The organism is Xaviernesmea oryzae, from assembly GCF_900109605.1.
Taxonomy (GTDB): Bacteria; Pseudomonadota; Alphaproteobacteria; order Rhizobiales; family Rhizobiaceae; genus Xaviernesmea; species Xaviernesmea oryzae.
In genome coordinates this window covers 113,837-286,192 of record NZ_FOAM01000007.1, presented here as the reverse complement: position 1 = coordinate 286,192, position 172,356 = coordinate 113,837, and the positions used below count along the sequence as shown (strand labels likewise).

General features: G+C 63.9%; 150 protein-coding genes and 1 riboswitch (1 of these 151 running past the window's edge). Of the genes, 76 read left to right on the top strand and 74 right to left on the bottom strand.

Annotated features, from left to right (window positions below):
* On the top strand, nt 1-435 hold a 435-nt coding region (locus tag BMX61_RS11540), incomplete at its 5' end, for a chemotaxis protein CheW (RefSeq protein WP_092742566.1).
* Between the two features lie 167 nt (nt 436-602).
* Here BMX61_RS11540 and BMX61_RS11535 read toward each other — a convergent pair.
* From BMX61_RS11535 to BMX61_RS11520, 4 genes are all read right to left on the bottom strand, one after another.
* Nucleotides 603-1,847 carry a D-arabinono-1,4-lactone oxidase gene (locus tag BMX61_RS11535; protein WP_075629683.1) on the bottom strand — a complete coding sequence of 415 codons (1,245 nt, stop codon included), beginning with the start codon at nt 1,845-1,847 and terminating at the stop codon, nt 603-605.
* A 149-nt stretch (nt 1,848-1,996) separates the two neighbouring features.
* On the bottom strand, nt 1,997-2,980 hold the full coding sequence (locus tag BMX61_RS11530; protein WP_083639631.1) for a fatty acid desaturase: 984 nt from the start codon (nt 2,978-2,980) through the stop codon (nt 1,997-1,999).
* A 367-nt stretch (nt 2,981-3,347) separates the two neighbouring features.
* Nucleotides 3,348-4,154, bottom strand: coding sequence for a phosphate/phosphite/phosphonate ABC transporter substrate-binding protein (locus tag BMX61_RS11525; protein ID WP_075629684.1), 807 nt, complete (start codon nt 4,152-4,154; stop codon nt 3,348-3,350).
* Nucleotides 4,155-4,433: 279 nt separating this feature from the next.
* A complete protein-coding gene (locus BMX61_RS11520; RefSeq protein WP_075629685.1) occupies nt 4,434-4,706 on the bottom strand; it encodes a hypothetical protein in 273 nt (90 codons plus the stop codon).
* Here BMX61_RS11520 and BMX61_RS11515 point away from each other — a divergent pair.
* Nucleotides 4,705-5,235: a flavin reductase family protein gene (locus tag BMX61_RS11515; protein WP_075629686.1), complete on the top strand. Its 531-nt coding sequence runs from the start codon at nt 4,705-4,707 to the stop codon at nt 5,233-5,235. The two genes, BMX61_RS11520 and BMX61_RS11515, sit on opposite strands and share 2 nt — an antisense overlap.
* A gap of 146 nt (nt 5,236-5,381) precedes the next feature.
* On the top strand, nt 5,382-6,605 hold the full coding sequence (locus BMX61_RS11510) for an acyl-CoA dehydrogenase family protein (RefSeq protein WP_075629687.1): 1,224 nt from the start codon (nt 5,382-5,384) through the stop codon (nt 6,603-6,605).
* Nucleotides 6,606-6,699: 94 nt separating this feature from the next.
* On the opposite strand, the gene BMX61_RS11505 is transcribed toward BMX61_RS11510, so the two are convergent.
* The 8 genes from BMX61_RS11505 to BMX61_RS11470 all read right to left on the bottom strand — a co-directional run bounded on the left by BMX61_RS11505 (nt 6,700) and on the right by BMX61_RS11470 (nt 15,857).
* Nucleotides 6,700-7,209, bottom strand: coding sequence for a P-loop nucleotide/nucleoside kinase family protein (locus tag BMX61_RS11505; RefSeq protein ID WP_075629688.1), 510 nt, complete (start codon nt 7,207-7,209; stop codon nt 6,700-6,702).
* A 315-nt stretch (nt 7,210-7,524) separates the two neighbouring features.
* Nucleotides 7,525-8,748 (bottom strand): SfnB family sulfur acquisition oxidoreductase, encoded by a 1,224-nt coding sequence (locus tag BMX61_RS11500; protein ID WP_075629689.1) that lies wholly within the window; start codon nt 8,746-8,748, stop codon nt 7,525-7,527.
* 45 nt (nt 8,749-8,793) lie between these two features.
* Nucleotides 8,794-9,771 carry an ABC transporter permease gene (locus tag BMX61_RS11495; protein WP_075629690.1) on the bottom strand — a complete coding sequence of 326 codons (978 nt, stop codon included), beginning with the start codon at nt 9,769-9,771 and terminating at the stop codon, nt 8,794-8,796.
* 4 nt (nt 9,772-9,775) lie between these two features.
* A complete protein-coding gene (locus BMX61_RS11490) occupies nt 9,776-10,807 on the bottom strand; it encodes an ABC transporter permease (RefSeq protein WP_075629691.1) in 1,032 nt (343 codons plus the stop codon).
* Nucleotides 10,797-12,326 carry a sugar ABC transporter ATP-binding protein gene (locus BMX61_RS11485; protein ID WP_075629692.1) on the bottom strand — a complete coding sequence of 510 codons (1,530 nt, stop codon included), beginning with the start codon at nt 12,324-12,326 and terminating at the stop codon, nt 10,797-10,799. The genes BMX61_RS11490 and BMX61_RS11485 overlap by 11 nt, the downstream gene beginning before the upstream one ends.
* Before the next feature lie 91 nt (nt 12,327-12,417).
* Entirely contained in the window at nt 12,418-13,425 is a 1,008-nt protein-coding gene (locus BMX61_RS11480; protein ID WP_075629693.1) for a sugar ABC transporter substrate-binding protein, read from the bottom strand.
* Nucleotides 13,426-13,664: 239 nt separating this feature from the next.
* Nucleotides 13,665-14,990: a GntP family permease gene (locus BMX61_RS11475; RefSeq protein WP_234794656.1), complete on the bottom strand. Its 1,326-nt coding sequence runs from the start codon at nt 14,988-14,990 to the stop codon at nt 13,665-13,667.
* Nucleotides 14,991-15,302: 312 nt separating this feature from the next.
* Nucleotides 15,303-15,857: a gluconokinase gene (locus BMX61_RS11470; protein WP_075629695.1), complete on the bottom strand. Its 555-nt coding sequence runs from the start codon at nt 15,855-15,857 to the stop codon at nt 15,303-15,305.
* A 232-nt stretch (nt 15,858-16,089) separates the two neighbouring features.
* On the opposite strand from BMX61_RS11470, the gene gntR reads away from it, so the two are divergent.
* Nucleotides 16,090-17,106, top strand: coding sequence for an HTH-type transcriptional regulator GntR (gene gntR, locus BMX61_RS11465; protein ID WP_075629696.1), 1,017 nt, complete (start codon nt 16,090-16,092; stop codon nt 17,104-17,106).
* A 268-nt stretch (nt 17,107-17,374) separates the two neighbouring features.
* Nucleotides 17,375-18,115 (top strand): YoaK family protein, encoded by a 741-nt coding sequence (locus BMX61_RS11460; protein ID WP_075629697.1) that lies wholly within the window; start codon nt 17,375-17,377, stop codon nt 18,113-18,115.
* Between the two features lie 60 nt (nt 18,116-18,175).
* Here BMX61_RS11460 and BMX61_RS11455 read toward each other — a convergent pair whose 3' ends face one another.
* Nucleotides 18,176-18,646 (bottom strand): Lrp/AsnC family transcriptional regulator, encoded by a 471-nt coding sequence (locus BMX61_RS11455; protein WP_075629698.1) that lies wholly within the window; start codon nt 18,644-18,646, stop codon nt 18,176-18,178.
* 138 nt (nt 18,647-18,784) lie between these two features.
* Between BMX61_RS11455 and BMX61_RS11450 the strand changes: the two genes are divergently transcribed.
* Complete coding sequence (locus BMX61_RS11450; RefSeq protein WP_075629699.1) at nt 18,785-19,540, top strand: tryptophan 2,3-dioxygenase family protein; 756 nt, start codon at nt 18,785-18,787, stop codon at nt 19,538-19,540.
* 7 nt (nt 19,541-19,547) lie between these two features.
* Here BMX61_RS11450 and BMX61_RS11445 read toward each other — a convergent pair whose 3' ends face one another.
* From BMX61_RS11445 to BMX61_RS11420, 6 genes are all read right to left on the bottom strand, one after another.
* Entirely contained in the window at nt 19,548-20,003 is a 456-nt protein-coding gene (locus BMX61_RS11445) for a hypothetical protein (protein ID WP_075629700.1), read from the bottom strand.
* A 1-nt stretch (nt 20,004) separates the two neighbouring features.
* Nucleotides 20,005-20,448: a hypothetical protein gene (locus BMX61_RS11440; RefSeq protein WP_075629701.1), complete on the bottom strand. Its 444-nt coding sequence runs from the start codon at nt 20,446-20,448 to the stop codon at nt 20,005-20,007.
* A gap of 86 nt (nt 20,449-20,534) precedes the next feature.
* A complete protein-coding gene (locus BMX61_RS11435; protein ID WP_092742565.1) occupies nt 20,535-21,467 on the bottom strand; it encodes a branched-chain amino acid ABC transporter permease in 933 nt (310 codons plus the stop codon).
* Nucleotides 21,467-22,375, bottom strand: a complete 909-nt coding sequence (locus BMX61_RS11430; RefSeq protein WP_075629702.1) for a branched-chain amino acid ABC transporter permease — start codon at nt 22,373-22,375, stop codon at nt 21,467-21,469. Before BMX61_RS11430 ends, BMX61_RS11435 begins: the two co-directional genes overlap by 1 nt.
* Nucleotides 22,372-23,142: an ABC transporter ATP-binding protein gene (locus tag BMX61_RS11425; protein WP_075629703.1), complete on the bottom strand. Its 771-nt coding sequence runs from the start codon at nt 23,140-23,142 to the stop codon at nt 22,372-22,374. Before BMX61_RS11425 ends, BMX61_RS11430 begins: the two co-directional genes overlap by 4 nt.
* Nucleotides 23,139-23,924, bottom strand: coding sequence for an ABC transporter ATP-binding protein (locus BMX61_RS11420; RefSeq protein WP_075629704.1), 786 nt, complete (start codon nt 23,922-23,924; stop codon nt 23,139-23,141). Before BMX61_RS11420 ends, BMX61_RS11425 begins: the two co-directional genes overlap by 4 nt.
* Nucleotides 23,925-24,031: 107 nt before the next feature.
* Here BMX61_RS11420 and BMX61_RS11415 point away from each other — a divergent pair, with 107 nt between their 5' ends.
* From BMX61_RS11415 to BMX61_RS11385, 7 genes are all read left to right on the top strand, one after another.
* A complete protein-coding gene (locus tag BMX61_RS11415; RefSeq protein WP_075629705.1) occupies nt 24,032-24,748 on the top strand; it encodes a GntR family transcriptional regulator in 717 nt (238 codons plus the stop codon).
* Nucleotides 24,749-24,771: 23 nt separating this feature from the next.
* Nucleotides 24,772-25,263, top strand: coding sequence for a DUF3830 family protein (locus BMX61_RS11410; RefSeq protein ID WP_075629706.1), 492 nt, complete (start codon nt 24,772-24,774; stop codon nt 25,261-25,263).
* Nucleotides 25,264-25,265: 2 nt separating this feature from the next.
* The gene (locus BMX61_RS11405) at nt 25,266-25,637 is read left to right on the top strand and encodes a TIGR04076 family protein (protein ID WP_075629707.1); all 372 of its coding nucleotides are present in this window, start codon (nt 25,266-25,268) and stop codon (nt 25,635-25,637) included.
* A 10-nt stretch (nt 25,638-25,647) separates the two neighbouring features.
* Nucleotides 25,648-26,703, top strand: coding sequence for an aldo/keto reductase (locus BMX61_RS11400; protein WP_075629708.1), 1,056 nt, complete (start codon nt 25,648-25,650; stop codon nt 26,701-26,703).
* A 59-nt stretch (nt 26,704-26,762) separates the two neighbouring features.
* Entirely contained in the window at nt 26,763-28,028 is a 1,266-nt protein-coding gene (locus BMX61_RS11395; protein WP_075629709.1) for an ABC transporter substrate-binding protein, read from the top strand.
* A 322-nt stretch (nt 28,029-28,350) separates the two neighbouring features.
* Nucleotides 28,351-29,625 carry an NAD(P)/FAD-dependent oxidoreductase gene (locus BMX61_RS11390; protein ID WP_075629913.1) on the top strand — a complete coding sequence of 425 codons (1,275 nt, stop codon included), beginning with the start codon at nt 28,351-28,353 and terminating at the stop codon, nt 29,623-29,625.
* Between the two features lie 57 nt (nt 29,626-29,682).
* Nucleotides 29,683-30,852, top strand: coding sequence for a pyridoxal phosphate-dependent aminotransferase (locus tag BMX61_RS11385; protein ID WP_075629710.1), 1,170 nt, complete (start codon nt 29,683-29,685; stop codon nt 30,850-30,852).
* 34 nt (nt 30,853-30,886) lie between these two features.
* Here the strand turns inward: BMX61_RS11385 and BMX61_RS11380 are convergent, their stop codons facing one another.
* Complete coding sequence (locus BMX61_RS11380) at nt 30,887-31,573, bottom strand: GntR family transcriptional regulator (RefSeq protein ID WP_075629711.1); 687 nt, start codon at nt 31,571-31,573, stop codon at nt 30,887-30,889.
* Nucleotides 31,574-31,938: 365 nt separating this feature from the next.
* Here BMX61_RS11380 and BMX61_RS11375 point away from each other — a divergent pair, with 365 nt between their 5' ends.
* The 3 genes from BMX61_RS11375 (at nt 31,939) to BMX61_RS11365 (ending at nt 36,437) form a co-directional block, all read left to right on the top strand.
* Nucleotides 31,939-32,898, top strand: a complete 960-nt coding sequence (locus BMX61_RS11375; RefSeq protein ID WP_083639650.1) for an extensin-like domain-containing protein — start codon at nt 31,939-31,941, stop codon at nt 32,896-32,898.
* A 151-nt stretch (nt 32,899-33,049) separates the two neighbouring features.
* Nucleotides 33,050-35,569: a methyl-accepting chemotaxis protein gene (locus BMX61_RS11370; RefSeq protein WP_075629713.1), complete on the top strand. Its 2,520-nt coding sequence runs from the start codon at nt 33,050-33,052 to the stop codon at nt 35,567-35,569.
* 121 nt (nt 35,570-35,690) lie between these two features.
* The gene (locus BMX61_RS11365; RefSeq protein WP_075629714.1) at nt 35,691-36,437 is read left to right on the top strand and encodes a hypothetical protein; all 747 of its coding nucleotides are present in this window, start codon (nt 35,691-35,693) and stop codon (nt 36,435-36,437) included.
* Here BMX61_RS11365 and BMX61_RS11360 read toward each other — a convergent pair.
* Nucleotides 36,434-37,273 (bottom strand): SDR family NAD(P)-dependent oxidoreductase, encoded by an 840-nt coding sequence (locus BMX61_RS11360; protein WP_075629715.1) that lies wholly within the window; start codon nt 37,271-37,273, stop codon nt 36,434-36,436. The genes BMX61_RS11365 and BMX61_RS11360 overlap by 4 nt on opposite strands.
* 563 nt (nt 37,274-37,836) lie before the next feature.
* On the opposite strand from BMX61_RS11360, the gene msrP reads away from it, so the two are divergent.
* A complete protein-coding gene (msrP, locus tag BMX61_RS11355; RefSeq protein WP_075629716.1) occupies nt 37,837-38,787 on the top strand; it encodes a protein-methionine-sulfoxide reductase catalytic subunit MsrP in 951 nt (316 codons plus the stop codon).
* On the top strand, nt 38,787-39,449 hold the full coding sequence (gene msrQ / locus BMX61_RS11350; protein ID WP_075629717.1) for a protein-methionine-sulfoxide reductase heme-binding subunit MsrQ: 663 nt from the start codon (nt 38,787-38,789) through the stop codon (nt 39,447-39,449). The genes msrP and msrQ overlap by 1 nt, the downstream gene beginning before the upstream one ends.
* A 303-nt stretch (nt 39,450-39,752) precedes the next feature.
* On the opposite strand, the gene BMX61_RS11345 is transcribed toward msrQ, so the two are convergent.
* The 8 genes from BMX61_RS11345 to BMX61_RS11310 all read right to left on the bottom strand — a co-directional run bounded on the left by BMX61_RS11345 (nt 39,753) and on the right by BMX61_RS11310 (nt 46,793).
* Entirely contained in the window at nt 39,753-40,124 is a 372-nt protein-coding gene (locus tag BMX61_RS11345; RefSeq protein ID WP_075629718.1) for a YybH family protein, read from the bottom strand.
* Between the two features lie 17 nt (nt 40,125-40,141).
* Nucleotides 40,142-41,071: a hydroxymethylpyrimidine/phosphomethylpyrimidine kinase gene (locus BMX61_RS11340; RefSeq protein WP_234794655.1), complete on the bottom strand. Its 930-nt coding sequence runs from the start codon at nt 41,069-41,071 to the stop codon at nt 40,142-40,144.
* A 24-nt stretch (nt 41,072-41,095) separates the two neighbouring features.
* Entirely contained in the window at nt 41,096-41,713 is a 618-nt protein-coding gene (locus BMX61_RS11335; RefSeq protein WP_075629719.1) for a thiamine phosphate synthase, read from the bottom strand.
* 1 nt (nt 41,714) lies between these two features.
* Entirely contained in the window at nt 41,715-42,530 is an 816-nt protein-coding gene (locus BMX61_RS11330; RefSeq protein ID WP_075629720.1) for a thiazole synthase, read from the bottom strand.
* Nucleotides 42,531-42,535: 5 nt separating this feature from the next.
* Nucleotides 42,536-42,733: a sulfur carrier protein ThiS gene (thiS, locus tag BMX61_RS11325; RefSeq protein WP_075629721.1), complete on the bottom strand. Its 198-nt coding sequence runs from the start codon at nt 42,731-42,733 to the stop codon at nt 42,536-42,538.
* Nucleotides 42,730-43,716, bottom strand: a complete 987-nt coding sequence (gene thiO / locus BMX61_RS11320) for a glycine oxidase ThiO (protein WP_075629722.1) — start codon at nt 43,714-43,716, stop codon at nt 42,730-42,732. The genes thiS and thiO overlap by 4 nt, the downstream gene beginning before the upstream one ends.
* Nucleotides 43,716-45,524 (bottom strand): phosphomethylpyrimidine synthase ThiC, encoded by a 1,809-nt coding sequence (gene thiC / locus BMX61_RS11315; protein WP_075629723.1) that lies wholly within the window; start codon nt 45,522-45,524, stop codon nt 43,716-43,718. Before thiC ends, thiO begins: the two co-directional genes overlap by 1 nt.
* Nucleotides 45,525-45,626: 102 nt before the next feature.
* Nucleotides 45,627-45,757, bottom strand: a riboswitch (TPP riboswitch).
* A gap of 58 nt (nt 45,758-45,815) precedes the next feature.
* Nucleotides 45,816-46,793, bottom strand: a complete 978-nt coding sequence (locus BMX61_RS11310) for a zinc-binding dehydrogenase (RefSeq protein ID WP_075629724.1) — start codon at nt 46,791-46,793, stop codon at nt 45,816-45,818.
* Between the two features lie 276 nt (nt 46,794-47,069).
* On the opposite strand from BMX61_RS11310, the gene BMX61_RS11305 reads away from it, so the two are divergent.
* The 14 genes from BMX61_RS11305 to BMX61_RS11240 all read left to right on the top strand — a co-directional run bounded on the left by BMX61_RS11305 (nt 47,070) and on the right by BMX61_RS11240 (nt 67,215).
* A complete protein-coding gene (locus tag BMX61_RS11305; RefSeq protein WP_075629725.1) occupies nt 47,070-47,987 on the top strand; it encodes a LysR family transcriptional regulator in 918 nt (305 codons plus the stop codon).
* Nucleotides 47,988-48,125: 138 nt separating this feature from the next.
* Entirely contained in the window at nt 48,126-49,652 is a 1,527-nt protein-coding gene (locus tag BMX61_RS11300; RefSeq protein WP_075629726.1) for an ABC transporter substrate-binding protein, read from the top strand.
* A gap of 345 nt (nt 49,653-49,997) precedes the next feature.
* On the top strand, nt 49,998-50,948 hold the full coding sequence (locus BMX61_RS11295; RefSeq protein WP_075629727.1) for an ABC transporter permease: 951 nt from the start codon (nt 49,998-50,000) through the stop codon (nt 50,946-50,948).
* A complete protein-coding gene (locus BMX61_RS11290) occupies nt 50,945-51,805 on the top strand; it encodes an ABC transporter permease (RefSeq protein WP_075629728.1) in 861 nt (286 codons plus the stop codon). Before BMX61_RS11295 ends, BMX61_RS11290 begins: the two co-directional genes overlap by 4 nt.
* Entirely contained in the window at nt 51,805-52,785 is a 981-nt protein-coding gene (locus tag BMX61_RS11285) for an ABC transporter ATP-binding protein (protein ID WP_075629729.1), read from the top strand. The genes BMX61_RS11290 and BMX61_RS11285 overlap by 1 nt, the downstream gene beginning before the upstream one ends.
* On the top strand, nt 52,782-53,768 hold the full coding sequence (locus tag BMX61_RS11280; protein WP_075629730.1) for an ABC transporter ATP-binding protein: 987 nt from the start codon (nt 52,782-52,784) through the stop codon (nt 53,766-53,768). The genes BMX61_RS11285 and BMX61_RS11280 overlap by 4 nt, the downstream gene beginning before the upstream one ends.
* 119 nt (nt 53,769-53,887) lie before the next feature.
* Nucleotides 53,888-55,282 (top strand): amidase, encoded by a 1,395-nt coding sequence (locus BMX61_RS11275; protein WP_075629731.1) that lies wholly within the window; start codon nt 53,888-53,890, stop codon nt 55,280-55,282.
* 123 nt (nt 55,283-55,405) lie between these two features.
* Nucleotides 55,406-56,578, top strand: a complete 1,173-nt coding sequence (locus BMX61_RS11270; RefSeq protein WP_083639633.1) for an HPP family protein — start codon at nt 55,406-55,408, stop codon at nt 56,576-56,578.
* A gap of 219 nt (nt 56,579-56,797) precedes the next feature.
* Nucleotides 56,798-57,973, top strand: a complete 1,176-nt coding sequence (locus BMX61_RS11265) for a zinc-dependent alcohol dehydrogenase (RefSeq protein WP_075629732.1) — start codon at nt 56,798-56,800, stop codon at nt 57,971-57,973.
* Between the two features lie 12 nt (nt 57,974-57,985).
* Nucleotides 57,986-58,570 (top strand): hypothetical protein, encoded by a 585-nt coding sequence (locus BMX61_RS11260; RefSeq protein WP_075629733.1) that lies wholly within the window; start codon nt 57,986-57,988, stop codon nt 58,568-58,570.
* Nucleotides 58,571-58,856: 286 nt separating this feature from the next.
* The gene (gene bcsN / locus BMX61_RS11255) at nt 58,857-59,960 is read left to right on the top strand and encodes a cellulose biosynthesis protein BcsN (protein ID WP_139198913.1); all 1,104 of its coding nucleotides are present in this window, start codon (nt 58,857-58,859) and stop codon (nt 59,958-59,960) included.
* A gap of 191 nt (nt 59,961-60,151) precedes the next feature.
* Nucleotides 60,152-62,344: a UDP-forming cellulose synthase catalytic subunit gene (gene bcsA / locus BMX61_RS11250; RefSeq protein WP_075629735.1), complete on the top strand. Its 2,193-nt coding sequence runs from the start codon at nt 60,152-60,154 to the stop codon at nt 62,342-62,344.
* 5 nt (nt 62,345-62,349) lie between these two features.
* A complete protein-coding gene (locus tag BMX61_RS11245) occupies nt 62,350-64,647 on the top strand; it encodes a cellulose biosynthesis cyclic di-GMP-binding regulatory protein BcsB (RefSeq protein ID WP_083639634.1) in 2,298 nt (765 codons plus the stop codon).
* A gap of 99 nt (nt 64,648-64,746) precedes the next feature.
* Entirely contained in the window at nt 64,747-67,215 is a 2,469-nt protein-coding gene (locus BMX61_RS11240; protein ID WP_075629736.1) for a tetratricopeptide repeat protein, read from the top strand.
* Nucleotides 67,216-67,290: 75 nt separating this feature from the next.
* Here BMX61_RS11240 and BMX61_RS11235 read toward each other — a convergent pair whose 3' ends face one another.
* The gene (locus tag BMX61_RS11235) at nt 67,291-68,538 is read right to left on the bottom strand and encodes a D-amino acid dehydrogenase (protein WP_075629737.1); all 1,248 of its coding nucleotides are present in this window, start codon (nt 68,536-68,538) and stop codon (nt 67,291-67,293) included.
* Nucleotides 68,539-68,614: 76 nt separating this feature from the next.
* Nucleotides 68,615-68,827, bottom strand: coding sequence for a hypothetical protein (locus BMX61_RS11230; protein ID WP_075629738.1), 213 nt, complete (start codon nt 68,825-68,827; stop codon nt 68,615-68,617).
* A 126-nt stretch (nt 68,828-68,953) separates the two neighbouring features.
* Between BMX61_RS11230 and BMX61_RS11225 the strand changes: the two genes are divergently transcribed.
* A complete protein-coding gene (locus BMX61_RS11225; protein WP_075629917.1) occupies nt 68,954-69,418 on the top strand; it encodes an Lrp/AsnC family transcriptional regulator in 465 nt (154 codons plus the stop codon).
* 180 nt (nt 69,419-69,598) lie between these two features.
* Complete coding sequence (locus tag BMX61_RS11220; RefSeq protein WP_075629739.1) at nt 69,599-69,820, top strand: hypothetical protein; 222 nt, start codon at nt 69,599-69,601, stop codon at nt 69,818-69,820.
* A 555-nt stretch (nt 69,821-70,375) separates the two neighbouring features.
* Here BMX61_RS11220 and BMX61_RS11215 read toward each other — a convergent pair.
* From BMX61_RS11215 to BMX61_RS11205, 3 genes are all read right to left on the bottom strand, one after another.
* A complete protein-coding gene (locus BMX61_RS11215; protein ID WP_234794663.1) occupies nt 70,376-71,296 on the bottom strand; it encodes a substrate-binding domain-containing protein in 921 nt (306 codons plus the stop codon).
* Between the two features lie 118 nt (nt 71,297-71,414).
* Nucleotides 71,415-72,425, bottom strand: a complete 1,011-nt coding sequence (locus tag BMX61_RS11210; RefSeq protein WP_075629741.1) for an ABC transporter permease — start codon at nt 72,423-72,425, stop codon at nt 71,415-71,417.
* Between the two features lie 84 nt (nt 72,426-72,509).
* Nucleotides 72,510-74,039, bottom strand: a complete 1,530-nt coding sequence (locus tag BMX61_RS11205) for a sugar ABC transporter ATP-binding protein (RefSeq protein ID WP_075629742.1) — start codon at nt 74,037-74,039, stop codon at nt 72,510-72,512.
* Nucleotides 74,040-74,330: 291 nt separating this feature from the next.
* Here BMX61_RS11205 and BMX61_RS11200 point away from each other — a divergent pair, with 291 nt between their 5' ends.
* The gene (locus tag BMX61_RS11200; RefSeq protein ID WP_075629743.1) at nt 74,331-75,389 is read left to right on the top strand and encodes a LacI family DNA-binding transcriptional regulator; all 1,059 of its coding nucleotides are present in this window, start codon (nt 74,331-74,333) and stop codon (nt 75,387-75,389) included.
* 140 nt (nt 75,390-75,529) lie between these two features.
* Nucleotides 75,530-75,703: a hypothetical protein gene (locus tag BMX61_RS24675; RefSeq protein ID WP_170854929.1), complete on the top strand. Its 174-nt coding sequence runs from the start codon at nt 75,530-75,532 to the stop codon at nt 75,701-75,703.
* Nucleotides 75,704-75,744: 41 nt separating this feature from the next.
* Here the strand turns inward: BMX61_RS24675 and BMX61_RS11195 are convergent, their stop codons facing one another.
* Nucleotides 75,745-76,818, bottom strand: a complete 1,074-nt coding sequence (locus BMX61_RS11195; RefSeq protein WP_075629744.1) for an alpha/beta hydrolase family protein — start codon at nt 76,816-76,818, stop codon at nt 75,745-75,747.
* Between the two features lie 377 nt (nt 76,819-77,195).
* Between BMX61_RS11195 and BMX61_RS11185 the strand changes: the two genes are divergently transcribed.
* The 3 genes from BMX61_RS11185 to BMX61_RS11180 all read left to right on the top strand — a co-directional run bounded on the left by BMX61_RS11185 (nt 77,196) and on the right by BMX61_RS11180 (nt 81,117).
* Nucleotides 77,196-78,218 (top strand): LLM class flavin-dependent oxidoreductase, encoded by a 1,023-nt coding sequence (locus BMX61_RS11185; RefSeq protein WP_075629746.1) that lies wholly within the window; start codon nt 77,196-77,198, stop codon nt 78,216-78,218.
* Between the two features lie 663 nt (nt 78,219-78,881).
* Nucleotides 78,882-79,739: a transporter substrate-binding domain-containing protein gene (locus BMX61_RS24670; RefSeq protein ID WP_170854928.1), complete on the top strand. Its 858-nt coding sequence runs from the start codon at nt 78,882-78,884 to the stop codon at nt 79,737-79,739.
* 88 nt (nt 79,740-79,827) lie between these two features.
* Entirely contained in the window at nt 79,828-81,117 is a 1,290-nt protein-coding gene (locus BMX61_RS11180) for a GGDEF domain-containing protein (protein ID WP_075629748.1), read from the top strand.
* A 48-nt stretch (nt 81,118-81,165) separates the two neighbouring features.
* Here the strand turns inward: BMX61_RS11180 and lldD are convergent, their stop codons facing one another.
* Both lldD and BMX61_RS11170 read right to left on the bottom strand, forming a co-directional pair.
* The gene (gene lldD / locus BMX61_RS11175) at nt 81,166-82,419 is read right to left on the bottom strand and encodes an FMN-dependent L-lactate dehydrogenase LldD (RefSeq protein ID WP_083639636.1); all 1,254 of its coding nucleotides are present in this window, start codon (nt 82,417-82,419) and stop codon (nt 81,166-81,168) included.
* Nucleotides 82,416-83,252 (bottom strand): FCD domain-containing protein, encoded by an 837-nt coding sequence (locus BMX61_RS11170; protein ID WP_075629749.1) that lies wholly within the window; start codon nt 83,250-83,252, stop codon nt 82,416-82,418. The genes lldD and BMX61_RS11170 overlap by 4 nt, the downstream gene beginning before the upstream one ends.
* 350 nt (nt 83,253-83,602) lie before the next feature.
* On the opposite strand from BMX61_RS11170, the gene BMX61_RS11165 reads away from it, so the two are divergent.
* Nucleotides 83,603-85,528 (top strand): FUSC family protein, encoded by a 1,926-nt coding sequence (locus BMX61_RS11165; RefSeq protein WP_083639637.1) that lies wholly within the window; start codon nt 83,603-83,605, stop codon nt 85,526-85,528.
* 21 nt (nt 85,529-85,549) lie between these two features.
* Here the strand turns inward: BMX61_RS11165 and BMX61_RS11160 are convergent, their stop codons facing one another.
* Nucleotides 85,550-86,107, bottom strand: a complete 558-nt coding sequence (locus BMX61_RS11160; RefSeq protein ID WP_092742556.1) for a gluconokinase — start codon at nt 86,105-86,107, stop codon at nt 85,550-85,552.
* 503 nt (nt 86,108-86,610) lie between these two features.
* Between BMX61_RS11160 and BMX61_RS11155 the strand changes: the two genes are divergently transcribed.
* The 5 genes from BMX61_RS11155 (at nt 86,611) to BMX61_RS11135 (ending at nt 92,086) form a co-directional block, all read left to right on the top strand.
* The gene (locus tag BMX61_RS11155) at nt 86,611-86,844 is read left to right on the top strand and encodes a hypothetical protein (protein ID WP_075629752.1); all 234 of its coding nucleotides are present in this window, start codon (nt 86,611-86,613) and stop codon (nt 86,842-86,844) included.
* A gap of 186 nt (nt 86,845-87,030) precedes the next feature.
* Nucleotides 87,031-88,788 carry an ABC transporter permease gene (locus tag BMX61_RS11150; protein WP_075629753.1) on the top strand — a complete coding sequence of 586 codons (1,758 nt, stop codon included), beginning with the start codon at nt 87,031-87,033 and terminating at the stop codon, nt 88,786-88,788.
* Between the two features lie 44 nt (nt 88,789-88,832).
* Nucleotides 88,833-90,161, top strand: a complete 1,329-nt coding sequence (locus BMX61_RS11145; protein ID WP_075629754.1) for an ABC transporter ATP-binding protein — start codon at nt 88,833-88,835, stop codon at nt 90,159-90,161.
* A gap of 135 nt (nt 90,162-90,296) precedes the next feature.
* Nucleotides 90,297-91,454: a sensor histidine kinase gene (locus BMX61_RS11140; RefSeq protein ID WP_075629755.1), complete on the top strand. Its 1,158-nt coding sequence runs from the start codon at nt 90,297-90,299 to the stop codon at nt 91,452-91,454.
* Nucleotides 91,451-92,086: a response regulator transcription factor gene (locus BMX61_RS11135; protein ID WP_075629756.1), complete on the top strand. Its 636-nt coding sequence runs from the start codon at nt 91,451-91,453 to the stop codon at nt 92,084-92,086. The genes BMX61_RS11140 and BMX61_RS11135 overlap by 4 nt, the downstream gene beginning before the upstream one ends.
* Before the next feature lie 34 nt (nt 92,087-92,120).
* Here the strand turns inward: BMX61_RS11135 and BMX61_RS11130 are convergent, their stop codons facing one another.
* On the bottom strand, nt 92,121-92,684 hold the full coding sequence (locus tag BMX61_RS11130) for a cytochrome b (RefSeq protein ID WP_075629757.1): 564 nt from the start codon (nt 92,682-92,684) through the stop codon (nt 92,121-92,123).
* Nucleotides 92,685-92,794: 110 nt separating this feature from the next.
* On the bottom strand, nt 92,795-93,376 hold the full coding sequence (locus tag BMX61_RS11125) for a YceI family protein (RefSeq protein ID WP_075629758.1): 582 nt from the start codon (nt 93,374-93,376) through the stop codon (nt 92,795-92,797).
* 450 nt (nt 93,377-93,826) lie between these two features.
* Here BMX61_RS11125 and BMX61_RS11120 point away from each other — a divergent pair, with 450 nt between their 5' ends.
* Both BMX61_RS11120 and BMX61_RS11115 read left to right on the top strand, forming a co-directional pair.
* Nucleotides 93,827-95,758 (top strand): putative bifunctional diguanylate cyclase/phosphodiesterase, encoded by a 1,932-nt coding sequence (locus tag BMX61_RS11120; protein ID WP_139198912.1) that lies wholly within the window; start codon nt 93,827-93,829, stop codon nt 95,756-95,758.
* Nucleotides 95,759-95,916: 158 nt separating this feature from the next.
* A complete protein-coding gene (locus BMX61_RS11115; RefSeq protein WP_075629760.1) occupies nt 95,917-96,996 on the top strand; it encodes an SDR family oxidoreductase in 1,080 nt (359 codons plus the stop codon).
* A 90-nt stretch (nt 96,997-97,086) separates the two neighbouring features.
* Here BMX61_RS11115 and BMX61_RS11110 read toward each other — a convergent pair whose 3' ends face one another.
* The 5 genes from BMX61_RS11110 to BMX61_RS11090 are packed head-to-tail and all read right to left on the bottom strand — an operon-like array spanning nt 97,087 to nt 102,750.
* Nucleotides 97,087-98,160 (bottom strand): ABC transporter ATP-binding protein, encoded by a 1,074-nt coding sequence (locus tag BMX61_RS11110; RefSeq protein WP_075629761.1) that lies wholly within the window; start codon nt 98,158-98,160, stop codon nt 97,087-97,089.
* Nucleotides 98,161-98,168: 8 nt separating this feature from the next.
* Nucleotides 98,169-99,683, bottom strand: coding sequence for an apiosidase-like domain-containing protein (locus tag BMX61_RS11105; RefSeq protein ID WP_075629762.1), 1,515 nt, complete (start codon nt 99,681-99,683; stop codon nt 98,169-98,171).
* Entirely contained in the window at nt 99,680-100,546 is an 867-nt protein-coding gene (locus BMX61_RS11100) for a carbohydrate ABC transporter permease (RefSeq protein ID WP_075629763.1), read from the bottom strand. Before BMX61_RS11100 ends, BMX61_RS11105 begins: the two co-directional genes overlap by 4 nt.
* On the bottom strand, nt 100,543-101,442 hold the full coding sequence (locus BMX61_RS11095; RefSeq protein ID WP_075629764.1) for a carbohydrate ABC transporter permease: 900 nt from the start codon (nt 101,440-101,442) through the stop codon (nt 100,543-100,545). The genes BMX61_RS11100 and BMX61_RS11095 overlap by 4 nt, the downstream gene beginning before the upstream one ends.
* Nucleotides 101,443-101,502: 60 nt before the next feature.
* The gene (locus BMX61_RS11090; RefSeq protein WP_075629919.1) at nt 101,503-102,750 is read right to left on the bottom strand and encodes an ABC transporter substrate-binding protein; all 1,248 of its coding nucleotides are present in this window, start codon (nt 102,748-102,750) and stop codon (nt 101,503-101,505) included.
* 232 nt (nt 102,751-102,982) lie between these two features.
* On the opposite strand from BMX61_RS11090, the gene BMX61_RS11085 reads away from it, so the two are divergent.
* The 16 genes from BMX61_RS11085 to BMX61_RS11010 all read left to right on the top strand — a co-directional run bounded on the left by BMX61_RS11085 (nt 102,983) and on the right by BMX61_RS11010 (nt 123,746).
* On the top strand, nt 102,983-104,182 hold the full coding sequence (locus tag BMX61_RS11085) for an ROK family transcriptional regulator (RefSeq protein WP_075629765.1): 1,200 nt from the start codon (nt 102,983-102,985) through the stop codon (nt 104,180-104,182).
* 408 nt (nt 104,183-104,590) lie between these two features.
* Nucleotides 104,591-105,646 (top strand): LacI family DNA-binding transcriptional regulator, encoded by a 1,056-nt coding sequence (locus BMX61_RS11080; protein ID WP_075629766.1) that lies wholly within the window; start codon nt 104,591-104,593, stop codon nt 105,644-105,646.
* A 26-nt stretch (nt 105,647-105,672) separates the two neighbouring features.
* Entirely contained in the window at nt 105,673-107,298 is a 1,626-nt protein-coding gene (locus tag BMX61_RS11075; RefSeq protein WP_075629767.1) for an acyl CoA:acetate/3-ketoacid CoA transferase, read from the top strand.
* Nucleotides 107,291-108,073, top strand: coding sequence for an enoyl-CoA hydratase/isomerase family protein (locus BMX61_RS11070; RefSeq protein ID WP_075629768.1), 783 nt, complete (start codon nt 107,291-107,293; stop codon nt 108,071-108,073). Before BMX61_RS11075 ends, BMX61_RS11070 begins: the two co-directional genes overlap by 8 nt.
* Complete coding sequence (locus tag BMX61_RS11065; RefSeq protein WP_075629769.1) at nt 108,070-109,590, top strand: aldehyde dehydrogenase family protein; 1,521 nt, start codon at nt 108,070-108,072, stop codon at nt 109,588-109,590. The genes BMX61_RS11070 and BMX61_RS11065 overlap by 4 nt, the downstream gene beginning before the upstream one ends.
* Before the next feature lie 186 nt (nt 109,591-109,776).
* Nucleotides 109,777-111,051, top strand: a complete 1,275-nt coding sequence (locus tag BMX61_RS11060) for an ABC transporter substrate-binding protein (protein WP_075629770.1) — start codon at nt 109,777-109,779, stop codon at nt 111,049-111,051.
* A gap of 80 nt (nt 111,052-111,131) precedes the next feature.
* Nucleotides 111,132-112,079 carry a carbohydrate ABC transporter permease gene (locus BMX61_RS11055; RefSeq protein ID WP_075629771.1) on the top strand — a complete coding sequence of 316 codons (948 nt, stop codon included), beginning with the start codon at nt 111,132-111,134 and terminating at the stop codon, nt 112,077-112,079.
* The gene (locus BMX61_RS11050) at nt 112,076-113,005 is read left to right on the top strand and encodes a carbohydrate ABC transporter permease (protein ID WP_075629772.1); all 930 of its coding nucleotides are present in this window, start codon (nt 112,076-112,078) and stop codon (nt 113,003-113,005) included. The genes BMX61_RS11055 and BMX61_RS11050 overlap by 4 nt, the downstream gene beginning before the upstream one ends.
* Before the next feature lie 4 nt (nt 113,006-113,009).
* Entirely contained in the window at nt 113,010-114,125 is a 1,116-nt protein-coding gene (locus BMX61_RS11045) for an ABC transporter ATP-binding protein (RefSeq protein ID WP_075629773.1), read from the top strand.
* A gap of 12 nt (nt 114,126-114,137) precedes the next feature.
* The gene (locus BMX61_RS11040; RefSeq protein WP_075629774.1) at nt 114,138-115,643 is read left to right on the top strand and encodes an FAD-dependent oxidoreductase; all 1,506 of its coding nucleotides are present in this window, start codon (nt 114,138-114,140) and stop codon (nt 115,641-115,643) included.
* Between the two features lie 51 nt (nt 115,644-115,694).
* Nucleotides 115,695-117,350, top strand: a complete 1,656-nt coding sequence (locus BMX61_RS11035) for a GMC family oxidoreductase (RefSeq protein ID WP_075629775.1) — start codon at nt 115,695-115,697, stop codon at nt 117,348-117,350.
* Between the two features lie 46 nt (nt 117,351-117,396).
* Nucleotides 117,397-118,566, top strand: coding sequence for a Gfo/Idh/MocA family protein (locus tag BMX61_RS11030; RefSeq protein WP_075629776.1), 1,170 nt, complete (start codon nt 117,397-117,399; stop codon nt 118,564-118,566).
* A gap of 315 nt (nt 118,567-118,881) precedes the next feature.
* Nucleotides 118,882-120,972, top strand: coding sequence for an FAD-dependent oxidoreductase (locus tag BMX61_RS11025; protein ID WP_075629777.1), 2,091 nt, complete (start codon nt 118,882-118,884; stop codon nt 120,970-120,972).
* A 495-nt stretch (nt 120,973-121,467) separates the two neighbouring features.
* A complete protein-coding gene (locus tag BMX61_RS11020; RefSeq protein WP_075629778.1) occupies nt 121,468-121,896 on the top strand; it encodes a metallophosphoesterase family protein in 429 nt (142 codons plus the stop codon).
* Between the two features lie 163 nt (nt 121,897-122,059).
* A complete protein-coding gene (locus tag BMX61_RS11015; RefSeq protein WP_075629920.1) occupies nt 122,060-122,470 on the top strand; it encodes a DUF2177 family protein in 411 nt (136 codons plus the stop codon).
* Nucleotides 122,471-122,630: 160 nt separating this feature from the next.
* On the top strand, nt 122,631-123,746 hold the full coding sequence (locus tag BMX61_RS11010) for a pyridoxal phosphate-dependent aminotransferase (protein ID WP_075629921.1): 1,116 nt from the start codon (nt 122,631-122,633) through the stop codon (nt 123,744-123,746).
* Between the two features lie 25 nt (nt 123,747-123,771).
* Here the strand turns inward: BMX61_RS11010 and BMX61_RS11005 are convergent, their stop codons facing one another.
* Complete coding sequence (locus tag BMX61_RS11005; RefSeq protein ID WP_075629779.1) at nt 123,772-124,038, bottom strand: SEL1-like repeat protein; 267 nt, start codon at nt 124,036-124,038, stop codon at nt 123,772-123,774.
* A 678-nt stretch (nt 124,039-124,716) separates the two neighbouring features.
* Here BMX61_RS11005 and BMX61_RS11000 point away from each other — a divergent pair.
* The 4 genes from BMX61_RS11000 (at nt 124,717) to BMX61_RS10990 (ending at nt 127,763) form a co-directional block, all read left to right on the top strand.
* Nucleotides 124,717-125,070: a DUF2147 domain-containing protein gene (locus tag BMX61_RS11000; RefSeq protein ID WP_075629922.1), complete on the top strand. Its 354-nt coding sequence runs from the start codon at nt 124,717-124,719 to the stop codon at nt 125,068-125,070.
* 638 nt (nt 125,071-125,708) lie between these two features.
* The gene (locus BMX61_RS10995) at nt 125,709-125,900 is read left to right on the top strand and encodes a hypothetical protein (protein WP_075629780.1); all 192 of its coding nucleotides are present in this window, start codon (nt 125,709-125,711) and stop codon (nt 125,898-125,900) included.
* A gap of 36 nt (nt 125,901-125,936) precedes the next feature.
* Complete coding sequence (locus BMX61_RS24665) at nt 125,937-126,104, top strand: hypothetical protein (protein WP_170854927.1); 168 nt, start codon at nt 125,937-125,939, stop codon at nt 126,102-126,104.
* Nucleotides 126,105-126,260: 156 nt separating this feature from the next.
* Nucleotides 126,261-127,763 (top strand): AMP nucleosidase, encoded by a 1,503-nt coding sequence (locus BMX61_RS10990; RefSeq protein WP_075629781.1) that lies wholly within the window; start codon nt 126,261-126,263, stop codon nt 127,761-127,763.
* Between the two features lie 260 nt (nt 127,764-128,023).
* On the opposite strand, the gene BMX61_RS24660 is transcribed toward BMX61_RS10990, so the two are convergent.
* The 7 genes from BMX61_RS24660 to BMX61_RS10955 form a co-directional block, all read right to left on the bottom strand.
* The gene (locus BMX61_RS24660; RefSeq protein ID WP_092742551.1) at nt 128,024-128,170 is read right to left on the bottom strand and encodes a hypothetical protein; all 147 of its coding nucleotides are present in this window, start codon (nt 128,168-128,170) and stop codon (nt 128,024-128,026) included.
* A 268-nt stretch (nt 128,171-128,438) separates the two neighbouring features.
* Nucleotides 128,439-128,921 (bottom strand): pyridoxamine 5'-phosphate oxidase family protein, encoded by a 483-nt coding sequence (locus BMX61_RS10980; RefSeq protein WP_075629782.1) that lies wholly within the window; start codon nt 128,919-128,921, stop codon nt 128,439-128,441.
* A gap of 156 nt (nt 128,922-129,077) precedes the next feature.
* Entirely contained in the window at nt 129,078-129,671 is a 594-nt protein-coding gene (locus tag BMX61_RS10975; protein WP_075629923.1) for a DJ-1/PfpI family protein, read from the bottom strand.
* A gap of 85 nt (nt 129,672-129,756) precedes the next feature.
* Nucleotides 129,757-130,707 carry a substrate-binding domain-containing protein gene (locus BMX61_RS10970; RefSeq protein WP_075629783.1) on the bottom strand — a complete coding sequence of 317 codons (951 nt, stop codon included), beginning with the start codon at nt 130,705-130,707 and terminating at the stop codon, nt 129,757-129,759.
* Between the two features lie 53 nt (nt 130,708-130,760).
* On the bottom strand, nt 130,761-131,753 hold the full coding sequence (locus BMX61_RS10965) for an ABC transporter permease (RefSeq protein WP_075629784.1): 993 nt from the start codon (nt 131,751-131,753) through the stop codon (nt 130,761-130,763).
* Nucleotides 131,750-133,321, bottom strand: a complete 1,572-nt coding sequence (locus BMX61_RS10960) for a sugar ABC transporter ATP-binding protein (protein WP_075629924.1) — start codon at nt 133,319-133,321, stop codon at nt 131,750-131,752. Before BMX61_RS10960 ends, BMX61_RS10965 begins: the two co-directional genes overlap by 4 nt.
* Nucleotides 133,322-133,340: 19 nt before the next feature.
* On the bottom strand, nt 133,341-134,039 hold the full coding sequence (locus BMX61_RS10955) for a GntR family transcriptional regulator (protein ID WP_075629785.1): 699 nt from the start codon (nt 134,037-134,039) through the stop codon (nt 133,341-133,343).
* A 373-nt stretch (nt 134,040-134,412) separates the two neighbouring features.
* Here BMX61_RS10955 and BMX61_RS10950 point away from each other — a divergent pair, with 373 nt between their 5' ends.
* From BMX61_RS10950 to BMX61_RS10930, 5 genes are all read left to right on the top strand, one after another.
* Nucleotides 134,413-135,639 (top strand): iron-containing alcohol dehydrogenase, encoded by a 1,227-nt coding sequence (locus BMX61_RS10950; protein WP_075629786.1) that lies wholly within the window; start codon nt 134,413-134,415, stop codon nt 135,637-135,639.
* Nucleotides 135,640-135,692: 53 nt separating this feature from the next.
* Nucleotides 135,693-137,141: an NAD-dependent succinate-semialdehyde dehydrogenase gene (locus BMX61_RS10945; protein ID WP_407703766.1), complete on the top strand. Its 1,449-nt coding sequence runs from the start codon at nt 135,693-135,695 to the stop codon at nt 137,139-137,141.
* An 11-nt stretch (nt 137,142-137,152) separates the two neighbouring features.
* On the top strand, nt 137,153-137,980 hold the full coding sequence (locus BMX61_RS10940) for an alpha/beta hydrolase (protein ID WP_075629788.1): 828 nt from the start codon (nt 137,153-137,155) through the stop codon (nt 137,978-137,980).
* Between the two features lie 330 nt (nt 137,981-138,310).
* Nucleotides 138,311-138,802, top strand: a complete 492-nt coding sequence (locus BMX61_RS10935; protein WP_075629789.1) for a putative pterin-binding protein — start codon at nt 138,311-138,313, stop codon at nt 138,800-138,802.
* Nucleotides 138,799-140,703, top strand: coding sequence for a putative bifunctional diguanylate cyclase/phosphodiesterase (locus BMX61_RS10930; RefSeq protein WP_075629790.1), 1,905 nt, complete (start codon nt 138,799-138,801; stop codon nt 140,701-140,703). Before BMX61_RS10935 ends, BMX61_RS10930 begins: the two co-directional genes overlap by 4 nt.
* A gap of 20 nt (nt 140,704-140,723) precedes the next feature.
* Here BMX61_RS10930 and BMX61_RS10925 read toward each other — a convergent pair whose 3' ends face one another.
* The 5 genes from BMX61_RS10925 to BMX61_RS10905 all read right to left on the bottom strand — a co-directional run bounded on the left by BMX61_RS10925 (nt 140,724) and on the right by BMX61_RS10905 (nt 145,500).
* Complete coding sequence (locus BMX61_RS10925; RefSeq protein WP_075629791.1) at nt 140,724-141,218, bottom strand: GNAT family N-acetyltransferase; 495 nt, start codon at nt 141,216-141,218, stop codon at nt 140,724-140,726.
* A gap of 17 nt (nt 141,219-141,235) precedes the next feature.
* Entirely contained in the window at nt 141,236-142,114 is an 879-nt protein-coding gene (locus BMX61_RS10920) for a carbohydrate ABC transporter permease (RefSeq protein WP_075629792.1), read from the bottom strand.
* A 3-nt stretch (nt 142,115-142,117) separates the two neighbouring features.
* Nucleotides 142,118-143,008: a carbohydrate ABC transporter permease gene (locus tag BMX61_RS10915; protein ID WP_075629793.1), complete on the bottom strand. Its 891-nt coding sequence runs from the start codon at nt 143,006-143,008 to the stop codon at nt 142,118-142,120.
* Nucleotides 143,005-144,120 (bottom strand): ABC transporter ATP-binding protein, encoded by a 1,116-nt coding sequence (locus BMX61_RS10910; protein WP_075629794.1) that lies wholly within the window; start codon nt 144,118-144,120, stop codon nt 143,005-143,007. Before BMX61_RS10910 ends, BMX61_RS10915 begins: the two co-directional genes overlap by 4 nt.
* A 123-nt stretch (nt 144,121-144,243) precedes the next feature.
* On the bottom strand, nt 144,244-145,500 hold the full coding sequence (locus tag BMX61_RS10905; protein WP_075629795.1) for an ABC transporter substrate-binding protein: 1,257 nt from the start codon (nt 145,498-145,500) through the stop codon (nt 144,244-144,246).
* A gap of 156 nt (nt 145,501-145,656) precedes the next feature.
* Here BMX61_RS10905 and BMX61_RS10900 point away from each other — a divergent pair, with 156 nt between their 5' ends.
* Together BMX61_RS10900 and BMX61_RS10895 are read left to right on the top strand one after the other, a co-directional pair.
* Nucleotides 145,657-146,454: a GntR family transcriptional regulator gene (locus BMX61_RS10900; RefSeq protein WP_324610618.1), complete on the top strand. Its 798-nt coding sequence runs from the start codon at nt 145,657-145,659 to the stop codon at nt 146,452-146,454.
* Nucleotides 146,455-146,570: 116 nt separating this feature from the next.
* The gene (locus BMX61_RS10895) at nt 146,571-146,945 is read left to right on the top strand and encodes a VOC family protein (protein ID WP_075629796.1); all 375 of its coding nucleotides are present in this window, start codon (nt 146,571-146,573) and stop codon (nt 146,943-146,945) included.
* 210 nt (nt 146,946-147,155) lie between these two features.
* Here BMX61_RS10895 and BMX61_RS10890 read toward each other — a convergent pair whose 3' ends face one another.
* The 3 genes from BMX61_RS10890 to BMX61_RS10880 all read right to left on the bottom strand — a co-directional run bounded on the left by BMX61_RS10890 (nt 147,156) and on the right by BMX61_RS10880 (nt 152,505).
* A complete protein-coding gene (locus BMX61_RS10890; RefSeq protein WP_075629797.1) occupies nt 147,156-150,341 on the bottom strand; it encodes an efflux RND transporter permease subunit in 3,186 nt (1,061 codons plus the stop codon).
* Between the two features lie 128 nt (nt 150,342-150,469).
* The gene (locus tag BMX61_RS10885) at nt 150,470-151,645 is read right to left on the bottom strand and encodes an efflux RND transporter periplasmic adaptor subunit (protein WP_075629798.1); all 1,176 of its coding nucleotides are present in this window, start codon (nt 151,643-151,645) and stop codon (nt 150,470-150,472) included.
* Nucleotides 151,646-151,704: 59 nt separating this feature from the next.
* Nucleotides 151,705-152,505: an alpha/beta hydrolase fold domain-containing protein gene (locus BMX61_RS10880; protein ID WP_234794662.1), complete on the bottom strand. Its 801-nt coding sequence runs from the start codon at nt 152,503-152,505 to the stop codon at nt 151,705-151,707.
* Between the two features lie 149 nt (nt 152,506-152,654).
* Between BMX61_RS10880 and BMX61_RS10875 the strand changes: the two genes are divergently transcribed.
* Nucleotides 152,655-153,590, top strand: coding sequence for a LysR family transcriptional regulator (locus BMX61_RS10875; RefSeq protein ID WP_075629799.1), 936 nt, complete (start codon nt 152,655-152,657; stop codon nt 153,588-153,590).
* Nucleotides 153,591-153,648: 58 nt separating this feature from the next.
* Here BMX61_RS10875 and BMX61_RS10870 read toward each other — a convergent pair whose 3' ends face one another.
* The 7 genes from BMX61_RS10870 to BMX61_RS10840 all read right to left on the bottom strand — a co-directional run bounded on the left by BMX61_RS10870 (nt 153,649) and on the right by BMX61_RS10840 (nt 162,038).
* Nucleotides 153,649-154,026 carry a hypothetical protein gene (locus tag BMX61_RS10870; RefSeq protein ID WP_075629800.1) on the bottom strand — a complete coding sequence of 126 codons (378 nt, stop codon included), beginning with the start codon at nt 154,024-154,026 and terminating at the stop codon, nt 153,649-153,651.
* Between the two features lie 149 nt (nt 154,027-154,175).
* On the bottom strand, nt 154,176-155,090 hold the full coding sequence (gene yghU / locus BMX61_RS10865) for a glutathione-dependent disulfide-bond oxidoreductase (RefSeq protein WP_075629801.1): 915 nt from the start codon (nt 155,088-155,090) through the stop codon (nt 154,176-154,178).
* Nucleotides 155,091-155,505: 415 nt separating this feature from the next.
* A complete protein-coding gene (locus BMX61_RS10860; protein ID WP_075629802.1) occupies nt 155,506-157,887 on the bottom strand; it encodes a glycoside hydrolase family 3 N-terminal domain-containing protein in 2,382 nt (793 codons plus the stop codon).
* Nucleotides 157,888-157,942: 55 nt separating this feature from the next.
* Nucleotides 157,943-158,944 carry an ABC transporter ATP-binding protein gene (locus tag BMX61_RS10855; protein ID WP_075629803.1) on the bottom strand — a complete coding sequence of 334 codons (1,002 nt, stop codon included), beginning with the start codon at nt 158,942-158,944 and terminating at the stop codon, nt 157,943-157,945.
* 4 nt (nt 158,945-158,948) lie between these two features.
* Nucleotides 158,949-159,797, bottom strand: a complete 849-nt coding sequence (locus BMX61_RS10850) for a carbohydrate ABC transporter permease (protein WP_075629804.1) — start codon at nt 159,795-159,797, stop codon at nt 158,949-158,951.
* A 1-nt stretch (nt 159,798) separates the two neighbouring features.
* The gene (locus BMX61_RS10845; RefSeq protein WP_075629805.1) at nt 159,799-160,716 is read right to left on the bottom strand and encodes a carbohydrate ABC transporter permease; all 918 of its coding nucleotides are present in this window, start codon (nt 160,714-160,716) and stop codon (nt 159,799-159,801) included.
* A gap of 68 nt (nt 160,717-160,784) precedes the next feature.
* Nucleotides 160,785-162,038 carry an ABC transporter substrate-binding protein gene (locus BMX61_RS10840; protein ID WP_075629806.1) on the bottom strand — a complete coding sequence of 418 codons (1,254 nt, stop codon included), beginning with the start codon at nt 162,036-162,038 and terminating at the stop codon, nt 160,785-160,787.
* Nucleotides 162,039-162,208: 170 nt separating this feature from the next.
* Between BMX61_RS10840 and BMX61_RS10835 the strand changes: the two genes are divergently transcribed.
* On the top strand, nt 162,209-163,258 hold the full coding sequence (locus tag BMX61_RS10835) for a LacI family DNA-binding transcriptional regulator (RefSeq protein WP_075629807.1): 1,050 nt from the start codon (nt 162,209-162,211) through the stop codon (nt 163,256-163,258).
* Between the two features lie 311 nt (nt 163,259-163,569).
* On the opposite strand, the gene BMX61_RS10830 is transcribed toward BMX61_RS10835, so the two are convergent.
* The 6 genes from BMX61_RS10830 to BMX61_RS10800 all read right to left on the bottom strand — a co-directional run.
* Nucleotides 163,570-166,170, bottom strand: a complete 2,601-nt coding sequence (locus BMX61_RS10830; RefSeq protein WP_083639639.1) for an alpha-L-rhamnosidase-related protein — start codon at nt 166,168-166,170, stop codon at nt 163,570-163,572.
* 707 nt (nt 166,171-166,877) lie between these two features.
* Nucleotides 166,878-167,861 (bottom strand): ABC transporter ATP-binding protein, encoded by a 984-nt coding sequence (locus BMX61_RS10820; RefSeq protein WP_075629810.1) that lies wholly within the window; start codon nt 167,859-167,861, stop codon nt 166,878-166,880.
* A 32-nt stretch (nt 167,862-167,893) separates the two neighbouring features.
* Nucleotides 167,894-168,721, bottom strand: a complete 828-nt coding sequence (locus BMX61_RS10815) for a carbohydrate ABC transporter permease (RefSeq protein ID WP_075629811.1) — start codon at nt 168,719-168,721, stop codon at nt 167,894-167,896.
* Entirely contained in the window at nt 168,718-169,680 is a 963-nt protein-coding gene (locus BMX61_RS10810; RefSeq protein WP_083639654.1) for a carbohydrate ABC transporter permease, read from the bottom strand. The genes BMX61_RS10815 and BMX61_RS10810 overlap by 4 nt, the downstream gene beginning before the upstream one ends.
* A gap of 190 nt (nt 169,681-169,870) precedes the next feature.
* The gene (locus tag BMX61_RS10805; RefSeq protein ID WP_075629812.1) at nt 169,871-171,151 is read right to left on the bottom strand and encodes an ABC transporter substrate-binding protein; all 1,281 of its coding nucleotides are present in this window, start codon (nt 171,149-171,151) and stop codon (nt 169,871-169,873) included.
* 150 nt (nt 171,152-171,301) lie between these two features.
* Nucleotides 171,302-172,356, bottom strand: partial view of an alpha-L-rhamnosidase gene (locus tag BMX61_RS10800; RefSeq protein WP_075629813.1) — the 3' portion only. The gene runs 1,285 nt beyond the window's last position; only the last 1,055 of its 2,340 coding nucleotides appear in the window; its start codon lies off the right edge, out of view — the gene reads right to left on this strand; its stop codon occupies nt 171,302-171,304.

Below are 172,356 nucleotides of genomic sequence, written 5' to 3'. Positions count from 1 at the left end.
GCCGTGCCGGTCGGGGTCGTGCGTGAAATCCTCGATTATGAGGACCCCTCGCGCATTCCCCATGGGCCGCCGCATCTGCTCGGCCTGCGTGACGTGCGCGGCCAGGGCGTGCCGATCATCGATCTGCGCGTCCGGCTCGGCATGGACAAGACCGTGCGCACCGCCCACACCCGCATCCTCGTGCTCGACATCCCCATCGCCGACAAGATGCTGGCGCTGGGCCTCGTCGCCGACAAGGTCTTCGAGGTCACGCCCTTCCGTCACGATGCCATCGAGACGGCGCCCGACATCGGCGCCGCCTGGAACTGCGATTACATCCGCGGCGTCGTGCGCCGGCCGAGCGATTTCGTCATCATCATCGATCTCGCCCGCCTCTTCTCAGACAGCGCCCCCGCCATCACCGCCGCCGCCGCGCCGCAGCGCGCGGTTGCCTGAGAGGATCCGAAGCGCCATCTGAACCCGCCCGCAGGATTGCGGACAGAAGCATCGACATCGGGGGAGAGCCAGACCGGCTCTCCCCCGTTCCATTTTGGACCATGCCGCCCCCTGCGCCACAGCAATGGCGTCAGGCTCCAATGTGCCGCGCGTGAACGCCCGGCGGCTCACGCATCGAGGATATGCCGCTCCAGCCAGGCATTGAAGAACTTGCCCTGCGGGTCCAGCCTCTCGCGCAAGGCGCGGAACGCCGGCAGTTTCGGATAGAGTGCCTCAAACCGACCCTCGGTAAAGACCTTGCCCCAATGCGGGCGCGGGACGAATGGGGAGAGAGCCGCCTCCACCCGGCGCACCGCCTCGGCAACCTCCTGTGGCCGCCGATGCCAGGTGAAATGGATCGAGACGGTATCCTGTTCGAACTGCGGACTGAGCCAGAGTAGGTCGGCGGCAACGGTTCGAAACTCGCTGGTATAAGCGAGATGCGCGAACTCGGCTCTGATGCCCGCGAGCGCCTCGATGGCGGCAACGCCATGCTGGCGAGGGATGTGGAATTCGGACTGGATCTCCTCGCCGCTGCTCGGCAAGAATCCCATCTTGAAATGCGGCAGCCGGTCTGACCAGAGGCCGGGCAGGCCTTCCTGCTCGGTGGTGTTGGCCGGATCGAGCCCGGTCAACACATGGCGCTTACCCTGCACGCGCCGCGCGCCGGCGATCTCGTCGGGAAAATCCCCGGCCGGGACCCGACGCTTCACCCAGATCCGGCCACCCAGATCGTCCCAATCGGTGAAGATGCTGACGCTGTAGCCTGTGTCCATGATGGCGTCGAAATCGCTGAAGATCCGCTGCCAGGACAGCCCTTCATAGACAGACTGGGCGACGGAATAGGCCGGTTCGGTTTCGAGCGTCACCCGCGTGAGAATGCCGAGCGCGCCGAGATGGACCACGGCGCCCTCGAAATCCGGCTCACCGCGCCGGAAGCGCAGCAGTTGCCCATCGGCCTGCAGGATCTCCAGTCCGGCGACCGCCGTGGCCAGATTGCCCTGCCGGCGACCCGACCCATGTGTGGCGGTTGCGATGGCACCGGCGATCGAGATGTGCGGCAGCGAGGCGAGATTGTGCAGTGCCAGCCCCTTTTCAGCGAGAAGCTGGGCCAACTGGCCATAGGTGGCATGGGCGGCGATGGTCACGCTCCGGCCATCGGCCGCAACCTCCAGATCAAGCGGCAGGGCGCTGAGCGACAGCCCGACTTCGCCATCGGCAATGCCGTTGAAGGAATGGCGCGAGCCCAGCACCTTGATGCGCGGCGCTTTTGCCACCAGCTCCTGCAGCGCCTCTATCGAGGCCGGAACGTGCCAGTCTCGAAAGCCGTAATGGAAGCTGCCGGACCAATTATACTGCGGAATCGTCTTCATTCTTTCCCCGATCCACGGCGGTGCCCTTTCGAGGCAAAGCCGCCGCCTGTGCCACGGGACGCCGCGTCCCGCCCCCAAATGTCCGACGGACTATGGACCGGGACGGCGCATTTGAAAACCGGATCCGCGCTGACGTCGCAGGGCCCAGCTTATCCCCGTCCGCCGGCCACCTTTCTCGGCGCCAGCTCCACCAGCTCCTCCACGGGCAGCGGGGCTTGGCTGGGCAATTGCGGCTCGTGGTGATGGTGAGGATGAAGCGGGTCGTCATGCGGCTTGAGCAGGAAGCGGCGCGCGACGTCGAGATAGCCTTGATAGACGAGCCCGCCATTCAGCCGCATCAGAGCATCCCGATGGCGGTTGTATAGCCCGGGGATGCGATACCACGGCACGGCCGGGCGCTTGTGATGGAGCACGTGGAGATTGTTGTAGAGAAAGAGAAGGCCGAGCGGCGAGCGGGTTTCGACAATGGCCGTGCGTTCGTCGTGATGGTCGGCATAGCGGTGCTCGGCAAACGACCGCAACCGGCTCAGTGCCGCACCGGCATAGACAAAGCCGAAAAGAAAGAGCCAGAGCGGCATGCCGCAGACATGCGTGACCCAGGCGAGCACCACCGCGCAGCCCATGAGATGAACGAGCCAGATGCGCAACCGCTGGCGATCGCCGGTCCAGATCGCATGGGCTTCCTGAGCGAGAAAATTCGCGATCATAACCGCCGGACCCAGCGTCAGGCGTCCGAGCAAGGTGGTGTTCCACGCCGCCAGTCTGCGGCCGAAGCTGCCCATGGCATCCCAGGCAGCGCGGGTGAAATAGGCTGATTCGGGATCTTCGATCGGATCGGTCAGATGTTCGTCGCGATGGTGGATCAAATGCCCTTCGCGATAGATGGCATAGGGCAGCCAAAGAGACAGGGGCGGCCAGCCGATGGCATCGTTGATACGGCGATGGCGCGTTGGATGGCCGTGCAGCACCTCATGCTGAAGCGAACTGTGCCATGCGATCAGCCAGGCACCCAGCATCGGCACGAGCGCGAGCGGCAGAGACTGCCAGAACCAGGTGACGGCCAGAAAGCCGCCATAGATGACAGCCGCCAGTCCGACGGTCTGCCACTCGATACGGCCGATGCCGGCAAGCATGCTGGCAACAGGTAAAAGCTCATCGGACTTCGTCTGCTGTGAAAAGTCGGATCTGTGCATGGCGGTCGGCGGATCGGACAGTGCGAGGGATCGAACGACATGAGAGGCGCGGCCTTCAGCCAAGGCCAGTCGCGCTCGTTCAAGCGGCTCCGCACGTTTGGAGCCCAGCTTTGTCGCATATCGCCCAAGGCTGCTGCGCACGCCTGCACGACATGCGCTAATATAGAGATGAGCAAGCTTGCGCCGCGCCGGATGGCTTGGCGCGGACCTTAGCGAAGGAGAAAATTCCTTCGCCAAAGCATCGAAAGGGCAGAAATATTTGTCTACTCTTTTGATCGACTATCGCGCGCGCTTTCGCGCCGGCACATCAGACAATTGCCGGATAGCCGAGCCGCGCGGCCTGCTTGTCCATCTCCGCCAGTGCCTCATAATCGCGATCGTCGAGCCGGGCGATGCCGCTCAGCGACAACACCTTGCAAACCGGCGCCAAGCTCGGGTCCGATATCGTCTCGCTCAGAGTTTGCCGCAGCTGCGCGAGCCGCTCCTGCGATGTCGTGGAGGCCGTGATGAAGGGCAGGCCGGGGCCTTTCGCCGTTTCAGCCAGGATGCGCAGGCTTGCCACCCGCTCGGGTTCGAAGCGTTTGATATGGCCGAAGGTTACACAATCGATCGCCGCGACATCGGCCTGGCCGCTTGCCACGGCATCGATGCTCGCGCGATGGCCGCCGGTTTCGAGCACCGCGCTGAAGAAGGGATTGCCGCCGGCATGCGGCGCCAGGAAAGCGCGGAACAGATTATAGCCGGAATTGCTGCCGCGTTCGTTGATCGCCGCGCGTCGATCCCTGAGATCGCTGACGGTGCGGATCGGCCCTTCCGCCTGGACGATGATGAAGCTGCACATCAGCGGTCCGTCACAGCCCGGCAGAGTATAGATCGGCGTCCCCACAAGCTGCACCTTGCCACGCAGATACCTGACATAGGGATAGCCGCAGGTCTGGGCAAACAGCAAGTCCGGATGCAGCCAGGCCTGATCATAGCGCAGGCTCTCGTCCATATGCTCCGGCGCGTCCAGCCCGGCCTGACGAAGGCGGGCGGACAAGGCGTGCCAGAAGGCGGCCGTTGCCCGCGCCACCGGTGGAGGACTGACATACATGGCGAGACTCGCAAGCGGCATGAGGGCTCCAGATCGAAGACGAGGCTTTGGACGAGGGCACAGCGGGGCGTGCAACGAGATGCACAAGACAAAACCGCCACGATAGGCGCCTGAGGCTGGCCAAGGTCGTCGCAGCTGCACGTATGATGCTATGGTGCCCTGCTGCAAGACAAGTCGTCGGCTGGCGCTCTCTGCCGAGGTCGTGCGGGACGGCCGGTAGGGGCATGTTTGGCCTCCGCGCAGCGCAAGGACAGGAGTAGCGTAAGCGATACGCTGCGCTTCGGCCCGACGCGCGTTGCGTCAAATGCCCGGAATTTGGAAGAACATTCCCCTGAAGCGGCACAGGCCACCATGTTCTTCTTTGTCTAGAGTTTTTATGGATATTAGGCTGTCGTTCATCTGATCGGAGAAAGCGCCCATGAGCGATCGCGACCTGAGCCCAGCCACGTCCTTGCGCCGGACATCCGGAAACCGCATATCCCGCTGGAGCACACAGATTTCGATGCGCGAGGCCGTGCAATCCCGGTCCCCTTCGGCCAGCCCCTTGGCCAGCTCCCTGGAAGGACAGTCCATGACGCTCGCTACTCCGCTCTTCTTTCCCGCCGAGCCTCTGCCCCCCGTGGCCGACCATGCGGAAGCGCTGAAGGCCGCGATGCGGCAGGTGGCGGCCACGGTCTCCGTGGTGACGGCCGGGCGGGAAGACCGCACGGGCGCCACGGTGACCTCCGCAACGGCGCTGTCGGTGGAGCCCGCGACGATGATCGTCAACATCAATCGCAGCTCCTCTTCCTGGCCCGTCATCGCCCGTCACGGACATTTCTGCGTCAATATCCTCAGCGAGGATCAGCAGGACATTTCCGATCGATTTGCCGGCAAGGGCGGATTGAAGGGTGCGCAACGCTATGAAGGCGCGCAATGGACGACGCTGGCCAGCGGCGCACCGGTGTTGACCGATGCGCTGGCGGCCATCGACTGTGAAGTCGAAGAGGTGATCGAGCGCCACAGCCATGCCATCCTGATCGGCCGCGTTCTGGCTGTATCGGTAAAGGGCGGCGCACCGCTGCTCTATCGCCAGGGCCACTATGGCAGCTTTCAGCCCTAACCTCGCGCCGCGACCGGCTTCATCGCTCGCGCCTCCTTTTGGCATCTTGGCTCGGCCGTTGCCCATATGGCCGGACGAGGCCTGAGTACTGCCTGCGCGGCAGTCCATTCATCCGATCGTTTCCGCCTTTCTGGAAAGCTTCCGCCATGACCGCTCTGCACGCCCTGCGTACGCCCGAACCAGCTCGCTCTCTGCCCGGCCTGGAGCGCGACCAGCTCTTCGCCCGCGCGGAAGCCATTTCGGCCGATCTTGCCAAGCGCGGCGCCGAGCTTGACCGCGACGGTCAGCCGCCCTTTTCCGAAATCACAGAGCTCAAGGCTTCGGGTCTGCTCAATGCGCTTCACCCGTCCGAAATCGGCGGCGGCGGGCTGGATTGGGTCGATGGGCTGACGCTGACGCGCATCCTGGCGCGTGGTGAAAGCTCGATCGGACAATTGCTCGGCTATCACTACGTCAACAGCCAGTATGTGGTCTGGGCAACGGAGGATCGTGAAAAGGCCCATCGGCTGGCGCAGGACACGGTCTCGCGCAGCCTCTACTGGGGCGCCGCCGTCAATCCGCGCGACCCGGGGCTGACGCTCACCCCGCGTGGTGACCATTACGTCCTCAACGGTCGAAAGACCTTTTCCACAGCAGCGCGGTTGTCCGACTGGATCAATGTCAGCGCCGCTATCGGCGACAAAATTGCCCAGTTCGCCGTGCCAACGGATCGCGAAGGCTATATCGCGCATGATGATTGGGACAATATCGGCCAGCGGCTCTCCGATTCTGGCAGTGTCGAATTTCGCGATTTTCCCGTCAGCGAGAGCGATTTCCTCTTCGCACCCACGGCGGCCGACGTGCCCTCACCCGTGAAGCCGACCTTCAACACACCTTTGATCCAGCTGGTCTTTGCCAACTTCTATCTTGGCACGGCCGAGGGTGCGCTGGCGACGGCCATCGACTATGTCCGCACCACCACCCGCCCTTGGCTGACCTCCGGCGTCGAGCGTGCAGCCGAGGATCCCTACATTCTCGAACGGATCGGCGAATTTCGCGCTAGCCTGAGGGCGGCCGCCGCCTTGGCGGATCAAGCGGCCCTTGGCGTCCAGACCGCGCTGGTGCGTCCGAACGTCACGGCACGAGAACGGGGCGAAGCGGCAATTGCCGCCTATGAGTCCAAGGTCAACGCCACCCATGTGTCGCTGGACGTCACAGCGCGGATCTTCGAGGTCATGGGCGCTCGCGCCACAGCGGGCCGTCACCGTTTCGATCGCTACTGGCGCAATGTGCGCACCCATACCCTGCATGATCCGGTGTTCTACAAGGCACGCGAGCTCGGCGATTTCGCGCTGAACAACCGCATTCCCGAGGTCAGCCTCTATAGCTGAGACGTCGCCAGCCAGGGAGGTGGAAGGCGACCAAGGCCCTTGCCGAGCTCAAGAGAGGCGTGGCGTTCACGAGAGCGACGCGTTTGAGGCCCCATCATTCCTTCCGTGCGTTCAACAGGTTGATGATCTCGCTCACGCTTTCTTCGACAGACAGGACGTAGCTATCCAGGCGAAGATCCGGAGACCATCGTTCAAACCGTCGGGTCTGGATCTCCTCCCAGGTCGGAAGGCGGTGGCCGTCAGAAACGGGCATGCGCGTTGCGGCGCGCTGGCGATGCGTGGCGGCGTCCGAGCAGATGATCTCGATTTCAACAAAGCCCTTGCCGACGTCCGTTGCAACGCGCCGAAATGCGCTGCGCGTCACCTCGATCGCGTTGACCGAGTCGACTATGACATTTTGCCCGAGCTGCAGATTGTCCGATGCGAGCGCGTAGAGCGCCATATATCCCTCTGGGCCGACATCGTTACTCTCTGGCGGCCTGGCAGCCCTGATCGCCTGCTCCACCGTGTCGAGGCGCAGATAGCAGGCGCCGGTCTTGCGCGCCAAAGAATGCGCGATCGTGCTTTTCCCCGACCCCGGCAGTCCGCCCAGAATGATTAGCATGCGTTTACCGTATGGCTTAAGCGCGCCTTATGTGTGCCTGTCCACAGAACGCCCGAAACGTCTCAACAGGCCTGGAGCCGCAGCTGCCGGGATCAAGGCCGCAAGGCAGATTGCTGATCTTCAACGGCTTCGCGTCACGGCGTGCCATGGTCCAGTTCGTTTCAACGATGATCGGGAGCCACGAAGATGCAATCCTCGACGGGCTCCGGTCAAGGCTGCCAAATATACCATCGCGGCGCGGAGGCGCGTGCCCCTTCCGCGTCGCGACGGCGACCTCCCATGCGCTCGCTCGATCCTGATCAGCGCCCCCCGCGCTTAAAACGCGCCGCTGCGGGGCGGTGGCGTGTCGTTCAGGTGGTAATTGCCGACCACATGATATTTCCAGCGCACGGGATCGTGCACCGTATGGGTACGGGCGTTGCGCCAATGGCGGTCGAGGTTCAGCCCTTCGCGGGTCGCGGCAGTGCCGGCCAGTTCGAACAGGGTATTGGTGGCCTCCAGGGCGATTTCGGTGGTCAGCACCTTTGCCGCGGCCACACTGAGCGAGGCGGCGACGGTGTTTTCCTCCGTCGTCTCCGCTTGGGCGCGGTCCACCTTCAGGCCGGCGGCGGCGAGAACCGCGCCGGCCGCTTCCAGGCGGATTGCCAGCTGACCGACGCGGGACACCGTCAAGGGATCGTCCGATGCCTTGTCCACGCCGCTATTGGTCCAGGGACGCGAGCGGGTGCGCACGAAGCTGACCGTCTCGGCGAAAGCAGCCCGTGCGATGCCGAGGTCGATGCCGGCATGGAGGATCTGGCCGACAGCGCCGATCGTTCCCGGCCGCTCGAAGCCCTTGTGATGGCGCACCACGGCGCTGGCCGGTACGGGCACATTGGTGAGGACCGTCGTGCCGCTGCCGGTGGTACGCTGGCCGAAGCCGTCCCAGTCGTCGAGGATCTCGATGCCCTCGGTGCCGCGCGGCAGGAAGGACATGGTCAGGGCGTCGCTTTCATCCTTTGCGAAGACGACGATCCAATCGGCAAACAGGACACCGGTGGAATAGGATTTGCGGCCATTGATGCGAAAGCCTTCGTTATCGGCCGTGATCCGCGTGTTGTAATGGCCGACCGTCTTGGTACCGGTTTCGGATAGCGCATTGCCGAAGCGATCGCCGGCCAGCGCGCGCTCGAAATAGAAGCGCTTCTGCTCCTCGCTGCCATCATGCCGCAGGGCTTCGAGAATGTAGAAATGGTTCTGCGGGATCTGACCGATCGATCCATCGGCTTCCGCGAGGATGGCGATCACCTCGCCCAGAACCGCATTGGACACGCCGATGCCGCCATAGGCCTTGGGCACGGAAATGGCGAGCAAGCCGGAGGCGGCGAGTTCGTCCAGTTCCCCATAGGGCAGGATGCGGTCGCGGTCACGCCGGGCCGCACCTTCGGCGAAGCGGGCGGCGAGCGTGCGGGCGGTGGCCAGCGCCTGCTCGGCGCTTTCGATGCGCGCAGACTTTGGTGCCTGTTGCGCGCGGCTGATCGGGGAAGTGGCCTGCGACATGAAGTGTCTCCCTGTATCGTGTCTTGTGTTGGTCGGGCGGGCAGGTCAAACCTTCCGGCTGGCGAAGCTCAGCGCCAACACGGTGAAGATCAGCAGGCCCGTGCCCACCTGCTGCCAGTAGAAATTCAGCCCGCTCATCAAGAGACCATTGGCCACCAAGCTCAAGAGCAGAACCCCGAGCACCGTGCCGGCGATGTTTGGCCGGCCGTGGCGATGCAGCGTCGTGCCGATGAAGGCGGCGCCGATGGCGTTGAGCAGGAAGGCATTGCCGGAATTGGGAATATAGACTGTTACCGTCGAGGTCAGCACCAGGCCGGCCACAGCCGCGATCAGCGCAACCAGCACATAGGTGGCCGCCAGATGCGCCTTGAGCGGGAGGCCGGAATAGCGCACGACCTCCGCCTCGATGCCGACCGCCGTCACCACGCGTCCGAACCGGCTGCGGGCGAGGATCACGGCGGCGAGCGCGATCACCAGCGCGGCGATCAGAAGCGGCACGGGCAGGCCGGCAAGGCTGCCGCGACCGAGCAGGTGAAAGCTCTCCGGCACGCCGGCCGGCGGCAGATAGACGGGATTCCCGCCATTGGTCAAAAGCTGCTGCACGCTGCGGCCGATAAACAGCGTGCCGAGCGTGGCCAGGAAGGGCGAGATGCCGATGCCGGCGATCAGCACGGCATTGAACAGGCCGACAACAGCGCCGCCGCCCAGACCCGCGGCAAGCGCCAGCGGCACGGGCTGGCCGGCCAGCACCAGCGAGACGAAGGCGAAACTGGCAAAATCCACCGCAGTGCCGACCGAGAGATCGATGCCGCCGGCCGAAACGGCAAAGGTCATGGCCACGGCGACGATCGACAGCAGCGTGAAATTATTGACCAGCACGCTCTGCAGATTGGCGGCAGCGAGAAAACCGGGCGCAAGCGCGGAAAACAACAGGAAGACGGCCACAAGCGCAACCGGCAAGGCCAGTCGGCTGGCGGCCTCAACCAGCCGGCGCTCGGCGCCAAGGGCGGGAACGGCGCTCATCGGATCAGCCCTCCTTCGGGCGCAGCAGCGTGGTGGCGGAGACGACAAGCAGGATCAAAAGCCCCTGAATGCCGCTGACCAGCGTGCTAGACAGGTTGAGCAGCTGAAAGCCATTGATCAGGACGCCGACGAACAGCGCCGAGAGCAGCGTGCCGGTGATCGTCGGCACCAGGCGGCGGGAGAAGACCTGGCCGAGCAGCGCGGTGACGACGACCGGCAGCAGCAATTCGCCGGCCCCTGTGGTCGAGCCCGAGAGATAGGCGGCCGAGAGAATGCCGGCGATACCGCCGGAAAGCCCGCTGAACAGGAAGGAACCGGCGATGAACCGCTTCAGCGCCAAGCCGGACGCGCGCGCGGCCTCGGGAAATTCGCCGACGGCATAGAGCCGCAGTCCCAGAGGCGTGGCCTGCACCACGACCGCGGTGATCAGCGCGAAGCCGAGCAGGACATAAGCCAGAGCGGGGATGCCGAAGGGCCCGGAGCCGGACAAGCTTTCCAGAAGCGGGGTGATGGCGGGGATGACCGTATTCTGGGTCAGAACCAGTTCCAGCCCGCCGACGACGTTCATCACCGCCAGCGTCGCAAGCAGCGGCACGATGCGCGCCCAGGTCACGGCAAGCGCATTGACCGCGCCAATGGCAAGGCCTGTGCCAAGAGCCGCGAGGACCGCGACGCCATCGACCTGCCCAGCCTGCGACAGCGCCGCATAGACGGCAGCGCTCAGGCCCATATTCGCGGCAAGCGACAGATCGATGCCGCCGCTGACGACATTGCCACCGCCGGCGATGATCACCACCGTCAGGCCGATGGCCAGAACGCCTGAAATCGCCGACTGCGCGAGAATGTTTCCGAGATTGAAGGGCGTCAGGAAGATCGGCGACGCAAACGCAAAGAGGACGAACACCGTTACGAAAACAGCGAGCGCGCCGCCGCGCAGGGCGATGCCTGCCAAGCCCTGCGAGACCGTGGTCTTTTGGGGAGACGGCGTGTCCGCCCGCGCCGATGCGGGAACGAGAAGGGCGGTATCAACCAACATAGCGGGTGGCCTCCGAGGATCCGGTCACTTCGGCCAGCAGCGCGTCTTCGGTGATGGTGTCCGACACCACCTCGCGCGCGATCTCGCCCCGGAAGAAGATGAGAATGCGGTCGGTCAACCCGATCAGTTCCGGCAGGTCGGAAGAGAGAACGATGATGCCGGCCCCCTTTTCCGCCAGTTCGGCAATCAGGGCATAGATCTCCACCTTGGCGGCGATGTCGACGCCCACCGTGGGCTCATCCAGCAGATAGATATCGGAGTGCCGGCTCAGCCACTTGGCGATCGCCACCTTCTGCTGGTTACCGCCGGACAGCGTGCGCAGGAGCGCTTCGCGTCCCGCCGTCTTGATCTGCAGGCGGGTGATCAGCCGGTCCGCCTCGGCCGCCTCGCTCGCCCGGTCGACCAGGCCCAGGCGGGTGAAGCGCGGGAGGCTAGCCAGTGTGGTGTTTTCGCTGACGGAAAGATCCAGCGCCACGCCGTGGCGGCGACGATCCTCCGGCACAAGCGCAAGCTTGCGGCGCGCCGCCTGCACCGGGCTTGCCCGCCACGGCGCCTGCTCCGCGACGGTGACAGTGCCCTCCTCCGCCGTCTCCAGACCAAACAGCGTGCGCAGCACATCCTTGGCGCCCGAGCCGAGGAGACCGGTCAGGCCCAGCACCTCGCCCCGGTAGAGGGTAAAGCCGACATTGCGATAACGTCCCGTCGCGCTCAGCCCTTCGACTGTAAGCAGCGCCGCACCCGGGCTCTTTTCCCGGATCGGAAAGAGGTCGCCAATATCGCGATTGACCATCAGCCCGGCGATTTCGGCCGCCGAGGTTTCGGCAATCGGCTTCGTCGCCACGTGGCGGCCATTGCGCAAAACCGTGACGACGTCGCAGAGCGCCTCGATCTCCTGCAGATAATGGGAAATATAGAGAATGGTGATGCCCTCATCGCGCAAGCGGCGGATCAGCGTGAAGAGCAAATCGGCCTCGCGCTTGACCAGAGCCGCCGTCGGCTCGTCGAACACCAGGATTTTTGGGCGGTCGAGCAGCGCGCGTGTAATCTGGACGATCTGCTTCTCGGCCGTGGAGAGCTGGCTGATCAGCGCCGAATTGGGCAGGCTCAGCCCGAAATAGCGCTGCAGCACCTCCTGTGCGCGACGCTGCATCTGGCGGCGGTCGAGAAACGGCGTGCCGGGGATGCGCGGCTCGCGCCCTAGAAACAGCGCTTCGCCCACCGTGAAGCTCGGCACCAGCAGCCGGTCTTGATGGATGAAGTGAATGCCGAGGCTTTCCACCAGATGCGGCGTCAAATGATCGTAGGCCTCGCCGTCGATCTCGACTTGGCCGGCGTCAGGGCGATGCAGCCCCGCCAGAAGCTTGATTAGGGTGGATTTTCCCGCGCCATTCTGGCCGACGAGGCCATGAACCGTGCCCCGATGCACAGTCAGCGACACATCCGAAAGCGCCTTGGCGCCGCCGAAACTTTTCTCGATCCCCTGGAAATGGATAATGGGCTGGGTCGATTGCTGGATCATGAGAGGTCGCCGGAAGAGTGGAATAATGGACCGCGGCGGGCGCGCTTCACGCTGAGGCCACCGCGGTCTTGACGCATCGGCCTGGGGAGGATCAGCCGATGCCGAGCTTCTTCGTGACCTCGCCGACATTGGCCTTGTTGGCGATCAGCGCGGGCACGTAGCTTTCACGCGGCAAGGTCTGGCCGGCGAGCAGCTTGGCGACGTTGCGGATGGCGGTGCGGCCGAGTTCGGCCGGCTGCTGCGCCACATCGGCTGCGGCCGGCGAGTTGGCATCGGCCACTAGCTGCAGCACTTCCGGGCTACCATCGACGCCATAGGTCTTGATTTCTGTCCGGCCGGCAGCGACGAGCGCCTGCGTGGCGCCGAGCTGTGGCACGTCCCAGGCCGACCAGATGGCCTTGATCGAGCCCTTCTCGGGATATTTGTTGAGAATGGCGGTGATCTGGGAGAAGGCATCCTGCACGGTGTTGGGGATGACATCGCGCAGTTCGGGCTGCAGGATCTTCACCTTCGGATAGTATTTGACGACATTGACCAGCTGGTCATAGCGGATGGCGCAGGGGGTGACGCCGTAAAAGCCGTTGAAGACAACGATATTGCCTTCGCCGCCGATATCGGACACGAGCTGCAGCGCCAGATCCTTGCCGATGCCCCAATTGTCCGAGGTGGAATTGTTCAGCGAATGGCTGGAGCCGACATCGATGGTCAGCACAGGGATCCCCGCATCGTGCGCCTTCTTCAGCCAGGGGTCAATGACCGAAACCGTGCCGAGCAACTGCACGATCGCGTCGGGCTTCTGGGCGATCAGCGTCTGCAGCTGCGCCACCAGCTTGCCGTCATTGCGGCCGGCATCCACCGCGATCGGCTCGCCGCCCAGGCGCTTCACCTCGTCGATCTGGGCATTATAGGCCTGGAGATCGAAGAAATGATCGGTGCCGGCGGTGCTGATGCCGATGCGCTTGCCTTTGAGCGAGCCCTCCTCGGCGAAGGCCATGGTGCCGGAGAGCAGCGTCGTGCCCGCCGCGGCCACGCCGGCCGCCGCCGACCATTTCAAAATGTCGCGCCGCTGAAACCAGCCACCGATCGTCGTCCCGCTCATTCTCGCCTCCAAGGGTTCAACCACATTATCTATATTTTCAATAGATATAGAGCGGAGCGAGAAAGGGATTTTCCTTTCCAGAGGTTTTGGAGGAAGCGCAATCCAAAAACCAAAGAGCTTTTGGAACCGGCGCATCAGAGCGTCAGGCAATCGCGACGCCTGCCTTGAACGCGCACTGGCCCGCGCGACAGGCGCGCGGGCCAGATTATGTCGTCCCGCGGCCGTGATACCGCGTGCTTTCAGACGACGGTCCCGAGCAGCAGGATGAGGCCCAGGCCGACGACGGAGATGATCGTTTCGAGTGCGGTCCAGGTCTTGAAGGTTTCGGCGACCGTCATGTTGAAATATTGCTTCACCAGCCAGAAGCCGGCATCGTTCACATGGCTGAAGATCACCGAGCCGGCCCCGGTGGCGAGCACCAGCAGCTCGCGATTGACGCCGGGCACGAGCGAGACCACGGGCACGACGATGCCGGCGCCCGTGATGGTCGCAACCGTGGCGGAGCCGGTGGCGATGCGGATAACGGCGGCCACCAGCCAGGCGAGAACGATCGGCGAAAGCTGCGCCTGCACCGCCATCTTGCCGATGATGTCGCCGACGCCGCTGGCGATCAGCATCTGCTTGAAGCCGCCGCCGGCACCGACGATCAGGATGATGGAGGCGACGGGCGTCAGGCTGTCGTTCAAAAGGCCAAGCATCCGATCCTTGGTCATGCCGACGGCGGTGCCGAAGGTGTAGAAGCCGAGAAGCAGCGCCAGCAGCAGCGCGGTGATCGGATGGCCGATCAGATCCATCCAGACGCGAATGGAGTGGTGATCCGGCAGGGAAATATCCGCCAGCGCCTTTAGCAGCATCAGGAAGACAGGCAGCAGAATCGTGCCCATGGTGGAGGCGAAGCTCGGAAGGTGTTCGGCCTCGTCCTCACGCACGAACTGGCGCATCAGTTCGGGAGAGGCGGTGCCGGGAATATGCTTGGAGATCAAGGACGCGAAGATCGGGCCGGCAATGGCCGCCGTCGGCAGGCCGACGATCAAGCCGTAGAAGATCGTCTTGCCGATATCGGCGCCGAAGACGCTGATGGCCAGCAGCGGGCCCGGATGCGGCGGCACCAGCGCATGCACGACCGAAAGACCGGCGAGAAGCGGCACGCCGACTTTGACCAGCGAGACGCCGGAGCGGCGTGCGACGATATAGACCAGCGGCACGAGAAGGACGAAACCGATCTCGAAGAACAGCGGCAGGCCGACGAGGAACGCCGCCAGCATCATCGCCCAGTGGACACGCTCGCGTCCGAAGGTGCGGATCAGCGTCTGGGCGATCTGGTCCGCGCCGCCTGACTCCGCCATCAGCTTGCCCAGCATGGTGCCGAGGCCCAAGACGATGCCGACAAAGCCGAGCACATCGCCAAAGCCGGTCTGGAAGGATTTCATCACCGTTTCCGTCGCCATGCCCGAGGTCAGGCCGAGAAAGCCCGCGGCCACGGTCAGCGCAATGAAGGGATGCACCTTGAAACGGGTGATGAGAAGAATGAGGCCGACAATGGTCACGGCCGCATCGAGAAGCAAATATGCCTCCCGCGATATTCCGAGCATGGAACCCTCCCTGGGTGAAACTCGATGAAGGGGAGAACTGGGCCAGCCTCCCGGAAGATCAAAGTCGAAAGCGCGGCACGGTGACAAACGAGACCGGAGTGCGCAGGCTGCCTGACACGATCGAAGCCCTCGCCTTGCTAGTCAGGCAGGCACGCGCTGAGCGTCCGCTTATGGTGATGAAGCATCCGATGCGGTTTAAGACGCGACTGTCTTCCGGCCACAGGTGGATTCTTGCCGGACAGGTGTTACGGCGCGTCCGTCACGACGCACCGAGATCCTTGCAGGTCAGGCGCTCAAAGCTTTCGGCATGTCGGCCGACTGTGTCGGCCAACCGGGCATCTGCTGCATCCAGCGCACGGCCTGCGCGGCAATGTCGGCAATGGGCAGCGTCGCATCGGCGGTGAACACACAAGCTTCATCCGACGGACGCTCAAGCGCAGCAAACTGGCTGTCGATCAGACTTGCAGGCATGAAGTGATGCGGCCGCGCCGCCACGCGGGCGGCTGCGGCTTCACGGGTGAGATCCAGAAAGACGAAGCCAAGGCCCTGTGCGCCGCCGCGCAGCACATCTCGGTAGCGTGCCTTCAGCGCCGAACAGGCCAGGACCGGAACACGGCCGTGCGCAATGTCCTCGGCAAGCAAAGCGGCAAGCCGCGCGAGCCAGCCCGCCCGATCCTCATCGGTCAGCGGCTCGCCAGCGCTCATCTTCGCGACATTGTCGTCCGAGTGATAGGCGTCGCCCTCGATCAGCGTGCCGCCGATTGCGTCCGCAATGGCTTGCGCAACACTGCTCTTGCCGCAGCCGGCCACGCCCATCACCACCAAAGCTGGCATCGTCATCTCCTCCTCCTTAATCTGAGACAGCGCTGTCTCAGCCTCGTCAAAAAGATCGCCGCTGCCAGTCCTCGCTGGCAAGCGGGCAATGGGCGGCTTGCCGCTTGAGGTCCGGACAACCAGCTTGGACCTTGCTTAGGCCAATCTCGGCGCCTCCAAATCCTCGCACAGCTCCAACATGCGAGATAGCGCTGTCTTACGAGGTTGTGCTACGTTGTGCAAGGTGGGAGGCAATGTCATGGCGAAAATGCGAAGCAGAGGCACGGGTCTGCCGACCCTGGCGGAAGTCGCGGCGAAGGCGGGTGTCTCGCCGATCACGGCCTCAAGGGCGCTCCGGGCCGTCCCGAGTGTCGATCCGGACCTGGTGGAACGCGTACGGAAAGCCGCGAAATTGCTCGGCTATGTGCCCAATCCGGCGGCGCGCACGCTGGCCTCGGCCCGCAGCCGCTCTGTGATGGTGCTGATCCCGGCTTTGACCAACCAGCTCTTCATCGAGATGTTCGAAATGATCGAGCAGGTGCTGAGCGCGCGTGGCTTCGAAGCGCTGATGGGTCACTATCATTACGATCAGGCCGAGGAGGAGCGGCTGATCCGCAACTATCTCGCCTATCAGCCCTGCGGCATTCTCGTCACGGGCTTTGGGCAAAGCGAGGTCTCGGCGCGGCTCTTGGCCGATTGCGGCCTGCCGCGCATCCACATGATGGAGCTGGCGGAGACAGCCGACGTCGCCTCGGTCGGCTTCTCGCAGGAAGCGGCTGGTGCGGCGGTCGCCCGCCACCTGATCGAGCGCGGCCGCAGACACTTTGCATTCTTCGGCGCGCAGCTCGACCGGCGCTTGCTTCAGCGCCGCGATGGGTTTCAGCGGGCGCTTGTCGAGGCTGGCTTTCCGCCGGCTCTTGAGATCATGACGCCAGAGCCCTCCTCCATCGCCCTTGGCGCAGCACAGTTCAGCGCGCTGCGCCAAACCGATCCCGGCATCGACGCGATCTTCTTCTGCAATGACGACCTTGCCTTTGGTGCCTCGTTCGAGGCGCTGCGACAGGGTGTGCGTGTGCCTGAGACCATCGCCTTTGTCGGCTTCAACGATCTGCCGGGGGCTGACCAGATCCTGCCACGGCTGACCTCCGTGCGCACGCCGCGTGCCGAGATCGGCCGCTGCGCGGCCTTGCGCCTGCTTGCCCTGATCGAGGGAGAGAAACCGGCCGATACAAGGCTCGATCTCGGCTTCGAGCTGATCGTACGCGACAGCAGTTGACCCTTTGTTTTTCCTGCATGGCAAGGCTGAGGTAAGCCGATTGTCCCATCCTGCGCCGATAGCTGGCGGCCTTCCGAAAGGCGCGCTGTCATAAGTCTGCGAAGGACGAAACGCGGCACCGCGAAATCACTGACGAGCTGAACACCATGCCGCGCTATTTCGCGCCATATGTCTTAAGGAGCCGGACGGCGCCCTGTCGCCAGCATCCGGCCGTGCTGGCCGGATCGGAAAAACCGCGGCCCGCTTTGCGCATCGAAGGTCGCGGCTCATGCTGATCCATCAAGGCGCATCACGCAACGAGCGAATCAATGTGCATCTTGCCTGCTGCCTGGCCGGCGTCGCGGGCGCCTTGAACGGTGCCGCCTTCTACGCCGTCGGCTTCTTTGCTGCCAACATGACCGGGAATGTTTCCGCGCTCTCCGACAAGCTTGCAACGGGCCATATGGCCGCCAGCCTGTTCTATCTGGCGATTGTGGCCACCTTTATCCTCGGCGCAACCGTCTCCTCGCTGATCATCAATGTCGGCCGGCGGCGGGGCATCAACGGCATCTATGCCTATTGCATCCTGGCCGAGGCGCTGCTGCTCCTGCCACTTGGCTTGGCCGATCTGCTGATGACCGCACCTTCGCGCGCCACCCTGCTCGTTCTCGGTCTCGCCTTTTTGATGGGTCTGCAGAATGCCACGGTGACGCGGATCTCCGATGCCCGCGTGCGGACCACCCATGTCTCCGGCATGGCCACGGATATCGGCATCGAACTCGGCGTGGCCATGGATATCCTGCGCGGCAAGGAGGGGATGGGAGACCCGGCGGACAACATGTCCAAGCTCCGGCTGCATGTTTACACCATCCTCGCCTTCCTCGTCGGCGGCTTTTTCGGCGTGCTGGTTTATGAATCCGCCGGCGGCATCCTGATGCTTGTGGCCGCAGCACTGCTGCTTGCCCTGTCGCTCTCGACGCTGTACCGCGCGCACCGTCATGCAAGATCGACGGGGTCGCGCCGAGAGTGAGCCCGACATTGACCTCTCGCCGCTCGCGCGGGCGACAGGCCGGAGCATTTGCGGCCTGTTCTAGATAGCGGCGTGCAGGCAGGCTTCCGCCATGGAGGTGTCGCGTTTGATGGCACGCGTCATCATCGACGTCACCGTTCGGCGCACGCCAGGCAGGCGTGAAATCTCCTGGCGAAGCAACGCGTCCAGCTGGCTCATGCTGACAGCCATGATCTCCAGAAGATAGTCCGCCTCGCCGGTGGTGGCATGACAGCGGCGGATCAGCGGATGTCGACGCACGGCCGCCTCGAAAGCGTCCGAGGTTTCCGGCTGCAGGCTCACCTGCACGAAGGCCTCCAATCCGAAGCCGAGCGCCGCCGCGTCGATCAGCGTGCGATAGCCGGTGATCAGTCCTGCTTCCTCCAGCGCCTTCACCCTCTTCCAGCAAGGCGTTTTCGACAGGCCGACAGCCTCCGCCAGTTCGGCAAAGGACATGCGCGCATCACCCTCCAGAAGTCGGATGATCTTTCGGTCAAGCTGATCTATGGGCATTCGTTCTCCCTTTGAGCGGATCAAGATGACATCATACTCCGAAATACGCATGTCACCTATCGATCGAAAACAATGTTCGCGCACTGCTGCGTTAGACTGCATCCCACCAAATTCTTTGATCAAAAAGGGGACCGCGCGATGGACAAGACGCCCTATCACGAGAAGATCGAGACGCCTGTCATGCTGGACTACGGCGTCTATCTGCAGGTCGATAGACTGCTGGCCTGTCAGAAGCCGCTTGCCGATATGGCGAACGCCGATGAACTGCAGTTCCAGATCGTCCACCAAGTGGAAGAGCTCTGGATGAAGCTCATGGCCTATACGCTGGTGGAGGTCATGGACCATATGGAGCAGCGGCACACCCACCGGGTCGTGACGCTGATGGGGCGCGTGCACCAGCTCATGCGGATGATGACCAGCCAGCTCAGCCTGCTGGAAACCATGTCTCCGCGCGAATATCAGGAAATCCGTCTTCAGCTCGGCAATGGATCGGGGCAGGAATCACCGGGCTTCAAACTGCTGCTACGGATGCCCGGCGACATCTGGCAGAGCTTCAAGACGCATTATCTCGATCGTCCCGGCCTGACGGTGGCCGATATCTATGACAACAGCTATGATCATGGCGATAGCTATGTCGTGGCCGAAGCGCTGATCGAATATGACGAGCTGTTTCAGAAATTCCGCGCCCATCACGTCTATCTGATCCACCGCTCGATCGGGTTGGGCTCGCGCTCACTGAAGGGCCGCCCCGTCGACCTCCTCCAGGCCGGCGCCCGCCACCGCTTCTTCCCGGAACTCTGGGACATCCGCTGCGACATGACCGACCGCTGGGGCAGCACCTATGGGGTCGTGCGTGAATCGATCAGCAAGACGCAGGAAAGCGAGAGCACTTAAACAGAACTCAGTGCGTTAAAAGGACTCTCCAGCTGTAAAGATTGGCAAGCAGAGCACCAATCGAACCAATAGCTTGGCTCATGCCGCCGTGAGCGCAATGATTGCGGATGGCATAGGTCCTCATGATCTCGGAGAAGGCGGGATGCCGGCTGTCGAGAACGAGAGCAAGCTTCGTCTCGAAGGCAACTTTACGTCCTCTCAGAGCTGAAATGTCCCATCCGCGTCGATGGCGCCAGTCGGGATTGCTGAGGCGGCTCTCGAGCGCCGCCTCGAACGTCCTGTTCACCGCCTGTTCGAACTGTCCGAACATCAGCACCAAGATGCTGCGTTCCAAGACATCCCTTTTTGCATCCAGTCTCTCAATGCCTTCAACATCGCCTCGACTGGTGCAGCGCTCAGCCTCAATCCTATATTGATTGAAGAACCAATCATATCCGGCTTCAAGTTCGGGCAAATGCCGCATGCTACACCAGAGTGCCAATCAGCTCCGGCGTGAAGGGAACGCCACGGTCCTGTTTGGTTGGATGCAGCAGATGCCACTCGGCGTCCCCGTCCTGTGGGCCGAGATCAAGAAGCAGGAACACGTTCGCGGACGTGTAGAGGTCGATACGGCCCCGCGCGCCGATCACCCAAGGGCTCTTCGGCTTGAACAATGCAAAAAGGCCATCTTTCTCTATGCGCAGAACCGGCTGAGCCGTCGCCTCGACGGCGGCCGCCTGCATCATTTCCTCGTCCAGCATTGTGCTTCCGTCGGGATCAACGTGCCAGCCATGACCCCTTGCCCAAGCGCTGATCTGCGCGAACAAGGCATCGACAGCGCTCAGCCATGCTTGCGTCTGCGCTTCGACGCGCTCCCGAGCGACAGGCGCTGGATGCCAATCTTCCAGAACATCGACATAGTCGTTCATGGCCGTCCTCATGTCAGTCGCCACCAGTCGTGGTCATGTTCAGCATTTGCTCATGATAGCGCAAGCACAAGCGAATGGCGAGACACTCATCCCTCCCGCGGCACCCGCGCCCGGAGCAGGCCAGAGGGGCGGAGCAGGAGGATGAGGCAGAGCATGACGCCGATGGCGACAATCTGCAGGGCCGCGGCGCGGGCTTGCTGATCGGTGGGCACGAAGGCAGCGACGAAGGTGCCGGAGCCGACCCAGATGGCCCAGACCAGAATGGAACCGAGCACGGCACCGCGATTGGAGCCGGAGCCGCCGACGATCAGCATGGTCCAGACCTGGAAGGTCAGCGTCGGCAGATAGTTTTCCGGGGCGATGAAGCCGATGAAATGCGCCTGAACCGCGCCAGCCAGCCCCATGACCGCTCCACCGAGCGCGAAGGCCTGCACACGGTAGAAGCGGGCGCTTTTGCCCAGCGAAATCGCCGCACGTTCATCCTCGCGCAGGGCCTTGAGCACCCGGCCCCAGGGGCTCTTCGCCAGATGCTCCAGCGCCAGATAGACCAGCAATGTGACGAGCGCGACCACGGCGAGATTGGCGAGGTTGAAGATCAACGGCGTCTCGGCCAGCGTAGCGAAGGGACGCGGAATGAAGCCGATGCCGAAAGGGCCCCCGGTCAGGCCCTGAGCGTTGAGCGCCACGAGCTGCACCACGACGGCCACGCCGAAGGTGGTAATCGCCAGATAGTCGGATTTCAGCCGAAGGGTCGCCACGCCGACAATGGCCGCGACAAGGCCGGCAGCCAGCATGGCCGCCAGCCAGCCAAGCGGCAGCGGCAGGGCAAAACCGCCAATGCGCGCGGCATCGTCCGGCGTCGTCAGAATGGCCGAAACATAAGCGCCGACCGCGACGAAGCCGGCGACGCCGACATTGAACAGGCCGGTGAGCCCCCATTGCAGGTTCAGCCCCAGCGTGATCAACGCGAAAACCAGCGCCGTGGTCAGGAAGAAAGCCGCGTAAGACAGGAGTTCCATTATCGTTCCTTCACGCCGAAGAGGCCGATCGGCCGGATGAAGAGCACCGCCATGAGAATGAGGAAGGCCACGGCCGCGCGCCATTCCGCGCCGACGATCTGCACCGCCGCCGCCTCGCTGAGGCCGATGATCAGCCCGCCGAGCACCGCCCCCGGCACGGAGCCGATGCCGCCGAGAATGGCGGCCGCGAAGATCGGCAGCAGCATGTCGAAGCCCATCAGCGGGCGGATCTGCACGAGCACGCCGATCATCACGCCGGCCACACAGGCCAAAGCCCCCCCGATCAGCCAGGTGAAGCGCACCACGCGCGCGACATCGATGCCGGCGACGCGCGCGAGCGCCGGGTTCTGGCTGACGGCCCGCATTTCCCGCCCGATGCGGCTCCGCGTCATGATCAGATGCACTAAGGTGACCAGAACGGCGGTCAGGATGAGAAGCGCGATCTGGTCGGGCGTAATGCGCAGGCCGAAGCCGACAGGCATGGCAATCTGGATCGCGCGGCTGAAATAGGCAGGCCGCGAGGTGAAGAGAAATTCCAGCATGTTGCGCAGCGCCATGGAGGCGCCGAAACTGGCCATGACGACGATGATCATCTGCCCCTTGGCGCGCAGGCGGGAAAAAAGGATGCGGTCGAGCAGCAGCGCCAGTCCGCCCGTCACCACCATGGCGAGCGCGAGCGCGAGCATCAGCGGCCAGCCGAAGGACAGCGGCGAAAAGGGCGCGACCTTGCCGAACAGCGCGGTGATGGCGCCGACGATCAGGAGCGTCGCATAGGTGCCCCAGGCCATGAGATCGCCATGGGCGAAATTGGAAAAGCGCAGGATCGAATAGGTCAGCGTAACGCCGATGGCGCCGAGCCCGATCATCGAGCCGGTGAGCAAGCCATCGATGAGAAATTGCGGATTCATGGCTGGGCCTCCGGCATGGGCTTGTCAGATGCGGATGGTCCGGCCGCATGGCGGCGGCCAAGATAGAGCTCGGCCACCACGGGATCGTCCCACAATGCATCCGCCCTGCCCTCATGCGCATTGCGCCCTTCGACCAGCACGCAGGCCCGGTCGCCGATGGCCAGCGCCGCTTTCGCATTCTGCTCCACGAGGAGAATGGTCACGCCGGCCTTGCGGATATCGGCTAGCATGTGGAAGACCATGGAAACGAATTTCGGCGAGAGGCCGGCGGACGGCTCGTCCAGCACCAGGAGCTTGGGCCGCACCATCAGGGCGCGGGCGACAGCCACCATCTGCCGCTGCCCGCCGGAAAGATTGCCGGCGGCAATGCGGCGCTTGTCCCTGAGATCGGGGAAAAGCCCATACATCTCTTCGATCCGGCCGGTCATATCACGCCGGTCGAGCATGCCGCCCGCCACCTTCAGATTGTCCTCCACGCTCATCAGCGGAAAGATGTTTTCCGTCTGCGGCACGAAGGCGAGGCCCCGGCGCACCAACTGATGGGCGGGCACCTTGGTGATCTCCTCGTCATCCAGCATCACCGTCCCGGAAAAAATCGGCACAAGCCCGGCGATCGCCTTGATGAAACTCGACTTGCCCGCCCCATTGGGGCCGAGCACCACGACGATTTCGCCCTCGCGCACCGTCAGGCTTGCGCCGCGCACGATCGGCACGCCGGGCTCATAGCCGGCGACGAGATCGGTCACGCTCAAAACGGTCCTGGTCATGCCGCGCCTCCGAGATAGGCCTCAATCACGCGCGGATCCTGGCTGACGGCGTCGGGTGTGCCTTCGCAGAGCAATTGTCCGCTCGCCATCACCAGCACGCGGTGGCAGAGGCGGCTGACCATATCGATATTGTGCTCGATCAGGAGGAAGGTGACGCCGGTCTCGTTGATGGCGCGGATACGGTCGATGATCACCTCGAGCAGGCTGGCATTCACACCGGCCGCCGGTTCGTCCAGAAGAATGATCGCCGGCTCCGCCATCATCACGCGTGCGAGTTCCAGAAGCTTGCGCTGGCCGCCGGAGAGCACCCGCGCAGGCTCATGCGCCAGCCGCTTCAACAGCACGAAATCGAGAAGCTCCATGGCCTTCTCGCGCGCCGCCGCCTCCTGCGCCCGTACTCGGCCTGGCATCAGGAAATTGGCGAAGAGCTGCTCTCCGGCCTGGCCCTGCCGCGCCAGCAGCACATTTTCCAGCAGGGAGAGTTCGGGAAACGGCTTTGGGATCTGGAAGGTCCGGGCCAGCCCGCGGCCGATCCGGCGATGGGCGGATTCGCGCGAGACGTCATCCTTGCCGATCAGGATCTGCCCGGAGCTCGGAGCCACGCTGCCGGCGACCAGGTCGAACATGGTCGTCTTTCCCGCACCGTTCGGGCCGATCAGGCCTAAGATCTCCCCCGGCCTCACCTCGAACGACATGGCGTCGACAGCCGTCAGTCCGCCGTAACGCTTGGACACCTGGCGCACGCTGAGCACGGGCGGCGGGCCCGCATCGGCTGTGGTCATGCTCGAAACCCCTCGAAGCTTATTTTTATTTTTTGATCTGTGATCACACTTGCTTTGATCAAATTATTGAGGCTTAAATCATCCCGCAAGAGGAAAGATCGCCAAAGATGGAATTTGTCGCAGCCCCACGCGAGAGTGTCGAGGAAGGCCCGGTTTTCGTGCCTGTCGAGCGCGAAACCGTGCAGGACCGCGTTTATGGCGAACTGCGCCGCGCGCTGGTGTCGGGGCTGATCGAGCCCGGCACCGTGCTGACGATCCGCGCGCTCGCCGATCAATTGCAGACGTCCACCATGCCGGTTCGCGAGGCGATCGGCCGTCTGGTCAGCGAAAACGCGTTGGAAGCCTTGCCCAACCGGTCGGTGCGCGTGCCGCCTGTGACGCTGGCGCGGCTGGATGACCTGCTGCGCGCCCGGGCCATGATCGAGGGCGAGGCCATTGCGCTGGCGGCCGAGCGTATCGAAGCGCGGGGCACTGCCGCAATCCGGGCCATTCTCAGCGAATGGGACAGCGTACGCGACCAAGCCGAGCGCGAGGATTTCGACCGGGAAATGACGCTCAACCATCGTTTCCATTTCGAGATCTACCGTCATTGCGGCTCGGCTGTGCTGATGCCGGTGATCGAGAGCCTGTGGCTGCAGTCCGGCCCCTGTATTCGTGCGGCCGCGCTTGCCTTTAGCGCCACCGGCGAGGCCGACACCACCCATTATCACCGCACGATCGTCGAAGCGCTGGAAGCTGGCGATGCCGGGCGCGCCCGTGCGGCGCTGATCGCCGATATCAGCCGGCCCTTCACGACGCTGCGCCAACGCCTGACGGCGGCATAAGACCCATAGGAAGGACAGGACGCTTGACCGCACCCCGCATCATCACCATCCGCGAGCCCCGCTCCGGCCTCGATCTGGCCGCCCCGCTGCTGGACGGCAAGGCGCCCGAAAATGCCGCCTTCCTCTGGTCCTATCTCGAAAGCCCTCGGGTGGTGCCGGGCCTGCATGCCATGTGGACGGGCCCGGAAATTTCCTGTCCGGTTCCCGCCGCACACCTTGCCGGTGCCGATTATGCCAAGCCGCTGCCGCCCGAGAACGCGACGCTGAACCCGCAGCCTGGCGATATCGTACTCGCCTATGTGCCTGCGCGCATGTGGGGCGGCAATCCGGACCCGATCTTCGATATCGGCCTGTTCTATGGGCCGGGCGCACGCATGCTGTTTCCCATCGGCTGGCTTGCCGGTAGCGTGGTGGCGCAGGTGGCCGCAGCCGACCTTCCGGCGCTCGCCGCCGCCTGCAACGCCATCCGCCGCAGCGGCGCCTGCGAGGTGACCTTTGCCCGCAAGGATGCTTGAGCATGGCGGAACATGACGATTTTTTCGAACTCTATGACCTACGCGTCGAAGCCGTGATCCCGGAGGGCAAGCCGATCTATTGCGGGGCCAAGCCCGGCGATCATTTCGAGCTGCAGGGCGAGATGCTACGCCTGCCACCCGGCCAGGGCTTCTCCATCTATTCCATCGCCGCCGTGCTGCCGCTGCTCGCCGCCAAGCAGCGCGAAACCCATCGCAACGACTGGATGACCTCGGATGCCGAGATCGCCTGCCCCGATCCGAACTGCGCCAGCCGGCTGAAAATCGTTCGGCTCGGCAAACGCCGTTTCAGCCATGCGGCGACCACGGCAGTGCCTTTGGCATCCTCGGATGCTGCATCGACAGACGCGCCCTGAAGAGAGTGACATGACCGACAAGAGCTTTACCCTCGCCCCCGGCTATCGCATCTCCCGCGTCATTCGCGGCGGCTGGCAGCTGGCCGGTGGCCATGGTGCGATCGACCGGACGCAGGCGGTCGACGATCTGATTGCCGCTTTCGATGCGGGCATCACCACCTATGACTGCGCCGACATCTATACCGGCGTCGAGGACCTGATCGGCCAGGCACGCGAGCGTCTGCACAAGACGCGCGGGGCGGAGGTGGCGGCTGGCATGAAGGTGCACACCAAGCTGGTGCCCGATCTCGACAAGCTCGCCACCATCAGCCGCGCCTATATTGCCGGCATCGTCGACCAATCGCTCGTCCGGCTGAAGACCGACAGGCTGGATCTCGTCCAGTTCCATTGGTGGGACTATGCTTTGCCGGGCTATCTCGACGCGCTGTCCTGGCTGGACGAGCTGCGGCGCGAAGGCAAGGTCCGCCATGTCGGCACAACCAATTTCGACACGCCGCACATTGCCGAGATCCTGAAGGCCGGCATTCCGCTGGTAAGCCAGCAGCTGCAATATTCGGTGCTCGACCAGCGACCGAGCCGCCATCTGGCGCAGCTCGCCGCCGAGAAGGGCTTGACCTTCCTCTGCTACGGCTCGGTCGCCGGCGGCTTCCTCAGCGACAAATGGCTCGGCGTTACCCAGCCGGAAATGCCGCTCGAAAACCGCTCGCTCGTCAAATACAAGCTTGTCATCGACGATTTCGGCGGCTGGGACCTGTTTCAGACCCTGCTTGGCGCACTGCGCCGGGTCGCAGACCGCCATGGCTGCGATATCGCCACCATTGCCAGCGCCTGGACGCTGCGCCAGCCGCAGGTCGGCGCCGTCATCGTCGGCGCGCGCAACCAGACCCATGCGCTCGCCAATGCCCGCATCATGGAAATCGCGCTTGGGGCCGACGATCTTGCCGAAATCGACGCCGTCATCGCCGTGAGCCAAGGGCTCGAAGGCGATGTCTACACGCTGGAGCGCGACCGCACGGGCCGTCACGGCTCGATCATGCATTACAATTTGAACGATGGGCGCCACTGACACATCACGCCCGCCGACAGGGCCATTTCAAGAAACCACCACAAAAGGGGAACTGCCGCATGAAGTCTCTTAGCCTGACCGCGACCGCCGCCATCGCGATTGCCGCTGCTTACACAGCGCCCGCAACGGCTGCGGATTGCAAGATCACCGTCGGCCTCGTCATGGAGCTCACCGGCCCGGCCGGTGAGTATGGCAAGGCCGGCGCCAAATCGGTCGAAATGGCCTTCGACGATATCAACAAGGCCGGCGGCGTGCGCGGCTGCACGCTGACCACCGACACCCGCGACAGCCAGAGCCAAGGCAACGTCGCCGTCGATGCGGCCACGCAGCTTGTCCAGGTCAAAAAGGTGCCCGTGGTCATCGGCGGGATCATCTCCTCGGTCTCGATCCCGATCCTCACATCCGTCACCGCCCCGGCCAAGGTGGTGCAGATCTCGCCCGCCTCCTCCTCGCCGACGCTGACCACGCTCGGCCGTGAAGGCAAGACCAACGGCATTTTCTTCCGCACCATCACCTCGGATGCGCTGCAGGGTATCGCGGCGGCCAAATATGCGATCGACCAGGGTTTCAAGAAGCTCGCCGTCATCCATGTCAACAATGACTTCGGCGTGAACATGTTCAAGGAGTTCTCGCGCGCCTACAAGGCGATGGGCGGCGAGGTCGTTTCCGTCACGCCCTACAACGAGAAGCAGTCGAGCTATCAGTCCGAGGTAACCGCCGCCATGAACGGCGCGCCGGATGCGCTCTATCTGATCAGCTATCCCGTCGATGGCGCGACCATCGCCCGCACGTGGATCTCGCAGGGCGGCGTGCAGAAATTCCTGCTGAACGACGGCATGAACAGCCCTGACTTCATCGACTCTGTCGGTGCGGACTATCTGAACGGCGCCTACGGCACCTCGTCCGGCACCAGCCCGACCAAGTCGACCGAATATTTCAACGCCAACTACAAGAGCTTCTCCGGCGGCATCGAGCCCTCGAACCCGGCGGCCGACCGCGCCTATGACGCCGGCGCCATCGCCGGTCTCGCCATCGCCGCTGCCGGTTCGGAAGATCCCGCCAAGATCCGCGAGGCGATCTACAAGGTCACCGATGCGAAGGGCGAGCCGATCTATGCCGGCAAGGAAGAATTCGCCAAGGCGCTGAAGCTGATCGGCGAAGGCAAGCCGATCCGCTACGAGGGCGTTATCGGTCCGGTTCAGTTCGATCAGTATGGCGACATCACCGGCCCCTTCCGCCTTTGGAAGATTGCCGATGGCAAGGTGGAAACAGCAGGCGAGATGAGCGCCGACGAGGTCGGCAAGATCATGGCGACCGTGAAGTAAGACGCGCCGCCGGGCCGCTCTTTACCGGGCATGCCCGGCTTGCTCCGGGCACAGCCTGACCATGCGGCGGGCGCGGTTCGACCGGCTGGCAGAGGACTGCCAAGCGGTTCCCTGTCACGATCGGGCCCGACCCGGCGGTCCATCGATCCCTGAAAGATGGATCCTCGGCTCAAGCCGAAGGGTGACGCGAACGAACGGCGCGGTTTTCCCTCGCGCTTTGCCAGGCCCGCACAGCGGGCTTGGCGCTCCAATGCGGCCGGAAGCAAAAGCGGCTCGCCGCCCCATTTCGCTGGAGCCTCCGGCGACTTTCCATCGGTTCTTCATGCAGACGCTTTGGACGCTAACGTCCCATCCCCGCCCCGATTACACGACCACAGGCCTACCCAGCCGCTGCGATAGCGTGATCATCGGCGCCGGTTTTACCGGGCTCACCGCCGCGCTGCATCTGGCGCGCGCCGGGCGCAGCGTCGTGGTGCTGGAAGCCGGCAGGCTCGGCGCGGGCGCGAGCGGCACCAATGCCGGCTTCGTCGTGCCGAATTTCGCCAAGGCCGACCCTGCCGCCGTGCGCGCCCGGCTTGGCAATGACAAAGCGGATGCCCTGCTGTCGCTGGTCGGCGCGGGCGGCGATGCCGTGTTCGCCACCATTGCTGAAGAAGGCATCGACTGCGACGGCGCGCAGACAGGCTGGCTGCAACCGGCCTATGGTGATGCCATGGCCCGCCTTCTTCAGGCCCGCGCTCAGGCCTGGCAGGCCTTGGGGCGGCCGGTGGAGGCGCTCTCGGCCGCCGAGGTCGCCGCTGAAACCGGTATGAGCCTTTACAGCGGCGGGCTGATCGACCGTTCGGGCGGAACGATCCATCCCTTGAACTATCTGTTCGGCCTGGCAGCCGCGCTGACCCGGCATGGCGGCCAGCTGTGCGAGCATACCAGCGTCACCGCCGTCGACCGCGCCGGCACAGGCTGGCGGGTGACGGCGGGCACCAGTCAGATCACCGCCGACAGCGTGATCCTCGCCACCAATGCCTTCAACCAGGGCATTGCCGGGCGCATGGGCCGCACCGGCGTACCGCTGCGCGTCTATCAGGTCGCCACGCGCCCGGTCGATGCGACGGTGGTGGCGCGCATCGCGCCGCACCGCCTGCCCGTCGGCGACACCCGGCAGAACCTCTTCACCTACCGGCTCGACCGGGAGAACCGGCTGATCAGCGGTGGCATGGCCGTCAATCCGGTCGGCGCGCTGAGCCGTGTCGGCCGCCATGTCGCTAGCCGTCTGGCGGCAGAGCTTGGCCTGCCGGCCACGCCGGGTCTGGCCGCCGCCTGGACCGGCACGGCCATCATGACGCCGGACTTCCTGCCCCGGCTCTATCGCTTCGGCGAGGGCTTTTTCGGCGGCATCGGCTGCAACGGGCGTGGCATCGCCATGACCGCCCAGCTGGGCCGCGTGCTCGCTGGCTGCGCGCTCGGCGCGCCTCTGGAAAGTCAGCCCATTCCGCTGCGGCAAGCCAGCGCCCTGCCCTTTCACCGCCTCACGCCGCTTGTTGCCTCCGCCGCGCTGATCCAGGCGCGGCTGAAGGATCGCCTGACCCGCATCGCATGACCCGCCAAGGCTGAGCCCACACGCTCGGCCGGGGCCTCTCTTCGAAAGACCAGTCCCATGACCTATCTCGCCAAACGCATCACCTCCGGCTCGAAGAAATCCTATGGCATGTTCGCCAAGGCCCTGACGGTGGATGGCCCCGGCCGCGACCTCATCCACATGGAGCTCGGCAGCCCCCATGCCGACACGCCGCTGGCCGTCAAACAGGCAACCGTGGATGCGCTGATGGCCGGCCAGGTGCATTATTCGCATTTCCAGGGCATTCCGGCGCTGCGGGAAGCCTTGGCCAAGCGGCTTCAGGAGAAAAACAGGCTCGACGTGACCGCGAACGAGATCGTCGTCACCAATGGCCTGACCCATGCCTCCTATGCCGCCATCATGACCGTGATCGATCCGGGCGACGAGGTGATCCTGCTCGAACCCTATTACCCCCAGCATCTGGGCAAGATCGAGCTTGCCGGTGGCGTGCCGGTCTTCGCGCCGCTCGACGCGATAAACGGTTTCTCGATCAACCCCGATCTGATCGAGGCGAAGATCACGCCGCGCACCAAGGCGATCGCGCTGGTCAACCCGTGCAACCCGACGGGCCGTGTCTATGGCCGGGCCGAGCTGGAGGGGCTGGCGGCCCTCGCCATCCGCCACGATCTTGTCGTGCTCTCCGACGAGGTCTACGAGGACATCCTGTTCGACAAGGCCGAACATATCTCGATCGCCTCGCTGCCGGGCATGGGCGAGCGCACGATCTCCATGTTCGCCTTCACCAAGAGCTTCGCCATGGATGGGTGGCGCATCGGCTATCTCGCCGCACCGGCTGCGATGATCCCAGGCATTCTCAAGATCACGACAAGCGACGTGACGCATGTCAACACCTTCATCCAGGCAGGCGCGCTGGCCGCTGTCACCGGGCCGGCGGAGGTGCTGGCGGATCTGGTGGCCGAGGACAAGGCCAAGCGCGATCTCGTCGTCACCCGGCTCAACCAGATGGCCGGCGTCACCTGTGCCTGGCCGGAAGGCACGATTTATGCGTTTCCCGATATCACCGGGACCGGCATTCCGGCGCAAACGCTGGCGGAGATGATCCTCGACAAGGCCGAGGTGGTAGTCGAGGCCGGCAGCTTCTATGGCCAGGCCGGCGAAGGGCACCTGCGCGTTTGTTTCGGATCACAGTCGATCGAGCGCATTTCCGAGGCGATGGACCGGCTGCAGCGGTTCTTCGGCAGTCTTTAGGGCTCGCACACGTCGCTGCTGTGCGCCCTTTTGCTCAGGCGGGGCACAGGCCGCGCAGCAGCGCCTGCGTGGCCTCGATATCAGCCACCATGGCGGCCCGCGCGGCCGGCCCGTCGCGGCGGGAGAGCGCATCGACGAGCGCAAAATGCTGCGTGGAATAATCCGGCAGCGACCCCTCGGCCATTTGCGCGCGCACGAGATCGGACAGAAGCCGCATATAGGGGCCAAAGCGCAGCCAGAGCATTTCGATCAGCGGTGGCAGCACGTCGGAGCCAGCTTTTTCATAGATGGCGAAGTGAAAGGCCTGGTTGTGGCGCAGCATGGCATAGACCTCGCCATTGCGCCCCAGTCGCTCATGCTCGCGAGCAATGTCGCGGCAGGCCTCGATCTCCTCGCCACTCATGCGCGCCGCTGCGCATTCGGCTGCCAGGCCTTCCAAGGCCTTTCGAGTCTGGCAGAGATCGTCCAAGCGCTGGCGCGATATCGCCGGCACGCGGGCCGATCCGCCGCGCGCCACCTCCAGCCCCGTTTCCGCCGCCAGCCGCCGCAGCGCCTCGCGCACAGGCATCAGGCTGGTGCCGAACGTATCGGCCAGCGATTGCAGGGTGATGAGCTTTCCGGGCTCGAACTCGCCCCACATCAACGCCTGGCGCACCTGTTTGTAGACGCCGTCCTGCACAGCGGCGCGAGGGGACGATCGGGGCGAGCCAACAGGCTTCATGGAGCCTCCTTCTGCAAAGGCATCATAAAACAAGCACGATAAAATAAGACGTCCAGCGAAAGGTGCACCCGGGCGACAAAGCTAAATATCCGGCACCGGAGGCCGCCGTCGAGTGCCCGGCCGAGGCAAGCGTGCCGACCATCGGCTGAAACATGGTTCTTCATGGCGCGGGTCGCTTAGGCTGGCAAGGCCAGTGCTCCGCCATGCACAGATCCCTGCACCAAGCTCGCGCTGGCGATGCCTTTGCTCGGCGCGTTTTGGACCTCGCCCGCCGGCACGGCAGCCCTAGTTGATGCTCAACAAGCCGCCGCGAAAGCATGCCGAAGAGGCCTATGCCGCCGCGCCGGGATCAGGAGGGGACCATCATGCGACATCATTTCCTGCTTTTGCCAGGTCTTCTGCTTCTGGCCGCCGCCGCACTTCCCGAAAACGTGCCCCTGCCGGCTGAAAAGCCTTCGGCACCGCAGGCACAGCCCGCATCGCCGCCGGGCGACAAGGCTGCACCGGCCCCGGCCGACGTGCCCAAGCCGAAGGATAAACCGCCTGCTCCCCAGGGCGCTGCGCCGGATGCGCCGACGCCGCTGCCCGCCGAGCCCGAAGATCCCGCAAAGAAGACGCCGCCAGATGCTTCAAAGGAGCAAGCACCAACCTCTCCTGAGAAGACAAAGGTTCAGGATGATGCTACGCCCGACGCAAGCGCTCCGCCCCAAAAAGAGGGCAAGGCGCCTGAGCCCGCGCAGCCGGTTCTGACGGTTGCGCCGGAGGATCCCGCCTCCTATGCCCAGTGCCTCACCGATCTCAAGGCGATCGGCGCGCAGTTCGAGGAACGGCCGCGCATCGACGATGGCAAGGGATGCGGCATCGACCGGCCGATTTCGGTGACCGCCATCCTCCCAGGGGTGGAGGTGGCGCCGGCGGCCACCCTGCGCTGCGAGGCGGCACTCGAGCTGGCCCGCTGGGTGAAGGAGTCGGTTCAGCCCGCCGCCAAGGTGGCCATGTCGGAAGATGGAGCGCTGACGCGGCTCAATCAGGCGTCGAGCTATGTCTGCCGCCTGCGCAACAATGCCGCCACCGGCAAGATCTCCGAACATGCGCGGGGCAATGCCATCGATATCGCCTCCTTCAGCTTCCGCAACGGCCAGACCATTGCCATCCAGCCGCGCGACGAGGACGGCACCCTGACCGGCGCCTTCCAGCGCGCGGTCACGGCCACCGGATGCCTCTATTTCGAAACGGTGCTCGACCCCGGTAGCGACGAGGCCCATGAAGACCACCTGCATCTCGACGTTCTCCAGCGCAAGGCGGACTATCGCTACTGCAGGTAGCCCGAACAAGAGCGCACGCGCCCGATTTGGCCGAGCTTCTTTCAGAACGCCCGCGATAAACCTCTAACCGGCTTCACCGTGCTTTAAACATCTTCCGTCAAGCTTCGCGCACAAAGTAGCCCGCCCACGGGATGGCGGTTGGGGGATAAGCATGATCGACCGTCTGATGTCGCGGATCAGGATCCAGACCAAGGTTCTCGTTCTGGTGGCGCCCTTCGTCCTGAGTATCGCCGCCGTCGGCCTGACCGGGCTTTACATTTCCGGCCAGCTTCAGGGCCGGATGGAGATTTCAAACGGCATCATGCAGGCGCTCACCGGCTTCAAGCAGGTCTATTCCGGCATGTCCCGCTTCCTGATGCAGCCCGCGCCGGAAACGCACGAGGCCGCGCGCGCCGCGCTCTCGGCGCAGATTGCCGACCTCAAGCATATGGCCGATGCCATGCGGGCCCAGACGGATGTCGCAGCCCTAGATGATGTCGCAGCGCAGTCGGATACGCTTTTTACCAATATCGACCAGCTTTGGAGCCTGCATCAGGCGCGAGAGGCGGCCGGGGCCGACGTCAACACCAAGCTCGATGCGCTGATCGCATTGCAGGCCGCCGTCGGCAAGCAGGCGTTCGTTTTGCTGGGCGCGGCCAAGCAGGTGGAAAAGAAGGCAAAGAGCGGCCTGAAGCTGGCCCTGACCATTGCCGCCCTGGCTGACAAGAGCGAGACTTTCGCGCAGGCCGTTACCCTGGTTCAGGGCCCGGATGCCCAGGTCAAGGCGATCGATGCCGGCCTGCCGGCCGCGCAGGAGGCCCTGACCGCGGCTAAGGACAGCCTTTCACCCGACCAGCCGGCGCCTGTGCAAAGGCTGGAGGCAGCGCTCGCCACCCTTGCGCGCGGCGCCGACGCCTATAAGGCAGATCCTTCGACCCCGCACGACCTGAGCGATGGCGCCGCCGAAGCGCGCTCCGCGGCGCGTGCCGTCAAGGAACTGGCCGACCAGACGCTGATGAAGGCCGTCGGCGACCTGGCCGCCGCCGAGGCGCAGATCGCCAAGGCCGACAATGTCGGCAACAAGCTGCGCGGCATCGTCGGCAACGCCAACCAGATCCGCGTGCTCTTCGCCGAACTGGGCGCAAAGCCCGACGAGGCGAATGCCAAGCTGATCGACCAGGCGCTCTACAGCTACGGTCAGGCGCTCTCCGGCCTGGCCACGGCCCTGCCGGATGACAAGACACTTTCGACCATGCCCGCCCAGGCCAAGGACGCGCTGGGTGCGCTTTCGACCAATGCCCGCACGATCGTCGATCTCGTTGCCAAGCGACAGGCGGAATTTACTGTCGCCGCCGCCAAGATCGACCAGCTCTGGGGCCTGCTGTCGCAATTCGCCGAAAGCCAGAAGCAGAGCGCGGGCGCCGAGCGCGACCAGGCCAATTCCATCTCGGTCGGCGCGATGATCGCCGGCATGCTGATCGCCATGCTGGCCGGCGGCATTCTGGTGATGACGCTCAAAGGGCCGATCGGCCAGATCACCGCCACCATGCGCCGCCTGGCCGATGGCGCGCTGGAGACGGATGTCACAGGCGAAAGCCGCGCCGATGAGATCGGCGACATGGCCCGCGCGCTTTCCATCTTCAAGCAGAGCGCCATCGCCAAGCTGTCGATCGAAGAGGAAGCCGAGCGCAGCCGCCGGCAGGGCGACGCCGAGCGCCAGCGCAACGAGGCCGAACGGCAGGAAGCCGCGCGCCAGAGCCAGTTCGTCGTCGAGACACTGGCCGACGCGCTGTCGCGCCTGTCGCGTGGCGATATCAGCTTCAGCATCGACACACCCTTTGCGCCGCATCTGGACCGGCTGCGCCATGATTTCAACGCCTCCGTGGCCGGCCTGCGCGAAACGCTTGCCGAGGTGATGGGGCTGACCGGCGCGATCCAGGACAATGGCCAGCAGATGGCGGGCTCGGTGGACGATCTCGCCCGGCGCACCGAACAGCAGGCCGCAGCGCTGGAGGAAGCCTCGGCCACGCTGTCGGAAACCTCCGCCTTGATCGGCACCGCCGCCATGCGCGCCAATGATGTCCGCAGCATCGTGCAGCAGGCGCGCAGCAAGGCCGGCAGCTCTGCCACCACCGTGCGCAAGGCGGTGGATGCCATGCAGCGCATCCAAGATGCCTCGCAGAAGATTGGCCAGATCATCAGCGTCATCGACCAGATCGCCTTCCAGACCAATCTGCTCGCACTCAATGCTGGCGTCGAGGCCGCGCGCGCGGGCGAAGCCGGCAAGGGCTTTGCTGTCGTCGCTCAGGAGGTACGCGATCTCGCCCAGCGCTCTGCCCAGGCCGCCAAGGAAATCGGCGAATTGATCCGCCGCTCCACCGAAGAGGTGGCCGCCGGGTCGCATTTCGTCGAGGATACCGGCCTTGCCGTGACCGAGATTGCCGATCAGATCATCGAGATCGCCGGCCAGGTCGACCAGATGGCGTCCGCCAGCCAAGACCAGTCCGCTTCTCTCGGCTCCATCAACGGCTCGGTCAATGCGCTCGACAAGATGACCCAGCAGAACGCCGCCATGGCCGAAGAGGCAAGCGCGGCAACGCAGCAGCTTGCTCAGGATATCGTCACGCTCAACAGTCTTCTGTCCCGCTTCCGGCTGGAGAACGGCGCGCAAGGCGCGCGATGGGCGGCGTGAAGCGCGCAGCCCTTCTTTAGGCGAAGCCGACAGGAAGGCGACAGCATCCGCAGGTGACAGACAGGTTGATTAAAAATAGCTTTATGCAATCATGACGTATAGAGGAACTAGGAGGAGCCTTATGACGTCTGATTTGAGCCGCCGGCAATTTTTTGCCGTCGCAACCGCATCCGGCCTTGCTCTCTGCCAGAGCAGCACACCGGTGCGCGCTTGGCAAATGAGCCCAAGCCTCGATGATCGGCTGGTGCCTGCCGCGGCGCGATGGCTGATGACGAATTTTGGTCCGTCGATCATAGAAAGGACCCGCAATTCGCACTATTCTCCGGCGTTGGTCTGTGCGATCGCTTGTCAGGAAAGCGGATATGCATGGTATACCAAGAGCTTGAGAAAGCGATACACGCCGTCTGATATCCTGCGTCTGATGGTTTTGGACAACAACACACCGCGTCGAGCGTTCCCTCGCGACACGCGCGCTTTCATTGAGGATAGTAGGGTTGGTCATCTCGCCCAAGCTTTAATCGAGGCGAGCGACGCATCGAGAACCGCGCGCGGGCTGAAGCCAACCGGGCAGCTATATTACGGCTACGGCATTTTCCAGTACGATCTCCAGCACATTCGCAATGACGAACAATTTTGGCGTGCGACGCCAGACGACAGGACGGCCGATCCATCTCGGACCGGCCTCTGGGGCGACCTCAACGCCTGCCTTGATCGCCTATTTCAAGAACTTGACTCGAAGAGACAAAAGTATCCTAGCGACCTTAGGCAGACAATTCGAGCCTACAACGGATCCGGCAAGAATGCTGAGGCTTATGCCGATATCGTCATGCGTTTCAGCCGGATAATTTCAGAAAGCGGCGCGGCTTAAAGCTTCGGCTGTGTCAACCCGGTGAAGCGCAAGGCGCGGCCGTCGGTTTCGACCACACGGTCCATCTCCTGCTCCAGCGCATCGCGATCATCGACCCCGCGCAACAGGCGGCCATGCAGCGCATCGAAGCGGCCGGCCGCGATATCGGCGATCAGCGCGGCGGCGCGCGCGGGCGGTATGTTCACGCCCTCGGCGAAGAGATCCTGAATGCCGGGCAGGAAGGTCTTGCCGGCTTCTGAATTCAGCTGCAACTCGGTCATCTGCGTGCGCACGAGGCCGGGATCGACTGCGAAGGCATAGACGCCAACATCGCGGGTCGTGTCATCGAGGCATTCGGTCAGCCGCATGATGGCCGCCTTGCTCGCCGCATAGCCGGAGCCATGGGGAAAGCTGTTGCCCGTGCCGCCGCCGACGAGATTGACGATCCGGCCGCGCGCGCGCTCCCGCATGGCAGGCGCCACCACGCGGCAGGTATTGAAGGTTCCCCGCAGGTTGATCTCGACATCGCCCCACCAGGTCTCCGGGTCGCAGTCCCAGATCGGGCCGAAGGCCCTGAAGGCGCCGTGATTGTTGACGAGCAGGTCGATCGGGCCCAGGCCCTCCACCACGCGCGCAAGGCCTTTCTCGACACTCGCACCATCCGCCACATCCAGCGCCAGCGCGAGGGCAATTCCGCCTTCGGCTTCGATCATCCGCGCGGTTTCGTCGATTTCGCTTTGCGTGCGCGACATCAGCGCCACCTGTGCACCAGCCCGCGCCTGATGCAACGCGATTTCCCGTCCAATGCCCCGGCCCGCGCCGGTGACGACGGACACGGTGTCGTTCAAGGGTTTCATGTTTTTTCCTCCATCCAAGCTACGGCCTTGCAGCCTATCTATGGGAGCGCGCAGCATTCGCCAGGAACAAAGATGGCGGTGCGCGAGAGATCGCCTGGATATAAGAATGCGCGCATCCACGATAACCGAGGAAGACGCGGACGAATTGTCTCGTTAGGATGATCATCTTCACCTTCAGCCTGAGCGTGTTGGGCACGATCACGCCCTTTCATCCCTAGATGCTCTTGCTCTCCGCAACGGCAGATCATGGTTGCCGCTGGGCGCGGCATCCGCATGGCGGCGAAGCAGCAGACCGTGACCGTAGCGCGGACTATGATGGAGGTGTCTCGCTCTCAGCCTTCGCACACACATGCCGTGAAACCGGATGCGCCGTCTCCGCGTATAGCGTTGCATGAGGCGGACGATCCCCGTCCGCCCCAAGCGCTAGGCGATCGATCAGGCGCTGCTCACGAAGACTTGGCTTTTCGTGCGGGCGCCGCGGGCCTATCGGTTTTCGCAGATCCGGTGCCAGCGTCTGCCGCAAAGACGCGTCATCCGGAGCCTTTCAGAAAGGACGCCTGACCATGCCGGCTTTTCGCCCCCCGATCATTCCCGCCAGCGAGATCACGCCGAAGACGGCCTATCTTTCGCGTCGCGGCCTGATGGCTGCCGGCGCCGCCGGTACGCTTGCGGCGTTTTTGCGCCCGCCCGCCGCACGGGCAGAGACACTCACCACTGTGCCCAGCGCCTATAAGGTCGAGGACAAGGTCACGCCCCGGAAAGACGTGACCACCTACAATAACTTCTACGAATTCGGGCTCGACAAGGCGGATCCAGCCGCCCTGTCGGGTGATTTTAAGCCACGCCCCTGGACGGTGGCGGTGGATGGTATGGTGGCCAAGCCACAGACCTTTGATATCGACGCACTCATCAAGGCCTTCCCGGTCGAGGAGCGGATCTATCGCATGCGCTGCGTCGAGGCATGGTCGATGGTGATCCCGTGGGACGGCTTCCCGCTGGCCGCCCTTCTCGACAAGGTCGAGCCCTTGGGCTCGGCCAAGTTCGTCGCTTTTGAGACCATTGTCCGCCCGGCGGAAATGCCGGGGCAGAACAGCCTGTTCCAGTCGCTTCCCTGGCCTTATGTCGAGGGTCTGAGACTCGACGAGGCGCGCCATCCGCTGACACTACTGGCCGTCGGTCTGTACGGCGAGACGCTGCCGAACCAGAATGGCGCCCCGATCCGGCTGGTGGTGCCGTGGAAATACGGCTTCAAGGGCATCAAATCGATCGTGCGCATCACGCTTACCGACAAGCAGCCCATGAACACCTGGCAGGCCGCCAATCCGCAGGAATACGGCTTCTATGCCAATGTGAATCCGGCGGTCGACCATCCGCGCTGGAGCCAGGCGACCGAGCGCAAGATCGGCGAAGGCGGCTTCTTCGGCGCCAGCCGCCATCCCACCCTGCCCTTCAACGGCTATGCCGACCAGGTGGCAAGCCTCTACAGCGGCATGGATCTCAAGGCGAATTTCTGATGGCGGCAGCATCGCAAAGCCTGTTCAAACGCTGGCAGCCGGGCCTGATCTGGGCGCTCTATGGGCTTGGTCTTCTGCCAGCTGTCTGGGCCTTCTACCAGGGCGCGACCGGCGGGCTCGGCGCAGATCCGGTGAAAAGCTTCGAGAAGACGCTTGGCCTCTGGGCGCTGCGCCTTCTCATTCTAACGCTGGCGGTGACGCCTCTGCGCGAGCTTTTCCGCATCAACCTGATCGCCTATCGCCGGGCGCTGGGCCTACTCTGTTTCTACTATGTTGCCTTTCACCTGACCGTCTATATGGTGCTCGACCAAGCGCTGGATCTCGCCGTGGTGCTGCAGGACGTGCTGAAGCGGCCCTTCATCATGTTCGGCATGGCCGCTTTCGTCATGCTTGTGCCGCTGGCAGTAACGTCGAACCGTCTGTCGATCCGAAAGCTCGGGCGCAATTGGACCCTCCTGCATCGACTCATCTACCTGGCGGCGGCGAGCGCGCTCCTGCACTATGCCCTGTCCACCAAGGTGCTTTCGCCCGAACAGGCGATCTATATCGGGCTGATCCTGATCCTGCTGCTCTACCGCGCCGCGCGGCCGCTCATTCCCCGCAAACGCAACGCGAAACCCGCACCGGGCTCGCAGACCGCACGCGTGGTCAAGCAGGCTTGATCCGCGCCGAAGGAGAGATGGCCAAGAGCCGAACGGGAACGCGCTGAAAATGGAAAAGCCTGCCGCGGGAGGAGGTGCGGCAGGCTTTCCGAAAGGTGAACGGTCAGCGGGAGGAGGATGCTGCCGTTCTGGGGCCGACGAACCAATGGGAGGAGGAGATGGTCGTCGACATCTCGAAGCGTCACGGGAGGAGGAGGTGTAACGCTTCGATGGATGTGGTTATAATCGGTTTAAGAAGTGCGAGATAGACAGTTTGCTGCAGTGCAGCCATGCGCTGGGCGCGGGGCTCAAGATATTGCATGCCTAAACCTGCGGAAACCTGCTCAAGTGTTCATGGATGGTTTTCCATCCTCCGTCCTCGACCCTAAGCACCGTCGTTCCGCGACCGCCGCCTTCCAGGCGCCGGCCATCACGGCTGGCGGACCATCTGAAATGATAGGCGCAGCTCGCGGCGATATCGCTGAGCGCAATCCATTCGATATTTTCGAGCCAGTAAACCTCGTCTGGGAAGGCCATCCACGTGCGCTCGAAAGCGGCGCGAATTTCGGCAAGACCGCGATGGGTGCCGTCATTGAACCAGAAGATCGCCTGCTCCGAGATCAAGGGAGCGATGACCTCGAAGCGGCGCTGCGCCAGCAGGGATTCGTAATGCTTGAGATGCTCTTGGGGGCTCATGTCTTCACTCCCGCATGTCAGACGCACAGGTTTTCCGCCACCTCGAAGCGCCGCGTCAGATAGGCCTTTCCTTGCGAAACAGCATCCGTGAGATCCTCGCTCCGCGCAAGGCCGGCCGCAATCGCGCTTGCCAGCATGCAGCCGGTGCCGCGCAGGCTGACGGGCAGGCGGGCGCTGGCAAAGCGCTGTGCCGGCTGGCCAGTGCGCAACAGGCAGTCAATCGCCTCATCGCCTTCGTCATGCCCGCCTTTGACCAGCAGCGCTGCTGCGCCATGGGCAAGGAGCCTCGCGGCGGGCGAGGCGATGGCGGCGCTTACGCCCTGCAGGCCGGCGGCATTTTCGCGCGCGGCGGGAGCGCCCTTCGGTGCGGATCGGGAGGCATCCGGCGCGGCGGCAAGCCCCGCAGCCAGGAGCCCAAGCTCCGGCAGGTTGGGGGTGACCAAGGTCGCGCGCGGCAGCAGGCGTTGCAGCAAGGTGGCCAAGCCATCCTCGCTGAGCAGCAGCCTGCCGGAGGAACTGGCAATCACGGGATCGAGCACCACGGGCACATCGGGCCAGGCATCGAGCGCATCGGCGACGGCGGCCACGGTCCCTGATGTGGCGAGCATGCCGATCTTGACGGCATGCACGGCGTCAGCGGCAAAGGCCGTGCGCATCTGCTCGGCCACCAGAGCGGGCGCGACGGCGCTGATCTCCGTGACCTCTCGATGGGTCTGCGCGGTCACCGCCGTCACCGCCAGGCAGGCGCGGACGCCGAAGGCGGAAAGCGTTTCGAGATCGCGCGCCACGCCTGCGCCGCCCGAAGAATCGGCGCCGGCGATGACCAACACGCGTGGGGCCGGCCGGCCTTGTCCACCGTAAGCCCGCGTGATCGTGTCTTCAGAGGACGTCGCTCTGCGCGCCATTCCGGCCTTGCCCTCTTCCCGCGTCTTGCCCGGCTCGCTCATGATGACCCATCGGTTGGTTTCACGTCAGGCGCCGCGCCCGCGCTGGCCGGCCGTCGCGGCGATCCATTGCCGCGTCCGGCCTTCCGGATCGGCATTACGGGTGATGTCGGTGACGACGGCGGCGCTGTCGGCGCCTTGCGCGAAGACGCCGGGCAGCCGCTCGACCGTGAGACCGCCGATCGCCACCAGCGGCACGTCACCTGCCGCCGCCTTCCACTCGGAAATACGGTCCAGGCCCTGCGGCGCCCAGCGCATGGCCTTCAGAATGGTCGGATAGACGGGGCCGAGCGCGACATAATCGGGCTCGGCAGCGAGCGCCGTGGATAGCTCGGCGGGATCATGGGTGGAGAGGCCGAGCTTCAGCCCGGCCGCGCGGATGGCGGAAAGATCGGCCTCGGCCAGATCCTCCTGCCCGAGATGCAGCCAATCGCAGCCCTCTTCGATGGCCAGCCGCCAATAGTCGTTGATGACGAGCGTGGCGCCATGGGCGGCGCAGGTCGCCTTGGCGCGGCGGATCTCGGCGGCGATCTCGCTGTCTGAACGATCCTTGATGCGCAGTTGCACCAGCTTGACCCCGAGCGGGATCAGCCGGTCGATCCAGTCGGCGCTGTCGACGATGAGGTAGAAGGGGTCGAGCCTCATGCTATGCCCTTCCCGAGGCTGCGGCCGGAGCCATGTCGAAGACGGCCTTGCCGATGACGGGCGTCGAGGGCACGGCCATGTCGCGCGGCTCCAGCGGATCGGCGAGATAGGCCGTGCGGCCGGCGGCAATCGCCTGGCCGAAGGCTTGCGCCATCGCAGCGGGATCGCCGGCGCCTGAAACCGCGGTGTTGAGCAGCACCGCATCGAAGCCGAGTTCCATCACGGCGGTGGCATGCGAGGGCCGGCCGATGCCGGCATCGACGATCAACGGCACGTCCGAAAAGGCGGCGCGATAGGCCTTGAGCGCGGCGGGATTGACCGGCCCCATGGCCGAGCCGATCGGCGCGCACCAGGGCATCAGCACCTTGCAGCCGGCCTCCAGCAGCTTTTCGCCGACCACGAGATCCTCCGTCGTATAGGGGAAGACCTTGAAGCCCTCGGCGGTGAGGATACGGGCGGCCTCGACCAGCGCGAAGACATCCGGCTGCAGCGTGTCGTGATGGCCGATCACCTCCAGCTTCACCCAGTCGGTGGCGAAAACCTCGCGCGCCATCTTCGCCGTCAGCACCGCCTCCTGCACCGAATGGCAGCCGGCAGTGTTCGGCAGCACACGCACGCCAAGCGCCTTGATCATCTCGAAAAACGCCCCGCCCCGGCTCTTGTCGCCCTTGGCGCCGGCCAGCTCTCGGCGCAGCGACACGGTTAGGATGCCGGCGCCGGAGCGCCTGACCGCCTCTTCGAGGATGGCCGGCGAGGGATAGCGGGCCGTGCCGAGCAGCAGGCGGGATGAGAGCGTCGTATCGTATAGCGTGAACATCCTCGTCAGCCTCCCTGCATGGGCGAGAGGATCTCGATCCGGTCGCCGTCGTTGAGCGTGAAGACGGGACGCTCCTCGCGATGGACAAGCTCGCCATTGACGGCGGTGGCCAGCCAATCGCCCTCATAGTCGAGTTGGGCGAGCAGCTCGGTCAGCGTGGCGACATCGAGGCTTTCGGGCTCGCCATTGACGATCAGTCTCATGCGACAGCTCCTTTCGAAAGAATGGGCGACGAGGCTTCGGCCAGCCGCGCGACCAGCGCCTCGGCCATGGAGGGCGCGAGGAGAAAGCCATGGCGGTAGAAGCCATTGAGGAAGAGCATGCGACCCTCCTCATGGATGTCGGGGAGATTGTCGGGAAAGGCCGGGCGCAGGCCGGCTGCGGCCTCGGCCAGATGCGCCTCGCCAAAGGCGGGATGCAGCGCATAGGCGGCGTTCAAAAGCTCCATCACCGAGCGGGTGCTGACAAGCCCTTCGGTCTCGCTCTCGATCATGGTGGCCCCGACCATGAAGCGCCCCTCGCCGCGCGGCACGACATAGAGCGGATGGCGTGGATGCAGGAGGCGCACGGGGCGCGACAACGTCACCTCATCGGTTTCCAGATGCAGCATCTCGCCGCGCACGGCCCTGAGCCGGGCAAGATCGCCGCGCCTGGCCGCGCCGGTGCAGTCCACCACCCGGTCGAAACCATCTTCCATGGCGGCAGCACCTAAACGGACCGAGACGCCCTCCGCACCCAGCCGCTCCGTCAGCGTCGTCATCACGCGGCGGGGATCGAGATGCGCCTCCTCGCGGAAGAACAGGGCCCTGCGGAACCGTCCGGAAAGCGCCGGCTCCAGCGCCGCGATGCCATCGGCATCCAGCCATTCATAGCCGCGCGTGCGCCGGGCGAAGCGGTCGAGCTCGCTCATGTCGCGCTCCGGCGCCACGACGAGCGTCCCCGCCCGCGTCACCGCGCCGGGCACGGCCGCCTCCCACCAGTCGGCCGCCCGCAGCCCTTCGGTCAGCACCCGTTCCTCAGCGCTTTCGCGCTCGCAAAAAGGCGCGAGCATGCCGCCGGCAAGCCAGGAAGCGCCGGCGCCGAGGCCGGGCGCCTTCTCGCAGAGCGTGACCCGATGGCCGGCACGGTGAAGCGCGAAGGCGGCGGCGAGTCCGCCGACGCCCGCGCCCTTGACCAGGATGCGCATCAGTCCTCGACCTTCATATAAAGGTCGCCGCCCTCGCGATATTTCGCCGCCATGGCCTCCATGCCCTCCTTCTGCGCCTCGGCGCGGATGTCGTGGGAGATGCGCATGGAGCAGAATTTCGGTCCGCACATCGAGCAGAAATGCGCGACCTTGTGCGCCTCCTTGGGCAGGGTCTCGTCATGGAAGGACCGTGCCGTTTCCGGATCGAGCGACAGGTTGAACTGATCCTCCCAGCGGAACTCGAAGCGGGCGCGCGACAGGGCGTCATCGCGCAGTTGCGCGGCCGGGTGGCCCTTGGCGAGATCGGCGGCATGGGCCGCGATCTTATAGGTGATGACGCCGGTCTTCACGTCGTCGCGATCCGGCAGGCCCAGATGCTCCTTCGGCGTGACATAGCAGAGCATGGCCGTACCGAACCAGCCGATCATCGCCGCCCCGATGCCGGAGGTGATGTGGTCATAGCCCGGCGCGATATCGGTGGTCAGCGGCCCCAGCGTATAGAAGGGCGCCTCGCCGCAGGTCTTCAGCTGCTTGTCCATGTTCTCCTTGATTTTGTGCATGGGAACATGGCCGGGGCCTTCGATCATCACCTGGCAGTCTTTCGCCCAGGCAATCTGCGTCAGCTCGCCCAGCGTTTCCAGCTCGGCGAATTGCGCACGGTCATTGGCGTCCGCGATCGAGCCGGGGCGCAGGCCATCGCCCAGCGAGAAGGAGACGTCATAGGCGCGGCAGATGTCGCAGATCTCCTCGAAATGCTCGTAAAGGAAGCTCTCCTTGTGGTGATGAAGACACCACTTGGCCATGATCGAGCCGCCGCGCGAGACAATGCCGGTGACGCGGCTGACGGTGAGCGGAATATAGGCGAGCCGCACGCCGGCATGGATGGTGAAATAGTCGACGCCCTGTTCGGCCTGCTCGATCAGCGTGTCGCGGAACACCTCCCAGGTCAGATCCTCGGCAATGCCATTGACCTTTTCCAGCGCCTGATAGAGCGGCACGGTGCCGATCGGAACAGGCGAATTGCGCAGGATCCAGTCGCGGATATTGTGGATGTTGCGGCCAGTGGACAGATCCATCACCGTATCCGCACCCCAGCGGATCGCCCAGACCATCTTCTCGACTTCCTCGGCCATGGAGGAGGTGACGGCGGAATTGCCGATATTGGCGTTGATCTTCACCAGGAAATTGCGGCCGATGATCATCGGCTCGGATTCGGGATGGTTGATATTGGCGGGGATGATGGCGCGGCCGGCGGCGACTTCCCGGCGCACGAAATCAGGCGTCACATAATCCGGGATGTGCGCGCCGAAGCTCTCCCCGTCGCGCTCCAGCGCCTCTTTCGCCGCCTTGCGGCCGAGGTTTTCGCGGATGGCGATATATTCCATCTCAGGCGTGATGATGCCGGCGCGGGCATAAGCCAGCTGGGTGACGGCCTTGCCGTCCCGGGCGCGCAGCGGCTGATGGCGCACGGGAAATTCCGGCGTCAGCTTGTCGCCGCTGACGAAGCCATTGTCCTCCGGCTTGACCCGCCGGCCGTCATAAGCCTCGACATCGCCGCGCGCGAGGATCCAGTCCCGGCGCAGCCGGGCCAGACCCTGGTCGATGGCGATGGTGGCAGCCGGATCGGTATAGGGGCCGGAGGCGTCATAGACATTGACCGGCGGCTCGCCGGAGGTCGGATGCAGCGCGATCTGGCGCAGCGGCACGCGGATCTCGGGGTGGATCTCGCCGGGAACGAAGATCTTGGTGGAGGCGGGCAGCGGCCCGGTGGTGACCTCGGGGCGGGGAAATTGCGGGGCGATATTCATCGTGGAGCTCCAAGTTTTTAAGGTTGGAGACCCAGTCACGTCAGCCGGAATGATGGAAAAACGCGGGAGATTCGTCTGATCGCACCCCGAAAAGAGGGCACGCCCGCCGCGCTCGCACCGTCCCTACGCCAGTATGAACTGGATCAGGTTCAACGGGTCACCGCGCTGCTTGCCCTCATCAGGCAAAGCCCAGCGGAATCTCAGCCCCTTGCGGGACACCCCTGGTGAATGCGTGGAGTGTAGAGCCGGCTTTGCGGCGTCGTCAAGGCCGCTTCTGCAGGCGCAGCCGGCTCAGGGTTTCAACAGCACCTTTCCAGCCTTACCGGCGGCGAGCGAAGCCGCCACCGCTTCGCCAATCTCGTTGAGCGAGAAGACCGCCTCGACCGGCAGTATGATGCGCCCTTCGCCGACCAGCCGGATCAGCTCGCCCATCAGCCGCGCCTTATCCTCGGGCGCCATGGCGGCAGAGACCTTCGAGCCCCAAAAGCCCTTGATCGTCAATTGCTTGAAGATCACGGAGCCGGAAGGGATCTGCATCGGCTCTCCGGTCATCGAACCGAAGGAGACGAGGAGGCCGTTTTCGCCAAGGAGGTCGGCAAGATCGCTGGAGGCCGCGCCACCAATCGAATCGACAGCAGCGCGTGCGCCCTGATCTCCAGTGAGTGCACGCACCCTGTCTTGCCATCCTGCAGTGGCGGTGGAAACGGCATGGTCGATGCCGAGCGCCGCCAGTTCAGCCACGCCTTCGTCGCGCCGAACCAGATTGACCGTGTGGATGCCGCGCGCGGCCGCCACCATCGCCACCACCTTGCCCACAGCACCATTGGCGGTGTTCTGCACGACCCAGTCACCCGGCTGCACCGCCAGAAATTCCAGAAGCGACAGCGCGCTGAAGGGCATGGCGATCAACTGCGCCCCGGCCTCGTCGGAAATCGCATCGGGCAACGGCACAAGAGCCTTTGCCGGCGCCACGAAGAACTCGGCCCAGCTGCCGCGCAGGCCCGCCGCCGCCACACGCCGGCCGATAAGACCCGAATCGACGCCGGGCCCCACGGCGTCCACAGTGCCCACGGCCTCGCTCCCGCCAATGGCCGGCAGCGGCGGCTTGATGCCGTAGGACCCGCGCACCGTCCAGAGATCGTGATTGTGGATCGGCGAAAGATGCATGCGCACCCGCACTTCGCCGTCAGCAGGCATCGGACGGTCGCAGTCCGCCGCCATCAAGACCTCCGCCGGATCGCCGAACCGGTCATGAACCGCACTGCGCATGGTCACGTCTCCTTCATTTTTCCGGGGCCGCCCACGCGGAGCCGCTTGATTGCAACGGCCTGCTCGGGTTGCGCGTCTGAGACTAAATGTAAGCGACGCATATAGGACAAGCCCCGCCACCAGCCAGACCACGGGTTCATAAGGCTGCGCGTCACCGGAGGCATGGTTTAGATTCAGCCTCAGGACTTGGCGTGTCAGCCCCTCCCCCCGCGCGCATTCATGCGCTATGCATAATATCTCCCGCATCTTCGGGAGAAGCATCGGCAGGGGGCATGGATGCAGGTCCGGGCGCTGATCTATTTCGACGAGGTGGTGCGGGCGCGGTCCTTGCGGGCGGCGGCCGAGCGGCTGAACGTGGCGCCAACCGCCTTGTCGCGGCAGATCGACCAGCTCGAACACTATTTCGGCACGCCGCTGCTGGAGCGTTCGGCGCGCGGCATCCGACTGACGGCAGCGGGCGAGCTTCTGGCGGAGCGGGCGGGACGGACGCTGCGCGAGCTCGACAATGTCCGCCAGCTGATCGACGATCTCGAAGGGTTGAAGCGTGGGCGGGTGGTGATCCATGCCAGCGGCGCGGTGGTGGCAAGCCTGCTCGCGCCGGCGCTCGCCGATTTCAGCAGCCGCTTTCCCGGCATCCGCTTCGAGATCGCCGCCACCAGTGCCCGCCAGTCGGTCGAGGCGCTGGTTTCAGCCGAAGCCGATATTGCCGTCACCCTGTTTTCCGAGCCGCATCCCGGCACCAAGGTGCGGCTGAAGGCCGAGATCGTTTATGAGCTGGTGGCCGCATCGGACCATCCGCTCGCTGCCTTGGCCGAGGTCAGCGTGGCCGAGCTGGCGCGCCATCCACTCGCCCTGCCCGATCGTGGCTTCGGCGCGCGCCAGGCTTTCGACGCTTTGTTTGCCGCCGCAGGACTGCCGCTCGATCCGGTCTTCGTCACCGGCTCGTTGGAAATGCTGAAAGAGCTTGTCTTGAGCGGCGTCGCGGTGACGCTGCTGCCGGCCTTCACCGTGCAGCGCGAATGCCGGCTCGGCCAGCTGGTGGCTCGCCCGCTGGTGGAAGGCCGGGCGCTGAAGACGCCGCTGACGCTTTCGGTCGCCACCGAGCGGCAATTGCCCTTCGCCGCCACCAAGCTGCTCGACCATATCGACCGCTTTCTGCGCGAGAGCTTCACGCGGGCAGGCTCCAGCGGCTGAGTGCATCGTTTTCTGCTACACGGGGAACACAAAAAGACGAATTGTGTGCGCGCAAGTTTCATGAAACTCTCCGGTCCATCCAAGGACCGGCGTTAGATCGGCCAGCCTCGAAAGAGGCGTTTTGCAAGGGGAATTTGCATGACCAAGCCTGTTTCCATCCTCCGCCGGCGGTTGCTTGCGGCTGCCTTTACCCTCTCCGCCGCGCTTGCCCTGCCGCTTGGCGCCGGAAGCGCTCTAGCCGCGCCGAAGACCAGCCTGGTGCTGGGCATGAACCCGGAGCCGCAGGGCCTCGACCCCACCATCGCCGCGCCTGTCGCCATCGGCCAGGTCACCTGGCAGAACATCTTCGAAGGCCTCGTCGCCATCGACCGCACCGGCAAGATCGTGCCGCAACTGGCCAAGAGCTGGGAAATTTCGCCTGATGGGCTGACCTATACTTTCCATCTGCGCGAGGGCGTGACGTTCCATGACGGCCAGCCCTTCAACAGCGAAGCGGCGAAATTCTCGCTCGACCGGGCGCGCGGCACGGATTCGGTCAATCCGCAGAAGCGCTTCTTCGCCGCCATCGACACGGTGGAAACACCCGACGCCAACACCCTCGTTCTGAAGCTGAAGACGCGCAACAGCAGCCTGCTTTCCTGGCTCGGCTGGCCAGCCTCCGTCATGGTCGGCCCGAAAAGCTCGGTCAATGACAAGACCACGCCGATCGGCACCGGCCCGTTCAAATTCGTCAGCTGGGCCAAGGGCGACCGTGTGGAGCTGGCCGCCAATCCGGCTTACTGGAACAAGGACGTCAAGCTCGGGCTCGATAAGGTCACCTTCCGCTTCATCGGCGATCCGCAGGCCCAGGCGGCGGCGCTGAAATCGGGCGATGTCGATGCCTTTCCCGAATTCACCGCGCCGGAGCTGATCGCAAGCTTCAAGGACGATCCGAAGATCGCGACCGTCATCGGCAATACCGAGCTGAAGGTGGTGGCCGGCATGAACAACGCCCGCAAGCCCTTCAGCGACAAGCGCGTGCGTCAGGCGCTGATGATGGCGGTGGACCGCGCGACCGTGATCGAGGGCGCCTGGTCCGGCCTCGGCCAGGCGATCGGCAGCCATTATACGCCGAACGATCGCGGCTATATCGATACAACGGGCGTTCACGCTTATGACCCGGCAAAGGCCAAGGCGCTGCTGGCGGAGGCCGGCTATCCCAACGGCTTCTCCTTCACCATCAAGACGCCGCAAATGCCCTATGCCCCGCGCTCGGCGGAGATCCTGCAGGCCATGTTCGCCGAAATCGGCGTGACCATGACCATCGAGCCCACGGAATTTCCGGCGAAATGGGTGCAGGACGTGTTCAAGTCCACGGATTACGACATGACCATCGTCGCCCATGCCGAGCCGATGGACCTCGATATCTACGCCCGCGATCCCTACTACTTCAACTACAAGAACCCGGCCTACAACGCGGTTCTCGACAAGATCGAGCAGACGACGGATGCGGCCGAGCAGGACAAGCTCTATGGCGAGGCGCAGACCATCCTCGCGGATGATGTGCCGGCGCTTTATCTCTTCGTGCTGCCGAAGCTCGGTGTCTGGAATGCCAAGCTCAAGGGCCTTTGGGAAAACGAGCCGATCCCCGCCAATGTGCTGACCGAGGTGCATTGGGAGGAGTGAGCGGGCTTGCCATGATCGCGGCTTGGGTTGGAAAGTTCGCCCGCTTGACCTGAGAGAGCATTGCCCCCTCACCCTGCCCTCTCCCCGATGGGGAGAGGAGGCCAGTGCCAGATCCCTGCGCCGTGCCTAGAGCTACTGGTTTTCCAGTCTATGACAAGGCGCGGCGCCCGCTCCAAGTCTCTTCTCCCCTCGGGGAGAAGATGCCGGCAGGCAGATGAGGGGGCCCGCGCCGCAGTCTCGGCCCGACTGGCGTAGGCTTTCTTATCGACCCCACGCCCCACCTCGCCCCTCGCAAACCATTCGGCACCGCCGCCGCAAACGGCACCATCTCGTCAAGGATGATCCATGACCGCCCTTCTCCTGCGCCGGTCGGCCAGCCTGTTTCTCACGCTTCTCGCCGTTTCCGGCCTGATCTTCCTTGTGATGCAGGTTCTGCCTGGCGATCCCGCCGCCATCATGCTCGGCACTTCGGCCAGTGCCGATACGCTGGCCGCGCTGCGTCAAGAGCTTGGATTGGATCAGCCGATGCTGGTGCGCTATCTCCAATGGATCGGCGGGCTGGCCTCGGGCGATCTCGGCACCTCCATCACCTATGGCGTGCCGGTGGCCGGGCTGATCGGCGAGCGGCTGGCCGTGACACTGCCGCTCGCCTTCATCGCCATCCTGCTTTCGGTCGCCATCGCCCTGCCGCTCGGCGTGCTCTCGGCGGCAAAGCGCAACGGGCCGGTTGATTATATAGCCGGCTTCGTTTCGCAGCTGTTCATCGCCGTGCCCGGCTTCTGGGTCGGGCTGCTGCTGGCCCTCGTCTTCGCGGTCAAGCTCGGCGTGATGCCTTCCGGCGGCTTCCCCGGCTGGCAGGCGGGCTTCGGCCCGGCGCTGCAGGCGCTGGTTCTGCCGGCCATCGCGCTGGCGCTGCAACAGGCCGGCGTGCTCACCCGCGTCACCCGCTCCGCCGTTGCCGAAGTGTTGGGCGAGGATTTCGTGCGCACCGCCCGCGCCAAGGGGCTTCCAAAGCGTGTGACCCTCTGGCGCCATGCGGTGCGCAATGCGCTGGTGCCTGTCGTCACCATTCTCGGCCTGCAATTCACCTTTCTGATCGCCGGCGCCGTGCTGATCGAAAACGTCTTCAACCTGCCGGGTCTCGGCCGCCTTGCCTATCAGGCACTGACCCAGCGCGATCTGGTGGTGATGCAGGATGTGGTGATGTTCTTCGCCGGCCTCGTCATTCTCGTCAATTTCCTGGTGGACATGTCCTATCTGATCCTTGATCCGCGCCTGCGGGAGGCCAGCCGATGAGCGCCCCTGACTTGCCGCACGCGCCCGCCGCCCGCCAGCGCCCACCTCTGCGGCCGAACCTTGTGATCGGCGGCGCCATCGTGCTGTTTCTCTTCTCGGTCGCGCTCCTCTCGCTGGTCTGGACGCCGCTGCCGCCGACCAAGATGCAGATCGTCATGAAGCTGAAGGCGCCGCTGGAAAAGGGCCTGTTCGGCACGGATCATCTCGGTCGCGATATCGCCTCGATGCTGATGGCCGGCGCCTGGAATTCGCTGTCGATCGCCGTCAGCGCCGTTCTTCTCGGCGCTGCCGCCGGCACGGCGCTGGGGGTGACGGCCGCCGCCCGGCGCGGCCTGTTCGAAGCCATCAGCATGCGCGCCAATGACGTGATCTTCGCTTTTCCGCCCGTGCTCTCGGCCATGATGCTGGGCGCGCTGCTGGGCACGGGGCGCGGCACGGCGATCATCGCCATCGCCGTCTTCATGGTGCCGGTCTTTGCCCGCATCACGGCCGGCGCGGCCGCCCAGGTCTGGGCGCGCGATTATGTTCTGGCGGCGATGAGCGCCGGCAAGGGCCGCGCCCTGATCACGGTCGAACATGTGCTGCCGAATATCGCCAACCAGATCATCGTGCAGGTGGCAATCCAGCTCGGCCTTGCCATCCTCACCGAAGCGGGCCTGAGCTTCCTCGGGCTGGGCATGGCGCCGCCGGCGCCCACCTGGGGCCGGATGCTGGCCGATAGCCAGACCTATCTGGGAACCGCCCCCTGGCTGGCGCTCATGCCGGGGCTCGCCATCGCGCTCACCGTCTTCGGCTTCAACATGCTGGGCGACGGTCTGCGCGACCTGCTCGACCCGCGCGAGAAAGGACGCTCCTGATGTCCGCGCCTCTGCTCGATATTCAAGGGCTCAACATTGCCATGCGCTTGGCCCGCGGCGGCAGGCTGCCGATCGTCAACGATCTCTCCCTGACGCTTCAGGCCGGCGATACGGTGGGCATCGTCGGAGAAAGCGGCTCCGGCAAATCGCTGCTGTCGCTGGCCGTGATGGGCCTGCTCCCGCCCGCCGCTGTCGTGTCCGGCCGCATTCTCTTTGAAGGGCGCGATCTCCTGTCGCTGGACGATGACGGCATGAGCGAGATCAGGGGCCGTCGGATCGGCATGATCTTTCAGGAGCCGATGACGGCGCTGAACCCGGCCATGACCGTGGGCGACCAGATTGCCGAAGGGCTGGTGCGCCATGAAAAGCTTTCCTGGAACGCGGCGCGGGACAGGGCCGTGGAGCTGCTCGACCGGGTCCGCATTCCCGATCCCAAGGCCCGCGCCTCGGCCTATCCGCATCAGATGTCGGGCGGCCAGCGCCAGCGCGTCGGCATCGCCATTGCGGTCGCCATGCGCCCAGCGCTGATGATCGCCGACGAGCCGACCACCGCGCTCGACGTCACCGTTCAGGCCGAGGTGCTGGAGATCCTCGACGATCTCTGCCAGCGCGAGAGCATGGCGCTGATGCTGATCAGCCATGATCTCGGCGTCATCGCCCGCATGTGCGCCCGCACGCTTGTGCTTTATGCCGGCCGGCGGATGGAGGAAGGGGCGACCCGCGCCGTGCTGACCGGGCCCCTGAACCCCTATACCAAAGGCCTGCTACGGGCCGTGCCGCGCCGGCGCGCCGATGACGGACCGCTGGAGACGATCCCCGGCTCCGTTCCGGGCTTCGCCCGCCTGCCGGCCGGCTGCGTCTTTTCCGACCGCTGTCTCGATGTCGTCGCCGCCTGCCAAGCCGGCGAGCCTGCCTGGACGAGCCCCCTGCCCGGCCGGGGCGTGCGCTGTATTCGCGCGGGCGAGGAGGTCAGCGCATGAAGACGCCGCTCATCGATATCCGCCGCCTGACGCGCGACTATGCCGGCGGCGGCCTCTTCGCCAAGCCGAGCCTGACGCGCGCGCTCGACGATCTCACCATGACGGTCGAGGCTGGCACGATCCACGGCATCGTCGGCGAATCCGGCTGCGGAAAATCGACGCTCGCCCGCATCCTCATGGCGCTGGACAAGCCGACTTCGGGCGATGTGCTGTTTGACGGCGAACCGCTGTTTCAGCTTTCGCCGAAGGATCTCATGCGCAAGCGGCGCGATTTCCAGATGGTGTTTCAGGATCCGTTCGGCTCGCTCGATCCGCGCCAGCGCGTCGCGCGCATCGTCGCCGAGCCGCTGCATGTGCTGGAGGTAAAACCCTCGCGGCAGGAAAAGCGCGACCGGGTGATGGCGCTGCTGGAGGCGGTGGGGCTGACTGCCGCCCAGGCCGATCGTTTCCCGCATGAATTTTCCGGCGGCCAGCGCCAGCGCATCGCCATTGCCCGCGCGCTGATCACCGAGCCGAAGCTGGTCGTGGCCGACGAGGCGGTCTCCGCGCTCGATCTCTCGGTGCAGGCGCAGGTCTTGAACCTGATCACCCGGCTGAAGCGCGAGCGCGGCGTCACCTTCCTGTTCATCACCCACAACCTCGCCGTGGTCGATGCAGTGGCCGATCAGGTGGGCGTGATGTATCGCGGCCGGCTGGTCGAAAGCGGCCCGGCGCGCGCGGTGTTCGAGCGGCCGCTGCATCCCTATACGCAGGTTCTGGCCGAGGCCGAGCCGTCCGTCACCAAATTCGGCCGGCCGCCGCGCGCGGAACCGAAGACCAGCCAGCCCCTGAAAGCCGAGCCCGGCCAGGGCTGCGCCTTCCTGCCGCGCTGTCGGCTGGCCAGCCCGCGCTGCGCCAGCGAGGTGCCGGCGCTGCGCAGCGTGCTGCCCGGCCGCCAGGCCGCCTGCCACCATGCCGAGACCATGCTTGCCGAAGAACCGTGAGACGACGCCTGCGGCGCCGCCTTGCCCACTTGATGATTTGATTTGACGAAACCGCCTTTGGCCTCTTGGCCCAGCGGTTTCGGACCAGCCTTGCCGGATATCTGCCCATGACCGACCTTATGACCGATCTTCTCGACCTTTCGATCCCGGACCTCGTCGCCGCCTACCGGAGCAAGCGCGTTTCCCCGCGCGAGATGTGGGACGCGGTGGAAGCGCGGATCGCCACCTTCGAGCCCGAAATTGCCGCGCTCTATGCCTATGACCCCGAGGGCGCGCGCGACATGGCAAAGGCATCTGAGGCGCGCTGGGCGCAGGGCGCGCCGCTCGGCCCGCTCGATGGCGTGCCGACAACGCTGAAGGAGCTGATCGCCACCAAGGGCACGCCGGTACCGCTGGGCACGGCGGCGGTGGAGCTGGTGCCGGCGGCGGCCGATGCGCCGATTGCCGCGCGGCTGCGTGAGGATGGCGCGGTGATCTTCGCCAAGACCACCTGCCCGGATTACGGCATGCTCTCCTCCGGCCTGTCGAGCTTCCACCCCTTGAGCCGCAATCCCTGGGACGTGACGCAGAACCCTGGCGGCTCCAGCGCGGGCGCGGCGGCTGCGGGCGCGGCCGGCTATGGCCCCTTGCATATCGGCACGGATATTGGCGGCTCCGTCCGCCTGCCCGCCGGCTGGACCGGCCTCTTCGGCTTCAAGCCCAGCCATGGCCGCATTCCCGTAGACCCCTATTATGTCGGCCGCTGCGCCGGGCCGATGACGCGCCGCGTGGAAGACGCCGCTTACGCGATGGCCACCCTCTCGCGGCCCGACTGGCGCGACGGCACCAGCCTGCCGCCCAACGATCTGGACTGGCTCGATTTCGATCTGGATGTGAAGGGCCTGCGCATCGGCGTGATGCTGGATGCCGGCTGCGGCCTTGCTTGCGAGCCGGAGATCCGCGACGCCGTGCTGTCCGCCGCCCGCCGCTTCGAGGATGCCGGCGCCATCGTCACCGAGGTCGGCCCGGTCCTGAGCCGCGCCATGCTGGATGGGCTGGACGTCTTCTGGCGGGCGAAATTCTGGGGCGATATCGAGAAGCTGCCGGCCGAACGCCGCGAAAAGATCCTGCCCTATATCTACCATTGGGCGGAGAAAGGGGCCGATGTAACCGGGGTACAGGCCGTTCAAGGCTTCGGCCAGACCATCGAGATGCGCAAGACCTGCGGCGCACTGTTCCAAACGGTCGATGTCGTGCTGTCGCCAACCAATCCGGTCGTTTCCTATCCGGCCGACTGGGCATCGCCCACCAACGACCCGGAACGCCCCTTCGAGCATATCGCCTTCACCGTGCCCTGGAACATGTCGGAGCAGCCGGCCGCCTCGATCAATTGCGGCTTCTCGGCCTCCGGCCTGCCGATCGGCCTGCAGATCGTCGGCCCCCGCTTCGACGACCTCCTGGTTCTGCGCCTGTCCAAGCTCTTCGAGGACTGGACGGGCGGGGTCAAGCAGTGGCCGCAGCCGAAGGGGGTCTGACACAGGCGCGCAAGCCCGGCCGCCCGCCAAAAATTTGCACTTGCGCGCAGCCTGTCATCGGCGCTACCCGCTGCCTGACGCATGGCAAACGGGATCTGCCGCGCTGGCTCAGGGAGCACGTGGATGAGCGGTCAGGACAGTTCAAAGGGATGGCGCTCTTGGCTTGGCGGCTTCGGCCCCTCAGGCAGCGCCACCGCACGGGCAGAGATCCTGCGCTCCGGCCTCGGCGCGTTGGTCGGCATCCTGCTCACCGGGGTGATCGGCCGCCAGATCGGCGGCGAGGTCTTGCCGGCGCTGATCCCCCCGATGGGCGCCTCGGCCGTGCTGCTCTTCGCCGTGCCATCGAGCCCGCTCGCCCAGCCATGGAACCTTCTCGCCGGCAATCTTTCCGCCGCGCTCATCGGCGTGACGGTGGCGCTCTTCGTGCCGGCGCCGCTGCCGGCTGCGGCACTGGCGATCGGCCTGGCGATTGCGGCGATGATGGCGCTGCGCTGCCTGCACCCGCCAAGCGGCGCCGTGGCGCTGACGGCCGTTCTCGGCGGGCCGGCCATTCACGGGCTCGGCTTTGGCTTCGTGATCTGGCCGGTGCTGGGCAATTCGCTCATCCTGCTGGCCGCCGCGCTCGCCTATAACAGGCTCGCGGGCCGGGTTTATCCGCACGCGCCACGACCGGCCCGCACCCCTCACCAGACGCAGGACCCGCCGGCCTTCGAGCGGATCGGCTTCACCTCAGACGATCTCGATGCGGCCATCGAGGACTATGGCCAGTTTCTGGACGTGAACCGCGAGGATCTCGAAACGATCCTCCGGCGTACGGAGCTAAAGGCCCTGCGGCGGCGAAGTGGGCAGACGCGCTGCGGCCAGGTGATGTCGCGCGATGTGGTCGGCGTGGCCCCCGACACAGCGCTGTCCGAGGTGCACCGCCTCATGCGTTTCCATCATATCAAGGCGCTGCCCGTCACCGACGACCACGCCTATATCCTCGGCATCGTCACCCAGACGGATCTACTCGACCGGGCGGACTGGCGCGGCGGCAAACCAGGCATCGGCTTCGGGCAGCGGCTGGCCTTGGCATCGAAGGGCGCCAGCGCACCCAACGGCACGGCAAAGGACATCATGACGACGCCCGTGACCACGGTGACGCCCGATATGGCAATCGTCGAAGCAATCGTGCTGTTTGCCGAGGCGGGGCTGCATTATCTCCCCGTCACGGGCGAGACCGGCCGGCTGGTCGGCATCCTCTCGCAGTCCGACGTGCTGGTGGCCATGCTGGCGGAGCGGCAGGCCGCCGTCTGAGCCGCACGAACGCCGCCCGCGCGCGAGCCATGGGTTGACAGGCGGCATTCACGACTTGGTCAGCGCGGCAGAAAACATCGCTTGCGCGTGCAACCTCTCGACATCCCGCATGTTCGCTCAGTCCCGCCATGGCGGCGGGCTGGTGCGCATCCGCATGTTTTCACGCACCCGCCGCGACGGCCGCCATCGGCACCGATGAGACCAAACCGGAGGCTTTCCATGCGCGCACTCGTCTGGCACGGCAAGGAAGACATACGCTGCGATTCGGTGTCCGATCCGGAGATCGAACATCCCCGCGACGCGATCATCAAGGTGACGAGCTGCGCCATCTGCGGCTCCGACCTGCATCTCTTCCACAATTTCGTTCCGGGCATGATGCCTGGCGACATCATGGGCCATGAGACCATGGGCGAAGTCGTGGAGGTCGGCTCCGGCGTCAACGGCAAGCTGAAGAAGGGCGACCGCGTCGTCATTCCCTTCACCATCACCTGCGGCGAATGCGACCAGTGCAAACGCGGCAATTTCTCCGTCTGCGAGCGCACCAACCGGCGCAAGGATCTGGCCGAAAAGGTCTTCGGCCACACCACGGCCGGCCTGTTCGGCTACACCCATCTGACCGGCGGCTATCCCGGCGGCCAGGCGGAATATCTGCGCGTACCCTATGCCGACAGCACCCACATCAAGGTGCCCGACAGCATGAGTGACGAGCAGGCGCTGTTTTTGAGCGATATCCTGCCGACCGGCTGGCAGGCTGCCGTCCATTGCGACATCGAGCCGACCGATACGGTGGCGATTTGGGGCTGCGGTCCTGTGGGTCAGATGGCGATCCGTAGCGCAATCCTGCTCGGCGCCAGGCAGGTGATCGCCATCGACTGCCTGGAGGAGCGCCTGTCCATGGCCGAGGCCGGCGGCGCCATTCCGATCAACTTCCGCGAAGAAAGCGTTCTCGAACGCTTGAAGCAACTGACGGCGGGCAAGGGGCCGGAAAAGTGCATCGACGCGGTCGGCCTGGAAAGCCACGTCTCGATAAGCCATCCCGACAGCTTTCTCGACCGCGCCAAGCAAATGGTGATGATGGAGAACGACCGGCCGCATGTGCTGCGCGAGATCATCTATGTCTGCCGCCCTGGCGGCATCGTCTCCATTCCCGGCGTCTATTCCGGCCTGGTGGACAAGATCCCGATGGGCGCGGCGATGAACAAGGGGCTGACCTTCCGCATGGGCCAGACCCATGTGAACCGCTTTGCGGCAGACCTCGTCCGGCGCATCGAGGAGGGGCAGATCGACCCGTCCTTCGTCATCACCCACACCACCAAACTGGAGGAGGGGCCCGAGATGTACAAGATATTCCGCAACAAGCAGGACAACTGCATTAAAGTCGTGCTCAAGCCCTGAGGAGAGAAGACCATGGCCTTCCTGTCCAATCTCACCCGCCCCAAGGGCGATCCGAAGATCCTCTCCACAGGTCCGACCGCGCAAACGGGCGCGGAACGGCTTGCCAAGGGGCTTGGCTGGTTCTCGATCGGGCTCGGGCTGACCGAGCTCTTCGCCGCCCGTCGGCTGTCGCGGGGGCTCGGGCTGTATGGCCACGCGCCGCTGATCCGCGCTGTCGGCCTGCGCGAAATCTTCAGCGGCATGATGACGCTTTCGACCGAAAAGGAGATGGGGGTCAAATCGCGCGTGGCCGGTGACGGGCTCGATATCGCCGTGCTGATGGCGGCGCTGCGGCCCGACAATTATCGCCGCGGCAATGCCGCCGCCGCTCTGGCGATGGTCGTCGGCATCACCCTTGTCGATGTCATGGTGGCCAAGGCACTGGCCAGTGAGCGGGCCCGCCCATCCGGGCGCGGCCGCGACTATGGCGATCGCAGCGGCTTTCCCAAGGGCATCGAGGCAGCGCGCAATGTCAGCCGCGACAAGAAGGCTGGCGCCACGCAGCCGACCTCTCCCTCCCTGGCCGCCTCGCCGGCACCGGCCGGCTCGCTGGGCTGAGGCGAGCGGAACACACCCGGATACGCAGACGACGGGTGCACGGATGTGGCACGAGGCAGATGGTCTGCCTCGTGATGCGCGAAAGAGCGAGTTTAGGCGCGGGAGAAGGGCGTTTTGCTCGGTAGACGAGCGGCGGAGATCGATCTTGCCCGAAACTTAAGTGAGCATACGGTTTTCCCTGATCGTTAAGAAAACATGACCGCCAGCAGGGTGCGGGTAAGAATCTGTTAACCATAAAAATCGAAAATCACCCTCAAAGAACCTGATTCTCTGGTGGGTGAGCTTCGTGAGTCGTCAGAAAAGCCGTCAAAATCTTCAGACCGCCCTGCTCAGCCCGATGCTGCTGGGGTTGATATCGGTTACGCTTTCCGCCTGCGGCACGCCCGGCGGGCTGAAGATGAACGCCGCACCGACCGAGGTCGCCCGCGAGAAGGCCATGGCCTTTCCGCCGCCGGGAGGTCCGTCGATCGTCAGCGTCGTCGAGCGTAACTATTCCAATGCGGTTCAGCAGGACATTCTGCTCGAAACCTCGACGGCGACGCCGGGCGAGAACTATCTCAAGGTGCAATTCTTCGGCCCGGCCGCGTCTGGCTTTGCCGGGGGCGAAAGCCTGTCGCTGTCAGGCTTTACCACGGCAAGCATGGCACGCGACCTGCGCGCCCAGTTCCCGAACATGCGCATGAGCATCGCCGCCACCTACCAGCAGAACGGCTATGGCGCCTTTGCCTACGCCTATGGCGTCGACAGCCGCAGCGGCGATGCCTGCCTCTATGCCTGGCAGCAGATCAGCTCGTCTGAACATGCGCGCAATGCCGTCAACGATCTCGGCATGATCCGTACCCGGCTGCGGCTCTGCGAGCGCAACGGCTCGCGCGCCGGGCTTCTTTCGGTCATGTATCACTACACGCTGGCTGGCGGCTTCGCTCATCCGCGCTGGAACCCCTATGGCCCATTGCCCGCGCCCGATCCGCGCATCGGCCAGGTGGGCAAGCCGATCTACAGTCTGCCCGCAGGCGACAGTGCCGTCTCGCCGGAGCCTGCGGCTGCCCCCCGCCGCCGCGCTCGCATCGCCGCCATCGCCGCACCGGTCGATAGCGGCGTGACGGAGCCGGCAGCGCTGCAACAGCCGGCAGCCCGGATGAGTGAAACCGCTCTGCCGGTGCTGGCGCCCCCTGCCGCCACCGCTCTGCCCGCCGTCACCATTCCCGCGCCCATTCTGCCGCAGCCGGCCGACAAGGCGGCAGAAGCGCGCACTGTCGGCATCTCGACCAATCCGCCGGCACCGAGTGTGTCCATGGGCTCGCCGGCAGCCGCGCCCGTCATCCCGGCGGCACCCGTCATTCCGGCCGCCCCTTGCGCCATCACCGGCGCCGCCTGTGCCGGCCCTTAAGAAAATCCCGCCTCCAGGCACCTTCTGAAAGCAAATACTTTCAGAAATTCGCGAGTCCTGGGTGCGGTACAACCAAATTTCAATGTCTGCGTGCCTCAATGCTGACGCAACGCAGGCTCCGGCGATCGCTGGTCGGCCCTGCAATGCGGCGATCAATCTTCCGCGGATCTGCGAACAGGAAACCCAAGCTCATGGCCAAGGCGGTCACCATTTTCATCTGGATGCTCGTGTCCCTGTTCGTGCTCACGCTGGTGACACTGCCGGTAAGCCTGTCGACCCATCTGGTCGCGGCCTTCTGCTGCATGGCGCTGCTCGCGGTGCTGAAGGTCTGCAAGGCGGAAGGAAACTGGCGGCTGATCGGGCTGGGCTTCGGCACGGCGATCGTGCTGCGCTATGTCTACTGGCGCACGACCAATACGCTGCCGCCGGTGAACCAGCTTGAGAACTTCATTCCCGGCTTCCTGCTCTATCTCGTGGAGATGTACAGCGTCGCCATGCTGGCGCTCAGCCTGTTCCTCGTCTCCATGCCGCTGCCGGAGAAGAAGAAGCGCACGGCCAACACGGCCTATCAGCCGCATGTCGACGTTTTCGTGCCGACCTATAACGAGGATGCCCAGCTGCTCGCCAACACGCTAGCGGCCGCCAAGAACATGGACTACCCGGCTGAAAAGCTGACGATCTGGCTGCTTGACGATGGCGGCACGGTTCAGAAGCGCTCGGTGTCCGACGTACCTTCCGCAAAAGCCGCCGAGCGGCGCTATGCCGAACTGAGCAAGCTCGCCGCCGATCTGGGCGTCAACTATCTCACGCGCGAGCGTAACGAACATGCCAAGGCCGGCAACCTCAACAACGGCCTCAAACATTCCAAGGGCGAGCTGGTCGTGGTCTTCGACGCCGACCACGCTCCGGCGCGCGATTTCCTGCAGGAGACGGTCGGGTATTTCGAGGAGGACCCGCGCCTCTTCCTGGTGCAGACGCCTCACTTCTTCCTCAACCCCGATCCGATCGAGCGCAATCTCAACACCTTCGGCCATATGCCGAGCGAAAACGAAATGTTCTACGGCCTGATCCAGCGCGGCCTGGACAAGTGGAACGCCTCGTTCTTCTGCGGCTCGGCCGCCATTCTCCGGCGCCAGGCGCTGGAGGAAACCGATGGCTTCTCCGGCATCAGCATCACCGAGGATTGCGAGACCGCTCTCGCCTTGCATTCGCGCGGCTGGAACAGCGTCTATGTCGACAAGCCGCTGATCGCCGGCCTCCAGCCGGCCACCTTCGCCAGCTTCATCGGCCAGCGCTCGCGCTGGGCCCAGGGCATGATGCAGATCCTCATCTTTCGCCTGCCGATCTTCAAGAGCGGCCTGACGCTTGCCCAGCGGCTTTGCTACATGTCGTCGACGCTGTTCTGGCTGTTCCCTTTCCCGCGCATGATGTTCCTCATCGCGCCGCTGTTCTACCTCTTCTTCGATCTGGAAATCTTCGTCGGGTCCGGCGGCGAGTTCTTCGCCTATACGATGACGTACATGCTCGTGAACCTGCTGATGCAGAACTATCTCTACGGCCGCTATCGCTGGCCCTGGATCTCCGAGCTTTATGAATATGCTCATACGATCCACCTGCTTCCCGCCGTGATCTCGGTGCTGCTCAATCCCAGCAAGCCGACCTTCAAGGTGACCGCGAAGGATGAGTCGATTGCCGAGAGCCGCCTGTCGGAAATCGCCCTGCCGTTCTTCATCATCTTCGCTGTGCTGATCGCCGCCATGGTGATGGTCGTCTATCGCTACTATGCCGAACCGGCCAAGGCCGATGTGACGCTCGTCGTCGGCGGCTGGAACCTGCTGAACCTGATCTTCGCCGGCTGCGCGCTCGGCGCCGTCACGGAGCGGGGCGACAAGTCGGCCGCCCGCCGCGTCAAGGTCAAGCGCCGCTGCGAGTTCCAGGTCGGCGAGACCTGGTACCCCGCCGTCATCGAGAACGTGTCCGTCAATGGCATGCTGGTCCATGTCTACGACAAGACCTTGAAGCCGCTTGCGACCGGCGGCCTGGAGAAGATCCGCGTCATTCCCTACAGCGAGGGCGTGCCGGACACCATGTCGGTCAATATCGTCCGCAGCAGCAAGGGCGAGGGTGAATCCATCAGCCTTGGTTGCACCTTTGCGCCGCAATCTGCCATGGACCACCGCCTGATCGCCGATCTGATGTTCGTCAATTCCTCGCAATGGAGCGAATTCCAGATGGGCAGGCGGAAAAATCCGGGCCTCATCCGCGGCACCATCAGTTTCCTCGGCATTGCGCTCTACCAGACGGGCCGCGGTCTCTACTACTTCACGCGCGGCTTCGGCACGATCCGCCCGAAAATGCCTGTCGTGGCGGCAAAGGCACGGTGATCCCCATGAAGCGCACCCTTCTCGCCTGCCTCTTCGCTGCTGCCCTGCCTGCCACGCTGGCGGCCCAGGAAGCGACGCCCTTTGACATGTCCGGCGAACGCAAGCCGGATGCCAAGCCTGCGGCGAAGGCCTTCGTCGCGCCTGCGCCGGCCGCGCCCGTTCTGGATCCGCGCGGCACGCGCCGGCCCTTTCTTCCGCAAGGCACGCTGCGCCTGGCGGGCGAGCAGGACCAGCGCAGCTTCACGGTGACGCTGACGGCCGAGCAGGCCGCAGCCGCCAACTCCATCACGCTCGCCTATCAGAACGCGATCGTCGTGGCGCCGGAAAACTCACGCCTGTCCCTGAGCATCAACAATGTGCAGGTGGGCGACACCCCGATCGCCGCGCCCGAGGGCGTCGTCAACCTGGCCCTGCCGCTGCCCGCAGGGCTCATGCAGGCCGGGCCGAATATCGTGACGCTTACGGGCACGCAGCGCCACCGCACGGATTGCACCGTCCAGTCTACCTTCGACCTTTGGACCGACATTCAGCCGGATCAGAGCTTCATCGGCTTCTCCACGCCGGTGGCTGGGCGGCTTCTGCGGCTGGAGGATCTGGCTGCCGTCAGTCCGGACCAGACGGGCCATACCAAGATCACCATCGTCGCGCCCGCCTTGGGCAATCCCAGCCGGGCCGATGGGCTCATGCGTGTGGCCCAAGGGCTGGCTCTGCGCATGGGTGGCCAGGCCTTCACCGTGCAGAGCGCGCTGCCGCGGAGCCAGGGGGCCGGCGGCCTGACCGTGCTGCTCGGCACGCAGAGCGAATTGGCAAAACTTGCGCCCGGCCTGCCACCCGAAGCAGCGACCGCGCCGACGCTCGCCTTCATGCCGCTGCCGGAAAGCCCGGCCAGCGCGCTCGTCGTCAGCGGGCCGACGCCGCAGGCGGTGCAGGCGGCCACCGAACGGCTGGCCACGCAGGCACAATCCGAGGGTGAGCGACACAGCCTGTCGACCGCCAGCTGGCGCCTGCCCAACGCGCCTGTCATCACCGGCAAGACCGCCCTGCCGCTGTCGCGCCTCGGCATTGCCACCACGGAATTTTCAGGCCGCAGGCTGCGCACCGACTTCACGGTCGGCCTGCCGTACGATTTCTACGCCAGCGCCTATGGCGAGGCCGAGCTGCTGCTCGATGCCGCCTATGCCGCCAATGTCCTGCCCGGCAGCCGGATCAACATCTATGTCAATGGCAACATCGCCACCACCGCGCCGCTGACGACCCAGGGCGGGGGCCTTCTGCGCCATGTGCCGATCCGCGTGACCATGCGCCACTTCGTCCCCGGCCTGAATACGGTGGCGATCGAAGCGGTGCTGCTGACCGATCAAGACGATGTCTGCTCCACCGGCACGCCCGCGCAGACGACGCCGCGCTTCGCGCTATTCGATACGAGCGAATTCCGCATGCCGGACTTCGGTCGCGCCGCGAACTGGCCCAACCTGGCCGCAACGGCCGGCATGGGCGCGCCCTATGGCGAGACCCAGCCACGGCCGACTGCCCTTTATGTCGACCGGCCGAGCCCGGAAACGCTCTCTGCCGCCGCAACGCTGGTGGGCCAGCTGAGCGCGGCCGCCGGCCATGCATTCCCGGTCGAAACCGTGGGCGCTGCCAATGCGCTGGAGGGCCGCGACGCACTCGTCGTCGGCGCCCTGCCGCAGCTGCCGCCACCGCTCGTTGCGCAAATGGGCCTCGCCCCTGCGGCCGGCACGGCCTGGGCAGGCGGCAAGGCGCAACCGACCGACGGTACGGCCAACGCCATCGACAGCTGGCGCGGCAAGGTGTCGAACGGCAGCTGGATGGATCGGGCCGAAACCGTCGACGGCTGGCTGCGGCGCAATTTCGACCTGTCGCTCGCCTCGCTCGCCGTGCTTCCGCGCGAAGACCTCCGCTACCAGCCGCCTGGTGCCGCCGACATTCTGCTGGCGCAGATGGAAGCGCCCGACGGAAAGGGCACCTGGACGCTGGCGACGGCACCCACCCCCGCAGCGCTTGAGAAGGGTCTCTCCACGCTGATCGAGCCCGGCACCTGGAGCCGCGTCAACGGACGCATCGCCGCCTATGACAGCCGCCGCGCACTGATGGAGACGGTGGCGCCGCGCAAGGTGGTGCTGGCCAGCACGCAGCCCTTCTCGATTACCGGCTGGCGCCTGATTGCCGCCAACTGGATGTCCACGAACATCCTGTCTTTCGCCCTGCTCTTCCTGGTCGCCTTCGCCGCGCTCGGCCTGATCACCACGCTGCTTCTGCGCGGTGTGGGACGGCGGCACTGATGCGCGATCCTTCTTTTCTAACGCTTCGCCTGCGAAGCCGTGGCACGGCCGCCTCGCTTGGCCGCGCCGCCCGCAAGCCCTTCCCGACGGGAGATGCCCATGCATAGGTCAGCCTATTTCCTGCTGTCGTCAGCGCTCTTTGCCGCCATCGGCTTCAATCTCGGCCACCGGACGGCCGAGACGAGCGGCCCGACCGCCCTAACCGGCCAGATGATGCCGGATGACGCGCTCGTCACCGGCAGCCTGCAGCGCCTGGCCGCGACCACGGCGCTTCAACCCGCGCAGGCGTCCCGCCTGGGCCAGATAGAAGTGGCGGAAAGCGCGCCGCCGCCGGTGACGCTGAGCGCGACAGACGCGCCGGCCCCTGTAATTTTGCCGCCGGTCGTGGAGCCGGAAGCACCCGCCGTGCCGGTCAAAAACGACACGGACGGCGCGGATGCCCATGCCGCAAACGTCGATCCGCTGATCGACGTGGACATGGCGCCGGCGCCGCTGGTGGATGAGAGCGCTCTGCGCTTTTTCGCCCAGCAGGGCGACACGCAAAGGCTTCAGGCGGAAATCGCCCGCTTGAAGGCGCTGTATCCCGCTTGGGAGCCGCCTGCCGATCCGCTCGTTCCCCGCGCCAATGTCGATGCCGGGCTGGAGCAGATGTGGAAGCTGCTCGGCACCGGCCGCGTCGATCTCGTCCGCAAGGCGATCGCCATGCGCCAGGAGAAGGATGCCAGCTGGCAACCGCCGGCCAAGCTGACGGAACTCCTGGATCTCGCCGACGCACGCGAACGCCTGATCGCGGCCTCGACAGACAAGCGCTACGATCAGGTCATCGAAGAAGGCGCCTCTCATCCCCAGCTGCTGGTCTGCGCAGACATGGACAGCCTCTGGCGGGTGGCGGAAGCCTTCGCCAAGACGGACCGGACGCAGCGCGCCGAAGACGCATATCGTTACATTTTGACCCAGTGCGACAAGCCGGCCGAGCGTAGCGCCACTGTCCAGAAGGCTGCCTTGCTGCTACCGCCGGCTACCATCGCCGATCTCCTGACGCTGGAGCGCCGCGATGCCTCCGGCAAGGGCGAATTCGACAGCGTGCGCAATGATCTGGCCCGCCAATTCATGTCCGTTGCCGCCAAGGATGCCACGGCTACCGTGCCGCAGGACTATGTCTCGCGGATGGAGACGCTCGCCGAAACCGAGCACCGCGCATCCGATGCGCTGTTGCTCGGCTGGTATCACGAGCGTCGCCAGAAGATGGTGCAGGCCGAATCCTGGTTCCGCAAGGCGCGCGCCACCGAGGATACGGCCGAAGCAGCGCAGGGCCTCGCCCTGACCCTGATCGCCCGCAAATCCCCGGCGGAAGCGGAAGACACGCTGTACCGCTGGCGCGCCGAATCCGATGATGCGCACAAGACCTATCTGGCGGCCGCTGCCAACGTGCTGGCGCTCGATCCGCCCGTTGTGCTGCCGCCGGAGGTTCTGGCGCGCATGGGCCGGGAGGCTGCCGAAGCTCAGGATGCCGGGCTTGCCGAACAGTTCGGCTGGTATGCGCGCACCTTCCGCCAGCCGCAGCTGGCCCTGCAATGGTTCGCCACGGCGCTGGCCTGGAAGCGCGATAGCGAACCGGCTGCCTTCGGCCTGGTATTGACGGCACGCGAGCTCAAGATGCCAGCAGTCGTTGCCCGGCTTCAGGCCGATTGGGCTGGCCGCTCGCCGCGCATCGCCACGCTTGGCAAGGCCGCTGGCCGCACGGAGACGCCGGCGCAGGCCGCGCCTACCGGCCAAGCCGTGCCCGTTGCCCTTTCCGAGATGTTCGCGCCTGTCCAGGCGTCGCAGGCCGCGCCGCAATCGGTACAGGCGATCGATGTCGTTGCGCCGATCGGCGCAGCGCCTGTCCACAGCCAGGCCGCAGCCGGCACGCCGGCTATCGCCGCTGCCCAGCCGGCTGCGCCCACGGCAGCGGCATCGGCAATGGAGCTTGCCTATGCGCAGGCGCCTGTCGAAGCCGCGCCGCCGCGCCGCGCCGCCAAGGCGCGCAGCAGCAGTGCCGGCAAGCGCAACTGCACGAACACGGTCGATGCCACGACGCTTTCACCACCAGCAGCGCTGCAACGCGGCTGGTGCCTGATGGAGCTCAACCGTCCGGCCGAAGCGAGCCGCGCCTTCGATGCGGCGTTGAAGAGCGGCGACCGCAAGACGCGCGGTGATGCCGCCTATGGCCAGAGCCTCGCCTTCCTGCGCCTTGGCCTGACGGAAAATGCCGCTGCCGCTGCCACGCGCGGGCAGATGGACCAGCACAAGGCCGCAGAGTTGCAGGTGGCGCTCTTGACCAATCGTGCACTCTCCGCCTTCCAGGCCAAGCGCTACACCGAAGCGCTGCTGCTCCTCGACCGCCGCGCCGAGCTGGCACCGGAGCGCGCCGACCTGATGGTGCTGCGCGGCTATGCATACATGTCGATGAAACGTTACAGCCAGGCGATCCAGATCTTCGAAAGCGTCGCCGCCACGGGCAATCGCGATGCGATCAAGGGCCTGGCCGAAGCCCGCGCCGCCAAGAACCCGACGCCGGGCGGTTGAGAGCTCTCCTGACGTTTCACTACAGTGGAACGTCAGGATCACCACAATCGAGCGAGCGGCGCGGGCTGGTCGCGCTCAATAGCGCGCGATTGCCAGGTCGGTCGCGTCGATTTCGGGTTTGCGGCCTGAGACGAGATCGCTGATCACCCGGGCCGAGCCCGTGCTCATGGTCCAGCCCAGCGTGCCGTGGCCGGTGTTGAGAAACAGGCCTTGCACCTTGGTCGGGCCAATCACCGGCGTGCCGTCCGGCGTCATCGGCCTGAGGCCGGACCAGAAGCTCGCCCGGCTCACATCGCCGCCGGGGAAGAGATCGGTAACCGAATGTTCGAGCGTGCGCCGCCGGGCCGGGGCGAGATCGTTGGTATAGCCCGAAATTTCCGCCATGCCGCCCACGCGGATACGCTCGCCCAGCCGGGTGATGGCGATCTTATAGGTCTCGTCCATCACGGTGGATTCCGGCGCACGCGCGGCATCGATGATCGGCAGCGTCAGCGAATAGCCTTTGACCGGATAGACCGGCAGGCTGATGCCGAGCGGCGCGACGAGCAGCGGCGAATAGCTGCCGAGCGCCACGACAACGGCATCCGCCGCCATCCGCCCCCTCGCCGTCATCACCGCGCGAATTTTGCCCGCTTCGGCATCGAGGCCGTTGATGGCCGTGTTCCAGAGAAAGGTGACCCCCAAAGCCTCGGCCTTGGCCGTCAAAGCCTGGGTGAATTTGAAGCAGTCGCCGGTTTCGTCCGCCGGCGTCAGCAGGCCGCCGACGATCTTTTCGCGCACATGGCCAAGCGCCGGCTCGACGCGCACACAGGCTGCGGGATCGAGCACCTCATAGGGAATGCCATCGGCGGCCAGCGCCTTGACGTCTTTGGCGGAGGCTTCGAGCTGCTGGGTGGTGCGAAACAGCTGCAGCGTGCCCTGCATGCGCTCGTCGTAGGCAATGCCCGTCTCAGCCCGCAGCGCGGCCAGCGACTGCCGGCTGTAATCGGCGAGCCGCAGCATGCGGCTCTTGTTCAACGCATAGCGCGCGCTGGTGCAGTTGGACAGCATGCGCACCATCCAAGACAGCATGGCGCGATCGAGCTTCGGCCGGAGAATGAGCGGCGCATGCTCCATGAACAGCCATTTCAGGGCCTTCATCGGAATTCCCGGCGCGGCCCAAGGCGAGCAATAGCCAAACGACACTTCACCGGCGTTGGCAAAGCTCGTCTCCAGCGCGGCCGCCGGCTGGCGGTCGATGACCGTGACATCATGGCCGGCGCGGGCAAGCTGATAGGCGGTGGTGACGCCGATGACGCCGGCGCCGAGAACGATGACTTTCATGAGCGTGTCTCGCGTGAGGGAAGGAACGATGCGGCGCGGCGCCGCCAAGATGACGGAGGCTGAAGACGAAGAGCAGTCAGCGGTAAATCCGGGGGTAGCGGTGACCCAGCCGGGTGAAGATTTTACAGGCATCTGCCTTCAACACAGCCGCGCGTGCGGCGGGCGACACGCCCTCGGCCAGCAGGCGATGATTGCGCTTGAGCGCGCCGACATCGATCGTGAGAATGCCAGGCGCGGCCCCCGCGCGCGCCATCTCGCTCATCCGGTCCTGCCGCATGATCCCATCCATGTCCGAACCCCTTTATTTTCAGGGAATGATATTGAAAGGATCGGAGAATGTTCGCGGGATCATTGATTGATTATGCGAAGAAAGATGTTTTATTCGAAGATATCACGATGAATTGGAATGTTTCGCATGAGCGCGCTTGACGCTATCGACCGCAATCTCCTGCGCCTTCTGCGGCTCAATGCGCGCATGAGCAACGCAGCACTTGCCGCCGAAGTCGGGCTCTCGCCGTCGGCCTGCCTCAGGCGCATTCGCATTCTGGAAGAACAGGGGGTGATCCGGGGCTATACGGCGCTCATCGATCCCGGCCAATCGGCTCAGGCGATCGCGGTGATCGTCAACATCACGCTGGAGCGGCAGACGGAGGAGTATCTCAATCGCTTCGAGGCGGCGGTGCGCCGGCATCCGGAAATCCAGGAATGCTATCTGATGACCGGCGGATCGGATTATCTGCTGAAGGTGGAGGTGGACAACGCCGGCGCCTTCGAGCGCATCCACAAGGAGATCCTCTCCGCCCTCCCGGGCGTCTTACGCATCCATTCGAGCTTCTCCATCCGCAATGTGCTGGCAACGCGGGCGAAGGGGCGGCGGTAGAGTACCCTTATGGGCTGCGCGACATTGACAAAGCCTGGCGAAATGACGATCTTCTGAGCATGTTCGAGCGGTGCATGCGCAGGTCTCCACGGGAGATAATGGCGTTCGAGATGGAACCGCCCAGATAGACCTATCGGCAGCCTCGATCGGCTGCCCTTATGGACAGAGGCGGAGATTGACATGGTCGGATCAAAGGCAAAGGCTCGACCTTCTTATTCCGGATCCAGCAAGGCTCGTCATTCGAAAACAGTCGCCACGACTAAGACGGATGAAAGCACGCTTGCATGGCAGCGCGAAAACCGCTGCGGCCCCGACTATGATCCGGACTATTTCGACAAGCTTGAGGGCTATTTCGAGGAAGAACTCGGTCCGCTCGGTGATTTCAAGCCTGTGGCCGCTTGATCTGGCCGAACTGCGGTGAAGCCTAGCGATTGCTTTGACACGTCCATGATCCCACTTCCTTCGAGGTGGGATTTTGTTTGGTGCGCCTTTCCCTTTATCGAAAAGCCGTCTTCCCCTGGGGATTTTCGGCCCTGCATCGTAAGGCAGGCTAGCCATCGCGAAATCTTGATGACCAAGGAGAACATACCTTGGGTTCAGGTGCTTTATTGCACCAAGCAGATCGATAGATTGGATCGGTACAGTTTCATCATCGACGATCCCGTGCAAATGGGCGAATGCGGCTTATACCTTGAGACCCTCGTCGTCACCGGCCGGACCACCGGCTTGCCCTGGATGCCGAGTTCTTCGGACGCCGTCCTCGGGATAATAAAGGACCGGTCGTCGGCCGACTGCCGCCGACGCTACGGACGAAGGTTCTTTCCCTGCGCCCCGACTTCTAGCGCGGGCGTAAGTGGTGTTCGGCCTATTGGCGCTCGCTTATCACAGCGCCAAGTCGGAGTTCGCCGAAACAGCACCGTGCATCTCGCGACGCACGGTGCCGGTATGATTGCCGCCTCAGAAGGGCGAGTCGGGGAAGTAGTAGTTCTTGGCGTTGTCCTTGGTCACCAGCGTGGCGTCGAGCGTGTAGGTGCCGTGCGCCGGGATCTGGTCATAGAGCGCGGCAGCCGTCAGTTCCATCGCGGTGCCGACCATTGACGGCGGATAGAGCACGTCGACAGGGATCATCTTGTCGCCGTCCATGACCTTCTTGATCATGTCCTTAGAGCCGGCGCCGCCGACGACATATTTGATATCCGTGCGCTTGGCCTGTTCGATCGCCTGGAGAACGCCGACAGCCATGTCGTCATCCTGGCACCAGACGACGTCGATCGCCGGATACTTCGTCAGGAAGTCCTGCATGACGCGGAAGGCGTCGTCGCGGTTCCAGTTGCCGAACTGGCGGTCGAGGACCTGAACCTTGGAGCCGGCAATGGCCTTGTCGAAGCCGTCCTGGCGCTGCTGGTCGATCGGGATCGGCAGGCCTCGGATCACGACGACCTTGGCCTCGGGCGAGGTGTCCTTGATGTACTGGCCGGCGACTTCGCCCAGTGCCGGATTGTTGCCGGCGACATAGAGGTCGCGCACGCTGTTGTCGTTGACGGACGGCGCACGGTCGACGATCGAGACGAAGGTGCCCTTGCCCTTGACTTCCTTGATGGCGTTGACGAGCGGATCCGGATCGGTCGGCAGGATCACGAGCGCGTCGATGCCCTGGGTTTCGAGATCCTGCACGGCATTGGCTTGGCTGGCCGGATCCGGCGAGGTCTTGACGATGACCTTCAGGCCCTCATGCTCCTTCATCAGGAGATCGGCCACGCGCTGCGCATGATAGACGACACCCGAGGTCCAGCCATGGTCGGCGGCCGGGATCGATACGCCGATGGTCTTGGCATCGGCAGCGAACACATTGGCGCTCAAGCCGGCCAGCGCCGTCATGGTCGCGGCCAGCAGCATCAGTTTCTTATGCATAGGTTCCTCCCTGGAAGTGAACGATATCGGCCTTGCAGGCCTTGCCTTGAAACACGGGGCTCCCCTCCGAAAGCCCCGCGCGGGGTCACGCCTTGCGGGCCAGCGAGCGCTGGACGAGCATGGCGATGATGATGATCGTGCCCTGGATGGCGCCGATCAGATATTCGCTGATGAAGTTGGAGAGCAGCATGATGTTGCCGACCAGCTCCAGAATGAAGGCGCCGCAGATCGTGCCCCAGACGCGCCCTGCCCCGCCTTTCAGCGCCGTTCCGCCGACGACGACGGCCGTGATCGCCTGCAGCTCCCAGAGAATGCCCGTTGTCGCGGAAGTGGAACCGAGACGCGGCACGTAGAGCATGACGGCAATCGCGACGCAGACGCCCTGGATGACGAAGGCGGCGATGCGCACGCGGTCCACGGCAATGCCGGAATAGCGCGCGACATCGCGGTTGGAACCGACAGCGGTGACATGCCGGCCATAGCGTGTGCGGTAGAGCACGAAGGCGGCAATAGCGGTGACCAGGAAGACGACGAGGATGGGCACGGGCACGCCGAGGATCGAGCCGAAATAGGCCGGACGATAGAGCGCCTGCTGCTCCGGCGAGCGCAGGGTAATCGCCCCGCCCTGCGAGAGCCAGGTGGTCAATCCGCGATAGATGCCCATGGTGCCAAGCGTGGCGATGAAGGGCTCGATGCGCCCGACCGTCGTGATCAGGCCGTTGGCCAGGCCGCACAGCGAGCCGACGACCAGCGCCAGAAGGATGGCGGCCGCGATCATCATCCCCGGATCGGCAATCGCGCCCGAATTCATGAACAGGATCATCAGGCTGGCGACGAAGGCGACCATCGAGCCGACCGACAGGTCAAGATCGCCCGATGAAATGACGAAGGTGGCGCCCACCGCAATCAGGGCGATGAAGGCGGCACGGGTGGCGACATTGGCGAGATTGGTGATGCCGATGAAGTTCGGGTTCACCAGCGCGCCGATGAGGATCAGCAGCGCCAGCGCCACGAAAGGAGCGACGGCCCTGAGATCGACATCCCGCCAGCTTCTGCGCGCGCGCACCGTGCCGCTCATTTCCGTGTCCGCTGCCATGGTCCTGCTCTCCCCGAACGCACGCGGCGTCCCCTTCCGTTGGTCTTGTTCATGCCCCGCACACTGTCTTGCCCGCGCGACGGGTCAGGCGGCCGCTTCGCGCCGCTTCAGCCCGGCGGCGTAGCGCATGATCACCTGCTCGCTGACCTCTTCGCCCTCCAGGAGACCAACCAGCTCGCCCTCGCGCATCACCGCGACGCGGGTGCACAGGCCGATCACCTCGGGCATCTCCGAGGAAATGACGATGATCGAGCGTCCCTCGCGGGCGAGCGCGGCGATGAAATGGTAGATCTGCTGCTTGGTGCCGACGTCGATACCGCGTGTCGGCTCATCGATGATGATGACGTCGGGCTCGGTTTCCATGATCTTGGCCAGCAGAAGCTTCTGCTGGTTGCCGCCGGACATGCGGCCGGCGCGCACCTTGTCGTCACGCACGCGAATGTCGAAGCGGCGCTTGGCGCGGGCCATGGCGCGCGCCTCGGAAGCCGGATCGAGATAGTGGTGGCGCACATGCCGGTCGATCGACTGCAGCGTCAGGTTCGCCGTCATGCCTTCGTCCAGGAGCAGGCCCTTGCCCTTGCGGTCCTTGGTCATATAGGCGAGGCCGCGGCCATTGGCCTCTCGGAAGGCCAGCGGCGCAAGCGGCGCGCCATGCAACAGCACCTCGCCAGAGAGACGCGGGCGCAGGCCGGCGACGGCCTCCATCAGCTCTGTCCGGCCGGAGCCGATCAGCCCGGAAAAGCCGAGCACCTCGCCTTTGCGCAGCTCGAAGCTGACATCCTTGACATAGGCCGTCGTCAGCCCCTTGACCGAGAGCACGACATTTTCATCCACATCCGGCTCGTCCTTGGCGGGATAGAGGCTGGAAAGTTCGCGGCCGACCATCAGCTGGGCGATCGCCTCTCCATCGAGATCGGACGTCGGCGCGGTCTTCACCCACTGTCCGTCGCGCAGCACAGTGACGCGGTCGGTGATTTCCATCACCTCGTCCAGCTTGTGCGAGACAAAGACGAAACTGACCCCTTGCGCCTTCAGCCGCCGCACCTGCTTGAACAGAAGCGCGGTCTCCTCGCGCGACAGCACGGCGGTCGGCTCGTCCATGAAGATGATGCGCGCGCGGCGGCTGATCGCCTTGGCGATTTCGACCATCTGCTTGTCGGCCACGGCGAGCGAGGAGATCAGCGCGTTCTCGTCGATGCGCGCACCCAGCTCGTCCAGAACCCGGCGGGTTTCCGCACGCATGGTCTTGCGGTCAAGCACACCGAAGCGGCCGATCTCGCGGCCGAGGAACAGGCTTTCCGCGACGGTCAGATGATCTGCGAGATTGAATTCCTGGTGGATCAGCACGATGCCGAGCGCTTCGGCCGCGCCGTTCTGTGGCAAGGTCACCGGTTGGCCATCGATCAGGATACGGCCGGCGCTTGGCCGCTCGAAGCCGGAGAGGATCTTCACCAGCGTCGATTTGCCGGCGCCGTTTTCCCCCATCAGCGCATGAACCTCGCCCGGGCGCACGTCGAAATCGACGCTGAACAGCACCTGGACTTCGCCGAAACTCTTGGAAATACGCTCTGCCGCAAGCAGGGAATGACCCGGCCCGGCCGCTGGCTCGCTCATGCTGTTCCTCCCCGCGGCCTCCACCGCTGCATCGACTGTGTAAACCTTTACATGACCGATGTAAAGGTTTACACAGTCGATAAAACATGGGATATCCGGGGCAGACCCCGCTTTACCTGACGCCTGAGTAGGCGCTAATCTTCGCGCGCGATTCCCTGGAGGAAGATGGCGGCCGGACCGGCGAAACGCCCCTGCCCTCTTCATTGTCTCCTGCCTGGCTGCGGCGTCTCGCCGGACCGGCACCGACCAGAAGCGAAGGCGGGCCGAAAGCTCATGACCCAACCGCCTGATATGCCTTCCCGCCCCACACCCTTCCCATCTGCGGCGAGCCTGCAGGCCACCTCGACGGCGACGATCGAGGATGTCGCGCGGATGGCGGATGTGTCGATCGCCACGGTCAGCCGCGCTATTCACACGCCGGAAAAGGTCGCGACCTCCACCCGCCAGCGCGTCAACCAGGCCATTGCCATCACCGGCTACACGACCAATGCCATGGCGCGGTCGCTGCGCATGGGCCGGTCCAACATGATCCTGGTGCTGGCGCCCGACATTGGCGACCCGAATTTCTCCAGCATTCTCGTCGGGCTGGAAAACGAGGCGCGGGCGCATGGCTATGGCGTGCTGATCGGCCATACGCAGAACGACCCGGAACGCGGGCTCGACTATCTGAAGTTCCTCAACTCCAACCAGGCGGCCGGCCTGCTGCTCTTCACCGGCCATGCGCCCTTCGGCCACCAGATGATGACGGAGCGTCTGCCGCCGACCGTCGGCCTGTTCGAGCCGGTCTTCAATGGCCGTGTTTCCTATGTCGGCGTGGACGATCTGGCCGGGGCGCGCAAGGCGGCGGAACATCTGCTTTCGGCCGGCCATCGCCGCATCGCCTTCATCGGCGAGTCGCGCACCAAGCTCGGCCATCAGCGGCGCCTCAAAGGCTTCGAACTGGCGCTGGATGCCGCCCGCATCCCGGCCAGCGACCGCATGGTGCTGGAAGGCGACGGCACGATCGAAAGCGGCCGGCTGGCGCTGGAGCAGATCTTCATGCGCGGCGACGCGCCGACTGCCTTCATGTGCGTCAATGACGCCACCGCCATCGGCGTGGTCAACGGTCTTTCGGCGCGCGGCTACGAGCTGCCGCGCGACATGTCGGTGATCGGCTTCGATGACATTCCCCAGGCAACCTACGTCCATCCGCCGCTGACCACCGTCCGCCAGCCACGCTCGGCCATTGGCCGCCAGGCCATGGCGCTGCTTTTGCAATCGCTCGATGCGCCGCCGGAACCGCCGCGTGAGATCCTGATCATGCCGGATCTCATCGTGCGTGGCTCGGTCACCGGTCCGCAGCGACGCTGAGGCTCACGGCCTGACAAGGCGCCTGTTGTCATCGGCCGGGAACATGCATTAGCAGGCTGCTGCAAAACGACAGCGTTTGCAGCAGCCTGCTAAAATTCACCTGCCGGCCGGGCAAGCCGACGCTGATCCAGCGCGCGGCGATGAAGCGGCTGTTGCCGGCGCTGCGCGAGGCGGGCCTGCAGCTGGCCTCCAACGCCGTTGTGATGCGCGGCGGCGAGGTGGCAGCCGATACGACCGGCGCTGCCGCCGCCAGCCGCTACGGCGTGCAGGAGAAGCTGCTGGCGGAAGCGGAGGCAGGCGCGGAGAATCGGTGAGGCGGGGCGCGATCTGTGCGATTTGCAGCCCGCTCCTCGCCCTATCGCTGGCCGTCGAATTGCCGGATGAAGGACTGCGTGACGCGATCCGCCAGTTCCGCGTGAATGTCGGAGCGCGGGCGCATCCCGCCGTCGCCGCATAGGCCATCGGGGTCGCCCAGCGATCGCAGGATTTTGGCGCCGTCCGGCTTGCACTCTGGCAGAAAGCTGAAGTGAACGGCCTGCGGGATATGGATCAGCGATCCGCGCGGGGTAAGCCTGACGAGATCGTCCGCCGCGACCGAGACAGGAACCTTGCCGGCTTCGCCCTGATTGACGAAGAGCAGGGGAATGTCGATAGCTTTCAAGCTCTGCGAATCGAAAGCCTGCGCCATGGAGGGATCGACGAGCACGGCAAAGCGCACCCGGGCATCCCGGTTTGACTGCTCGTAACGTGTCCTGTCGACCGTGCGCAGATCAAGCGGTTCAACAGCCACTTGCGCGCCGCTGACAAAGCCGCGGCGTCCGGCAAACCAGACGCAGTCGGCCATGTCGGGAAAAGCCTCGCAATAGCGCGCATAGGCTTCAAGGTTGACGCGTCCACCCACCAGATCGAGCACTGCCGCACCCCCGAGTGAAAAGCCGAGGGCGCCGACCTGATCGGGATTGATGAAGGGATGCCATTGCAGATCAGCGCTCAGCGCGGTGAGAACGCGCGAAAGATCCTCTGTCCGCTCCCATAGTTTGGGCGTATCCGCCGGCGTCGAATCCCCGCTGGTTGTGCCCGGATGATTGGGACCAACAACGATAAAGCCAGCCTCGACCAGGGGCTTGGCAAGCCAGGCCATGGTTTCCACCCTGGCGCCCGATCCGTGAGAGAGGAGGATCAGCGGATGTCGGCCTGTGGCGGGGCTGGCACCGACAAAGGCCGACGTTCCCTCAAATATTCTGCTGTTTCCCACCAGCGTTTCGGCGCCCCCGGCTTCGGCCGGATACCAAATGGTGACGGACAAGGCTTTGCCGCGGGCTGGCGACTGGACTTCGATTTGTCGGACACCGACCTGCTCGGCGGCCAGCGCCGGCAAGGCCGAGGCGAGGAGCAAGAGGGCGGCGAGACTGTGTCTCCAGTTTTTCATCAGGATTTTCCATAGGGTCGATGGTGAAACGATGACAGGATCATAGCGTTTGATTTGTGCATCCTGCGTCCTGGATCAGGTTTCGAGACATCCTCGATCGCGATCTGATCCCTGCCCAGCTCCTGGCCTTGCGCGTCCTGTTGCAATGGCTTTCGGCTCGCCCGAAAGGGCCGCGCGCCGGATCGACGGCCATGGCGGTCCGGGGCGCGGTGGGGATGATCACCGCGCGGCGGGCGGGGTGGCGTCCGGCGGCCGCGGGCATGCTTTGCTGAACACTGTGTTTCCCGCCCTTCCGCTCCGCCCAGCGCATCCTCATGTTATTGCCAAAGCAAGACAGGACGGCGCGAACGCGAGCCGAGACAGGAATGTGACGCATCATGAAGAAAATCGGTTTCCTCTCCTTCGGCCATTGGTCGCCCTCGCCGCATTCGGGCACGCGCACGGCTGCGGACGCGCTGCTGCAATCGATCGATCTGGCCGTTGCGGCCGAAGAGCTCGGCGCGGATGGCGCCTATTTCCGTGTCCATCATTTCGCCCGCCAGCTCGCCTCGCCCTTTCCGCTGCTGTCGGCCGTCGGCGCAAAGACCAGCCGGATCGAGATCGGCACGGCCGTCATCGACATGCGCTATGAAAACCCGCTCTACATGGCCGAGGATGCCGGCGCGGCAGATCTGATTTCCGGCGGGCGGCTGCAACTGGGCCTGAGCCGGGGATCGCCGGAGCAAGTCATCGATGGCTGGCGCTATTTCGGCTATCAGCCGGAAGAGGGCACGAGCGATGCCGACATGGGCCGCCGCCATACAGAGGTCTTTCTTCAGGCCCTGAAGGGTGAAGGTTTTGCCGAGCCCAATCCGCGCCCGATGTTTCCCAACCCACCGGGCCTGCTGCGGCTGGAGCCCTCTTCCGAAGGGTTGCGCGAGCGCATCTGGTGGGGCGCAGGCTCCAACAAGACCGCCGTCTGGGCCGCCGAGATGGGCATGAACCTGCAGAGCTCGACCCTGAAGGACGACGAGACCGGCGAGCCGTTCCATGTGCAGCAGGCCGCCCAGATCCGCGCTTATCGTGAAGCCTGGAAGGCGGCAGGCCACCAGCGCAGCCCGCGCGTGTCGGTGAGCCGCAGCATCTTCGCCCTGGTGGACGAACGCGACCACGCCTATTTCGGCCAGAGCGGCAAGGAAGCGGACTCGATCGGCTATATCGACGCCAGCACGCGGGCGATCTTCGGGCGTTCCTATGCCGCAGAGCCGGACCAGCTCGTGCGTCAACTGGCCGCCGACGAAGCGATCGCGGAGGCCGACACGCTGCTTTTGACCGTGCCGAACCAGCTCGGCGTGGAATACAACGCCCATGTGATCGAGGCGATCCTCAAGCACGTGGCGCCGGCGCTCGGCTGGCGATAGGCCCGGACCGCCGCCGGAAGGACGATTTCGGCGGCGGAGGGATCCGCGGCACACTCTCATGCCCCTGCGCAGATCGACTCCATCCGGCAGCATCGGTCGGCTTGCGAAGTCGGATGCCATGGTCAGGGTCTGTTAAACCTGCATCGCCCATGACTTCAGTGCGCATTAGCTAACATTGCGTACGGTATATCGGGTACCGTTCCGGCAATGCATCGCTTTTGCAACGCTTGGTCATCAATCCGCCAGACGAAGCGACAGGGCAAAAGCACGAGGCGTGAAATAGCTCACGCCGCAATCCGTTTGCTTTTGTCTTTTCAAAACAATTATTTACAGGATGAGATGAGTTTCCTGAGCGCGATGCGCACTTGGCGCAACGCTGTCCGTAATGGGTTTGAAGCCGAAACAGGTTGTTAGCCTCGGCAATAGAACGCGTCGCGTGTTAATCAGATATGTACACTTCGACCCATAATGACACTGTCGGCTTAAATATGGGGGTTGAGCGATGGGTGCGGTGTCTGCGTTATGCGCATTGCGTTCACTCGTCCTTACAGATTCTCGTCGCCTATTCGATCATATCAATATACCGACCTGGGTCGCCCGTCCCCTTCCGCTGCGCTTTTTGCATGGCGCCTCGTCGCTCGCTCCTGCATGGGAGGGGAGGCCTTGAGGCATGTCTTCCTGCCCTATGCGCTGGCCGCGATCTTGTCGGCTCTCGTCCTGCCCGGCCCCGCGTCGGCGCAGGCAGAGAGCAGCCCGCTGACCTGGGCGATCTATGATGCAGCGCCCTTCATGATGCGCGAGGGGCCCGACACCGACAGGGGCATTTTCGACCGGATCCGCCATATTCTGAGCGAACGGCTGTCTGACCTGCCGCAAACAATTCTTGAAGCGCCGTTTCCGCGCATCGTCAGCGCCATGAAATCGGGCGCGAACTGGTGTTTCGTCGGTGGGGTGAAGACACCGGAGCGCGAGACCTTCGCGGTCTTTTCACGACCCGTAGCAATGTTCTATCCGCTGCGCATCATCATCAACCGGCAGGCGCTGCCGCGCTTCCAGGCACTCGGACCACTCTCGCTGACGAATGTGTTACGCGATCACCACGACCTGAAGACGAGCCTGCTGCGCAACCGTTCCCTGGGCCCGACGATCGACGCGCTGCTGCAACGCTATCCCGTCAAGGAGCAGCATTCGGACTTTGGCGAGGCCTTCCGCATGCTGCTGACCGGCAGGCTGGACTATCTGATCGATTACAGCAACATTGCCGGCTATTATGCCGAGCGTCTCGGCCAGGCCGATGCCTTCGCGCTTCTTCTCATCGAGGAATCGATCGAGCCGGTCTTTCCGCGTGTCATGTGCGCTGCGACACCCGAGGGGCGCAACGCCGTCCAGCGCATCGATGCGATCCTCGAAACGGAGCGCCCGACGGACGCCTACCGCACGATCGTGGAAGCCTGGAGCGCGCCTCAGGACAGGCCCAAGATCCGCGCGGTCTACGACACCACCTTCCTGGCAACTCCGTGAGGCGCCCGTGAGCCGGCTTCCTCCATCGCGACATTCAGGCGGGTTATCCGATAAGGTCGGCGCATCGACCAAGTCCAGCCGCGCCCGCTTGGCGCCACGGCTTATCTGGACGATCCTGGCCGGCTATTTCGTGGTCGCCGTCCTGCTCACCGGCGTGCAGCTCGTCTATGAATATCGCATGGTCACGCAAAAGCTCGCCGAGGACGTTGGCAATCTCGGCCGAACCTTCAGCCCAGGCCTGACTGATGCGCTCTGGCGCTTCAACACGGATGCGCTGAAGGGCATCCTGGCCGGCATGGAGCAGATCACCATCGTCACCGGCGTCGAGGTCAAGGACGACCGCGACCTGCGCATGGGCGCCGTCGGCCGCATTGCCGGCGAAACAGGCGAAAGCTGGAATGTCGGCCGCGACGGGACCTTGTCACCAAGCACCAACCCGTGGTTCGGCGCGCCCTTTTCCCGGCGCTTCCCGCTTGTTTACGTCGATGAAAACGGCGGCCGGCATCCTGTCGGCAGCTTTACCGTCTATTCCGACCGCGCGCTGATCGTCGACCATCTCAAGCGCACCGTGGCGATCATCCTCGTCAATTCGCTGGTGAAGATCCTCATCCTCGGCGTGATGTTCGCCTATGTCATCCGCCGCATGGTCGGGCGGCCGCTGGCGCAGATCGACGCTTTCGTTCGCGACATCGACGCAGACAAGCTCGCCGGCAAACCGCTTGTTTTGACCGCCGGTGGACAGACCGAGCTGCATGCGCTGGCCGCAACGCTGAACAAAACCGTTGAGCGGCTGCGAGGCGCCTTCGCCGAAAACGACGTGCTGATCGAAAGCATGCGCGAGATGAACAGCACGCTGCTGACCAAGGTGAGCGAGCGCACGCAGGAGCTGAAGCGCCTTGCCGAGACCGATCTGCTGACCGGCCTTGCCAATCGGCGCCGGCTGGACGAGGCTTTGGACCGCGAAATCGCCAAAGCCAGGCGCGAGGGCACGGCGCTCAGCGTGATCCTCGGCGACATCGATCATTTCAAGGCGATCAACGACCGGCACGGCCACAAATTGGGCGATGCCGTGCTCGTTGCCTTTGCCGAGATCCTGCGCCAGGATCTGCGGCCACGGGATACGCTGGGGCGCTGGGGTGGCGAGGAGTTCATGCTGATCTGCCCCGCAACCGAGCTTGAGGCAGCGCGTGACATCGCCGAAACGATCCGGCTGCGCATCGCGCAGACGCCGCTGCCGGTGGTGGGCTGTCGCACCTGCTCCTTTGGCACGGCTATGCTCGCACCGCAGGAGAGCGCCGACGAGCTGGTCGGCCGCGCCGACGCCGCGCTCTATCGCAGCAAGCATCTCGGCCGCAACCGCGTGGCCATCAGCGCCTGAGACGAAGCGGCCAGGCAAGCCCGAGCCGCGCCATCAGCTTCCCGGACCTTACGAAGGGACAGAGACGGAGGCTGGTGCGTCATCGACCAGATCGCGCGCATCGCCTTCTCCGCCATTGGCGCGGTTGGCGGAGGCAGGACCATGGGCCGAGACCGGCATCTCCGCCAACGCCCGCACGAGACTGTCACGCGTGATCTCCGACAATCGACGCGCGCCGGTCAGTGTCATTGCGACACGCATTTCCTTGGCGATGATATCGAGCAGGTTCTCCACACCGGCTTGGCCGGCGGTGGCCAGCGCATAGACGAAGGCGCGGCCGAGAAGAACGCCGTCGGCGCCCTGCGCGATCATCCGGACAACATCGAGACCGGAGCGGATGCCGGAATCGGCGAGGATGGTCAGATCCCCTTTGACCGCATCGGCAATCGACGGGAGCGCCCGGGCGGATGACAGCACGCCATCCAGCTGCCGGCCACCATGGTTGGAGACGACGATGCCGTCGGCGCCGAAACGCACGGCCTCGCGCGCATCCTCCGCATCGAGAATGCCCTTGATGATCATCGGTCCCTTCCAGGTCTCGCGGATCCATTCCAGATCCTTCCAGCCGATCGAGGGATCGAAATTGGCGCCGAGCCAGCCAATATAGTCGGCGAGATTGGTCGGCTGCCCACGATAGGCGGAGATATTGCCGAGATCGTGCGGGCGGCCGCGCAGGCCGACATCGAGCGCCCAGGCGGGATGGGCAAAAGCTTGCAGCATCCGGCGAAAGGCTGCGTTCGGGCCTGACATGCCGGAATGAGCGTCACGATAGCGTGCGCCTGGCACCGGCATGTCGACGGTGAAGACCAGCGTGCGGATGCCGGCGGCCCAGGCGCGCTCCAGCGCATTCTTCATAAAGCCGCGGTCCTTCAGCACATAAAGCTGGAACCAGATCGGCCGGCCGACCTGGCTCTGCACCTCCTCGATCGGGCAGACGGAGACGGTGGACAGCGTGAAGGGAATGGCCCGCGCGGTCGCGGCGCGCGCGGCCTGCACCTCGCCCCGCCGGGCATACATGCCGGTCAGGCCAACCGGCGCCAGCGCCACCGGCATATCCAGCGCCTCACCGAAGAGCTTGGCACTCAAATCGACCTCGCCGACACTCTTCAGCACGCGTTGGCGCAAAGCGAGATCGCTGAGATCGCTGACGTTGCGTTTGAGCGTATGTTCGGCATAGGCGCCACCATCGAGATAGTGAAACAGGAAGGGCGGCAGGCGGCGGCGAGCGGCTTCGCGATAATCGCTGGCGGATGAGATGATCATGGGATGAGCGGGTCCTGTAACGGGGTGGACGACGAGGCCGCGCCGTCAGGGGCGGCGTGTGCACGAAGGCGATGGTCTGTCAGCGCCATGGCGGCGCGGCGGTGGCGGGCAGCCGCCTCGGCCAGCGGCCGCAGCTGGGTGGCGACATGATCGAGATGATCGAGCGCGGCGGCGCGGGCGCATGGGCCGTCCCCGGCCAGAATGGCCTTGACAATGGCGTGATGCTGGCGCGCCAGCGGCTCGGCACTGGCCGGCGCACGATAAAGCGCCTGCAGGCTTTCGGAGATGCTGGCCCGCAACAGGTCGAACAGGCCGGCCATGACCTGGCGCAGGACGATGTTGTGCGAGGCCTCGGCAACCGTCATGTGAAAGGCCGCATCGGCCTCGGCCTGGGCATGCGGCGCTTCCGGTCGGGGCGCCATCACATGAGCAAGCGCCGCCTTCAGCCGGGCGTGATCGCCGGGCGTCGCCCGTTCGGCGGCGAGTGCCGCCGCATCGCCTTCCAGCGAGCGGCGCAGTTCCATGACATCCAGCCAATAGCCCGGCTCGCCTTCCGCGAGGGATGAAAGCGGCGCGAGCGCGGCCGAGATCGGCGAGGCGGAGGCCGGCGTAACGATCGTGGGTTCTGGGAATTTCTCTGCGGCGACGAATGTGCCGCCGCCCTGCCGGCTTGTGAGGCGGCCATGGCTGATCAGTTCACGCAGAGCTTCACGCAGGCTGGAGCGGGATACGCCAAGGTCGGCCGCCAGCTGCCGCTCGCCCGGTAGGCGCACGCCTGGCGCAAGAGCCTGCTCTCGCAGCATCGTCTCGATCTGATTGGCCAACGGCCCCATACTCGTCCTGTCTATCTTGTCTGTCTTTTGGATCGGTCAGCCCTTAATGGTCCTACCAATTTGATCCCCCTGGCTCATAATGCGATTATTTCTTGATGTCGGACATGATCGAGAATGTCAAATACTCTATTGGTCATACCAATTTTCGTTCACCGCTGGCTTTCTCCAGCCGAATGGCTGCCGTGCATTTGTGGGCGAGGAGATCGGTTCGGGATGCGCTAAAGCTTTGAAGGCCGCATGGGCAAACACGCTGCCCACGCGTCACGGCGGTTTGCCACGACGCTCGCGACCACAGTCGGGCACAAGTGGAATAGCTGTTCTCACCGGCCGCACACAGGAGATCGCAAAGGATGGTGGACGACGGCACGGAGGGCAGAGCGAAACGGCTGGCGCGGCTGATCCGTGCGGCGGATGCGTCCTATCAGGTGGCCGAGGCCAGCCGTCCGGGCGGGGCCGGCGGTGCGGCGGCCTGGCTGCGGCGGGTCGGACGCTGGCTGGAGCTGCGTTCCTTCGGCCTGACGCCGGAACATTTTGCCTTGCAGGAGGGCGCGCGAGCGGCCTTGATCGTCGCTCTTCCCCTGGCGCTGATCCTCATTCTCGGCGAGCACAGACTCAGCTGGGCGATCTTTGCCGCCTTCTGGCTCTGCCTCTCGGATATCGCTGGGCCCTCGCGGCTGCGCCATCGCTTGCTGCTGGTCTTTTGCTTCGCCGGCGCCGTCGTTGCCTTTCTGGGCGCCTGGGCCGCCTCGCTCGGCACGGTGCCGGCCATGCTGGCCGGGCCGATGCTGGTCTTCCTGTCGATCCTTCTCCCGATCCGCCTGGCACATTCGCAGATGCTGGCCACGCTTCTGGCCGTCGTCGCGGTCGTCGCCGTCGGTTTTCCGGCGTCGGCGGAAGGCGCCATGGTGCTGGCGCTGGCCTTCCTCTCCGGCGGGCTCTGGGCCAGTCTGGTGATCGCGCGGCTCTGGCGCATCGACCCGGTGCTCGCCCTTCGCCAGGACAGCGTGGCCATGTTCGCCCGGCTGAGCGACATGGCCTTCGATCTCGCCGCCACCGGCATCCGCCCGCATCGCGATCGGCTCTGGCATCCCGAACATGCCGCGCATCGCCGCTCCATCCGTATCGCCATTGAGCGGCTGCGTGTCCTCATCAGCCGCTACGAGGGCGATGCGCAGGCCGAAGTCGCGCATTTCTGCCTGCATCTGCGGGAGGCTGAGGCGTGCTTCAACGCGCTCATCGCGCTGGAACATGCCTTCATCACCGATATCGGCTCGGCGGAAGAGCGGATCGCCAGCGCCAAGGTTCTGCGCAATGCCCTGATGGCCGCCCGCATGACGGTAGCCGAGGTGCCGGGGACGCGGGCACTGCTGGCACGGCGGCTCACGCGGCTTGCCCGTGGCAGGGCCGCCATGGAAGAGCCGACGATCCGGGGCGTACTCAGCGCCGTCGACGCGGCGCTTGCGCCCTTGGCAAGGGCCGCGTCGCCCGCAGAGCCGCCGCTGCTGGCCGCACCGCCGCTCCCCTCGCTTCAAGCCGGCCTGCGCCAGGCCCTGCGCCAAGCAGTCAGCGTCGCGATCGTGCGGTATGTCGCGCTCAGCCTCGGCCTTGGCTATCCCTATTGGGCGATAATGGCCACGGTGGTGGTGATGCAATCGGCAGCGCGCACCACCTGGACCCGCAGCCTGGAGCGGATCTTCGGCAGTCTCCTCGGCGGCGCGGCGGCCCTTGGCCTTCTGCACCTCGCAGCAGCGCCACCCATACTGGCGCTGATTGCCCTGCCGCTGGCAGGGCTGACCATTGCGCTGCGCACGGTCAACTACACGATCTTCGTCGTCACGCTGACCATGCTGTTCATCCTGGTGACCGAACTGCTGCAGCCAGGCGCCGGCAGTGCCTCGGCGCGCATTCTCGACAATCTGCTCGGAAGCTTTGCCGCGCTGTTCTGTGTGCTGGCGCTCTGGCCGGATCGTGGCCCCTCGCTGCCGCAACTGATCGCGCAGGGCCTCAAGGCCAACGGTGCCTATCTCGATGCCGTGCGCCGTGGCGAAAGCGCCGAGGTGATCGAGGCCACCCGCCGCGCCGCGGGCCTGTCCAGCATCGCGGCTGAAGTGGCGCTGCACGATCTCGGCGGCATTCCGCGCCGCTGGCACCGGCAGGAAAGCCACCATGCCGAGGCCCTGCGCAGTTTGCGGCTGCTCGCGGGCGAGGCCGCTGCCGTCTGGCATGCCGCGCGGGCCGATGCTCCGGCGCCGCGCCGGCCGGCCCATCAAGCGTAGGTCTGAACCCTTGTGACAGACTTAAAGCCTGGTGAGCCCCTCGCAGGCGCGCGCGACGATCTCATCGATCGAGGCATCGATGGCGACCGTCACCACATTCGGCTCGCCGGTCGGAACCTCCAGCGTCTTCAACTGGCTTTCCAGCAGCGAGACCGGCATGAAGTGACCCGTGCGCGCGCCCATGCGCCGCTTCAGCAGCTCGACCGACCCTTCCAGATAAACGAAAGCGAGCGCGCCGGAGGCGGCCGCGCGCAGCCGGTCGCGATAGCTGCGCTTGAGGGCCGAGCAGGCGACGATGATGGCCTTGCCATCCGCATGGGCCGCGGCGATCTCGGCGCCGATCTTGTCCAGCCAGGGCCAGCGATCCTCGTCCGTCAAGGCGATGCCCGCCGCCATCTTCTCGACATTGGCCTTCGGATGCAGCCGGTCGCCTTCGATGAAGGCTAGACCGCTTCGCGCCGAAAGGCCAAGGCCGATCGAACTCTTGCCGCAGCCGCTAACCCCCATCGCCACCACCGAGAGGCCGGGGCGGATGGCGCACGCACCCGCAGGCAGGGCATCAGTTTCGCGTGAAGACATGCAGTCAATCCTCCATCGACAGGAAGCCTAGGACCGATGCGCCAGCGCGGGACATCGGATGAGGTGAAGCGGCTTCATAGCGTCTCCCCGACAGGCCAAGCACCGCCACAGATACCGCCGCTCACCCATGTACCTCTCGGCATATGGGCCGGACAGGTGCCTTGTCGAGCCCCAGCTAGACCCGTTTCGGCGTGAAAAAGGACGCGCGGTCCACGACCGATACCTTGGTATAATCGCGCTGTACCAAGGCGCGATTGATCGCCAGCCGCGCTTGTGAGATGAGGGCCATGTCGTCAGGGCCGAGCCGCCTGCGACGCCCGATCAACCTTTCAAGACATGCAAATGGACAGCGACACTCGCCGCCGTCCGCGCCTGGCAAATGCCAGCCGGACGGTTTCCAAAACGATCCCGTCATCGACCGTTTCCGGCCTGCCCCGCGCTGCCTGAGGCTTTCTGCCTTTGGCTCACCGGGATCGCGCCGCGCGGTCCCCATGAGGTGAGCCATGACCATCACCCTCTTCCTGCGCGGCCGCCCCGCCGCATCTTTCGCCCCGATTGCCGCTGCCGCCTGCAAAGCCGGACCGCAGCGCCCTGCACTCGTTGCCCGCTGGCAGATCGACCCCGCCACCGGCCGCTTGGAGTGCCGCTGGGCTCTTGCGGATGCGGCAGAGAATCAGGATTCTCTGTCTCCGTCTGCGCAGATGCAAGCACCGACGCAGCTGCGGCAAGCGGCCTGATCCGCAACCGCTCTCGGCCTGGCGGCGGAGAGCATCGCCCGCGCCTTGCCCTGCCCAAGCGGCCCATCCGCCGGTCTGGGCGGGGGCCTCGGCGAGCCTCGTGCTTTGCCGTTTCGTCCTGCCCTCACCGCCCGCAGGCGGATGCCTGTTACAACCCCTCCCCCCGCGTCCCACGAGGTGCCCCTCATGGTGTTTCACTCCATCGACCGTCCCGCCCAGCGGGATATGGCAGCGCTGTCTTCCAGCCGGCGCCTGCCCAATCTTTACGATCTCATCGCCATTGCCTTTCTCGTGGCGCTCGGCACACTGGCTGCCCATGGCCTTGCCGAAATGCGCGCGCCGATGACCGTGCTGGCGGGCGATCCGATCGTGCTCGATCCCGCCCGCCTGCCGGAATATGCGCTGCGCACCACGCTACGCATGGTCGCGGCCATCCTCGCCTCGCTGCTTTTCACCTTCGTCGTCGCGACGCTCGCCGCCAAGAGCCGCCGGGCGGAAATGCTGATCGTGCCGGCGCTCGACATTCTCCAGTCGGTGCCCGTGCTCGGCTTCCTCACCTTCACGGTCACCTTTTTCATCGGCCTGTTTCCCGACAGCCAGATGGGGGCGGAATGCGCCTCGATCTTCGCGCTGTTCACCAGCCAGGCCTGGAACATGACCTTTTCTTTCTACCAATCGCTGCGCACCGCGCCGCGCGATCTGGACGAGGTTTGCCGGGGCTTCCGCCTGTCGGCCTGGCAGCGCTTCTGGCGGCTGGAGGCACCCTTTGCCGCGCCGGGCCTGGTCTGGAACACGATGATGTCGATGTCCGGCGGCTGGTTCTTCGTGGTCGCATCCGAGGCGATCACCGTCGGCAACACCACTGTGCAGCTGCCGGGCCTCGGCTCCTGGCTGGCCGTGGCCATCGACCGGCAGGATGTGACGGCGGTGGTCTGGGCCGTCCTCACCATGGGCGTCGTCATCCTGCTCTATGATCAGTTGATCTTCCGTCCCATCGTCGCTTGGGCCGACAAGTTCCGCTTCGAGCAGACGGCCAGCGGCCAGCGGCCGGGCTCCTGGGTCTATGATCTCGTACGCCGCACCCGGCTGCTGCGCAAGCTCACCGCGCCGCTTGCGAGCCTGTGGGACCGCGTGCTGATGCTGCGCCTGCCGAGCCCGCGCCTGCCCGCCATGGTGGAGCGCCAGAGCCGGGACCTGTCCCGTGTGATGGATGTGCTGTGGATTGGCGCCGTGGCCGCCATCGGCGCCTGGGGCGTCTGGCGCCTTGTCACCTATGTCAGCGCCAGCCTCGGCTGGGCGGATCTCGGCGAGGCCTTTGCCGGCGATCTGGCGACGCTTGTTCGGGTCATCGTGCTGATCGCGCTCGCCAGCCTCGTCTGGGTGCCGCTCGGCGTCTGGATCGGCCTGCGCCCGAAGGTGGCCGAGCGGGTCCAGCCGGTGGCGCAGTTCCTGGCGGCTTTTCCGGCCAATGTGCTCTTCCCGGTCGCGGTGCTCGCCATCGTCGCCACGGGCGCGAGCCCGAACATCTGGCTCTCGCCGCTGATGGTGCTGGGCACGCAATGGTACATTCTCTTCAACGTGATCGCCGGCGCCAGCGCCTTCCCGACCGATCTGCGGGAGGCCGCCGCCGTCTATCGCCTCGGCGGCTTCACCTGGTGGCGCCGCGTCATCCTGCCCGGCATCTTCCCCTATTACATCACGGGGGCGCTGACGGCCTCGGGCGGCTCTTGGAATGCCAGCATCGTCGCCGAAGTCGCCAATTGGGGCGACACCAAGCTCGAGGCCTTCGGGCTCGGCGCCTATATCGCCAAGGCCACGGAGGCCGGAGACTTCCCGCGCGTCATCCTCGGCATCGCCGTCATGTCGCTGTTCGTCACCCTGTTCAACCGCGCGCTCTGGCGCCCGCTCACCGTCTTTGCCGAAAAGCGCATGCGCATCAACTGATGCCAGCCCGCAGCTCTCGCCCCGTTCTACCAGGAGTTCAATCCATGGACACCCTCGCTCCCGCCACCCTTACCGCGACCGCCACCCCACTCGTCGAAGTCCGCAAGGTTCGCCAAGTCTATGACAAGGGTACGTCCGGCTCACTCGTCGTGCTCGATCAGGTGGATCTCTCGCTGAAGCCCGGCGAGGTTATCGGCCTGCTCGGCCGCTCCGGCTCCGGCAAGTCCACGCTTCTGCGCGCCATTGCCGGCCTGCTGCGCCCGAGCGAGGGCGAGGTGTTCTTCCAGGGCCGCCCTGTCGACGGGCCGACGGATGGCGTTTCCGTCGTCTTCCAGAGCTTTGCACTCTTTCCCTGGCTGACCGTGCTGCAGAATGTCGAGGTTGGCCTGGAAGCCCAGGGCGTCAATGCGGCCGAGCGGCGCAAGCGGGCGCTCGCCGCCATCGACCTGATCGGCCTCGACGGCTTCGAAAGCGCCTATCCGAAGGAGCTGTCGGGCGGCATGCGCCAGCGTGTCGGGCTCGCCCGCGCGCTCGTCGTGCATCCCAAGGTGCTCTTGATGGACGAGCCCTTTTCCGCACTCGACGTGCTCACCGCCGAAACCCTGCGCACCGACCTGCTCGATCTCTGGTGCGAGGGGCGCATGCCGATCGAGTCGATCCTGATCGTCACCCACAATATCGAGGAGGCCGTGCTCATGTGCGACCGGATCCTGATCTTCGGCTCCAATCCCGGCCATGTGATCGCCGAGATCCGCGTGGACCTGCCGCAGCCACGCAACCGGCTGGACCCGGCCTTCCGTGTACTGGTGGAGGATATCTATCAGCGCATGACCGCGAAGAAGGGGACGCAGCCGACGCGCGACGGGCTGTTTCCCGGCACCGGCATCGCCATGGAACTGCCGAGGGTCTCGACCAATCTGATGTCCGGCATGATCGAGGCGCTGGCGGGCGATCCCTATCGCGGCAAGGCCGACCTGCCGCCGCTCGCCGCCAGCCTGCATCTGGGCATCGACGACCTCTTTCCCGTGGCCGAGACGCTGCAATTGCTGCGCTTTGCCGAGTTGGAAGGCGGCGACATCCGGCTCACCCCCGCAGGCCTGCGCTTTTCCGACAGCGACGTGGACGAGCGCAAGCGGCTGTTCGCCCAGCATCTGGCATCCTACGTGCCGCTCGCCGCCCATATCCGCCGCATCCTCGACGAGCGGCCGACCCACCGGGCGCCGGCCAGCCGTTTCCGCGACGAGCTGGAAGATCACATGTCGGAAGACTATGCCGCCGGCACGCTGAAGGCGGTGACCAACTGGGCTCGCTATGGGGAATATTTCGCCTATGACGAACATTCCGACCTGTTCACGCTGGAAAACCCGAGCTGAGTATCGGGCAATCAGGGGCGGGACCGTCAGTCGGCGGCCCCGACCGGATCGCTCCCATCCTAAGGGCTTGGCTTGATCTTTTTCCGCCTACCCCGCACAGCTAGACAAGGCATGTCAGGACGGACCTCAGGTAGGATGCGCGCAGCGAGACCGACATTTTTTCGCTATCTGGCCGAAGCACCGCTCCTGTGGTGCGCCATCTTCGTCCTGGCTTGCCTGATCTTCATCGCGGATACCGTCACGAAGCGCGAGATCGCCTTTGCCGTACTCCATGTCGTGGTGATCCTCATGGCGGTGCGCACTGGCCGGGTGGGCGCCATTCTGGCGGTTGCCGTGGGATGCGTGGCCCTGACGGTGACGAGCTATGCCTTGACCCCGCATGGCAGCCAGGAAGCAGGGCTGGCCAATGCGGCGCTGAGCCTTCTGGCCATCGGCGCCAGCACCTGGCTCGCCATGCGGCTGGAGCGGCTGCAGGCGGCATCGCGGCGGGCGCAAGGCGAGCTCGCGCGCATGTCGCGCATCGTGCTGATGGGCGAACTCAGCGCCTCCATCGCCCATGAGGTCAGCCAGCCGGTCACCGCGATCGCCGCGCATGGCCATGCGGCGCTGCGCTGGCTTTCCGCCAGCCCGCCCAACGAGCACGAAGCGCGCCAAGCCCTGCGCCGGATCGTCGGCGATGCCGAGCGCGCCGGCGAGGTGGTGGCGCGGGTGCGCCGCCTGGTGGCGCGCGCCGAGCCTCGGCACGAGCCGCTCGACCTGAGCGAAACGGTGGCCGAGGCGCTGGCGCTGATGCGTGGCGAGTTGCGCCGCCACGACATTGCCCTGCGCACCGAACTCGCCGACGACCTGCCTGCCGTCAGCGGCGACAGGGTTCAGTTGCAGCAGATTGTGTTGAACTTCGTGCTCAACGCCGCAGACGCCATGGCGGAGACGCCGGCGGACGTGCGCGATCTCCTTGTCAGCACCGCTGCCAATGGGGCGAGCGTGACGGTGAGCGTGCGCGACACCGGTAGTGGCGTTTCGGCAGAGGCGCAGAGCCGGCTGTTCGAGGCCTTCTTTTCCACCAAGGCGCATGGCATGGGCATGGGCTTGGCCATCAGCCGCTCGATCGTCGAGGCCCATGGCGGACAAATCTATGCCGCCCCCAACTATCCTACCGGCGCCGACTTCGGCTTTACCCTGCCGGCGGCTGCCAAGCCGACGCCTGACCCAACCGACGATGATGCTCACGGAGGGCATGACCGGCAAGCACCCGGTACAGGCCAGGCTTTACAGAAAGCTGAGGCCAGATGAGCGAGGATCGAGTGGACACACAGACGGTCTATGTGGTCGATGACGATGCGTCTGTGCGCGATGGGCTGGATAGCCTGCTGCGCTCGGTCGGCTATCGCACCGCCTGCTTTGCCTCGACACGCGATTTCCTTGCCGCGCTGCCGCTTTCCCGGCCGAGCTGCCTGGTGCTCGATATCCGCATGCCGGACGCCAACGGCCTCGATTTTCAGGATGAGCTGGTGCGCCAGGGTCTGCGCGTGCCGATCATTTTCCTTTCAGGCCATGGCGATGTGCCCATGTCGGTGCGGGCAATGAAGGCGGGCGCGAGCGAATTTCTGCTGAAACCCTTTCGCGAACAGGATCTGCTGGATGCCATTCGTCATGCCCTGGCGGCCGATGGCGCGCGCCGGATCGAGGATGACGTGCTGGCCAGCCTGCGCGCGCGCTACCAGACGCTGACCAGCCGCGAGCGCGAAGTCATGGCGCTGGTCGTTCTGGGGCGGCTGAACAAGCAGATCGCCGGTGAACTCGGCCTCAGCGAAATCACTGTCAAGGTCCATCGCGGCCATGCCATGCGCAAGATGGAGGCCGATACGGCGGCCGATCTGATCCGCATGGCGGAACTGCTGGGCCTCTTTCGCCCAATAGGCTGAAGACAGCGATCTCAAACCTTGCTTGCGTTTGGCGCTATCGCCTCTGCGGCAGCATACCATGAAGGGACGTGCGGCCCCTGCGAAACGCGTGGAAGAGCGCGGCAGCGGCATGGATCGACACCAGACCGGCGGCGCCATAGGCCAGCCAGGCATGGATGTGCGACCAGAAGGCTTCGGCCGCATCCGATACCGGTAGAGGCAGGTTCGGCACGACCACGAGATCGAAGACATAGCTCGGAACGCCAAGGGGCGAGGCGGAGGCGATCGCCCAGCCCGCCAGCGGCACGGCGACGGTCAGCAGCAGCAAGACCCTGTGCGCAAAGCGCGCCAGCAGCCTTTCAACGGCACTTGCAACAGCACCCGCATGCGGCGAGCGACCGAACAGCGACCAGGCAAGGCGGATGAGCGCCAGAGCGAGGATCAGGAAGCCGACCGACTTATGCAGCTGGTAGAGATCGAATTGCAGCACGGGCTGATCGCTGAACACCTGCGTCAACCAGCCGAGCGCGATCTGGCCGATGAACAGAAGAGCGACGCTCCAATGAAGGCAGCGGCTGACAAGGCCATAGGCCGTGGCCGTGTTGCGCAGGCTGATCATGTGATGGTCCTTGTCATGTCCTGGCGGCGTGATCGGCTTCGGCCTTGGCGAAGAGTTTTCTGTCTTGCCATCCCGCTATGCTTTCGCGCTTTCACGAGATATCGACGCGACTACTCGCGCACGCCTTCCAACTGCATGTCGAAGCTGACGACATTCGAATAGATCGGGACGCCGACGCCCATGCCGTAAGGCAGGCGTGGTATATCGCCCGTGACGTGGAAGCTCATTCGGTTGCCGTTTTCTTTCGAAAACGCCGCCTGGAAGGTTTCAGGCCGCGACTTGCCCCGCGCCGTCAATGCGCCGGTGATCGTGGCACTCTTCGGCCCGGTTGGTACGACATTGGTGGAGGTGAATGTAATTGCCGGATAGGTTTGCGTATCGAACACGGCGTTGGACCGCAGGAAGGCGTCGATGCGTGGCTGGCCGGTGGCAACACCGCCGGGACTGAGTTCGATCGTCACCGAGGAATGTGCAAGGTCCTGGGCATTGATCTCGAAATGACCCGAGGCGACGGGAATGCTGCCGTTGATCGCGCCACCGCTCACCTGCTCGACATGAAAGCCGATATGAGAGGCGGGATCGATCCTGTAATGTGCGATGGCCTGCGCGGCAAAGGCTGGTTGCGCCGGAATAACAGGCGTGGCCATGGCGATGGTAAGAGCGATGGCGGATGTCCAAGCGACGGTCTTCATGAGGCCTATCCTGTGCTGCGGGCGGCGATTGCCGCCGGATAGGAGAACAACACCACGGTATCGGCTCTTATTCCCTGTGACCAAAGAAATATGCAGGAGAGAACCATCGGGCGAAGTCGGTTGCATCGCTCGATGAACCGCGGGTTGTGATGGTCGACGGAAACAGGGCTGACGATCGGGCGGAACGCGGTCGCAGATCCCCACGTTGCTGCCAGCTAACGTGTCCGAGACGCCTGCTTGCCTCAGGCGAAGTGCAATCAACGTGCGAACACTATATTTTAAGCAACCGAAAGCATTATTGGCTAAGCCGTCGCTTATGCAGCGCAGATGCAACCTTGCGCCTCAGCAAAGAATTAAGACCTTTAGACATATATTGACAAATACAAGAGCAGCTGATGTCGCCTGTTGGCCGTTGCTGACACCCATTTTGTTCCGGCTCCGGATGCCTTCATGACGTCAGTGCAGGACGACTATTTTCGCATCGCCCAATATCGGTCTTTCGCTGCGAAAATGCCGATGCTGCTGGCGTGCCTTGTCGCGTCGAGCATGATCGAATTTTTCATGCTGGACGAACTGACGCTGCTGTCTTCCGCAGGCGCCATCGAAGTCGGCGTCTGCATGACAGCCTTTCTCACGGCGACCTGGTGGATCCGGCATGGCGACGACGCGATCGATCGCGACGCCGCCTTGCGCCGGATGATGGTCAGCATGATCATCTGCGTGATCGGTGGCTTCGTCAGCATCGTCAACGACGTCTCGCTCTACCTTGAATCCGATCAGGGCATGCGGCTCTACCTGGCTTTCAGCATCTTCGGCGTCGGCATCTGCTGTTTCGTCTGCACCATGCATATCCGGTTGATGTCCGTGATCGTCATCTGCCTGACGACGGTACCCTGTACCTGGATGTTCATCGAGCTTGGCTTGCCGGGCGCAAAGGCTGCCGGCATCCTGGCCCTGGTAATGGCCTGTACCATGGTCGTATCGATGTTCAGCTACCAGCACGATTTCCGACGGCTGATCGAAGCGCGCGTCAAGGTCGAGTTCCTGGCGTCGGAGAATGTTCGGCTGGCCAGCGTCGACGAGCTTACGGGTCTGCACAACAGGCGCTACTTCATTCAGCAGTGCCGGGACTGGAGCAACAAGCGCGATGCCGACCGGATATCGCTCGCCATCGGCATCATGGATATCGATGGCTTTCGCACGGTCAACGAGCATCATGGCCATCAGGTCGGCGACGCCGTGCTTAAGGAAGCGGTCAAGCGGATCAGGCGCGTCATTCCCGCAAGTGCAGCGCTCTGTCGCGTCGGTGGCCATGAATTTGCCCTTGTGATCTTCGATCCGCTCGCTCCGGAAGAGATGATAGCGATCGGCGATCGGCTGAAGGCGGCCTTCGAACAACCCATCCCGGTCGAGGATATTCGCGCGGCAGTGGGCTGCTCTGTCGGCTTTGCCAGCTATCCGGAGAATTCCCGCGATGTCGATACGGTCTTCACGCTTGCGGAATACGCGCTCCGCCATGGCAGCGCGGAAGGCAGCAACCGGTGTGTCGTCTTCAACCGCGAACTGGAGCGGCTGCGTGCCTGGCAATCGCAATTGGAGCAGGCCCTGCGGCGGGCGGTCTCCCAGGCCGCCCTCTACCCCGTCTATCAGCCGATCATCGGTTCGGACACGGGCGAGATCATCGCGTTTGAATGCCTGTGCCGCTGGACGGATCCGAATCTCGGTGTCGTACCGCCCGATGTCTTCATCAAACACGCGGAAAAGCTGGGCCTGATACAGGCACTGACCAAGCAGATCCTGACGCGCACGCTTGAAAATATGCGGCTCTGGCCTGGCAGTCTGAAGGTCTCCATCAACATTTCGGCGACGGATGTGGCCGACAAGGCCTTCATGGAGGAGCTGCTTCGTCTTGTCGCCGGATCGTCAGTGCCGGCAAACCGCTTGATTTTCGAGATCACCGAAACAGCGGTGCTGTCCGATTTCACCGGATCGCGGCGCCAGTTGGACGCGGCGCGCAGATCCGGCATCGAGATCGCCCTGGATGATTTCGGAACCGGCTTTTCAAGCATGAGCCATCTGCATCAGCTTCCGCTCGACAAGGTCAAGATCGACAGACGGTTCATCACCGATCTGGCAGAGGACGAGACCAGCCGCAACATCGTCTCCGGCATCATCTCCCTCTGTGGCAATCTGTGCATCGCCTGCGTGGCCGAAGGCGTGGAGAACGCCGAGCAGATGCGCATTCTGCGCGATCTCGGATGCACCTATATTCAGGGTTATCACGTCGCGCGCCCCGTCCCGGCCGAAGACGTGCACGGCCTGATCGCCCGCCCGGCCACGCCCTGCCCGACGACGAAGCAAACGACCCTGATGTCATCCTAAGGCTTGTTCAGCGCAGCCTCTGCAGCGCGCCGACAGCCGCCTTTACCCGGAAAATCATCGATATCTCCGAATGGAGCCCTAGCTTCTTGGTCTGGAAGCGCCGTGCCCTTTGCTGGCATGCGCACCGAGACAACCGTGAAGACACAGGCGGATTGAGCATGACGAAGACAGCATTGGTGGTCGGCGCGAGCGGAATCGTCGGCAGCGCGACAACAGCGCTCCTGAGCGAACAGGGCTGGCGGGTGCATGGTCTTGCGCGCCGGCCGGTCACCCAATCCGGCTTGCAGCCGGTCGTCGCCGATCTGCAGGATGCCGCGGCAACTGCGGATGCACTGCGCCATATCGACCCGGATGCGGTGTTCATCACCACCTGGCTGCGCCAGGACAGCGAGGCGGAGAATATCCGTGTCAACTCGGCCATGGTGCGCAACCTGCTCGATGGCCTGCCGAAGCCGAACCGGACACGCCATGTCGCGCTCGTCACCGGCCTCAAACATTATCTCGGCCCGTTCGAAGCCTATGGAAAGGGCGCACTGCCGCAGACCCCGTTTCGCGAGGAGCAGGGCCGGCTCGATGTCGAGAATTTCTACTATGCGCAGGAGGATGCGCTGTTTGCCGCTGCCGAACGCGATGGCTTCAGCTGGAGCGTCCATCGCCCTCACACGGTGATCGGGCTTGCCGTCGGCAATGCGATGAACATGGGCACGACCCTTGCCGTCTATGCAACCCTCTGCCGGGAAACGGGTCGTCCCTTCACTTTCCCCGGGTCACAGGCACAATGGTCCGGTCTGACCGATATGACCGATGCCCGCCAGCTGGCCCGTCATCTGCTCTGGGCCGTGGAAACGGACGCAGCGCATGACGAGGCCTTCAACATCGTCAATGGCGATGTCTTTCGCTGGCAATGGATGTGGGGCCGCATTGCCGCGTGGTTTGGCCTGGACGCCGTGCCGTTCGACGGCACCGTCCGTCCGCTTGCCACGCAGATGGCGGGCGACGCCGAATTGTGGCGCGAGATCGCCCGGCGCGAGCAGCTGGTCGAGCCCGATCTCGATCGCCTCGCCTCGCCTTGGCATACCGATGCGGACCTTGGCCGGCCAATCGAGGTGGTCACGGATATGAGCAAGAGCCGACGGCTCGGCTTCACCGCCTATCAGCCGACCGATGACGCCTTCTTCGCGCTCTTCGAACGGCTGCGCGCCGACCGTCTCATTCCCGCTTTGTCCGGTCAGCGTTGATCAGCACGAGCGTGTGCTCCAGGCGCGCGCAGTACCGCCTTCTCGTGTTGCCGCTACCGGCCTCCTGCCAAGCAGCCGGCGCGTCGGTCATCAGGCGGCCATGCCACCCGATGCCTCCAGCCTGCGTCCCGTAGCATCGTCGAAGAGGTGGTGCTTGTTCGGGCTGAAAGACAGGCCGATCTGGTCGCCGGGCGCCAGCGCCACGCGAGCCTTGGAGATGAGCGTGATCTCATGGCCGGCCAGCCGGGCCGTGATGTGGGTTTCCGAGCCGGTGGGCTCGACCACGACCACCTCGGCCTTTACAGGGCTCTCCGGGTCGATGGTGATCTCGTCGGGGCGGATGCCATAAGCAATCTTCGTACCGGGGGGTACACTCACGACAATCGGCAGGGTCGCCACCCCTGCCACCAGCACCGCGCCCGCCTGGGTCACCGCCGGCAGAATATTCATCGCCGGGCTGCCCATGAAGGTGGCGACGAAGAGATTGGCAGGATTGTCGTAAAGTTCCAGCGGCGTGCCGATCTGCTCGACCCGGCCGGCATTCATCACCACGATCTTGTCGGCCATGGTCATGGCCTCAATCTGGTCGTGCGTGACATAGATGATGGTGGACTTAAGCCGCTGGTGCAGTGCCTTGATTTCCGCGCGCATCTTGACGCGCAGCTTGGCGTCGAGATTGGAGAGCGGCTCATCGAAGAGAAAGACCTTGGGATGGCGCACGATGGCCCGCCCCATGGCCACGCGCTGGCGCTGGCCGCCGGAGAGTTGTCCGGGCTTTCGATCGAGCAGGGCGGTGAGCGACAGGATTTCGGCAGCCTTGTCCACCTCCGCCTTGATCTCAGCCTTGCTGCGCCCGGCCAGCTCCAGGGCGAAGCCCATGTTCTGCGCCACGGTCATCTGCGGATAGAGCGCGTAATTCTGGAACACCATGGCGATGTCCCGGTCCTTGGGCTCGAGCTCGTTGACGCGGCGCCCGTCAATGGCGATCTGGCCGCCGGTCACGGTCTCCAGCCCGGCGACCATGCGCAGCAGCGTGGATTTTCCGCAGCCGGACGGGCCGACGAGGATGACGAATTCGCCATCGCCGATGGCAACGTCGACGCCATGCATGACCGCGACGGCGCCATAGGATTTTTTCACACCAGAAATATCGACCGATGCCATGGCGAACCTCAATCCAGCTTGCGGATACGAAGGGCGAGATGCGGGCGGCCCGGCAGCTTGATGCCGAAGGCCGCGTCCGCACGGCCACCACGCGTGATGCTGCCGTGGCGCTGTGGATGCGGGACGAACGCCGCGATCCGCTCTGCCGGGGCGACGGTCATGGCCCATGTGTCGATCAGATCGATCTCATAGACGCCGTCTTCGGTGGGCAGCCCCGTCGTCCACTGGTCGGGCTGGTGCTCGCCAAAATAGATGAAGGAGACCTTGCCGCCCAGATCGCGCGCGCCGGATATGCGGCTCCAGGGCCATTCGTCGTTCATGCCCATGGGCTCCAGGCCCTGCAATGTGTCCTGCTGCATCAGTTGAAGCAGGAAGGCGATGCGCTTCCAGCTTTCGCCATGCAGCTGGCCACCCTTGGCCCACCAGATCAGGTCGTCGGGATCGGCATAGGTTTCGCCATGGCCGGCATAGCCCCCGCGCATGACGGTCGTCCAGAAGCGATGCACCAGCTCCTGCGCGGTAATGTTGCCCCAGTTGTAGATGATGTTGCCTTCATATTCCGGCTCGTCATTGACGACGGGCTTGCCATAAGCGACGCGCCATTCGGGCGTGCGCTTCACGTCCCAGTTCTGGATGCAGACATGGGTGATCCACGGCTTGCGGTGATCGAAATTCATGTTCTGATCGCCATTGTGGATCGAGCGCAAATGCTGCGCCGGGTCGTTCTCCTCCAGGATATGGCAGAAACGGTCCCAAGTCTCGACCGGGATCGTGTCGAGCAGGAAGTCATATTCATTGGCGAGCGCCCACCAGACATTGCGATGGGCCGATAGCCGGGCCGCGACATATTCGACATAGCGCAGGTTCTGAGCCTCGCTCATCGTGGCATAGCCCCAGCGGTCGTAGGGATGGAAGAGGATCACATCCGCCTCGATGCCGAGATCGGCCAGGCGGCTGATCTGCTGCTCCAGATGGCGGAAGGCTTCGGGGTTGGGCCGGTCGAAATCGAGCCCGCCCTGGCCATCGGGCAGGAAGATCGGCTGCAGCGGCTCGTTGGTGTTGAAGGGGTAATCCTTCGGAAAGACCGCCATGCGGATCTTGTTGAAGCCGGTTTTCGCCAGGCTCTCTAGCGTCTGCTCCTGCATGGCGAGCGGCTGGTGGGTCCAGGCATAGCAGGTGGTGCCGAAGGGGAAATAGGGCGTGCCATCGGCATAGGCGAAGTGGAAGCGATTGCGCACATGCACCGGGCCGTGAACGCCCGGGCGCGCCGCCGTCACCGTGAGCTCGCCCGTCTTGCCGTCAAGGGCCTCGATGTTGGAGGTGGTCGTGTAGCTCCATTCGCCCGCAGTGTCCGGCATGAAGCGCAGGACGAAGCTGTCGCCGCCATCGTGAAACCCCGTGACGCGGACGCTGCGATTGCCCTGGCGGAACTGCGCATGCAGGCGGACATCGAGATAGGGATTGCCGGGGACCTCGGCCGTCAGGCGGAGTTCGAAAATGTCGTAGAGATGCGTCATGGTCATTCCTTGACCGCCCCGGAGGTCAAACCGGCGACGAAATAACGTTGGAACATGAGATAGACGAGGGCGGCCGGCAGCACGGTCATAATGATCGCGGCGTTGAGCTCGCCATAATCGCTGGAAAACTGGCTCTGGAAGCTCATCAGCCCGAGCGGCAGCGTCCACATCTTCGGGTCCTGCAGAATCACCAGCGCCATGGCGAATTCGTTCCAGGTCGCGACGAAATCGAGGATCAGCAGCGCTGAAAGCACGGGAAGCGAGATGGGCAGGAAGATCCGCCGGAAGATGGTGAAGTGCGAGGCGCCATCGATGCGCGCGGCTTCCGACAGCTCCTTCGGCACGGCCGAAAAGAAGCCGTAGAGAATGAAGACCTGATAGGGAATGCCGAAGGCGAGATAGGGCAGGATGATGCCGGGATAGGTGTTGATCAGGCCGAAGGCGTTGACCTGGCGGAAGATCGGCGCCAGCATCACCTGAAACGGCAGCATGGTGCCGAACAGGAACAGCGCGAACAGCGCCTTGTTCATGCGCATCGGCACCTTGGCCAGCGCATAGGCCGCCATGGCGGAGATGAACAGGCCGAGCGGCACCTTGATCACCGTGATCACCACGCCGTTGAACGCGGTGGTGGAGAAATTGCCCCGGCGCCAGGCGGCGGCAAAGTTCTCGAAGGCCAGCTCCGTCGGCGGCATGAAGGCGCTGGCCCCCATCACCGTCGCGTTCGACTTCAGCGCGGTGAAGACGATGAAGACGAAGGGCGTGATCCAGATCAGCGCCAAGAGGATCAGCGAGATCCACAGCGCGACGAGGACGGGATCGACCTTGGCCGAGCCGACCCGCCGGAAGGCTTGGGAAAACAGCGTCATCGGGCCATCTCCTCGCGACGGAACATCCAGCGGATGTAAGGCAGCACGATCACCAGCGTGATCAAGAGAAGCACCACCGAGACGGCCGCGCCGCGCCCGAACACGCCGAGCTGCATGGACTGGGTATAGGCCCACATGGCCAGCATCTGCGTCGATTGCGCCGGCCCGCCGCCGGTCATGCCGTAGACGATGTCGAAGGCTTTCAGCGAGTTGATCAGCGAGAGAACGAAGACCACCATCATGGTTGGCTTCAGCGCTGGCAGCGTGACATAGCGGAAGACGCCCCAGCGTCCCGCACCGTCGATCCGCGCGGCCTCCACGAGCGTGGCCGACACGCCCTGCAGCCCAGCCAGGAACAGCACCATGGAAAAGCCGACCGACTGCCAGACATGGGCGACGAAGACGGACCAGAGCGCAACCTTGCGATCGCCCAGCCAGTCGAGAATCCAGCCGTCGAGCCCCATCTGCATCAAGAGGTTGTTGAAGAGCCCGAAAAACGGGTCGTACATCCACTTCCAGATCGTCGCGACGGCAATCGAGGCGATGATCACGGGCAGGTAGAAGACCACCCGGAGGCTGGACTTGCCGGGAATGTTCTGGTTCAGCGCCAGCGCCAGGCCGAAGCTGATGAGATTGGGCAGAATGACCGCCAGCGCCGTCCACCAGATCGTGTTGCGCAGCGCGCCCCAGAAGACCGGATCCTGCGTGACGATGGCGCGGTAATTGGCCAAGCCGACGAAACGCGCCTCCGGGCTCAGGCCGTTCCACGAGGAAAAGGACATCCGGATGACGTCGATCATCGGGTAGACGGCAAAGAGCAGATAGACGATCAAGGCGGGCGCGAGCAGGACATAGCCCTGCCGCTCGGGCCGCGCAGACTGGCTTGCTTGGGGCATGGAGAGATCCGAACCCGGCAGACGAGGGCGCCGCTTTTATGCGGCGCCCCTCCGCTCGGTTTATCCGCGGTTGGAGATGAAGGTCTGCAATGTCTTGCCCGCCTCGGCGCCCTTGAGGTTACCGGACGCGACTTCGTTGATCACGCGCCAATATTCGGTCGTGACATCAAGCGGAAAGGCCTGGTCGCCATTCACATAGATCTTCGTATACTTGCCGAAGATATCCAGCCACTTCTGATCAAGCGCCGAGATATTGGCATATTTGACATTGGAATTGACGGAGATCGAGCCGAAGGCGCCGAGATTTTCCTGCTGCACCTTGTCGGAAAGCAGATAGTCCAGGAATTTCGCCGCATCGTCCGGATTGGCGCTCTTGGACGAGACATAGAGATATTCGGCAAAGCCGTAGAGCCGGTCCGTGCCGGTTGGCACAGGGAAGAGATCGAAATTGTCGATCTTTTTGGCGTCCGAAAGCTGACCGACGAGCCAGTCACCTTCCACCATCATGGCGGCGCGGTTGGCGAGGAAGAGGTTGAAGCTCTGCGAATTATCGATGCCCATGAAGGGCTTGAGAATGTAGTTCTGCGACCAGTCGGCCAGCTCCTCGAAGCTTGCGGTGGCGCAGGCTTCCGTGCCCCAGTCAAGCTTCATGTCCATCAGCTGGTCATGCTTCTCGGCGCCGCATTTGGCTTCCAGGATCACGTCCATCAGCCGCATGAGGTGCCAGTTGACCGTGCCGCCGAAGGTCATCGGGGTGATGCCGGCTTCTTTCAGCTTTGCGGCGACGGCCTTCAGTTCGTCATAGCTCTTCGGCAGCTCGGTGATGCCGGCCTTCTGGAAGAGCGCCTTGTTGTAATAGATCGCTTCACCATGGAAGGTGTAGGGCACGCCGTGACGGCCACCCGGATAGAGCTTGGAGAAGCTGCCGGCCGTGCCGACGATGCGCTTGTCCCAGTCGTACTGGGTGTAGTAGGCGTCGAGCGGCTTGGAGAGGCCCGCCTTGACGAACTCTCCACCCAGGCCGAGACCCGCCCACATGAAATAGATATCCGGACCCTGGCTGGACTGGGCGGCAACGCGCAGCGCCGCCTTGTGCTCGTCCACCGAACGGCCTTCACGCGTAACCGTGATACCCGGATTGGCCGCCTCGAATTCCTTGATCGTCTTGTCCCAGGCAATATTGGCGGAGTTGTTGTCGAAGGTGAGCGTCCAGATCTTCACCTCGCCGGCCTGAGCCGTGCCCGCCGCCATGCCTGCCGAAACCGCCAGTGCCGAAAGCGCGGTTTTCCATCTCTTGGTCATTGTCATCGAAGCCTCCCTGATGCGGTCCTCTTCCGCTGGCCGCAATGAACCAAAGACGCTGACGAAGGTCAACCATTTTTTCATAATAGAAATTATTACAGTGAAATTTACGCCATATGACAGGCTATAATTTCCATATGAACTTAATGCTGCAGTGCCCTTTGTGCAAAGCAGCGTAAAATGAAAAAAATTGACAGGGGACCACAACCACGCGAGAACGCATCCGGCGAGGTGGGCGATGAAGAACATCAACAATCTGTTTTTTGACCGGGAATCCCCCGCCGGGCGCATTGTCAGGGGACTGGCGGCCTTTGGCGCGGCCACGGCCGGCCAGCTGGCAAAATCGACCGGACTCGGGCGCTCCACCATTTCGGCGGTGTTGAGCGATCTGCGCGATGCGGGCGCGGTGCTCGATGTCGAAGCCAAGACGAATGGGCAGGGCCGGCCCTCGCAATTGCTCTCGCTCAATCCAGCATCGGGCCGCTGCGCCGGCGTGCTTCTCGGACTTGGCGAAATCCGCATCGTCATCTGCGACATGACCCATGCGGTGCTCTCCGATGTCTGGATCCCGATCCGGCGCGATTACACGCCGGAAGAGGCCGCAGACCAAGTGCGCGAGAGCCTGCAGACGCAATGCGCGCCACTGGGCCTGGCGATCGGCGATCTTCTCGGCGTCGGGGTCGCCATTTCCGCACCGCTGAGTTATGGCGGCCGCGTCTTGAACGGCGACATCCTTCCCGGCTGGGCCGGCGTCGATCTCGCGGAGATCTTTTCCAAACGGCTGGATTGTCCGCTGCATGCCGAAAACGAAAGCCATTGCGGCGCCCTGGCGGAAATGACCTGGGGCGCGGCCGTCGGTGAAAGCGACTTCGTGCTCTACAAGTTCGATCTCGGCGTGGGCGGCGCCATCGTGCGCGACGGCACGGTGCTTCGCGGGGTCAGCGGGAGTGCGGCAGAATTCGGCCATGTGGTGCTGGAGCCCGAGGGGCGTTATTGCCGCTGCGGCAATCGCGGCTGTCTGCAGACTTATGTCGGCGGCTATTATCTTCTGCGCCATGCCGAAGAGCTGAGCGGCGGGCCCGTGACGATCGAGCAATTCATCGACCGGGCGCGTGAAGGGCGCATCGGCTATCGACGGTTGGTGGAGGATGCGGCAACCAAGGCCGGATGGGGCATGGGCATGACCGCGACCATGATCAATCCGCCGCTCTTCATCATCGCCGGTAAGCTCGCGACGATCGGACCGTCCTTTCTGGAGCCGTTGGAGCGAAGCTTCCGCCGGACGATGCTGCCGCAGCCGGATCTTCCGGGCCTGCAAACGCCCCGCCTCGCCGTGGCACGTTTTCTCGGCAATGACGATACCGTTATGGGCGCCGTGGCTCTGGTCCTGCGCCAGCATGGCCGCATCGCCGAGGGAAAGACTCCCGCCTCGCTTTGAGGACACGCCCATAGGAACGCCATTCCCTTTTCGCCGCCAAGGCAGCGAATGGCGCGCCCATTCCTTCGGAAAAACTCTGCCTTATTCAGCCAGGACGCTGCCGCGCGGGTTCGGCGCAAGCAAAAGTCCATTCTTACCGACAACTCTGTATCGATATGCGAGAACTCGCCTGAAAATGGCGCGGCATGCATCTCCCTACACGCGCCGCTTTTACCAAATTTGGAACGGTCCAAATATTAGGAATTGTTGAACGCGATATTTCGGTGGGACGTCGTATTTTTTTATCATCAATATCAGCATGTTAAATCTCATTTGCGAGACAAGAGGCTTATCAACATAATTTCCCGCTTGCCATTTTGGAACGTTCCAATAGAGATGTCGGCGGGAGCAACGCTGGGGAGGAAGGCTATGGGAAAGGCACGGGTTACCGTCGTCGATATCGCCAAGGCTGCCGGCGTGTCCAAGTCCACGGTTTCGCTGGTGCTGCAGGGCTCGTCACTCGTCAATGACGTGACGCGCACCAAGGTCAGTGCCGTCATGCGCGACCTCGGCTATGTCTATAATCGCGGGGCGGCCAATCTGCGCCAGGCCGGTGCGAACTCGAAGATCATCGGCGTCGTCGTCAACGATCTGACCAATGGCTTCTTCGCCGAGCTTGCCGTGGGCGTCGACATGGTCGTGCAGTCCGCCGGCTTCGTCCAGTTTTTGTCCAATACCAGCGAGAGCCTCGACCGGCAGCGCGAGGTCATCGCTTCCATGCGCGAGCATGGCATTTCCGGTCTCATTCTCTCGCCGGCGCGCGGCACCAAGGCGGCGGATCTCAAGCCGCTCGTCTCGGCCGGCATTCCGGTGGTCGTGGCCGTGCGCAATGTGCCGGGCGCGAAAGTATCGGCCATCGTCTCGGACAATCACGACGGTGTCTTCGCGGCCGTGCGCCATCTGGTCTCGCTCGGCCACCGCCGCATCGCCTTTCTCGGCGGGTTTGGCGACACGGCCGTCTTCAAGGAGCGTCTCGACGGCTATCGCGACGCCATCGCCGGCTGCCAGCTGCCGGCGGACGAGACCTTGATCGTCGATGCCGCACCTTCGCGCGCGGGCGGGCTGGAGGCCATCGGGCAGGCCTTGATGATCGCCGACAAGCCGACGGCCGCGATCTGCTTCAACGATGCCGTGGCCTTTGGCGCCTGCGACGGGCTGCGGGCCAGGGGCATCGAGCCGGGCAAGGATTTCGCTCTTGTGGGCTTTGACGACGTGATCGAAGCGAAGACGGCGGTGCCGGCGCTTACCACCGTCTCCGTCGACCCGCAGGGCATGGGCCGCCGGGGCGCGCAGCTGCTGCTCAAGCAGATCAGCGCCGGCAAGCCCGAGCCGGAAACCATCGTCTCCTCCGTCCGCCTGGTGGTGCGCGAAAGCTGCGGCGCCTCCCGGGAGGGCGCCCCGCCTGCCGCGCCGCAGGCGGTCTGACCTTTGAATCGGAACTATGAACGACCATGAGCAAGCACATCACGCCAGCGCAAGCCGCAGCCCTCATCCCCGACGGGGCCATTGTGTCCGTCTCCTCGTCCAGCGGCCTCGGCTGCCCGGACCTGATGCTGAAGGCAATCGGCGCGCGCTTCGAAGAGACCGGTCATCCCCGGGAGATCACCACGCTGCATCCGATCGCCGCTGGCGACATGAGCGGCATCAAGGGCGTCGACCATATCGCGCGCAAGGGCCTGTTGAAGAAGATCCTCGGCGGCTCCTATCCCTCCGGTCCGTCGAGCGCCGAGCCGCCGCTGATCTGGCAGATGATCACGGGCAACGAAATTTCCGCCTATAACATCCCCTCCGGCATCATGTTCGACATGCATCGCGAGGCGGCGGCCAAGCGGCCCGGCGTACTGACCAAGGTTGGTCTCGACACCTTCGTCGATCCCGCCCGCCAGGGCTGCGCGATGAACGCGCTCGGCGCCGGAGAACCGGTGGTCAAGCGGGTGAATTTCGAGGGCGAGGACTATCTGTTCTTCCCCGCCATCGTGCCGCAGGTCGCCATCATCCGCGCCACCACCGCAGACGAGCGCGGCAACCTGACCTATGAGCATGAAGGCGCCTATCTCGGCGGCCTCGATCAGGCGCTGGCCGCGCGCAACAATGGCGGCATCGTCATCGCCCAGGTCAAGCGCATCACCAAGCAGGGCTCGCTGCGGCCGCACGATGTGCGCGTGCCCGGCATGCTGGTGGACTATATCGTCACCGATCCCGATCAGAAGCAGACCACGCAGACGCTCTACGATCCGGCGATTTCGGGCGAGATCTTTCACCCGCTCGACAGTTTCGACGTGCCCGATTTCAACATCCAGAAGGTCATCGCCCGGCGTGTCGCGCAGGAACTCGAGGCCGGCAGCTGCGTCAATCTGGGCTTTGGCATCTCGGCCAATGTGCCGCGTATCCTGCTGGAGGAAGGCCTGCACGGGTCGATCACCTGGGTCATCGAACAGGGCGCCGTCGGCGGCGTGCCGCTGCTCGATTTCGCCTTCGGCTGCGCCTCCAATGCCGATGCCTATATGCCCTCGCCCTATCAGTTCACCTATTTCCAGGGCGCGGGCTTCGATGCCTCGCTGCTGTCTTTCCTGGAAATCGGCCGAGATGGGTCGGTCAACGTCTCCAAGCTCTCCTTCCGCCCGCATGTGACAGCCGGCGCCGGCGGCTTTGTCGATATCACCGCACGCGCCCGCAAGATCGTCTTCTCCGGCATGTTCAATGCCGGCGCCAGGCTCGACATCGTCGATGGCCGGCTGGTGATCGAAAAGGAAGGCAAGCTGAAGAAGCTGGTCAATGCGGTCGAACACATCACCTTCTCCGGCCGGCGCGCCATCGAGCAGGGACAGGACATCACCTATGTAACCGAGCGCTGCGTGATGAAGCTGACGCCCGAGGGCATCCTGCTGACGGAGATCGCGCCAGGGATCGACCTCCAGCGTGACATCCTCGACCAGTCGGAATTCCCGCTCCGTGTGGCGGATGCCCTCATGGTCATGGATGCCAGGCTGTTTTCTAAAGATAATCTCGGCCTGACGCTGCCGCAAAAACCGGCCCGTGTTCTGGCCAAGGGTCTAGAGGGCGCCGTCCATGCCTAGCGGAAGCGTCAGGATCGACATTGAAGGACCGATCGCCCTTCTCACGCTCGTGCGGCCGGAGAAGCTGAACGCCCTCGACCTCGACATGCTCAAGGCATTGCAGGACGCGGCCGATGCCGTCGAAGCCGATGGCCGGGTGCGGGTTGCGATTCTCACCGGCGAAGGAAAGGGCTTTTCGGCAGGCGGCGACATCAAGGCCTGGGGCGGCATGCGGCCGGAGGAGTTTGGACATGCTTGGGTACGCCATGGCCATCGCGTGTTCGAGCGGCTGGCGACCCTGCGCATGCCGCTGATCGCCGCGCTGAACGGCCATGCGCTCGGCGGCGGGCTGGAACTGGCCGGCGTGGCCGATATCCGCATCGCCGAGGAACACATCAAGATCGGCCTGCCGGAGACCGGCCTTGGCATGGTTCCCGGCTGGTCCGGCACGCAGCGGCTGGTCAAGCGCTTCGGCGCGCAGGCCGTGCGGCGCATGGCGCTGGGCGGCGAGGTCTTTTCGGCCGAGCAGGCCCATGGGCTGGGTCTCGTCGATGCCGTCGTGCCGACTGGTCAGGCCGTTCAGGCCGCCAAGGATCAGGCGGCGCGGATCGCCGCGCGGGGACCCGCCGCCAACGAGATCGTCAAGCTGATGATCGCAAGCGCCAGCGGCGAGGACAATGGCACGGCCGTCGAAGCCCTGGGCTCGATCCTGGCCGCCAAGACCGGCGACCTCAAGGAAGGCGTCGCCGCCTTTACTGAGAAGCGCGCCGCCGAATTCAAGGGAGAATGGTCATGACAGTTCTGGTCGCGCCGAAGGCTTTGGCGAACCACACCGCACGCGATTTCAAGATGCTGATCGACGGGCGCTGGGAAGCTGGCGAGGGCCAGCCCATCGAGCGCGTGGCGCCGAGCCACGGCGTCGTCGTCAGCCGCTATCCGGCCGGCACCTCCGCCGATGCCGAACGGGCGATTGCCGCCGCACGCCGGGCTTTCGATCACGGCCCATGGCCGCGCATGACGGCATCCGAGCGCTCGGGCGTCATCTTGAAGGCAGCACAGCTGATTTCCGCGCGCGCCGAGGAACTCGCCTATCTCGACGCGATCGAGGCCGGCAAGCCGATCACGCAGGTGCGCGGCGAAATCGCCGGTGCGGTCGATATCTGGCGCTATGCCGCGGCGCTGGCCCGCGATCTGCATGGCGAAAGCTACAACACGCTGGGCGACAGCACGCTGGGCGTCGTGCTGCGCGAGGCCATCGGCGTGGTCTCGATCATCACGCCGTGGAACTTCCCCTTCCTGATCGTCAGCCAGAAGCTGCCCTTCGCGCTCGCCGCCGGCTGCACCACGGTCGTCAAACCCTCGGAACTCACCTCCGGCTCGACGCTGCTTCTGGGCGAGATCCTGGAGGAGGCGGGCCTTCCCAAGGGCGCGGTCAACATCGTCACCGGCACGGGGCCTGCGGTGGGCGCCGTCATGACCGCCCATCCCGAGGTCGACATGGTCTCCTTCACCGGCTCGACCGGCGTCGGTAAGTTGACAATGACCAATGCTGCCCAGACTTTGAAGAAGGTGTCGCTGGAACTCGGCGGCAAGAACCCGCAAATCGTTTTTCCCGATGCGGATCTCGACGCCTTCATCGATGCCGCCGTCTTCGGCGCTTATTTCAATGCCGGCGAGTGCTGCAATGCCGGCTCCCGGCTGATCCTGCACAAGAGCATTGCCGAGGATGTGGTCCGCCGCGTGGCCGCGCTCGCGCGTGACGTCAAGGTCGGCGATCCGCTCGACCCATCGACCCAGGTCGGCGCGATCATCACGCCGCAGCATCTCGACAAGATCACTGCCTATCTCGATGGCGCGGCCGGCGCCGGCGCGCGGATCGCCCATGGCGGCGAGCCGCTCGATTTCGGCATGGGCCAGTTCATGGCGCCGACGATCCTGGACGGCGTGACGCCGGGCATGGCGGTTGCCCGCGAGGAGGTGTTCGGCCCCGTTCTCTCGGTATTGACCTTCGAGACCACGGCCGAGGCGATCGAGATCGCTAACTCCATCGATTATGGCCTGTCGGCAGGTGTCTGGAGCCGCGATTTCGACACTTGCCTGACCATCGGCCGGCGCGTGCGCGCCGGCACCGTCTGGATGAACACCTTCATGGACGGCGCCTCGGAATTGCCCTTCGGCGGCACCAAGCAGTCCGGCCTCGGCCGCGAACTCGGCCGTCATGCCGTCGAGGACTACACCGAAACCAAGACGCTCAACATGCATATCGGCGCCCGCACGAGCTGGTGGATGCCGAAGGCGGACAAACTGGCCTGAGGCGCGGACCCGGCCGGACGAGGAGCGGCCGGATCATGCCGAAAGACCAGACCTGGAGGTAAGGACCCGAAGCGCCTGTCTTGGAACGGCGGCGCCGAAGGGGTGAGGAGACACCGTCTGAGGAGGACGGCTGGTCGGTGACGGGACGGGCCCACACCGATGGAAACATGCACTGGGAGGAACAGCATGCGTAAATTGATGACATCGACCGCGATCGCCGCATTGGCCTTGAGCGGACTGGCCCTGACCGGTCTGACGACGACGGCCGGCGCCGCCGACAAGGAAGTGCAGATGCTGCACTGGTGGACCTCGGGTGGCGAGGCTGCGGCGCTGAACGTGCTGAAGCAGGACCTGGCCAAGGAAGGCTATGCCTGGAAGGACGTGCCGGTGGCCGGCGGCGGCGGCGATGCGGCTATGACGGCGCTCAAGGCCATGGTTGCGGCCGGCAATTACCCGACCGCCTCGCAGATGCTGGGCTATACCGTGCTCGATTACGCCCAGGCCGGCGTCATGGGCGACCTGACGGAAGCGGCGAAGAAGGAAGGCTGGGACAAGGCCGTTCCGGCGGCACTGCAGAAATTCTCGGTCTACGAGGGCAAGTGGGTGGCCGCGCCCGTCAACGTCCACTCGGTCAACTGGCTGTGGATCAACAAGGCGGTGATGGACAAGATCGGCGGCACCCAGCCCAAGACCTTCGAGGAGCTGATCGCGCTGCTCGACAAGGCCAAGGCGGCTGGCGTCACGCCTTTGGCGCTGGGCGGCCAGAGCTGGCAGGAAGCCACCATGTTCGACTCGATCGTTGAATCCACCGGCGGCCCGGAATTCTACAAGAAGGCCTTCAACGACCTCGACGAAGCCTCGCTGAAGTCCGACACGATGAAGAAGGCCTTCGACAACCTGGCGACGATCGTCAAATATGTCGATCCCAACTATTCCGGCCGGGACTGGAACCTCGCCACCGCCATGGTCATCAAGGGCGATGCGCTGGTTCAGGTGATGGGCGACTGGGCCAAGGGTGAATTCGTCGCCGCCAAGAAGAAGCCGGATACCGACTTCCTCTGCTACCGCTTCCCCGGCACCGAAGGCAGCGTGATCTACAACTCCGACATGTTCGGCATGTTCAACGTGCCGAAGGACCGCAAGGCTGCGCAGGTGGCGCTCGCGACCGCCACGCTGTCGAAGAGCTTCCAGTCGGCCTTCAACGTGGTCAAGGGCTCCGTTCCCGCCCGCACCGACGTTCCCGACACGGCTTTCGATGCCTGCGGCAAGAAGGGCATCGCCGATCTCAAGGCCGCCAATGAGAAGGGCACGCTGTTCGGCTCGCTGGCGCAGGGCTATGGCGCACCGCCTGCCATCGCCAACGCCTATAAGGACGTGGTCTCCAAATTCGTCCACGGCCAGATCAAGACCTCCGAGGAGGCCGTGACCCAGCTCGTCCAGGCCATCGACGACGCCCGATAGACGCGCCGCCGGCAAATCCCTTTCCGCTTCGGCTTGCCGGAGCGGAAAGGGCAGACGACACCCTTGGAAAGGGACAGACCATGAGCAGCGTCGCGACCACCGAACCGATCCTTACTCCCGCCAAGTCCACGCCGATCCGTGCGCGGCTGCAGAACGTCCTGCCGCAGATCGTGCTCGCCCCGAGCTTCGCGATCACCGTGGTCTTCGTCTATGGCTTCATCGCCTGGACGGCCTATCTTTCCTTCACCAATTCCAAGACCTTCCCGTCCTATGCGCTGACGGGTGCGCGGGCCTATCAGCGGCTCTGGCGCTGGACCTTCGAGAGCGATCCGCCCTCTTCCTGGTACACGTCGATCACCAATATGGCGATCTTCGGCTTCCTCTATGTCGGCATCTGCCTGGCGCTCGGCCTGTTCCTGGCGATCCTGATGGACCAGAAGATCCGCGGCGAAGGCGTGCTCCGGCCGATCTTCCTCTATCCGATGGCGCTGTCCTTCATCGTCACGGGCGTGGCGTGGAAATGGTTTCTCGATCCGGGCCTCGGGCTGGAGCAGACGCTGCATCACTTCGGCTGGACGAGCTTCCACTTCGACTGGATCAAGAACAAGGACTATGTGATCTACACCGTGGTGATCGCCGGCGTCTGGCAGGCCTCCGGCTTCGTCATGGCCATGTTCCTGGCGGGCCTTCGCGGCATCGACAGCGAGATCATGAAGGCCGCGCAGATCGATGGCGCGACGACCGGCCAGCTCTATCGCCGCATCATCATCCCGCTCTTGCGCCCGGTCTTTCTCTCCGCCTTCATCGTGCTCGCCCATATGGCGATCAAGTCCTACGATCTCGTGGTGGCGCTGACCTCGGGCGGGCCCGGCGGCTCGGCCTGGCTGCCGTCCAACTTCATGTATGAATACACCTTCAAGCGCAACGAAATGGCCGTCGGCTCGGCCAGCGCGATCATCATGCTGATGACGATCTCCGCCATCATCGTTCCCTATCTCTATTCCGAGCTGAAGGAGAAGGCACGATGAGCGCCGCCGCCCTCTCGCATGGCCAGAACAACCGCTGGATCGGCCGGATCGCCATCTATGGCCTGCTGATCCTCTTCGCCATCCTCTACCTGATGCCGCTCTTCGTCATGCTGGTCACCTCGTTCAAGACCATGGACGAGATCCAGAACGGCAACATGCTCTCCTTGCCCCAGGCGCCGACCATCGATCCCTGGCTCAAGGCCTGGGGCGAGACCTGCGTCGGGCTCACCTGCGCCGGCATCAAGGGCTATTTCTGGAACTCGTTGAAGATGGTGGTTCCGGCCGTGGCCATCTCCACCATCCTCGGCGCGCTGAACGGCTATGTGCTGACCAAATGGCGCTTTCCCGGCCACACGCTGGTCTTCGGACTGATGCTGTTTGCCTGCTTCATTCCCTTCCAGTCCGTGCTTTTGCCGATGGCGACCATCCTCGGCAGCCTCGGCCGCTTGGGGGTCACACTGCAGGATCAAGTCGGCCTGTCCTTCGGCCTCGGCAATCCCACGGTCAATCTGGTGATCGTTCATGTGATCTACGGGCTCGGCTTCACCACGCTGTTCTTCCGCAATTATTACGAAGCCTTTCCCAATGAGCTGGTGCGCGCCGCCCAGGTCGATGGCGCCAGCTTCTTCCAGATCTTCCGGCGGATCATGCTGCCCAATTCGCTGCCGATCATCGTCGTCACCGTGATCTATCAGTTCACCAATATCTGGAACGACTTCCTGTTCGCCTCGGCCTATGCCGGATCGGGCGAGTCCATGCCGATGACGGTGGCGCTGAACAACGTCGTCAACACCTCGACCGGGGTGGTGGAATACAACGTCAACATGGCCGCCGCGATGATCGCCGCCATGCCAACCCTCCTCGTCTACATCGTCGCCGGCCGCTATTTCGTTCGCGGTCTGATGGCGGGCGCCGTCAAAGGATAAAGCCATGGCCTTTCTGCATATTTCTGGCCTGAGAAAGCGCTATGGCGCGCTCGAGATCCTCAAGGGCATCGACATCGAACTGGACAAGGGCGGCTTTCTCGTGCTGGTCGGCCCCTCCGGCTGCGGCAAGTCCACGCTGCTCAACACCATCGCCGGCCTGGAAACGATCACCGAGGGCGACATCAAGGTGGACGAGCGCAGCATCGCCGAGCTGCATCCCTCCAAGCGCGATATCGCCATGGTGTTCCAGAGCTATGCGCTCTATCCGAACATGACGGTGGCGGGAAACATCGCCTTCGGCATGGAGATGCGCGGCGTGCCAGCGGACGAGCGCAAGCTGGCGATCGACAAGGTCGCCAAGGTGCTGCAGATCGGCCATCTACTCGACCGCAAGCCCAGCCAGCTCTCCGGCGGCCAGCGCCAGCGCGTCGCCATGGGCAGGGCCCTGGTGCGCGATCCCAAGCTCTTCCTGTTCGACGAACCGCTCTCCAACCTCGATGCAAAGCTGCGCGTCGACATGCGCACCGAGATCAAGCGTCTGCACCAGACCACCGGCAAGACCATCGTCTATGTCACCCACGACCAGATCGAGGCCATGACGCTGGCGACCAAGATCGCGGTGATGAAGGAGGGCATCGTCCAGCAATTCGGCACGCCGGCGGAAATCTACAACAACCCCGCCAACATGTTCGTGGCCGATTTCATGGGCTCGCCGGCGATGAACCTGCTCTCCGGCCGGATCACGCGCGAGCCGAACGGCCTGGCCGTAGCGCTGGAGCGCGCCGGCGGTGAGGCGATCCGCCTGCCCGTTGCCGCCGCCATGTCGTCGCTCGCACCCTATGAAAATCGCGAGGTCGTTTTCGGCATTCGGCCGGAAGCGCTGACAGATCCGGAAGGCGCCGACCGGCACGCCCAGTTCCTCTGCGAGAATGATTGCCTGATCGACGTGGTCGAGCCTGCCGGCTCCGACACCTTCGCGGTGACGAAGCTCGGCGGCCGCGAGGTGGTCGCGCGTCTCAGGGCGGATGCCCGCATCCGCGCCGGTGAAATGGCCCGCCTCGCCTTCAACCTGGACAAGGCGGTGTTCTTCGATCCGCAGACGCAAGCGCGTATCGCGTAAGACGAGACCGCCATGACGACCACAGCTGACATCGTCATCATCGGCTCCGGCATCGGCGGCGCCACCATTGCGGCCGGCCTGGCCGCGACGGGAGCCGAGATCCTGATCCTGGAGGCCGGCGATCACATCGCCGATCTGCCCGTCAACCGAGACCAGCGCGCGATCTTCCAGAACGGCCATTTCAGGCCCAAGGAGACCTGGTACGAGGCCGATGGCGCCGGCTTCAACCCCGGCAACTATTATTATGTCGGCGGCAATTCGAAATTCTATGGCGCGGTGCTGACGCGTTACCGCGAGGAGGATTTCGGCGTCATCCAGCACGCGGAAGGCGTGTCCCCCGCCTGGCCCTTTCCTTATGAGGAGCTGGAGCCCTGGTACAGCCGGGCGGAGCAGCTTTACAATGTGCGCGGGGCGCTGGGCGAGGACCCGACCGAGCCGCATCATTCCCAGGCCTATCCCTATCCGCCGGTACCGGACGAACCGCCGATTGCCGATGTCAAAGCGCGGCTGAAGCGCGCGGGCCTGCATCCGGCCTCCCTGCCGCTCGGCGTCGATATCGAGCGCTGGCTGGCCAAGGCCAGGACGCCCTGGGATGCGCATCCCAATTCCAAGGATGGCAAGATGGATGCCGAGACGGCGGCCCTGGCGCTGGCCATGCGCCATCCCAATGTCCGCCTGCAGACCGGCTCGCGCGTCATCCGGCTGGAGACCGGCGACGACGGCAGGATCAACAGGATCGTCTATCTCAAGGATGGCGCAACCGAGATCCTGTCGCCAAACCTGGTCATTCTTTCGGCCGGCGCCGTGCAGTCGGCCGTGCTGCTGCTGCGCTCGGCCAACAGCCGCTATCCCAAGGGGCTTGCCAATTCCTCCGACCAGGTCGGGCGGAACTTCATGAACCACAATTCGAGCGCCGTGATCGGCCTTTCGCCACGCTTCAACAACACGTCGATCTATCAGAAGACCTTTGCCTTCAACGATTTCTATCTGAGTGACGGTCACGGAGGCCCGCCGCTCGGCAATGTGCAGCTTCTCGGGCGCATCTCGGGCACCATCCTCAAGGGCACGCTGCCACATGTGCCGCAATGGGCGCTCGATCTCTTCGCCCGGCACGCGATCGACTTCTATGCCATGAGCGAGGATATCCCGCATCCCGACAGCCGGGTCATGGTCGATGGCGAGCGGGTGATCCTGCAATGGCGGCGCACGAACTGGGATGCGCATCTGGCGCTGGTCGCCAAGCTCAAGGCCATCCTGAAGTCCATCGGCTTCCCGGTCGTGCTGGCGAAGCCCTTCGACAAGCGCACGCCGTCGCATCAATGCGGAACCGTGCGGATCGGTCTCGATCCGGCAGCCGCACCGCTCGACATCTACTGCCGTGCCTTCGACCATCGAAATCTCTTCGTGGTCGACGCAAGCTTCCTGCCCACCTCGGCAGCCGTGAACCCGGCGCTGACCGTGGCGAGCCAGGCGCTGCGCGTGGCCGACTACATCGCCGCCACGGAGCTTCGATCATGAGCGCGGCGGCCCTTTCCTTCAGCCTTTCCTGCCTTCGATAGGACAGCGGATATGCATTTCGATTACATCATCACGGGGGCCGGGCCGGCGGGCTGCGTGCTCGCCAACCGGCTGAGCGAAGATCCGACCGTGAAGGTCCTGCTTCTGGAGGCAGGCGGCGGTGACCGTCATCCGCTGTTCCATATGCCGGCCGGCTTCGCCAAGATGACCAAGGGCGTCGCCAGCTGGGGTTGGCAGACCGTGCCGCAAAAGCACATGAAGGGCCGGGTGCTGCGCTATACCCAAGCCAAGGTGGTCGGCGGCGGCTCCTCGATCAACGCCCAGCTCTATGCCCGCGGCAACGCCGCCGATTACGACCTATGGGCCGATGAGGAGGGCTGCACCGGCTGGGACTACCGCTCCATTCTGCCCTATTTCAAGCGGGCAGAGGATAACCAGCGCTTCGCCGACGACTATCACGCCTATGGCGGCCCGCTCGGCGTCTCGATGCCGGTCTCGGCCCTGCCGATCTGCGATGCCTATATCCGCGCCGGCCAGGAACTCGGCATCCCCTACAATCCCGATTTCAACGGACGCCAGCAGGCCGGTGTCGGCTTCTACCAGCTCACCCAGCGCAACCGCCGCCGCTCCTCGGCCTCGCTCGCCTATCTCGCGCCGATCAAGGACCGCAAGAACCTGACCGTGCGGCTGAATGCGCAGGTGACGCGTATTGTCCTGGAAGGAAAGCGCGCCGTCGGCGTCGAGATCGCCGGAAAGGGCGGCAGCGAGATCATCCGGGCCGAGCGGGAGGTTCTGGTCTCCTCCGGGGCCATCGGTTCGCCCAAGCTGCTTCTGCAATCGGGCATCGGCCCGGCCGACCATCTGCGGTCCGCCGGCGTCAAGGTTCTGCATGATCTGCCCGGCGTCGGCGGCAATCTGCAGGATCACCTCGATCTCTTCGTGATTGCCGAATGCACCGGCGACCACACCTATGACAGCGTCGCCAAGCTGCACCGCACGCTCTGGGCGGGGCTGGAATATCTGCTGTTCCGCTCGGGCCCGGTCGCCTCCTCGCTCTTCGAGACCGGCGGCTTCTGGTATGCCGATCCCGATGCCCGCTCGCCCGATATCCAGTTCCATCTCGGCCTCGGCTCCGGCATCGAAGCGGGCGTCGAGAAGCTGAAAAATGCCGGCGTGACGCTGAATTCGGCCTATCTGCATCCCCGTTCGCGCGGCACGGTGCGCCTTGCCTCCGCCGATCCGGCCGCCGCCCCCTTGATCGACCCCAACTACTGGGCCGACCCGCATGACCGGAAAATGTCGCTCGAAGGCCTGAAGATCGCCCGCGAGATCATGCAGCAGGCGGCGCTGAAGCCCTTCGTCCTGGCCGAGCGCCTGCCGGGGCCTGATATCCGGACCGATGAGCAGCTGTTCGACTATGGCTGCGCCAATGCCAAGACCGACCATCACCCCGTCGGCACCTGCAAGATGGGCACGGGGCCGGAGGCAGTGGTCGGGCTCGACCTCAAGGTCCACGGGCTGGAAGGTCTGCGTGTCTGCGACTCGTCGGTTATGCCGCGCGTGACCTCCAGCAACACTAATGCGCCGACGATCATGGTGGGCGAAAAGGGCGCGGACATCATTCGCGACCTGCCGCCCCTGCCAAGTGCGATTTTCGCGCATGAGCGCAACGACAGCCGCCCGCGCGCCCGCGCCCATATCCGTTGATGCCGAGACAGGCGTGACGGAAAGCCGGCACACTCAGGAGACGATGATGACCGATGTCAAAGTGGCCGTGCTCGGCGGTTCGGGCTGGATGGGCAGGATCCACACCATGGCCTTCCAGACCTTCCCGCATTTCTTCGGCACCTCGCACGGCACGGCGCGGGTGGTGGCGATCGTCGATCGCGATCCCGCAAGGGCGGATGATCTGGCGCGCCGCGCGCCCGGCGCCAAAATCCTGCAGGATTGGCGCCAAGTGGTGAACGATCCCGAGATCGACCTCATCGACATCTGCCTGCCCGACAACCTGCATTTCGAGGTGGCTGAGGCAGGCCTGAAGGCGGGCAAGCACGTCTTCTGCGAGAAGCCGCTGGCCAATACGGCGGCGGAAGCGCGTGTACTGGCCGATCTCGCGCGTGAACAGGGGGTCATCACCCGCGTCGGCCATGCCTTTCCGCGCAATCCGGTTCACGACCTCGCCAAGGAGATCATCGAGGCGGGAGAGATCGGCGAGATCAAGATGTTCAAGGGCTGCCAGCATATCGATGTGTTCGGCGATCCGCTGGCGCCCTTCATGTGGCGCGCCGATGGCGATCTGGCGCCGACCGGTATTGTCGGCGATACCGGCTCGCATGTCTTCAGCTTCATGGAATTCCTGGTCGGGCGGGTCAGCGCCCTGATTGCCGATAACCTCATCCTCACGCCGAAGCGCCCGGTCGTCGATGGTCTCGCCATCGGCGGACAGACGGAGCTGACGGGCGAGGAGCGCTGGGCGGAGGTGACCAATCCCGACGCCACCAATCTCCTCTGCCGCTTCGAGAACGGCGCCGCCGGTCTCGTTGATTTCAGCCGCACCGCCACGGGCCGCAAATTCCGTCAGACCTATGAGATCTACGGCACCAAGGGCAGCCTCGCCTATGATTATGACGAGGTAAACCGCCTGCGCTTCTACAGCCATGAGGACAGGCCAGGCCGCGCCGGCTTCCGCGCCATCGATGTCGGGCCGGAGCACCCGTCCTACCGCGCTTTCCTGCCGCTGCCGAATTTCGGCCTCGGCTATAATGAGAGCAAGATCATCGAGGCGGCCGAGGTCATCCGCTCGATCACCACCAAGACACCGATGTGGCCGACCTTCGAGAACGGCCATCATATCTGCCAGATCGTCGATGCCTGCATGGAGTCCTCGCGCCTGAAGCGCTGGGTGGAGATTCCCAGCACCTGAGGGTGGTGGCGAGACGGATAGAAGGGGCAAAGCGCAGGCCCCTCATCCGCCTGCCGGTACCTTCTCCCCGATGGGGAGAAGAGACCATGATGCAAACGCCCGACCACGGCTCAACCCGATCGTGCTTGAGGCAGATGCCTGCTTTCGCCTCGCGGAGAAGAGACTGAGGCCCTGCCCCATTCGGGGCTTGGCGTGGGCCACTGGCCTCCTCTCCCCTGGGGGAGAGGGCAGGGTGAGGGGGCTTCTCCGCAACGCCCGCGCCTAAGTGAACCCAGGCCGAGCGCCACGCCAAACAAACCGCAGGAGATCCGATCCATGACATCAGGCGTGCCGCAATCCATTCTCGACGCCCTGACCGATGTCGACATGCCCAAGCTTGCCCCAGTGGCGCCGGCTGAGGAGACGATGCGGCTTTCCGGCTTCGCGGTGCCGGTCTATCGTGCGGGCTGCGTCGTCATCGGTTCCGGCGCGGCAGGTCTGCGGGCCGCCGTCGAGCTGAAGCGCCGGGACAATGACGTGCTGATCGTCAGCCAGAGCGCCTGGGGCGGTACCTCGGCCTGTTCCGGCTCCGACAAGCAGACGCTGCACACTGCCAACACGGCCGATCAGGGCGATAATTTCAAGGCGATGGCCCGCGCCATCCGGGCCGGCGGCGCCATGGACGAGGATACGGCCTATGTCGAGGCCGTCGGCTCCGCCCGGATGATGGCCTCGTTGCAGTTTCTCGGCCTGCCCTTGCCGCAGAATGCGCTCGGCGCCACCCTGCGCTACCAGACCGATCATGACGAGGTGGGCCGGGCAACCAGCTGCGGCCCGCGCACCTCGCGGCTGATGGTGAAGGTGCTCGGGCAGGAGGCGCTGCGGCTCGCCATCCCGCTCTTCAACCATACGACGGCAGTCAAGCTCCTGACCGAGGGCGATGGCGCGCAGCGCCGCATCGCCGGGCTCTTGGCGGTTCGCCCGCATGAGCGGACGCACGACAATCCCTATGGCCTGACCCTTTTTGTCTGTGACACGCTGATCCTCGCCGCCGGCGGCCCGGGCGAGCTTTATCGCGACAGTGTCTATCCGAATGGCTGCTTCGGCTCGCTTGGCCTGGCGCTGGAAGCCGGTATCGCCCTGGTCAATCTGACGGAAAGCCAATTCGGCATCGGCACGCGCCGGGAGGGATTTCCCTGGAATCTCTCCGGCACCTACGTTCAGGCGATCCCGCATATCTATTCGGTCGACAGCGCTGGCGTGGAGCATCACTTCCTTGGCGAGATCTACCGCTCCACCCAGGAGATGGCCTCGAACATCTTCCGCAAGGGCTATCAATGGCCCTTCCATTCGGAGCGGATGCTGGATTTCGGCTCCAGCCTGGTCGATCTGGCAATCGTGCGCGAGAGCGCGGCCGGGCGGCGGGTGTTCATGGATTTCAACCGCAACCCCTTAGCCGTGCCCGGCGACCTCCCCTTCTCGCTCGACCGGCTGGACGAGGACGTCAAAACCTATCTCGGCAAGGCTGGTGCCAAACAGGCACTGCCGATTGAGCGGCTTGCCCATATGAACCCGCTCGCGATCGAGCTTTACCGCCGCTACAAGGTCGACATTGCCCGCTCCCCGCTCGAATTCGCCGTCAACAACCAGCATATGAATGGCGGCGTGATGGTCGATATCTGGGGCCGCAGCAGCCTTGCCGGATGCTATGCCGTCGGTGAGGCGGCCGGCACCCATGGCGTCACGCGACCGGGCGGTGCGGCGCTCAATGCCGGCCAGGTCTTCGGCACCCGCGTGGCGGAGCATATCGATGCCAGCGGCCTTGCCCGCCAGGCACCGCATCGTGGTCCATCAGCCGCGGCAGACCAAGCCATAAAAGACAGCCTCACTCTTCTCCAGCCGGATGGCGGCCTGGACGTAAGAAGCGTGCGCCATGCCGTGCAAGCGCGCATGAGCGACGAGGCGGGGCTAATCTGCTTTCCCGATCGCGTTTCCGCCGCGCTGCGCGAGGCCCGGCAACTGAATGCCGAGATCCGGGAGAAGGGCCTCGCCTTCGAGCGGGCGGCGGAGATCGGACGGGTTCTCCAGTGGCGGCAGATGGCGCTGGCGTCGGAAGCGGTGCTGGCGGCGCTCGATCACTTCATCCGCCAGGGCGGCGGCAGCCGTGGCGCGCGTGCGATTTGCGATCCGCTCGGCGACTGTCTGCCACAGGCCCGATCCGGTCCACTCGAGAACTTTCGCTTTCGCAAGGAGCAGGACGCGCATCGGCAGGAACAGATCGTCTTGCATTATGACGGCGATATCTTCTCCATCACGACCCGCCCCAACCGTCGTTTTGACGAGGCTGCCAAATCCTTCTTCGAGCGAGACTGGCCGGCCTGGCTCACGGGCGAGATCTATGGCCTGGATCAAGGCGGCGACGCCTAGGTTTACGTTCGAACGCCCAGCCGATCACGCCTTCAGCGACCGAAAGCCGCCTCACCCTATCCGATCCCGCCCGTGCGACTGACGCCATCTGCCGTAATTTTCCGCCGAAATAGGCCCTGGGGGCGAGGTGCTGAAGACCATCAAGACCGATCTCTGCGTCGAAATTCCCGACGACAATAAGAATTCTGGCCAGGCAATCGCCCAGATCACTACCGAAAATGGGCAGCCCTCCAGGTGGAGCGGCGGCAGGTGGACAGGGTCTTCCAGTCCTATGCGCTGTTTGCCAATATGACGGTGGCGGAGAATGTCGGCTGTGGCTTGAAGATCCGACGCATACCGACAAATGCGCGTGCAGGGAGGTGGAGTGCCCGCTTGCCTCCGTCGGCCTCAAGGATTTCGGCACCCGGCGCGCCGCCAGCTCTCCGGCGGCGAGCGGCAGCGCACGGCACTTGTCCGCACACTCGCAACGAGCCGCGTGTTCTATTGCTGGACGAGATGCTCATCGCCCTCCATACCGCGCTTGGCAAACGGCCGGAGGCGCCGACGCGGGTGATGCTGCATCATCCGCCCTTCGACACGGGCATCGGTCATATAGATCGGGCGCGGCTGTTCACCGGCAGCGGCCTGCTGGCGGACGTGATCGCGCGCCATAGTCAGGTGCAGCGCGTGCTGTGCGGCCATGTCCACCGCGCCATTCAGCTTCTCTTCGCCGGCACGCTCTGCCAGATCGCACCTTTGGTCGGCCATCAGGTGACGCTCGATATCCGCCCGGACGCACCCTCCTGCTTCATGCTGGAGCCGCCGGAATTGCTGCTGCACTGGCTCGACAAGGGCCGCTTCGTAACCCACACGGCCAAGGTCGACCGGGCACCGGGGCCTTTTCCCTTTCTCCTGCCGGATGATTATCCAGGGCGGGCGCGCTGACAGCGTCATCAGCCTTGGGGCTGAAGACGCGCGGAGAATTGGGCGAGCCCGCAAATCCAGGACCGGCAGGGCGGCGTAAGGAGCGAGATCGCGCATGTTGCATGCGCGCCTCGCCTTCCCCGCAATGCTGCCCACCGCGCGCGGCAAGCCCCAGGAGCCGTCGATGAAAGCCGCCCTTACCGCCTATGCCGCCACGCTGATCGCCTTCCTCGCCATCGATGCCGTCTGGCTCGGCGTCGTGGCCCGCACCTTCTATCGTGACCAGCTGGGCGAACTCATGCTGCCGCAGCCGAATTTCGTCGCGGCCGCCGTGTTCTATCTGTTCTTTGCCGTCGCCATCGTCGTGCTCGCCGTCATGCCCGGCCTGCGCAGCGGCTCGGTGCTGGTCGCCATGGGCTACGGCGCCATTCTCGGCCTTGCCGCCTACGGCACCTATGACATGACCAATCTCTCGACGCTGAAGGGCTGGCCCGTGCTGATGTCCTTCGTCGACATGGGCTGGGGCACGGTGCTGACGGCGGTCTCGGCCGGCATCGGTGCCTATGCCGTGCGCCTGATCGGGGCGGATGCGTAAGAGAAATCAATCCTATAAGGCCTGGCCGCGCTCTCGTAATCCATTATAAGGGCGCGTGCCATAGGCGTGAAGCGCAATTGCTCCCGATGGAAAAATGCCGGATAACGGTCTCCCGCCCTGCGAACCGCATCGCCAGCCGTTTCCGGAGATTCCGCCTGCCATGTCTGCTTTTTCGCGCTTTACCCCTCTAGCCCAAAGCCTGCCAGCCAGCGTGCCCTTTGTCGGGCCGGAAGCGCTGGAGCGCCGGCTTGGCCGCAAGGTGGCGGCGCGCATCGGCGCGAATGAAAGTGGATTCGGCCCGGCCCCTTCCGTGCTTGCGGCAATGCGCGACGCGGCCGAAGGCATCTGGCAGTATAACGACCCGGAAAATGTGGCGCTAAAGCAGGCCCTTGCCGCCGATCTTGGCGTCACCTCCGCCCATCTGGCGATCGGCGAAGGCATCGATGCGCTGCTCGGCCAGATCGTTCGGCTGACGGTTGCACCCGGCCAGCCGGTGGTCACCTCGCTTGGCGCCTATCCGACTTTCAACTACCACGTCACAGGCCATGGCGGACGCCTTGTCACCGTGCCCTATCATAACGACCGTGAGGATCTCGACGCGCTGTTGGACGCCGTCAGGCGCGAGGATGCGCCGTTGGTCTATCTGGCCAATCCGGACAACCCCATGGGCAGCTGGTGGCCGGCCGCGCGGGTGGCGGATTTCGCCGACGCCTTGCCGGAGACGACACTGCTGGTCCTGGACGAGGCCTATGGCGAGACGGCACCCGAGGGGACCCTGCCGGCCATTGACCGGCTGATCGAGCGGCCGAATGTGATGCGCACGCGTACCTTCTCCAAGGCCTATGGCCTTGCCGGGGCAAGGGTCGGCTATGTCATTTCAACGCCGGACAACGCCGCCGCCTTCGACAAGATCCGCAATCATTTTGGCATGAACCGCGTGGCGACAGCGGGTGCCTTGGCCGCCTTGGCGGACCAGGCCTATCTGCAGACCGTGCTGACGCGCATTGATGCCTCACGCGAGAGGATCGGACGGATCGCCTCGGCCTGTGGGCTTGTGGCCCTGCCATCGGCAACCAATTTCGTGGCGATCGATACGGGCCGCGATGAGGGCCATGCCCGCGCCATCGTCGACCGCCTGATGGCCGATCACGGCGTCTTCATCCGCATGCCGGGCGTAGCGCCGCTGAACCGCTGCATCCGCATCTCCACCGGCCCGGAGGCCGAGATGGCGCTGCTTGAGGACGCGCTGCCGCAGGTGCTCAAGGCTCTCGCCTGAGGCTCTTCGCTAGCCTTGTGGCCGATCAGTGCCGGGTCATCCATTCGCGCGCGGCGCGCAGCGCGGAGGCCAGTTCCATCTTCGACATGGAGGACGCGAGTTCGGTGCGCAGCAGGGCGGCGCGTTCGCAGCCACGGATGGCGGCAATGTTCAGCCACTTATGGGCGGAAACGAGGTCGATGTCGCAGCCGCGGCCGGTGGCATACATCAGCCCCATTTCGCAGAAGACTTCCGCACGGCTTTCGCCGCTGATCGGTGCGTTGGAATTGGTGTCGAGATCGAAGCGAGCCATGGTTTTGTCCCTTGTGCCGAGTGGTCTAAGGCATGCCGTGCAAGATGCGTTTCGGCTTGCGGTGCGACATGCGTTAAAACAAAGACTTAAAGCGTGAGAGCGGCGATTGCGCTGCGCTTTGCGTCCCGTGACATCCCGTGTTTGCCGGCCCCTCATGGGCCCCTTTCCACCCGGCTCTCTCTGGTGCCGTGAGCGATAAGGTCCGGCAGGTTTTGCCTGCTCGTTGGATGCCCCGACTGTAGCCCCGCCCCTTCAATGCACGCTTAAAATGCGTGCTTAATTGGCGGCAAATAAAGCGCAAATTGTTTGTAAACGGCTGATTTTGTTAAGGATGCAAATGGCGATAAGCATTGCCGTTTCGCCATTCTCGATGGGACGCACGCAACCCCCGGCTTCAACGAAGTGCTAACCATGCGACACGGCGGCGGGAAAACGCCCCGCATTTTTCACGCCTCATCGCCGCTGCGTCTTTCGCCCATTGATTTACGTTTACGTGCGCGTAAACTCGCCCTGCTTCGGGAGGAGACATCGCGCGGTCGCGCCTTAAGACGCTGGCGTGGGGGCATGTTGCGAAATGGCCCTGGTTGTCACAATGCCAGACCATGGGAAGAGGATGGCCGGCCATCTCACGGCGCGACGGTGCGCCGGATGGCTGGGCCGCAAGAGGAGGAGAATGACATGACAGGTTTGCACAACACCCGTCGGCTGTCGGCGCTTGTTCTGGGGCTCACGCTCGGCTCAAGCGCTCTTGCCGCCGAGCCGATCGTCGGCAGCTGGAAGACCCAAAGCGGCGAGACGGCGGCAATCGCCTCATGCGGCGGCAATTACTGTATTACGCTGAAGACCGGAAAACATGCGGGCAAGATCATCGGCACACTGTCGGGGGCCGGGTCTGCCTATACCGGCGAGATCACCGATCCGAGCAACGACAAGACCTATAGCGGCTCGGCCGCCCTTACCGGCGGCTCGATGAAACTGCAGGGCTGCGTGATGAAGGTCTTCTGCCGCTCCCAGACCTGGACGAAGCTGTAAGCGGCGGCTCTTTCGCCATCGGAGACAGGTAGGGACCTCACGCTCGGGTCGCCCTTTAGATCCAGGGACGAATGCGGTGAGAGGCCGGACTATCCCCCGGCGATGCCGGGGAGAGACCGCATGCGCGCAGCCCGTCTGCAGGAACAAGCGATTCCATCCGCCCTAAGTGGATGACCCGCCTGTAGCAAGCTTGGTGAACGCGGCCGTTCAGGAAACCTCGAATTTTCCAGCTTGATGTGGATCGTTCAGCGGGTTCCCACAGGCTTGGACGCGCCTTTGACAGGCACGAGGATGGCTGCGCGTCTACGGGAGTGACGGTCGAGACAAGCCTTCTCCAAGAGCCGGTTCGCGCGAACCATGACCAGGCGAAAATTTTTGCATGTGCGAAGAAGGACTTAACCTTTCCTGCACGCCGCCAGCCACTAAAATATACAACCATATCGCGAAACAAGCACTGCTTGATGGAGGCTCACGTGGCGCTTGTTCGTGGCGGACAGCCTTTCCAAATCTTATCCACAGGCTGAACGAAGATGAACGGGAGATGAACCGCGGTCTCAGGAGGCATTCAGTTTGCTGCCGCTAAAACGGCATCATCGATTTCAACCGGTTCAAATTGAACCAACCTCAGGACCGTCACCATGGATATCCTCGCTCGCCGCCTCACCATCATCAGCATGCTCATGGTTGCTTTCGCCATGTCGCTGGCGGTTGCCGTCAGCGCCGATACCGAGCGCCGCCGCGAAGCCACCAACGGTCTGGCCGACTGCACTGCACATACGGCTCAGTTCTGCCAGGCGCGCCTGCGCACCCTAGACGAAGCCAAGCTGTAACAGCGGGATCTTCCTCTCTTTTGCAGGAGACCGGCCATGTTCGTCATGCCCTCGCTTGAGACTACGATGCGCGCCTTTCTTCTCGCGGTGCTGATCGCCGGTCCGCTTGGGGCCCTTGCGGCGGCCGGCTCCGACACCAACAAGCTCGGCAACGGGGCCGGGCTCGTGCTCTTCGTCACGCTGCAGCGCCAGGCGATGAGCTGACTGGGTGAGCCGGCGTCCGGCTTGCTCGAACATCCTGGCGCCGGTCGGGTTCCCGTAAGGCTCTGACATTCTGCCTTGATCATGTAAAATGCACGGATGCGGCGATCAGGCCTATCTTGTCGTTTGCTTGTCAAAAGCGGCGACCTATAATGCCGCATGAACGCACGAATCCTCCCCGCCTCTTCACTGGCGCTCACCACGCCGGAGCCCTTCGCGCCCCAGACCTTCGACGACCCGGTCGCGGCGGTGGACGCACTCGAAGCGCTCTACAATCGCAACGCCACCTTCCTGACCGATGCCTTCGTGGCACTGGGAAAGAGTGGCCATGCGACGACCCGCTATCGGGCCTGCTATCCCCAGGTGAGCATCGAGACGACAAGCTATGGCCATGTCGACTCGCGCCTGTCCTATGGCTATGTCAGCGCGCCGGGCGTCTATACGACGACGATCACGCGCCCGACCCTGTTCCGGCACTATCTGAAGGAACAGCTGGGCCATCTGATCCGCAACCACAATGTTGCGATCACCGTGTCGGAGTCCTCCACGCCGATCCCCTTGCACTTTGCCTTTGGCGAGGGCGCTCATGTCGAGGCGGCGCTTGCCGAGAACATCGAAGTGCCGCTGCGCGATCTCTTCGATGCACCGGATCTGACGACGACGGATGACGAGATCGCCAACGGCTCCTATGAGCCCGGCCCCGGCGAGCCCTTCCCGCTCGGGCCGTTCACCGCGCAGCGCATCGATTATTCGCTGGCGCGGCTGTCCCACTACACGGCCACGAGCGCCACGCATTTCCAGAACTTCGTGCTGTTTACGAACTACCAGTTCTACATCGATGAATTCTGCGCCTGGGCGCGCGGGCAGATGGCCGAGGGCGGCAATGGCTATACGGCCTTTGTCGAGCCGGGCAACATTGTCACCCATGCCGGATCCGACAGACCGGAAACCGATCTGGCGCTGGCCCGCCTGCCGCAGATGCCGGCCTACCACCTGAAGCGCAAGGGCCATGGCGGCATCACCGTCGTCAATATCGGCGTCGGCCCGTCCAACGCCAAAACGATCACCGATCACATCGCCGTGCTGCGGCCACATGCCTGGCTGATGCTCGGTCATTGCGCCGGCCTGCGCAACAGCCAGGCGCTGGGCGATTATGTGCTGGCGCATGCCTATGTGCGCGAGGACCATGTTCTGGACGACGATCTGCCCGTCTGGGTGCCGATCCCAGCTCTGGCCGAAGTACAGGTGGCGCTGCAGGATGCGGTGGCGGAGCTGACCGGTTATGAGGGCTACGACCTCAAGCGGATCATGCGCACGGGCACGGTGGCCACCATCGACAACCGGAACTGGGAGCTGCGCGACCAGCGCGGGCCGGTGAAGCGCCTGTCCCAATCGCGTGCCATCGCGCTGGACATGGAATCGGCCACCATCGCCGCCAATGGCTTCCGCTTCCGCGTGCCTTACGGAACCCTGCTTTGCGTCTCCGACAAGCCGTTGCATGGCGAGCTGAAGCTGCCAGGCATGGCCACCGCCTTCTACAAGAACCAGGTGAGCCAGCATTTGCAGATCGGCATTCGTGCGCTGCAGAAGCTCGCGGCCATGCCGCCGGAAAAGCTGCATTCGCGCAAGCTCAGAAGCTTCTTCGAAACGGCCTTTCAGTAGAATCGTCGAACACCCGCCCTGTAGTGACCAAAGTGTGCGCTTGGGGCAGAAACGAAGCCACGGATCGATCACGCTTGGCTTCAATGCATTGGGATGATTGCGTTATCGGCTGTCGATACGTCAACGCCAGCTTGTTCTGGCGCCAGGCATACCGGGGGCTCGCTATCGGTGACGGAAGCGGGCAGGCCGATGGGCGTATCATCAGCCTGCTGCGATAGCGGAATATGTGTCATCCGTGGATGGGTCTGAAATGACAGGCGTCAGTTTTTCCCGTCGTTCGGGCGGGCCTTGTCGCCTTTTTTCTCCGTCGTCGAGACTGTCTTCGCATCGGGAGACTGGCCGAGATGCGTGCCGCCGAGATGGCCGCCGCCGCTGGTGTTGTCGCCCTTTGGATCCTTATCGCTCATGGAAGCGCTCCTTGCTGTTGACCTGAGGTCCAACAGACAAAGCGTCCCTGCGTTCCAGCGCCCTCTCATGGCAGACGCATTCGAACTGGTGGCGCCGAGCGAAGAGATGGCGAGCTGCGGAGCGAGGGCGATGATCCTGGCTGCCAAAAGCAGCGGCGCGCGCTCCGTTGACGGAGCTTTGGCAAGCGAGGCGAAAGCAAGGGTGTTAGGTGGCTGCAAAGCAAGTGCGGAGCGAAGCCGCTGGCTCCGCTCACGCTCGCTGAGATGCTCAGAGCTTCACGGACGCGTTTTCGCCCACGTCAGGCTTGGTGCTGCTGGCGGCTGCGGCAGCCATCTTGATATAGCTGATGACCGTACCGGGGCTGTCCCAGTATTCGGCGAAGGACGGCGTTACCTTCAAGATACGGATCGACGGATCGTCGGCGCTGTCCCACCATGCCTTGGCCGGAAAGGCGAACAGCTCCTTGATTTTCTCGCGGTCGTTCTGGATCTCGGCGGTGCCGGAGATCGAGACGTATTTCTGGCCTTTCGGATTTGCAAAGGCCAGGCAGACCGCAGGATGCTGCGCGATTTCCTCGTCCTTGTGGCTGTTCACATCCGTCAGGAAGTAGAAGGCGTGCTCGTCCCGCTCTCCTTGAGCCGACATCGGCCGAGCGCGAAGATCGTTGCCGGATTGGGTCGTCAGCATGCAAAAGCCAATGTCCTTTGCAAGCTCCCACACCTTGTCCTGATCGTCTTGCGTGTGAGCCATGTGTTCCTCCTGTGCTGGCGTTCGTGAGAACGTGCGCAAGAGCCTGAAGTTCCCATAGGCGCCGGCGCGCCGGCGCTGCGCACAAACAAGCCGGGACCCATGCTGTCCCGGCCTGACCCGCAAAGAGAAGCTGGCGCTCGCACGCCAGGCCATCGTTCAGCGGTGCGTGATCTCCGTGCCCAGCACCTTCAGGCATTCCCGGATGAAGGCGGCGAGCGCCGTCCATCCCTTGCCTGAGACCATGGTGCCGTCCACCAGCGCCTCGGTCGGCGAAAGATCGACATAGGTGCCGCCGGCTAGCGTCACCTCGGGCTCGCAAGCCGCCAGCGCACCGACGCGCTTCCCGCGAACCACGCCATCGACCGCAATCAGGATCTGCACGCCGTGGCAGATCGTGAAGATCGGCTTCTGGGCTTCGTGGAAATGCCGGACGATTGCCTGCACCCGCTTGTCGGTGCGGATATATTCCGGGCCGCGGCCGCCTGCAGCGTAGACGGCATGATATTGGTCCAGCTGCGCCTCGGCTTCGGAAAAGGTCTTGTTGATCGTGAAGAAGTGGCCGAGCTTCTCGGTATAGGTCTGGTCGCCCTCGAAATCGTGAAGCGACGTCTTGATCAGGTCGCCAGCCTTCTTGTCCGGGCAGATGACATGCACCGTATGCCCCACCGCTTCCATCGCCTGCTGAAAGACGAAAATCTCATATTCCTCGGTAAACTCACCGGTCAGCATCAGAATCTTTTTGCCTGGCATGATATCCATTCCTCAAGGCGTAACGTATGGGGCGTGATAGGTGGAACGGGGCGGACAGCACGCGCGCGCGCGCCCCGTGCGTTGATCAGAAAGGTGAGTCCGGAAAGTAGTATTCCTGGGCGTTTTCCTGGGTGATGAGCGGCGCGTCGAGCTTCACATTGCCGCGGATCGGCGCCTGGCCGATGAGATTGGCGACGGTCATGTAGATCGCCGTCTTGATCATGGCCGGCGGATAGGGCGTTTCGACCGGCGTCATGGCATCGCCATCGATAACCTTCTTGACGATGTCCTTCATCCCGTTGCCGCCGAGCGCGAGCTTGATGTCCTTACGGCCCGACTCCTTGACCGCCTCGAGAACGCCGAGCAGCATGTCGTCGTCATTGGCCCAGACGGCATCGATCTGCGGATATTTCGCCAGATAGTCCTGCATCAGCTTGAAGGCATCGTCGCTGTTCCAGTTGGCATACTGGATGTCCAGCACCTTGAGCTCGGTTCCCTTGATCGCATCCTGAAAGCCTTTGATGCGCTCGTCGTCGATCACGGTGGGAATGCCGCGCAGCACGACCAGATTGCCTTTGCCGCCGAGCTTGTCGATCATGTATTTCGCGGTGTTGCGCCCAACCGCGATATTGTCGCCGGCGAGATAGAGGTCCTGGATCGACGGGTCGTTCAGGCCGCGGTCCACCACGGTGACAAAGGTGCCGGCATCCTTGACCGCCTTGACCGGCGTCGTCAGCTCCTCCGACGTATGCGGCAGGATGACGAGGGCATCGAGCTTGCGCCCTGCGGAGAGATCCTCAAGCGCGCTGACCTGCGCAGTGGCCGATGGCGAGGTCTTGACAACCACGTCCACATTGGGAAATGCGGCATTGATTTCCTTGGCGGCGGCCTGTGCATGATAGACGATGCCGGCGGTCCAGCCGTGATCGGCCGCCGGGATCGATACGGCGACCACCTTCTTGTCTGCAGCAACGGCGTGACCTGCCAGCAGCAGCGACGTCACGGCCAGTGCCGCGATCCTTTTTCTTGTCAACATTGGTTCCTCCCAATTCGGACCTGAGAACACACACCCGCCGGTCCGGCAGCGGATTACTTCGAGAACCTCTGGATGAGCATGGCGATGATGATGATGACGCCCTGGACACCGGCGACGAGGTATTCGGAGACGAAGTCGGAGAGCACCATCAGATTGGCGATCAGCTCCAGGATCACGGCGCCGGCAACGGTTCCCCAGATGTGACCCTTGCCGCCGCGAAGGGCCGTGCCGCCGATGACGACCGCCGTGATGACCTGCAGCTCCCAGAGCACGCCGGTGGTGGGCGTTGCCGCACCCAGACGCGGTACGTAGCAGATGGCGGCAATTGCGACGCAGGCACCCTGGATGGCGTAGGCGATCGTCCTGGTGGAAATAACCGAAATGCCGGAATAGCGGGCAACATCCTCATTCGCCCCAACAGCCGCGCATTTGCGTCCGTATTTCATCTTGTAGAGAGCGATGGAAGCAACGGCCGCAACCGCGATCGAGATCAGGATGGGATAGGGAATGCCGCCGACGGTGCCGAAATAGACCGGTCGGTAGGCATCGCGCAGGGTTCTGTCGATCGGGATCGTACCGCCATCCGACATATAGGTGATCAGCGCGCGGAAGATGCCCATGGTGCCGAGCGTGGCGATGAAGGGTTCGATCTTGCCCACCGTGACGATCAGCCCGTTCATCAGCCCGCAGAGCAGACCGACGCCGATGGCAACGGCCATGCCCATGGGAATGGCCATGGCGCCCCAGGCCGGCGCCATGGCGTTCATGAACATGATGGTGATGCCCGTGATGAAGGCAGCCATCGAGCCCACCGAGAGGTCGAGCCCTCCGGAAGAGATCACGAAGGTGGCGCCGACCGCGATGATGGCGATGAAGGCGCTGCGCGTGATGACATTGGCGAGATTGGTACCGGACAGGAAGTCCGGGTTGATGGCAAAGCCGATCATCAAAAGCGCCACAAGGGCGAGGAACGGGCCGACATCCGTCCAGCTGAAATTCCAGTCGCGCTGCGGCCGAGGCACAGCCATATCCGTCATCACAGTCATCGTCTTCCTCCCTCATCCAGCGCAACCGTCCCATCGGTCGTCGCCAGAAGCGCAATGTCATGTTCGGTCATCCGCTCGCCCGTCACCTCGCCCGCGATGCGGCCCTGACGCATCACCAGGATGCGATCGCATATGCCGATCAGTTCCTGCATCTCCGAGGAGATGACGATGCAGGTGCGGCCCTCTTCGACCAGCTGATGGATGAAGGCGTAGATCTGCGCCTTGTTGGCGATGTCGATGCCGCGCGTCGGTTCGTCGATGATGACGACGGACGGCTGTGTGAGCAGGATCTTGGCGAGAAGCAGCTTTTGCTGGTTGCCGCCGGAGAGATGGCCGGCATTGACCCCGAGGCTCTTCAGCCGGATGTCGTAGTCGGACACGGCCTCGCTCAGCGCCGCCTGCTCGCGGCGGCGATGCATCATCAAGCCGGGATGAAAGCGGTTCAGCGCCGCCAGCGTCAGATTGGGCGCAAGGCGCTCGTTGAGAAGCAGGCCCTTGCCCTTGCGATCCTCCGTCAGATAGCCGATCCCGGCATCCATCGCCGCCCGTGGGCCACGCAACACAAGCGGCCGCCCTTCCAAAAGGATGGTTCCCGTAGAGGGGCACAGGCCTGTAATCCCTTCGAACAGCTCGGTGCGGCCCGCCCCGATCATCCCCGCGAAGCCCAGGATTTCGCCCTTACGCGCCGAAAACGACACATCGTGCACGCAGCCGGCCACGCTGACATCGCGCACCTCCAGCATGGCCTCGCCGAGCGCTTTGGGCTTCCGCTCCGGATACATCGCCGCCAGATCGCGCCCGACCATCAGCTTGGCCATATCAAGCTGGGACAGGTTGCGGCCCGGATAGGTGCCGATCATCTTGCCGTCGCGCAGCACGGTCACCTTGTCGGCCAGCCGCTGCACCTCGTCCAGCCGATGGCTGATATAGAGGATGGCGATGCCCCGTTCCTTCAGCCGCAGGATGATGGACAGCAGCCGCTCCACCTCACCGCCCGTCAGAACCGCCGTCGGTTCGTCGAAAATCACCAGCCGGTAATCGTCCAGCAGCGCGCGGGCGATCTGGACGAGCTGCCGGTCGGCAAGCGAAATCGTGCGCACCAGGGCCCGTGGCGAAACGAAGCAGCCGAGTTCGGCCAGCTTTTCGGCCGCAAGACGCAGCATCGACCGGTCGTCGACAATGCCATGGCGCATCAGTTCGCGTCCGAGGAACAGGTTCTCGGCAACGCTCAGGCCATCGGCCAGCAGGATTTCCTGATGGACGAGCACGATGCCCGCTTTCTGCGCCTGCTCCGGCTTCGAAAATGCGGTCGCTGCGCCGTTCATCTCAAGCGTGCCGGCGCTCGGCGCGGCGTAGCCAGACAGAAGGCGCATGAAGGTCGACTTGCCGGCACCATTCTCGCCGATCACGGCGTGAATTTCGCCGGGCAGAATATCGAGGCTGATATCGGTCAGCACGGTGACGGTGCCATAGACCTTGCCGAGGCCGATGGCGCGAAGCACCGGCGCGGGGGCAGCGGCCCCATGGACCTGCGCAATCTCGATCCGCGTGCGCCCGGCAGACGACATGGTGGACATCCGCAAATCCTCAGTCGAAGGCCGGCAGGAGCCGATCCCTGGAATGTTCGATATGCAGACGCATGGCGCGCGCCGCGGCGGCAGGGTCGGCGTTGGCAAATGCCTCCAGAAGGGCCTGGTGCTCGTCCAGCGCCTCCTCGGTCACACGCGCATGGAACATCAGGCGGAAAATATGGAAGTGCGTGTGCTGATGGTTCAGCGTCTGGCGAATGAGTTCGTTGCCCGCCAGCTGCATGATCATATCGTGAAAGATGCTGTCCTGACGCGCGAAAGTGGAATAGCGCAGCCGGTCGTCGGCGCCGCCCCGGCTCATGACGCCTGCGGCCTCGCGCAGAGCCGCAAGACTCTCCTCGTTCATCGCGGCGACCGCCTTCGCCGCGCCATCCGGTTCCAACAGCAGGCGCAATTCGTAGAGTTCATCGAAGCGACGGCGGGAGATCTGCGGTGCGGCGCTGTAGCCGATCAGATGCGTCTTGATCACCAGCCCCTCGCCTTCCAAACGGCCGAGTGCCTCGCGGATCGGCGTATGGGAAACGCTGAATTCCTTCACCAGATTGTCGACGGTGATGCGTGCGCCCGGGGCGATCTTCAGCGACATCAGCTGCGCGAAGATGGCGTCATAGACGTCGCCTGCGAGGCTCGTAGACCTCTGGATCGCCGTTCCGGATTGCGCTGCGGTATCGAGCCGCTGGGATATTCTGCTCTGCATTGCTTTGCCTCTTGACATGAACAAGACGTAACACGATGCTTACTGTCATGCAATCCTATATCCTATACGATTTTATATCGTCTCGAAAAAAGCAGCTATTACAGCGCGATACATGCAGGGTATCGCGCATGTCCGGTTCGATGTCCGCGCGCGGTTGCGTAATTCTGGCTTTGAATGGCGCTTACAGAGGCAAGCTTCACGCCTGTCGGCCACACCCACATAAGTTCGTTATTTCTTACCATTGGAAGAGGTCACGCCGCCGTGACACTCGCCAGCCGCCACAACGGATCGGCTTTCGTCCGCGCCCTTCGCCACTCGGGCAGAGCATGCGCGGCCGGGCAAACGACACAGTGCTCCTTAAAGGAAACCAGACATGACCCAGTTCGCCGCGATCCGGCTGCCGCATGAAATCCTGTTCGGCAAAGGGCATCGCCATGCCCTGCCCAAGGTGGCCGCGCGATTGGGCTCGAGGGCCTTGGTCTGCACGGACCAGCGCTTTGCGCAGACCCCGGTCTTCGCGCAGATGATCGCGGCGTTGCGTGCGGCATCGGTCGATATTCTGGTGCATGACGGGGTGTTGCCCGACGTGCCGCGCGATTCGGTCGCCGCCTGCGTGGAGGATGCGCGCGGCTTCAAGCCCGATATGGTCATTGGCCTTGGCGGCGGCAGTTGCCTCGACATGGCGAAATGCGCGGCCCTGCTCCTCACCCATGGCGGGCGGCTTCAGGATTACTATGGCGAGTTCAAGGTTCCCGGCCCGACTCTGCCCATCATTGCCATTCCCACCACGGCGGGGACCGGGTCCGAGGTCACGCCGGTGGCGGTCATCACCGATCCCGACCGCACGCTCAAGGTTGGCATCTCCAGCCCCTATCTGATCGCCACCACCGCGATCTGCGATCCGGACCTGACCATGTCCTGCCCGCAGGGACTGACTGCGGCAGCCGGCGCCGATGCCCTGACCCATGCGATCGAAGCCTTTACCGCCGCACGGCGCGGCACCGATCCGCTGCTGGCGCAGAACCATGTCTTTATCGGCAAGAGCGCCTTGACCGATCACTATGCGCTGCTGGCCATCAGGCTTCTCGGCCGCAGCCTGGAGAAGGCCTATCGTGATGGGTTCGATGAGGAGGCACGCGGCGAGGTGATGATGGGCGCGCTGGCCGCTGGCTGCGCCTTCGGCACCGCCGGCACGGCCGCCGCCCATGCCATCCAGTATCCAGCCGGCGCGCTGACCCACACGGCGCACGGCCTCGGTGTCGCGACGCTCATGCCCTATGTTATGAGCTATAACAGCGCGAACGCAGCGCCCGAGCTTGCCGAGATCGCATTGGCGCTCGGCATTGCGCCGAACGGGCGCAGTGTCGAACAGCTGGCGAAGGCGGCCATCGAGGAAGTGCGCCGCCTGTTCGAGGCGATCGGCATCACGCCCACCTTGCAGGCTCTCGGCCTGGGCGCGGACCAGATCGAATGGACCGCCGAACAAGCCTTCGGCATCGACCGGCTGATCAAGAACAACCCCCGCCCTTTCGATCTCGACGCCATGAAGCGGCTGGTGAAGGCCGCCTATGACGGCGATCTCGCCGCCAGTGCCATCTAATCCAGGATATCACGATGACCCTTGCTCAAACCGCACTCCATTCCATGCCGGACATGCCCGATATCGCGGCGGCCGCGCGCGGCCTCTATGTCGGCGGAACATGGCTGCCCTCCAGCTCCGGCCGCACGATCCCCGTTGTCGATCCCTCCACCGAGGCCGTGCTCGCGGCCGTGCCGGATGCGACGGCTGAGGACGTGGCGAAGGCCGTGGAGGCCGCCGCGTCGGCGGCACCGGCCTGGCAGGCAACACCGCCGCGCAAACGCTCCGAGATCCTGCGCCGCTGCTTCGACCTGATGATCGAGCGCGCGGATATGCTGGCAACCCTCATCTCGCTGGAGAATGGCAAGGCGCTCAAGGATGCGCGAGGCGAAGTGGCCTATGCCGCCGAGTTCTTCCGTTGGAATGCCGAGGAGGCCGTTCGCATCAGCGGCGAATATGCCCTGGCGCCGGCCGGGACCAACCGGATCATCGTCGATTACCAACCGATCGGCATCTGTCTGCTGATCACGCCTTGGAATTTTCCGGCCGCAATGGCCACGCGCAAGATCGCGCCGGCATTGGCGGCGGGCTGCACCGTCATCCTGAAGCCCGCGAGCGAAACGCCTCTGACGGCTTTCGCCCTGGCATCGCTCTACGAGGAGGCGGGCGTTCCCGCCGGCGTCGTCAATGTGTTGACGACGACGGACCCCGGCGCGATGACCTCGGCCATCCTCGCGGATCCCCGCGTGCGCAAGCTCTCCTTTACCGGCTCGACCGGCGTCGGCCGGGCGCTGCTGGCAGAGGCGGCCAAGCACGTGATCTCCTGCTCCATGGAGCTTGGCGGCAACGCGCCCTTCATCGTCTTCGATGATGCCGACCTCGAAGCCGCTCTGGATGGCCTGATGGTCGCCAAGATGCGCAACGCCGGCGAAGCCTGCACGGCAGCCAACCGCATCTATGTGCAAAACGGGCTCTACGAGGCTTTCGCAGACGGCCTGACGCGCCGCATGCAGGCCTTGCGCATTGGCGCCGGCGCTTCCGAGCAGACGGAGTGCGGACCGATGATCACCCGCAAGGCCGTGGACAAGATCGACAGGCTCGTGCTCGACGCAAAAACACGTGGTGCGACGGTGCTCTGCGGTGGCGACGTGCCGGAGGGCAAGGGATTCTTCTATCCGCCGACGGTGCTTGCCGACGTCTCCCCGGAGGCAGAAATGGCAAGCGAGGAGATTTTCGGGCCCGTGGCGCCGCTCTATCGCTTTGCCGATGAAGAGGAACTCGTTCGTCTGGCAAATGCGACTGAGTACGGCCTGGCGGCTTATGTGTATACCCGTGATATCGCACGCGGCCTGCGCGTCGCCTCCAGGATCGAAGCTGGCATGATCGGCCTCAACCGGGGCCTGGTGTCGGATCCTGCGGCGCCGTTCGGCGGTGTCAAGCAAAGCGGCCTCGGCCGCGAGGGCGGACAGCGTCACGGCATTCTGGAGTTCATGGAAGCCAAATACGTGGCCACCAGCTTTTGACGAGACAAGCCATGGACGGCGATCCGTTCCACATCAGAAGCCATGTCGAAAACTTTGACGATATCGTCGGCGATATCGTTCGACGCAGTGCGGCGGCGCGGCGTGATATCCCGATGATTGGCGATATCCGCTACGGCGAAGGGCCCGGCGAGACGCTCGACCTCTTCTTTCCGCAGGGGCCTCGCCGGAATCTGCCTGTGCATCTGTTCATCCACGGCGGCTACTGGCGGATGTTTTCGAAGCGCGACTATTCCTACATAGCGCAAGCCATCACCGCTGCAGGTGCCATTGCCGTCATCATCGATTATGCGCTCATGCCGACCGTCAGGCTGGAGGTGCTCGTCGACCAGACCCGCCAGGCTGCTCGATGGGTCACAGACACCATCGCCAGCCATGGTGGCGATCCGCATCGGCTGAGTGTGAGCGGGCACTCGGCCGGTGCGCATCTCGCGAGCTTTCTGCTGCATGAGGACAGGCCGCATCCGGGCGCCAAGACGGCATTTCTGCTTGGCGGATTATACGATCTGAAACCGCTGCAAAGCTCCTTTCTCGCAGCCGAGATTGGACTGACGGATGAGGAAGTGCGCCGCTTCACGCCCCTGATGCAGGCCTATGATCCGGCCTGCGAGGTCATCCTGGCCATTGGCGCAGACGAGACGCCACCCTTCCACGATCAGGCGAGGCAGTTTGCAAAGCTGCTCCAGAGCCAGACCGTCAAGGTTCGCTCCCTTTCGTTTACGGGCCAGAACCATATGAGCAGCGTTCAAGGTCTCGGAATACCGGGCACCGAGATCGGCCAATCGCTCATGATGGTGTTGAAACAGATCGAGCCGGATTGACGTCGTATTCGTTGATGCATTGTCAGTTCGGACGAACAGAACTGACTTCCTTTTCATCTTGATATGCGGTCCGGCAACGAACTGCAATTTGACAAAAATATTCATATTTCCGAATAAAAGATTTCATTCAATATTAACCTGTGAATATATATTTGTTGCAGTCTCTCAGGCGCAGCAATGATTCATGCAAGTCTGGCAATATATCCTTTCTTTTCGTGCAACCGCAATGATGTGAAACGCAGCCGGAATGTCGAGCCGATCCGTTCGGAGACGGCTGCGTCAGCCAGAGCGGCCAATCCGCAAGCTGCCAATAACATTGAAAGACAAGACATGCTGGACCGCAGAACGTTTGTGCTTGGCTGTGCGCTTGCCGCAGGGTTCGGGTCCGGGGACGCAGGCGCCATCGCTGCGGATGCGCCCATCCTTTCCCTACGCGGGCCGCAAGGCGAAGTGCTGAGCGAGCAATCGCTGGCAAGTCTCGATACGCTTCCGCAGAGCAAGTTCAAGACCTCTACGCCATGGCATAAGGGTGTGGTCGAATTCTCGGGCACTGCGTTGAGCGCCTATTTCGAGGCGGCGCATGTCTCACCGCGAAAGATCCGCCTGGTGGCGCTTAATGACTATGTCGTGGACGCGGAGGTGAGCGACCTGCTGGCTGGAGATGCGCTGCTCGCGACCCGTCAGAATGGCGTGCCGCTCCCCATCAGCGACAAGGGCCCAGTCTTCCTGATCTTTCCCTTCGACGCGCGCAGCGAGCTCCAGCACCAGTCCTATTACAGCCGCGCGGTCTGGCAGCTGACCGAAATCGATATTGTCGAATGATTGTCCGCGCGTCGAGCGAGCTGCCCGGACCCCTGCGACAGATCCGTGTGCCCCTGGTCCTGATCACGGCCGCGCTGGCCGTTTCGGCCATCATCTGCTCGCTGCTTGCCGTTCAATATCAAGAGCGGATCATGAAGGCCTCGCGCTACAACGACGCCTTTGACCTGTCGCAGACGGCAATCGAGCTCTTGCGATTTCAGTCCGTCGTGCAGGACTTCCTGGTCAGCGGGGATGCAAGGCCAATCGATTTGCGGCTGAACATCCTGAAGAACCGCTCGCAGATCAGCGCGGCGCGCGAGGATATCCGCGATGCCGAGCATAAAGCCTTCGTGGCCAGATTGCAGGCTTTGCTGGCCAGCATCCCGGACGGCTTCGGCGCTCGTCCACAGCCGGATGCCGCACGCGCGGTCCTGCAGGGGATCGCCCCCCTGATCTCACCCTGCCTGCGCATTGCATCGCGCGCCCATTCGCAAAGCGGCGACATCGTCCTCGAAAATCAGGTTCACCTACAATATATCTTTGCCGCGCTTTGCATCGTGATCCTGGCGCTGGTTCTCTTCGGTGCGGTTCTCGTTGCTTTTGTATCGCATCAGAATCGCAAGCTGGATGCCGTCGTGCGTCTGGACAATCTCACGGGCCTTGCCAACCGTCTCGGCTTTAATGCCGCTGTAACCGGGGCCAAGGACGATGTGATGGGCGTCCTCCTCGTCGATGTCGACCACTTCAAGGCGCTCAACGACACGCTCGGCCATGATGTCGGTGATCTTCTGCTCGCCAAGCTTGCCGAGCGCCTGACGATTTGTGCACCTGATGCCACGGCGATTGCGCGCATCGGCGGCGATGAATTCGCGCTCCTTTATTGCGGACGCGACGCGGAGGAACGCAGCCGGCGCGCGGCGGACATGATCATCCAGTCGATGACGGAGAGCGTGATCGTCGACGAGCGTGAGATCGATGTCAGCGTGACGATCGGCATGTGCATCGGCAGCGGCGCGGCGGAACGGTCCATGCTGTTCAACCATGCCGATCTCGCGCTCTATCGGGCAAAATCGGAAGGCCGCGGCCAATATCGGGTCTTTGTCCCCTCGATGCGCGACGACCTCCTGCGCCGTCAGCGACTGATGAACGATCTGCGCGGTGCCATTCGCCGCAACGAGCTGTTCCTGCTCTTCCAGCCCATCGTCTGCACCGTCAGTGGAAACACCAGCGGCTTCGAAGCCCTGCTGCGATGGCACCATCCGGAGCTGGATCTGGTGCCGCCTAGCGAATTCATCGATCTCGCGGAAAAGAGCGGGCAGATCGAAGCGATCGGCGCCTGGGTGATCGAACAGGCCTGCCGCGCTGCCGCGCAATGGCCAGAGGACCTGTTCATTTCCGTCAACGTCTCGGCGCGGCAACTGACCGACATGTCGTTGATCGCCGTGGTGACCGACAGCATCGCCGCCCACGCCGTCAACCCGCGCCGGCTGGTGATCGAGATCACCGAAAGCACGCTGATCGACAATGACACCTCAGCGCTTTCGGTCCTGCACGCATTGAAGCGGCTGGGCTGCCGCATCGCCCTCGACGATTTCGGCACGGGATACGCCTCCCTCAGCTATCTCCGGCGCTTTCCCTTCGACAAGCTCAAGATCGACCAATCCTTCCTGCGCCAGATCGGCGACAAGAACAGCGATAGCGCCAAGATCGTCAGAGCCATTGGCGATCTCGGGCGCCAGATGGATCTCTTAGTCGTGGCCGAAGGGGTGGAGACGCAGGAACAACTCGACCTCGTCCGCGAGGCCGGCTCTGTCCTGGGTCAGGGCTATCTCTTCGACCGCCCACTGACCCTGGATGCCGCACGCCACAGGGTGGCGAGGGAGCGAGGCCTTCGCCAGACGGCCGTGTTCCACAGCGCCTAAGAACATCACTCCGCGCGGGATCAGCCGGATATTTCGGTCGGCTGCGCCAGGGGCAACATCCCGCGATAGATGCCAGGGACCGACCCCTCGATCGGAATGGCGCCGACGCTTCGGCGATAGAACTCCATCGGACCCGCCCCGCCGATGACCCCATAGGCATAGCCTTGAGCATGCATATCGAGCAGCGTTTCGAGCAGCAGAGCCTGGCCGACGCCCTGTCCGCGCGCGGTCTGATCGACACCGGTCGGGCCGAAGAAGCCCTTGGCGGTCGCCTCATGGCAGGCAAAGCCGATCAGCGTCTCGTTCTTGACGGCGATGAAACAGGTGGTTGGCTGGCGCATGGTTGCAACGGTGGCTTCCGCCGCCCAGCCGGCGCCGAAGCGGGGCTGGATCCACGCCGTCAGCGCCGGCAGTTCGGGCGCCAGTACCCGCCGGATCGTGACCCCCTGCTGCGCCATGCGGCTGTCCAGGGCCGGATCGCGTTTCAAGTCGTAAAGTTTGACGAGCATATCCATGGTCTGTTCCTTTGTCTTCAGCCCTTCACGGCACCGGCGGTGAGCCCGGCGACGATGCGACGCTGGAACACAAGCACGACGGCGATAAGAGGCAGGGTCACGGTGACGGAGGCCGCCATGATCTGCCCGAAGGGATATTCAAATCGGCTGGTGCCGGCAATCAGACCGATGGCCACCGGCACGGTGCGGTTTTCATCCGTCAGCGTGAATGTCAGCGCGAACAGGAATTCGTTCCAGGCGAGAATGAAGGCGAGAATGCCGGTGCTTGCCAGAGACGGGCCCATCAAGGGCAGCAGAATCCGGGTCAGAATACGGAAATGCGAGCAGCCGTCGATGATGGCGGCCTCTTCCAGCTCACGCGGAAATTCTCGGATGAAGGTGGTGAGGATCCATGTCGTAAACGGCACGGTCGACAGCAGATAGGTGAGGATCAGCGCGCTCGGCCGGTTGAAGAGGCCCATCCAGTTGATGAGCTCGAACAGGCCCGACAGGACGACGACCTGCGGGAAGATCGAGATCATCAGCACGATCATCAGCATGGCGCGGCGCTGCGGAAAGTCGATCCGGCCGAGGGCGTAAGCCGCCGAGACGCCGATCACGAGAGATAGAAATGTCGTGGACACTGCGACATAGGCCGAATTGACGAGCGACCCCATGAAAATGGGATTGTCGATCAGCTGCCGGTAATAGGTGAAATCCAGCGCCGGCAGCAGCGCCGAACGATAAAGCGCAGCGCCCTGCTTGGTGGAGGAGACGAAAGCCCAGTAATAGGGAAAGAGCGTGTAGACCAGCACGAGCAGCAGCGCGAAAATCTGCAGACCGCGTACGATCCGCCGTTTCGTCCGGTACAAGGACGAAAGCCTGCGCGGTGATCGTTGCACAATGGCGTTTTGCATGGCTCAGGCCCCCGTCGCCCTGTCGAGTCGCAGGACCCCGATGATGATGATGGCCACCAGCGCGACCAGCAGGAAGACCCAGGTCGAGGCCGCCGAGCCGACACCGAGCTCCTGGAAGCTGATCAGCCTGTCGCGTGCATAGATCGACACCGTCATGACGTTTTCATTGCTGGCGGCGAGCACATAGGCCAGATCGAACATACGCAGGGCATCCAGAACGCGAAACAGCACGGCAACGCCGATAGCCGGACGCAGCATGGGCAGCGTGATCGACCAGAAGCGTTTCCAGGCCGGTATGCCGTCGACCTCAGCCGCTTCGAAAATCTCCGGCGAAATCAGCTGCAATCCGGCCAGGATCAGCAGCACCATGAAGGGCGTCGTCATCCAGACATCGACGAAGATCACCACGCCCATGATCAGCGAGCTGCTGGCAGTCCAGGCAATGCCGTGATCGACGAGGCCGAGCCCGGACAAGATCTTGTTGATGACGCCGAACTGATCGTTGAGCATCCATTCCCACATTTTGGTGGCGACCACCACGGGAATGGCCCAGGGCACCAGAATGGCGGCGCGCGCCAGCCCGCGTCCGGGAATGGCCGAGTTCAACAGCAAGGCGATCGCCAGGCCGAGAACCGTTTCGATGGCGACCGAAATCACGGTGAAGACCAGCGTGTTCTTGACCGCGATCCACCAGCTATGATCCGTCACCACCTCGATGAAATTGTCGAAGCCGACGATCGAATAGGCCGAGGGGTCATCGAGATAAGCATTGGTGAAGGAGAAATAGAAGGTTCGAGCGAGCGGCCAGACGGCAACCAGCAGGATGACGGCAGTCACCGGCAGAAGAAAGAGCCAGGCCGCCCGGTGATCGCGGCGAGCAAGTTTGGCGCTCATGGCAGGGAAGCCTCCCCGGCCTGGTCTTTCAGCCCGGCAGAAAGAATGCGCCGGCCATCGGCGGCAAAGGCAAAGACCGCCGAGGCGGGAAAATCCAGTCCCGCCGGCTTGCCGATCCTGTCAGGCAAAGGGGCCTGCGGCAGCCGAATGACCCAGACCGTGTCGTCGCTGATCCGGCAATAGCCGAAATGCTCATGGCCCAGATCCTCGACGCGCTCCAGAATGCAGCGGATACGCCCTTCCTCTTGGTCCACCAGACGCAGATTTTCCGGACGGATGCCGATCTCGGCCACGGGGGTTTCATCGGCGCTGGCATCGAGCGCCAGGATGAGATGCCCCGCCCCTGCGATCTGCGGTCCATCGGCTGCCATATGCGAGGAGACAGACATGAAGTTCATGCGGGGGCTGCCGATGAAGCCTGCGACGAAGCGATTGTCCGGGGCGTGATAGAGCTCTCGCGGCGTTCCGACCTGCTCGATCCGCCCTTGGTTCAGAACGACGATCCGGTCGGCAAGCGTCATCGCTTCGGACTGGTCATGGGTGACATAGATCATCGTTGTCTTGACGTCCTTGTGCAGCCTGGCGATTTCCAGGCGCATCTCCATGCGCAGGTCGGAATCAAGGTTGGACAGGGGCTCGTCGAAGAGGAAGATCTCGGGCTGGCGCACCAGCGCCCTGCCGATCGCCACGCGCTGGCGCTGGCCGCCGGACAACTCGCGGGGCCGGCGATCCATGAGATGGTCGACCTTGAGCATGCGCGCGACGGCCAGGACCTTCTGGTTGACCACATCCTTCGCCAGACCCAGCGTTTCCAGGGCAAAGCCGATATTGCGGGCCACGCTCATATGCGGATAGAGCGCATAAGACTGAAAGACGAAGGCAACGCCCCGGCGTGAGGCAGGAACCTCCGTCACGTCTTCACCGCCGATCGCCACAACGCCATTGGAGGGCGCGACGAGGCCGGCGACGATGCGCAAAAGGGTGGATTTGCCGCATCCCGAGGGACCGACGAAAACCACGAATTCACCGTCTTCGATCTGCAGATCGACGGCATGAATAACCGCGTGGGTGCCGAAATTCTTCGACACGGACTGAAGGGAAACCGATGCCATTGTTCACCTGGGCTTGGGACGATACAGGGCACGCCTCTCTGGCCGGCGGCGCGACGCGTCGAGGCGGAGCACGGCCGCCGGTCTCCTGCCGCAGAAGACCGGCGGCCTGCGATCAGGCCAGGTTCAACGGCTTTCTTTCAGCTTTTCCAGCCGTGCCGCCAGGGTCTTCAACCCCGACTTGATGTCGCCGCTTCCCGAGAGCATGTCGTGAACCGACCGGTAGAAGGCCTGGGACACGCGGTTGTAGCTGGTACCGGTATAGCCGGACGGACGCACCGCACTGTCGGCAAAGGCCTGCTGGTTGTCCTTCAGGAAGGGAATGGTCGCCAGCACCTCGGCATCGTTGTAAAGCGCCGGGATGGATGGATTGACGGCATCCTTCAGCGCCCGCTTCTTCTGCATGTCGGGGCCGGTGATGAAGTTGACGAAATCGGCCGCGACGTTCGGCTTGGCGCTGTATTTGGATACGCCGTAATACATCGGACCCAGGCAGCCGCTGGACTTCTGGCCGATGCTGCCGACCGGCAGCGGCATCACGCCGACCTTGTCGATGACGGCGCTGCCTTCCTTGTGCGAGGAGCCCCAGACATAGGGCCAGTTGCGATGGAAAACGGCATTGCCGGATTCGAACACCGCGCGGGAGGCTTCCTCATCGTAATTGAGCGTGCCCTCAGGGCTGATCGTGCCGATCCAGCCCTTGGCCTTTTCGATTGCCTCGGCCGCCTTGGGATTGTCGATCGTCACCTTGCCGTCGTCGGCAATGATCGTGCCGCCGCCGTTTGAGGCGATCAGTTCGATGGCGTCGCAGGTCAGGCCTTCATAGCTCTTTGCCTGCCAGACATAGCCCCACATTTCGCCTTTGCCGGCGGCGCGTTCCTTGTCCTGGATCTCCTTGGCCGTGGCGGCCAGTTCGTCCCAAGTCTTGGGTTGCGGCTTGCCGTATTTTTCCAGAAGATCCTTGCGGTAGAACATCAGCCCGACATCCATGTAGGCGGGCATGGCAACCAGATTTCCATCCAGCTTCGCGGCATTCAGCGTGGAGGCGAAATGCTTGTCCTGATCGGCTTGCGGAATGGCGGTCTTCAGGTCGAGCAGGCCATTCTTGAACATGCCGAGCCAGATGACATCGAGAAACAGCACGTCGATATCGGTCGATTTCGCTGCGAGCAGCTGCTGGTAGATCGGAATGGCGTCATCCAGCAAGGCGGGCATCTTGTTGATTTTCGCTTCGTTGCCCGTCTTCTCCTTCCAGGCATCGGCAACGCTGCTGCACAGTTCGAACTCCGTCGGCGCGCAGAAGACGGAAATCGTTTCCGCATGAGCCGCTCCGCTCCAAAGAACGGCGGATACAGCAATAGTGGCAAGGCTCTTCCAAGACATGATCGTTCCCTCAATTATGATAGATCTGACGTCTGCGGAACTCTTCGGTTCGCTTGAAGGCAATGAAGCTGGTTATGACCAGTCATGTCAACTGACAGAGTCAGGAATTTTAGGTAAGGGTTGCGGGGACGGGACGTGGGCCGAGGAAGAACGGACGTGACGGTGCGCGAGGCAGACGACGCATGGGTGGCGGCACGGGGTGCTGTGGACCGGGCCGATCCGCGTCCACTGCACAAGCAGGTCTATGAGGCGCTGCTGGCGGCGATCAACAATGGCAGACTGCCACTGCGCGGCAAGCTGCCTTCCGAGCGCGAACTGGTGGATCTCTATGCCGTCAGCCGCATTACGATCCGCCATGCCATCCGCGAATTGATGCAGCAGGGCGTGGTGCACAGCCAGCCGGGAAAGGGGCTTTACGTCACCCAGCGTGGCGGAAGTTTCGAGCTGCAGGTTCTCAAGAGCTTCACCAGCATCGCGCTCGCCAATGGTCGTACGCCCGGCCAGCACCTGCTCGATGCCCGCCTGGTGCCTGCGCCCCCCGAGATCAGCCGCCCTCTGTTTCTCGGTCCCGGCGCGGAAGTGGTGCTTCTTTCACGGCTGCGCCTGCTCGACGCGGTCCCTGTCGTCATCCAGACAGACTGGATCCCGGCCGTGCGCGTGCCCGGCCTTCTGAACCTCGACTGGCAGACGGGCAATCGCTCGCTCTATGAGGAGCTGCGCGAACGCTACCACATCGTTCCCAGACGCGGGCAGACGACGCTCAGCGCCCGGCTCGCAACCGACAGCGAGGCGGCGACCTTGCAATTGTCGCCCCCCGCTGCCGTGCTCACGGTCGATCAGATCGCGTTTGACGACCGCAACCGGCCGGTCAACATGACGGCCCTCGTGCATCATCCGCTGCGCTATCCGCTGACGCTTCTGCAATCGGAAACCGGAGATTTCACGCAATACTGACGCTGCGCGGACCTGCGGCGTCGAGCGCGCTTAGGTATGGAGCGCCCTTCCAAAATTGTGGCGCATGCCGTCATGATAGACACCGCAGCGGCGCACACGTTCGAAGAGGAACCAGCATGTTCACGCATATCATGATTGGCAGCAACGACCTGGAGCAGGCCCGTCAGTTCTACGACGCGACCTTCAAGGCACTGGGAGGCGACGTTGGGGAGATGGATGAGCGGGGCAGGCTCATCTATCTGCACAAGGGTGGCCGGCTGATGATCACGACGCCGATCGACGGCAATCCGGCAACCCATGCCAATGGCGGTACGATCGGCATCGCCGCCGACAGTCCGGCCCATGTGCTCGCCTGGCACGAGGCCGGCACCGCACATGGCGGCACCTCGATCGAGACCCCGCCCAACGAGCGCCCCAACGGCGCCTTTGTCGCCTATCTCCGCGATCCCGATGGAAACAAGCTGAGCGTCAGGTCTCAGGCAACACGCTAAGCCAAGACGGAGAACGGACCCTCGGGCAGCAAGCCGGTCACGATAAGTCTGCTGTCCGCGTCGCGAAACCCTTTTGGGTGATGCATGGTTGAGACAACAGCGGCGCGCTCGGACCGAGCGATAACTGCCCCAGGCAACCTCGAATGGCAAACCCCAAACGGGGTCGCCGCGCGGGCTCCGGTGGAAGAGCCCGCGCGACTGGAGGCCAGCCTACTCCGCTGGAGAGAGAGCCGGAGCGGCGGCCTCCGCACCGTGCTGCCGCAAGGGGCGGCTGCCGGTCAGCAAGCGGGCGAGCATGTAGAAGACCGGGGTCATGAAGATGCCGAAGAAGGTCACCCCGATCATGCCGGAAAAGACGGCGATGCCCATGGCGGTGCGCATTTCCGCCCCGGCGCCGGTCGAAAGCACCAGCGGCACCACGCCCATGATGAAGGCCATGGAGGTCATCAGGATCGGGCGCAGACGCAAGCGGCTTGCCTCGACGGCCGCCTGGAAGGGCGTGCGCCCTTCGAATTCCAGCTCGCGGGCGAACTCTACGATCAGGATCGCATTCTTCGCCGAGAGCCCCACCAGCACCACCAGGCCGATCTGCGTGAAGATGTTGTTGTCGCCTCCGGTCAGCCAGACCCCCGTCAGCGCCGCCAGCACGCCCATCGGCACGATCATGATGATCGCCAGCGGCAGGACGAGGCTTTCATACTGCGCCGCCAGCACCAGGTAGACGAGCAGCAGGGCTAGCGGGAAGACGACCACGCTCGAATTGCCGGCCAGGATCTGCTGGTAGGTCAGATCCGTCCATTCGAACTCGATACCGGATGGCAGCGTGTCGGTGAGGATCTTGGTTATCGCCTCCTGCGCTTGGCCCGACGAAAAGCCGGGGGCAGGACCGCCATTGATATCCGCGGCGAGAAAGCCGTTATAGCGCGTCGTGCGTTCCGGCCCGGTCTGGGCGTCGACCTTCAGGAGAGCCGAAAGCGGGATCATCTGGCCGGATTGCGAGCGGACCTTCAGCTGGCCGATATCTTCCGGCTTGGCGCGGAACTTCGCATCCGCCTGCACCCGGACGCTGTAGGTTCGGCCGAAGGCATTGAAGTCGTTGACATAGAGCGAGCCGAGATAGATCTGCAGCGTTTCGAAGACATCCGTGACAGAAACGCCGAGCTGTTCGGCTTTGGCACGGTCGAGATCGGCGTAAAGCTGCGGCACGTTGATCTGGAAGCTCGAGAAGATGCCGGCCAGCTCGGGCGTCTGGTAGGCCTTGGCGAGAACCGCCTTGGCCGCTTCGTCGAGCGTCTGATTGCCGAGGCCGGCGCGGTCCTCGATCTGCAGCTTGAAGCCGCCCGTCGTGCCGAGGCCGTTGACCGGCGGCGGCGGGAACATGGCGATATAAGCGTCCTCGATACCGGCGAACTTCTGGTTCAGCGCCATGGCAATTGCGCCGCCCGAAAGCTCCGGCGTCTTGCGTTTCTCGAAATCGTCGAGCACGGCAAAAACGATGCCGGCATTCGAGCCGATGGTGAACCCGTTGATCGACAGGCCGGGGAAGGCGATGGCGTGTTCGACGCCAGGCTGCTCCAGCGCAATGGCGCTCATCCGCTTGATCACGCTTTCGGTCCGGTCCAGCGTCGCCCCATCGGGCAGCTGGGCAAAACCGATCAGATATTGCTTGTCCTGCGCCGGTACGAAGCCGCTCGGCACGGTGTGGAACATGCTGTAGGTGGCGCCGACCAGCGCCAGATAGAGGATCATGACCAGGCTCTTGCGCGACAGCAGCCCGCCGACCGAGCGGCCATAGCCATTGGACGCCGCTCCGAATGCGCGGTTGAAGCCGCGGAAGAACCAGCCGAAGATCGCATCCATGAAGCGGGTGAGCCAGTCCTTCTTGGCATGATGGTCCTTCAGCAGCAGAGCGGCCAGCGCCGGCGACAGGGTCAGCGAGTTCAGCGCCGAGATCACGGTCGAGATGGCGATGGTGAGCGCGAACTGACGGTAGAACTGTCCCGACAAGCCGCTGATGAAGGCGAGCGGCACGAAGACGGCGACCAGCACCAGCGCGATCGCGATGATCGGGCCGGAGACTTCCTTCATGGCCTTGTAGGTCGCATCCCGAGGGCTGAGACCGTTTTCGATGTTGCGTTCGACATTTTCCACGACGACGATCGCGTCATCGACGACGATGCCGATCGCCAGGACCAGCCCGAACAATGTCAGCGCATTGATCGAGAAACCGAAGGCGTACATCACCGCGAAGGTGCCGATGATCGACACGGGCACGGCGATCAGCGGAATGATCGAGGCGCGCCAGGTCTGCAGGAAGAGGATGACGACGAGCACGACGAGCGCGATGGCTTCGAGCAGGGTGTCGATCACCTTCTCGATCGAGGCGCGCACGAATTTGGTCGTGTCGTAGACGATCTCATATTTCATGCCCTGCGGCATGGCGAGCTGGAGCTGATCCATGGTGGCCTTGACGGTGTCGGCGATCTCGATCGCATTCGACCCCGGCGCCTGGAGCACGGCGACGGCAACCGCCGGACGACCGTCGAGCAGCGAACGCAGCGTGTAGTCGGCGGCGCCCAGCTCGATACGGGCCACGTCGCGCAGGCGGGTGATTTCGCCCTGGTCACCGCTCTTGACGATGATGTTGCCGAACTCTTCCGGCGTGCGCAGGCGTCCTTGCGCATTGACGTTCAGCTGCAGATCGACGCCCGACTGGCTCGGCGAAGCGCCAATGATGCCGGCCGCCGCCTGGACGTTCTGGTTGCGGATGGCGTTCGACACATCGCTGGCCGCAAGCCCATGCTCGGCGGCCTTTTGCGGATCGATCCAGACACGCATCGAATAGTCGCCTGCACCGAAGACCTGCACCTGACCGACGCCCTGGACGCGGTTCAGCCGGTCCTTGACGTTCAGCGTCGCATAATTGCGCAGATAGGTGATGTCGTAGCGGTCGGCCTCGGAGACCAGGTTGACGACCATGATGAAATCGGGCGAGCTCTTGACGGTCGTCAGACCGAGCGCACGCACTTCGGCCGGCAGGCGCGGCTCGGCCTGCGAGACGCGGTTCTGCACGAGCTGCTGCGCCTTGTCCGGATCGGTGCCGAGCTTGAACGTGACGGTGACGTTCAAGACGCCGTCCGACGTCGCCTGGCTGGACATGTAGAGCATGTCCTCGACGCCGTTGATCTGTTCCTCCAACGGCGTTGCCACCGTTTCGGCAATCACCGTCGGATTGGCGCCGGGATAGGTGGCGCGCACGACGATCGAAGGCGGCACGACATTGGGATATTCGGAAATCGGCAGCGACCGCATGCCGATCAAGCCGGCAACCACGATGAGGATCGACAGAACGGCGGCAAAGACCGGCCTGTCGATGAAGAAGCGGGAAATATTCATCTCGGATACCCTCTCTCCAGAGGCAAACAAAGGCGCAGAAACTCCGTCCCGCGGCCGGGCGGCCGCAGGCGATCACGGTCCATGCGCTGTCAGGGGTTCAGGGCTGACCGGCGGCGCCGGTCAGCGCATTATTTGTTGGCGACCTCGGCTTCGTCGTGAGGCGCCACCACCGCGCCTGGACGAATACGCTGCAAGCCATTGACGACGATCCGGTCGCCCGGGTTCAAACCCTTTTCGACGATGCGAAGCCCATCGACCGCGGACCCCAGCTCCACCTGCCGGTATCCCACCTTGTTCTCACCATCGACCACGAAGACGAACTTCTTGTCCTGATCGGTGCCGACGGCTTTCTCGCTGACCATCAGGTGATCCTGGGCCTGAGGCTGGCCCATGCGCACCCGCACGAACTGGCCGGGAATGAGCCTGGAGCCTGGATTGTCGAACACAGCCCGAACGCGGATCGTGCCGCTGGCGGCATTCACCTCGTTATCGATCAGCTGCAACTTGCCGCGCACCGGCATCTCCGCGCCGAGGGTGCTGACCTCGACCGGCACGCGATCGATCGCCGGCACGCCGTTTTCGACCGGCAGATCGGCAAGCGTCTGCGCCACCAGCTCTTCGCTGGCATCGAAGCTCGCATAGATCGGATCGCTCGAAACCAGCGTGACCAGCGGCGCGGCCTGAGAGCCCGCGGCCACGAGATTGCCGACAGTTATCTCTAACTTACCGACACGTCCCGCGATCGGAGCGCGGATCTGCGTATAGTCGAGGTTGAGCTGCGCCGTCTTCAGGGTCGCCTTGGCGGACTGAAGATTGGCGAGCGCCTCGCGCGCTGCGCTCTGGCGCTGGGTCAGATCGCTTTGCGAGACGATGTTCTTGGCCGACAGGGTCTTGCCGCGCTCCAGCTCGGTGGTGGCAAATGCCAGCTTGGCTTCGGCCGAAGCGACCTGGCCTTCCGCCTGGGCAACCTCGGCTTTGTAGGGTTCCGGGTCGATGGTCACCAGAAGGTCGCCAGCCTTCACCAGGCCGCCTTCGCGGAAATGCACCGACTGGATGGCGCCGGCCACGCGCGGGCGGATCTGGACGCGGTCGACCGCTTCCAGCCGGCCGGAAAACTCCTGCCAGGTGGTGACATTGCGCGGGTTGACCACCGCCACCGTCACCGGAACGGCCGGAGCCGCCGCCGGCGCGGGCGCAGCGACGGCATCATGCGGCAGGTCGAGATAAACGGCGGCCCCTGCAATCAGCGCAGCCGTGCTCAGTCCGGCGCCCCACAGGGCCCAGTTCCTTATCCTCGATATCATGGGTTCTCTCCTTAACGTGTCGAGAGAGGCTCGATCTCCCGCTTCCGATGAAGCGAGGTTCAAGCGCTCAATTGCTGCGCGAAGCGGATGAACTCGCCGCGCAATGCGGCCATCCATTCTCCCTCTTCGCCCTTGTAGATGCCGGTCCAGCCGCACTGGGCCGGCAAAACCGTCTTGCTGACCGACACCCCCGACGTCGCGAGCCTTTCGGCATAGCCGCTTGCTTCGTCACGCAGCGGATCGTCTTCCGATGTCACGACCAGCGCCGGCGCCACGCCCGAAAGCCGCGAACAGAGGCACGGGGCCGCATAAGGATGCTGAAAACCGCAGGCGGTCTCCAGATAGTGGCTCCAGCCTTCCGCCCATCGCGCGCTGAGAGAAGCCTCATCAGCCTTTCGCAGCGAGTCCGACGTCATCATCGGATCGATCATCGGCGAGAGCAGGATCTGCCCGGACAGGTCTCCCAGCAGCACGTCCCTCGCCTTGAGAGCGACGCCGGCGGCGATATTGCCGCCCGCCTCGTCGCCGGCGACGAACAGCGGCGATTTGGTCAGGCCCCCGTAAAGCTTTCGCTTGGTGCTCAGATAGGCGAGCGCCATGAAGGCATGTTCCATTGCCTGCGGAAAACGATTGTCGGACCCTCTGGCATAGTCCGCCTCGATTACCGTTGCGCCGGCGGCGACGAGTGCCGTCCCGACAAGCCGTTCTGCTGGCATCATCGCCTTGCCCTGGAAGGCATCGCCGCGAAAATAGAGAACGATCGGCGCGCCTTTGGCCTTCGACATCTCTCCGTAAAGCCGCATCGGAATAGGCGGCGTCAGCGGACCGTTTACTCCAACATTTTCCCAGCGCTCCGTCACAGTCACTCGCTTCGGCCCCGAAGAGGGCCAACCTTGTCTTCTTCTCTGAACTTGATATTATTGTTCGGCGCAGCTTACACAAGTCGGCATAACCGACATCACTGTTCCAGATTTATGGATAATATCGCAGCGCAGCATGGAGGCCTGTCATGGATCAGCTGTCAGCAATGCGCGTCTTCGTTCGCGTGGTGGAAACGGGCAATTTCACCCGGGCCGCTGCCGCACTCGACGTGCCGAAGACCACGGTGACCAACATGGTGCAGAGCCTGGAAGCGCATCTGCGCACGACGCTGCTCAACCGCACCACACGCCGCGTCATGGTGACGACGGACGGCGCGCTCTATTACGAGCGGGCGCAGCAGATTCTGTCCGAGCTCGACGAACTCGATGCCAGCATGTCGAATTCGCAGACCCAGCCGTCCGGGCGCTTGCGCGTGGAAATGGCGGGCGCCTTCGCCGATCTTCTGGTCGTGCCGAACCTCTGCGATTTCTACGAGCGGTTCCCGCAGATCCGGTTGGATATCGGCGTCGGCGACCGGCTCGTCGATTATATAGCCGAAAACGTGGATTGCGCCTTGCGTGCGGGCACGCCAACCGACCAGTCACTGATCGCGCGCAAGGTCGGGGAAATGACGATGCAGGCCTATGCCGCGCCGTCCTACATCCAGAAATTCGGAGAGCCGACCCATCCAAAGGAACTGGAAAACGACCATTTTTCCGTCGGTTACCTGAACGCCACCGCGGGGCGGGTCATGTCACCCGAATTTCTGCAGGGTGAAGAAAGGGTCGAGATCAATCCTCGTTACGTGGTCTCGGTGAACGACGCGCGTTCTTATGTTAACGCGGCCATCTCTGGCCTCGGTATCGTGCAGTCACCATGCTTCATGGTGCGCGAGGCACTGGAAAAGGGTGAACTGGTGGAGGTTCTGCCGCAATGGCACTGCGAGCCTCTGCCCCTCTATATCGTCTACCCCCAGACCCGCCACCTCTCGAACAAGGTCCGGGTCTTCGTCGACTGGCTGGCAAAGCTCGTGCAGAGCGTGAAGATCGAGGACAGCCGCAAGCAGATCCGCAGGTTCGGCTAGGACCTCGGACCGAAAAGCGGAAACCCGCTTTCGGGGAAAATGCGACGCAGAAACGCCATCACACCTCGAAAATCGGCTCGAAGGATTCGGGGAAGTTCTGGCGTGCCACGCGCTCGTTGATCTGCAGCAAGGTCTCGTAGGACAAAGGATCGAAGCTCTTGTCGACCGCCACGACCTCGCGGCCGAACAGCAGGTTCAACCGCGCGGCATCGAGATTGCCGCGCTCGAAGGGTTCGGCGCCAAAATGATACCAGAGGGCATGCAGGAAGGCGGCATCGATGCGGTGCTCCTTCGTGCCCGGCCGCGCCTTGCGCGGCAGGGCCTTGAGCGGCGTAACACCTTTGGGATTGGCGCGGCGAATGGTGAACTGGATGCCCGTGCCTGGCATGCCACCGGGAAAGCCACGATGTTTCGTCATCTCGGGCAGGACGGCCATGTCTGCGTCTCCATCAGCCTTGCGCGTATCGGGTGAACAGGCGTTCGCCCGCCATGCATTTGCTGTTTAACCTCGCATTGCCCAGATGCAAGCCCTTCCCGCTTTCGCGGGAAAGGCGCTTCGCTTCAACAAGCATCAGGGCAAAGGGCTCAGGCGCCCGAGCCGATCTTGTCCTGGGTCTTCGTGTCGAAATCGGCGGCGTCATGGCGCTCGTGCAGCTGGGTGGACGGTTCGCCCGAGGTGCGGTTCACCATCGCGCCACGCTGGACCGCGCGGCGCGCGCCCAGCTGCTTGGCCCAGCGCACCACATGCTCATATTCATGGGTCGCCAGAAATTCGCCGGCATTGGGGTAGGACTCGTTGAGCGCCAGGCGGCCATACCACGGCCAGATCGCCATATCGGCGATGGTGTAATCGCTGCCCGCCACGAATTCATGGTCGGCGAGTTGCCGGTTCAGCACATCCATCTGCCGCTTGGCTTCCATGGCATAGCGGTCGATCGCATATTGGATCTTGACCGGCGCATAGGCGAAGAAATGCCCGAAGCCGCCGCCGACGAAAGGCGCCGAGCCCATCTGCCAGAACAGCCAGTTCATCGCTTCCGCCCGTTCGCGCACACCGCTCGGCAGGAAAGCGCCAAACTTGTCCGCAAGATAGACGAGGATCGAGCCGGACTCGAACAGACGCAGCGGCGCACCGCCATCCTTGGGACGATGATCCATCAGCGCCGGAATTTTCGAATTCGGGTTGACCTCGACAAAGCCGGAGCCGAACTGATCGCCCTTGCCGATATTGATCAGCCAGGCGTCGTATTCCGCCTCCGTATGGCCCGCCGCCAGCAGCTCTTCCAAGAGGATGGTCACCTTCACGCCATTGGGCGTGCCCAGCGAATAAAGCTGGAGCGGATGCCGGCCGACAGGCAGCGCTTTCTCCTGTGTCGGGCCGGCAATCGGCCGGTTGATCGAAGCGAACTGGCCGCCATTGCCCGGCTCCCAGCGCCATACGCTTGGCGGCTCGTATCCGGCCGGCAGATTGTTCTCAGGCGGAAACTTCGAATCGGTCATGGAATGGGTCCTCGATTGGGGTGACCGACAGTCTCGGGCGCGTCGATCACAGGCATCAAGCACATCGTCATTCCCGGCCCGCTTGACAAGCCCCCTCCTCTCGCCGGCGCCACGTCGGCCGGCGGAAATCTTGCGGGATGTTTCTCCACGAGATCCGGCTCAAACACCAGCGAGACCAAACGACAGGTCTGCAAATTCGCACCGGATGGGCGAGCGGCTGAAAACGGATCCACGACCAGCGACACAAAAGCCCGCCGCGTAAGACACCAAACACCCCTGATAGGCGCCGTTGTGACATGGTCAGCACGAGCCGCCCGCGGGCTTGACCGGCACTGGGATCAGGACACCCTCTCCGCACAGGCAAAGAGGATCCCCGACCGCGGCGCGCGCATCACGCCCCGTCGAGCGATACCGATCATGCACCGCGCGGCTCTATGACGGTCCTTGAGACCATTCGCCAGTCTCCACCAATGATCCTGGTCGGACCGTTGAGGCGCACCGTCGCGCTCAAGGGCAGGTCCGCGCTCGACGGGCCGACCATGATCTGCACATCGCCGGGTTCGACGATGCGCCGGTGATGCGGGCCGGTAAAGGAGAGCATGTCCGTCGGAATATGGAAGGTCACCTGCGAATCTTCGTCAGGCTCGAGCGTGACCCGGCCAAACGCCTTGAGTTCCTTCAGCGGCCTGACGATGCTGGCCCTGACATCGCGGACGTAAAGCTGCGGCACCGCCGTACCTTTCCGCGTGCCTGTGTTGCGAATGGTGAAGCGCGCGATGATTTCGCCGGTGGCCAGATCGACCTCCGGCGCGCCGAGCGAGAGATTTTCATAGGCAAAGCTGGTATAGGACAGGCCGTGACCGAAGGGGAAATCGCTGCCGAAATGGCGCGCCACCGGCGCACCGGCGCTCTTGAATTTGTGATTGTAGAAATAAGGCGCGGCGCCGGCGCTGCGGGGTATGGAGAGCGAAAGACGGCCGGACGGCTCGACCGCTCCGGTCAGGACATCCACCAGCGCATGGCCGCCTTGCTCGCCGCCGAAGAAGGACATGACATAGGCGGCCACACGGTGTTCAAGCCCGCCGAGATTATAGGGGCGGCCGGATGAGAGGACGACGATGACAGGCGTTCCGGTCTCGACGATGGCCTCCAGCAGCGCCTGCTGCACGCCCGGCAGGTCGAGCGTATCGGTATCGGAGCCCTCCCCCACGGTCCCGGTCTGGAAGATGCCGGAGAGATCGCCGACGCAGACGACGGCGACATCGGCACGCTTCGCGGCCGCGACGGCCGCCGGGATCAGGTCGAAGCTGGTCGATACGGGTGATGTCAGGTTCAACACAGCGCTGTCGGGCACGTCGCCGGGGAAGACGGGTGCGCCGAACTGGCGCTTTTCGAGAATGTGGCATCCCTTCGCATAGACGACCTTGTCGGAGCCGAACACCGCCTCGAACCCGGCCCGCAGCGTCACGATCTGGTCCGTGCTGTCGGACAGCTCGCTGACGATCAGGTGAACGGGGAACGAATAGTCGCCCAGCAGTGCCAGCGGATCGTCGGCGGTCGGACCGATCACGGCCACGGTCTTGGATTTTGCCAGCGGCAGGATTCCGTCATTCTTGAGGATGACCACGGCTTCCCGCGCCACCTTGCGGGCGAGGTCGAGCGTCTCGGGCGTGCGCAGCCGAATGACGCCTTCCTCCGCATACGGGTTTTCGAACAGGCCGATGCGGAATTTTTCGGTGATCACGCGGGTGACGACGGCATCGATCGTTTCCATCGAGATCAGCCCGCGCTCCAGCGCCTCCTTCAGATGGGCGGCGCAGTCGTCGCCCGGAAGCTCCACGTCGAGCCCGGCCTTGTAGGCGAGCGCCGCTGCCTCGGCCTGATCGGCGGCCACGCCATGATGTTTGTAGAGCAGGCTGATGCCGATGTAGTCGGCGACGATCAACCCATCGAAGCCCCAATCCTCGCGCAGCACCTTGGTCAGCAGATGGTGCGAGGAATGGCAGGGTTCGCCGTCGATGTCATGATAGGCCGGCATGACCGAGCCGGCATTGCCAAGCCGCACCGCCATTTCGAATGGCAGCAGGAATGTGTCGTTCAGCTCGCGCCAGCCGAGATTGACAGGCGCATGATTGCGCCCGCCTTCGGAGAGCGAATGGCCGGCGAAATGCTTGAGCGTCGCCAGCAGATCGCGCTTTTCGCCCTGCAGCCCGCGCACATAGCCGGCCCCCAGGACGCCGACGAGATAGGGATCCTCGCCGAAGGTCTCCTCCGTGCGGCCCCAGCGCGCATCGCGCGCCACGTCGAGCACCGGCGCCAGGCCCTGGCGGCAGCCGACGGCGCGGGCTTCCTCCCCGATGGCGCGGCCCACGGCTTCGATCAGCTCTGGATTGAAGGTGGCCCCGAAGGCGAGCGCGGAAGGAAAGAGCGTTCCGCCCTGCACCATCAGGCCGGACAGGCATTCCTCATGCGCCATCACGGGAATGCCGAGCCGGGTTTCCTCGCAGAGGAAATGCTGCAGCTTGTTCAGCGCGCGCACGCCCGACAGCGGCGAGACCGGCCGGCTGCCTAAGGGACGAGTGATCTGGCCGAGGCCATGACCCAGCGCTGTTTTCAGCCGCTGCGGATCGCTGCTACCGGTAAATTCATCGCTGCGCACGATGTGCTCGCCATCCTCCGACAGCATCAGCCAGAAGGCGTGCATCTGCGCGATCTTCTCGTCGATCGTCATACGGGCGAGAAGGTCGCGGACGCGCGCTTCGACGGCCAAAGCAGGGTTCTTATAGGGAAGCGACATCGAACTGTCCTCAAGCAAGAAAGTGTGTGCGAAGCCTGTGCCTTGAGGCTTTGGCTCAGTTTCGGAGGCGACGGCCGTCTGCGAAGCGGTGAAGCTTGTCGGCGCGCGGCGCGAGCATCACCGAGGCGCCGATCGCATAGGCGGAATCGCCGTCATCGACCGCGACCATCTGCTGGCCATCGGCGAGCGCGAGGTAATAGACCGTCTGTGCGCCCAGCCGCTCGCAATGGCGGACCGATGCCTGCCACTCGCCCTCATCGGCCGATAGCCGCAGATGTTCCGGGCGAATACCGATCTCTTCCGCCCCATGGCGCGCGGCAATCTCACCCTTCAGGAAATTCATCTTGGGGGCGCCGAGGAAGCCGGCGACGAAGGTCGTTTCCGGTTCGTTGTAGAGATCCATCGGCGCGCCGACCTGCTCCACCCGGCCGCCATTCATCACGACGATCTGGTCCGCCATCGTCATCGCCTCGACCTGGTCGTGGGTGACATAGATCATCGTCGCGCCAAGCTGACGGTGAAGCTCGGAAAGTTCGACGCGCATCTGCGTGCGCAAGGCAGCGTCGAGATTGGAGAGCGGTTCGTCGAACAGGAAGACCTCCGGCTCGCGCACGATGGCCCGGCCGATGGCCACGCGCTGGCGCTGCCCGCCGGACAGTGCCTTGGGCTTGCGCGCCAGGAGCGGCTCGAGCTTGAGGATCGCGGCCGCCTTGGCGACCCGGTTTTCGATCTCCGCCTTGGGCGCGCCGGCCATCTTCAAGGGAAAGCCGATATTCTCGGCCACCGTCATATGCGGATAGAGCGCATAGGACTGGAAGACCATGGCGACGCCGCGCTCGGCCGGATCGACCGAGGTGACATCCTTGCGGTCGATCAGGATCTGCCCGTCGGTCGGCATATCCAGCCCGGCGATGATGCGCAGCAGGGTCGACTTGCCGCAGCCGGACGGGCCGACGATGACGGTGAAGGAGCCGTCGGGAATGGTCAGATCGACGGCCGGCAGCACGGTCAGCGCACCGAACTGCTTGCCAATATTCATGAGGGAAACGCTGGACATGATGTTACCCCTTGACCGCCCCGCCCGTGAGGCCGGCGATGATGTAGCGTTGTGCGAAAAGGAAGAAGACGATTGCGGGCGCGAGCGTCAAAGTCAGAAGCGCCAGGAGCTTCGGCCAGTCGGTCGAATAGGCGCCCTGATACTGCTGGATGCCGAGCGGCCAGGTATAGTGATCCACCGAACTCAGCGTCACCAAGGGCAGGAGATAGCTGTTCCAGCTGGTCATGAAGGTGAAGACGCCGACCGTGGCGATGATCGGCAGCGACAGGGGCAGCACCACATACCAGTAGATGGCGAGATAACCGCAGCGATCCATGCGCGCCGCCTCGATCAGCTCTTTCGGCAGCTCGGCAAAAAAGGTGCGAAACAGCATGATGGCGAAAGCGAGCCCAAAGGCGACCTGTGGCAGGATCACGCCCCAGGCGCTGTTCAGAAGGTCGATATCGCGCAGGAGCAGGAAGACCGGCAAAATGGCGGTCGCTACGGGAAAGAGCAGGCCGACGGTGAAGAAGGCGGCCAAATAGTCCCGCCCGAAGAAGCGGATATGCACAAGGGCAAAGGCCGCCATGGACGCAAGCAGCACCGTCAGCGCGACGGTCAGGGTCGAGATCAGCAATGAATTGAGCATCATCTGGCCGAAAGGCCCGCTTTCCATGACGGCATGGAAGGAGGTGAAGTCCCAATGTTCGGGCAGCGCGAAGGGGCGTGTGCGTAATTCGCCGATGGTTTTGAAGCCGCCGAAGACGGTGATGTAGAAGGGGATCAGAACGAAGAGCCCCATGACCCCAACGCCGAGCCATTGCAGTGGCGAGACCCCGTAGTCGGCGTTGATCCTGGTGTCGGTTTTCGCCATGTCAGGCCTCCATCCGCTTGAGCGCGCGCTGATAGACGAGCGCGACGACGACGCAGATCAGGAAGAGCACGATGCTGACAGCACTGCCAAAACCGACGCGCATGCGCGTGACGCCGAACTGATAGAGAAAGCCGACGATCGTGAGGCTGGCATTGTTCGGCCCGCCATTGGTCAGCGGCACGATCAGATCGAACAGCTGCAGCGAGCCGGTGACGGCGAAAAAGGCGGTGACGGCAATGGCCGAGCGGATCATCGGCAGCTTGACATGGCGCACGATGCGCCACTTGCTGGCCCCGTCGAGACGGGCGGCTTCGATCATCTCGTCGGGAATGTTCTGCAGGGCGGCGATATAGATCATCATGTGGAAGCCGAAATATTTCCACACCAGCACCACGGCGATCGCCGGCATCACCAGCGTCGCATCGCCCAGCACGAAGGGTGCGTCTATGCCGAGGAGAGCGCCGATCTGATGGGCGATGCCGTAATTGCCGTCATAGACGAAATTCCACATCAGGCCGGCGGCCACTTCCGCCAGCATGTAAGGCAGGAAGAACAGGGTGCGCACCGCTGCCGCCACCCGCGTGCTCTTGTAAAGCGCCAGCGCCAGCCAGAGCGCCAAGGGCAACTGCAGGAACAGCGAGACGACGATGATGAAGCCGGTATTGGTGAGCGCGGTGGCGAAATGGCGCTGCTCGATCAGCGTGGCATAGTTCTTCAAACCAACGAATTCGCTTGGTGCGCCAAAGCCATTCCAGTTGAAGAAGGAGAAGCGGAAGGCCTGAAGGATCGGCAGGATCACGAAGGCGGCAAAGAGCACGAAGGCCGGAAGCAGCAGCACGGCGAGCGCCGCGCCACGCGGCAGCTTGAAGCCGGCACCGCGAAAGGCGGTCGCAGGGCTTCGAGACAGGGACGATGTCATGGGATCACTCGAATTACGAAGGAAAGAGTGGCCGGCCCCTCATGGACCGACCACCCTCCGGGAGGATCTCAGCGATCAAGCGCCATGGCGTCTTCGACGTCTTGGGCAGCCTGCTTGGCGGAAATCGCCTCCGAGGTCAGCGCTGCCGATACGTCGTTAACGGCACCGCCGGCGCTCAGGCCCAGGCTCTGGTCGAAGAAGATCGCGTGATAGGGCGAGGCGCTGATATTCTGCGCGATCTGCTTCAGGAAGGGATTGGCAAGGCTGTCGGCCGCCTTGGGATTGATCGGAATGTAATAGCCGGCCTTGGCGAACTGGCTGATATTTTCCGGCTTCTGATACCAGGCCATGAAGTCGATCGCCTCGTCGGGCGCCGCCTTGGAGAAGATCCAGCCATTGATCCCGCCGAGCGTATCGCGCTCCGTGCCCTTCTGGCTGGCGACAGCCGGGAAGGTGAAGAAGCCGAGCTGCTCGTCCGAGAGCCCTTTGCCGGAGGAGGAGTTGGTCTTGGATTCCTGGTAGTTCCAGTCGCCCATCAGGATCATCGCCGCCTTGCCATCTCCGAAGGTGCCGGACGCGGAGGGATAGCCGGCAGCCTCGAAGCCCTTCTGATAGGGCGCAAGCTTGGAAAGGCGCAGGAACTCCTCGCCCGCCTTGACGAATTCAGGGCCAGCAAAGCCACCGTTCTTGCCGTCGCGGGCGGCCTCCATGCCGCTGCGTCCGGCCAGGCGGATCGCCAGATAATCCCAGAAGAAGGCGGCAGGCCACTTGTCCTTGGAGCCCATGGCAAGCGGCGTGATGCCAGCTTCCTTCAGCTTGGCAACGCCGGCGAGAAAGCCGTCCCAGCTCGCCATGCTCGCCGGATCGACGCCAGACTTCTTGAACAGGTCCTTATTGTACCAGAAGACCACCTGCGAGACGTTCTGTGCGATGCCGTAGAGTTTGCCGTCACGGGTGAAGGCGTCGACACCCACCGTGCCGGCGGCAGCCTTGGTCTCGGCGGAGATCTTGCCGTCAACCGAGCGCAAGAGACCGGCCTTGACCTGGTCGGTCAGCACGCCGCCGCCCCAGCTATAGATGATCGACGGCGGATCGTTGGACTGCAGCGACGTCGCCAGCGTGGTCTTGTAGTCATCGCCGAACTTACGAATGTCGATCTTCACGCCCGGATGCGATGCCTCGTAGGTGCGGGCCATCTCGTCCATGAGCTTCAGCTCACCGGGGTTCTGTTGCATATGAACCACGGTGACGTGGACGTCCTTGGCGAAGGCGCCGTGCGCCAGCAGGCTCACCAAACTGACTGTCAAAACAAGCTTTTTCATCTGAAGTCCTCCCTTGAAATCCGCCCCAACGCCGATCCTCGTTTCAGCGTTATCATTAACGTTAGCGCTAACGTTATTTATCGTCAATAGCGTCTTGCCCTCCGCGCTCAGAAAAGCGAAGGTGACTAACGTGCCGCTCAGGCGCACACATATTACAGGTTGAAAATTTAGTGAAAAAGACCAATCCAACCCTGGCCGAGATTGCGCGGGTGGCCGGCGTCTCGATGATGACCGCCTCGCGCGCCGTCAACAACCAGCCCGGCGTGTCCGACGAGAAACGTGCCGAGATCCTGCGGATCGCGGACGATCTCGGCTATGTCGCCAATCGGGCGGCGCAGCGCCTCTCCGGCGGCCGCTCCCACGTGATCGGTGTGATCGCACAGTTGCATACCCTCTTTACCAGCGAGCTGGTTCTGGGCATTGGCAGCGCTGGCCGCGCCGCGAATTACGAAATGCTCGTCTACTCGCTGTCAGATGCGGACAACCGACCGCCGGGGCCGATCCTCGACCTTTTGAGCCAGATCGTCGACGGCGTGATCGTCATCCTGCCGTTTCAGTCGGACTATCTGGCGAGCCTGTCGAACGCGAAGCTACCGATCGTCACGATCGATGAAGGCAATGACGCCCCCTTTCCGAAGATCATGACCGACAATTATCAGGGCGCGCGGCTGGCCATCGAACATCTGGCCGCGCTGGGACACCGGCGCATCGGCTTCATTGCCGGAAACGAAGGCCTTGCATCGGCGCGAGATCGCGCGCGTGCCTTTCATGACATGCGCGCCCAACTCGGCCTCGATGCCGATCCAGAGCTGGTGGTACATGGCAACTTCATGCAGCAGGGCGGCTTTCTGGCGGCGCAGCGGCTGATGCGGCTTGCCGAGCCGCCGACGGCCATCTTTGCCGCCAACGACATGAGCGCGGTGGGCGCCATGGCCGCAATCCGCGAAAGCAAGCGCTCGGTGCCACAGGATATATCGCTGATCGGCTTCGACGATGTGTCCGTCGCAAACCATGTGCACCCGGCGCTGACGACCATCCGCCAGCCCCTGACGCAAATGTCGCGCGCCGCCGTCAATACGCTGCTCGCCATGATCTCCGGCATCGCACCGCCGGCAGAGCGGATCCTGCTTTCGCCGGAGTTGGTCGCGCGTGAATCGACGGCCGCGCCGCCTCTGGAAAAGCTGTCGCAAAAGCCGGGCCGAAAAGGCATGACTCGCTGATATCACGCAGAACGTCTTGCGCCGGCGGCCCCCGGCGGGCGTAGGCGGACCCCACAAAGAGCCGCATTGGATCGGCTTGCAGACCCAAGATATCGTCAGTGCGGAAACTGCGGTCGGCAGCAGTGCTCCGGCTTTTGCTGGAGCGCGATCAGCGACAAGGACTTGCCAAACGAAAGCGTGTCACGTGGCCTCGCTCCAGTGACACGCTTCAACCTTTGATTTTAACTGAACCCGCACGAACCGACGGGCGGCCTTATGCGGCCTGCTTAAGCCTCGAGCATAAGGCCGCAAGTCGTCATCGGCCCTGTGCTTCAGTTGCTGAGGACGACCATGTGCGTACCGCCCGGCAGATCCGAGACATAGAGGAAGTTGCCGTCGGAAACCGCGCGATAGGCGCCGCGCTCAGCCGCGTGGCCATCCTGCCAGATGATCCTGCCGTCCATCAGGACGGTGGCATCGGCACCGGCGATCATGGGGATGCCGATCCGTCCCTTGGTTCCCTGAGGCGCCTCGACGGTCAAGCTCAGCTGGCCATCGCCCTGGTTCCACTGCACGTCGATCGGCCCAGCGGGTGTGGGGACGCGGCCTTCGGCACGGTCCAATTTGCCGATATGCGGCTGGACGAGCCAGGTCTTGAAGCCTGGCGAAAGAGGGCGGACACCCAGCACATAGCCCGACAGGGCGGACACCGCGCCGGTTGCCCATCCATGCGCCAAGCTCGTATAGGAGCCCAGCCCAGGCTTGCCGTCGACGGCGACATTTTCCCAGAGCGTGCTGGTCATGTCGGGATTGTCGGGATTGACCATCCAGCCATAGACGTTGCGGATCAGCGTCTCGGCATTTTCCGTGTCGTCATGGGCGAAGCGTGCCTGCGCCTCATAGCCGGAGATGAAGGTGCTGACGATCGGCTTCCACCAGCGGTCGCCAAAGGGGAGCGGCCCGTATTTCGTGGTCCACAGCAGGCTCTTCATGCTGGCCAGAACCCGGGGCACCTCTTCGGCGGGCGCGAGCCCGGCGAACAGGGCTGCGGCATTGGCATCCTGTGCGATGATATCGACGGTGTCGCTGATCTTATAATAGCCCTTCTGCGGATTATACATGTAGCGATTGATGGCCTGGCCCAGCTTGTCTGCCTGGCTGCGATAGTCGTCGGCGTCAGCGGCTTCGCCCAGAGCGTCGGCCATTGCGGCCGCACTGAGCAGCGTGCGGTAGTAGATGGCGTTATAGGCCGTGATCGCGCCGACCTTTTCGGCATCGTAGAAGTCCCAGTCGGCGCCGTCCTGGCGGCGCGTGACGAACAGTCCGCGCTGATCCAGGCGCGTCGCATTCCATGCCATCTGCTTCTGCACGATCGGCCACATGGTCTTCGCGAAGTCATAGTCGCCGCTGAAGAGCAGGTGATCATAGGCGCCGAGGACGACATACATCGAATAGGTGGCCGAGTAAGGACCGGTCTCGGACGTCAGGTTCTTGGCGGGAATGGTGGGATAGGTGGCCGGCACAGCCCCCTCGATAAAGCCGCTCGTGTGCTGGCGCGTCGCCATCTGCTGCAGCGAGCCCTTGAGATAGTCATTGTTGCCGAGACTATAAGCGATCGACGGCCCGGCAATGTCGATATCCCCTGACCAGATCAGGCGGTCGCGCTTCGCGCCATCCAAGATGGCGGCCCGCTCGTTGCTGCCGGGGATCCAGAAATCGGCCAGATCCGCCGCCTTATCGAAAGGCAGGTTCAGCTTGGCGCCATTGCTGACAACGACCTTGCGAAACTGCGCCGCTTCGCCGCTATACTCGCGGAAACCGATCGAGCCCTTGCTGAAAGCAGACGCATCCGCCGTCAAAACGAGGCTGCCATTGATGCTGACAGTGGCGACCTTGCCGCGCACCGTTGTCGTGACATCGTACCACTTGCCCTCGACGATGGGGAAGGGAACGGTTGCGGACGCGATCGTCTTGTAGGCATTGTCGATGGCCGTCAGCGCACGCAATTGGCCGCTCTTGTCCAGGAGAAAGACGAGCCCGTTGCGGGGGTCCTGCGCGCGTACGGCCCAGCCTGCCTGAGCCGAGACGATCTTGACCTGCATCGTCACCGTGTAGTCGGCCCAGTCCTTTCCTGGCATGTAGTAGCCGATGTCGGAACCCGCTGTGAGGTTGCTGGCGCCACGCGCCTCCATAGCGCCAGAGACGATCCGGAACCCACCCGGCATGGACCGCGCAGGCACGGAACCTAGCTGCGCGGTGTAAGCACCGGCATACCAGATCCGATTGAGAACATCGTCGCTGGAGGAGAAATAGCCGCCATAATCGACAGGCTGTGTACGGTCCGCGATATATTTGATGCCGACCCGATTGAGCGTGATCGAGCCCGACCCCGTGAAGGTAAGTTGCTGATAACGCTCCCCGCCTTGATTGTCGTAATTGGTAATCAGGCCCGGCTTGGTGACGGTGTAGACGTCATAGCGACGGGGATCGCCCTCTCCCGTGCCGAGCGATTGTGCCGGCGGCGCCGCGCCATCGCCATTTTCGGAAAGGTAACGATTGGTCTCGGCATAGGCGGCCTTCATGTCCACCGAGCCGGTCACGGCGCCGACGTCGAAGAACGGAATGCCGCCGACATTGCGGCCGTAGTCCAGAACGACCGTGACCTTCGAGCCGGGCGCGACATCGATCGTGGCGCCCATCACGCCGTCGCAAAGCAGCGCATCGGCATCAGACACGGTGCCTTTGACGCTGACGACCTTGACCGGGCAGACCTCGGGATTTTCAGGAACGAGATTGTCCGGAAGCAGCGCCGCCGGATTGGGCGTATGATGCGCCAGGCCATTGGACAGGGCCGTGCCGGGAGACAAGAGCATCAGGGCCGACAAGGCGACGCCACGCAACAAATAGGATCTGGATGTCGATTGAGACTGCATTCTTCGGTTTCCTCCGCTTAAATTCTTTTCGCTACGCAGTCTGCGGCTTGAATGACAGGCCACGGCAAGCCGATCACGCCGGCCATGCCAGGCGCGAGACAGCCCGCTTCTGCGAGGGTCTTTCAGGGTTGCGATGTCAGGCGAACCTCATCATCGTTCGGCCATGCGGCGGGACGACTTGCCACCGGGGCATCCATCGATCGGCCGCATGGAAGGAGCCCTTCTCACGCATTGTGCGATTACGAGGGCAAGTAACAGGTGGTTCGCTTTTCAGCGTGTTTGCTTGCGGTGCTTCGGGCCTCCCCTCCCCATGCACACATCCAAAATCATGAAATTCTATATTAGATGAATATTCGACATGCGATATCCGAGTCAACCGAAAAAAATGATATAAGCGAATGAAAACTGTGGTTTAGAATGGACATGCGGATGCTGCGCCGGCGTGTCTTCACCGTAGGATTCGAAAAGCCGGACCGCCTTTTTCACACCAGCAACTCAAGATGGAAGCCATGCACGACCTTGCTCGACATTCCCGGCACCGAGCGGTTATTGCCGGCCTCCTACATCATGATGTTACGGCGGAATTCCGCAACGACTATCTAGCCAAGCAAAACCTCCTGTCTAAAGATCTGCATCTCGCATCGCTTTCGCATGGGAACGAGATTGCTTTGGTCAGATCTTGCACGAAGCAAGCAACCGATCCGTGGTCAGATCTCGAAGCGATGTTCGTGGCCTGCTATGGGGCTTGCCCAAAGTCGCTGGCCGATGGCCACCGGCGCATGGCCTTCGCTGCGCGCCACCATCGGCCCGGCCTCCTCGACATCGAGATAGACGAGGGCGTCGGCGCCCAGCCTTTCGATATGGCGGACGGTTCCAGGCCAGCGGCCATCCGTCTCGGACAGCGTGATATGTTCGGGCCGAATGCCATAGGTGCGGCAGCCTGCCCGTTCGGCGAACGCGCCTTGATAAAGGTTCATGCGTGGGCTGCCGATGAAGCCGGCGACGAAGGGCGTCGCCGGCCGATCGTAGAGTGCCATCGGGCTGCCGACCTGCTCGATCTTGCCGCCATTGAGAACCACGATCTTGTCGGCCATGGTCATCGCCTCGACCTGATCATGCGTGACGTAGATCATCGTCGTTTTCAGGCGGGCATGGAGATCGGCAATCTCCAGACGCATCTGCGCGCGCAGGGAGGCATCGAGGTTGGACAGCGGCTCGTCGAAGAGAAAGACCTGGGGGTTGCGCACGATCGCGCGGCCGATCGCCACGCGTTGACGCTGACCGCCCGACAGCGCCTTGGGCTTGCGGTCGAGAAGATGGGTGAGTTGCAGCGCGTCGGCCGCCGCATTGACCTTGGCGTCGATTTCCGCTTTCGGGCGGCGGGCAAGGGAGAGGCCGAAGCCGATATTTTCCGCCACCGTCATATGGGGATAGAGGGCATAGGACTGAAACACCATCGCGATGCCACGTTCGGATGGTTCGCGATCGGTGACGTCGCGCCCGCCGATCGTCAGGGCGCCCGAGGTGACGTCTTCCAGCCCCGCGATCATCCGCAAGAGGGTCGACTTGCCGCAACCGGAGGGACCGACGAAGACGGTGAACTCCCCCGGCGCGATCTCGAGATCGATGCCTTTGATGATTTCCAGCGCGCCGAAGCTTTTGCGGATATTTTTGAGCTGGACGCCCGACATGAGGCCCTCCCTGATTTTGTGCGGCGGAGCGGTCAGCCCTTGACGGCCCCGGCCGTCATGCCGGCGACAATCTGGCGGTTGAAGAAGATGAAGACGATCAGAGGCGGGATCGTCACCAGCAGGATGTTCATGAACAGGAGGTTGTACTGCGTGGCATAAGCGCTCTGAAAATTATAGAGCGTGAGCTGGACGGTGACGTTGTCACGGCCCGGCAGATAATAGAGCGGGCCGGTAAAATCGTTGAAGATGGCAATCGACTGGACGACGATATTGGTCACCGTTACCGGCTTCAGCAAAGGCAGGATCACGCGAAAGAAGATTTGCCTTGGCTTGGCGCCATCGATCCGCGCAGCCTCGTCCAGATCGCGCGGGATGGTGGCAATGAAAGCGCGATAGAGCATGGTCGAGAAGGAGAGGTTATAGGCGATCTGGATCAGGATCATGCCCGTCATCGTCTTGAACAGGCCGATCGACTGCAGCAATCCGATTGTCGGCACCACGGCCGGCGGCATCATCAGCCCCACCAGCAGGAATATCTGCGCGAGACCGGTCACCGCCGAGGGCCGGCGCTGCATGACATAGCCGACCATGGCCGAAAGCACGACGAGGGCCGCCACCGACAGCACCGTGATCAGGCTGGAATTGAAGAAGGCCAGCAGTAGCTGATAGTCGCGGGCGGTGACCACTGCGACGAAATTATCCCAGAACAGCCACGCCTTTGGCAGGGAAAAGGCAAGCATTGCCGCCTCCGTGCGGGATTTGCCGGCCTGCAGCCCAATGAAGACGAAGGGAATGACGAAGATGATGCCGGCCAGGGCCAGCGCGATGATCCCTGTCGTTGCGCGGCGCGTGCGCGTCATTGCTCCACCTCCCGGCGCTGGAACCAGACCGTCAACGGCAGGATGATCACCGAGATCAGCAGGAAGAGAATGACATTGCCAGCCGTCGACAGGCCGTAAAAGCCGGCCTGATACTGCTTGTAGATGACCGACGCGATGACATCGGAGGCAAAGCCCGGCCCGCCACGCGTCATCGCCCAGATCAGGTCGAAGGATCGAAGCCCGCCGATCAGCGAGAGCGTCACGACGGTGACGGTGGCCGGGCGCACGAGCGGCAGGGTGATGCGGCGGAATTGCTGCAGGCGCGTTGCGCCATCGATACGCGCCGCCTCGTAATAATCCGGGCTGATCGCCGATAGGCCGGCGATGAAGATCAAGGTAGCGAGACCGACGCCCTTCCACAGATCGACCAAGGCCACGGAAAACAGCGCGAGCGCCGGATCCGTCAGCCAGCCGGGCCCTGCCACACCGACCGAAGCCAGCGCAACGTTGAAGACGCCGCGCGTCGGATGCATCATCACCGTGAAGGCAATGCCGACCCCGATGGTGGAGACCAGAACGGGAAAGAACACGATGGCGCGAAGAAGGCCGCGGGCGACGATATCGCTCGTCAACAGCACCGCGAGGCCGAGACCGCACACCGTCTTCATGGCGGAGGTAAGCGCGGCATAGATCAGCGTATTGACGAGGCCCTGGACCAGAAATGGCTCCGAGAAGAACTGGTGGAAGTTCTCAAACCCGATGAACGTCGCCGTTTTCAAATCCCAGCGCGTCATGCTGTACCAGAACGAGGTCGCCGTCGGCACGAGAAACAGCACGGTGTAGATGATGGCGGCAGGCAGAAGGAACCAGTGAGGGTAAGGCGAAGGCCGACGTCGACGCGTGGTCTCGCCGCCGGCAGCCGTCCGCTCGGTGATGTCGGGCGTCTCCGCCGTCGCCTTGCTGTCAGATCTGGAAATCGTCTGCGCGATCCGCGCCATGATATCCGTCCTCATCTTGTCCTTATGGAGGCGGGGCATCGGCCGCCCACTCGTCCCTCAGCCATTCGACGCGCCCACGAGTGATCGGGGGCAACGGTGGCGGACGGTTTCCCATGGCACTTGCCTACCGTCCGCCACCGTTGACAGGCCTCCACGCAAGCGCCAGCGAGCATGGGAAGGCCAAGACGCATCACCAGTTCGGCAGGCCCAATTGCTTTGCCTGCTTGCGCACGTCCTCGTCGTAAAGGGCAGCCGCTTCGGCCGGAGCACGCATGCCGGAGCCGACTTCGACGGTGATCTGCTCCAGCGACGGCCCCTTGATCGGTGAGAGGAACTCGAGCGCCGGCGCGGTCCGGCCCTCCTTGAAATACGGAAGCATGTCCGAAATTGCCGGCGGCACGTCTGCCGGCAGATCGCATCCCTGGACCACGGAAGGACCTTGAACAGTATTGACGCTCATTCCGACCTTGCAGCCTTCGACGCTGGCGACGAAATCGAGAAAATCACGTGCCACCTCCTTGTTCGGCGTCGTCGCCGGCGCAAAGAGCGCCATGGGCATCCAGACCGTCAGGCCGTTTTGCGCGGCATCGTCACCGGGCTGCGAGAAGAAGCCGAGATTCTTCAGGTCGTCCGGGTTCGTCTGCTTCAGGGCGCCAACAGCGAAGGAGAGCATGGGATAGTGCGCAGCCTGGCCGGTCGCCACCATCGCCAGTCCATCCTCATAGGTCGCGGCGCCGAAATCGGGATTTTGCAGCCCCTTTTCATGCACCTCTGCCAGATGTTCGAAGCCCTTCAAGGCGGCGGGCGTCGTGGCGTATTTCGCCCGATTGGCCGTGTAATCCGCCGCGAAATTCGGCACCGCCTTCTGCACATTGTAAAAATCGGCCAGAACGAAGAGCTGTGAGGTCCAGGTCGCGCCATAGGTCTGGGCGACGGCCACCTTGCCTGCCGCCTTGATCTTCTCGTTGTTGGCCATGAACTCGGCCCAGGTCTTGGGCGGGCTCAGCCCCAGCTCGCGATAGATGTCCTTGTTATAGAAGATCCCGCCGGCCATCGTCGTGCCGAAGGGAACGCCATAGACCTTGCCGCCGGCGCTGACCACATCCTTGAAGTCCTTGGCAACGCCGGCTTGCGACGGCAGGTCGGAAATGTCCAGAAGCGCGGTCTCAGGCTTCAGCGCCTGCATCAGCGATCCGGAATTGTAGAGAAAGACATCGGGCATTTCGCTTGTGGCCAGCCGCGTCTTGATCAGATTGTCACCTTCGCTGCCGCCAGGGCGCGCCTCGATTTCGACGGTGACATCGGGATGTTTGGCTTCATACGCTTTGGCCAGCGCCTCCGCGGCAGCCATCGAGTCCGAACCCGTGACCATCAGAAAGGTGAGCGTGGTCTGCGCCGATGCCGGTCCGCATGCAAGCAGGCTTGCAAGCGCAATCGGTGCGCATGTCCTGATAAGCGTGTGTCTTGTCATGGCGTTCCTCCTCCGAACCACGTGACAGTGATTGACTGCATTCCAGTGGAAGGCCCACCGCGCGTCCTGCGCCTTCCACCAAACTCGACGTCCCTTCTCGCGCTCACGATCCGCGCGGTCGGATCAGGGCGTAAACGCCGCCCGAAAGCATCACCCCGCTCGGCCGGGGGCTTCGTCGCGCAGCGAAAAGCGGATATCATGCGCTCCAGCGGCTAGAATGGCGCCCGGCGCAAGCGGCTGGCCATCGGCCAGCGCCGGGCCAAGCCGCGGCGACGGCGCAAAAATACCCTCGGATCCTTGCGGCAGAACCAGGCGGTAGCGCACCTCGTCGCCCTCGATGGACCAGTCGACGGCGATGCGTCCGCGCGGGCTCTCATGCCAGGCAGAGACCGGGTTCAGGCCGCGCAAGGGACCGGGCGAGACGATAACGCGCGCAAAGCCGGGCTTTTGGGGATCGGGCTTGATGCCCGCCACGCTTTCGAACAGCCATTGGCAGACGGCGCCATAGGCGTAATGATTATAGCTGTTCATATCGGGGTCGTAGATCGTCCCATCCGGGGCAATCGCATCCCAGCGTTCCCAGATCGACGTGGCGCCTTGCTTGACCTGATAGAGCCAGCCCGGCACCTCCTCCTGGAGAAAGACTTTTTCCGCCAGCTCATCGAGACCGAGCTTGCTCAGCGCCGGCAGCAGGGCGGGCGTCCCGATAAAGCCGGTTCCGATCTTGAAATCCGCATCTTCCACCGTGCGGCGGAAATGCGCCTTGGCCGCCTCGGCATGCTGCTCAGGCACGAGGTCGTGGAGAAAGGCCAGCGCATAGGACGTCTGGTCATGATGCGCCAGGCGGCCGGCGGGCGTGATGAACTCATGCGCGAACGCCGTCCAGATCTCGGCCGCCCGCGCCGTCATGCGCGCCTCCACCTCAGGCCGCCCGCACAGGCCCGCGATCCGCGCGAGATGGTTGGTGGAAATGAAGTGATAGAGCGTGGCGGCGCAGTCGTCGCCGATAGTAGGCCTTGGCTTACGGTTATCGCCGACGGGCTGAAGCCAGTCGCCGAAGGTGAAGCCGCGCTCGCCCCAGTTCGCTGGCGGACGAACGATCGGACCGTCGGAAATCGACCAGACGAAATCGACCCACCGGATCATTGCATCGAGGCATTCCGACAGGATCGCCTTGTCGCCATAATGCAGATAGAGCGTCCAGG

Excerpts from the sequence above, each read along its gene's own strand:
- BMX61_RS10870 (WP_075629800.1), bottom strand. The coding sequence starts at position 154,026 with ATGGCCGTCCTGCCCGAGATGACGAAACATCGTGGCTTTCCCGGTGGC.
- BMX61_RS11030 (WP_075629776.1), top strand. The coding sequence starts at position 117,397 with ATGACCGATGTCAAAGTGGCCGTGCTCGGCGGTTCGGGCTGGATGGGC.
- BMX61_RS11120 (WP_139198912.1), top strand. The coding sequence starts at position 93,827 with ATGACGTCAGTGCAGGACGACTATTTTCGCATCGCCCAATATCGGTCT.
- thiS (WP_075629721.1), bottom strand. The coding sequence starts at position 42,733 with ATGAGACTGATCGTCAATGGCGAGCCCGAAAGCCTCGATGTCGCCACG.
- BMX61_RS10895 (WP_075629796.1), top strand. The coding sequence starts at position 146,571 with ATGTTCACGCATATCATGATTGGCAGCAACGACCTGGAGCAGGCCCGT.
- BMX61_RS11480 (WP_075629693.1), bottom strand. The coding sequence starts at position 13,425 with ATGAGCGGGACGACGATCGGTGGCTGGTTTCAGCGGCGCGACATTTTG.
- BMX61_RS11395 (WP_075629709.1), top strand. The coding sequence starts at position 26,763 with ATGAAGTCTCTTAGCCTGACCGCGACCGCCGCCATCGCGATTGCCGCT.
- BMX61_RS11230 (WP_075629738.1), bottom strand. The coding sequence starts at position 68,827 with ATGGATGGGATCATGCGGCAGGACCGGATGAGCGAGATGGCGCGCGCG.
- BMX61_RS11200 (WP_075629743.1), top strand. The coding sequence starts at position 74,331 with ATGCCTTCCCGCCCCACACCCTTCCCATCTGCGGCGAGCCTGCAGGCC.
- BMX61_RS10840 (WP_075629806.1), bottom strand. The coding sequence starts at position 162,038 with ATGAAAAAGCTTGTTTTGACAGTCAGTTTGGTGAGCCTGCTGGCGCAC.
- BMX61_RS11390 (WP_075629913.1), top strand. The coding sequence starts at position 28,351 with ATGCAGACGCTTTGGACGCTAACGTCCCATCCCCGCCCCGATTACACG.
- BMX61_RS10860 (WP_075629802.1), bottom strand. The coding sequence starts at position 157,887 with ATGTCGCTTCCCTATAAGAACCCTGCTTTGGCCGTCGAAGCGCGCGTC.
- msrP (WP_075629716.1), top strand. The coding sequence starts at position 37,837 with ATGCCGGCTTTTCGCCCCCCGATCATTCCCGCCAGCGAGATCACGCCG.
- BMX61_RS10805 (WP_075629812.1), bottom strand. The coding sequence starts at position 171,151 with ATGACAAGACACACGCTTATCAGGACATGCGCACCGATTGCGCTTGCA.
- BMX61_RS11430 (WP_075629702.1), bottom strand. The coding sequence starts at position 22,375 with ATGAATCCGCAATTTCTCATCGATGGCTTGCTCACCGGCTCGATGATC.
- thiO (WP_075629722.1), bottom strand. The coding sequence starts at position 43,716 with ATGCGCATCCTGGTCAAGGGCGCGGGCGTCGGCGGACTCGCCGCCGCC.
- BMX61_RS11105 (WP_075629762.1), bottom strand. The coding sequence starts at position 99,683 with ATGACCATGACGCATCTCTACGACATTTTCGAACTCCGCCTGACGGCC.
- BMX61_RS10815 (WP_075629811.1), bottom strand. The coding sequence starts at position 168,721 with ATGACGCGCACGCGCCGCGCAACGACAGGGATCATCGCGCTGGCCCTG.
- BMX61_RS11260 (WP_075629733.1), top strand. The coding sequence starts at position 57,986 with ATGGCCTTCCTGTCCAATCTCACCCGCCCCAAGGGCGATCCGAAGATC.
- BMX61_RS11110 (WP_075629761.1), bottom strand. The coding sequence starts at position 98,160 with ATGGCATCGGTCGATATTTCTGGTGTGAAAAAATCCTATGGCGCCGTC.
- BMX61_RS11245 (WP_083639634.1), top strand. The coding sequence starts at position 62,350 with ATGAAGCGCACCCTTCTCGCCTGCCTCTTCGCTGCTGCCCTGCCTGCC.
- BMX61_RS11510 (WP_075629687.1), top strand. The coding sequence starts at position 5,382 with ATGACCGCTCTGCACGCCCTGCGTACGCCCGAACCAGCTCGCTCTCTG.
- BMX61_RS11060 (WP_075629770.1), top strand. The coding sequence starts at position 109,777 with ATGCGTAAATTGATGACATCGACCGCGATCGCCGCATTGGCCTTGAGC.
- BMX61_RS11435 (WP_092742565.1), bottom strand. The coding sequence starts at position 21,467 with ATGGAACTCCTGTCTTACGCGGCTTTCTTCCTGACCACGGCGCTGGTT.
- BMX61_RS10965 (WP_075629784.1), bottom strand. The coding sequence starts at position 131,753 with ATGACTGTGATGACGGATATGGCTGTGCCTCGGCCGCAGCGCGACTGG.
- lldD (WP_083639636.1), bottom strand. The coding sequence starts at position 82,419 with ATGATCATCTCATCCGCCAGCGATTATCGCGAAGCCGCTCGCCGCCGC.
- BMX61_RS11440 (WP_075629701.1), bottom strand. The coding sequence starts at position 20,448 with ATGAACGACTATGTCGATGTTCTGGAAGATTGGCATCCAGCGCCTGTC.
- BMX61_RS11275 (WP_075629731.1), top strand. The coding sequence starts at position 53,888 with ATGACCGATCTTCTCGACCTTTCGATCCCGGACCTCGTCGCCGCCTAC.
- BMX61_RS11415 (WP_075629705.1), top strand. The coding sequence starts at position 24,032 with ATGGAATTTGTCGCAGCCCCACGCGAGAGTGTCGAGGAAGGCCCGGTT.
- BMX61_RS11015 (WP_075629920.1), top strand. The coding sequence starts at position 122,060 with ATGAAAGCCGCCCTTACCGCCTATGCCGCCACGCTGATCGCCTTCCTC.
- BMX61_RS11535 (WP_075629683.1), bottom strand. The coding sequence starts at position 1,847 with ATGAAGACGATTCCGCAGTATAATTGGTCCGGCAGCTTCCATTACGGC.
- BMX61_RS11530 (WP_083639631.1), bottom strand. The coding sequence starts at position 2,980 with ATGCTTGCCGGCATCGGCCGTATCGAGTGGCAGACCGTCGGACTGGCG.
- BMX61_RS11450 (WP_075629699.1), top strand. The coding sequence starts at position 18,785 with ATGGACAAGACGCCCTATCACGAGAAGATCGAGACGCCTGTCATGCTG.
- BMX61_RS11405 (WP_075629707.1), top strand. The coding sequence starts at position 25,266 with ATGGCGGAACATGACGATTTTTTCGAACTCTATGACCTACGCGTCGAA.
- BMX61_RS10905 (WP_075629795.1), bottom strand. The coding sequence starts at position 145,500 with ATGTCTTGGAAGAGCCTTGCCACTATTGCTGTATCCGCCGTTCTTTGG.
- BMX61_RS11065 (WP_075629769.1), top strand. The coding sequence starts at position 108,070 with ATGACAGTTCTGGTCGCGCCGAAGGCTTTGGCGAACCACACCGCACGC.
- BMX61_RS11515 (WP_075629686.1), top strand. The coding sequence starts at position 4,705 with ATGACGCTCGCTACTCCGCTCTTCTTTCCCGCCGAGCCTCTGCCCCCC.
- BMX61_RS11300 (WP_075629726.1), top strand. The coding sequence starts at position 48,126 with ATGACCAAGCCTGTTTCCATCCTCCGCCGGCGGTTGCTTGCGGCTGCC.
- BMX61_RS11055 (WP_075629771.1), top strand. The coding sequence starts at position 111,132 with ATGAGCAGCGTCGCGACCACCGAACCGATCCTTACTCCCGCCAAGTCC.
- BMX61_RS10975 (WP_075629923.1), bottom strand. The coding sequence starts at position 129,671 with ATGCCAGGCAAAAAGATTCTGATGCTGACCGGTGAGTTTACCGAGGAA.
- BMX61_RS11075 (WP_075629767.1), top strand. The coding sequence starts at position 105,673 with ATGAGCAAGCACATCACGCCAGCGCAAGCCGCAGCCCTCATCCCCGAC.
- BMX61_RS11150 (WP_075629753.1), top strand. The coding sequence starts at position 87,031 with ATGGTGTTTCACTCCATCGACCGTCCCGCCCAGCGGGATATGGCAGCG.
- BMX61_RS10990 (WP_075629781.1), top strand. The coding sequence starts at position 126,261 with ATGAACGCACGAATCCTCCCCGCCTCTTCACTGGCGCTCACCACGCCG.
- BMX61_RS11035 (WP_075629775.1), top strand. The coding sequence starts at position 115,695 with ATGCATTTCGATTACATCATCACGGGGGCCGGGCCGGCGGGCTGCGTG.
- BMX61_RS11130 (WP_075629757.1), bottom strand. The coding sequence starts at position 92,684 with ATGATCAGCCTGCGCAACACGGCCACGGCCTATGGCCTTGTCAGCCGC.
- BMX61_RS11270 (WP_083639633.1), top strand. The coding sequence starts at position 55,406 with ATGAGCGGTCAGGACAGTTCAAAGGGATGGCGCTCTTGGCTTGGCGGC.
- BMX61_RS11360 (WP_075629715.1), bottom strand. The coding sequence starts at position 37,273 with ATGAAACCCTTGAACGACACCGTGTCCGTCGTCACCGGCGCGGGCCGG.
- BMX61_RS11040 (WP_075629774.1), top strand. The coding sequence starts at position 114,138 with ATGACGACCACAGCTGACATCGTCATCATCGGCTCCGGCATCGGCGGC.
- BMX61_RS10955 (WP_075629785.1), bottom strand. The coding sequence starts at position 134,039 with ATGCAGAGCAGAATATCCCAGCGGCTCGATACCGCAGCGCAATCCGGA.
- BMX61_RS10950 (WP_075629786.1), top strand. The coding sequence starts at position 134,413 with ATGACCCAGTTCGCCGCGATCCGGCTGCCGCATGAAATCCTGTTCGGC.
- BMX61_RS11385 (WP_075629710.1), top strand. The coding sequence starts at position 29,683 with ATGACCTATCTCGCCAAACGCATCACCTCCGGCTCGAAGAAATCCTAT.
- BMX61_RS10855 (WP_075629803.1), bottom strand. The coding sequence starts at position 158,944 with ATGTCCAGCGTTTCCCTCATGAATATTGGCAAGCAGTTCGGTGCGCTG.
- BMX61_RS11400 (WP_075629708.1), top strand. The coding sequence starts at position 25,648 with ATGACCGACAAGAGCTTTACCCTCGCCCCCGGCTATCGCATCTCCCGC.
- BMX61_RS11340 (WP_234794655.1), bottom strand. The coding sequence starts at position 41,071 with ATGAGCGAGCCGGGCAAGACGCGGGAAGAGGGCAAGGCCGGAATGGCG.
- BMX61_RS11305 (WP_075629725.1), top strand. The coding sequence starts at position 47,070 with ATGCAGGTCCGGGCGCTGATCTATTTCGACGAGGTGGTGCGGGCGCGG.
- BMX61_RS11025 (WP_075629777.1), top strand. The coding sequence starts at position 118,882 with ATGACATCAGGCGTGCCGCAATCCATTCTCGACGCCCTGACCGATGTC.
- BMX61_RS11185 (WP_075629746.1), top strand. The coding sequence starts at position 77,196 with ATGAAGAAAATCGGTTTCCTCTCCTTCGGCCATTGGTCGCCCTCGCCG.
- BMX61_RS11375 (WP_083639650.1), top strand. The coding sequence starts at position 31,939 with ATGCGACATCATTTCCTGCTTTTGCCAGGTCTTCTGCTTCTGGCCGCC.
- BMX61_RS11160 (WP_092742556.1), bottom strand. The coding sequence starts at position 86,107 with ATGTCTTCACGCGAAACTGATGCCCTGCCTGCGGGTGCGTGCGCCATC.
- BMX61_RS11090 (WP_075629919.1), bottom strand. The coding sequence starts at position 102,750 with ATGACAATGACCAAGAGATGGAAAACCGCGCTTTCGGCACTGGCGGTT.
- BMX61_RS11125 (WP_075629758.1), bottom strand. The coding sequence starts at position 93,376 with ATGAAGACCGTCGCTTGGACATCCGCCATCGCTCTTACCATCGCCATG.
- BMX61_RS11280 (WP_075629730.1), top strand. The coding sequence starts at position 52,782 with ATGAAGACGCCGCTCATCGATATCCGCCGCCTGACGCGCGACTATGCC.
- BMX61_RS11295 (WP_075629727.1), top strand. The coding sequence starts at position 49,998 with ATGACCGCCCTTCTCCTGCGCCGGTCGGCCAGCCTGTTTCTCACGCTT.
- BMX61_RS10925 (WP_075629791.1), bottom strand. The coding sequence starts at position 141,218 with ATGGATATGCTCGTCAAACTTTACGACTTGAAACGCGATCCGGCCCTG.
- BMX61_RS10935 (WP_075629789.1), top strand. The coding sequence starts at position 138,311 with ATGCTGGACCGCAGAACGTTTGTGCTTGGCTGTGCGCTTGCCGCAGGG.
- BMX61_RS10970 (WP_075629783.1), bottom strand. The coding sequence starts at position 130,707 with ATGTTGACAAGAAAAAGGATCGCGGCACTGGCCGTGACGTCGCTGCTG.
- BMX61_RS11165 (WP_083639637.1), top strand. The coding sequence starts at position 83,603 with ATGGTGGACGACGGCACGGAGGGCAGAGCGAAACGGCTGGCGCGGCTG.
- BMX61_RS11500 (WP_075629689.1), bottom strand. The coding sequence starts at position 8,748 with ATGTCGCAGGCCACTTCCCCGATCAGCCGCGCGCAACAGGCACCAAAG.
- BMX61_RS11370 (WP_075629713.1), top strand. The coding sequence starts at position 33,050 with ATGATCGACCGTCTGATGTCGCGGATCAGGATCCAGACCAAGGTTCTC.
- BMX61_RS11140 (WP_075629755.1), top strand. The coding sequence starts at position 90,297 with ATGCGCGCAGCGAGACCGACATTTTTTCGCTATCTGGCCGAAGCACCG.
- BMX61_RS11155 (WP_075629752.1), top strand. The coding sequence starts at position 86,611 with ATGACCATCACCCTCTTCCTGCGCGGCCGCCCCGCCGCATCTTTCGCC.
- BMX61_RS10875 (WP_075629799.1), top strand. The coding sequence starts at position 152,655 with ATGGATCAGCTGTCAGCAATGCGCGTCTTCGTTCGCGTGGTGGAAACG.
- BMX61_RS10995 (WP_075629780.1), top strand. The coding sequence starts at position 125,709 with ATGGATATCCTCGCTCGCCGCCTCACCATCATCAGCATGCTCATGGTT.
- BMX61_RS11005 (WP_075629779.1), bottom strand. The coding sequence starts at position 124,038 with ATGGCTCGCTTCGATCTCGACACCAATTCCAACGCACCGATCAGCGGC.
- BMX61_RS11205 (WP_075629742.1), bottom strand. The coding sequence starts at position 74,039 with ATGAGCGAGCCAGCGGCCGGGCCGGGTCATTCCCTGCTTGCGGCAGAG.
- BMX61_RS24675 (WP_170854929.1), top strand. The coding sequence starts at position 75,530 with ATGAAGCGGCTGTTGCCGGCGCTGCGCGAGGCGGGCCTGCAGCTGGCC.
- BMX61_RS10980 (WP_075629782.1), bottom strand. The coding sequence starts at position 128,921 with ATGGCTCACACGCAAGACGATCAGGACAAGGTGTGGGAGCTTGCAAAG.
- BMX61_RS11495 (WP_075629690.1), bottom strand. The coding sequence starts at position 9,771 with ATGAGCGCCGTTCCCGCCCTTGGCGCCGAGCGCCGGCTGGTTGAGGCC.
- BMX61_RS11070 (WP_075629768.1), top strand. The coding sequence starts at position 107,291 with ATGCCTAGCGGAAGCGTCAGGATCGACATTGAAGGACCGATCGCCCTT.
- BMX61_RS10845 (WP_075629805.1), bottom strand. The coding sequence starts at position 160,716 with ATGACATCGTCCCTGTCTCGAAGCCCTGCGACCGCCTTTCGCGGTGCC.
- BMX61_RS11380 (WP_075629711.1), bottom strand. The coding sequence starts at position 31,573 with ATGAAGCCTGTTGGCTCGCCCCGATCGTCCCCTCGCGCCGCTGTGCAG.
- BMX61_RS10915 (WP_075629793.1), bottom strand. The coding sequence starts at position 143,008 with ATGAGCGCCAAACTTGCTCGCCGCGATCACCGGGCGGCCTGGCTCTTT.
- BMX61_RS24660 (WP_092742551.1), bottom strand. The coding sequence starts at position 128,170 with ATGAGCGATAAGGATCCAAAGGGCGACAACACCAGCGGCGGCGGCCAT.
- BMX61_RS10820 (WP_075629810.1), bottom strand. The coding sequence starts at position 167,861 with ATGTCGGGCGTCCAGCTCAAAAATATCCGCAAAAGCTTCGGCGCGCTG.
- BMX61_RS10920 (WP_075629792.1), bottom strand. The coding sequence starts at position 142,114 with ATGCAAAACGCCATTGTGCAACGATCACCGCGCAGGCTTTCGTCCTTG.
- BMX61_RS11455 (WP_075629698.1), bottom strand. The coding sequence starts at position 18,646 with ATGCCCATAGATCAGCTTGACCGAAAGATCATCCGACTTCTGGAGGGT.
- BMX61_RS11100 (WP_075629763.1), bottom strand. The coding sequence starts at position 100,546 with ATGACGCTGTTTTCCCAAGCCTTCCGGCGGGTCGGCTCGGCCAAGGTC.
- BMX61_RS11365 (WP_075629714.1), top strand. The coding sequence starts at position 35,691 with ATGACGTCTGATTTGAGCCGCCGGCAATTTTTTGCCGTCGCAACCGCA.
- BMX61_RS11010 (WP_075629921.1), top strand. The coding sequence starts at position 122,631 with ATGTCTGCTTTTTCGCGCTTTACCCCTCTAGCCCAAAGCCTGCCAGCC.
- BMX61_RS11335 (WP_075629719.1), bottom strand. The coding sequence starts at position 41,713 with ATGAGGCTCGACCCCTTCTACCTCATCGTCGACAGCGCCGACTGGATC.
- BMX61_RS11525 (WP_075629684.1), bottom strand. The coding sequence starts at position 4,154 with ATGCCGCTTGCGAGTCTCGCCATGTATGTCAGTCCTCCACCGGTGGCG.
- BMX61_RS11425 (WP_075629703.1), bottom strand. The coding sequence starts at position 23,142 with ATGACCAGGACCGTTTTGAGCGTGACCGATCTCGTCGCCGGCTATGAG.
- BMX61_RS11210 (WP_075629741.1), bottom strand. The coding sequence starts at position 72,425 with ATGGCAGCGGACACGGAAATGAGCGGCACGGTGCGCGCGCGCAGAAGC.
- BMX61_RS10850 (WP_075629804.1), bottom strand. The coding sequence starts at position 159,797 with ATGGCGAAAACCGACACCAGGATCAACGCCGACTACGGGGTCTCGCCA.
- BMX61_RS11240 (WP_075629736.1), top strand. The coding sequence starts at position 64,747 with ATGCATAGGTCAGCCTATTTCCTGCTGTCGTCAGCGCTCTTTGCCGCC.
- BMX61_RS11215 (WP_234794663.1), bottom strand. The coding sequence starts at position 71,296 with ATGACGGCGCTGGCCGGCTTGAGCGCCAATGTGTTCGCTGCCGATGCC.
- BMX61_RS10945 (WP_407703766.1), top strand. The coding sequence starts at position 135,693 with ATGCCCGATATCGCGGCGGCCGCGCGCGGCCTCTATGTCGGCGGAACA.
- BMX61_RS10930 (WP_075629790.1), top strand. The coding sequence starts at position 138,799 with ATGATTGTCCGCGCGTCGAGCGAGCTGCCCGGACCCCTGCGACAGATC.
- BMX61_RS11330 (WP_075629720.1), bottom strand. The coding sequence starts at position 42,530 with ATGTTCACGCTATACGATACGACGCTCTCATCCCGCCTGCTGCTCGGC.
- BMX61_RS11310 (WP_075629724.1), bottom strand. The coding sequence starts at position 46,793 with ATGCGCAGTGCGGTTCATGACCGGTTCGGCGATCCGGCGGAGGTCTTG.
- BMX61_RS10940 (WP_075629788.1), top strand. The coding sequence starts at position 137,153 with ATGGACGGCGATCCGTTCCACATCAGAAGCCATGTCGAAAACTTTGAC.
- BMX61_RS11000 (WP_075629922.1), top strand. The coding sequence starts at position 124,717 with ATGACAGGTTTGCACAACACCCGTCGGCTGTCGGCGCTTGTTCTGGGG.
- BMX61_RS11220 (WP_075629739.1), top strand. The coding sequence starts at position 69,599 with ATGGTCGGATCAAAGGCAAAGGCTCGACCTTCTTATTCCGGATCCAGC.
- BMX61_RS11490 (WP_075629691.1), bottom strand. The coding sequence starts at position 10,807 with ATGTTGGTTGATACCGCCCTTCTCGTTCCCGCATCGGCGCGGGCGGAC.
- BMX61_RS11170 (WP_075629749.1), bottom strand. The coding sequence starts at position 83,252 with ATGGGGCCGTTGGCCAATCAGATCGAGACGATGCTGCGAGAGCAGGCT.
- BMX61_RS11085 (WP_075629765.1), top strand. The coding sequence starts at position 102,983 with ATGAAGAACATCAACAATCTGTTTTTTGACCGGGAATCCCCCGCCGGG.
- BMX61_RS11265 (WP_075629732.1), top strand. The coding sequence starts at position 56,798 with ATGCGCGCACTCGTCTGGCACGGCAAGGAAGACATACGCTGCGATTCG.
- BMX61_RS11050 (WP_075629772.1), top strand. The coding sequence starts at position 112,076 with ATGAGCGCCGCCGCCCTCTCGCATGGCCAGAACAACCGCTGGATCGGC.
- BMX61_RS24665 (WP_170854927.1), top strand. The coding sequence starts at position 125,937 with ATGTTCGTCATGCCCTCGCTTGAGACTACGATGCGCGCCTTTCTTCTC.
- BMX61_RS11345 (WP_075629718.1), bottom strand. The coding sequence starts at position 40,124 with ATGAGCCCCCAAGAGCATCTCAAGCATTACGAATCCCTGCTGGCGCAG.
- BMX61_RS10830 (WP_083639639.1), bottom strand. The coding sequence starts at position 166,170 with ATGCAGTCTCAATCGACATCCAGATCCTATTTGTTGCGTGGCGTCGCC.
- BMX61_RS10810 (WP_083639654.1), bottom strand. The coding sequence starts at position 169,680 with ATGGCGCGGATCGCGCAGACGATTTCCAGATCTGACAGCAAGGCGACG.
- BMX61_RS11020 (WP_075629778.1), top strand. The coding sequence starts at position 121,468 with ATGCTCATCGCCCTCCATACCGCGCTTGGCAAACGGCCGGAGGCGCCG.
- BMX61_RS11285 (WP_075629729.1), top strand. The coding sequence starts at position 51,805 with ATGTCCGCGCCTCTGCTCGATATTCAAGGGCTCAACATTGCCATGCGC.
- yghU (WP_075629801.1), bottom strand. The coding sequence starts at position 155,090 with ATGACCGATTCGAAGTTTCCGCCTGAGAACAATCTGCCGGCCGGATAC.
- BMX61_RS11080 (WP_075629766.1), top strand. The coding sequence starts at position 104,591 with ATGGGAAAGGCACGGGTTACCGTCGTCGATATCGCCAAGGCTGCCGGC.
- thiC (WP_075629723.1), bottom strand. The coding sequence starts at position 45,524 with ATGAATATCGCCCCGCAATTTCCCCGCCCCGAGGTCACCACCGGGCCG.
- BMX61_RS11225 (WP_075629917.1), top strand. The coding sequence starts at position 68,954 with ATGAGCGCGCTTGACGCTATCGACCGCAATCTCCTGCGCCTTCTGCGG.
- BMX61_RS11290 (WP_075629728.1), top strand. The coding sequence starts at position 50,945 with ATGAGCGCCCCTGACTTGCCGCACGCGCCCGCCGCCCGCCAGCGCCCA.
- BMX61_RS11420 (WP_075629704.1), bottom strand. The coding sequence starts at position 23,924 with ATGACCACAGCCGATGCGGGCCCGCCGCCCGTGCTCAGCGTGCGCCAG.
- BMX61_RS11135 (WP_075629756.1), top strand. The coding sequence starts at position 91,451 with ATGAGCGAGGATCGAGTGGACACACAGACGGTCTATGTGGTCGATGAC.
- BMX61_RS11115 (WP_075629760.1), top strand. The coding sequence starts at position 95,917 with ATGACGAAGACAGCATTGGTGGTCGGCGCGAGCGGAATCGTCGGCAGC.
- BMX61_RS11095 (WP_075629764.1), bottom strand. The coding sequence starts at position 101,442 with ATGCCCCAAGCAAGCCAGTCTGCGCGGCCCGAGCGGCAGGGCTATGTC.
- BMX61_RS11485 (WP_075629692.1), bottom strand. The coding sequence starts at position 12,326 with ATGATCCAGCAATCGACCCAGCCCATTATCCATTTCCAGGGGATCGAG.
- BMX61_RS10885 (WP_075629798.1), bottom strand. The coding sequence starts at position 151,645 with ATGATATCGAGGATAAGGAACTGGGCCCTGTGGGGCGCCGGACTGAGC.
- BMX61_RS11235 (WP_075629737.1), bottom strand. The coding sequence starts at position 68,538 with ATGAAAGTCATCGTTCTCGGCGCCGGCGTCATCGGCGTCACCACCGCC.
- BMX61_RS11195 (WP_075629744.1), bottom strand. The coding sequence starts at position 76,818 with ATGAAAAACTGGAGACACAGTCTCGCCGCCCTCTTGCTCCTCGCCTCG.
- BMX61_RS11145 (WP_075629754.1), top strand. The coding sequence starts at position 88,833 with ATGGACACCCTCGCTCCCGCCACCCTTACCGCGACCGCCACCCCACTC.
- BMX61_RS11445 (WP_075629700.1), bottom strand. The coding sequence starts at position 20,003 with ATGCGGCATTTGCCCGAACTTGAAGCCGGATATGATTGGTTCTTCAAT.
- BMX61_RS10960 (WP_075629924.1), bottom strand. The coding sequence starts at position 133,321 with ATGTCGTCTGCCGGGCGCACGCGGATCGAGATTGCGCAGGTCCATGGG.
- bcsA (WP_075629735.1), top strand. The coding sequence starts at position 60,152 with ATGGCCAAGGCGGTCACCATTTTCATCTGGATGCTCGTGTCCCTGTTC.
- BMX61_RS11045 (WP_075629773.1), top strand. The coding sequence starts at position 113,010 with ATGGCCTTTCTGCATATTTCTGGCCTGAGAAAGCGCTATGGCGCGCTC.
- msrQ (WP_075629717.1), top strand. The coding sequence starts at position 38,787 with ATGGCGGCAGCATCGCAAAGCCTGTTCAAACGCTGGCAGCCGGGCCTG.
- BMX61_RS11505 (WP_075629688.1), bottom strand. The coding sequence starts at position 7,209 with ATGCTAATCATTCTGGGCGGACTGCCGGGGTCGGGGAAAAGCACGATC.
- BMX61_RS11520 (WP_075629685.1), bottom strand. The coding sequence starts at position 4,706 with ATGGACTGTCCTTCCAGGGAGCTGGCCAAGGGGCTGGCCGAAGGGGAC.
- BMX61_RS10890 (WP_075629797.1), bottom strand. The coding sequence starts at position 150,341 with ATGAATATTTCCCGCTTCTTCATCGACAGGCCGGTCTTTGCCGCCGTT.
- BMX61_RS11470 (WP_075629695.1), bottom strand. The coding sequence starts at position 15,857 with ATGACGATGCCAGCTTTGGTGGTGATGGGCGTGGCCGGCTGCGGCAAG.
- gntR (WP_075629696.1), top strand. The coding sequence starts at position 16,090 with ATGGCGAAAATGCGAAGCAGAGGCACGGGTCTGCCGACCCTGGCGGAA.
- BMX61_RS11460 (WP_075629697.1), top strand. The coding sequence starts at position 17,375 with ATGCTGATCCATCAAGGCGCATCACGCAACGAGCGAATCAATGTGCAT.
- BMX61_RS10910 (WP_075629794.1), bottom strand. The coding sequence starts at position 144,120 with ATGGCATCGGTTTCCCTTCAGTCCGTGTCGAAGAATTTCGGCACCCAC.